This window comes from Arthrobacter dokdonellae (assembly GCF_003268655.1).
Taxonomy (GTDB): Bacteria; Actinomycetota; Actinomycetes; order Actinomycetales; family Micrococcaceae; genus Specibacter; species Specibacter dokdonellae.
Genome location: NZ_CP029642.1, coordinates 2,752,687 through 2,983,372, shown reverse-complemented (window position 1 = coordinate 2,983,372; position 230,686 = coordinate 2,752,687). Strand labels below are relative to the sequence as shown.

General features: G+C 62.2%; 189 protein-coding genes, 3 tRNA genes, 2 pseudogenes and 1 riboswitch (2 of these 195 running past the window's edge). Of the genes and pseudogenes, 104 read left to right on the top strand and 90 right to left on the bottom strand.

From position 1 onward, the window contains the following. The 3 genes from DMB86_RS13205 to DMB86_RS13195 form a co-directional block, all read right to left on the bottom strand. Positions 1-34, bottom strand: the 5' end (the start) of a protein-coding gene (locus tag DMB86_RS13205) for an arylsulfatase (RefSeq protein ID WP_113718219.1). Its footprint begins 2,189 nt before the window's first position; 34 of the gene's 2,223 nt are visible here — the first part of the coding sequence; the start codon lies at positions 32-34; its stop codon lies beyond the left edge, outside the window. Between the two features lie 20 nt (positions 35-54). Beyond that, positions 55-1,419 (bottom strand): MFS transporter, encoded by a 1,365-nt coding sequence (locus DMB86_RS13200; RefSeq protein WP_171814490.1) that lies wholly within the window; start codon positions 1,417-1,419, stop codon positions 55-57. Between the two features lie 831 nt (positions 1,420-2,250). Next, positions 2,251-3,417 (bottom strand): helix-turn-helix domain-containing protein, encoded by a 1,167-nt coding sequence (locus tag DMB86_RS13195; protein WP_113718217.1) that lies wholly within the window; start codon positions 3,415-3,417, stop codon positions 2,251-2,253. Between the two features lie 213 nt (positions 3,418-3,630). Here DMB86_RS13195 and DMB86_RS21060 point away from each other — a divergent pair, with 213 nt between their 5' ends. Both DMB86_RS21060 and DMB86_RS13180 read left to right on the top strand, forming a co-directional pair. Further along, positions 3,631-6,015: a sodium:solute symporter family transporter gene (locus DMB86_RS21060; protein ID WP_227878367.1), complete on the top strand. Its 2,385-nt coding sequence runs from the start codon at positions 3,631-3,633 to the stop codon at positions 6,013-6,015. A gap of 1 nt (position 6,016) precedes the next feature. After that, positions 6,017-7,702: an amidohydrolase gene (locus DMB86_RS13180; protein ID WP_113718215.1), complete on the top strand. Its 1,686-nt coding sequence runs from the start codon at positions 6,017-6,019 to the stop codon at positions 7,700-7,702. 470 nt (positions 7,703-8,172) lie between these two features. Here the strand turns inward: DMB86_RS13180 and DMB86_RS13170 are convergent, their stop codons facing one another. Continuing rightward, positions 8,173-8,769 (bottom strand): nucleoside/nucleotide kinase family protein, encoded by a 597-nt coding sequence (locus DMB86_RS13170; protein WP_113718214.1) that lies wholly within the window; start codon positions 8,767-8,769, stop codon positions 8,173-8,175. 665 nt (positions 8,770-9,434) lie between these two features. Between DMB86_RS13170 and DMB86_RS13160 the strand changes: the two are divergent. Further along, positions 9,435-9,935: pseudogene (locus DMB86_RS13160) on the top strand (IS3 family transposase); the annotation flags it as partial. Between the two features lie 140 nt (positions 9,936-10,075). Here the strand turns inward: DMB86_RS13160 and DMB86_RS13155 are convergent. Together DMB86_RS13155 and DMB86_RS21650 are read right to left on the bottom strand one after the other, a co-directional pair. Further along, on the bottom strand, positions 10,076-10,924 hold the full coding sequence (locus DMB86_RS13155; protein ID WP_227878366.1) for an Ltp family lipoprotein: 849 nt from the start codon (positions 10,922-10,924) through the stop codon (positions 10,076-10,078). Between the two features lie 240 nt (positions 10,925-11,164). After that, positions 11,165-11,299 (bottom strand): hypothetical protein, encoded by a 135-nt coding sequence (locus DMB86_RS21650; RefSeq protein WP_418202330.1) that lies wholly within the window; start codon positions 11,297-11,299, stop codon positions 11,165-11,167. Between DMB86_RS21650 and DMB86_RS20625 the strand changes: the two genes are divergently transcribed. The 7 genes from DMB86_RS20625 to DMB86_RS13135 all read left to right on the top strand — a co-directional run bounded on the left by DMB86_RS20625 (position 11,283) and on the right by DMB86_RS13135 (position 18,378). After that, positions 11,283-11,474: a hypothetical protein gene (locus tag DMB86_RS20625; protein ID WP_171814489.1), complete on the top strand. Its 192-nt coding sequence runs from the start codon at positions 11,283-11,285 to the stop codon at positions 11,472-11,474. The two genes, DMB86_RS21650 and DMB86_RS20625, sit on opposite strands and share 17 nt — an antisense overlap. Positions 11,475-12,284: 810 nt before the next feature. Further along, positions 12,285-12,719 (top strand): hypothetical protein, encoded by a 435-nt coding sequence (locus DMB86_RS21055; RefSeq protein WP_227878365.1) that lies wholly within the window; start codon positions 12,285-12,287, stop codon positions 12,717-12,719. Between the two features lie 7 nt (positions 12,720-12,726). Further along, positions 12,727-13,479 carry a DUF1998 domain-containing protein gene (gene drmB, locus DMB86_RS21050; protein WP_236783334.1) on the top strand — a complete coding sequence of 251 codons (753 nt, stop codon included), beginning with the start codon at positions 12,727-12,729 and terminating at the stop codon, positions 13,477-13,479. Further along, complete coding sequence (locus tag DMB86_RS20350; protein WP_129545534.1) at positions 13,463-13,813, top strand: hypothetical protein; 351 nt, start codon at positions 13,463-13,465, stop codon at positions 13,811-13,813. Before drmB ends, DMB86_RS20350 begins: the two co-directional genes overlap by 17 nt. A 1,046-nt stretch (positions 13,814-14,859) precedes the next feature. Next, positions 14,860-15,474 (top strand): 8-oxoguanine DNA glycosylase OGG fold protein, encoded by a 615-nt coding sequence (locus DMB86_RS21645; RefSeq protein ID WP_418202276.1) that lies wholly within the window; start codon positions 14,860-14,862, stop codon positions 15,472-15,474. A gap of 76 nt (positions 15,475-15,550) precedes the next feature. Then, a complete protein-coding gene (locus tag DMB86_RS20345; RefSeq protein ID WP_129545533.1) occupies positions 15,551-16,186 on the top strand; it encodes a hypothetical protein in 636 nt (211 codons plus the stop codon). Between the two features lie 890 nt (positions 16,187-17,076). Continuing rightward, on the top strand, positions 17,077-18,378 hold the full coding sequence (locus DMB86_RS13135) for an ISL3 family transposase (RefSeq protein WP_113718210.1): 1,302 nt from the start codon (positions 17,077-17,079) through the stop codon (positions 18,376-18,378). A gap of 487 nt (positions 18,379-18,865) precedes the next feature. Here DMB86_RS13135 and DMB86_RS13130 read toward each other — a convergent pair whose 3' ends face one another. The 6 genes from DMB86_RS13130 to DMB86_RS13105 form a co-directional block, all read right to left on the bottom strand. Further along, on the bottom strand, positions 18,866-19,537 hold the full coding sequence (locus DMB86_RS13130; protein ID WP_171814488.1) for a DUF5134 domain-containing protein: 672 nt from the start codon (positions 19,535-19,537) through the stop codon (positions 18,866-18,868). Positions 19,538-19,764: 227 nt separating this feature from the next. Continuing rightward, a complete protein-coding gene (locus DMB86_RS13125; RefSeq protein WP_113718208.1) occupies positions 19,765-21,096 on the bottom strand; it encodes a flavin-containing monooxygenase in 1,332 nt (443 codons plus the stop codon). 274 nt (positions 21,097-21,370) lie between these two features. After that, a complete protein-coding gene (locus DMB86_RS13120; protein ID WP_418202275.1) occupies positions 21,371-22,843 on the bottom strand; it encodes an aspartate ammonia-lyase in 1,473 nt (490 codons plus the stop codon). Continuing rightward, complete coding sequence (locus DMB86_RS13115; protein ID WP_113718207.1) at positions 22,840-24,030, bottom strand: M20 family metallopeptidase; 1,191 nt, start codon at positions 24,028-24,030, stop codon at positions 22,840-22,842. Before DMB86_RS13115 ends, DMB86_RS13120 begins: the two co-directional genes overlap by 4 nt. Then, the gene (locus DMB86_RS13110; RefSeq protein WP_113718206.1) at positions 24,020-24,691 is read right to left on the bottom strand and encodes a DUF1028 domain-containing protein; all 672 of its coding nucleotides are present in this window, start codon (positions 24,689-24,691) and stop codon (positions 24,020-24,022) included. Before DMB86_RS13110 ends, DMB86_RS13115 begins: the two co-directional genes overlap by 11 nt. Positions 24,692-24,693: 2 nt before the next feature. Then, a complete protein-coding gene (locus DMB86_RS13105; protein ID WP_110502705.1) occupies positions 24,694-25,107 on the bottom strand; it encodes a RidA family protein in 414 nt (137 codons plus the stop codon). Positions 25,108-25,262: 155 nt separating this feature from the next. On the opposite strand from DMB86_RS13105, the gene DMB86_RS13100 reads away from it, so the two are divergent. Then, positions 25,263-26,189, top strand: coding sequence for a LysR family transcriptional regulator (locus DMB86_RS13100; protein ID WP_113718205.1), 927 nt, complete (start codon positions 25,263-25,265; stop codon positions 26,187-26,189). On the opposite strand, the gene DMB86_RS13095 is transcribed toward DMB86_RS13100, so the two are convergent. Both DMB86_RS13095 and DMB86_RS13090 read right to left on the bottom strand, forming a co-directional pair. Further along, positions 26,182-26,787 (bottom strand): TetR/AcrR family transcriptional regulator, encoded by a 606-nt coding sequence (locus tag DMB86_RS13095; RefSeq protein WP_113718204.1) that lies wholly within the window; start codon positions 26,785-26,787, stop codon positions 26,182-26,184. The two genes, DMB86_RS13100 and DMB86_RS13095, sit on opposite strands and share 8 nt — an antisense overlap. A 92-nt stretch (positions 26,788-26,879) precedes the next feature. Next, the gene (locus DMB86_RS13090; protein ID WP_113718203.1) at positions 26,880-28,829 is read right to left on the bottom strand and encodes a primary-amine oxidase; all 1,950 of its coding nucleotides are present in this window, start codon (positions 28,827-28,829) and stop codon (positions 26,880-26,882) included. Between the two features lie 438 nt (positions 28,830-29,267). Here DMB86_RS13090 and DMB86_RS13085 point away from each other — a divergent pair, with 438 nt between their 5' ends. From DMB86_RS13085 to DMB86_RS13070, 4 genes are all read left to right on the top strand, one after another. Next, the gene (locus DMB86_RS13085) at positions 29,268-30,755 is read left to right on the top strand and encodes an aldehyde dehydrogenase family protein (protein ID WP_113718202.1); all 1,488 of its coding nucleotides are present in this window, start codon (positions 29,268-29,270) and stop codon (positions 30,753-30,755) included. 169 nt (positions 30,756-30,924) lie between these two features. Further along, a complete protein-coding gene (locus DMB86_RS13080; RefSeq protein ID WP_113718201.1) occupies positions 30,925-32,346 on the top strand; it encodes a purine-cytosine permease family protein in 1,422 nt (473 codons plus the stop codon). A gap of 5 nt (positions 32,347-32,351) precedes the next feature. Further along, entirely contained in the window at positions 32,352-33,992 is a 1,641-nt protein-coding gene (locus tag DMB86_RS13075) for an amidohydrolase (protein WP_113718200.1), read from the top strand. 183 nt (positions 33,993-34,175) lie between these two features. Beyond that, positions 34,176-35,711 (top strand): APC family permease, encoded by a 1,536-nt coding sequence (locus DMB86_RS13070; RefSeq protein ID WP_113718199.1) that lies wholly within the window; start codon positions 34,176-34,178, stop codon positions 35,709-35,711. Positions 35,712-36,901: 1,190 nt separating this feature from the next. On the opposite strand, the gene DMB86_RS13065 is transcribed toward DMB86_RS13070, so the two are convergent. Then, a complete protein-coding gene (locus DMB86_RS13065; protein WP_113718198.1) occupies positions 36,902-37,660 on the bottom strand; it encodes a DeoR/GlpR family DNA-binding transcription regulator in 759 nt (252 codons plus the stop codon). Positions 37,661-37,873: 213 nt separating this feature from the next. Between DMB86_RS13065 and DMB86_RS13060 the strand changes: the two genes are divergently transcribed. The 5 genes from DMB86_RS13060 to DMB86_RS13040 all read left to right on the top strand — a co-directional run bounded on the left by DMB86_RS13060 (position 37,874) and on the right by DMB86_RS13040 (position 43,235). Further along, positions 37,874-39,196, top strand: a complete 1,323-nt coding sequence (locus tag DMB86_RS13060; protein ID WP_171814487.1) for an ABC transporter substrate-binding protein — start codon at positions 37,874-37,876, stop codon at positions 39,194-39,196. 6 nt (positions 39,197-39,202) lie between these two features. Next, positions 39,203-40,141, top strand: coding sequence for a carbohydrate ABC transporter permease (locus tag DMB86_RS13055; RefSeq protein WP_113718196.1), 939 nt, complete (start codon positions 39,203-39,205; stop codon positions 40,139-40,141). After that, positions 40,141-40,977: a carbohydrate ABC transporter permease gene (locus tag DMB86_RS13050; protein ID WP_113718195.1), complete on the top strand. Its 837-nt coding sequence runs from the start codon at positions 40,141-40,143 to the stop codon at positions 40,975-40,977. The genes DMB86_RS13055 and DMB86_RS13050 overlap by 1 nt, the downstream gene beginning before the upstream one ends. A gap of 69 nt (positions 40,978-41,046) precedes the next feature. Then, complete coding sequence (locus DMB86_RS13045) at positions 41,047-41,979, top strand: ROK family protein (RefSeq protein WP_171814486.1); 933 nt, start codon at positions 41,047-41,049, stop codon at positions 41,977-41,979. An 86-nt stretch (positions 41,980-42,065) separates the two neighbouring features. After that, positions 42,066-43,235 (top strand): SIS domain-containing protein, encoded by a 1,170-nt coding sequence (locus DMB86_RS13040; protein ID WP_227878363.1) that lies wholly within the window; start codon positions 42,066-42,068, stop codon positions 43,233-43,235. A 417-nt stretch (positions 43,236-43,652) separates the two neighbouring features. Here the strand turns inward: DMB86_RS13040 and DMB86_RS13035 are convergent, their stop codons facing one another. Continuing rightward, positions 43,653-44,480 (bottom strand): DDE-type integrase/transposase/recombinase, encoded by an 828-nt coding sequence (locus DMB86_RS13035; protein WP_113718192.1) that lies wholly within the window; start codon positions 44,478-44,480, stop codon positions 43,653-43,655. A 203-nt stretch (positions 44,481-44,683) separates the two neighbouring features. Continuing rightward, on the bottom strand, positions 44,684-45,088 hold the full coding sequence (locus DMB86_RS13030; protein ID WP_113718191.1) for a hypothetical protein: 405 nt from the start codon (positions 45,086-45,088) through the stop codon (positions 44,684-44,686). A 442-nt stretch (positions 45,089-45,530) separates the two neighbouring features. Between DMB86_RS13030 and DMB86_RS20340 the strand changes: the two genes are divergently transcribed. Further along, a complete protein-coding gene (locus DMB86_RS20340; protein ID WP_171814485.1) occupies positions 45,531-45,848 on the top strand; it encodes a hypothetical protein in 318 nt (105 codons plus the stop codon). Positions 45,849-46,307: 459 nt separating this feature from the next. Here the strand turns inward: DMB86_RS20340 and DMB86_RS13025 are convergent, their stop codons facing one another. The 5 genes from DMB86_RS13025 to DMB86_RS13005 form a co-directional block, all read right to left on the bottom strand. Then, complete coding sequence (locus tag DMB86_RS13025) at positions 46,308-47,099, bottom strand: SDR family NAD(P)-dependent oxidoreductase (protein ID WP_113718190.1); 792 nt, start codon at positions 47,097-47,099, stop codon at positions 46,308-46,310. 175 nt (positions 47,100-47,274) lie between these two features. Then, entirely contained in the window at positions 47,275-48,087 is an 813-nt protein-coding gene (locus tag DMB86_RS13020; protein WP_113718189.1) for a sugar phosphate isomerase/epimerase family protein, read from the bottom strand. A gap of 183 nt (positions 48,088-48,270) precedes the next feature. Further along, positions 48,271-49,689, bottom strand: coding sequence for an MFS transporter (locus DMB86_RS13015; RefSeq protein WP_113718188.1), 1,419 nt, complete (start codon positions 49,687-49,689; stop codon positions 48,271-48,273). 286 nt (positions 49,690-49,975) lie between these two features. Beyond that, the gene (locus DMB86_RS13010) at positions 49,976-50,524 is read right to left on the bottom strand and encodes a P-loop nucleotide/nucleoside kinase family protein (protein WP_113718187.1); all 549 of its coding nucleotides are present in this window, start codon (positions 50,522-50,524) and stop codon (positions 49,976-49,978) included. Then, complete coding sequence (locus DMB86_RS13005) at positions 50,521-51,168, bottom strand: bifunctional 4-hydroxy-2-oxoglutarate aldolase/2-dehydro-3-deoxy-phosphogluconate aldolase (protein WP_113718186.1); 648 nt, start codon at positions 51,166-51,168, stop codon at positions 50,521-50,523. Before DMB86_RS13005 ends, DMB86_RS13010 begins: the two co-directional genes overlap by 4 nt. A gap of 150 nt (positions 51,169-51,318) precedes the next feature. Between DMB86_RS13005 and DMB86_RS13000 the strand changes: the two genes are divergently transcribed. The 6 genes from DMB86_RS13000 to DMB86_RS12975 all read left to right on the top strand — a co-directional run bounded on the left by DMB86_RS13000 (position 51,319) and on the right by DMB86_RS12975 (position 56,647). Continuing rightward, positions 51,319-52,302, top strand: coding sequence for a Gfo/Idh/MocA family protein (locus DMB86_RS13000; RefSeq protein WP_113718185.1), 984 nt, complete (start codon positions 51,319-51,321; stop codon positions 52,300-52,302). After that, entirely contained in the window at positions 52,289-53,284 is a 996-nt protein-coding gene (locus tag DMB86_RS12995) for a LacI family DNA-binding transcriptional regulator (RefSeq protein ID WP_113718184.1), read from the top strand. The genes DMB86_RS13000 and DMB86_RS12995 overlap by 14 nt, the downstream gene beginning before the upstream one ends. Continuing rightward, complete coding sequence (locus DMB86_RS12990) at positions 53,281-53,850, top strand: VOC family protein (RefSeq protein WP_113718183.1); 570 nt, start codon at positions 53,281-53,283, stop codon at positions 53,848-53,850. Before DMB86_RS12995 ends, DMB86_RS12990 begins: the two co-directional genes overlap by 4 nt. 1 nt (position 53,851) lies before the next feature. Next, positions 53,852-54,754, top strand: coding sequence for a sugar phosphate isomerase/epimerase family protein (locus DMB86_RS12985; RefSeq protein ID WP_113718182.1), 903 nt, complete (start codon positions 53,852-53,854; stop codon positions 54,752-54,754). After that, entirely contained in the window at positions 54,751-55,830 is a 1,080-nt protein-coding gene (locus DMB86_RS12980) for a Gfo/Idh/MocA family protein (RefSeq protein WP_227878362.1), read from the top strand. Before DMB86_RS12985 ends, DMB86_RS12980 begins: the two co-directional genes overlap by 4 nt. A 67-nt stretch (positions 55,831-55,897) precedes the next feature. After that, a complete protein-coding gene (locus tag DMB86_RS12975) occupies positions 55,898-56,647 on the top strand; it encodes an SDR family NAD(P)-dependent oxidoreductase (protein WP_113718181.1) in 750 nt (249 codons plus the stop codon). A 183-nt stretch (positions 56,648-56,830) separates the two neighbouring features. On the opposite strand, the pseudogene DMB86_RS12970 reads toward DMB86_RS12975, so the two are convergent. The 7 genes and pseudogenes from DMB86_RS12970 to DMB86_RS12940 all read right to left on the bottom strand — a co-directional run bounded on the left by DMB86_RS12970 (position 56,831) and on the right by DMB86_RS12940 (position 65,231). Next, positions 56,831-57,902 (bottom strand): annotated as a pseudogene (locus DMB86_RS12970) (IS1595 family transposase). A gap of 306 nt (positions 57,903-58,208) precedes the next feature. Then, a complete protein-coding gene (locus tag DMB86_RS12965) occupies positions 58,209-59,792 on the bottom strand; it encodes a glycoside hydrolase family 32 protein (RefSeq protein ID WP_113718180.1) in 1,584 nt (527 codons plus the stop codon). A 43-nt stretch (positions 59,793-59,835) separates the two neighbouring features. Beyond that, positions 59,836-60,783 (bottom strand): carbohydrate kinase family protein, encoded by a 948-nt coding sequence (locus tag DMB86_RS12960; protein WP_113718179.1) that lies wholly within the window; start codon positions 60,781-60,783, stop codon positions 59,836-59,838. Between the two features lie 42 nt (positions 60,784-60,825). Beyond that, positions 60,826-61,752 (bottom strand): carbohydrate ABC transporter permease, encoded by a 927-nt coding sequence (locus DMB86_RS12955; protein WP_113718178.1) that lies wholly within the window; start codon positions 61,750-61,752, stop codon positions 60,826-60,828. Positions 61,753-61,755: 3 nt separating this feature from the next. Continuing rightward, on the bottom strand, positions 61,756-62,595 hold the full coding sequence (locus DMB86_RS12950) for a carbohydrate ABC transporter permease (RefSeq protein WP_227878361.1): 840 nt from the start codon (positions 62,593-62,595) through the stop codon (positions 61,756-61,758). A gap of 184 nt (positions 62,596-62,779) precedes the next feature. Next, a complete protein-coding gene (locus tag DMB86_RS12945) occupies positions 62,780-64,033 on the bottom strand; it encodes a sugar ABC transporter substrate-binding protein (RefSeq protein ID WP_227878360.1) in 1,254 nt (417 codons plus the stop codon). A 166-nt stretch (positions 64,034-64,199) separates the two neighbouring features. Then, the gene (locus tag DMB86_RS12940) at positions 64,200-65,231 is read right to left on the bottom strand and encodes a LacI family DNA-binding transcriptional regulator (protein ID WP_113718175.1); all 1,032 of its coding nucleotides are present in this window, start codon (positions 65,229-65,231) and stop codon (positions 64,200-64,202) included. A 1,007-nt stretch (positions 65,232-66,238) separates the two neighbouring features. Between DMB86_RS12940 and DMB86_RS12935 the strand changes: the two genes are divergently transcribed. Beyond that, positions 66,239-66,574: a cupin domain-containing protein gene (locus tag DMB86_RS12935; RefSeq protein WP_227878359.1), complete on the top strand. Its 336-nt coding sequence runs from the start codon at positions 66,239-66,241 to the stop codon at positions 66,572-66,574. 252 nt (positions 66,575-66,826) lie between these two features. Here DMB86_RS12935 and DMB86_RS12930 read toward each other — a convergent pair whose 3' ends face one another. From DMB86_RS12930 to DMB86_RS12895, 8 genes are all read right to left on the bottom strand, one after another. Continuing rightward, positions 66,827-67,519: a GntR family transcriptional regulator gene (locus DMB86_RS12930; RefSeq protein WP_227878358.1), complete on the bottom strand. Its 693-nt coding sequence runs from the start codon at positions 67,517-67,519 to the stop codon at positions 66,827-66,829. 234 nt (positions 67,520-67,753) lie between these two features. Further along, positions 67,754-68,446 (bottom strand): GntR family transcriptional regulator, encoded by a 693-nt coding sequence (locus DMB86_RS12925; RefSeq protein WP_113719556.1) that lies wholly within the window; start codon positions 68,444-68,446, stop codon positions 67,754-67,756. Between the two features lie 41 nt (positions 68,447-68,487). Then, a complete protein-coding gene (locus DMB86_RS12920) occupies positions 68,488-69,942 on the bottom strand; it encodes an NAD-dependent succinate-semialdehyde dehydrogenase (protein ID WP_113718172.1) in 1,455 nt (484 codons plus the stop codon). Between the two features lie 28 nt (positions 69,943-69,970). After that, positions 69,971-71,224 carry an aspartate aminotransferase family protein gene (locus tag DMB86_RS12915; RefSeq protein ID WP_113718171.1) on the bottom strand — a complete coding sequence of 418 codons (1,254 nt, stop codon included), beginning with the start codon at positions 71,222-71,224 and terminating at the stop codon, positions 69,971-69,973. A gap of 78 nt (positions 71,225-71,302) precedes the next feature. Then, positions 71,303-72,436 carry an N-methyl-L-tryptophan oxidase gene (solA, locus tag DMB86_RS12910; protein ID WP_113718170.1) on the bottom strand — a complete coding sequence of 378 codons (1,134 nt, stop codon included), beginning with the start codon at positions 72,434-72,436 and terminating at the stop codon, positions 71,303-71,305. Between the two features lie 2 nt (positions 72,437-72,438). Beyond that, positions 72,439-73,206, bottom strand: a complete 768-nt coding sequence (locus DMB86_RS12905; RefSeq protein WP_113718169.1) for an amino acid ABC transporter ATP-binding protein — start codon at positions 73,204-73,206, stop codon at positions 72,439-72,441. Next, positions 73,203-74,099: an amino acid ABC transporter permease gene (locus DMB86_RS12900; protein ID WP_113718168.1), complete on the bottom strand. Its 897-nt coding sequence runs from the start codon at positions 74,097-74,099 to the stop codon at positions 73,203-73,205. Before DMB86_RS12900 ends, DMB86_RS12905 begins: the two co-directional genes overlap by 4 nt. 49 nt (positions 74,100-74,148) lie before the next feature. Then, the gene (locus tag DMB86_RS12895; protein ID WP_113718167.1) at positions 74,149-75,084 is read right to left on the bottom strand and encodes an ABC transporter substrate-binding protein; all 936 of its coding nucleotides are present in this window, start codon (positions 75,082-75,084) and stop codon (positions 74,149-74,151) included. Positions 75,085-75,495: 411 nt separating this feature from the next. Between DMB86_RS12895 and DMB86_RS12890 the strand changes: the two genes are divergently transcribed. The 7 genes from DMB86_RS12890 (at position 75,496) to DMB86_RS12860 (ending at position 83,723) form a co-directional block, all read left to right on the top strand. Further along, entirely contained in the window at positions 75,496-76,170 is a 675-nt protein-coding gene (locus DMB86_RS12890; RefSeq protein ID WP_113718166.1) for a haloacid dehalogenase type II, read from the top strand. Between the two features lie 29 nt (positions 76,171-76,199). Then, positions 76,200-77,477 (top strand): NAD(P)/FAD-dependent oxidoreductase, encoded by a 1,278-nt coding sequence (locus tag DMB86_RS12885; RefSeq protein WP_113718165.1) that lies wholly within the window; start codon positions 76,200-76,202, stop codon positions 77,475-77,477. Positions 77,478-77,620: 143 nt separating this feature from the next. Further along, entirely contained in the window at positions 77,621-79,048 is a 1,428-nt protein-coding gene (locus tag DMB86_RS12880; RefSeq protein WP_227878357.1) for an aldehyde dehydrogenase family protein, read from the top strand. Continuing rightward, positions 79,045-80,142 (top strand): tartrate dehydrogenase, encoded by a 1,098-nt coding sequence (locus DMB86_RS12875; protein WP_113718163.1) that lies wholly within the window; start codon positions 79,045-79,047, stop codon positions 80,140-80,142. Before DMB86_RS12880 ends, DMB86_RS12875 begins: the two co-directional genes overlap by 4 nt. Beyond that, positions 80,139-81,137: a D-2-hydroxyacid dehydrogenase gene (locus tag DMB86_RS12870; RefSeq protein WP_113718162.1), complete on the top strand. Its 999-nt coding sequence runs from the start codon at positions 80,139-80,141 to the stop codon at positions 81,135-81,137. Before DMB86_RS12875 ends, DMB86_RS12870 begins: the two co-directional genes overlap by 4 nt. A 78-nt stretch (positions 81,138-81,215) precedes the next feature. Beyond that, on the top strand, positions 81,216-82,667 hold the full coding sequence (aspA, locus tag DMB86_RS12865; protein WP_227878356.1) for an aspartate ammonia-lyase: 1,452 nt from the start codon (positions 81,216-81,218) through the stop codon (positions 82,665-82,667). Positions 82,668-82,676: 9 nt separating this feature from the next. Continuing rightward, a complete protein-coding gene (locus DMB86_RS12860) occupies positions 82,677-83,723 on the top strand; it encodes an NAD(P)-dependent alcohol dehydrogenase (RefSeq protein ID WP_113718161.1) in 1,047 nt (348 codons plus the stop codon). A gap of 1,047 nt (positions 83,724-84,770) precedes the next feature. Here the strand turns inward: DMB86_RS12860 and DMB86_RS20620 are convergent. From DMB86_RS20620 to DMB86_RS12840, 4 genes are all read right to left on the bottom strand, one after another. Continuing rightward, positions 84,771-84,947, bottom strand: a complete 177-nt coding sequence (locus DMB86_RS20620; protein ID WP_171814484.1) for a hypothetical protein — start codon at positions 84,945-84,947, stop codon at positions 84,771-84,773. A 9-nt stretch (positions 84,948-84,956) separates the two neighbouring features. Continuing rightward, positions 84,957-85,841 (bottom strand): alpha/beta fold hydrolase, encoded by an 885-nt coding sequence (locus DMB86_RS12850; RefSeq protein WP_113718159.1) that lies wholly within the window; start codon positions 85,839-85,841, stop codon positions 84,957-84,959. Between the two features lie 71 nt (positions 85,842-85,912). Then, positions 85,913-86,908: an NADP-dependent oxidoreductase gene (locus DMB86_RS12845; RefSeq protein WP_113718158.1), complete on the bottom strand. Its 996-nt coding sequence runs from the start codon at positions 86,906-86,908 to the stop codon at positions 85,913-85,915. A gap of 43 nt (positions 86,909-86,951) precedes the next feature. Further along, positions 86,952-87,818, bottom strand: coding sequence for an alpha/beta fold hydrolase (locus DMB86_RS12840; protein WP_171814483.1), 867 nt, complete (start codon positions 87,816-87,818; stop codon positions 86,952-86,954). A gap of 117 nt (positions 87,819-87,935) precedes the next feature. On the opposite strand from DMB86_RS12840, the gene DMB86_RS12835 reads away from it, so the two are divergent. Both DMB86_RS12835 and lpdA read left to right on the top strand, forming a co-directional pair. Beyond that, positions 87,936-88,607 carry a TetR/AcrR family transcriptional regulator gene (locus tag DMB86_RS12835; protein ID WP_113719554.1) on the top strand — a complete coding sequence of 224 codons (672 nt, stop codon included), beginning with the start codon at positions 87,936-87,938 and terminating at the stop codon, positions 88,605-88,607. Further along, on the top strand, positions 88,604-90,016 hold the full coding sequence (gene lpdA / locus DMB86_RS12830) for a dihydrolipoyl dehydrogenase (RefSeq protein WP_113718156.1): 1,413 nt from the start codon (positions 88,604-88,606) through the stop codon (positions 90,014-90,016). Before DMB86_RS12835 ends, lpdA begins: the two co-directional genes overlap by 4 nt. Before the next feature lie 80 nt (positions 90,017-90,096). On the opposite strand, the gene DMB86_RS12825 is transcribed toward lpdA, so the two are convergent. Further along, complete coding sequence (locus DMB86_RS12825) at positions 90,097-90,699, bottom strand: TetR/AcrR family transcriptional regulator (RefSeq protein WP_113718155.1); 603 nt, start codon at positions 90,697-90,699, stop codon at positions 90,097-90,099. 170 nt (positions 90,700-90,869) lie between these two features. Here DMB86_RS12825 and DMB86_RS12820 point away from each other — a divergent pair, with 170 nt between their 5' ends. After that, a complete protein-coding gene (locus DMB86_RS12820; protein WP_113718154.1) occupies positions 90,870-91,946 on the top strand; it encodes an alkene reductase in 1,077 nt (358 codons plus the stop codon). 32 nt (positions 91,947-91,978) lie between these two features. Further along, entirely contained in the window at positions 91,979-92,692 is a 714-nt protein-coding gene (locus tag DMB86_RS12815; RefSeq protein WP_113718153.1) for an SDR family oxidoreductase, read from the top strand. A 181-nt stretch (positions 92,693-92,873) separates the two neighbouring features. On the opposite strand, the gene DMB86_RS12810 is transcribed toward DMB86_RS12815, so the two are convergent. From DMB86_RS12810 to DMB86_RS21345, 3 genes are all read right to left on the bottom strand, one after another. Next, positions 92,874-93,758, bottom strand: coding sequence for a VOC family protein (locus DMB86_RS12810; protein WP_113718152.1), 885 nt, complete (start codon positions 93,756-93,758; stop codon positions 92,874-92,876). Between the two features lie 134 nt (positions 93,759-93,892). Continuing rightward, a complete protein-coding gene (locus tag DMB86_RS12805; protein ID WP_227878355.1) occupies positions 93,893-95,146 on the bottom strand; it encodes an MFS transporter in 1,254 nt (417 codons plus the stop codon). Next, positions 95,143-95,466: a PaaI family thioesterase gene (locus DMB86_RS21345; protein ID WP_236783333.1), complete on the bottom strand. Its 324-nt coding sequence runs from the start codon at positions 95,464-95,466 to the stop codon at positions 95,143-95,145. Before DMB86_RS21345 ends, DMB86_RS12805 begins: the two co-directional genes overlap by 4 nt. A gap of 453 nt (positions 95,467-95,919) precedes the next feature. Between DMB86_RS21345 and DMB86_RS12795 the strand changes: the two genes are divergently transcribed. Beyond that, positions 95,920-96,390 carry a winged helix-turn-helix transcriptional regulator gene (locus DMB86_RS12795; protein ID WP_113718150.1) on the top strand — a complete coding sequence of 157 codons (471 nt, stop codon included), beginning with the start codon at positions 95,920-95,922 and terminating at the stop codon, positions 96,388-96,390. Positions 96,391-96,901: 511 nt separating this feature from the next. Here the strand turns inward: DMB86_RS12795 and DMB86_RS12790 are convergent. Continuing rightward, entirely contained in the window at positions 96,902-97,924 is a 1,023-nt protein-coding gene (locus tag DMB86_RS12790) for a tyrosine-type recombinase/integrase (protein WP_171814482.1), read from the bottom strand. Between the two features lie 172 nt (positions 97,925-98,096). Beyond that, on the bottom strand, positions 98,097-98,264 hold the full coding sequence (locus tag DMB86_RS12785) for a helix-turn-helix domain-containing protein (RefSeq protein WP_113718148.1): 168 nt from the start codon (positions 98,262-98,264) through the stop codon (positions 98,097-98,099). A gap of 1,066 nt (positions 98,265-99,330) precedes the next feature. On the opposite strand from DMB86_RS12785, the gene DMB86_RS12780 reads away from it, so the two are divergent. After that, the gene (locus DMB86_RS12780) at positions 99,331-100,041 is read left to right on the top strand and encodes a hypothetical protein (protein ID WP_113718147.1); all 711 of its coding nucleotides are present in this window, start codon (positions 99,331-99,333) and stop codon (positions 100,039-100,041) included. Positions 100,042-100,666: 625 nt separating this feature from the next. Here DMB86_RS12780 and DMB86_RS12775 read toward each other — a convergent pair. Together DMB86_RS12775 and DMB86_RS12770 are read right to left on the bottom strand one after the other, a co-directional pair. Then, the gene (locus DMB86_RS12775) at positions 100,667-101,167 is read right to left on the bottom strand and encodes an SRPBCC domain-containing protein (RefSeq protein WP_113718146.1); all 501 of its coding nucleotides are present in this window, start codon (positions 101,165-101,167) and stop codon (positions 100,667-100,669) included. Then, positions 101,164-101,514, bottom strand: a complete 351-nt coding sequence (locus DMB86_RS12770; RefSeq protein ID WP_113718145.1) for an ArsR/SmtB family transcription factor — start codon at positions 101,512-101,514, stop codon at positions 101,164-101,166. The genes DMB86_RS12775 and DMB86_RS12770 overlap by 4 nt, the downstream gene beginning before the upstream one ends. A gap of 852 nt (positions 101,515-102,366) precedes the next feature. On the opposite strand from DMB86_RS12770, the gene DMB86_RS12765 reads away from it, so the two are divergent. Beyond that, positions 102,367-102,735 carry a hypothetical protein gene (locus tag DMB86_RS12765; protein ID WP_129545529.1) on the top strand — a complete coding sequence of 123 codons (369 nt, stop codon included), beginning with the start codon at positions 102,367-102,369 and terminating at the stop codon, positions 102,733-102,735. Positions 102,736-103,253: 518 nt separating this feature from the next. Here the strand turns inward: DMB86_RS12765 and DMB86_RS12760 are convergent. Together DMB86_RS12760 and DMB86_RS12755 are read right to left on the bottom strand one after the other, a co-directional pair. Then, the gene (locus tag DMB86_RS12760) at positions 103,254-103,667 is read right to left on the bottom strand and encodes a VOC family protein (protein WP_113718143.1); all 414 of its coding nucleotides are present in this window, start codon (positions 103,665-103,667) and stop codon (positions 103,254-103,256) included. 78 nt (positions 103,668-103,745) lie between these two features. Continuing rightward, positions 103,746-104,105, bottom strand: coding sequence for a helix-turn-helix transcriptional regulator (locus tag DMB86_RS12755; RefSeq protein WP_227878752.1), 360 nt, complete (start codon positions 104,103-104,105; stop codon positions 103,746-103,748). 397 nt (positions 104,106-104,502) lie between these two features. Between DMB86_RS12755 and DMB86_RS12750 the strand changes: the two genes are divergently transcribed. From DMB86_RS12750 to DMB86_RS12740, 3 genes are all read left to right on the top strand, one after another. Then, entirely contained in the window at positions 104,503-104,883 is a 381-nt protein-coding gene (locus tag DMB86_RS12750; RefSeq protein WP_113718141.1) for a helix-turn-helix domain-containing protein, read from the top strand. A 358-nt stretch (positions 104,884-105,241) separates the two neighbouring features. Then, the gene (locus DMB86_RS12745; protein WP_129545528.1) at positions 105,242-105,658 is read left to right on the top strand and encodes a hypothetical protein; all 417 of its coding nucleotides are present in this window, start codon (positions 105,242-105,244) and stop codon (positions 105,656-105,658) included. A gap of 259 nt (positions 105,659-105,917) precedes the next feature. Further along, entirely contained in the window at positions 105,918-106,700 is a 783-nt protein-coding gene (locus DMB86_RS12740; protein ID WP_171814481.1) for a class I SAM-dependent methyltransferase, read from the top strand. Between the two features lie 1,131 nt (positions 106,701-107,831). Here the strand turns inward: DMB86_RS12740 and DMB86_RS12735 are convergent. The 9 genes from DMB86_RS12735 to DMB86_RS12695 form a co-directional block, all read right to left on the bottom strand. After that, on the bottom strand, positions 107,832-109,172 hold the full coding sequence (locus tag DMB86_RS12735; RefSeq protein WP_113718138.1) for a NosD domain-containing protein: 1,341 nt from the start codon (positions 109,170-109,172) through the stop codon (positions 107,832-107,834). A gap of 87 nt (positions 109,173-109,259) precedes the next feature. After that, positions 109,260-110,462: a NosD domain-containing protein gene (locus tag DMB86_RS12730; protein ID WP_113718137.1), complete on the bottom strand. Its 1,203-nt coding sequence runs from the start codon at positions 110,460-110,462 to the stop codon at positions 109,260-109,262. A gap of 203 nt (positions 110,463-110,665) precedes the next feature. Then, a complete protein-coding gene (locus tag DMB86_RS12725; protein WP_113718136.1) occupies positions 110,666-111,691 on the bottom strand; it encodes a carbohydrate kinase family protein in 1,026 nt (341 codons plus the stop codon). After that, the gene (locus tag DMB86_RS12720) at positions 111,688-112,668 is read right to left on the bottom strand and encodes a glycoside hydrolase family protein (RefSeq protein ID WP_113718135.1); all 981 of its coding nucleotides are present in this window, start codon (positions 112,666-112,668) and stop codon (positions 111,688-111,690) included. The genes DMB86_RS12725 and DMB86_RS12720 overlap by 4 nt, the downstream gene beginning before the upstream one ends. A 12-nt stretch (positions 112,669-112,680) precedes the next feature. Beyond that, positions 112,681-113,727 (bottom strand): LacI family DNA-binding transcriptional regulator, encoded by a 1,047-nt coding sequence (locus tag DMB86_RS12715; RefSeq protein WP_171814480.1) that lies wholly within the window; start codon positions 113,725-113,727, stop codon positions 112,681-112,683. A gap of 184 nt (positions 113,728-113,911) precedes the next feature. Further along, positions 113,912-114,751 (bottom strand): carbohydrate ABC transporter permease, encoded by an 840-nt coding sequence (locus tag DMB86_RS12710; RefSeq protein ID WP_113718134.1) that lies wholly within the window; start codon positions 114,749-114,751, stop codon positions 113,912-113,914. Next, the gene (locus DMB86_RS12705) at positions 114,751-115,602 is read right to left on the bottom strand and encodes a carbohydrate ABC transporter permease (protein ID WP_227878751.1); all 852 of its coding nucleotides are present in this window, start codon (positions 115,600-115,602) and stop codon (positions 114,751-114,753) included. The genes DMB86_RS12710 and DMB86_RS12705 overlap by 1 nt, the downstream gene beginning before the upstream one ends. Positions 115,603-115,724: 122 nt before the next feature. Beyond that, a complete protein-coding gene (locus DMB86_RS12700; protein ID WP_227878354.1) occupies positions 115,725-117,041 on the bottom strand; it encodes an extracellular solute-binding protein in 1,317 nt (438 codons plus the stop codon). A gap of 562 nt (positions 117,042-117,603) precedes the next feature. Further along, positions 117,604-119,781 (bottom strand): helix-turn-helix domain-containing protein, encoded by a 2,178-nt coding sequence (locus DMB86_RS12695; RefSeq protein ID WP_113718132.1) that lies wholly within the window; start codon positions 119,779-119,781, stop codon positions 117,604-117,606. A 1,679-nt stretch (positions 119,782-121,460) separates the two neighbouring features. On the opposite strand from DMB86_RS12695, the gene DMB86_RS12690 reads away from it, so the two are divergent. Beyond that, positions 121,461-122,075 carry a hypothetical protein gene (locus DMB86_RS12690; protein WP_129545527.1) on the top strand — a complete coding sequence of 205 codons (615 nt, stop codon included), beginning with the start codon at positions 121,461-121,463 and terminating at the stop codon, positions 122,073-122,075. Positions 122,076-122,199: 124 nt separating this feature from the next. Here DMB86_RS12690 and DMB86_RS20330 read toward each other — a convergent pair whose 3' ends face one another. After that, positions 122,200-123,291: a hypothetical protein gene (locus DMB86_RS20330; RefSeq protein ID WP_129545526.1), complete on the bottom strand. Its 1,092-nt coding sequence runs from the start codon at positions 123,289-123,291 to the stop codon at positions 122,200-122,202. Between the two features lie 711 nt (positions 123,292-124,002). Here DMB86_RS20330 and DMB86_RS12685 point away from each other — a divergent pair. The 5 genes from DMB86_RS12685 to DMB86_RS21635 all read left to right on the top strand — a co-directional run bounded on the left by DMB86_RS12685 (position 124,003) and on the right by DMB86_RS21635 (position 128,758). Further along, complete coding sequence (locus DMB86_RS12685; RefSeq protein ID WP_113718130.1) at positions 124,003-124,929, top strand: endonuclease NucS domain-containing protein; 927 nt, start codon at positions 124,003-124,005, stop codon at positions 124,927-124,929. A gap of 1,126 nt (positions 124,930-126,055) precedes the next feature. Further along, positions 126,056-126,304 carry a type II toxin-antitoxin system RelE/ParE family toxin gene (locus DMB86_RS21640; protein ID WP_227878353.1) on the top strand — a complete coding sequence of 83 codons (249 nt, stop codon included), beginning with the start codon at positions 126,056-126,058 and terminating at the stop codon, positions 126,302-126,304. Between the two features lie 51 nt (positions 126,305-126,355). Continuing rightward, positions 126,356-126,640, top strand: a complete 285-nt coding sequence (locus DMB86_RS12675) for a helix-turn-helix domain-containing protein (RefSeq protein WP_227878352.1) — start codon at positions 126,356-126,358, stop codon at positions 126,638-126,640. A gap of 76 nt (positions 126,641-126,716) precedes the next feature. After that, complete coding sequence (locus tag DMB86_RS12670) at positions 126,717-128,435, top strand: hypothetical protein (RefSeq protein WP_129545525.1); 1,719 nt, start codon at positions 126,717-126,719, stop codon at positions 128,433-128,435. Positions 128,436-128,626: 191 nt separating this feature from the next. Next, positions 128,627-128,758, top strand: coding sequence for a transposase (locus DMB86_RS21635; RefSeq protein WP_113718127.1), 132 nt, complete (start codon positions 128,627-128,629; stop codon positions 128,756-128,758). A gap of 199 nt (positions 128,759-128,957) precedes the next feature. On the opposite strand, the gene DMB86_RS21630 is transcribed toward DMB86_RS21635, so the two are convergent. The 7 genes from DMB86_RS21630 to DMB86_RS12635 all read right to left on the bottom strand — a co-directional run bounded on the left by DMB86_RS21630 (position 128,958) and on the right by DMB86_RS12635 (position 133,876). Beyond that, positions 128,958-129,215 (bottom strand): AAA family ATPase, encoded by a 258-nt coding sequence (locus DMB86_RS21630; protein WP_418202329.1) that lies wholly within the window; start codon positions 129,213-129,215, stop codon positions 128,958-128,960. Between the two features lie 314 nt (positions 129,216-129,529). Continuing rightward, positions 129,530-130,123, bottom strand: coding sequence for a GTP cyclohydrolase I (locus DMB86_RS12655; RefSeq protein WP_113718125.1), 594 nt, complete (start codon positions 130,121-130,123; stop codon positions 129,530-129,532). 12 nt (positions 130,124-130,135) lie between these two features. Next, the gene (locus tag DMB86_RS12650) at positions 130,136-131,875 is read right to left on the bottom strand and encodes an SUMF1/EgtB/PvdO family nonheme iron enzyme (RefSeq protein ID WP_171814479.1); all 1,740 of its coding nucleotides are present in this window, start codon (positions 131,873-131,875) and stop codon (positions 130,136-130,138) included. Positions 131,876-131,883: 8 nt separating this feature from the next. Next, positions 131,884-132,273 (bottom strand): hypothetical protein, encoded by a 390-nt coding sequence (locus DMB86_RS20320; protein WP_129545524.1) that lies wholly within the window; start codon positions 132,271-132,273, stop codon positions 131,884-131,886. Beyond that, positions 132,266-132,703: an NUDIX hydrolase gene (locus DMB86_RS12645; protein ID WP_171814478.1), complete on the bottom strand. Its 438-nt coding sequence runs from the start codon at positions 132,701-132,703 to the stop codon at positions 132,266-132,268. The genes DMB86_RS20320 and DMB86_RS12645 overlap by 8 nt, the downstream gene beginning before the upstream one ends. A 21-nt stretch (positions 132,704-132,724) precedes the next feature. Then, positions 132,725-133,363, bottom strand: a complete 639-nt coding sequence (locus DMB86_RS12640; protein WP_171814477.1) for a cytidylate kinase-like family protein — start codon at positions 133,361-133,363, stop codon at positions 132,725-132,727. 318 nt (positions 133,364-133,681) lie between these two features. Beyond that, positions 133,682-133,876, bottom strand: coding sequence for a hypothetical protein (locus DMB86_RS12635; RefSeq protein ID WP_113718121.1), 195 nt, complete (start codon positions 133,874-133,876; stop codon positions 133,682-133,684). 250 nt (positions 133,877-134,126) lie between these two features. Between DMB86_RS12635 and DMB86_RS20615 the strand changes: the two genes are divergently transcribed. Beyond that, positions 134,127-134,285 (top strand): hypothetical protein, encoded by a 159-nt coding sequence (locus tag DMB86_RS20615; protein ID WP_171814476.1) that lies wholly within the window; start codon positions 134,127-134,129, stop codon positions 134,283-134,285. Positions 134,286-134,475: 190 nt separating this feature from the next. Here the strand turns inward: DMB86_RS20615 and DMB86_RS12630 are convergent, their stop codons facing one another. Further along, entirely contained in the window at positions 134,476-135,528 is a 1,053-nt protein-coding gene (locus DMB86_RS12630) for a tyrosine-type recombinase/integrase (protein WP_171814475.1), read from the bottom strand. A gap of 115 nt (positions 135,529-135,643) precedes the next feature. Then, the gene (locus DMB86_RS12625; protein ID WP_113719550.1) at positions 135,644-135,865 is read right to left on the bottom strand and encodes a helix-turn-helix domain-containing protein; all 222 of its coding nucleotides are present in this window, start codon (positions 135,863-135,865) and stop codon (positions 135,644-135,646) included. 447 nt (positions 135,866-136,312) lie between these two features. Between DMB86_RS12625 and DMB86_RS12620 the strand changes: the two genes are divergently transcribed. After that, positions 136,313-136,777, top strand: a complete 465-nt coding sequence (locus DMB86_RS12620) for a hypothetical protein (RefSeq protein WP_113718119.1) — start codon at positions 136,313-136,315, stop codon at positions 136,775-136,777. On the opposite strand, the gene DMB86_RS12615 is transcribed toward DMB86_RS12620, so the two are convergent. Further along, entirely contained in the window at positions 136,713-137,090 is a 378-nt protein-coding gene (locus DMB86_RS12615) for an ArsR/SmtB family transcription factor (protein ID WP_113718118.1), read from the bottom strand. The two genes, DMB86_RS12620 and DMB86_RS12615, sit on opposite strands and share 65 nt — an antisense overlap. A gap of 310 nt (positions 137,091-137,400) precedes the next feature. Between DMB86_RS12615 and DMB86_RS12610 the strand changes: the two genes are divergently transcribed. The 10 genes from DMB86_RS12610 (at position 137,401) to DMB86_RS12565 (ending at position 149,177) form a co-directional block, all read left to right on the top strand. Further along, the gene (locus DMB86_RS12610) at positions 137,401-138,201 is read left to right on the top strand and encodes a sigma factor (RefSeq protein ID WP_171814474.1); all 801 of its coding nucleotides are present in this window, start codon (positions 137,401-137,403) and stop codon (positions 138,199-138,201) included. A 944-nt stretch (positions 138,202-139,145) separates the two neighbouring features. Then, the gene (locus DMB86_RS21530; RefSeq protein ID WP_335645004.1) at positions 139,146-140,297 is read left to right on the top strand and encodes a C40 family peptidase; all 1,152 of its coding nucleotides are present in this window, start codon (positions 139,146-139,148) and stop codon (positions 140,295-140,297) included. Positions 140,298-140,406: 109 nt separating this feature from the next. Beyond that, positions 140,407-140,694 carry a hypothetical protein gene (locus DMB86_RS12595; RefSeq protein WP_113718115.1) on the top strand — a complete coding sequence of 96 codons (288 nt, stop codon included), beginning with the start codon at positions 140,407-140,409 and terminating at the stop codon, positions 140,692-140,694. Between the two features lie 120 nt (positions 140,695-140,814). Next, complete coding sequence (locus DMB86_RS12590) at positions 140,815-142,164, top strand: type IV secretion system protein (RefSeq protein ID WP_171814473.1); 1,350 nt, start codon at positions 140,815-140,817, stop codon at positions 142,162-142,164. After that, on the top strand, positions 142,157-143,629 hold the full coding sequence (locus DMB86_RS12585; RefSeq protein WP_113718113.1) for an SCO6880 family protein: 1,473 nt from the start codon (positions 142,157-142,159) through the stop codon (positions 143,627-143,629). The genes DMB86_RS12590 and DMB86_RS12585 overlap by 8 nt, the downstream gene beginning before the upstream one ends. Beyond that, positions 143,626-145,086, top strand: a complete 1,461-nt coding sequence (locus DMB86_RS20610) for an ATP-binding protein (protein ID WP_171814472.1) — start codon at positions 143,626-143,628, stop codon at positions 145,084-145,086. The genes DMB86_RS12585 and DMB86_RS20610 overlap by 4 nt, the downstream gene beginning before the upstream one ends. Next, on the top strand, positions 145,083-146,894 hold the full coding sequence (locus tag DMB86_RS12580; protein WP_171814471.1) for a type IV secretory system conjugative DNA transfer family protein: 1,812 nt from the start codon (positions 145,083-145,085) through the stop codon (positions 146,892-146,894). Before DMB86_RS20610 ends, DMB86_RS12580 begins: the two co-directional genes overlap by 4 nt. After that, positions 146,881-147,414, top strand: coding sequence for a hypothetical protein (locus tag DMB86_RS12575; protein WP_113718111.1), 534 nt, complete (start codon positions 146,881-146,883; stop codon positions 147,412-147,414). Before DMB86_RS12580 ends, DMB86_RS12575 begins: the two co-directional genes overlap by 14 nt. A gap of 84 nt (positions 147,415-147,498) precedes the next feature. Next, the gene (locus DMB86_RS12570; protein ID WP_171814470.1) at positions 147,499-148,617 is read left to right on the top strand and encodes an ArdC-like ssDNA-binding domain-containing protein; all 1,119 of its coding nucleotides are present in this window, start codon (positions 147,499-147,501) and stop codon (positions 148,615-148,617) included. Between the two features lie 59 nt (positions 148,618-148,676). After that, on the top strand, positions 148,677-149,177 hold the full coding sequence (locus tag DMB86_RS12565; RefSeq protein WP_113718109.1) for a single-stranded DNA-binding protein: 501 nt from the start codon (positions 148,677-148,679) through the stop codon (positions 149,175-149,177). 175 nt (positions 149,178-149,352) lie between these two features. On the opposite strand, the gene DMB86_RS12560 is transcribed toward DMB86_RS12565, so the two are convergent. The 5 genes from DMB86_RS12560 to DMB86_RS12540 form a co-directional block, all read right to left on the bottom strand. Continuing rightward, the gene (locus tag DMB86_RS12560) at positions 149,353-150,726 is read right to left on the bottom strand and encodes an RNA-directed DNA polymerase (protein WP_113718108.1); all 1,374 of its coding nucleotides are present in this window, start codon (positions 150,724-150,726) and stop codon (positions 149,353-149,355) included. Beyond that, positions 150,727-151,293 (bottom strand): SLATT domain-containing protein, encoded by a 567-nt coding sequence (locus DMB86_RS12555; RefSeq protein WP_113718107.1) that lies wholly within the window; start codon positions 151,291-151,293, stop codon positions 150,727-150,729. Positions 151,294-151,581: 288 nt separating this feature from the next. Further along, on the bottom strand, positions 151,582-152,163 hold the full coding sequence (locus DMB86_RS12550; protein ID WP_129545523.1) for a hypothetical protein: 582 nt from the start codon (positions 152,161-152,163) through the stop codon (positions 151,582-151,584). A 27-nt stretch (positions 152,164-152,190) separates the two neighbouring features. Beyond that, on the bottom strand, positions 152,191-155,778 hold the full coding sequence (gene mobF / locus DMB86_RS12545) for a MobF family relaxase (protein ID WP_113718105.1): 3,588 nt from the start codon (positions 155,776-155,778) through the stop codon (positions 152,191-152,193). Then, positions 155,775-156,197 carry a hypothetical protein gene (locus tag DMB86_RS12540; protein ID WP_113718104.1) on the bottom strand — a complete coding sequence of 141 codons (423 nt, stop codon included), beginning with the start codon at positions 156,195-156,197 and terminating at the stop codon, positions 155,775-155,777. Before DMB86_RS12540 ends, mobF begins: the two co-directional genes overlap by 4 nt. Positions 156,198-156,735: 538 nt before the next feature. Between DMB86_RS12540 and DMB86_RS12535 the strand changes: the two genes are divergently transcribed. Both DMB86_RS12535 and DMB86_RS12530 read left to right on the top strand, forming a co-directional pair. Beyond that, positions 156,736-156,921 (top strand): hypothetical protein, encoded by a 186-nt coding sequence (locus tag DMB86_RS12535; RefSeq protein ID WP_113718103.1) that lies wholly within the window; start codon positions 156,736-156,738, stop codon positions 156,919-156,921. 6 nt (positions 156,922-156,927) lie between these two features. Then, positions 156,928-160,158 (top strand): DNA polymerase III subunit alpha, encoded by a 3,231-nt coding sequence (locus tag DMB86_RS12530; protein ID WP_113718102.1) that lies wholly within the window; start codon positions 156,928-156,930, stop codon positions 160,156-160,158. 73 nt (positions 160,159-160,231) lie between these two features. Here the strand turns inward: DMB86_RS12530 and DMB86_RS12525 are convergent, their stop codons facing one another. The 3 genes from DMB86_RS12525 to DMB86_RS12510 form a co-directional block, all read right to left on the bottom strand. After that, positions 160,232-160,468: a glutaredoxin family protein gene (locus tag DMB86_RS12525; protein ID WP_113718101.1), complete on the bottom strand. Its 237-nt coding sequence runs from the start codon at positions 160,466-160,468 to the stop codon at positions 160,232-160,234. Positions 160,469-160,515: 47 nt separating this feature from the next. Further along, positions 160,516-161,541: a DUF4192 domain-containing protein gene (locus tag DMB86_RS12520; protein ID WP_113718100.1), complete on the bottom strand. Its 1,026-nt coding sequence runs from the start codon at positions 161,539-161,541 to the stop codon at positions 160,516-160,518. Positions 161,542-163,006: 1,465 nt separating this feature from the next. Continuing rightward, the gene (locus DMB86_RS12510; protein WP_113718098.1) at positions 163,007-164,554 is read right to left on the bottom strand and encodes a hypothetical protein; all 1,548 of its coding nucleotides are present in this window, start codon (positions 164,552-164,554) and stop codon (positions 163,007-163,009) included. Positions 164,555-165,198: 644 nt separating this feature from the next. Between DMB86_RS12510 and DMB86_RS12505 the strand changes: the two genes are divergently transcribed. From DMB86_RS12505 to DMB86_RS12485, 5 genes are all read left to right on the top strand, one after another. Continuing rightward, positions 165,199-170,376 carry a DEAD/DEAH box helicase gene (locus DMB86_RS12505; RefSeq protein ID WP_113718097.1) on the top strand — a complete coding sequence of 1,726 codons (5,178 nt, stop codon included), beginning with the start codon at positions 165,199-165,201 and terminating at the stop codon, positions 170,374-170,376. Positions 170,377-170,447: 71 nt separating this feature from the next. After that, entirely contained in the window at positions 170,448-173,237 is a 2,790-nt protein-coding gene (locus DMB86_RS12500; protein ID WP_227878350.1) for a helicase-related protein, read from the top strand. Continuing rightward, positions 173,234-177,316, top strand: coding sequence for an Eco57I restriction-modification methylase domain-containing protein (locus DMB86_RS12495; protein WP_113718095.1), 4,083 nt, complete (start codon positions 173,234-173,236; stop codon positions 177,314-177,316). The genes DMB86_RS12500 and DMB86_RS12495 overlap by 4 nt, the downstream gene beginning before the upstream one ends. Beyond that, entirely contained in the window at positions 177,313-180,324 is a 3,012-nt protein-coding gene (locus DMB86_RS12490; protein WP_113718094.1) for an McrB family protein, read from the top strand. Before DMB86_RS12495 ends, DMB86_RS12490 begins: the two co-directional genes overlap by 4 nt. Then, positions 180,324-181,556: an McrC family protein gene (locus DMB86_RS12485; protein ID WP_113718093.1), complete on the top strand. Its 1,233-nt coding sequence runs from the start codon at positions 180,324-180,326 to the stop codon at positions 181,554-181,556. Before DMB86_RS12490 ends, DMB86_RS12485 begins: the two co-directional genes overlap by 1 nt. 103 nt (positions 181,557-181,659) lie before the next feature. On the opposite strand, the gene DMB86_RS12480 is transcribed toward DMB86_RS12485, so the two are convergent. Then, the gene (locus DMB86_RS12480; protein ID WP_113718092.1) at positions 181,660-182,583 is read right to left on the bottom strand and encodes a GIY-YIG nuclease family protein; all 924 of its coding nucleotides are present in this window, start codon (positions 182,581-182,583) and stop codon (positions 181,660-181,662) included. Between the two features lie 863 nt (positions 182,584-183,446). Next, a tRNA-Arg gene (locus DMB86_RS12475) sits at positions 183,447-183,522 on the bottom strand. Between the two features lie 185 nt (positions 183,523-183,707). On the opposite strand from DMB86_RS12475, the gene DMB86_RS12470 reads away from it, so the two are divergent. The 3 genes from DMB86_RS12470 to ettA all read left to right on the top strand — a co-directional run bounded on the left by DMB86_RS12470 (position 183,708) and on the right by ettA (position 186,640). Continuing rightward, complete coding sequence (locus tag DMB86_RS12470; protein ID WP_171814469.1) at positions 183,708-184,313, top strand: single-stranded DNA-binding protein; 606 nt, start codon at positions 183,708-183,710, stop codon at positions 184,311-184,313. 43 nt (positions 184,314-184,356) lie between these two features. Further along, positions 184,357-184,893 (top strand): DUF6993 domain-containing protein, encoded by a 537-nt coding sequence (locus tag DMB86_RS21040; RefSeq protein WP_227878349.1) that lies wholly within the window; start codon positions 184,357-184,359, stop codon positions 184,891-184,893. A 64-nt stretch (positions 184,894-184,957) separates the two neighbouring features. Continuing rightward, on the top strand, positions 184,958-186,640 hold the full coding sequence (gene ettA / locus DMB86_RS12460; protein WP_113718090.1) for an energy-dependent translational throttle protein EttA: 1,683 nt from the start codon (positions 184,958-184,960) through the stop codon (positions 186,638-186,640). Between the two features lie 128 nt (positions 186,641-186,768). Here the strand turns inward: ettA and DMB86_RS12455 are convergent, their stop codons facing one another. Continuing rightward, on the bottom strand, positions 186,769-187,674 hold the full coding sequence (locus tag DMB86_RS12455; RefSeq protein WP_113718089.1) for an acyl-CoA thioesterase: 906 nt from the start codon (positions 187,672-187,674) through the stop codon (positions 186,769-186,771). 147 nt (positions 187,675-187,821) lie between these two features. Here DMB86_RS12455 and DMB86_RS12450 point away from each other — a divergent pair, with 147 nt between their 5' ends. Together DMB86_RS12450 and DMB86_RS12445 are read left to right on the top strand one after the other, a co-directional pair. Further along, positions 187,822-188,349 carry an acyl-CoA thioesterase gene (locus tag DMB86_RS12450; protein WP_113718088.1) on the top strand — a complete coding sequence of 176 codons (528 nt, stop codon included), beginning with the start codon at positions 187,822-187,824 and terminating at the stop codon, positions 188,347-188,349. Next, entirely contained in the window at positions 188,350-189,018 is a 669-nt protein-coding gene (locus tag DMB86_RS12445) for a DUF8185 domain-containing protein (protein ID WP_227878348.1), read from the top strand. Positions 189,019-189,411: 393 nt separating this feature from the next. Here the strand turns inward: DMB86_RS12445 and DMB86_RS12440 are convergent, their stop codons facing one another. From DMB86_RS12440 to pepN, 5 genes are all read right to left on the bottom strand, one after another. Beyond that, positions 189,412-189,927 (bottom strand): globin, encoded by a 516-nt coding sequence (locus tag DMB86_RS12440; protein ID WP_113719546.1) that lies wholly within the window; start codon positions 189,925-189,927, stop codon positions 189,412-189,414. Positions 189,928-190,132: 205 nt separating this feature from the next. Beyond that, positions 190,133-190,993: a mechanosensitive ion channel family protein gene (locus DMB86_RS12435; RefSeq protein ID WP_335645003.1), complete on the bottom strand. Its 861-nt coding sequence runs from the start codon at positions 190,991-190,993 to the stop codon at positions 190,133-190,135. Positions 190,994-191,086: 93 nt separating this feature from the next. Beyond that, positions 191,087-191,569, bottom strand: coding sequence for an OsmC family protein (locus DMB86_RS12430; RefSeq protein WP_113718086.1), 483 nt, complete (start codon positions 191,567-191,569; stop codon positions 191,087-191,089). 55 nt (positions 191,570-191,624) lie between these two features. Next, entirely contained in the window at positions 191,625-192,404 is a 780-nt protein-coding gene (locus DMB86_RS12425; protein ID WP_171814468.1) for an SGNH/GDSL hydrolase family protein, read from the bottom strand. Positions 192,405-192,636: 232 nt separating this feature from the next. Beyond that, positions 192,637-195,195: an aminopeptidase N gene (pepN, locus tag DMB86_RS12420; RefSeq protein WP_227878347.1), complete on the bottom strand. Its 2,559-nt coding sequence runs from the start codon at positions 195,193-195,195 to the stop codon at positions 192,637-192,639. A gap of 377 nt (positions 195,196-195,572) precedes the next feature. Here pepN and DMB86_RS12415 point away from each other — a divergent pair, with 377 nt between their 5' ends. From DMB86_RS12415 to DMB86_RS12405, 4 genes are read left to right on the top strand one after another with little or no spacing between them, the layout of a single operon-like run. Next, positions 195,573-196,562, top strand: coding sequence for a hypothetical protein (locus DMB86_RS12415; RefSeq protein ID WP_113718083.1), 990 nt, complete (start codon positions 195,573-195,575; stop codon positions 196,560-196,562). A 58-nt stretch (positions 196,563-196,620) separates the two neighbouring features. Further along, complete coding sequence (locus tag DMB86_RS12410) at positions 196,621-197,094, top strand: ribose-5-phosphate isomerase (RefSeq protein ID WP_113718082.1); 474 nt, start codon at positions 196,621-196,623, stop codon at positions 197,092-197,094. Positions 197,095-197,141: 47 nt separating this feature from the next. Continuing rightward, positions 197,142-197,315, top strand: coding sequence for a hypothetical protein (locus DMB86_RS20605; protein ID WP_171814467.1), 174 nt, complete (start codon positions 197,142-197,144; stop codon positions 197,313-197,315). Beyond that, positions 197,308-198,432, top strand: a complete 1,125-nt coding sequence (locus DMB86_RS12405) for an Fpg/Nei family DNA glycosylase (protein ID WP_227878346.1) — start codon at positions 197,308-197,310, stop codon at positions 198,430-198,432. Before DMB86_RS20605 ends, DMB86_RS12405 begins: the two co-directional genes overlap by 8 nt. Positions 198,433-198,549: 117 nt before the next feature. Here DMB86_RS12405 and DMB86_RS12400 read toward each other — a convergent pair. Further along, a tRNA-Gly gene (locus tag DMB86_RS12400) sits at positions 198,550-198,620 on the bottom strand. Positions 198,621-198,767: 147 nt separating this feature from the next. On the opposite strand from DMB86_RS12400, the gene DMB86_RS12395 reads away from it, so the two are divergent. The 6 genes from DMB86_RS12395 to DMB86_RS12370 all read left to right on the top strand — a co-directional run bounded on the left by DMB86_RS12395 (position 198,768) and on the right by DMB86_RS12370 (position 204,106). Then, a tRNA-Pro gene (locus DMB86_RS12395) sits at positions 198,768-198,840 on the top strand. A gap of 88 nt (positions 198,841-198,928) precedes the next feature. Continuing rightward, positions 198,929-200,302, top strand: coding sequence for a trigger factor (tig, locus tag DMB86_RS12390; RefSeq protein ID WP_113718081.1), 1,374 nt, complete (start codon positions 198,929-198,931; stop codon positions 200,300-200,302). A 322-nt stretch (positions 200,303-200,624) separates the two neighbouring features. Beyond that, the gene (locus DMB86_RS12385; protein ID WP_113718080.1) at positions 200,625-201,245 is read left to right on the top strand and encodes an ATP-dependent Clp protease proteolytic subunit; all 621 of its coding nucleotides are present in this window, start codon (positions 200,625-200,627) and stop codon (positions 201,243-201,245) included. Positions 201,246-201,279: 34 nt separating this feature from the next. Then, on the top strand, positions 201,280-201,954 hold the full coding sequence (locus DMB86_RS12380) for an ATP-dependent Clp protease proteolytic subunit (RefSeq protein WP_113718079.1): 675 nt from the start codon (positions 201,280-201,282) through the stop codon (positions 201,952-201,954). Positions 201,955-202,133: 179 nt separating this feature from the next. Beyond that, positions 202,134-203,420, top strand: a complete 1,287-nt coding sequence (gene clpX / locus DMB86_RS12375) for an ATP-dependent Clp protease ATP-binding subunit ClpX (protein ID WP_113718078.1) — start codon at positions 202,134-202,136, stop codon at positions 203,418-203,420. A 65-nt stretch (positions 203,421-203,485) separates the two neighbouring features. After that, the gene (locus tag DMB86_RS12370) at positions 203,486-204,106 is read left to right on the top strand and encodes a DsbA family protein (protein ID WP_227878345.1); all 621 of its coding nucleotides are present in this window, start codon (positions 203,486-203,488) and stop codon (positions 204,104-204,106) included. Between the two features lie 496 nt (positions 204,107-204,602). Here the strand turns inward: DMB86_RS12370 and valS are convergent, their stop codons facing one another. Next, complete coding sequence (valS, locus tag DMB86_RS12365; RefSeq protein WP_113718076.1) at positions 204,603-207,224, bottom strand: valine--tRNA ligase; 2,622 nt, start codon at positions 207,222-207,224, stop codon at positions 204,603-204,605. Between valS and DMB86_RS12360 the strand changes: the two genes are divergently transcribed. From DMB86_RS12360 to ndk, 7 genes are all read left to right on the top strand, one after another. Continuing rightward, positions 207,223-207,681 (top strand): DUF488 domain-containing protein, encoded by a 459-nt coding sequence (locus DMB86_RS12360; protein ID WP_335645002.1) that lies wholly within the window; start codon positions 207,223-207,225, stop codon positions 207,679-207,681. The two genes, valS and DMB86_RS12360, sit on opposite strands and share 2 nt — an antisense overlap. A gap of 20 nt (positions 207,682-207,701) precedes the next feature. Beyond that, positions 207,702-208,460: an SDR family oxidoreductase gene (locus DMB86_RS12355; RefSeq protein WP_113718075.1), complete on the top strand. Its 759-nt coding sequence runs from the start codon at positions 207,702-207,704 to the stop codon at positions 208,458-208,460. A 276-nt stretch (positions 208,461-208,736) separates the two neighbouring features. Next, positions 208,737-212,036, top strand: coding sequence for an isoleucine--tRNA ligase (ileS, locus tag DMB86_RS12350; RefSeq protein WP_113719544.1), 3,300 nt, complete (start codon positions 208,737-208,739; stop codon positions 212,034-212,036). After that, on the top strand, positions 212,033-213,415 hold the full coding sequence (locus DMB86_RS12345; protein WP_113718074.1) for a bifunctional folylpolyglutamate synthase/dihydrofolate synthase: 1,383 nt from the start codon (positions 212,033-212,035) through the stop codon (positions 213,413-213,415). The genes ileS and DMB86_RS12345 overlap by 4 nt, the downstream gene beginning before the upstream one ends. A 3-nt stretch (positions 213,416-213,418) precedes the next feature. Then, positions 213,419-213,850, top strand: a complete 432-nt coding sequence (locus tag DMB86_RS12340) for a DUF4233 domain-containing protein (RefSeq protein ID WP_113718073.1) — start codon at positions 213,419-213,421, stop codon at positions 213,848-213,850. 158 nt (positions 213,851-214,008) lie between these two features. Further along, the gene (locus tag DMB86_RS12335; RefSeq protein WP_113718072.1) at positions 214,009-214,764 is read left to right on the top strand and encodes a maleylpyruvate isomerase family mycothiol-dependent enzyme; all 756 of its coding nucleotides are present in this window, start codon (positions 214,009-214,011) and stop codon (positions 214,762-214,764) included. Between the two features lie 62 nt (positions 214,765-214,826). Further along, the gene (ndk, locus tag DMB86_RS12330; protein ID WP_113718071.1) at positions 214,827-215,243 is read left to right on the top strand and encodes a nucleoside-diphosphate kinase; all 417 of its coding nucleotides are present in this window, start codon (positions 214,827-214,829) and stop codon (positions 215,241-215,243) included. A 147-nt stretch (positions 215,244-215,390) separates the two neighbouring features. On the opposite strand, the gene DMB86_RS12325 is transcribed toward ndk, so the two are convergent. Then, positions 215,391-216,023, bottom strand: coding sequence for a vitamin K epoxide reductase family protein (locus DMB86_RS12325; protein WP_113718070.1), 633 nt, complete (start codon positions 216,021-216,023; stop codon positions 215,391-215,393). A 390-nt stretch (positions 216,024-216,413) separates the two neighbouring features. Between DMB86_RS12325 and DMB86_RS12320 the strand changes: the two genes are divergently transcribed. From DMB86_RS12320 to DMB86_RS12265, 12 genes are all read left to right on the top strand, one after another. Then, a complete protein-coding gene (locus DMB86_RS12320) occupies positions 216,414-220,271 on the top strand; it encodes an Rne/Rng family ribonuclease (protein ID WP_113718069.1) in 3,858 nt (1,285 codons plus the stop codon). Positions 220,272-220,383: 112 nt separating this feature from the next. Further along, positions 220,384-220,482, top strand: a riboswitch (TPP riboswitch). Further along, a complete protein-coding gene (locus DMB86_RS12315; RefSeq protein ID WP_113718068.1) occupies positions 220,473-222,086 on the top strand; it encodes a bifunctional hydroxymethylpyrimidine kinase/phosphomethylpyrimidine kinase in 1,614 nt (537 codons plus the stop codon). Its footprint overlaps the riboswitch before it by 10 nt. 358 nt (positions 222,087-222,444) lie before the next feature. Then, entirely contained in the window at positions 222,445-222,753 is a 309-nt protein-coding gene (gene rplU, locus DMB86_RS12310; protein ID WP_113718067.1) for a 50S ribosomal protein L21, read from the top strand. A 63-nt stretch (positions 222,754-222,816) separates the two neighbouring features. Next, entirely contained in the window at positions 222,817-223,074 is a 258-nt protein-coding gene (gene rpmA / locus DMB86_RS12305; protein ID WP_113718066.1) for a 50S ribosomal protein L27, read from the top strand. Between the two features lie 138 nt (positions 223,075-223,212). After that, complete coding sequence (obgE, locus tag DMB86_RS12300) at positions 223,213-224,820, top strand: GTPase ObgE (protein WP_113718065.1); 1,608 nt, start codon at positions 223,213-223,215, stop codon at positions 224,818-224,820. Next, on the top strand, positions 224,810-225,961 hold the full coding sequence (proB, locus tag DMB86_RS12295; protein ID WP_113718064.1) for a glutamate 5-kinase: 1,152 nt from the start codon (positions 224,810-224,812) through the stop codon (positions 225,959-225,961). The genes obgE and proB overlap by 11 nt, the downstream gene beginning before the upstream one ends. 70 nt (positions 225,962-226,031) lie before the next feature. After that, positions 226,032-227,411 carry a glutamate-5-semialdehyde dehydrogenase gene (locus DMB86_RS12290; protein WP_113718063.1) on the top strand — a complete coding sequence of 460 codons (1,380 nt, stop codon included), beginning with the start codon at positions 226,032-226,034 and terminating at the stop codon, positions 227,409-227,411. A gap of 120 nt (positions 227,412-227,531) precedes the next feature. Further along, complete coding sequence (locus DMB86_RS12285) at positions 227,532-227,771, top strand: hypothetical protein (protein ID WP_113718062.1); 240 nt, start codon at positions 227,532-227,534, stop codon at positions 227,769-227,771. A 68-nt stretch (positions 227,772-227,839) separates the two neighbouring features. Next, a complete protein-coding gene (gene nadD, locus DMB86_RS12280; RefSeq protein ID WP_113718061.1) occupies positions 227,840-228,448 on the top strand; it encodes a nicotinate-nucleotide adenylyltransferase in 609 nt (202 codons plus the stop codon). A 7-nt stretch (positions 228,449-228,455) separates the two neighbouring features. Continuing rightward, complete coding sequence (locus DMB86_RS12275; protein ID WP_113718060.1) at positions 228,456-230,135, top strand: hypothetical protein; 1,680 nt, start codon at positions 228,456-228,458, stop codon at positions 230,133-230,135. A 20-nt stretch (positions 230,136-230,155) separates the two neighbouring features. Next, positions 230,156-230,554, top strand: coding sequence for a ribosome silencing factor (gene rsfS / locus DMB86_RS12270; protein ID WP_113718059.1), 399 nt, complete (start codon positions 230,156-230,158; stop codon positions 230,552-230,554). Positions 230,555-230,586: 32 nt separating this feature from the next. Next, positions 230,587-230,686, top strand: the beginning of a protein-coding gene (locus DMB86_RS12265) for a histidine phosphatase family protein (RefSeq protein ID WP_227878344.1). It continues 677 nt past the right edge of the window; 100 of the gene's 777 nt are visible here — the first part of the coding sequence; the start codon lies at positions 230,587-230,589; its stop codon lies off the right edge, out of view.

Genomic DNA, 230,686 nt, shown 5'->3' with positions numbered 1-230,686 from the left:
TGACACCGGGGAAGGGTGCGGGAATGGTGTTCATGAGGTTTTCCTTTCCGCGATTCAGCGGACGTGAGCGGGTGCCGCCACGATGTGGCCATGGCCGTGGGCGCGGGCACCGAAGCGGGGCTTAACCAACTGGGTGGCGAGCAAGGCCAGGATGGCGACGAAGAGGATGTAGGTGGATACAGACCAGGTTGCCCCGCCGGTTGCGGCGGTCAGGCCCTGGGCGATCAGGGGGCCGAAGCCGCCGCCGATGACGGTGCCGACCTGGAAGCCCATCGACATGCCGGAATAGCGCACGGCCGGGTGGAACATGTCGGCGAACAGGGTGGCCTGCTGGCTGAAGAGCAGCCCCACGAGCACGCCGCAAACGCCGGTGGCGGTGAAGAGGCCCCAGACGGTGGCGGTACCGATCAGCCAAAACATGGGGAATGCCCACAGTCCCATGAGCACCAGACCCACGGTGAGGATCCGCTTTTGTCCGAATCGGTCCCCAAAGTGCCCGGCGATCGGGGTAATGATCAGGTTGCAGACCGAGGAGAACATATTGGCCAGCAGCACGATGGTCGGGTTCATCCCCAGCACCCCGGAGGCGTAGCCGAGCACGAACACGCCCTGGACCAAGCCCAAGGTGGTGTCGGACATATGGATGAAGATTGACGAGGCGATTTCCTTCGGAAAGCGCATGATGGCCTGCACGACCGGGAGCTTGGCTTCGGCCTTGGTTGCTTTGACCTCATTGAATTCGGGGGTTTCCTCGACCTTGAAGCGCAGGAACAACCCGACCATCAGCAGAACCGAGGAAGCAAGGAACGGGATCCGCCAGCCCCAGGCGATCAGTGCATCCATGCCCAGGGTGGCAGTAAGCAGGGCCACGACTCCCGAGGAGAGCAGCACACCGATGGGGGCACCGGCCTGGACGATGGAACCGTAGAGGGAACGGCGGTTTGCCGGGGCATGCTCAACCGCCAGCAGCGCAGCGCCTCCCCATTCCCCGCCGATGCCCACTCCCTGAAGCACGCGCAACAGCACCAGCAGCATCGGGGAGGCGATGCCGACCTGGGCGTATGTGGGCAGGAAACCGATCAACACCGTGACCAGGCCGGTGAGCATGAAGGTGAACAATAGTACGCGCTTGCGCCCGACCCGGTCGCCGAAGTGGCCCAGGATCACCCCGCCCAGCGGCCTAGCCACGAATCCTACGGCAAAGGTGGCCATGGCCAACATCCCGCCGACCACCGCATTGTCGGCCGGGAAGAACACGTGGCCGAAGACCAATGCAGAAAAGGTGCCGAAGACGAAGAAGTCATAGTATTCGAGCACCGAGCCTATGGTGCTCGCTGCGACGGCCCGGACCGAGGTCCGGTGTGCTTTCTGGTGTTGCGCGGCGGTAGTTGCCGTCGGGGCGCCGATGGGCTGGTCCATTATTCTCCTCATTGAAAGTTTAGGACTCGAGTGGTGGTGGCAAAGGCAGAGTGCGGACGTCATCGAATGGAATCGATTCTGGAATCGATTCCATAATCGTGTTGAAATATACCCCACGCCCGCGTAGGCCGTCCACTGACTCCCGGGATTAACCGTACCGATCGGCGTGCCGTGGAATCGCAGCAGGAAGGATCCGCCATGAACTGCCGACTCCCATGCGCCGCCCGTCATTCCGTGCACCGACCCGCGCTCTTGTCAACAACCATCAGTGTGTGCGGCAGTGTGCACCGCGGATTTTGAGACCGGGCACGTAGTTGTGATCTAGCCCTTCAGCTCAGTGCGCCATTGATGGCCAAGTTCCATTGGGTGGGCGGCTACCTTCAACCCGGAACGGCTGCCCCGGTAGACGACAGCGTTGAGATTGAAGCTCGTAAGGTAGTCGGTTGCAAATGGCTATGTCTGCCGAGGAACAACGACAGCCAGCCATCACTATTTCGCTCAGAAGCATGATGTTCCGTAGGTGAGGACGGGTGGCGTCGAAGCGTGGCCGTGGTCACCCAGGTCGGTCAGTTTTGTGAGTACGGCGATGGCAGGGCCATTTCTTGACAGTCAGACCTTCAAGCGCCCGGACACGAAGAAACCATGGGATCCACGGCTTTTGGTGGCGAGGGTCAGAAGAGCTTGCCGACTGGAGTCTGCCACGCCCGCATCCGCGGCATCTGCGAGAGGCGGAGATGAAATCCCTTCCGGTCGCCCACCATTGAGTTGCATAGGACGGCGTGCTTCACTCAGCTGCTCAATTCGCCGGCGGTCGGTATCGGCGTCCTTTTCCTATGCCCAGGCGACCACTACTTTGGCCGCCTGGGCAGGAACTGCGAGGTCGATGCCGGTGAGTTCTTGGAAGCGGCGGAGGCGGGTGAGAATTGTATTGCGGTGGCAGTATAGGGTGGCTGCTGTTGTTGAGACGCTGCCGGAGTCGATGTAGGCGTCCACGGTCGCGACCAAGCGTTCTCGTTCAGCGCCCCGACAGTTCGCGAGCCGCTGATCAACCACTGTACCGAGGTCAAGTCCGGCGTCGCGCAAGCTGCGCCGTGCCATTTGCGCCCAACCGGATTCCAAGGTGATCGGCCCGTCGTCCTTGTCCCCGAGGAGCTGAGCGAGGCTGGTGGCGACGGCTGCAGCTGCCGAGACGCCACGTAGCCCCTTGACGTCGTCTGCCAGGCCGCAGCGCAGCTCGGACAGACCGGCAGGATGGGCTCCCCATTCACGGGATCGACGCGAACGCGGCCAGAACACGACCGCCACACTGTCGACTTGATGGATGAAGCATCGTCTGCGGCGCGGCCCCGTGGAAGCCCAGCGCCGCAGGGTCTCGGCATCGGAACCGGCCGCGGCAGCCACACCAAGCTGGTCCTCGACATTGAGGCCGAGCGCCGAAGCGGCCTTGGCAGCCACGTCGGGGGCCTGGCCAGCGGGACCGAATAGCCGGGCGATGAATTCCTGCCGGTAGTCGGATTCGTCTTGGGCCATCCTCACCCGTTCTGCCAGGTAGCTGGCCTGGGTCTGCGAGGCGTATTCGTCCACCACCCTCCACACGGGTTCGACCCGTGAAGCCAGCAGGATGGCGTCCTCGGGCCGTGCGATGGCTAGAAGCTCAGACCACATGATGCTGAAGTCAAGCCGCACCGCATTGATCAGCGATTCCGGCGGGATCCCCTGCCGTGCCCTCTTTGCGCCGAGACCGGTGGCGAATTCGAGCAGCTCGGCCGCCGCATGCCCATCGGTCAGGCTTTCGGTTAGCAGTCGTAGGGAAAACTCGGCGGTGTCCCGCACTTCGTTTAGGTCCACCAGCCCGGACGTGTAGTCGGTGATCTGTTCGAGGCGCTGCATGAACTCATCAGCGAGCTCGGCTTGCCGGCCGCCCAGCTCGCTGGTCAGCTCGGCCCAGCGTCGCTCCGGGTTCTCCGCCCGCGACGCCGCTCCCGGAATAGTGTGCATTTGCACATCATAGCCGAGGCATTCCGTGGTGATTTGTTAGTTCAATTGGGCCAATCTCCTGAGATCATGGAGATAGAACACAATTCGCTCGCTTCCGGACCCTCGAGCTCGCCCTGACCGGCCCAACGAAGGAACCCGTCACCACGGCTCCCGAGGATCCAACGGCCGCTCAGATGCCGGCCTGATAATGAATACTGACCAGAAGGCCCCGTTATGAACATGCTCATCGGATACACCGGCATTGTGTTGTTTTTAGTGCTCATCATCGTGGTCTTGGAACGCACCAGACACAAGGACAAAACCTTCAGCGAATATGCGACCGCCGGACGCTCTTTTGGCTCCTTTTACGGCACCATGGCCTTCACTAACTCATGGATGTCAGGGACCGTTTTTATCTCCTTCGCCGGGCTCGCGGCAAGCGCCGGTCTCATCGGCTTCTATCTGGTCGCCTATTCGTTGGCGGCGGTGGCGCTGATGGTGCCGCTGGCTAAGCCAATCCACGAGTGGGGCCGGAAATTCGATCTCAGAACCCAAGCCGACCTACTCGGCATGCGGTATAACTCGCGAGCGGTTCGCGTCGTCGCGGCCAGCATCGGGCTCATCGCCACCTTGCCTTGGATCATCTTGGGCATGCAGTCGTTGGCGTTGGTGTTTTCGTACCTCTCCTTCGGTCTGGTCGGCCCACTTTTCGCCGTTATTATTAGCGTCGGCGTCATTGTGTTCCGCCAAATCTGGACCGTCAAATACGGCATGCGCGGGATCATTATCAGCGACATGGTGCAGGGGATCTTCGCGTACCTCATCGGCCAACACGACGACGGGCCTCGTCGCCCTGGCCTTGGTTTCCTATCAGGGCATAGTCCAGCTCGCCCCGACTCTGTTTTTCGGCATCTTCTGGAAGCGTGGCAACGCAATCGGCGCCGTGGCCGGCATGGTGAGCGGCTTCGCCACCGCCGCGGTCCTGCAGTGGCTCTACCCGGTTTCCATTCCGTGGCTGGGCGGACTCACCTCGGGGGTGGCAGCGCTGTTCCTCAACGTCGCCGCTTACGTGGTCTGCTCCTACGCCTTTGGCCGCGACCAGGCGGAAGAGGATCGAATCGAGCGACTCTGGGCTGTGCACAAGGGCGCCACAGCCCCTGTAGCCGAAGTGGCTGCGGCCCATTCCGTGTGACCTCCCGGATCGGCCGTCGGCGGACCCGTCGGCGGCCGTCATCCGGCAACCTACTTGGAGAATTTTTGATGCTCACCAGCCTGGCGCAAGCCCAACGGCGCTTTCGAGACGATTCACAGCGAGCAGTGACCGACGTCGCCGCGGCAGTCCGCAATGACGCCGAGACCTGCGGCGCGTACATCACGCTGGCAGGGCCGCCCGATCCGGGAACTTCCCTCCCGGACGGAGCGTTGACCGGCGTGCCATTTGCAGTCAAGGACAACATCGAAACTGCGGATCTTCCGACGACGGCGGGCACCGGACTTCTGCGCGGTCACCGGCCGGGTATCAACGCGGCCGTCGTCCAGAAACTGCTAGATGCCGGCGCTTACCTGGTGGGCAAGAGTAATTTGCACGAACTTGCACTCGGAGTCACCAGCAACAACGGGGCATTCGGCCCGGTCCGACACCCGTTCGACTTGTTGCGCAGCCCCGGAGGATCCAGCGGAGGCAGTGCCGTCGCCGTCGCCACAGGGTCAGTGCCGTTCGCGCTTGGGACCGATACTGGTGGGTCGGTGCGTATTCCTGCCTCGTTCTGCGGCATCGTCGGATACCGGCCGACGGTGGGCCGCTACAGCTCCGAGGGCCTGATCCGGGTCTCATGGACCCGCGACACGATCGGCGTCCTGGCCCGTTCGGTGGCGGATGTGATGCAGGTAGACGGCGTCCTGGTCGATTGCCCGGCCTCGGCCCATGACCTCAACCCGCAAGACATCCGCCTCGGCATCCCGCGTCGGGATCTCTATGAGGACCTCGATCCCGAGGTGGCACGGCTGACTGAGCTTGCGCTCGAGCGCTTGGCGGATGCCGGCGTCACCCTAGTCGAGGTCGATATGGGCACGCCGCGCGCCGATTCCCTAGCTGCCGGATTCGCGATCATGAACTTCGAGACCGAGCGCTGCCTCAGCGAATACCTGAATGCCATCTCAGACGACCACATCACCTTGAGCCAACTGGCCGAGTCCGTTGAATCGCCCGACGTCCGCGCCATCCTGCAGGACATTGTGAATGCGCCGACGCCCACCGAGGCCTACAACGCCGCGCTGGGAGCACGCGAAGATCTGCGCTCCCGCTATCGGGAAGCTTTCCAAACTAACGGCATCCAGGCTGTGATATACCCGTCCGTGGTCACCACCGCCCCGCTGCTCGGCCGGGAGGACTCCTTCATCCACAACGGCCGACCTGCCGATGTGCTGCGCACCATTGTGGCCAACGCCACGCCGTCGGCGGTGGCCGGAACCCCTTCGATCTCCCTTCCGGCCGGCTTCACCACGGACGGTCTGCCGGTGGGCCTGACCCTGGATAGTCTGATGGATGCCGACCTCACCCTCTTGACGGTGGCAATTGCCGTCGAGCCTCTTCTCTCCGACCCCATGGCGGCCTCCTGATATGAAAATCGACCTTATTCTAAGCAATGCAAACGTCATCACCATGGACCCGGCACGGCCCGCGGCCCATACCATCGGGGTGCTCAACGGCCGGATTGTCGCCTTGGACGATGAGCTTCGTGGGCTGGGTGCACGGGAGCACCGGGACCTGAACGGGGCTACGGTGACGCCGGGATTCAATGACTCGCATTGCCACACCACCTGGTTCGGATTGGGTCTGGCCGAGATCGATCTGGCCAGCGCCCGCGGCCTCGACGAAGTGTACCGCCGGCTCGAGGAGGCCGCCGGAGGCACCGCGGCCGGGCAGTGGTTACGTGCCACCGGCTTCAACCACCGTGACCACGGCGGCGCATTTCCCGAGCTGGCGGTGATGGACCGTCTCACCGGAGACCGACCCCTGTACATTCGTCACACCTCCGGGCACATGGCACTGGCCAACTCGGCGTCGATGCGGCTGGCCGGCGTGCTGGCTGCCGACTTCCCTGATCCGGACGGCGGCGTGATCTGCCGCGACGACGCCGGCCACCCCACCGGCCTGCTGCAGGAAAACGCACAGCAGTTGATCCAGAACCTGATCCTGCCTTACTCGCAGGCCGATATTGTCGAAGCGCTTGACCGTGGCACTACCCGTTATGCCCAGGAGGGCATCACCAGCTTCACGGAGGCCGGTGTCGGTGGCGGCTGGATCGGGCACAGCCCGGCCGAATTCGCCGCTTACCAGCGGGCACGAACCGCCGGGAGTCTGCATGCTCGCGCCCAGCTGATGCCCGCCCTGGACATGTTGCACCCGCTGGCAGCCAATCCGGACGACGACTTCGGGCTGGGCCTGGATCTGGGCATCTGCTCCGGCTTCGGCGACGAGTACCTATCCCTCGGCCCTGCCAAGGTATTCCTCGACGGTTCGCTGTTCAGCGAGACCGCTGCGCTGACTGAGGATTACTGCGGACATGCGCACGGACCGGCCGGCCCTGCGATCGCTGGTGTGGAGGGGACGCGCGAGGCCCGGCGCCGCGGCTACTTCCAAGCTGACCCCAGACAGATGCGCGATCGCATCCTTGGCGCCTATCGCTCCGGGTGGTCCATCGCCGCGCACGCCATAGGAGACCGGGCCGTCGATCTGGCCCTCGACGTCCTCACCGAGGCCGTGCGCCGGTACGGACCGCCATCGATCCCCAACCGGATCGAACACGCCTCGCTGACCCGGCCCGAACACCTTCCCAAGCTTAAGGCCGCCGACATCGCCGTCACCCCGCAATCGAGCTTCTTCGCTCCGATGGGCGACGCCATGACGGCCTCGCTCGGCACCGAACGCGCTCGCTACGCCTACCGCGCCCGCTCGTTCATCGACGCCGGCATCCTAATGCCCGGAAGCTCCGACCGTCCGGTCGCCGACGGCAACGTTCTTGCCGGCATCCAGGCTTACGTCGACCGGCGCACCGCCAGCGGGCAGATCTTCGGCTCCCCGGACGAGCGGATCACCGCCTACCAAGCCCTCGCCGCCTACACCAGCGTCGCCGCTCGGGCCACCGGCTTCGGGGCAACCAAGGGCAACATCGCTCCTGGCATGCTCGCCGACTTCGCGATCCTTAGCGATTCCCCGCTGAGCGTTCCGACGCAGGAAATCGCTGGCATCAAGGTCCGCGCCACCGTTGTCGGTGGCACCTTCACGAACGACCGATTGGACTAACGAGGTTGACTAGTGCTGTGACCGGAATGTCCGGTGGTGTTTCTCAGGCTGTTTGAATGCTGTAGTGGCGTCCCCAGTGGTGTTCTTTTTCGCTGCGGATGCGGGCTCGTTCAGGGCGTTGGGTGTCTAGGGCTTCTGGTGCGCGGGCGTGGTTGTTGCGCCACCGGAGGTGGGCCTGGAGTTTGCGGCTCTGCACTGTGCGGTTGGGGTGGTTCGAGTTGGCCATGGTGAACTGGTGCAGGGGCCCGAAACGGCTTCGATCGGATCGATCCAGAAGGAATACGTCGGGGTGAAACACAACTCACGTGGTGCTTTTGCGCCCACCGGCTGATCAGCTTCCCGGTGTGAGACGAGAGCCACGTCCAAGATGATGTAGATCCTCTCTGTCCCGGCAGGCGGCGCGGATGCTGCGCAGGGCCTGTAGCGTGTTGGCAGTTCCTTTGTGGTCGCGGTTCCCGCGCCACAACGTGTCATCGCCGATCGAGTAGCAGCCGTGGAAATACCTGACCCCGGCGGTGCGGTGGTAGTTGGCCGGTAGCCGGTCCCGCCGGGTGCTCTGGGTCGGGGTTGCTGCCGTTCCGTACTGCCATTCGTGCCGCGGTTACGGCGAACGGAACATCCAGGAATACCGATGCATCCCAGTAGGAGGTGACTGCATCGCGGTGCAGGAACATACCTTCTACAACGACCAGCGCATCTGATGGGGCGCGAACGACTTCCGCTTGTTTCATTCGACCGGTCGCTGCGTCATAGGAAGCCAGCGAGTACCAGCCGTCCCCATTTGGACCGAGTGGAGCGAGCAACTGGTCCTGTAGGGCCGCGTAGTTGTAGGTATCCTCCCAGAATCCTTCGGGTGAAGTACGTCCCTTGGCATACCTCACGGGCGAGGGGTTCAAAAAATCGTCGGCGTGGATGACGATCACGGGTCGATTATGGATCTCGAATGCGACGTTTGCGGCGAAGGATGTCTTGCCACTGCCGTCGACGCCGTCGACGGCCACTAATCGGAGCCCCGGACCGACGGCGCTGAGAATGTCAGTGGCCAGTAGTCGCATGAACTGCCTCATATCGTCATTTTCCTATAAGCGGCCCCTAGCCAGCGTCCGCAAGCGGATCCCTCAGCGGGCACTCGACGCTCCATCGAGCCCAGAACGAGAACGAGTTCGCAGCGATTACGACCACGACAGCGACGCCCCCGCTATCGTCGTCAAACTGTCGGTAGTGAATTTCCGGACAATCAGCTTCCCTAGCTGTTATTCCCCGTGAGGTTGTGAACGCGGGCTGAGGGGTTTGGCCGCCGAGTGGTCACTTCCTTCGGCGGACGACGTACAGAGCGACAAGGACCACGAACAGGGTGACAAAGACTGCGACCAGGGCGCCGGTGGTGATTCCCACTATTGTCATCTCTCCTCAAATAAGTCGCTGAGTCGCCCCGGGGTTCGACGAAGACTCGCGTATGTGATGTAGGACGCCGTGGGGACTGATTCCTGACGGTACACATACTCTATCGATCGAAGTGCCGCCGCCTCTGCGCGCGGAGCACGTTTGGCCATCAAGCAGGCCGCCATAGACCAGACCAGACCACCCAACGTCAAGCCCGGAACATACCAACCAGAACCCGACATCCTGGCCTGGCTCACATCCCTGTGACTATGCCGACCTTTCGAACCTCAGCAGTATCAATGACCTGCGCCATTACCGAATCATCGGCATGGTCCGGAGGTCGGCATAGGACATCACCTACATCCATACGTGGCAGGGATTCATCTACCTGGCCACCGTGATCGACTGCTATTCCAAACGCGTGGTCGGATGGGCCATCGCAGACCACATGCGTGCCGAACTCGTTGAAACGGCCCTGCGCAACGCAGCCGCAACGACCCTGGTCCGCCCCGGCGCGACCTGGCACAGCGATCGTGGCAGCGTCTACACCTCCGCCTCATTCCGCACCCTTGTCAAGGACCTGGGCATGCGTTCTTCCATGGGGCGAACCGGGGTCTGCTGGGACTGTGCGATGAACGAGTCATTCTGGTCGACCCTCAAGGCTGAGTTCTACGACCGCCGCATCTGGCACACAAGGGCCGAGGCCAGGCGTGAGGTCGCACCCTGGATCGAGATCGTCTACAACCGGCGCCGGCTGCACACGGCACTGGGCATGGTCCCACCGGTCGAATTCGAACAGGAAACGCAACAGGAAAACAACAACCAAAAAGCACTCACGCAAGCAGCGTAAGACGGATCACGTGTCCACTACTTGCGGGGAACCCCATTCCCTGGAAGTGCGGGAGTAGCTGGCTCTCGATCCACCCCATAAACAAAGAATCCCTCCGCAGCATCAATAACGATGCTGCGGAGGGATTCTTTGTTGGGGAATTAGCCCAAGTGGCTGACAGCGTAGTCAGCCTGTGCCTGTGTGAATTTGTCACCGTAGTCGCTGACAAGCTGATCACGGATTGCCTCGGGAGACATAGACATTGATTCCTGGTAGTTCTTTGCTGATTCCAGGGCGTTCTGGTTGTAGTCAGCCTTGAGGTTATCCACAGCGTATTGGGCAGCTGCTGGGGAAAACTTATCTCCATAAGCGGATGTCAGCTGGTCGTAGATGCCGGCCTTGCTCATGTGCATCATATCTGAGTAGTTTCCGGCGGACTTCAATGCTGAATAGTATTCCGTGGGAACGGCCGGTGCCGGCTTGGGGGCTGGTTTGGGTGCCACCGGCTTGGGTGCAGGTGCTGCCACGGTCGCTGCTGGCTTAGGCGCAACGGTCTCTACCGGCTTGGGAGCCACGGTTGCTGCAGGCGCTACGACTGGGGCGATGGACGGCTCAGTGGTAGGTGCAGCCTGCTCCTGCGTTGCGCTCGGCACGGGTGTCGCATCCACGGCGGATCCCTTCGGGGAAAACGCTGAGATCAAGAGGCCGATAGCAAAAATGGCAATGGTGACGATCCTGGCCATCTTCTTATGCTGGTGGTAGCCAACGAGAGGGCGCCCTGCCTTATCTCGCTGTACCCCGGTGAGTACCAGAATGAGGTCGATCAACACCCAGATGCCAAATCCACCAAACGTGATGAGCTTAAGGATTCCCGTGCCGATCTTGCCCAGGTAGAACCTGTCGATTCCCAATCCGCCCAGAAAGAGTGCCAAGAGCCAGGTGACCATAAAGCTCTTCCCGCCCTGATTGCCTGCCAGCGGGTAAGGATATGGCATGGTCTGCGGAGTCATAGGTGCGGGGTCCTGGTTTCCGGGATAGTTACTGGTGGGGCCAGGGGCGGGATAAGACATCAGGCGTGAGACCTTCCATAATGATTTGTGATGATGTAAACCTCTGCAGTCCACAGCCTACTGGCACTGTTAACTAAGATTTTGCCAACTTTGAATACTGGAACACATTGTTATTGATTTGTTCTAAAAAGATGTTACAGGCAGCGTTCTTATGGGCCTTTGAGGCGAAAAAGTGTGGCGCTACTGAGCTGCAGGCTTGGAGACACGCAAGCGTACGCCAGCTACCCAGTACAGTATGACGGAGACGATGTCTACCGGCTGCGAGAACTCTCTTGTCGCGTAGATCGGGATAAGCGGGTTGAACAGGATTGCCATAGCTACAAACATAGTTGACAGCCCGCCGTTCACAGTCGCGAACTCGATGCGCGAGGTGCAGCCGGAGATCAATCTGCTCGTCACCCCTAAGAAGGAGAAGCTCATGTCGTGGGAACTTCAAGAAGAGCCGGAATGGGTACTTGCTCCTCCTCTGGACGGAGAATCTAATGACTGAAATTCTTGAAACTGGGGGGGACTTTGGACCCGGTTGGTGACTTGGAATTTGGCGACTCTCAAGCGGCGACCAAGAATCGAGCAAAGGTCGGTTCAGCGCGGCCGTCGTCCTTGTTGTACACCTATGGCCCCGGCGCCACGATGGACCTTCCGTCATTTACGATCATGCCCGCCGGCCTTGACGACCGGGACCGGGTATGGGCGCGTAGAGGCTCAGTGCCAACGGTTCATGCTCCGCGGCTGTTGGACGCCGTCAAGGTTCATCTTGGACCGCAATTATCCGAGCTCCGGCCATTCCCGTGGGCGCCGAAGCCGTCGTCAAATTGTAGAGAAGGCGACGACCTTGGCGTGCCTGCGCGCGTGTTCCCACAGTGGCTGCGCTGCACCCACTGCGACATGCTCGCCCCGCTCACCCGGTTCTCCTACCGCAACACCAACCCCTATCGACCTGACCAAGCCCGAATCGAGCATGAGAAGTGTCCCGGCCACAAGGGCCGTAAGGCCAAGGCCCGCTGTCCCGGCCCGCTATTTGCTCGCTTGCCCCGACGGCCACCTTGACGAATTCCCCTACAACTGGTGGGTCCATGAGGGTGCCAAGTGTACGGCTGTGGAAGTCCCCAGTCTTGCGATGCATGACCGCTCAGTAGGGAAAGGTGCTTCGGCCATGATCGAGTGCGGGGCCCGTGGCCTGAAACGCCCAATGAACCAGGCCCAGGGTGGAGCCGGAGCTTCGAAACTCCCGCGTTGCCGTGGTAGGCACCCGCACCTCGGTCTCTTCGACAAGAATGGCTGCCCTAACGCGACCAAGCTCATGCTGCTTAGTGCCTCCAACCTCTGGTTCCCTGCCAGCCTCTCGATCGTTGTCATGCCGGAGGCCACTTCCGAGACTCATGCGACGATGGCTGCCGACCTTCTCAACGCCGCTGGCGTCAAACGCCTTGAGAAATACGGCAGCAATCTCGCCAAATGGCGTGAATATCTGGACGATGAAGACTCTCCCCTTGCTGAACTTTCAGATGACCATCTGGCTGCAGCGATCGCTCAACTGATGGAGCCACCGCCATCGGAGGAGGAACTTGCCGAACAGCGACGCAATTTCGATCCAATCTCGCTGCTCGTGCCGGAATGGAACTTCTTGTTGCGCGATCCCTCGGCAAGCTGCACAAGGCAGATGAGAAAAGCGGTCTGGTCCTGTCGCCCCCACTGCGGGAGGAGTGCATGCCGATCTAACTGCCAGGCACGTTAGCCGCGTCATGGCCATTGACAAGCTTCGCAAGGTCAATGCGGTCCTCGGCTTTACCCGCATCGATGAGATGGAACGCGCCAACGACATTGGCCAGCGCCTGGTCCACCTGAGCCGTAGCGGCCGTCCGAAATGGACGGTCGCGACAGAAGACCGAGGCGAGGGGATCTATCTGCAGCTTGATGAGAAGGCCATCGCCGACTGGGAAGCGACGGTGGAGAAGACCCACCTGTGGGAGGCCCATCGCTCCGCGCACGTACGCAACTTTCTGGCACGATTCTCCGACACAGCCAAGGACGTCGACCCTGAGAGCCGCTTCCGCCCCGCCCGCTACTGGCTCATGCATACCCTCGCCCACGTGCTCATCCGCGAGATGGCTATGTACGCTGGTGACTCGGCGGCCTCACTATCCGAGCGCATCTACGCATGGAAGCCCGAGGCAGACCGTCCTGCCGCCGCCGGGCTGCTGATCGTGACGACGGCGTCGGACTCCGACGGAACGCTCGGCGGGCTGGTCCAGCTGAGTGCACGCGACAACCTCGAACGGGTGATGAGCCGGGCACTGGAACGCGCTCTCCGGTGCTCATCCGACCCGGTATGCGCGCATCGGACTCCCAAAGATCCCGAAGAATTCCTGCACGGTGCTGCATGCCACACGTGTGCCCTGGCCTCCGAGACCTCCTGTGAACGGGCCAACCGCTCCCAAGACCGCAGGTTTCTGGTCGACCTGCCAGGGTCGGTGGGACTTGGCTTCTTTAGTTGATCGGTCTTCTGCAAATTCAGAGGCATTCCGGCAGCTCGGAATCCTGCTTACAGGAACTGAAGCCGGCCTCGTTGCCGAGGCACTGGAAGATGGAGAAAGCCTGACTTCGGCCGTCGGAGTAATCGACGTCGCCAAACGGCCGGAAATCTCCCAGATTATTGGCGCAGCTGGCCTGCGCTTCGACGGCGAGCTCGTTGCGGCGGTGCTCCGCGGTATTGAGGGTGCGCGGTCCACGACACGTGCTGTGGAAACGCTATGGACGTCCCCCGGGCACGTCTTCGGAACAAGTGCATTGACGACAGCCTTGGTGTCGATGGTCGAGGGCGCACGATAGTCGGTAGTGTGCTCGACCTTCAATTTCCAGAAGACCTCTGGCATGTGGACTGCCCTCCACGATGCCGCAAGGCGACCTGGAGTCTCGGTCCGAGCCTGTATAGACGCCGAAGCCAATACCGGTGGACGCGGTCCGAGCGCCGATGACGTGGCAGGGTGGTTATCCCCAGGGGAGGTGCTCCAAACGAAACTGTTCGATGGAAAATGCGGACAATTCGACAGCTCGGAAGTCGTCGGCCGAAGACATAATTACCCAGCTGCTGATGGATCCCACATTCCGGGCGGCACCGCCCCGGAAGCGATTGGCGGTGGCCAAGGGGCTCACACCTGATCCTGATAACGGGGACAGTTCTCGCAATTTAGCACTGGCGCTCCTCTCGGGCCGTTGGCGGCGGAAACGACGCGGCTCACAATGGAAATAAGGTCTCGGCTAGATCAACTGGCGAACGGACTCGCGGCCACGGCCAAATGGTCCTCGACCAGTCTCCCGCGGTCTAGGAAAACGTTGGCGGCAGACTACTTGGCAGAAACCACGGGCGGATGGGCCATGGAACCAGCACTCGCCGAAATACGACGAGACCGGGCCATCGAGATATCAGACGGTCGATAGGCGACGCGATGTGCAGGCCCAGTCGCTTGCAGTGGCACTACCTTCGCCAGGGAGGCGGGCTGGTCGATGTCGGTGGACTCGCCAATCAACCGCGCGAACGCGCGAACCGCGCGAATCACTTCTGGACGAACCGCGCGCCACGGGAGGATCCGTCGAATAGCAGTGAGCTGAGCATGCCGATCCCGGATTTGGCAGGAGCGAGGGGCGGACGCAGGTCAATCGTTCCTTCCGCCAACCAGGGCGGAATATCGAACCTTCGGCTGATTGAGCCTCCGACTGATCGCTGCGCAAAACGTCGGCGTGGTCCGCAGTGTCAGTCATCCATCGTATAGTCAGCTTATGATCATCGAAAATGCGCCCCTGCCCGATGACATTTTCGCGAAATTGCCTGGTTCCTCTGCTGTAATGAGCCACGCAGTATCCGTGGATGGTGCCCGGTGGAAAAGCGCTCTCGCGGCTCGTGGATTGCCACCGTTCGGGGGGGGAAACTCGCAGGCGCTGGACTTACATCGGTGACACGCAAGGATTTATTCGATCTTGGAGATCAGATCCCGACAGTCGAGAACGCCGTGCAGTTGTTCTACTACTCCCTGGCTTGGGGCTTGGGTACTCGCGCTCCGCGGCTCCACCAGCGGCTGGATGGACTAGTCGCTCACCAGGAGAAAGCGGGGCAGCTTCTCGTGGCAGCCTGGACATTGGTTCAGGACGGAGCACCCATTCGGGAGGCCTATGGAACGTTGATCACCAATCGAGGCGCTGGACGAATCCCGTGGTTCGGGCCAGCGTTCTCCACCAAATTCCTTTACTTCGCCCAAGGCGGCGCGGCCAACCCCCGCTACGTCATCTTGGATCAAGTTGTCTCAAAAAATTTGCGTCAGGACGCCTGGCCACAATCGCCAACTGCAGGCTGGTGGCCAGAGACATACGAACGGTACTGCGGACTGCTTGAGCGTTGGGCTGACCATGCAGGCGAACGGCTCGACGGGGCAAGGCCCGTCAGAGCCGACGAGATAGAAATAACCCTCTTCAGACGACTCCGGTCGAGCACATAGGGCTGATGTTGGTTTAGGCGGCGATGTCGGTGGTGTCACCTATCCTGAAGGTTCATCACTTGCGTAACGGGGAAAATTGAAACTTTATGAAATGACGGCAGTCGGGATCGCTGCGACGTTGCTGTTGGCAGGATGTTCTCCGGCGTCTACGGAGGCTGTGCGAACCGAGGCAGTACGGACTGCAATTGCGTCCACCACAGTTGTGCCGGCCACCTCGGACGCCGCGCCACTGACGGCATCGCCGACGCCGACACGCGATGTGACCGTTCGTGGAGAACTTATAAAAGAGATCGGTCAAGAATCCAGTTGGGGCTATGACGACACAGGTATCACGCTGCACTTCAAAGTCACGTCCATCGCACCTATTGAGTGTGACAGGTCGGGGGTCGAGCCCAGCGGTATGGCACTTGCCATTGGTCTTGAGATCTCCACGGATGCAAATTTCTTCGGCCCGTTGGAGGTCAATGGAGTCGATGGCCAAATAAGCTTCGGGTCCCACTATTGGCGGGGCTACGAACCTGACGGCACGCGCATGAACAGCGTGGACACGAGTGCTGCGAACAACTGCCTGCAGGACAGGGGCCGGCTCATTCCTGACTACTTCGGGAAGGGTGAGAAGCTGAAAGGAATCGTGATCCTGGATGTCACCACGCCGTCAGGAACGATTGTCTTCGACCCTGCCGGTGGGGACGGCTGGGCTTGGAAATACTAATTATGGACCGACGGGATTGACCTGCCGCTGCACAACGCATTGGAGGGTCACGGGGATTGACTCCGCGAAGGCAACCGTGAATTCGCTGCAAGAGACGGTGTCATAGTTGTACGCCTAAGGACGAAATCGAAGCTCGTGGCCAACTTCCGCTCCCGGCTTGCCGCCGCAGAGCCGATTGATCTCTCAAGTCACGGCAGGGTTGACTTCGTCGTTCTGGGGTTGCGCCGATACCTAGCTCAAGGTCCGCGGCCTAGCCTCTCAGTCACACTCGGGGGTTGGTCGCGCGGATGCTGGCGTGCTCTGGTAATTGACGGCCGGGCAAGGCGACACCTCTCCTGGAGGACGCCTTCGAATCATTGAACGTTGAGATTAAATGTGCGTCCATTGTCGCCGATGTTTGAGTGCCGCCGACTTTATCCGCGATCGTCCAGGTTTGACAATCTGAACGTTTCCAGTGGCGCCAATTCGCGGCAAAAGGGGGGGAGTTGACTTGCTGAAAAGGGGGAGCGAAAGTGAAAGAAAATATTGATGAATTGGGGGAGTAAAAGGGGAGTTGCTCCCAAATGGCCCCGACCCACTGGACATAACCGCAGGTCAGGGCCATAATTGGTGCCCCGGGCCGGACTCGAACCGGCGGCCAAGAGAATCTCACCATCTGGATGCTGAGGGGTGCCGCTGTCTATCAATAATCGTGTATTCTCGGGAACTTTCGGAGTTGTTGGCGCCTATGACATGTCAGTAATTGCCGTGGTTTTCGGTTGAAATAGACGAGAAAAAGAGGCTCTTGTGACTCTTCCGTGGGTTCGTTTGGCGTGGCTTAACGAGGACACGCCGCTTTCCGTCTAGGTTTCTGACTGTCTAAGAAAAGAAACTGAAGATCGGAAAGCGGCGTGCAAGATGCAACACTATGGCGAACCCTGCTCGGTGTCGAAAAAACGGTCGTGGAGGACGTCAACTATGACAGTGTCTCCGGGGTTCTGATTGCTTCTGTCAGGCCTTCCGCGGCCAGTGCGCGTCGGTGTGGTGTGTGTCGGCGGCGGTGCCCGAAATATGATCAGGGTGAAGGACGGCGCCGCTGGCGGGCCCTGGATCTCGGCACGGTCCCGGCGGTCCTGGAAGCCGACGCACCAAGGGTGAGGTGCCGGGAGCACGGCGTGGTCGTAGCGGCCGTTCCCTGGGCCCGACACCAGGCCGGACACACCCTGGCTTTTGATGCCCAGGTCGCCTGGTTGGCAACCCAAACCTCGAAGACCGCGATCACCGAATTGATGCGGATCGCTTGGCGGACCGTCGGGGCGATCATCACCCGGGTCTGGGCTGACACTGCCGCGACCTTTGACCCGTTCGCGAACCTCTCCAGGATCGGTATTGACGAGATCTCCTACAAGCGCGGACATAAATATTTGACCATCGTCGTTGACCACGACACTGGCCGGCTGGTGTGGGCCTGCCCGGGCCGGGATATCGCGACGCTGAGCAAGTTCTTCGACGCCCTCGGCGCCGAACGATCCGCGCAGATCACCCATGTTTCCGCTGATGGGGCCAGCTGGATTGCCCACGTTGTTGCCGCTAAATGCCCCCACGCGGTCCGCTGCGCGGACCCGTTCCACGTCGTTTCATGGGCCACCGATGCCCTCGATAACGTCCGCCGTGGCGCCTGGAATGAGGCCCGTAAAGCCGCCCGCGCCAACGAACCCTACCGGGGTCGGGGACGCCCTCCCCAAGACGCCCCGCCACGGCCCGACAGCGCCCGGGCAGCAGGGTTGAAAAACTCCCGCTACGCGCTCTGGAAAAACCCGGAAGACCTCACCGAACGACAACAAACCAAACTCGCCTGGATCGTGCAAACCAATCCGGATCTGGCTCGCGCCTACTTCCTCAAGGAAGCCCTGCGGACCATCTTCAAACTACCGCTGGAAGATGCCGACGAAGCACTCGATTCCTGGATTTCCTGGGCCCGGCGGTCCCAGCTCCCCGCCTTCGTGAAACTACAACGAACCATCGTCGACCAGCGTCCCAACATCCTGGCCGCCATCGAACACGGACTCTCCAATGGCCGCATCGAATCCATGAACACCAAGATCAGGCTCATCACCCGCATCGCCTTCGGCTTCAAGAAACCCGAGGCACTGATCGCCCTAGCCATGCTCAGCTTGGGAGGCCACAAACCCGTCCTCCCGGGCCGAAACTAACCCACGGATACGTCAGGAGAGCCGAAAAAGATGGGTGTTTCTTGGCGACTGGCGACGTCATCGCGGATTAGGGCTGCCGGTATAGTCGAAAGCAAGTTCATCAGTGACCCCCTTCGGGGCACTGCAGGTTACCGCCCGTGAATACCACTTTACGCTGGGATTAGGGGCAGGGGCAGAGTACCGGCGGATGGTCTCGAGCGCGGGACGTCGCCAGTGTCAGTGCCGGGGGCACGAGTTCGGACATGATGATTATTTGGATCAGAGCGACGGTTAACTCAAACTGGAAGTGATGGTTTCCATGTCCCGCACGGGAATCCAGAGGTTATGCAAAGTCGGTGACGGGGTAAGCGGATCCCTTGAAATTCCCCTCGATTCACCTGCAATGTTGGGCCGAATGCCGACGGTCCGCAGCCTGTGTCTACAGTCCCGCCGTCAATCTGGCCGTCACTGAGGCTGGTTCGGTGGCGCGCGTCCGGTGACACAGTTTTTATGCCATCATGGTGGCGAACATGAGGGCCATGACGGCGGCACCGAGTGCTTCTAGTGCGTGATCTGCGCGTTTGGAGATTTTTGGCGCGGCCGTGTTGTAGTGGGTGGTTTGTGTGGCCCGGGTTCGGAGTAGCAGGATGATGAAAGTGATGGCTGCTGCTGTGAAGACTGCTGTTAACAGGATGGCCAGGTTAGGGGAGTGGCCGATTGTTGTGGGTGTAGTTTTGGCTGGGCCTGTCATTGCGTGATTGCCGTGATACATGGACATTCCGGCCATTGCGTCGGTAGGAGCCCTTCCTGTTCCGGTGGACATTTGTCCCATCATGGCGATCATCGTTGCGGCACCGGCCATGCTCAGGCTGTGGTAGAAGCATTTGAGTCGGCCTGGGCCTTTCGAGCATAGGATTTTGAATTCGGGCCGGGCGACTGCCTGGATGATGAACCATAGTGCCGCGCCGGTGAGGACCGTGATTTGAGCCAGCACGGTCGAAGGGGCCAGCTGCCATAACATGGCGGCCATCAGGATGTGCATAAGGGCATGGATGCTGTTATTGATCTGTTCCGTGCGTCGGGGAGACCTGGCGGCCTGCCGGAGGTGGTAGCTGCCGCTGAGGAGAAGCAGGGCCGTGAGGGTCCAGGTAATTGCCGGGATATTCAACACGTGGATCACGCTTCCTCTACGGGGTTGGGGGTGAAGTGCGGGAAAGGTCCCCGATGCTGCTTTGGAGAGCAGCATAGGGGACCTCTTGTGAAGGATTGATCCTTTTCACACTCAGGTTCAGGTCGTCCAAGATGTCCTCTTCATCCGGTGTCCCGGAAGTATCGCGAAGTCCTTGGGGTCCGGAACCGTTGGGAGTTCTCCGATGCCGTTGAGGATGCGGCTGACCATCCCGGCTCTTACACCGATTGCATGTCTGCGAGTTTTTCCTCAAGGAAATCGATGGTGCTGTCCTGGGCGGCGTGGTGTTCGTTGCGTTGTTGGGCACCAAGGTGGGCAAGGTAGCCGCGTTGAATCGCGATTTGCTCAGCCAGGTATTTGGCGTCATGCCATACGCCCCAGATGAAGCTAGATCCACGGTGAGACTGCCACGGCAGTCCCAGGAAGTAAATGCCGCTCTCCGGGGACACGCCTCGCTGGTGGCGGGGGCGGCCGTTGTCGTCAACGACGTCGACGTCGAGCCAGCTGTAGTCGACCGCAAAGCCGGTTGCCCAAATGATCGTCGTAACGCCGGCGCCAGCGAGATCGAGCTCACTGATCGGGTCCGTTACATCCTGAGGATCGGCGCCAAGATCCCGGGCGAGGGGTTCTTCCGGGAAATCCAGGCCGTTGCGCGCGATGTATGCATCGGCCTCATCGAGTACTGACAAGTAGTTCGCATCACCGTTGGCGATGTTGCGTGCAAGGTCCGATGCGAAGTGCATGGTCCCGTGGTCATACGAATTGGTCCGGCCTACGAGCCTGATGCCGTTTGCGGCGAGGGCACGGAAGTCCACTGTGTGCCCGCCGTTGGCGCCACTGACGGCTATGGTGACGTGTTCTGCGCCCCGGGGGGGTGCGACCGCAGACCATTTGTCCAGGACGCCAAGCCACCAGCAGAAGTCCTGGCCGCGGTAGTGCCGCGGGGGACGATCATGCGGACCGACGGAGAGGAACACCTGCCGCCCTGACCGCCGCAGTTCCTCGGCGATCTGCACTCCCGATGATCCGGCGCCCACGACCAGCACCCCGCCCTCGGGAAGCTGCTGCGGGTTTCGGTAGGAGCTGGAGTGCATCTGCAGCGGTCCTGTGTCTGCGTCAACGACTGCGGGAATCACGGGTTTCTGGAACGGCCCCGTTGCGGCGACAACGTAGCGGGCGTTGATGGTGCCTTCGGATGTGTCCACCTGGAAGCCGGGTCTGTCGGCGTTCCTGCGCACCTTCTTGACCTCGACGCCGCAATGGATGGGAGCGTCGAACTTTTCGGCGTAGGCCGCGAAGTAGTCCGCCACCCGTTCCTTGGGAGCGAACCCTTCGGGGTCGACATCGTCAAATTCCAGGCCGGGAAAGCGATCGTGCCAGGCGGGACCGTTGGCCACCAGGGAGTCCCACCGTCCGGTGCGCCACCGTTCGGCAATACGGTCCCGTTCCAGAACGAGATGGGGGATGCCTCGGGCACTTAGGTGCTCGCTCATTGCCACTCCCGCCTGGCCCGCGCCGACGATTACGACTTCGGTCTCTTGCTTCGACATGTCAACCTCCATTGCTGTAGATAGTCTGCTCCAACGTGACGATGCACCTGTGGGTGCTGGGGGTGGCTCCCCGGCGGGGAGGTTTTTCGTCCATCGGAATACCTTTACAAAACCGTATTTTCATTCATCTTTCAAACATTCGTTAGCGGTCAATCGCATCGATTATTCAGATGCAGATTGGCGCCGTCGACCCACTGCCATCGCCACCACCGTGTCGACGGGAAATCGATGACGCCAGGTGATGCGCCATCGGGGCCCCTCAAGTGGCTTTGCGTTAGTGCGTAGGGGTCGGGACTGGAAACCCTGCCAGGGCGGAGGGCGAGAGCAGGGCATCGAGGCGGTCCGCCTCAAGGAGTCCTTGCGCGATCACGAGTTCCCTGATGCCGCGGCCGGTGGCCAAGGATTCCTTGGCCAGCGCGGCGGCGTGTGTGTAGCCGATGAATGGTGCCATCCCGGTGACGATGCTGACGGATTCGGCCATGCGTCGGGCCAACACGGGCTCATTGGCCTCGATTCCATCAACACACTTGGTGCGCAGCGTCCGGCACGCTGAGGTCAACCACTCCATGGATTCGAGCAGGCAGTCGGCCATGACCGGCTCGAACGCGTTTAATTGCAGTTGTCCCGCCTCCACGGCCATGGTGACTGTTGCGTCGGCGCCCACCACCTTGAACGCCACCTGATTGACGACTTCCGGAATCACCGGGTTTACCTTTCCCGGCATGATGGATGATCCGGCTTGAACGGCGGGCAGGAAAATTTCGTTGAAGCCCGATTGTGGTCCGGAGGAGAGCAGACGCAGGTCGTTGCAGATCTTTGAGAGCTTGACCGCTGAACGCTTGAGTACGCCGGAAAGCAGCATGAACACCCCGGTGTCGGATGTCGCCTCGACCAGGTCGTGGGCGGAGACCAGCCCGAGGCCCGTCAGCCCATTCAGTTCGAGCGTGACGCGCGATCGGTATTCCGGATGGGCGGTGATGCCTGTGCCTATGGCGGTCGCCCCGAGGTTGATCTCTTTGAGATGGGGGCTGAGTTCGTTCATCCGAGCCAGGTCCTCACGCAGCGTCTCGGCGAACGCGCCGAATTCCTGCCCAAGGGTCATGGGGACGGCATCTTGGAGCTGGGTCCGCCCGACCTTGACGATACCTGCGAACTGGCTGCCCTTGGCAGCGAAGGAATTGATCAGCAGCTGGTGTTCGCGGCAGTAGTCCAGGAGCGCTGACTGAAGTGAGATCTTGACCGCCGTGGGATAGGTGTCATTGGTGCTTTGGCCGCGGTTGACATGGTCGATGGGATCGAGTTGGGCGTAATCGCCCTTTTCGAAGCCGAGGATCTCCAGTGCGCGGTTGGCAATGACTTCGTTGACGTTCATGTTGGTGCTGGTGCCGGCCCCGCCCTGGATCCGGTCGACGGGGAATTCTGTGTCGAAGACCCCGTCGCGGACTTCCAGCGCGGCCACCTCGATGGCCAGCCCGCGCTCTGCGTCGAGAAGGCCAAGGGCGGTGTTGGCCCTGGCGGCCGCACATTTGACCGACCCAAAGGCCCAGAGGAGCGAGCGCATGCTGCCCACCGGGCGTCCGCTGATGGGAAAGTTCTCGACGGCGCGCAGTGTGCTGATGCCCCAGTAGGCGCCTGCCGGGACCTCGCGCTCGCCCAGGGAGTCCCGCTCGAGGCGGACCGGCGCGCCCGTCTGACCCGCCTCGTCGGTGGCGGCCAATGTTTGGTGGTCCATGTTCTGTTCACTCATTTCTTGCCGGCTCCGGGGACCCTGACGTAGTCCAGTGCGGTAAGTGCCAGGGCGACTGCCCCGTCGTGTATGGCCAGGTTGGCTGCGTCGCCGATGCAGTGGGCGGCGAATTCTGGCTGGTGGTTGGCTGCAGGGAAACATCCAAGGCCGATATAGGGGTGGATCGCCGGGACGATCTGCGAGACGTTGCCCATGTCGGTGGAGGCACGGTTCATGGTGGCATGCTCTGGCGGGGCGTCGAAGGAGCGCCCCAGTGCCATGGCATGCCGTGTGTAGATGCCCAGGGCCCGTTCATCGGTACGAAACTCGGAGTACGGTTCAGATTCGGCGGTGATCTCCAGTTCGCAGCCGGTGGCCAGGGCGCCCGCCTCAAAGCACTTGTTCACGCGCTCGTTCAGCGGCCCCAGCTCGGCGAGGGTTTCGGCCCGGACGTACCAGCGGCCTTGGGTGGTTTCCGGGATCGCGTTGGGTGCCTCTCCGCCGCGAGTCTGTATCCCGTGGACACGGGTTTCCTTCGGCAGCTGCTGGCGCAGCAGCCCTATGGCCATCTGTGCTATCAGAAAGGCGTCGTTGGCGTTGACTCCTTGGTCTGGGTAGGCGGCTGCGTGGGCGGACTTGCCGCGGTATTCCACGTGCTGGTGGGCGACGGCAAAGGGGTTCGCCACTGCCGAGTCGACGGGGCTGGGATGAACCATCATGGCAAGGTCCAGGCCCACAAAGGCCCCTCGCTTGAGCAATTCGATCTTGCCGCCGCCGCCTTCCTCGGCAGGGGTTCCGTAGAGCTCGACGCTTAGGTCGTATTCGGCGGCGAAACCGGCCAGTGCACACGCTGCACCGACAGATGCAGCGGAAATGATGTTGTGTCCACAGGCGTGCCCGAGCCCGGGGAGAGCATCGTATTCGGCCATGAGGCCGATCCTCCGGCTGCCGGTGCCCAGTATGGCCCGAATGGCGGTCGGGAATCCGAGGTAGCCACGTTCGACGGCGAAGCCGCGGGCTTCCAGGAACTCGGCGGTCCAGGCCGCTGCCCGGTGTTCTTCCCAGCCGAGTTCGGGATTGGCATGGAGGGTCTCGGAGTAGGCCACCAGGGCGGGGTGTTCGGCCCGGACGGAGTTAAGGACGCGCTCGGTTGCCGTTTCGGGGCCGGCGCGGAAGGGTACCGATCCCGGGGGGAGACTATCGCTCATCGCCGGGCACCCCGTAGCCCTCGGAGACGCGCGGATCCAGCCCGCGGGTCACGTAGGCATCGCGCTGCGGCATCCAGACCTCGAGCACCCTGCCCAGCTCGGCAATCGGATCATCGTGCCAGTCGACGCGCAAGTCCGTGTCGCGCCATCCGTGACCGGAAACCACCGACAGCCCTGCGGAGTGCACGGGCCCTGCTTCGCCGCCTGCCGACATGGCCCCGTTCAGCCCTGTCAGGAGCCGCCCTTCAAGTTCGCCGTTGGCGGCCCCAAATGCGTCACAGGCAGCCTGCAGCACCCCGGCGTCCGCCAGCATGTTGCCGGCAGCCACACAGGACGGGCCGCTGCCCTGCCCGAAGACCCCCAGGGTCCTGGAACCGTTGTAGACGGCCGAACCTCCGCAGGAGTCGAGCACCACGAGTTGGCGGAAATCAATGTTTGCGGCCGTGGCGACCACGGCGTCCAGGGCCTGCTGGGCGTTGTCGCCGGATTCCAGGCGGTCAAGCAGGGTGCTGCCCAGCCGCGGGTCGGTGATGTTTTGGGAGCTGACGGCCCCCACGCCGTCGCGCAGGTGGACGCACCTCGCCGCCACGGCCGGGGAGGATGATGAAACAGCCATGCCAAATCGACCGTTGCCGTCGGTGCCGAGAATGGAGAAAGTCATGTTCACTCCTGCGAAAGGACGGCGGTGGCATCGATTTCAACGAGCCATTCGGGACGGGCCAGCGCAGTGACGACCAAGCCGGTGGAGACGGGGAACACGCCCTTGAGCCAGCGCCCCATGGTCCGGTACACGGCCTCGCGGTAACGCGGGTCGATGAGGTAGACGGTCACCTTGACAATGTCCTCCAGTGTGCCGCCTGCCTCCTCGAGCAGCATCTTGATGTTGGCCATGGCCTTTTCGGCTTGCGCCTCCACATCTCCTATGCCCACGGACTCGCGGGTGTCCAGGTCCTGTCCGATCTGGCCCCGCAGGTAGACCACGCCGCCGGCGACGACGGCCTGGCAAAGATCGTTGTCCAGGTTCTGTTCCGGGTAGGTGTCCTTGGTGTTGAAGGCACGGATGCGGGTGTGTTTCATGGGATCGTCCTTAGCTGTGGCAATGTGGTCTGGAAGGAACCAGCCGGTTCAAACCGGCGTATGCTTCCAGCTTCCAACGGTCGTCCAAATCTGTCGAACAGTTTTTTCCGAACTAAATCATCTGTTTTGCAGATGCAATGCCGTAGGCTCGGTGCATGGATGTCACGCTCACCCAGCTGAGGTATTTCAGTGAGGCCGCCGCACGGCTGTCGATGACCGGCGCCGCCGAGCGCTTGAACGTTGCCCAATCGGCGGTGTCCAGTGCGGTCGCCCAGCTCGAACGCCAGATCGGCTCCCAGTTCTTCATCCGCCAACGGTCCAAGGGCTTGGTGCTGACACCTGCCGGTGAGTTGTTCCTGCGTGACGCCCAGGCTGTTCTCGCCCATGTGGAAGAAGCGGTTGAGCACGCCCGGGGGGAGCAGACCACGATCGCCGGAAACGTGCGGTTGGCATGTTTTAGCACTCTCGCGCCGTTTCTGTTGCCGGGTCTGCTCGCCAGGTTGCGGACCGACCACCCGAAATTGGAGCTGGAGGTGGTTGAGGCCGATGCCGCGGGCTGCTCCGCGGCCCTGCTTGGCGGACAGGTGGACGTGGCGTTGTGCTACGACCTGGGGCTTCCGGATGATGTCGCCGCCACGGCCGTGCACGCTGCGCGTCCCTATTTGGCGCTGCCGTCAACCCATCGTTTTGCGCACCGGGCGGAAGTGGCGCTGACGGAGATGCGTAACGAGCCGTTTGTTTTGCTGGACCTTCCCCACACCAAGGAGCTGATGCTCTCAATCCTCACCAACGCCGGAGTGGAGCCGAATGTGTGCTTTCAGTCCGGCAGCTATGAGACTGTGCGCACCTTTGTGGCCAGCGGACACGGTTACTCCATCCTGCACCAGCGCCCCCAGCACGATTTCACCTACGACGGCGGTACCGTCGCGCCCGTGGCCATCAAGGGAGATGTACCTGAACTGCAGACAGTGATTGCCCGGTTGCGCACCCAACGTCCCACGGCACGAATCCGGGCGGTGGCGCAGGCCGTGCGGCAACAGGTGGCCGGCTTGTCCGCCGCCGCGCCCCGGACACCTAGCTAGCGTCAGGATCGCAGAGCCGACGGAGTATCGTTTCGATCAGCCTGCGCTGGCGCGAGCCGCTCATGGCGTACGGATCAAGCATCGCCGTGATGTGCAGTCCCATCATGGTGTTCAGCAGTTCGTCGGCAAACAGGTCCGGATCCGCCGGTCTACCTGTCGGCGTGTCGGCCTGGGCCTCGGCCAGGCAGCCCATGATCTCCGCATGCCAATGCGAGAGGGCGCCCCGGCCCACCTGGCGCAGGGCTTCATCACTTTGTGCCCGCTGCCAGAAGGACACGGCAACCTTGGCCTCCACAGTGGTCAGGTCTTCGGCGGGAATAATCTCCATGCACAGTGATCGCAGGGCCGTGAGTCCGCGTTTGCCCGCAGTGGATGCGGCGATGCGCTCATTGGTCCGCTGGCAGATCAGTTCATAGGAAGCCAGCAGCAGGGCTGTCTTGTTGGGGAAGTAGTGGGCCAGGACCCCTGGGGCAGCATAGCCGCATTCACGGGCGATGTCGCGCATGCTGGCGTTTTCGATGCCCCGGTCCGCAATGACCTGCCACGTCGTTTCAATGATGGAGCTGCGGCGTTCGGCATGGTCAACCAAGCGGGGCATGTGTTTCTTCTTCCTGGAATGGGACGTGCGGCGGGCAGGATCCAAGGATCCTGCCCGCCGCCACTGTATCAGCGAGGTTTTGGTTCCCCGCGTCAGTTCTCGTCGTGGCAGCCGCTGGGGCTGCAGTGTCCTGCCGTGGAGGCGGGGAGGTTGAGCGTGGGGTTCTCGTCAAAGAACCCGTGGGGCTTGAGCTTGAATCCGGTGGTGTCCACGGGCATGATCGGCCAGTCCTCGGGCCGGGGGAAGTGGGTGAGGCCAAAGGAATGCCACACCACGATGTCCTCGCCGTTGATGTTGCGGTCCTGGGCGGCAAAGGCAGGAAGTCCCGCTCCGCCGGGGTGCTGGTTGACGAAGTCCCCGGCCGCGTAGAGTTCGTCCTCGGCGAACTTCGTCACCCACAGGTGGTGTCGGGCGAAAGCTGCGCGGGAGGCGATGGATGAGTCATCGGCCATGGCCAGCGTCGGGGAGTTTTCCGGAAACAGGGTGAAGCCTACGGGCTGATCCATCTTGTTCAGCGACTCCGGGTTGCTGATGTGCCAGATCCGGCCCACCGTGCCGTCCGCGTCCCGGATGGCCTGTTGTTCGGACTCCAGCACGGTCCGCTTCTGGGTGAAGGCGTTCCCGTGGGGGTTGCCCGGGCCCTTGGGCAGGCGCACCAGGTCCAGTTCCTCCACACGGTTGGAGTTGCCGTCGATCATCATGTCCATGCGGGCGCTGAAGAGGTGCTGGTGATAGGGTGCGCCGAGTCCCGGCGCAATCTCCGAGGCGTATTCATAGCCCTTGTGCGGCAGCGCTGCAGTGAAGACAATGCCGGTTGCCTTGGCCTCGAATTCGATGGTGCCGTCGAGGTAGAGGTACCAGTAAAAGCCGTAGTCGTAGTTGCCGACCGTGGTGAAGAAGGAGACGACGAGGCGGCGGTTGCGACGCACCTCGTTGGAGTTGGCCCATTCGTCTGTGTGCTTCCAGGCGATCCCGGCATCCTCTTCATGGATGCAGATGCCGTTGGGGATTGTGCGCGGGTTGCCGAAGTCATCAGCAACGACGGGGGAGAGGTAGGTGATTTCGCCCAGGCAGTCGCAGCCAAGCTTCAGTGAGTTGGCGTCGCGGCCGACCAGGTATTCGCCGGAGTCGAAATAGTTCTGCCAGCTGCGGTAGGGGGCGGGATCGCCGTAGGGGACGACCATCTCGGAGATGGCCGCGCGGTGCATGATCGGGCGGCGGTTTCCGTTGAGCGTGTGGTGCAGCTGGTGCAGGACCAGGCCCTCGCGGGCGTCGAAGCCCACGCGAAGGTCCCAGCCGAGCCAGGAGAGGTGGTTGCCCTCGATGGTGAAGCTGGCGCCCTCCGGCTGGATGACCTCAATGGGCTTCAGGTCGGTGCGCAGTTCCCCGTGGATGGCCGGGTCGGTGTAGTTCCCGTTGACTTCCGGGACCGGGACCGGGCCGTCGTCGAGCAGGTGGTTGACCCGCCGGTTTTCCACGTCAACGAACGCCACGAGTCCGTCAATCGGGTGGGCCCAGGCATGGTCCCCGGGGTGGTCCTGGCGGAAGCCCAGCCCGCGCAGCAGGCGCTTGCCGGTCTCGTTTTCGTAGTCGAAGACCCCGGCGGACAGCGGCGCCACCCGGACCTGGGCGGTGGTGAGGCCGCGGGAGGCCAACGAGGCGATCCAGCCCTCGTCCGCGGCGAGGATTTCCTCGATGAGGTCGAACTCCTCGAGCAGCACCGGAAGCTGTCCGTCGACCGCCGGGTCCAGCTCCACCTGGCTGAGCACGGACTTGCTCGTCAGGGAAAGGGCGACGTCCAGGGAACGGGAGAGTGCCGCGTCCCACAGCATGACTCGCACGCGGCGGTCGGTGCCCGGGGCCGGTGTCGGGTACAGCTCGGCCTTGGCCGGTTCCAGCAGGCCCACATAGGCGAACCGGGTGGTGTCCTGCACCAGCCCGGCCTTCTCCAGCACGGAGCGCACGGCGTGGAAATCCTCGGTGGTCAACTGGTCGAGCGGGTGTGTGGTCTGCGGGGCCCTGCGGTCGGTCTGGAGTGTCATGGGTCTTCCTCAAATTACGGTTTTGATGATACAACTGTTCAATCAACAAGTTTGATGTTACCCAAGTCACCGCATCTCGTAAAGGGTGCCAGGGAAAAGTCGCTGAAATAGGCGAGGGAAGGCAGAACGGGGGTGGAATGCAGCCAATTTCCTGCGGTGGGCGCCATTCGCGTGCTGCCTTGTCTGTTGGGCTGCACTGCCGTCACCGCAGCCGTGGTGCACGTGCTGATGGCGCTGGGGAGCCAAGGCGCCATGGTTCCGGCCCCGCCGCCGCCACGGCTGCCGGCGCCGGCCACGCGGCAGCCATGCTTGCCCTGATCGCCATGGAGCTGCTGGCCCTGACCCTGGCATCTGCGGTGATGCGCATCAACCGTTCCATTTCCCTGGGCGCAGCCCAGATCCCGGTCCACTAACCACTTCCAAGCAACGGAGCAGAAAATGACCAACCCAACCCTTTCCGCCTGGGATGCCCGGGCCGATGCCCTGCAGATCGACGGGCGCGCATTCGTCAACGGCGAACGGCGGGGCGCCGCATCCGGTTCACTGCGCATGACGTCGAGCCCCATCGACGGACGCGAGCTGGCACAACTCAGTGCCTGTGGCACGGCGGACGTCGACGCGGCAGTCGCGGCGGCCCGCAGCGCCTTTCCCTCCTGGTCCCGTTCGGGGGCCGAAGCCCGGAAGACGGTGCTGCTGGCCTGGGCGGCACTGATGGAAGCACACGCGGACGAGCTGGCACTGCTCGAATGCCTCGACAGCGGCAAGCCAATCCTGGAAACCTCGACAGTGGATGTCCCCGGCGCGATAGCTACGCTGCGCTGGTACGCCGAGGCGATCGACAAGCTGTCGGGGGAACTGCCGGCCGTGCCAAGGGGCGCCACGGCCATGGTGACCCGAGAGGCCCTGGGTGTGGTGGCCGCCATCGTTCCGTGGAACTTTCCCCTGGAAATAGCCATGTGGAAGCTGGCTCCCGCCTTGGCGGCGGGAAACTCGGTGGTGCTCAAGCCCGCCGAGCAAACCTCGTTGAGTATCCTGCGCGCTGCCGAACTCGCGGCTCAGGCCGGGATGCCCGCCGGCGTGCTGAATATCGTCACCGGTTCAGGGCGGGAGGTCGGGGCGGGGCTGGCATTTCACATGGATGTCGATGCCCTTGCGTTCACGGGTTCCACCGCTGTTTCGCGAACCCTGCTGGAGGCATCCGGGCGCAGCAATCTCAAGCGCCTGAGCCTCGAGGCCGGGGGAAAGAGCTCTAACCTGGTCTTTGCCGATACCGCTGACCTGGCCCTTGCGGCCGAAAAGGCGGCGTTCGGTGCCTTCTACAACCAGGGGCAGGTCTGCTCGGCCAACTCGCGCATCCTGGTCCAGCGCTCCGTCCACGATGAGTTCCTGGCGTTGCTGGCTGAAGCGGCGCAAGCCTACGCCCCGGCAGATCCGCTGGCCGGGCTGGCAGGCAACGGCTCCCTGATCTCCACGGCCCACGCAGATTCGGTCGAGGCGTGGATCCATCGCGGCCGCCGTGAGGGCGCGGTGCTCTTCGGCGGGCAGAGGCTGGACATTCGGGGTTCGGATGCCTACCTTGAACCCACCCTGCTCGGTGGACTGGATTCCGGCCACGACGTGCACCGGGAGGAAATCTTTGGACCCGTCGCCGTGCTGCAGCCCTTTGATACGGAGGAGGAGGCCGTCAACATGGCCAATGACACCGACTACGGGTTGGCCGCCTCCGTGTGGACCTCGGATCTGTCGCGGGCCCACCGGGTCGCCTCGGAACTGGTCGCTGGCACGGTGTCCGTGAACACCGTCGACGCGATGGGCAACACCACGCCCTTCGGCGGCTTCAAGCAATCGGGCTTCGGTCGCGACCTGTCACTGCAGGCGTTCGACAACTACACCGCCGCCAAGACGACCTGGATCCAGTTCGGCTAGCCAGAGGCACAGATGAGGCCCCCGTCTACTGACGGGGGCCTCATCTGTTTTATTGATGAACGGCATCATATCAATATGCTTTACGTGATGTAGCTCATAGCTTTAACGTTATGAGCAGTCCATACACCGGCGCCACGTCCCAAGCGGCACCTCCCACGTCAGGAACGCCATGAGTACCAAGCAAAAATCCCGGCTCTTTGAAATCGAGCAAGAATCCATTGCGCCCATTCCAGAGAACGCCCGTCACGGCAAGGCCCGGGAACTGTTCACCATTTGGTTCGGGATGAACATGACGCCGCTGACTGTCGTCACCGGAGCCACCGCCACGACCCTGCTGGGACTTCCCCTGCTGCCCTCGATTCTCGCCATCCTGCTAGGGCATGCACTGGGCGGGATCGGAATGGCGTTGCATGCCGCACAGGGTCCCGCGTTGGGCGTTCCGCAAATGTTGCAGGCCCGCGGCCAGTTCGGATCCAAGGGGGCCAGCCTGATCGTGGCAGTGGCAATCGTGATGTTCGTCGGATACTTCTCCTCCAACCTCATCATCTCCGCCCACTCGATCACCACACTGGTGCCCGGTGCGAACAGTTCGGTCTTGATCATCGGTTGCGCCGCACTGAGTTTCGTCATTGCCGCCTTTGGCTACAACCTGGTCCGCAAGGTCACCCAGCTGGGTGCCGTCATCGTCGGCGCCCTTGTCCTGGTCTCGTTCGTTGCCTTGTTCCTCAACGGGGACTTCTGGGGCAACGTCACGGCCGGGACCTTTTCCTGGCCGGGATTTTTGGCCATGCTGGCCATCGGCATCGTCTGGCAGCTGACCTACGCACCCTACGTTTCCGACTACTCCCGCTACATGCCCGCCAAGTCGGGCACGAAGGGCGCGTTCTGGGGAACCTATCTTGGCTGTGTCACCTCCAGCGCGCTGTTGATGGTCCTCGGGGCCTCTGTCGGATTGGCCGTCAAAGGTGCCGATACGATGGCCGGCCTTCACGGCATCCTGGGGCCGATCCTGGGTCTGGTGGTCTTGGTGTGCTTCGCTCTCGTTGCAGCGTCGGGCAATGCCGTCAACGCCTACTGCAGTGCGCTGTGTGCGCTGACGCTGGTCGAAACGTTCCGCAGCGGGTGGCGTCCCGGGGCCAAGGCCCGCTTGGTCACCTCGGTGGTCCTGCACCTGGTGGGGGTCGGGCTGGCGTTGACCGCGGCCACCAACTTCGCATCGTCCTACTTCAGCTTCCTGAGCATACTGCTCTACGTTTTGATCCCCTGGTCGGCCGTGAACCTCGTTGACTACTACATCATCCGCCACGGCTCATACGCGGTTTCGGAGTTTTACGCTGCCGACGGCGGCCGCTACGGTAGGTGGAACGCCGGTGCACTGTTGGTGTTCTTCGTTGGGGTGGCGGCCCAGATCCCCTTCATGTCGACGCCGTTTTACACGGGCCCGGTGGCCAGGGCCATGAACGGCATTGACATCGCCTGGTTTGTCGGCCTGACGGTCAGCGCCGTCGCGTATATAGCCATTGCCAAGCTGGCTCCGGCCATGGTGCGCATGGCCATTCCCGGCACCCCCGTCCCAGCCCTCAGGAAGTAATTGCGATGTCCCACGCCGACCTGCTGTTCGCCCATGGAGCCGTGCACACCATGGACACCGCCAACCCCCGCAGCCACGCCCTGGCGGTAAAAGATGGGAGGATCATGGCGCTGGGCGATGAGGCGCTGCAATTGCGCGGCCCCGGGACCGAAGTGATCGATCTCGCCGGCAGGGCTTTGCTTCCCGGGTTCCAGGACGCCCACGTCCATCCGCTGATGGGCGGGTTGCAGATGGTCTCCTGCGATCTTTCCGAATCCCACTCATGGACGGACTATCACAGGATCATCGCCGGCTACGCTCGCGCCAACCCGGACCGTGAATGGATCGAGGGGGCGGGTTGGTACGGGGACGTCTTCGACGGCGGCTTCCCACGCCGGGACCTGCTCGACGAGTTGGTCCCGGACCGTCCGTGCTACTTCATGAGCCATGATGCCCATGGTGCCTGGGTCAACTCCCTGGCGATGGAGCTGGCCGGCATCACCGACTCGACGCCCGACCCCGACGGGGGAATCATCGCCCGTGATGCAACGGGCAGGGCGACGGGCATGCTCATCGAAAATGCCGCCGAAATGGTCTCCCGGCTGATACCGCCACACCAGCAGGAGCATGTTCGCGGCGCATTGTTGGCGGCTCAGGCGTTTCTGCATTCCAAGGGTGTCACGGCCTGGCAGGATGCGGCGGTGGGGGACGCCCTCGGCGTCCCAGACGTCTTCGGCCACTACCTGGCACTGGAAGAACAGGGATTGCTGACCGCCACCGTGACGGGGGCCTTGTGGTGGCACAGGGACCAAGGTCTTGAACAGCTTGATTTCTTCCGCGAACGCCGGTCCCGCGCCCAGGGTCGATTCAGGGCTACGGCGGTGAAGCTCATGCTTGACGGCGTGTGCGAAAATCTGACCGCGGCCATGACACGTCCATACCGGGGGCATCCGCATGAAAAGGGCATGACGCTGATCGAGCCCGAGGTCCTGTGTTCAATCACGCGGGCCCTGGATGCTGCAGGATTCGACTTGCACCTGCATGCCGTAGGGGACCAAGCGGTCCGGGACAGCCTGGCCGCCCTGGATCTTCCGCGTCGCAGCGGATGGGACCCCCGCCATCAAGTGGCCCACCTGGACATCATTGATGGGCACGATCTCGAGAAATTCGCCCGGATCGGCGCGATCGCCAACATCCAGCCCCTGTGGGCCCGCCAGGACCCGGTGCTGGTGGACACCAAGCTGCCATACCTGGATGCCGGTCACCAGGGCATGCACTTTGCCTTCGAATCGCTCCATCGGGCCGGGGTCCGGCTCGCCATTGGCAGTGACTGGCCGGTGTCCAGTCCCGACCCGATGTGGGGGGTGCACACGGCCGTGAACCGCACCGCACCTCCTGCCGACCCACATGCGTCAGACGAGCGCTCCCAGCACGATCCCCTGCTCCCACATGAGGCGATTGCCTTGGATGCGGCCCTGCATGCCGCGACCAGCGGCGCGGCCTATGCCAACCGGCTGGACGCCGACCGCGGCCGTCTGCGAGCGGGCATGGTCGCCGATCTTGTCGTCCTGGACAGCGACCCCTATGAAGTGCCGGCCTCCGAACTGGGGTCGGTGCAGGCAGAACAGACATTTGTGGATGGATCGCGGGTCTATCAAAAAAGTTAGCTTCACCGTCCGGCAGGGGAAGGCCCAACGCCACCCATCTGAATTTCTGATGCAGAAGATCGAAAACTAGTTCTTTGAGTGATGGCAATCACATCCTAGGCTTTGTCCACACGGAGCGTCCGGAACGGTTTTCGGCACGGATGCCCACACCTTCCACTCAAGGGCAATGACAGAGGACTGATCATGGAACACCCCACTTCATCCACACTTCTTGCGCAAGAGCAGACCAAGCATCTGCAAAAATCCCTCGGACGCATGGACATACTCCTGCTCGTCATCGCAGCCGTTATCTCGATCGAGGTCCTGGGCCAAGTTTCCGGCTTTGGCGGCGAGACATTCACCTGGACGCTCATACTGGCGGTGACCTTCATGATTCCCTACGGACTGATCTTCGCCGAGACGGGCGGGGCGTTCGCCGAGGAAGGCGGTGTCTACATCTGGACCAAGATGGCGTTTGGCCGGGTGACCGCCGCCGTCGCGGCGCTCTTTACGTGGGTGACCCAGCCGGTATGGGTTGGCGGGGCCATGGCGTTCGTGGCGGTTGAGACCTGGAGCGAATATGTGTACCCGATCCACGCCGGCGGGGTGGGGGACTACCTTTTCAAGCTCGGCTTCATCTGGATCACCGTGACATCGGCCGTCATCAGCCTCAAACACGGCAAGTGGCTTCCCTCACTCGGGGCGATTCTGAAAGTCGTGTTCCTTGCCTTCTTCCTCGTGGTCACTGCCGTTTACGGGTTCCAGCACGGATTCAACGGCCTTGACCTCAAGTTCTTCTCGCCCACCATGGCAGGTTTCCTCGGCGTCACACCGTTGCTGCTCTTCTCCTTCCTGGGCTTCGAATCCGGGAACAGCGCGGCGGGAGAGATGAAGAACCCCGCGAAGGACGTGCCGATCTCCATCGCCCGGACCTCACTGCTTGCCGCAGCAAGCTACCTGCTGCCGATACTGGCCATCTTGCTGGTGGTGCCACTGGACCAGATCACCGGCATCGGAGGCCTCTTCGGGGCCATTGCTACCGTCTTCACGGTCTTTGGATCCGCAGCACCTCTAATGCTCGCCATCTCAGCGGTCGTCTTCTGTTTCGTCCTGGTTTCCCAGGGCGGGGCCTGGATGATCATCAGCGACCGCATGCAGGCCATGGCTGCCGCTGACGGCTCCTTTTTTGGCGGCTTTTTCGGGCGCTTTCACCCCAAGCTGGGGACACCGATTCGCGTGAACACGCTCTCCGGCATCGTGGCAACCATCTTCATGCTCGCCGCCATGCAGTTGACCGGGTCAAGCAGCGCACTGTTCGGGGTCGTGCTGACGATTTCGATCTCCACCTTCCTGCTCAGCTACCTGATTGCGATTCCTGCCGTTGTCCGGCTGCGCACCCAGTACCCCTCGGTGGTGCGTCCGTTCAGGGTTCCGGTGTCTGACACCGGGTTTAAGGTCCTCGGCGGCATTTGCCTCACCTGGATCGCGATTGGCTCTTGGGTTGCTGTGTTCCCGGGTACCCTCGAGCGGGTATTCGGCATTAAATACGACTTCGAAGGGGTTTGGGGCTTGTCGCAGCCGGCGTTTGAGACCTTTGCTCTCGGGACGCTGGGAAGCATCATGCTCCTGGGCATCCTCGGCTACATCTTTGGCAAAAAGGTCCGGGGGGAAATGCAAAACGATTCTTCGAATGATGTGGATCTGCCCGAGGCAGTACCCGCCATCGACCTGCAGAGCTGACGCAGGAGAAAGTTCGAATTGATTTCCACGGTGACGTGCCGGCTGACAGAGTTACTGGACAGTCCGGTGCGTCACTTTGCCGCCGGGATGATTATACCGCCGGCAATGCGCGCCATCTTGACCGAACTAGCGCCAACTATCGTGAACATGCGCGATCCGCGACGATGATTGGGCCGGCCGAATGAGGTTGTCGACTTCACCTGGATATGTGCAATGGCCCAAATGCGTGTATCTGAGCATGACTCCCGGCATCGTCCACGATGTGCAGCCAAGGACACTAACGACAGACGACCTACGCTCTCCTCACTGAACGAACCACAGGAATGGTCGTCATCAGGATCAATAGTCTCGAACGGAACGATGTATCGCAGTTTGCCCCCATGGTCTTGGGCTGGGAATGATGCCCTGCCAGAGGACTCGTTCATAAATGGGACGATCGCAGGCTCAATGCTTGGAAGCTAAAGCCGAAACTTGTCCAGCCTGAAAACCGCGGAATCCAGCCACTTTGGGACCCCGACGTTGAAAAAGATGAGCACAAGGTGCACCCAGCTTCACGAAAAAATGCCAAAGAAGCTGACAAATTCTCGTTGAAAAAAATGAGTAAAAGATGAGGGGGGCAACTTTGGCACCTGCAAACCCTGACCTGTGAGACATAACCGCAGGTCAGGACCATGTTGGTGCCCCGGGCTGGAATCGAACCAGCGACCAAGAGAAACTCAGCATCTTGACGATGATGTGTGTCGTTGACTCCCAAAAACAAGGGGTTTTAGGGAGTTGGGTCTGCGATTTCAAAGGCGATGACATGCCGTAGGCGACGGTAATTTTCGTTTGAAAAAGGGGAGTAAAGGGGGAGTGGCTCGTCGTGAGCTGGTGGGGCTGTCTGGAAGTGGGCCCAACTTCCGGGCAGAGTGGTCCACGCGTGTGGTGACCGATCGCGTGGATGTGGCTGTCCATATTGACCATTTTACGAATAATGACTGAGCGATAGTGAGTGTCGCTGAGATTAAGATTCCGGCGATGTGAGGTGGAAGTCGGGTTCTTTGGCTTGCGTGGTTTCCGAAAAGGAAACCTATGCCGGCTCTGCTGTCGGCGTCCGCAACTTCACCAACTACGTCGCCAGATCAGTGTTGGAATCTGGGCAGGACTGTAGACCGAAAATATACTCTGGATTCTGAAGAGCCGGATAATCTTCAGACGCAAATTACTTTGCATCCTTGATTTCTAATTCGCTCGACGATGTCCAGTGGTGCCCTGTTGTCGGTGATGAGAACATCGATTTCTGACATTTTGCATACCTGGGCCAGAGTGACTCGTGAGATCTTGGTGGCGTCTGCCAAGACTACGGTCATGCGTGCCCGTTCTTGGAGTGCGCGATTGACTCGAGCGCCAATGGGGTCGTAGTTGGTACAGCCTGCTTCGGGATCTACCCCGTCCACTCCGAGGAATGCAACATCCACGTTGTAGTCCGAAAGAAACGACTCCGCCATCGGGCCAATCGTCTCTTGACTGCTAGAGCGAGCTTCACCTCCGGCCACGTACACGCGCAATGCTGGGTTGGCGAGGAGGCTGATGGCAATATTCAGGGCGTTGGTGACCACCCCGAGACCGTCCCTGTCCATTAGTCCGCGCGCGAACTCCGTGGCTGTCGTGCCGCCGGTCATTCCGATGACGCGAGCACCTTTGAGATATCGCAGGGCGTACTCGGCGATTCGTCTTTTTTCGGGGAGGTCCTGGGCCGACTTGTAGTTCAGGGGCAAGTCGTTGAAGGCCGAATTTGTTGCGGCTCCCCCTCGTGTGCGACTGACGAGCCGCTGCTCTTCCAGGAGAGCGAGGTCACGTCGGATTGTTGCCTCCGACACGTTGAAGTTCCCTGCCAGGGTGGCGACATCGGCGTTGCCAGCCTCGACTACCGCCGAGACAATGCCATTCAATCGTTGTTTACGAAGCATGGTGCCACACTAGCCATATGCGCATATATTTGCAATATGTTGTCCGTACTGAGCATTTTATGAGTGTTTTGTGTTCATTGCTCATTGATTGATGCCAAACTCTTGTGTGCTCTACGTAACATGTGCAATTATTGCAGCTGTTCGCTCACAACGCGCATTTCGAGCAAGTTGTCGCAGCGACGGCTCATACAAGGCTCCAAGGAAGGTCATCCGATGATATCGATGCGAATTGGTCGAAGAGGTGCCGCGCTCATCGCCAGTGCCGCCGCCCTCAGCTTGATGGCGGCAGGGTGCAGCGGCGGTAGTACTGCTGCTTCAACTCAAACCAGTGGGGTTACGATCACGGTGGCTCTCTTCGGCGCCCCGCCGCCTCAAAGTTCTCTGGATGCGTTCACGAAGAGTACGGGTATCACTGTTAAGTGGTCGACGGTCGACTGGGACAGTTTGCAGACGAAGATCGCTGCGGCGGCGACCTCCAATACTTACTTTGCCGATGCGACCGACGTTGACTGGTCCAGGGTCGGACAGGAGGGCAAGCTTGGTTGGTTCCTTCCGATGGAAAAGTACATCGACGAGCCCGCCTATGCTGCGGACATGCCGCAGTTGGATTCGTTTAAATCCAGTGGACATCTCGTTGGTGTGCCGTTTGATTCGTCATTCCTTGTGACGACAGTGAACAAGAAGATGTTTGCTAAGGCGGGCATCGCAACCATGCCGACAACGATGGATCAGTACACAAGTGACCTTCAGAAAATCAAGAGCACAGGTGTTTCTCAGACTCCACTGAACATCCCATTTGCAGCTGCCGAGGGCCTTTCCACCTACTGGTACCAGACCACGGAGGCATTCGGTGGAACGGTCTTGGACGGGCAGGGTAAGCCGCAGTTCGAGGCACCTGACTCAGCCGGGTACAAGGCAGCCACGTGGATGGTCAATGCGCTCAAGACTGGCTTGGTCCCCGCCGGCAATATCAACGTCAGCGACAGCCAAGGCCAGCAGACGCTCATGGCTAAGGGCGTAGTGGCGAGCACTTTCGCAGACTACTCGGGGAACTTGGGGAGCCTTTATGAAGTGCCTTCGTCCTCCTCTGTCGCGGGACAGGTCGAGTACCTGCCAACGCCGGGCGTGAGCGGTACGACTGCGAATGTCAGCAACCCGGATGGCATAGGAATCCCGAAGACCGCGAAGTATCCGCAGGCCGCTGCCAAGTTCATCGAGTGGTTCACTTCGGCCCAGAACCAGGCGGATTTCGCGGGTGCGAACGGACCGGCCAAGGTCATGCCGGGGTACTTCCTTCCGTCTCGCCTGTCGGGATTGGCGAAGCTCACAGCCAAGGGCAACCTTGTCGGCGGGAAGGAACTGACGACAATGCTCAAGTCCAGCAAGCCCGTGTTTCCTGATGGCGCTCCGACCTGGTATCCGCAGTTCTCCAACGCTGTTTACACGAATCTCCACGCAGCCGCGACAGGCTCAATGACTGTTGACGCTGCCATGAAAGCCATCGCGGCCACAGCGACCAGCCTGTCAAGTAAGTAGGGTTTGATGACTATCAGTATCCGCTCCAGACGGCGTCCCACAGTTGGGTCCGGAGGAGGTGAACTCGGAAGACGCCGACGTCGGATCGATGTGCTGCCATACGTCTTGGTAACACCGCTGACGCTCTTTATTGTCGGGCTGGCGCTGATACCGGCCGGGTTCACGGTGGTTGAGGCGTTCTTCCGTATCCAGCCGCTCAACCCGCCGGACGCTTTTAATGGTTTGGAAAACTTTCGCCAGCTCTTCAGCAACACTGCTGTCAAGGCCAGCATGGGAAACACAGCGATTTACGTCGTCATTGGTGTGGTGTTGTCTACTGTTTTTGCGATTGCCATGGCGGTCACACTACAAAAGAAGTTTGCTGGACGCTCTGTGCTTATCGCCATCCTCATCCTTCCATGGGCGCTTCCGGGCGTCGTCGAAGGCATCGTCTGGGGGAGCATTTGGGACAGTAACTCTGGTCTGCTCAACAGTGTCCTTAGCTCGCTGCACTTGATAGATCATTACATGGTGTTCTTGGGCCAGCATCAATTGCTGACCATTTTGGCCATCGAGTTGGTTCAGGTGTGGCAGATAGCTCCACTGTCGACGCTTCTTATCCTGGCTGCCTTACAGAATATTCCCAATGATCTCTACGAGGCAGCCAATCTAGATGGCAGCTCTGCATGGAGCACCTTTAGAAGGATCACCCTTCCGCTGGCCCGACCGGGTGTCACCATCGCAATGGTCCAGGCGATCATCGCAACCCTGAACGTTTTCGACCAGCCATATATTCTCAATGGTGCCGCCTCCACGGGGGCATCCCTAACGATGCAGACCTATTTCATCAGCTTCCAAAACCTTAACTTCGGAGAGGGCTACGCGCTGTCGCTGCTGATCACGGCGGCCACACTCATAGCGTCACTGATCGTCTTGAAATTCGTCTATCGGCCGGTGGAGTTCTAATGAAACAACGTACCCCCATAGCCCGCAGGCTCGGCATTGCCTTCATCCTTCTGTGGTCACTCGTCCCGCTGTACTGGGCTTTCAATATCAGTCTCCAGACGGACGCGCAAGCCAGCTCAAAGCCATCAAATTATGTGCCCCCGACAGCGTCACTACACAATTATGCTTCGCTGTTATTTGGGAACGGGGATCTAGCACAATCCGTTCGCCAGTCTGCCGTGAATATAACCATTGAGTGCTCTGCTGCAACAGTCGTGACCATCATTGTTGCAACACTGTCAGCGTACGCATTTGCACGGATGAAATTCAGGGGACGGAACGTACTATTTTACGCGGTCCTTGCGACAATGGCCTTTCCGGCCTATGCAACTCTGATCCCGCTTTACCAAATCCTGACGACATTCGGCCTCGTCAACACCTACACCGGTATCGTCCTAGTATACGTGTCAGGGTTTCTTCCCCTCGCAACGTGGATCCTCTACAATTACATGTCGAGCCTTCCCATAGCTTTGGAAGAAGCCGGAAATGTCGACGGTGCAAACAGGATGCAGGTCCTTTGGCACATTGTCCTGCCCTTGGCGAGGCCAGGCGTGATTTCGACAGCGATTATTACTTTCCTGTTTGCGTGGGGCCAATTCCTCTTCCCGCTCGTGCTCTCAAGCGACCTTTCTACGCAGCCCCTAACCGTCGTGATCGCTTCCCTTCAAGGACGCCACCTCGTCCCCTACACGTTGCTGAATGCGGCTGGCGTTCTGGCATTGGCCGTCCCTGCCGCAATCGCCCTCATTCTCAACCGGTACATAGTCAGCGGTCTCCTCACTGGAAGCGTGAAGTGAGACTACGGCCCGGGCCCATGCTGGGCCGTTGACGACAACAAATCGCCTAACTCTGATCGAAGGTAATACATGACTGAGCATGATTCCCACGAACCTATGATCGCGCTTGACGTGGGGGGAACAGCAATGAAAGGTGCAGTCTTACAGAGCGACGGTCGTGTAAGGGAATACCGCCGTTGGGCCACGCCGCGTGCGGATGGCCCGGAAGCCGTTGTAAATGCCGTGATGACCGCGATCGACGACCTCATCACCCAAGCCCCAGATGCCCGCTCTGTAGGACTTGTCGTCCCGGGACTGGTGGATGATCAGGCCGGAGTCGCGATCTATTCCGAGAACATTGGCTGGCGCGACGTACCGTTTCGAGAGATGCTGATGAACCGCACCGGCATCAGCGTCGGATTTGGTCATGACGTGAGGGCGGGAGGCCTGGCCGAGCGCGTCCTAGGCGCAGCCCAGGGGGCCAACGACGTTCTTTTCATGCCCATTGGCACTGGTATTTCAGGTGCCATGTATGTCGAGGGTCGATCCATCGATAACAAGTTCGCTGGCGAGATCGGCCACATTGACGCTGGCACCGGAGAAATATGTGCCTGCGGAGCAACGGGTTGCCTAGAGACTATCGCTACTGGCCCCTCCATCGCCCGACGCTACAACGCACTGACGGATTCCTCGGTCACAGGGGCTAAACCTGTCGTGGAACGCATGCTTGCGGGCGACGGAACCGCTACTCGGGTATGGGAAGAAGCCGTCGAAGCCATCGCTCACGTTTTGGTCCAGTACGTGACCCTTTTGTCTCCCGAATTGATCGTCATTGGTGGAGGCCTCTCAGCGGCAGGGGATCATTTACTGGAACCGCTTAGCGCTTCGCTTCACCGTCGCCTCGTATGGCAAGAGCAACCACGTATCGTTCCCGCGGCACTGGGGGACAACGCCGCATGTCTTGGCGCCGGCATACTGGCCCGTCAAGCCTTGTCGGACCCAGCGGTGCGACTGGGACTCTGAGCGGCGATCCCTTACATCCCGGCATAATGACATGCTTTCTGTGGCCGGCGACCTTTTCCAACGATTTCTTAGCCAAGGAGAATACTTTGTACAGGATCACCGAATCCGCTGTCGAGCTCGCTGCAGGATCTGAAGCAACTACTCGCGAAATCGCGCAGCAGCCAGAAGTATGGCGTGAAACTGCCCTTCTTCTCGCCGAACGCAACGAATATTTGCAATCATTCCTCGCCCCGTTATTAGGGCGACCCGATCTGCGCATCCTGCTCACCGGAGCGGGCACATCCGCTTTCGCAGGCAGCATCGCAGCGCCAGCGCTGGCACGCATGCTCCACCGCCGGGTTGACGCAATAGCCACCACCGACCTCGTCTCTAACCCAATGGAGTTTTTTGCCGAAGATGTCCCAACACTACTGGTCTCCTTGGCCCGCTCTGGCAACAGTCCGGAGAGCACTGCCGCTACCGGTTTGGCCGACCAAGTCCTCACCGACGTCAGTCACCTAGTCCTAACATGTAGCGAGGACGGGCGGCTCTATCGAGACCACCACGACCGCCCCAAATCCTGCGTCGTGCTCATGCCGGCCATGGCGAACGACGAGGGGTTCGCAATGACCTCAAGCTTTACCACGATGCTTTTGTCTTGCCTGTTGATCCTGGGTGGTCCTAACGACGAGGCAGTGGATGCGATGGCCACAACTGCGCAACGACTCATCGATTCTACGCAGGGCGCCGTTCGAGAACTGGTCTCGGCCGGGCACCAACGTGTGGTCTTTCTCGGGAGCGGCCCACTGGCAGGACTCGCCAGAGAATCCGCGTTGAAACTCCTTGAACTGACGGCCGGGAAAATTGTCGCTTACCATGACTCTTCCTTAGGCTTCCGGCACGGACCCAAAGCGATCCTCAACGACGAGACCCTAGTACTTGTGTACGTGTCCTCCGACCCCTACACGCGCTCCTACGACCTCGACATCATCGCCGAGTTGAAAACGGCCCTTCCCGCAGGCAGTGTCGTCGCAGTTTCCGCCTTGGCCCTCACGGAACAACAAACGCCCACATGGAATCTGTCCGAACTCAAAGACCTAGACGACGCATTTCTCGCACCAGTTTTCGTCTTGATCGCTCAACTCTTAGGGCTGGCCTATTCCCTTCACTTGGGGCTAACCCCTGACAACCCCTTCCCTGGCGGCAATGTGAATCGGGTGGTGAAGGGAGTGCTCATTCATCCACTGACTCGAACTGAAACTGGTAATGCCGGTTAGGAACCGCCAGCATCGGTTTTGGGTGGCGCAGCCCCAACAATGCGATTTGTCTGGCGCTTGAATTAGCGAGCTTGGCTGAAAAGTGCAGCGCAGAGAGCCGTGCACTTCAGGGGCTGCCGGGAACCCTACAGAGAATCCTATGCAGACCGGCAGTTCGGAAAGCATGTCGTTGCCGAGGGATGCCCCGGGGCCACGCCAGGGTCAAGAAGTGGAGCCCAAGGTCGAGAGTGCGCTCAAGATGCCGAGCAGTCGGGTTGGAGCCTCATAAGTCACGTTAGTTTCGGAACCTCGCCAACTATTCCCTTGACTACGGCGCTCGGAGGCCCAATTATTGCTCGGACCCGCCCGTCACTGTCCGGCCGAGTTCGGGAAAGTGAAAACCGCGCAATCCGAAAAATGTCAAGCTGTGTGGAGTCACTAGGCGGTTAGTTTGGCTGGTTTTGTTTCGGGGAGGTTGATGCCGACGTGGCCTGCCGGGGTTGGTGTGGTGGGTCGCTGTCGGAATCTTCCGGGGTTCTTGTCGTAGTAGTCCTGGAGTGCGTGGTCGCGTGTCTTCCACGCGTCCTTCCAGGACCCGTCGTGGACTTGTGAGGGTGAGAAGAGGGCAATTCCTGAGTGTTTGTGCTTGGTGTTGTACCAAGGCACGTAGTCGCCAATGTAGGACCTGGCGGCCTCGACGTCCATGAAGACGCGCGGGTAGCCGGGCCGGTACTTCATGGTGCGAAATCCCGACTCGCTGAACGGGTTGTCATTGGAGACGTAGGGCCGGTTATGGGACAGTTCCACGCCGTGGCCGGTGAGGGCATCGCGGAGCAGGTTGGACTTCATCGCCGGCCCGGAATCGGCATGGACGACCCGGGGCGCGCCGTAGAGGGCGATGGCGGTCTCGAACATGTCCACGGCAAGGTGGTCTGCCTCGCGTTCTTCCACCCGCCATCCGACGATCTGGCGGGAGAAAATGTCCATGATGGAGTAGACCTTGAAGGCTTTTCCCCGCCAGGGCGAGTAAATGTCAGTAATATCCCACGACCAGATCTGGCACGGGCCCGTGGCCTTCAGCACGGGCTTCTGCGCGGATCTGCCGTTCTTGTTCCCGCGCTTGGTGGGGATCGTGGGGCGGAGCATCTGCTCCTCGATCTCCGCGGCGATGCGCCACCAGGTGCGCTGGGAGGCGAGCATGACGCCAGCGTCCCAGGCCACCGCGAAAGAGTGGTCCACGGAGACCTGCCCGGCCCAGCCTTCCATAATGTACTCGGCGATCCGTTCACGGTCCTCGTCGCTGATGCGGCACTCGTACGCCCGCTCCGCCTGGTGGAGCGGGTCCTTTACCCGTGCGCGGGGATTTTGGCGGTAATGCCACGTCGAGCGCGATATGCCCGACAGCTCGAGGGCCTGCCGCTGGGAGCCCGTGAGCTCCGTCAGGGTGCGGATGAGGCGGTTTTCCGTCTCTATGAACTCTTTGTATCGTTCGTCGGTTTCGCATCGGGCTCTGGCACGTTCAACCCGTGCAAGAGCCCGATAGCTTTTCCCAGGGCATCGTTCGTGCCCTCAAGTTCCCGGATGCGGCCCTTGAGCTGTTCAACTTCGGACTGGTGGTCAGCGATTTCCTTGGCGCGCGCTCTTTCCAGCGCGGACCGTTCGCCATGTGTGCGGGCCATATCCCCATGATCCCTTGGAATAAGGGTTCGGTCGAGGTCACCTTCAAACACCATCTTCCGCCACTGCCGAAACGTCCAATCCGCCACTGACCGCGACGCAAGCCATACCGACTTCGACCCATGGGGCTGAAGATAATACTCATGGACGAACTGACGGATCTCCTCACGGGTATACCCCTGCGTAGCAACGCTCATGGCTGTCTCCTTCAATCAATAAGAAAGAACCGGATGGCTCACAACCAGCTTGACGTAGAGGGATCTAGCCACTTTTTGAGGCTGAATGTTGAAAGTGATGACCATCAGGTGCTGAAAAAGATGACCAGACGTTCCGCAAAAGTTTGCTGAATTAGATGACGTAGACGGCCTGGACCATTTTTGGCCTCAAAATGCCCCTGACCTGTGGATCATAACCGCAGGTCAGGGGCCATGAGTGCCCCGGGAGGGAATTGAACCCACGACCAAGAGAAACCCAGGACTCTCATGCCAACGGTCGCCGTTGACCGTCAAAAACGGTGCGTTCCCGGGGGAGTGCGGGACAACGGGGCCCCTTTGACATGCCAAGGACTGGCGTGGGTTTTGGTTGAAAAACGTGAGTCAAACGTGACGTGGACCTGCAGCGCGGCGCCGGGGCGGCCTTTTGATGGCCGTTTGCAGGCTCATCGGCGTCGTCAACGGCATGCCAGCTGTTGTCGAAAGCGGTCCGTCGTATTTCAACGCACTGCGTTGTCCGGGGCGTGGTTTCGGGCCTGTCGGCCAAAACGGCCAGTTGCCGCTGCGAAATATGGATTTTGGTGACTTTTTGTTGGGGGAGTGGAGCATGAACTTCCCTGTTTTTTCGCGGCAATTTGCTTCAGATTTCGCTGCCCCGGCGGGCCTGCGTTTGGTTCAATTTCGTGACCAAGCTGCGAACGTCGGAATCACGGCGGCACTGACGTTAAGGGAACGTTTGGTTTGACGCGGGTCCAATAGGCCGAGGACCGAGAGTCCTTCAACTGCTGGAATCGCGCGTTGAGTGGCCGTGGAACGGCGGGTTTGCCGACCGTCCGATCCGTCCCAATCCGCCGTGTCCAGTAGTACACAAACGCGCCGGTGTTGCCCGATCGTGCTTTCACGATTCCACCAAGTCAACCCGGGCTGGGCTACCGCCGCGACGCTCGCGCGTGTGTGGGGAAGCCGTGGCGAATCGGGGTGGGCCCCGGCACCGTCGGCCTACCGCCGCAGCGCCGGCACCGTCCAGCCGGCCCCTCGACGGGACAGCCGAGCGGGACCCCCAAGCGCAACGGCGCTCTGGCCGCCATGGCGGCCAGGGAAATGCCTGGTATGAGGTTGCCGGTGGGGAGCGCTGCGGTGGCGGGGTGCCGCTGTTCCCGGCGACGGCTACGTCACGATCCGGGGTTCCGATACTGATCGGGCTTCAAGATTTAGAGCTAGGTCGGCCAGGAATATGGCTAAGAATAGACTTAGAGAAGCCGCCATCGACACAGATGTCTTGCCCGGTGACGTAACCCGATAGCGGGCCTATAAGAAATTCGATCACGTTCGCAATGTCCATGGGGTCGCCAATTCTTGCCAGCGGGATAATATCTTCCCTTGCTTTCTTTATTTGGGGATCGGCATACATTTTTTCAGTCATCGGTGTATGCGTCATGCCGGGGGATACCACGTTTACGCGAATTCCGTCAGGTGCCCATTCCAACGCGAGTGTTTGGGCTAGCATTGTCAATGCAGCCTTGCTGGGACTGTAAGCGCCTGAGCCGGCATGCGGGAGCTGGCCGGACATTGAAGATGTGAAACAGGCGGAACCGCGGCTATCCCTCAGATGCGCGTAGCTTGCTTTGGCAAGAAGCCACGATCCGCGGAGGTTGACGGAGAACATGCTGTCCCAGTCCTCAATGGATAGGTCACATATTGCGCCGGGGCTGGCAATTCCAGCATTCGCTATCAACGCGTCCAGGCCACCAAATTCGGCCACAGCCGCTTCTACCAGTTGACTTGGCACATCGGGGTCACCGAGGTCGCCCGCCAATGCGATGGCGGCACCTCCCATTGACTGGATTGAACGAACAATTTGCTCTTGGTTAGTGTTCGTTTCATTTCCACACACCGCAATCATCGGCTGCACTCCCCGAGCAAGAGCAGCCTCTGCGAGTCTCAGGCACGTTGATGCGCCTATGCCGCTACTTCCGCCACTGACCAAAGCTCTCATCGCACACATTCCTTTTGATTAGGATTCGCAGGGAATCATTCCTAGATAACTAAAATATGATCTTCAAACGCGAACTACAAAATTCGGACGATTTGTAGCCCAATTGAAAATGGAAACGGGCTACATTATTAGGTCATTGCCATCGGCCGACGTACTGGAGCTTCTAACTCTGGAGTTAGTTGTCCAAGTCCCAGCCTTGATTTCTGAGATCATGCATCGCCTGGGTAAATTCATGCACAGGATTTTCCGGGCGAATGATCTCGAGAACCACGTTTCCTACGCCGCATGTTGCTTCGACGGCGTTGCCTAATCCATGCCAGTCGATCACTCCAGTTCCGATTGGATCATGTCCCCAGGTTTCCAAGCTCGTATCAGAAATATGCACGAGTCCAATTGATTCGTGATGTGAGAGCAGGCTCGTTGCGGGATCCTCCTCTATGTAAGCAGCATTGGCGACGTCGTACACGAGTTTGAGCGAATCGTCGTTGACCGTGCGTACGATAGCTGCGAGGTCCTGGATGGTGGGAGTGAAGCAATAAGGGGTGTTTTCTAAAAGCAGCCGTGTGCCAGCCTGTTTTGCCAGCGGAATCAGATTCCCCAGACTCTCGTACATCCACCCATAGGTTTTTTCCAGTGACGGTGAAATCATAGGACGCCTTGTGCCGGGTGATATCACAACCTCGGGGACATCCCAAGCCACGGCCAAATCAATCACTGCATTAATGTGCTCAATACTTTTGCGACGCATATTAGCGCCAGGGCTGGCCAAATTGATGTCATAACCGCCTGCATTCAGAGAACGGATTTTGGCACCAGAGTCATTGAGTCTTGCAAGAATTGCGGAGCGTTCCGAGCTGGATATTTCATCCGGCCAACAATGGGGAGAGCTAATCGGTACTTCAAAACTTTCAAATCCATTGTCGACCAATTTCGCAATCGCATCAATCGCCGTTGCTGACCATAGATAGGAGAATGTGTTAATAATCATGTAGATCGTCCTCGCCGTTCTGTGCCTATAGAGTAAACTTGTTTCATTGCTTAGCTCAATGTGAATTTCGATCCTGCGTAAGGGATCGCACTCTTGGCGGGCCACGCGGCCCGACGAGGCCCGGAGCAGACACGCCCCCTCTTGCCCAGTCGAGCCGCCACGGCTTGCTACGGACGAGCGTGCCTACTGGGAACGCTTGCCCTCTTCGGTGCCCGACGAAGTGCTCGCGAGCAGGTGCTCGCCTTGGAGCACCTCGGCGTCGGCGAGAGCCACGGTGGCCCGGCCGGCCCGGCTGCCGGTCTCGGGGAGGGTGAAGTAGGCGATGAGGCAGATGGCGACAATGGCGATCATGTAGATCGCGACGTACATGGGGTGCCCGGCGCCGACGAATGCGGCGGCGATCACAGGCGCGGTGCCGCCGAAGACGGCGATGACGATCTGATGTGCGAACCCGATGCCGGATACACGGACTGAGGCGGGAAACAGCTCGGCCTGAATGGTCGGGTAGACGGCCTGCCAGATACCTAGAACCACCCATCCGGATGCCGATACCAGAACGTAGACGCCGAAGCCCGGCTGGTTCAACAGCAGGAGGAGGGGGTAGAAGAGGACGATCATGCCGATGGCGCCGATGATGGGGAAGATTTTGCGCCGGCCGAGTCGGTCAGAGAGCGCACCGCAGATCGGCACGATGATCACGAGCAAGGCCAGCCCGATAACGCTCCCGGCCAAGGTGGAACCCAGGTCCCGGCCGGTGGTCAGCTTGGCGTAGGTGGGGAGGAATGTGGCCCAGGTGTAGTAGGCCACCGCCGGCGCCGAGAGCGCGGCGGCCTGCAGCAGTGCCTTCGGGTGCTCCCGGAGCAGGTCCTTGAGGCGCGCCCAGGCGGACTTCCGGTCGACGAGGGCGCTCGCCTCAAATTCGGGTGTCTCGTCGGCGCGGGCCCGCATGACGAGACCGATGAGGCCAAGCACGCCGCCCACGAGGAAGGGAATGCGCCAACCAAAGGCGGCGAGGTCGGCAGGAGAAAACGTCAATGTCACCATCGCCGCGCCGCCGGTCGCTGCCAGGGTCGCGAGGCCGCTTGCCATGTTGGAGAAGGAGCCGAACAGTCCCCTCCGGTTCGGGGGAGCGTGTTCGACCATGAAGGCGATCGCGCTCTGCTGTTCGGTGCCTGCGGAGATGCCCTGGATGATGCGTGCGAACAGGAACAAAATTGGTGCGGCGTAGCCGATCGTTGCAAATGAAGGAGTCAGGCCAACGATCAGGGAACCCAGTGCCATTCCGGAGATGGACAGCGTCAGGATAAGACGTCGGCCGAAGCGGTCAGCCAGTGGAGAGATGATGATTCCGCTGAAGGGGCGTACAGCGAAGCCGATGGCATAGGTGAGTAGGGCTTCCACAAGGGATGCGAACGGGGAGTGGCCCGGGAAGATCTGGGCCGAGAACACGGCGGCCAGCAGCCCGTAGGTGTACCAGTCGTACCACTCCACGAAGTGGCCGATCGTGCCCGCCACCATGTTGACGGAGCGGCGAGGGAGGAGGGACACGTCGGGAATCCCCGAAGGATCCGGACTGCCGACGGCTTTATTTGAGGTCTTCATTGAACTCTCCATATTTTCACGTTTGCTGCGGTGGGGGTATGGGCAACGCATGGGCGCTGCCCGGCTTTCAATGGAAAGAAGCTGGTCCAGCCCTTCCCCAGTGAGATCGATTGCAAAAGTTCTTAAATGAGATCGGTTGCTGAGATCGGTTGCAAGCAACGATACTGAGGCCGGCCGGCTCTGTCAACGGTTATTTCTGACCAAGGGAACAGGAGGTCCAAACGTTTCGCCAGCACGTAACGGGAGGGCAGGCGGGGGCCGATCCACACGAGCCGGACTTAGGTGGTCATCCCTGAATTGGCTGGGACTTCTCATTGTTGAGGTCAAGGAAGCGGACTCCGGACCAGGTGCAGTCCAGGCTGCCGTACCTTGCCCAGTATTCGTCCCAGTGCGCAAGTTTCCACTGGTCCCGCTCCAAACCCCGCTGAATGAGTCGCTCCCGGAGAATATCCTGGGGAACCTGCACCCGCATCACCGTGGTCTCCGAGGGAGGCCAGTGGAATTCTTCCGCGGCGCGCGTCAGGTAGTCCGGTACGGCCAAGTACGCGCCGAAGGGTGCATCGAGTACGACCGAACGTCCCAGCCGTAGATTCGCTCCGGCTATGTCCATGAGCGTCTCGTACTCCAGGGGCAGAACATTCTCCCGGTAAAACCCGTTGGATTCCCGATCGCTGGGGTCGTGTCCGGCTGTCTTCAAAGCAAACTCTACAAGCCGGCCACAGATCCGGTCCTTGTCCAGATATGCAGCTCCACGCTTGTTCGCTGTTTGCTGGGCAATGGTCGTCTTTCCAGATCCCGCGGAGCCGATGACAATGAAGACTTCGGGGCCCGTCATTGGCGGGCCTGTGCCACTGCTGAGAGAAATTCCCTGGCGGCCTCGGTGACACGGGAGAAGTCGCCGTCCGGTTGCCATGCCTTTGTCACGGCACTGCCAACGCCAACGCAGGCGACGCCGGCGGCGAACCATTCGGCGACATTCCCGGGGGTGACGCCGCCTGCCGGCATGACAGGCAGGTGTGCCAGCGGGGCGAGGACCGATTTCGCGTAGGGGATGCCGCCGGCTTCGGTGGGGAAGAGCTTGAGGATGTCGGCGCCGGCTTCGGCAGTCTCAACAAGCTCCGTCGGCGTATATGCGCCGCTGATAGTCGGAACCTGGTAGCGGTTGGCCATCCGGATCATTGCCGGGTTCAGCTGGGGACTGACCAGGAAGTCGGCGCCGGCGCGGATGCACTCGTAGGCTGAGTGCTCATCCAGAACTGTTCCGGCTCCGATCGCTACTCTATTGGGCCCATGCTTGGCAGAGAGCCGGCGAATCACGTCCACAGCACCCGGGATCGAGAGTGTGATCTCAAGGGCCTGAAAGCCTCCGGCTATCGCGGCCTCCGCCACGCGTTCTGCCAGATCTTCATTGTCAAGGCGCACGATGAGGACGGCACCGGACCGGTCGATCGTTTCGAGGGTGCGAAGTTTTTTGTACATTGCTTGCCTTTCTTCTGACCCAGGCAGTTTCCTATTCCGGAGCACCCCTGGATCGTGCTTGAAGTGTCGTTGACAAACTCTCCCACCATCCATAGGCTGAATGCAACCGATCTCAGCAATCGATCTCAAATTTAGCAAAGGGGCTGGCGGATGAGTAGACCACGCACGATCATCCTTGGTGCTTCGCACTGGCATTTCCCGCTCTATTCAGGGGCGATCGGCGAAGAACACCAAGTCGTCGGCATCAGTGACGAGGACGTATCGCTCGTCCGGGGGATTGCGGAGGCGTGGAACGCTCCAGTAGTGGCCAACTGGCGGAGACTGGTGGATCTGCCGGATCTCGGGCTTGCCTATGTCTTCGGCCCGCACAGTGGCATGGCGGAAAAGTGCCTCGCGCTGATCGAGCGCGGCATTCCGGTCGTGGTAGAGAAGCCTCTGGGCACCTCCCTTGCGGAACTTTCCGAGGTGCGGAAGGCAGCGGAAGCGGCCGGTGTGCCCGTGACCGTCCCGTTCGTTCAGCGGGACGGCCCCACCGAGAGTTGGCTGGCCAAGGCCGGCCGTCCGACGTACCAGAGAATGTCCTTTATCGCCGGGCCGCCCTCTCGCTATCTGGAGAACGGCAATCCTTGGATGCTGGACCCTGCTGTTGCGGGTGGTGGTTGCTTGGCGAATCTGGCACCGCATTTTGTCGACATGTTCCTGCAGAGCACTAACGAGTCAGCGGAGAACGTAGATTCCCGGCTCTCTTCCGTTCTGCACGGTGCGGATGTTGAGGACCATGCCAGCCTCATCATTACCACCCCGAACGGGCGTGAAGCCATCATCGAGGTCGGGTACGCATTCCCGAATTCGCCGTTGAAGCGGTATTGCAGCTTCACGTCGGCAGGGGAGGCCGGATTTGCCTCTGTCGACTCAGACGGTTCCGCCACCTTCACCACGCTGGACGGGGCGACGGAGTCCGCCGTGATCGATGTTGACAGTGACCCTCTCTATGATCTGTTCGTTCGCCGGGTCGCGAAGACGCTGGAGAATGGATTCCGGGGGCTGCCCACACTGGCCCAGCTGGAAGATGCGATGCACCCGATTTGGCAGGCCTATGACGACCACGGAGGAAGAGAAGATGGCAGACCCTAATATTGATGTGGTCGCGAAGGCGGCCGGCGTCCACCGCTCCACGGTTTCCCGGGCGTTCTCCCGGCCGGAGGCGGTGAAAAGCGAGACCAGGGAGCACATTCTGCGCATCGCCGAGGGGCTCGGCTACACGATGAGCCCGCTCGCCCAGGCGTTGCGTCGAAAGACCAGCACCTTCGTCCCCCTGATCGTCCCCGACATCACCAACCCGTTCTTTGCAGAACTTGCCAAGACCATGACGCAGGCCGCTGATGAGCGCGGCTACCAGCTGCTGCTGTGTGTCACGAATGGGGACCCTGCCAAGACCGAGGGGTACTTCACCGCAATGCAGGCCATGTACGCACCCTTCGGAATCGTCGCTCCGTCCACGAAAGTCGATACCGACGTCCTCAAGCGTTTTGATTTTGGCCACCGGGTGGTAGTGATCGACCGCGTGGAAGGCGACGACTCGGTTCCTACCGTCACCGTCGACAGCCGCCGCGGCATAGTCATCGCCCTGGAGCACCTGCGTTCCCTGGGGCATACCTCGATCGGCTATGTTTCCGGTATCTCCGGGACCCATACGGCGCAGGACAGGATGGACGCGTTTCTGGAGCTGTCAGCGGAAGGCGGCGGCACGCCCCTTGTCCTTGACAGCGGCTCCGATCCGGACGCGGGGGCGCGCGCGGCAAAGCACTTTCTTGAGATGGAAAATCCCCCGACGGCGATTATCGCCGCCAATGACATGGTCGCCTTCGCGGTGATCTCGGCCCTTGGCCAAGGCGGCATCCGCGTGCCGGATGACGTGTCGGTCATGGGCTTTGACGGCTTGGCGTTGGGCGCCCGGTTCAACCCGGCCCTGACCACAGTGCGGCAGCCGATTGCTGACATGGGAAACATTGCGATCGAGCTGGCGGAAAAGCAGAACCTGAACGGATCGGTGGACCACGTCGTTCTGGAACCTGAACTTCTGGTGCGCGCCTCCACCGCGGGGCCGCGCACATGACCGGGGCCAGCGCAAGGACGCTGCGCCGGCTGCCCGGGCTGCGGCATGCCGACCACGTCGGTCTGACAGTTCCGAACCTCGCGGACGCAGTCAGCTTCTTCGTCGAGGTGCTTGGTGCCGAGGAGCTGTACCGCTCCGAGCGCGGACCCGACCCCGAGTTCATGCCCACGAACTTCGATGTCCCTGCTGATGCCCGGCTCACCCTGGCCATGCTGCGGCTGCCTCCGAACCTGAACATCGAGCTTTTCGAATGGAGCAGCGCGGAACGGCGGGAAACACCGCCACGGCACTGCGACGCAGGCGGGCACCACCTGTGCTTCGTTGTGGACGACGTGGACGAAGCGGTCGCCGTGCTGCAGGAAACCCCTGGAGTGCGCGTGCTCGGGGAGCGCAAGGAAGTCGCCGGTGACAGTCCCCGCGTGGCGGGCAACCGCTGGACCTACTTCATCACCCCCTGGGGGCTGCTGATGGAAATCGTCGACCGTTCCCGCGTCACGGCCCCGCCACGGCTGGTCGGTCCCGCGGACTGGGCGGCAGTTCAAGACACTTTCAGGAAGGACGTTTAAAATGCGACTGGCAGGCCACACGCTAGGCACTCCGAACCATACGGTCCCGCAGGCCATCAGGCTTTTCCGGGCCGCAGGGCTCGATGCCGCAGAAGTCATTTACCAGGATGGCTACACTTCGGGTCTCCCTCAGGGGGACCGGCGCGCGGCCATGGAGGCATTGAGGGCGGCGGAAGATGAGGGCCTGCCCATCATTGGCCTGACGCCCTACACCACGGCCATCAACGCTCTGGACGAGAGTGAATGGCGCGGCGGCGTGGACGAATTCCGTGGCGCGATTGAGACCGCGCATCTGCTCGGGGCCGACCGGGTGCGCGTGTACGCGGGCTCCTGGCATCCGGGTGACGCCGAGCATGCCCGGCGCTGGGCGAGACTGCGGGAGGCCCTGCAGGCCCTGGCACCTGAGGCTGAACAGGCCGGGGTGCGTCTGTGCGTGGAGAACCATTTCGGGACCATGACCCAGACTGCGGCCGAAACCGCGGCGCTCGTCCGGGAGGTTGCGCACCCGGCCGTTCGTGTTCTCTACGACCAGGCCAACCTGACCTTCACCCACGACGAGACGTTCGAACAGGCCTTTGATGTTCAAGGCGAGCTGATCGGTCACGTACACGTCAAGGATCTCGTGTTCACCGATCCCTCGGCGGCCTTCCGCGCAACGGAAACGGCCCGCGTCAATGCCTCCGAGCGTTCCATCCGGTCACGAGTTGTCGGGAGCGGTGTCCTGCCCTGGCCCGGGATTCTCGCTGCCCTGCTGCGCCACGGCTACGATGATGTGCTGAGCATCGAGTATGAGTACCGCTGGCACCCGCAGGACCTCCCAAGCCCTGAGGACGGGTTCCGGGAATCAGCGACCGCCCTGCGCGGAATGCTTTCCGATCTCGCGGAAGTGCAGGAGGCACGATGAACGGCCAGCGTCTGCGCGTCGGCGTCATCGGCGCGGGAAATATCGCCTCCATTGCCCAATTGCCCACACTCGTACAGCGCGACGATGTTGACTTGGCTGCCCTGGTGTCCCGGCGGGAGGACCCGGGAAACCTGGTCCGGCGCTGGGGTTTCGGTTCCGCATACCGGTCAGTGGAGGACATGCTGGCCGCCCAGGAGCTGGACGCCGTCTTCGTCCTCACACCGCGGTCCGAGCACGCGCACGCCGTCCAGCTGTGCCTGGACAATGACGTCGACGTGTTCTGTGAAAAGCCCCTGGCTCCGGCCACCGTGGAGGCAGCACGTTTGGCGGACCTCGCCGAGGAGCGCGGGCGCATCCTGATGGTCGACTTCAACCGCCGCTACGCACCGGTCTACACGGCAGGGCGGCAGGCGTTCGGTGAGAAGGGCGCCACCTTCTGCGTCGCCCAAAAGAACCGCCCCGGTTCGGAATACCGCGCGACGTTCGAGAACGCCATTCACATGGTCGACCTGCTCCGCTGGTACTGCGGCGGCGACCCCGTGGACGTGGCCGCGCATGCAGCCGGCGATGACCCCTGGGAAGAAGACGGCGTCGCAGCCCTCATCCGCTTCAGTACCGGCAACACCGGAGTGCTGATGGCAGCCCGAACCGCAGGTGCCTGGAACGAAAAACTGGACGCCTACGGCGACGGAAAGACCGTGGAGGTGCGTGCACCCGAAACCGTATCGACCACCGTCAACGGAGTCACCACATCGCGCGAGCTCAGCGCCGAGGCCTACGGTTGGGCCACAGCGACCGACACCCTCGGATTCTCCGCCGCCGTCCACCATTTCCTGGACCGCGTCGTCGACAGGGCACAGCCCCTCACCTCCGGCCGCGAGGCCGTGCATACCCAGCGGCTGCTCGATCGGATCCTCGCAGCCTCCGGACTGCCCGCGGAGGAACAACAAGGCCGGCCATGGCAAAGCCATGCCACGGCTGGCAACAGCCAAGCCACAAGGGCACCACGTGCCGCACCGGGCGCTCCCGAGGCGGACGCCGGTACAAACACCCCCAGTAAGGAACCAGGCAAATGAAAAGAGCACCCCGGAAATCAACCCCAGGGACAGTGCGGATCAGCCAGCCCACGAGTGGAGATGTCGAATGAGCCTCAACGAGCAGGTGGTTCTGGTGACCGGATCGAGCGGCGGAATCGGCAACGCAGTCATCGATGCGCTCAGAGCCGAAGGAGCCCTCATCATAGGGGCCGACCGGGCCCCCAAGGAGGGCCAGGAGTTGGCCGCCTTCTTCCCGCTGGACGTCACCTCCGAGGAACAATGCGCCGCCGTCGTCCGGGACGTTACCAGCAAGTACGGGCGCATCGACGCCCTCATTCACGCCGCCGGAGTTCTGGGCGCCACCCCGGACATCATGGACACCACGACGGAAGAATACGAATCCGTCATGCGGATCAACTCCTCCGGCACGTTTTCCATGGTCCGGGAAACGGCACAGTCAATGATTGGGACCGGCACCGCCGGCGCCATCGTTATCCTCTCCTCCGTCGCAGCCAAGGAAGCCCGCAGCAACTACCTGCCCTATAACGCCAGCAAACTCGCCGTGCTTCACATCATGTGGTCCTTCGCCGAGATACTCGGACCCCGCGGCATCTCCGTCAACGCCATTGCCCCCGGCCCCGTGAACACTCCCATGTGGGCGCAGTTCGCAAAAGACTCCGGCCCGGATGCAACCGCCAACCGGGCCAAACGCGCCGCCCAACTTCCCATGCGCCGCTTCGCCGAACCCGACGAAGTCGCCCGCGCCATCCTCTTCCTGGCCGACCCCGACAACCGCTACATCACAGGCGTTACCCTGGACGTGGCAGGTGGGGCGCACCTCGGCATGGGGACCTGACCTGGAGAACCAACCCCGCAGTCGGTTACCGTGCCCACGCACCAACAAGATCAAACCACGCAAATACAGGCCACTACGACGCACGAAAAATCCCTAGCGTCGGATATTCCTCTATAAGGGGTATCCATCTTGGTGCCCACGGGTTCCCGATGCTCGCGAGCTTGCGGTCTCAACGTGTCATGGTCAGGTCGGGCGAGGACGCCGCCAGGGAGGATCGATGGCAAGGACATCCAGCGTCCCGGGGGTGGGCGCGAGTGCTGGCGTGTACTCCGGTGGGGTGCGTTGCCTTCGGCCGTGAGATACGCACAAGCGCGCGGTAGGTCACCGGCTTGGACGCGAGGGCTCGCTGCAGGAGCCGCATGAACACCAGTCCCCGGTTGCGCGTGTGGCGCCGGTTGAAGCGGAACACGTACTCATCGAGGTACTCCCGCAGATGCTCGTGGGAGCCACCGCCCTGGTACGTGCCCTCCAGGAGACGTTTCACGAGCGAGAAGATGCGATGGATCGCGGGGAGCGACTCGTGCGCCGGGCTACCGGAGGCAGAGACGTTGAACGGCTCGTGGTCGTACCCGTCCATCGCCGGCGGGTACCCCTTCCACGCGTCGGAGATGATCGTGGAACCAGGGGCGATGTTCGCCGTGATGAATCCCCGCAGCGAGGCCGCTGAGGCGTCCTCGATGACGGCCATGCGGGCACGCCCCCACCCGTTCTCGGTGATCTCGACAGCGCCCGCGACCCACACCTTCCCCGCCGCGCCGCGACCCGGCTTGCCTGACTTGACGCCGCCGATGAACGTCTCGTCGACTTCGACGCGGCCCGTCAACGGCTCCAGGTCGCTCTGGGACAGCACGGCCCGTAGCTTGCCGAGCATCGTCCACGCGGTCTGGTAGGAGTTGATCGGCAGGACACGGTGCAACGTCGTCGCCGAGACTCCGGTCTTGGACGACGTGAACAGCCAGACCGCCTCGAACCACGTCGTCAACGGCACCCGAGCCTTATCGAAGATCGTGCCCGCCGTGACCGATACTCGACGGCGGCAGCCGCGGCAGCGATACACGCCCGACCCGCCGATACTCGCTGACCCCGCCTCGCAGTGCGGGCACACGAACCCGTCCGGCCATCGCAGCCAGTCCAGGTATGCCAGACACGCCGCATCGGTGGAGAACCACGCTCGAAGATCCGCGACCCGGCCGGGGTAGTGCCAGCCAGCGACAGGCCTCGCATCGTGCGGATGGGCAACGGTATCCTGAACCACGACAACACCCCTTCACGGTGTAGTCCGCGTCCCCGGAGGTTGCCGCCTCGCGGGGACACTCTCTTATCCAACGCCCTCAGCCTACGAGCCCCGAGCCCCGAGCCCCTACCCGCATCCAGCCAGCGCATTTGGCACCAAGATGGATACCCCTTTCCTCTTTTTCACAAGCCGCACCCACTAGCGTCACACGCTCGTCAGGCAGGCAGCTCACAGGGACCGCTGCGGGAGGTTGTCACTGATCGTCTTTTGGTCTCTCCTGACGTGTGTGTGGGTCCGGTTGGTGTCATCGTTCGCAGGTCTGGTCGGTCAGGAGAGGTATCCAATGGTCAGGCTGTCCAGGGTGGCGGAACCTCCGTTTGCGTAGGCGGAGAGTTCCTGGCTGGTTTCGAGGGGGAAGATTTGGTCTGTGATGGTGGCCAGTCCGTCGGCGGTGAAGACTTCCACTGAGGATTTGTCCAGATAGATGTGTAGGGCCAGTGTTCCGTTGGAGAGGTGTACGGGGACGGATTCGATGGAGGAGAATAGCGAGTTGAAGGCAACGACGCCGGATTTGGTTCGGTCGAGGTGGAGGCAGCCGGTGGATGTGTTGTAGGCGATGCGGGTGCCGTGGCCGTTGCCGCCGCGGATGATCAGGCCGAACTCGGTTCCGGTACCGGGGGTGAAGACGGCATCGATTCGCTGCGCTTCGTTGGCGTCGTGAGTGGCCAGGAGCTGGATTTCGTCCTGGATCACTCTGGGCCCGTCACTTGACGCCGCCGCGGCCTTGAATTTATTGTCGATTTCCGGGACGACGTGCTGGCTGGGTCGGATGACTCCGTGGTGGCGGGTGAGGGTGATTTCTCGGGGCAGGGTCATGGCTCCGCACCATGGTTCATGCGGCACGTCGGCGGCGTAGTCCCAGTTGTTCATCCAGCCGGTCATGATCCGCCGCCCGTCCGGGGCGTTGTTGTAGGACACGGCCGCGTAGTAGTCCCTGCCCCAATCGAGCCAGTCGTATTGGCGTAACGGTTTCGTGCCGGCGTCGGTCCCGGCGGTGGTGGTGTTTTCGGGGGTGAAGGTCGTGCCGTTGAAGGTACCGATGAAGTATTGTGCCCCGGAGCCGCCGGCGACGCCGCCAGGGTTGAGGTTGACCACGAGCATCCAGCGCGTGGTGTCGGGGTCCCCGTCCACGGGCAGTTCGAAAAGGTCCGGGCATTCCCAGACGCCGCCGGTGGCGTTGGCGGGTCCGAAGCTGGAGAGATGGGTCCACTCTGTGAGGTTCTCCGAGCGGTATAACTCCACGGTGCGGGCCTGGGCCTCGACAGCCACCATCACCCAGTAGGAGGCTTCGCCTTGGGTATGGCGGAAGACTTTGGGGTCGCGGAAGTTGGCGGATCCCCGGTCCAGAACGGGGTTTGCCGCGTACTTGGTCCAGATGCTGCCCCCGTCCAGGCTGTAAGCCAGGGACTGGGCCTGTCTGCCGGCTAGCGCGGACGGGTTGGTGTAGGCGCTGGTGTAGACGGCCACCAGGGGTGGGTTGTCGACGGTGCCGAGGCCGCTGGAATTGTGGGCGTCGAAGACGGCGCTGCCGGAGAAGATCTGTTCCTCCTCGTCACAGGGAATGGCGACCGGGTGCTCTTCCCAGTGGAGTAAATCGGTCGAGCTGGCGTGGCCCCAAGACATGTTCGCGTGCACGCTGGAGTTCGGGTTGTATTGGTAGAACAGATGATAGAGGCCGTTGTGGTGCAGTAGTCCGTTGGGATCGTTGATCCAGTTCCTGCGGGGTGTGTAGTGGATGGCTGGGCGGTAGTTTTCTGAACCGGACACCTCGCGGGGTGGCTCAACGCCGTCGCCGCCTGGCCGTGGCTTAGCTGCGGGCTGGAGGGCGTGGTTGATGGTTTTGGGGTTCATGGGTGGGACTTTCCGTGGGTGCGTGGGGGAATGACGGGGCTGGTTAGCCGGCAGCCGGGATGCGTGCCTGGTTTTCTGGCAGGTTCAGTTCCGCGGCCGTTGGCGGCTGGGCTCCGCGCCTGCTGACGGTGATCGCAGCAGCGGTGGCTGCCATTTGCCCCAGTGAGGCGAGGGCCGGGGGTGGGAGGGTGCCCGGGTCGGTATCCAGTAGGCCCGCGATCAGTGCGGCCATGTAGGAGTCGCCGGCGCCGATGGTGTCCACTACTTTGGTGCGCACGGCGTGGACGGTCACCCGGTGTTTGCGCGTGGCGAGGATTGCTCGGGCCGCCCCGTCGGTGACGACAACCAGCTCCACGCCCAGCCGCAGGATGGTGTCAATGACGTCGTGCTGCTCGGAGTCAGGGTAGAGCCAGATGGCGTCCTCCTGGCTGAGCTTGACCACGTCGCTCAGGGCTGCGGTGTCCTCGAAGGTGCATCTGGCGTGTGCTTGCGATCCGAGCAGGGAAGGACGAATGTTCGGGTCGTAGCTAATGCGGCAGGTGCCGTGAAGGCGCCCGAGCAGAGCGCGCAGGGTAGCCGCTCCGGGTTCCAGGAATGTGGCTATGGATCCGGTGTGCAGTAACAGTGGTGTGGGAAGGTCTTCGGTTGATGGCAGCTGCCAGGTGGTATCGAAGGCGTAGCTGGCGGAGCCGTCGGGGGCGATGGTTGCGGTGGCTGTTGACGTTCTGGCCAGGGAGCAGGATTCGGGCAGCAGCCTCACCCCGGCATCGGTGAGGTGGCGGCGGATGGTTTTGCCGCGGGGATCCGGGGCCAGGGCTGTGAGGAGCGATGTGGAGACTCCCAGGCGGGCGAGCCCGTAGGCGACGTTGGCCGGGGAACCGCCGGGATGTTCGGTTGATCCGTGGGGGGTGTGGACGATGTCGGTGAGCGCTTCACCGACCACCATCACGTTCTTTTCGGGCACTCCGTCGGGGGGCGGGTGGTGGGGCATAGGAAGGTCCTTGGGGATGGGGGTGCGGTGCGGGTGGGGTTGTCAGCCTTTGACGCCGGTGCTGGCGATGCTGTTGACGAACGAGCGCTGGAAGGCGATGAACAGGACAAGGATGGGCAGGGTGATCATGGTGGTGTAGGCCATGATTTGTCCCCAAGCCACGTTGAGCTGATAGAAGTATTCGACGCCGACCATGACCGGACGCAGGTTCTCGGATTGGATGACCATGATGGGCCACAGGTATGAGTTCCAGGCCGGGAGGAATGTCAAAATGGCAACGGTCGCAATGGCGGGCCCGGAGAGCGGCATGAGGATCTTGCGGTAAATGGTGAACCAGCCGGCGCCGTCCATTCTTGCTGCTTCGTCGAGTTCCTTGGGAATACTGTCGAAGTATTGGTGGAAGAGGTAGACGGAGAAGGCGTTGGCGATGAAGGGAATGATTTGGACCCGGTAGGTGTCAAGCCAGCCGTGCGTGAGGGACAGGTCGAATCCATTGATCTGCAGCCAGGGAAGTTGGTTGACCCACCAGACCAGCGGCAGTGCGAGGGTCTCGAACGGAACGACCAGTGTGGCAATGATCAATGTGAGAATGATCCTTTTGCCCCGTATCCGCATGCGGGAAAGCGCAAAGGCGGCCAGCGAGTTCACCAGCAATCCCAAAATGACTGTGACGGCGGAAATGCCGACTGAGTTCATCAGGAACTGCAGGATCGGCACCCGGCTAAAGACGTCGGTGTAATTGGCGAAGGAGATGTGTCCGACGGGCAGGAAGGCCTTCAGGGAGCCCAGATCGGCGAATATTTGTGAGTCCGGCTTGAGCGAGGAGATGAACATGAAGATGATGGGAAGCACGAAGACCAGGGCCAGGACGGTTTTGGCGACGGTGGCAAGGATGTGGCGGGGTGCGCGAGGGCGCTTGCCGACTGCTGTGGACTGGGCGTGGGCGGATGTTGTTGTGGTGGTAGCCATTGCTCAGGCCTTTTCTCGGGTGAGGAACCGCTGGATGGCGGCGACGATGAGGACCAGGGCGAAGAAGACCAGTGAAATGGCCGACGCGTAGCTGGTTTGTTGCTGCTGGTAGCCGGTCTGGACGGCTTCGTACACCATGGTCGTCGTGGAGTAGAGCGGACCGCCCTGGGTCATGACACTGACCTGGGTGAACAGGCTCAACGCTTGGATGGTGATGGTCACCAGAACCAGGGCGCGGGTGTTGCGCAGCCCCGGCCAGGTGACGTAGCGAAAACGCTGCCACGGCGTGACACCGTCAAGCGAGGCCGCCTCGTACAGGTCCGGGGCAATGGTTTGGAGTCCGGAAAGCCAGATGATCATGTGGAAGCCGACACCTTGCCAGACGGACATCAAGATGATGGCGGGCATCGACGTTGCGGGGTTGTTGAGCCAGTCAGGCCCGGTCACCAGGCCGAAGCTGAGCTGGTGGATGACCTGGTTGATCAGGCCGTGTTGCTGGTACATGAACAGCCAGAGCATGGAAACGACCACCATTGAGGTCACCACGGGCAGGAAATAGATGGTGCGGAAGAAGCTGGTGCCGCGGGTCTTGGTGTTGACCAGGATGGCCATGACCAGTGCCGCGCCGGCCTGCACCGGGACGACAACGACGGCGAAATACAGCGTGTTCACCAGGGACCGGTAAAACACGGGGTCATGGAAAAGCTGGATGAAGTTCGTCAGTCCCGTGAATTGGATGGGGTTTGGCGAGATGAGCTGGGCATTGGTGAAGGCCAGCACGAAGGCAAGCAGTGCCGGGATGAAGATGAACAGCGCCAGCAGGATCAGGGCCGGGGCGACCATGCCCAAGCCGGTGAGTGATTCACCGCGTGAGCCACTAAGTATGTTGCGGCGTCTGCGACGGGGAGGGCGAGGGGCACCCGTTGCGGCGCGGGTGGTTTGGGATAGAAGCATGATGTGTCCAAAGGGTTGGACCGGGTGCGGGCGTGCCGCCCGCACCCGGATAAAGAACGAGTCCGTTGATCGGCTACTTGTAGCCGTTGTTTGTCTTGATGTTGGCATCAATGCTCTGAACGGCCTGGTCAAGGGTGCTCTTGGCATCGGCCCCGGCAAGGATGTTCTGGGCCGCGGTCGTAAACGTGGTGGAGATGAACGGGTACGCCGGTGTCGGGGGACGCAGTTCGGCGAACTTGCTGGACATCTTTGCGAAGATCTCGTTCGTTCCGCCCGGGCCGTAGCTGGGGTCGAGTTTCAGCGAGGCGGGGGACTGGTCGGCAGGGATGGTGCCGGCAGCGACGGCGACTCCGGTTTGGTACCGGGGCTGAAGGGAGAATTTCAGGTAGGCGGTGGCCGCGGCCTTGTTTCCACAGCTGTTGGTCATGCCCCACTCCCAGGAGCCGCCACCGATCTTCGGACCGGCGCCGAAGTTCACCGCCGGAAGGACGGCGAGGTCGCTGCCCAGTGCCTTGGAGAGCGGCGCGGCCGCCCAGGAACCGCTGTACTCGATGGCGGTTTTGTTGTTGATCAGATCGGCATTCGCATCCGCACCCGATTTTTGGGCGATGATGCCCTGGGTGACCAGCCCGCGCATCCACGTCGCCCACTTGACGGCGGCAGGACCGTTAAGGGCCCCATCGGCGCTTTGATAGTCGGAGCGGTTGACCAGGTCGCCACCAAAGCTTTGCAGCATCGGGGAGTAGGCGTACGTCCACCATTCACCGGTTCCGCTGGTGCCCAGGTCCAATGGCGCGGCCCACTTCCCGGTCTTTTTCAGTGCGGCCAGGGCGGCGTTGAATTCAGTTCCGGTCCAGGGATCCGAAACGGTGGGAATCCTAATGCCAGCATCGGCGAGCACGGACTTCCGGGCGAACATGGCCAAGGCCACGTCGTAGTAGCCCACCGCGTAAACCTTGCCATTCCACTTGCCCACCGTGCTGGGCAACTGGTTGGCGATCGAGGATCCCAGCTCCAGTGGAGCCAGATATTTTGCCCAGGCCCAGTCAGGCACCGTCGGGCCGTCAATGTCCAGCACGCAGGGGAGCTTCCCCGCGGCCGCGGCGGCGACCACCGACTGGTTGTAGGAGGCCTGCGGGAAAGCCTGGACATTGACCTTGTATTTGCTCTGGCTGGCGTTGAAAGCGGTCACGATCTTTTGATCCGCCGCCAGTTCGGCCGGGTTGCCCGCGTTGTGCGTCCACAGCGTGATCGCGTTGCCGGACGCGCCCGAAGAGCCGGAGGGCGCAGGGCCGGAACTGCATCCAGCGAGCGAAAGACCGGCCACCAGGACCGCTATACTGGCGGCAGTGAGCTGCCGTACTTTGTGAGATTTCACAGTGTTTCCTCCATAGATAATGTGGGACGGCGGCTTCGCCGGCCCTCGAGATGCCCGGTGCAACGGGCAAGAGTGGCCACGGCCCCGGTGCCCGACCATTGGCCGGGCGCCGGGTCTACCGGGAAGGTGGGGCGACCGAGTCGCGACGTACCAGGGGGCAGTCCAGCAGGACCTGCTTCACGGAATCGTCAGGACCGGCGGGCCGGGCAATTTCCTGTTCCAGCTGCTCTATGGCCCAGACGCCCATTTCGTAGTGGGGAAGTTGCATAGTGGTCAGTGCTGGAAGGAGATTGCCGGCGATGATCTCCAAGTTGTCGAAACCAATGACTGACAGATCGGCGGGAATGCTCAGCCCTGCCACCGCAGCGGCCTGATAGGCGCCCATGGCCATCTGGTCATTGAAGCAGAACAGGGCAGTGGGGCTGTCATCCAGCGATAAAAGATGGGCGGCCGCATTGAAGCCGCCAGCGGCCGTGGACCGGTGCGCGACTACCAGGGAAGGCTCATACGCGACCCCGTAGTCCCGTAAGGCCGCCTTGTAGCCTGCCAGGCGCTGCCTGGTTGCTGGAATGTTGTCCTCGTTCGTGACGAATCCGATCCGCCGGTGCCCTGCGGCCAACAACTCGGACACAGCACTGCGTGCGCCGCGCTCCTCATCCGGCACCACGGAGGAGACCCGCGCCCCCGGAGCCGAGGCGTCCGCCAGGACCGTGGGGATGCCGCTGAGCAGTTCGGGAACGTCCACCTGGCGGTGGTACATCGTGGCGTAGACGATCCCATCGACCTGGTGCTGGAGCAGTGCCCTGATCTCCGCTTCCTCAACCTCAACGTCACCCGCGGTGTTCAGCAGCAGCAGCAACAGGCCCTTCTTCTTGGCCGCTTCCTGCGCACCAAGAATCATCCGCCCCGCGAAGGGTGTTGTGGAAATTTCATCGCTGATGAATCCGATGGTCCCGGAACGCTGATTGCGCAATCCACTGGCCAGCCGGTTGGGTGCATAGTTCATTTCCCGGGCCACCGCCTGGACCCGCTGTCTGGTCTCCTCACTGACACGGGCGCCGCCGACGTCGTTAAGCGCATGGGACACCGTGGTCACCGACACCCCCGCAGCCTTCGCCACCTGACGTATCCCTACCCTGCTGCTCATTCCACACTCCCAAAACGTTTTGGCATATTGTGTGAACCACGTTACGAAAACGTTTTGGCATTGTCAAGGATTCGAGCCGAATTGGTTTAACTGGCGGCCAAATTCGACACCTTCCACGACACGCTGCCGGTTGGCCTGCTCGTTATGAGCCCTCTGGCTACAGTTTCGGACCGCTCAGCCAAGGAAGGACAGTTTTTCTGCCCTTGCTGAGAATATTGACGTGCATGGCTCCGCGTTTCAGGAGGTGGAAATTTCGCTCGCCGAAAGGTTCCAGGGAGCTTCTTTCACAATCGCCCCGGCTTCGCTATGTTCAGCTGCCGCAGCTGCCGGCGGTGCCCTTATTCAGCTGGTTGGTCATTTGCTGCGGTGGAAAGCTGAAAACGACGACATCCCTGTATCGGCTACTGTCGCTCGGGTCATCAAGGCGGTCCCGGGCAATGCAGGCATGGCAATTGATGCAGCACGGCCCACTGCATCTCCCCCCAGGACCTTGAATTCCTGCATGCCTCGGCCAAGGGCGGCGGTTCGACTAGGACCGACGATATCGGCGCGCGGCTCGGTCAAAGTCAAAACCCGCCGCCAACTGACCCATCCGTGCACGGTGCAGAAAAGCTCTGTGACTGGCCGGACAAGGCACGACAGTCAAAAGGGGAGTGAAAGGGGTGTGAAATTTTGATGAATTGGGGGGAGTTGGCCCCAAATGACCCCGATCTATGATTCAGAGCCGCAGGTCACGGCCATGGTGGGCCCGGGGCCGGACCCGAAGCGGCGGCCAAGGGAACGTCACCGCCTGGTGGGCGCGATCACGTCGCACATCTGGCCTTCCAGGGTCACAATGGGGGGCATCCTTGCCCGCTGATCAAAGCCAAGGGCGTAAAATTCACCCCGGGCTCTATCGTAGATTGTTGACAATTGTTAGGATGAAGAACGTGCCTTCCAATGAAGGAGGGCACGTTCAGTAGAGGGGCGCAGCCCAAGAAGGAGTAACCATGGTCAAGGCGACCGTCATGAGAGATGCAACAACGGTGAACCCTGGGGAGCACAAATCAAAGGAAACCTCGACTACCCCGGGACAGACCGAGGTTTCCCTGGGCCTTTGGGCCAGGGAGGACCTCAGGACCGGAATCTGGGAGGTAACACCGGGGACGTTCAACAGCACCCGCCCCGGCTACGACGAGATCTGCCAGATTCTGAGTGGGAGCGCCACCATCATTGAACCGGATGGCGGCAGCTTTGAGATTGGTCCCGGTTCTTTGTTCGTGACGCCTGCCGGTTGGGAGGGGACCTGGGTCATCCATGAAACGCTCCGCAAGATGTGGGTCGTGAAGGACCTTCCGGCCTAATCCGGACTCGCAGCAACGCGAAAGCGAGGGTTGCCGGCTTGCCGAATTCCAATGCTCATGGCAACGTTGGCGGCTGGTTCGCGCGCGACTGACCTGAAGGGGCCCCGGGCGGGAGCAGCCGCCCGGGGCTCCTTCCCGTCTCGGAATCCAAGTGCGAAGCCAAGGACCGGCCACAATGCGGGGACGACGGCACCGAATGGCGTTGCGGGAAGCGCGTCGCGGGTAAAGCCCCCGAAGTACTTAGCTCCGGCCCTACGACGACGCTGCAGGCCAGGATTCTTTCGCGGTGACTTCGTTCTCATTCCGTGGGGCGGTCAGATCCTCCACGGCCTTCCGCATGTGCTCTTTGATGGCCTCCTGGAGGGCTGGTCTTTTGCCTGCCAGTAGCAAGTCGAGGATGTTTTGGTGTTCCTCCACGAGGACGTCTATCCGGGGGTAGGCTACGGCCAGGTTGAGAATACACATCCTCGATTCCGCCACGAGGGTTTGGTAGATCCGGATCAGGCGGGTGTTGCCGGCCCCGGCCACGAAGGCGGTGTGGAACCGCATATCGAGGCGTGCAATCTCTTGCCAGTCCGAGACGGCAACCTGCTCCGCCAGGTCGCCAATGATGGCCTCCAGGGTCTGACAGGTGTCCTTGAGTTGTTCCTGCCCTCCATCCAGCAGTGCGTTCGCTGCGGTTGACTCCACAGCCTGGCGTACCGCGTAAATCTCCCTAATGTCGTCGTCTGAAAGCTCGAGGACGAACACTCCCCGGTTCCGATGGCTGACCAGAATCCCTTCCTGGGACAGGCGCTGCAGCGCCTCACGGACAGGACCCCTGGATGAGCTCAGCCTGCCTGCCAGGACAGATTCGTTAATCTGCTCGCCGGGGCGGAATATCCCCTGGACAATTTGTTCCCGCAGCCGGTCGGCGATCAGCTGCGCCGTGGGCCTTCCCTCCACTACCAACGATCCTTCCGGTGCCGCCATTGCTGTTCCCTCACTTCGCTCTTGGGTTGATTGCATTTCTTAGCCAGTTATGGATCCATGATGCCTTGGGCGCCTTCATCGGGCACGAGGCTTTCTCGTTCGGCTCGGCGCCGTCCACCTCCTGGTGGGTCAGCCGTGATGCTCAAAAAGGGAAGTCCGGATCCGTTGGATCCGGACTTCCCTTTTGATTGATGCGCGAGGAACGTTTCAGGAGGTGGAGTTCGCCTCTTCCCTTGTGACGGTGAGGTCCTCAACCGCCGTTTCCATGTGGCGTTTGAGGGCTTTATGGAGTTCCTCCCTGTTGCTTGTCTCGAGCAGATCGAGGATGTTTTGGTGTTCCTCCACGAGGACGTCGATCCGGGGGTAGGCGACGGCCAGGTTGAGAATGCACATCCTTGATTCCGCCGCGAGGGTTTGGTAGATCCGGATCAGGCGTGTGTTGCCTGCGCCGGCCACGAAGGCGTTGTGGAACTCCATGTCCAGCCGGGCAATGGCCTGCCAGTCCGAAACGGCAACCTGCTTCGCCATGTCACCAATGATGGCTGTCAAGGCCTGGCACGTGTGCTCAACCTGCTCCTGACCGGCATCCAGCAGCGCGTCTGCCGCGGTTGATTCCACGGCCTCACGGACTGCGTAGATCTCCCTGACGTCATCGGTCGAGAGTTCCAGGACGAAGACGCCCCTGTTTCGATGGCTGACCAGGATCCCTTCCTGGCACAGCCGCTGCAACGCCTCACGGACGGGACCCCTGGAGGTGTGCAGCTGGCCTGCCAGAACCGATTCATTGATCTGCTCACCGGGACGAAACGCACCCTGGACAATCTGTTCCCGCAACTGGTCCGCGATCAGCTGTGCCGTGGGCCGGCCCTCCAGCATGAATATTCCCTCCGGTGCCGCCATGGCCATCGCCTCATTTCACTCTTTGACTAACTACATGATTCTTAGATTGATATTGCGGTGTACTTGGTCTCAAGAAATTCCTCGATGCCAATCTTGCCGCCTTCGCGCCCCAGTCCGGACTGCTTGACGCCTCCGAACGGTGCCGCGGGATTGGAAACAAGGCCGGTGTTCACTCCGACCATGCCGACTTCCAGTTCTGCGGAAAAGCGCAGTGCCTTGTCCATGTTCTCAGTAAAGACGTAGCCAACGAGGCCCCACTCGGTGTCGTTGGCGAGGCGGAGTACTTCGTCCTCGCTGTCGAACGGGGAAATGGCGGCCACCGGACCAAAAATTTCGGTGCTCATCAACTCGGAATCCAAGGAGACGTCCGTCAGGACTGTCGGGGTGTAAAAGTATCCCGGACCCTCCCGGCGGCTTCCACCGGTCAGGACGCGTGCACCCTTGGAAACCGCATCCCTGACCAGGCCCTCCACCTTGTCCAGGCCCTTCTGTTCGATCAGGGGGCCGACTTCGGTTCCTTCCACCCCGCCGTCACCTACCCGCAGTTCGGAGATCTTCTTGGCGAACTTCTCGCTGAATTCCTCCACCACTGACCGGTGTACGAAAAAGCGGTTCGCGGCGGTGCAGGCCTCGCCCATGTTCCGCATTTTTGCCTTCATGGCGCCGTCAACAGCCTTTTCAATGTCCGCGTCGGCAAGGATAATGAACGGGGCGTTTCCGCCGAGCTCCATGGAGGAGCGCATGACGTTCTCGGCGGCCTGCTTCAGGAGGATCTTGCCCACCCCGGTGGAGCCGGTGAAGCTGATCTTGCGGGCAATTCCGCTGTCCGTCCATGTCCGCACCACGCTGGAGGCGCCCGAGGTGGTCACAACGTTCAGCACGCCGTCGGGAAGTCCTGCTTCCTTGAAGAGGGCCACCAGCGCCAAGGACGTCAGTGGTGTCAGCTCGGCGGGCTTGAACACCATGGTGCATCCCGCGGCAACGGCGGGCGCGATTTTCCGGGCGCCCATGGCCAGCGGGAAGTTCCATGGGGTGACCAACACGGACGGGCCGACCGGTTCCTTGGTGATGAGGATGCGTGTGTTCCCGTCCACGGACGTGGCGCTGTCACCGCCGATGCGGACAGCTTCCTCGGAGAACCAGCGAAGCATGTCGGCGCCGTAAGCCACTTCGCCCCGGGCTTCGGCCAGCGGCTTGCCCATCTCCGCGGTCATGATCGCCGCCAGGCGGTCGGTGTTGGCAACCACCAGCTCAAAGGCGCGCCGCAAAATGTCGGCACGTTCCCGGGGCGTGGACTTGCCCCACGTGGCCTGGGCGCGGCCCGCGGCCTCGATGGCCGCGCGGGCTTCCTCCCGGCCGCCGTCGGCCACGTGGGCGATGATCTCATGGGTGGCGGGATTTTCCACCGGGAACGTGGCGCCGCTGGCGGCGTTTCGCCAGACGCCATCGATGAACAGTTCCGTGTGAAGACCTGTGGGGTCGAATGAGGAGTTCATGTCACGCTTTCAAGGATTGTAGGGGACGTTAGGAGGTGGCGCTCTTCAGCGCCTGGGTGAACTTGGCCAGGCCTGTCTGGATTTCGTCACTGCTTACGTTCAGCGCCGGAATGATGCGGACGACGTTGCCATTGGGTCCGCAGGTGAGTAGCAGAAGCTCTTCCTTGACGGCGGCCTGCTGGACTGCCAGCGCCATGGCCGCATCAGGCTCGTGATCGGCAGAGGTGAATTCGACGCCTTGCATGAGGCCGCGGCCCCGTACATTTCCAATTCCTGCAACTTCTGCCTGGAGCACCTCGAGCCCTGCCCGCAGCTCGTTCCCCCGGACCATGGCATTCTCCACCAGGTTCTCCCGCTCAATAACGCCCAGGGTGGCAATGCCGGCTGCGGCTGCTACGGCGTTTCCACCGTAGGTGCCGCCCTGTGAACCCGGCCACGCCTTGCCCATCAGCTCAGTTGACGCCGCGATGGCTGAGATGGGGAAGCCGCTGGCGAGGCCCTTCGCGGTGATGACCACGTCGGGAGTGATCTCTGCCCAATCGTGGCCCCAGAACTTTCCGGTCCGGCCCACCCCCGCCTGGACCTCATCCAGGATGAGCACTATTCCATGACGGTCAGCGCGTTCCCGCAATCCCTGCAGGAAAGCGGGGGGCGTGGGAATGTATCCGCCGTCTCCCAGTACGGGTTCGATGATGAAAGCCGCCGTATCCGCGGGGCCGCTGATGCTCAGGAGGAGGTGATCCAGTTCCTTCAGGGCGAAGTTGACTGCCGTTTCCTCATCCCATCCATAGCGGTAGGCATGGGGGAAGGGGGCGACGTGCACTCCGCCCATGAGGGGGGAGAAGCCGGATCGGAACTTCGTGCCGGCCGTGGTGAGCGAGGCGGCGCCCACTGTCCGGCCGTGGAAGCCGCCGTGGAAGGAGATGATGTTGGGCCGTCCGGTGGCCATGCGCGCGAGGCGGACGGACGCTTCCACTGCCTCGGAGCCGGACGTGGCGTAGAAAACACTGTCCAGTCCCGAGGGCAGGAAGTCTCCCAGTCTTTCCGTGAGCTCAAGCAGGGGCTTGTGCATCACGGTGGTGTACTGGGCATGGACAATCCTGCCCACCTGCTCGCGTGCTGCCGCAACGACATCGGGATGGCAGTGGCCTGTGCTGGTCACACCGATTCCAGTCGTGAAATCGAGATACCGTTTGCCGTCGGTTGCATAGATCCAACTGCCGAGGGCATGGTCCACGACAACCGGCGTGGCCTGCTTGAGAAGGGGACTGAGAGTTGCCATAATTTCATACTTTCTTAGAAATTGTCGATTGTCAACAATAGGCGGCAGGGTGGGGGCCGCCGTCGGGTGACGTGTGTGTCAAAGTGCCTTGAAGCGTTGGGGACGCGCAAATCCAAGCCCGTCGAAGGTGTGCATGCCGAGGGCTTCGCCGGCGGCGATTTCACCGTATCCGGTGGCCATTTTGAAGCCTTGGCCGGAGAAGCCGGTGGCGAAGTAGATTTTGCTTTGGTCGTTCAGGTAGCCCATCAGGGGGTTCCCGTCCACGGTGAAGAGGTCCGGGAACGCGTCCGAGCGCACGATGTTGGGGACGAGGCCGGGGAAGAAATCCGTGACGGTTTCTGTGGTTTCCTGGATTTCCGCCGGGGTGAGTTCCCTGAGCACTGAATCGGCATCCTCTGCCGGTGCTCCGCGGCCGTCCAGGGTTGCCTTGACCGTCGCGCCATCGACGGCGGGGGCCCCGTACATTGAGCGTTCCCCGGAGATCCGGATGAAGATGGGGAACTTCTCTGGGCAGAACTCCAGTGGGTTCCGGGCGACGAACCAGGTCAGGAAGCACCGGTTGGGTTCCGTTGCCGCCTTCAGATAGTCGGGCATCAGCCGCTGGGACCAGCCGCCGGAGGAGACGATGACGTTCTCAAAAGTCCAGGAGTGCTCGCCGGAGGTGATGAGGACGCCGTCGGCGGTTTCGGTCATGCTCTCGATCGGAGTGTTGATGTGGATCGTTGCGCCGTTGGCTTCCGCGGCCTGAACCGCGGCGGTGACTGCGAGGTCGGTGCGCAGGGCGCCGGCGTTGGGGTCGAAGACGGCGATGTCGTCGTCGCGGAGGTTGTGTTGCGGGTAGCGTTCGGCCATGTCTTCGCGGCTGAGGATTTCGTGTTTGGCGCCGTTGGTCCTGGTGATTTCCAGAAGCTTGGTGATGTAGGGCCCGCCGGCGGTTCCGATGGAGAGCCCGCCGCAGCGGGTGAGGATGTTTTGGCCGGTGTTCGCTTCCAGTTCGGCCCAGAGATCCCGTGAGCGTTCCAGGATGGGGTAGTAGTCGGGCACTCCGCGGTAGTGCATCCGGAAGAGGCGGGTGTCCCCGCCTACGGCGCTGCGGGCGTGGGCGGGGGCCTGGGCTTCGAATCCGACGACGTCCTGGGTCAGGCGTGAGGCCTGCCAGAGGGCCATGCTTCCGATGCTGCCCAGTCCGATGACGGCGAGTTTTCCGTCCATGGTCAGAGCACCTGCTTCAGGAAGGCCTGGGTGCGGGGCTCTTTGGGGTGGGAGAGGACCTCGCGGGCGTCGCCGCGTTCGACGGCGCAGCCGTCGTCCATGAAGATCAGGGAGTCGGCCACTTCGCGGGCGAAGCCCATTTCGTGGGTGACCACGACCATGGTCATGCCCTTCTTGGCGAGGTCCTGCATGACGGCGAGGACTTCGCCGACTTTTTCGGGGTCCAGGGCGGAGGTGGGTTCGTCGAAGAGCATGATCTCGGGGTCCATGGCCAGGGACCGGGCGATGGCGACGCGTTGTTGCTGGCCGCCGGAGAGCTGGGCGGGGTAGCAGTCCCCGAATCCGGCCAGGCCAACGCTGGCGAGCAGTTCGTGGGCGCGTTTGGCGGTTTGTTTCTTGTCGGCATGTTTGACCAGGACTGGGCCGGCCATGATGTTCTCGTGTGCGGTCATGTTGGGGAAGAGGTTGAACTGTTGGAAGACCATGCCGACCCTGGTGCGCTGCTGGGCGAGTTTCTTCGGGGTCAGGGCGTGGTAGGCGGTGTCGGTTTCGTAGTAGCCGAAGTCTTCGCCGTTGACTTTCAGGACTCCCGAGTCAACGGTCTCCAGGCCGTTGATGCAGCGCAGGAGAGTGGATTTTCCGGAGCCGCTGGGTCCGATGATGGTGCAGATTTCGCCGCTGGCGATGTTCAGGTCGATGTCCTTGAGGACTGTTTTGGGTCCGAAGGACTTCCGGATGCGTTGGGCGAGGATGGTTCCGTCGGCGCTCATCGTGCGATCCCTTCCGGTTCGGTCAGCACAACTTTTTTCGCCTTTCGGGGAATTCGGGAGGTTGTGTGGGAGTATTTTTTCTCGAGTTTGGATTGCGGGTAGCTCAGCAGCAAGGTCATCAGGAGGTACCAGAGGCTGGCGACGATGAGCAGCGGGATGGTTTCGTAGGTGCGGGCGTAGATCAGCTGCGCGCTTTGGAGCAGTTCCGCGACGCCCAGCACACTGACGAGGGAGGTTTCCTTGAACATGCCGATGACCTGGTTGCCGGTGGCCGGGATGATCGAGGGCATTGCCTGGGGGATGATGACCTTGCGCATTTTCGTGGCGGCGCTCATGCCCAGGGAGTCGGCCGCCTCGATCTGGCCCTTGCCCACGGACTGGAAGCCGCCGCGGATGATTTCGGCCATGTAGGCGGCTTCGTTCGTGGTCAAGCCGATCAGGGCTGCCGTGATGGGGCCGATCAAGGCATTGACGTCGACGGCGGTGCCGATGTTCGTGAACGGGATGCCAATGGTGAGATTCGGGTAGAGCGCGGCGATGTTGAACCAGAAAATCAGCTGGACCAGGACCGGGGTGCCACGGAAGAAGGTGAGGTAGACACCGGCCGTGGCGGCGACGGGCTTGATCTTGGAGGACCTCATGATAGCCAGCCCCAGCCCGAGGAGGGTCCCCAGGACCATGCTGGCGACCGTGAGGAAGATCGTGAGCATCAGCCCGCGCAGGATGCTTTCCTCGGTGAAGTACTGGGCAATCACATCCCAGTGGAAGTTCGGATTGGTCGCAACCGAGGCCAGGATGCCCAGACCGATCAGGCTGCACACAACCCAGGCGACGTACTCAAAGGTGCTCCGGCGCCGGAGCCTGGGCTTGAGGGCCGGATCGGTCCCGTTCATAGTGGTCCCGTTTCTGTGACTGACGGTCTGCAGCATCGGAGCACCTCTCCTAGTTGAGCTTGGCATCTGTGATGGCACCCGATTCCAGGCCCCAGTTCGCCAGCGCCTGCTTGTACTGCGGGCTGTCCATGGTCGACTGCATGGCCGCCTGCACCGCCTTCGTCAGTGGCGAACCCTTCGGCAGGGCGATAGCCACCAGATCGGTGCCCAGGCTCGCCGGCTTGGCGTACTGCGCTGCGGCGACGCTGAAGGCGTTCCCGTCCTGCTTCGCGGCGTAGGCCAGTGACGGGGTGTCGTAGAAGATCCCGTCGATCCGGCCTGAGGCGAGCTGGGACAGCGCCGCATTGACGTTCGGCAGCACCACTGCCCTGACTGCAGGCTTCCCGCTATCGGTGCATTTTGTTGAGACGAGCGGCAGGTATGTCTGCTGCTGCGTGGCCCCGGGCAGCACCGCGATCGACTTGCCGCAGATCGAGGAGTCGTTGATGTCGAGCTTCTCCGGATTTCCTGTCTTGACGCCGAGCGAGGACCCGTCTTTCCAGTAGTCGATCATGTCCAGGACCTTGAGCCGAGACGCGGTCTTCGACATGTCCGTGGCGGTGAAGTCGTAGCGCCCACCGGTAAGCCCGGGGATGATCGTCGCGAACTGCACATTCTGGATATCCAGTTTCAGACCAAGCCTGGCCGCGATCAATCGGGAGATGTCCACGTTGAAGCCCGCGGGCACGTTCGACGGGGTCAGGAACGAGGTCGGCGGATACGCCAGCTCCATCGCGACCGAGATCGTGCCCTTCTTCTTGATCGGGTCCGGCAGCAGCTTGACGGCGTTCTGGTCGGGCTGGACGCCTGCGGAGATGTCCGCCGTGTCGGAGGTCTTCGAGTTGCCGGACGCCGTTGTGCCTGCGGCGGTGCTTCCACAGGCGCTGAGGGCCAACACAACGGCAAGTGCCGCCGCTGCGGTCTGTACTTTGTTTCTGGTTTTCATGGTGCTTCCCTTCGAATGATTCAGCGGAAGTTGATCCGCTGAGATGGGCGCAGCTGTTGTAGAATCCTCAGGCCCGCCCGGTGCTTGCACAATGTGAGGAGGCGCTGGGCTGGTCCTGCCTGCGGATTGTGATCAGGATCTCGTTCCGCATCTAAAGCAATGCAACCCCCCGGATCGCCGATTGTCAACAATTGACGAAAAAATAAATCAACTAATTTTCGTCGCGCCCCGGGTGGGAAGAATCTCCCCGCCCAAACTGTTGACAATCTACAATCTCCGGTCCTACAGTCGGTACAGCGGGCATCTGGCCCCGCCCGAAGGGCCAGAAGACGCCGTCCCGCGCAGACGAATGGAAGGCAACAGCTCGGACTTCCGGGCCTCCCCTTCAAGAACCAAGGAAACGGACGAATCATGACGGATACGAACTTCCGGCCGAAGTACATCTCTTTTGACATCTATGGCACGCTCATCAACTTCGACATTGACCCCACCACCCGCCGCCTGCTTGATGGCCGCATCCCTGAAGAGCAGTGGCTTGCGTTCAAGAAGCAGTTCCGCGGCTACCGGTTCGACGAGGTCCTTGGCGACTACAAGCCCTACGAGGCGATCCTTCAGGATTCCTTTGACCGGGTGTGCAGGCGCTGGGGCATTGGGCCGACCGAGGGTGCCGGCGAACAGTTCGCCGAGGCTGCACGCGGCTGGGTTGCCCACGAGGACGTGCCGGCTCCGCTGAAGAAGATGGGCGAGAACTACAAGCTGGTGGCCCTGTCCAACGCGGACGACAGCTTCCTGGACATCAGCATTCCCAGGCTCGGCGCCGACTTCCACGCCGTCTACACCGCTGAGCAGGCCCAGGCCTACAAGCCGCGCTACCAGGCCTTCGAATACATGCTCGACACCCTGAACGCGACGCCGGAGGACTTCCTGCACGTCTCCTCCCACACCCGCTACGACATGCACCCGATGCACGACATGGGCTTCCGGAACCTCGTCATGCTGGACCGCGGCTACGACCCCATTGGGGAGGGCTACGACCTCACCACTGTCAAGTCCCTGGACGAACTCAACAATCACCTCGGTCTCTAAACCCACATTGAAGCGAAAGGCCACACACCGTGAAACTCATTCCCTACTGGCTGGACACTGCCGAGCCCTCCGGCGATTACCGGCAGGCTCCGGTCCCCGAGAACGTCGATGTGGCCATCATCGGCGCCGGCTTTACAGGGTTGTCCGCGGCCCTGGAATTTGCCAATCAAGGCGCGAGCGTTGCCGTTTTTGAACGCCACACCGTGGGGTGGGGCGCGTCCGGCCGCAACGGGGGAATGGCGACCACCGGCCTGGCCATCGGCTTCAGCACTGCCGTCAAGCGATATGGGGAAACCCGTGCCGTGGAAATGTTCCGCGAATACACCGACGCCATTGACAGCATCGAAAAGCTCGTACGGGACAACGGCATCGACTGCGACTACAACCGCTTCGGAAAGCTCTCGCTGGCCTTCCATAAATCCCACTATGAGGGTTTCCTGAAATCACAGGAGAAGCTGGCCGCCCTGGCCGACCACCATGTCACCGTCATCCCCAAGTCCGAGATCCACAGCGAAATCGGCACCGACTTCTACCAGGGAGCGATGCTTGACCCCCTCGGGGCAGGCCTGCATGTGGGCAAGTTCGTGCATGGCCTGGCCGGGGCGGGAGCCGCCGCAGGAGCCGTCATCTGCGAGAACGCCGGTGTCACAGAACTGAAAAAGGTTTCCGGCACCGTGCACGACGTGCACACAACCCGGGGCATCACCCGGGCCAAGCAGGTCCTGGTGGCCACCAGCGGCTACACCGGCGGGATCACCCCGTGGCTGCAGCGGCGGGTGATCCCGGTGGGCAGCTTCATCATCTGCACCGAACCGCTGCCCGAAGACGTGGTCAACCGCATCCTGCCCCACCGGCGCCAGGCGTCGGACAGCAAAATGCTGACCTACTACTTCCGGATCACCCCGGACAACAGGCTGCTCTTCGGCGGCAGGGCCCGTTTTGCCCTGTCCAGCCCGGACTCGGATGTGAAGAGCGCCGGGATCCTGCGCAAGGCCATGCTCGAACTCTTCCCGTATCTCTCCAACGCCAAAGTGGACTACATCTGGGGCGGACTGGTGGACCTTTCCATGGACCAGATGGTCCACGCCGGCGTCCACGACGGACTCTTCTACTCGCTCTGCTACAGCGGACACGGGGTGCAGATGGCAGCCCACATGGGCAAGAGGATGGCCCACTACATGGCAGGGGACAAGAGCGCCAACGTCTGGGAAACCTTGAAAAACCCGCCCGTGCCGGGCCACTTCGGCCCGCCCTGGTTCCTGCCCTTCATCGGCGCAGCAGCAAAAATCATCGACCGAGTCAAATAGGCACATTAAGGGTTCCCATGCTCACATCAACAACCGTGGCTGCCACACGCTCAAAATCTGCAGAAGATACCGCCTACAGGCGCTCAAAATTTGCGAATCTCCCGGGAGGGGCGTACTTCGAAGGCCAGTGGCAAACCGCCGACATGAGCCTTGAGGTAAGGGACCCTGAAGACGGTGTCCTGCTCGGGCGGGTATGCACCTCGACAACCGAGGACGTTCGACGCGCCGTAGCGCACCTTCACCGTCACCTCCAGGATGACGACTGGCCGTTGCGGGCCCGCCGGCAGGCACTGGAAAAGGCGGTCCTGCTTTTAGGGGAGCAGGCTGATAGGTTCGCCAACATCATCGCTGCCGAGAGCAGCAAAACCATCACCGAAGCCGAGCGCGAAGTGCTCCGCAGCATCGAGACCTTCAGGCTCTCTGCCGCCGCATCCGGCGAACTGGCGGGGGAGACCCTCGGCTTCGAGGAGAGCCTGGCCGGTGGCACCAAGATCGGCTGGTACAGCCGTAAGCCGGTGGGAATCGTTGCGGCCATCACGCCGTTCAACGACCCGTTGAACCTGGTGGCACACAAGCTGGGACCGGCCCTCATCGGAGGCAACGGCGTCGTGCTTAAGCCTTCCACGCGCACGCCGCTGACCGGGCTGGCCCTAGTCCAGCTGCTGCTCGAAGCCGGCGTCCCCTCCGGGCGCATCGCGGCGATCGTGAGCGGCCCCGGCGTGGCTGAGGCCCTTGTCACCGACCCCCGGGTGGACTTGATTTCCTTCACCGGCGGTCCCCAGACGGCGGAACGCATCGCTGCCGCGGCCGGGGCGAAGAAGATCCTCTCCGAGCTCGGCGGGAACAACGCCACGATTGTCTGCGCGGATGCCGATGCAGAAGCCGCGGCGAAGGCGATCGTTGCGGGCGCTTTCGGGGTGGCCGGGCAGAACTGCCTGTCGGTCCAGCGCGTCTACGTGCATACTTCACTGTTCGAAGAGGTCCTTGACCATGTCACCTCCGGTACCAGGGCGCTCAGGACCGGGCCGAAGCTGGACCGCGGCACCGACGTCGGCCCGCTGATTTCCGAGGCCGAGGCCCGGCGCGTCGAGGAATGGGTGGAAGAAGCCAAAGCGGCGGGCGCCACTGTCCACGCAGGAGGACACCGCCATAACGCCCACTTTGAGCCGACGGTCCTGACCGAGGTGCCCCCGGAATGCCGGGTAATCCGCGAGGAAGTGTTTGGGCCTGTCGTCAGCATTCTCCCGTTCATCGACGTTCAGGACGCCATCCATGCGGCAAACAACACCGACTACGGACTCCAGGCAGGCGTTTTCACCCAGTCCATCGACCTTGCCCTGGCAATAGCCGACCGGCTCCACGTCGGGGCTGTGGTGATCAACGAGACCAGTGACGTCCGGATCGATTCGATGCCGTTCGGCGGATTCAAGAAATCCGGAGTGGGGCGCGAAGGCGTCAGGTATGCCGTCCACGAGATGACGGAACCTAAAAGCACCATAGTCAACCTTCAAGGATCCGGATCCCGCTGGCAACAACTGCCGGGCGGGCTGCCAGAGCGGAAAACATCATGAGCACCCACAAGATCGCAGTCATCGCCGGCGACGGCATCGGCAACGAAGTTATGCCCGCGGCCATCGATTGCCTGGGGCGCATTGCGGACCTGCATTCGCTGGATCTGGAATTCACCTTCTTTGATTGGGGATGCGACTACTACGCCAGGCACGGCCGGATGATGGCCGCGGACGGGCTGGAACAGCTCGCCCGGCACGACGCCATCTTCCTGGGCGCTGTGGGTTCGCCCGAGGTTCCGGACACGGAGTCGCTGTGGGGGTTGCTGATTCCCATCCGGCGCGAGTTCCAGCAGTACATCAACCTCCGTCCCGTCAAAACGCTCGACGGCGTTGAGTCACCGCTTGCGGCCAAGCATCCGATCGACCTCCTCATCGTCCGGGAAAACAACGAAGGGGAATACTCTGAAATCGGCGGCCGGATGTACCGCGGCCTGCCCGAGGAAAGCGCCATGCAGACCACCGTCTACACCCGGTTGGGCGTGCTGCGGGCAGCGCACTACGCTGCGCGCCTGGCCTCATCCAGGCGCGGACAGCTTACCTCGGCCACCAAAAGCAACGGCATCGTGCACACCATGCCGTTCTGGGACGAGGTCGTTGCCGAAACGGTCCGCAAGTACCCGGACGTCACCCTCACCAGCGAACTGGTGGATGCACTCGCCGCGCACCTTGTCCTGAAGCCCTGGACCCTGGACGTCATCGTGGCCTCCAACCTGTTCGGCGACATCCTCTCGGACCTGGGCAGCGCAGCGACCGGCTCCATCGGCCTGGCTCCCAGCGCAAACCTGAACCCCGAGGGCGACCACCCGTCCCTCTTCGAACCGGTCCACGGATCAGCCCCGGACATCGCCGGAAAGGGTCTGGCGAACCCCGTGGGACAGATCTGGTCGGGGGCGATGATGCTGGAGCACCTCGGACACCCCGAGGCCGCCGCTCACCTGCAAGCCGCGTTCGAATCCGCCCTGCGTGACGGCAATGGCACCCGCGACGTCGGTGGAACCTCCTCGACGTCCGAGTTCACGGCCGCTGTGCTGTCCGCCATCGATGCCCTTGCCGGCAACTACGCGGAGGACGCCGCCGCAGCGGCAGCGCGATGACCGGCGCGAAGCGCAGGCGGCCCGTCGTCGCGGCCCTTTACCGCGAGGCGCTGCCGCCCCGGCTGGCGGAGGTCGAGGAGCTCGCGGAGGTCAGGCTGGCCAAAGCCGACGGACTTGCGGAGGCCCTGGACGGCGCAGACGTGCTCTACCAGTGGCACTCCTTCTCCCCGGCATTGCGGGAGAACTGGGGCGCCGCCTCGTCCCTGCAGTGGGTCCACGTGTCGGCCGCGGGAGTGAGCCAGCTGATGTTTGATGGGCTGGTGGCGAGCGAGATTACCTATACGAACTCCCGCGGTGTGCTGAGTCGGGCGATCGCGGAGTTCGCGCTCGGTTTTGTGCTGGACCTGGCCAAGGATGCCCAGGGTTCGTTTAGGCTGCAGCAGCAGCAGCGCTGGCAGCACCGTGTCACCCGCAAGATCCATGGCCGGCGCGCACTGGTGGTGGGAACCGGATCCGTCGGCCGGGAGATCGCACGGCTCTTCCGCGCCGTCGGCATGGACGTCGACGGCGCCGGCCGGGCCGGCCGTCCCGGGGACTCCGACTTCGGCCGGATTCACTCCTCCGCCGACCTCGCGGCCATCGTCCACGGTTACGACGTTGTGGTGCTCGCAGCACCGCTGACCGATGAGACCCGCGGCCTGGTCGATACCAAAGTCCTTGACGGCATGAAGGGCTCCGCACACCTGATCAACGTGGGCCGCGGGGAGCTGGTGGTTACCGGCGACCTTACTCAAGCGCTGGCGTCGGGGGCGATTGCGGGGGCAGCGCTTGATGTGGTGCATCCCGAGCCGCTTCCAAAAAGCCACGCCCTGTGGGGGATGGAGAACGTCATCATCACACCGCACATGAGCGGTGACACCGGCGACTATCTCGATGATCTCGGCAAGCTGTTTGTGGACAATCTGAAACGGTACTGCAGCGGCGAGCCACTGGAAAACGTCGTGGACAAGGCCCTCGGGTTCGTTCCGACCCCTGAGCCCGCCCTAACCAACTAGCCCAGCGTTCGCTCCATAAGCGCCATTTCAACGCACAAAAATGGAGCCTTACGGAGCAATCGACACGAGGACTGAGAAATGACAGAGCAATCGACCCTGCTGGAAGCCACGGAAAGCAGGACGGAGACCGACTTCATGGGGTCCCGGGAGATCCCTGCGGCCGCCTACTGGGGCATCCAGACCGTTCGTGCAGTGGAGAACTTCCCGATTACGGGGACAAGGATCTCTGCCTATCCTCTGCTGGTACAGGCGTTGGCCCAAGTGAAGCATGCGGCCGTGCTGACCAATTTCAATCTGGCCCTGATTGATGCCGCCAAGAAGGAGGCCATCGCGCAAGCCTGCCGGGACATCGAACAGGGCCTGCTGCTGGATCAGTTTGTTGTGGATGTAATTCAGGGCGGCGCCGGAACGTCGACAAACATGAATGCGAACGAGGTTATCGCGAACCGGGCGCTGGAGCACATGGGCCTCGCCAAGGGCGAGTACTCCGTTGTCCACCCAAATGGTGATGTGAACATGGGCCAGTCCACCAATGACGTGTACCCCACCGCGATTAAGATCGCCACCATCCAGGGGGCCCACGAGCTGTTGACTGCAATGGCGCATCTCCGCCAAGCACTCCTGCGCAAGGCCGTTGAGTTCGATGACGTGGTGAAAGTCGGCCGGACGCAGCTGCAGGACGCCGTGCCCATGACCCTGGGCCAGGAATTCAGCACGTATGCCGTGATGGTGGACGAGGACGAACGGCGGATCCGGGAGGCCTTGGTTCACCTGCACGAGATCAACCTCGGCGGGACCGCCATAGGTACAGGCATCAACACCCATCCACGTTACGCCGCCGAAGCCTGCGCACACCTGCAGGGCATCAGCGGTCTGCCGCTTGTCACAGCCGGCAACCTCGTCGAGGCAACCCAGGACTGTGGTGTTTTCGTACTGTTCTCCGGGATGCTAAAGCGAGTCGCAGTAAAGCTGTCAAAGATCTGCAACGACCTGCGGCTGCTGTCTTCCGGGCCACGGGCAGGCTTCGCTGAAATTAACCTTCCCCCGCGGCAGGCTGGCTCGAGCATCATGCCAGGGAAGGTCAATCCGGTCATTCCGGAAGTCGTGAACCAAGTTGCCTTCGAGGTCATCGGCAACGACCTGACCATCACGATGGCCGCCGAAGCCGGGCAGCTGCAGCTGAACGCGTTTGAGCCGATCATCGCCCGGTCCATGTTCGCCAGCCTCACCCACCTCACCGCGGCATGTCGAACGCTGGCGGACCACTGCATCGACGGGATTACCGCCAACAAGGAATATCTCCGCTCACAGGTCGAAGCGAGCATCGGGGTCGTCACCATCCTCAACCCGCTTATCGGTTACGACGCGGCCACCTCCATCGCCCGGCAGGCGCTCTCAACGGGGCGCAGCGTCACCTCCTTGGTCCTGGAACGGGGTCTCCTCACGACCGACGGACTCAAGGAGATCCTCCGCCCCGAACACTTGGCGAACCCTCAGGCCCGCGCCGAACCCGTCCCCATCAGCAGCTAAGTAGGCAACATGCCCACACTTGCCAAAGCCTATGTCGCGACTTCGCCCACCGCCGCCTTGGAGCCCGGCACCATTGAGCGCCGCGACCCCGGTGACTTCGAAGTACGCATCGCCATCAAGTTCACAGGAATCTGCCACTCCGATATCCACACGGCGCGTGGCGACTGGGCGAGCGTTAAGTACCCGGTGGTTATTGGGCACGAGATTGCCGGAGTCGTGGAGGCGGTCGGAGCCCGAGTGACGCGCCATGCAGTGGGGGACCGTGTGGGCGTGGGCTGTTTTGTGGACTCCTGCCGTGACTGCGTCAACTGCCGCGCCGGCGAGGAACAGCACTGCCTCGCAGGCTCCACCAGCACGTACAACTCTGTGGGCCGGGACGGCCTGCCCACCCAGGGGGGTTACAGCACCAGCATCGTGGTGGATGAGAATTATGTGCTGCGGATTCCTGACGGCATTCCGCTTGATTCCGCCGCCCCTCTGCTATGCGCCGGCATCACCATGTACTCGCCTCTGCGGAACTGGAACGCCGGGCCGGGGAAGCGCGAAGCCATCATTGGCATGGGTGGGCTAGGCCACATGGGCCTCAAGATGGCGGCTGCGATGGGCGCCGAAGTGACCGTGCTCAGTCAGTCACTAAAGAAGCAGGAGGACGCGCTCGGCCTGGGGGCACAGCATTATTACGCCACGTCCGACCCCGGCACGTTCGAAGTCCTGACGGGTCACTTTCATCTGATTATCAACACAGTCTCGGCCGATATCGACGTCGACCAGTACCTTTCGCTGCTTGCCTTGGACGGCACCATGGTTCTCGTCGGGCTGCCTTCCAAGCCACCGACGCAGCGCGCCTGGTCACTTATTTCTTTGCGGCGCAACCTCGCCGGATCCAAAATGGGCGGTATAAGGCAGACGCAGGAGATGCTCAATTTCTGCGGAGCCAGCGGCGGCCTTGGAGCAGAAGTTGAGGTCATTCCAGCCAGCAAAATCAACGACGCCTTCGACCGGGTTATCGCCAGTGACGTCCGGTACCGTTTCGTGATCGACGCCGGCACGTTCTAGGGCACTCCAAAGCGAACAGGGAGGGGCGCTCCACCAGGTCAACAGCCTCTGTGAAACCTTGGGTCAAGGGACCTCGAACATGCTTTTGGACAGGCGCTACCACCAGAGGCCATGCGCCAGCCTGGTAGCTTAGAGCACCGCAGACCTAAGCCGGCAAGGGGTAGTGCCTACGCAAGCACGACGAATCCGAGTGTCATCGGCTCCAATCCATCTTCCGGCGCTTCGTGCCTTCATTCTCTCGGGGGCCGGGCTTGCGGACGAGCTCTGGATGGTCGGTGATCGTTGGAATGCCGCCCGCAAAGAGGATGCTCGGCCCCAGACACGAGACGACTGCCCGCATCCGACAGGACGTCCGGCTCACAGCTGATCGGGCCTGGATCACCGTCTGGCGCGTCCATACCGAACCGATGGCGACCCGTCCGCACTGGCCCAGGTGAACACCAAGGTCAGCGACACCCTCGCCGGCAAAGCCTGGCCCGTCGCCGCCACCATCCGGCGCGCCGCCATCGCCCGAAGACTGAGGGCGGCGTCAGACAAACGAGCCGACGCTGCCGCCAGGCTCGACATCACAGCTGCTCGCTGGGCACGCCCGGTACCGAAGCCATCCTGCAGCGTCGCATGGAGAGCCGGATGCGGTGAGAGTCGCACATCCGGTTAGGCGGGCAGCCACGGCGAAACCGAGCCCAGCAATGGGCAAACGGGCGCGCCGTGGCTGACCAACTAAAAACTCATTAAATTGAACACCGCGCCGTATCGGGATTGGCCCTTCCAGGGGCGTCCTCTGACGTTGTCTTGACTCCGTGGGTCGTGGCTTTTGGTTGCCGCGCGGATCAGTGCCCCGTTGGCCGCGCCTTGGATTTCCGCTACCGGTCCGACAAGCTCCGCGGACGGTTGTGGCTCAAGCGTGCCATAGTTCCTGGTTCGCCCTATCCACGGGGGCGCCCAGAGTGGTGTTCGTGAATTCGGGCCGTTCAGGGAAGTTTTGAATAGTGTCGACGACTCTTTGCGGCCATTGGGAATCCGTGTCGATGGATTGCGATAGGTACGTCATGATTGCGAGGGCGTGGTGGAGCCTGACCACGGCTTTCGCGCCGGTCCTGATGGTGCCCGAGCGCGCCCCGTTTCACCGGCCATGCCGTCTTGGCGGGGCTCGTCGGCGCGCATCCACAGCAGGATCAGGGATGTGAAGTGCTTGGAGAGGACCGGTTTGGGCGTGTCGCTCATGCGGTTCTCCTAGCTGGTTTCGGTGTGGCCGGTGGTGGAGTTGGTGAGGAACTTTGCGGCGATGGGTGCGAACTTTTCCCAGTATTGGAAGATGCCGCCATGACCGGAGTTGGGGTAGATGATCAGCTCGCTGTCCTTGATGCGCTGGTTTAGGTCAACGGAGAGGATGGAGGGGACCATGCGATCGTGGTCGCCGTTGGCGATCAAGGTCGGCTGGGTGATCACGGACAGGTCCGACGGCGCGGAGCGTCCGTACCGTTGGATGGCCTTGAGCTGGCGGCTGAATGACTTGTTGCTGATGGGCTGGTCCCGGTCCGCGGTGCGCTCCTTGAGACGTTCGACGAACGCCTTCCCGGCTTGCTTTCCGTCGTTGTCGCGGTTGAAGAAGAGGAATTCCTTCGGATCGGAGCGGGTAATGATGGAGCGGAAGATGTCGTAGTAGGTCACTCCGACAACCTTGTCCATGTCTCTGCCGCCGCGCGGACCTGTCCCCGTGAGGACGAGCTTGCGGACCAGATCCGGGTGCTTGACGAGGAGGTCTTGGGCGATCATGCCGCCCATTGAGAAGGAAAAGATGTCGATCTTGTCGTATCCGAGCGCGGTGATGAACTTGTAGGCGTCCTCCGCGGCTTCCTCAAGCGTGTCGGGGACTGTGCCGGAGGAGGCGCCGACGCCTTGCTGGTCAAAGGTGATGACGTGCCTTGTTTGTGCGATCGGGTCGATGATGCGAGGGTCCCAGTTGTCAAGGGTCGCTGCCAGGTGCACGAAGAACACGACGGGAACACCTCCCTTCGGGCCGAGCTCGCGGTAGGCGAACGTGATGCCTCCTGCCGTGATGGTCTTCGCGGGGGCTTTTGCGTAGGACGTGATGACTGGTTCGCTAGCTGTGTTCATGATGTTCTCTCCTTTTGTTTCGTGACGTGAGATGTTGTTGATCTATCGGTTTGTCCGGTGCGGCGGTTCGGTTACGGGGCGGTGATGACGGCTTTTCCTCGGATCCCACCCTTGGCGAGTGCGTCGAGGGCCTGTGGGGTCTCATCGAAGGGAAAGGTCTTTCCTATGACGGGGCGCAGCGTGCCGTTGTCGACGAGTGTCGCGATCTGACGGAGCTGGTCACCGCTGGCGTCCATGAGGAGGAATTCGTAGCTCACGCCGAGCTTCTTCGCCTGCCTGCGGATCTTGCTGCTCAGTGCTGTGATCGCCAGGCGCAGTATCGGATTTAAGCCTGCCTTCTTCGCGAAGGCGGGGTCGGGTGGGCCGGAAATCCCGATCGCCTTCCCGCCGGGGCGCAGGATGCGCAGGGACTTCTCGAGGTTCTCCCCGCCACGACTGTCCAAGACCAAGTCGTACCCGGAGAGTTCCTTCTCGAAGTCCTGGGTGCGGTAGTCGATCACCACGTCCGCTCCGAGTTCGCGGACAAGGTCGGCATTCTTCCCGGCGGCAGTGGTGGCGACGTGGGCGCCGAGGTACTTGGCGAGTTGGATCGTGATCGAACCGACGCCGCCCGCACCGGCGTGGATGAGGACCTTCTGGCCCGGTTTCACGTTGACTCTGACGACGAGCGCCTGCCACGCGGTGAGGGCCACCAACGGCAGTGATGCAGCCTCGACGGGGCTGATCGTAGCGGGCGCGAGGGCCAGATCGGCCTCGTTGATCGCGATGCGCTCAGCAAAGGTGCCAATGCGGTGATCACGCGGACGGGCATATACCTGATCACCAGGCTTGAATCCTGTCACCTTGCCGCCAGCGCGGATGACGGTGCCGGCGACGTCGTGACCCAGGGTGAGCGGGGTTTTGTAAGGAAGGATCGCCTTGAATTCGCCTTCGCGGATCTTCTCATCGAGTTGGTTCACCCCGGCCGCGAGCACCTGCACGAGGACATCCCGCTCGCCAACGGTGGGTTCGGGAACCTCGGCTTCGTGCAGGGGCGCCTTGTATTTGTCGAATACGAACGCTCGCATAATGATTTCTCCTTGTTATGAGTCTTGGGGTTGATAACGGCGGTCAGCGCTGCAGGAACCGCGTGATGATGTCGGTGACGGCGTGCCTGTTCTGGGGAACGACGCTGTGGCCTGAGTCGGTGAAGACGCGAACCTCGGCGTGCGGGAACCGGGCCAACAGCGGTGCGACATTTCCCATGGGGACCATCCGGTCGCTGTCGCCATGCAAGATGAGGGCCGGACCGGTGAACGTGTCGTCGTCCGGCTGCTCGTGTCCCCATCGATTCACCGCGCGCAGCTGCGCGCGCAACACCATCGGGGTGACCAGCTTGTCCCGACCGGTGCGGCGCAGCCTAATGCGGGCCTGATAGGCATTCGCGGCCTGCCTGCCATTGGGAGTGCGGGTGAAGAACAGCAGCGTCGTGGCGGGCGTGAACGTGATTACGCCGCGGAGGATGTTCCGGATCATGACTTTCGTCATTGCTGTCAGTCCGGGTCCACCCTGCGGACCAGTACCGGCGAGAATGACGCGCTCCACCAACTGGGGGGCCAGTCGGAGGATCTCCTGGGCAGCCATGCCACCCATTGATAAACCGAGCACATCCACCCGGGTCAACCCCAGCGCATGAATCACCGAGATCATGTCCTTGGCCATGTCCTCGAACCGACCCTGCACCGAACCTGTGGAAGCGCCGACGCCGCGATACCCGATCAGGATGACCCTCCTGCCTTCCGCGAGAGCGTCTACAACCTCCGGGTCCCAGCTATCCAGGTTTGCGCCCAGATGCGTCAGCCCCACCAACGGCACGCCATAGTGCCCGTTGCCGAGCTCGCGGTACACGAAGCGCACTCCCGCCGCGGTCACGGTGAGGGTGGGAGTGTCGACGAATCGCCCCGGAACGGCGTTCGGTCCCTGCTGTGTCCTCGTCAAGTCGGCTCCTTGCTCCATTCTGTGCTCAGTGGTTATCCGGCGTGGTTCCGCTTTTATCAAAATTGAGTATACTCAAGTTTGAACATACTCAATTACTTTGTCAAGGGGGAGGGTGTTATGAATTCCCATCCGGATCCGCCGGGCCGGCGGGAGCGTGCGAAGCAGGACAAACGAGTCCGGATCATGGAAGCCGGGCGCGCTCTGTTCGCCGAACACGGAGTTGGTGGCGTGACCACACAGCAAATCGCCGACCGGGCCGATGTTGCTATTGGGACCTTGTACTTGTATGCGTCGACGAAGGCGGAGTTGTTGATTTTGGTGCAGAATCAGAAGTTCGCGACCGCCATCGACGACGGACTCACCGCCGCCTACATCGCCGCACGCGCCGGGGCGCCCACGATAGGGGCGGTCCTCGGACTCGTGGAACCGGTCGTGGCGTGTATCCGCGAACAGCCTGAGAATGGCCGAACCTACCTCCATGAGCTCGTCTCAGGCGACCCCTCTGAACCCCACCGCCGCGAAGGGCTCGCCCTCTCAGCTCGGCTGGAAGACGGCCTCGCCGCCATCCTCACCGATGATCCGGACATCGGCCCGTCCGATGCGTACAGTCTCGCCCGGGTAGTCACCTCGATCATCCACGTGACCACTATCGCCACCGTGCACCTGCACGAGACACCAGCCGAAATCCTGGACCAGATCCGCCAGCAAGTCACAGCCGTCCTGCCCCCACCACCACACGGCATAACCGCCACCAACACCTCATTCAGATTAAGAAAGAGAAACCAATGAACACCACCTGGAGCAGCCATTTCGACGTCGTAGTCCTCGGCGCAGGTCCCGGCGGCTATGTTGCCGCGATCCGCGCCGCCCAACTCGGCAAGAGCGTCGCTGTCATCGAGAAGCAATACTGGGGTGGGGTCTGCCTGAACGTTGGCTGCATCCCTTCCAAAGCGCTGCTACGCAACGCCGAACTCGCCCACACCTTCCACCACAAAGCTGATCTATTCGGCATCAGGGGGGACGTGACCTTCGATTATGGGGCCGCGTACGATCGCAGCCGCACCGTCGCTGACGGGCGGGCCAGGGGAGTGCATTTCCTGATGAAGAAGAACGCCATCACCGAGATCGACGGCTACGGCACCTTTCGCGACGCCGGCACCATCGAGGTCGCCCTCAGCGACGGTGGCACCGAGAACGTCACCTTCAACGACGTCATCATCGCCACGGGCTCCACCGTCCGACTGCTACCCGGCGTGGAGCTCAGCGAGAATGTGGTCACATACGAAGAGCAGATACTCTCTCGCCAGCTGCCCGAGTCGATCGTGATCGTCGGTGCCGGGGCGATCGGCATGGAGTTCGCTTACGTACTGGTGAACTACGGGGTCAAAGTCACCATCATCGAGTTCCTTGACCGGGCGCTGCCGAACGAGGACATCGAGGTATCGAAGGAAATTGGACGCCAGTACAAGAAACTGGGCATCGACATCCTGACCTCCACGAAAGTTGAGACCATCGACGACGACGGAACATCCGTCACCGTGGCTTACGCGGCAGCAAGCGGTCAGCGCTCGAGTATCCGAGCCGACAAGGTCCTCATGTCAGTAGGCTTCGCTCCCCGCACCGGGGGATACGGACTCGAAAACACGGGCGTTGCCCTGACTGGAAGGGGAGCGATAGGCATCGACGACTACATGCGCACCAACGTGCCACACCTGTACGCGATCGGTGACGTCACCGCGAAACTCCAACTTGCCCACGTCGCGGAAGCCCAGGGAGTCGTCGCAGCTGAAACCATTGCAGGGGCCGAGACCATGACGCTGGGCGACTACCGGATGATGCCCCGAGCCACGTTTAGCCAACCCCAGGTTGCCTCCTTCGGCCTCACTGAGCAGCAGGCCCGCGACGAAGGCTACGATCTTAAGATCGCGACGTTCCCTTTCACCGCCAACGGCAAAGCGCAAGGGCTTGGCGAGCCAAGCGGGTTTGTGAAGCTTATTGCGGACAGTAAGTATGGGGAACTACTTGGCGCGCACATGATTGGCGCGGATGTTGCCGAGCTCCTTCCTGAACTCACGCTCGCCCAGAAGTGGGACCTCACGGCGGGCGAACTCGCCCGCAACATCCATACGCATCCCACTCTCGGTGAAGCCCTGCAGGAAGGTTTCCATGGACTGCTTGGGCACACGATCAACCTGTGAGAACAATTAAGGCGAGACCGTGCCGCGAAGTTCGGGCCCAGGCGCGTGAACTTGCGGTCACGGCCAGGCGTCTGTTGCCTCTAGCGCTGCAAAATTACCTGGATCTGGGTCCTGATCTCCGCCAGCAGTTCCTCGACGGTCTTTGTCGCGTTTCCCGTGGCGGACATGGCCAGGAACATGATGGCGGAGATGATGTGCGCAAGAGTTGAGGCCGCGGTAGAGTCGATGCGCTGATCTCGTTGAAGTACGACGGCGACGGCCTCCTCTGTCTGAAGTGAGAGACCGAGCGCTTCGCGGCGGTGTGGTTCCTCCGGGTCACCAAAAACCATCTCCTTCAGGTAGCTTCGGCCGTTGTCGACCTGGATTCGGTTGCAGTGGACCACTTGGGTGAGGATCGCCATGACGGCTTGAAGCATGTCGGGAGTCTTCTCCGCGGCGGCTCTGCCCCGCACGAGTGAATCGGCGTAGCTGGAGTTTTGCACCATGAGCAGGAGCTCGCCCTTGGACTTGGCATAGAGGAATAAGGTGCCGGCTCCGATGTCGGCTTTTTCGGCGATTTGCTGTGTGGTGACATCGTCGACCCCATATTCGGAAAAGAGTTCGCCGGCGGCTGCCACGATGCGGTCCAGTTTGGCTTGCTTGTTCCGCTCGCGCCGACCGAGGGGCTGGGAAGTTTCTGGCACGATGGTCCCTTCAGGAATACAAATCGATTGCGCTCAGTTATGAGTATAGTCGGTACAGTTTGGGCTCGGATATGGGTCAACTCATTCTCCCATGACGGCCCGGAGCTCCCAGCTTTGCGGACCGTGGCACCGGCGTTGTGCCCTCCCTATTTCGAAGGAACATTTTCCCCATGACTTTGTCTTCTCTGTGGCAACCATTCACCCTGGGCCGTGTGGAACTTCCCCACCGGCTCGCGCTGGCGCCGATGACCCGCAACCGGGCCAACCCCGACGGTACTCCTGGCGATCTTGTCGCCGAATACTATGCTCAGCGCGCGTCCCTGGGGCTGTTGATCACCGAAGGCACCCAGCCCTCGGCCGACGGGCAGGGCTACCTGAACACCCCCGGCATTTATACCCCGGAGCACATTGAAGGGTGGCGGAACGTCGCCGATGCCGTGCATGCCGGTGGTGGATCGTTGTTCATTCAGTTGATGCACGCGGGCCGGAACGCCCACCCGGACAACACCCCGCATCACCGCCAGCCGGTGGCGCCGTCGGCCATTTCGGCCGGTGTGGACATTGCGACCCCGAGTGGACAGCAGCAGACACCGGTGCCGCGTGAACTGGGCCTCGAGGATATTCAGGCCACGGTTGCCGAGTTCCGCCACGCCGCAGCCTCGGCGATCGTCGCTGGCGCCGACGGCGTGGAGATTCACGGGGCCAACGGTTACCTGCTGCATCAGTTCCTGTCCCCGAACGCGAACCACCGCACCGACTCTTATGGTGGATCGATCGAGAACCGCTCCCGCCTTGTCATCGAGGTGGCCCGTGCTGTGGCGCAGGAGATCGGCGCAGACCGCGTCGGCATTCGCTTGTCGCCGTCCATGCCGTCGGGTGGCATTAATGAAGGTGAGGTTGCCGATGTGCGGGCCCAGTATCGTCACCTGGTTGGTGAGCTGGCTGGCCTGAACTTGGCTTATCTGCACCTGCACCACGTGGGCGACGATGAGTTGTTGCAGTCCTTCCGTGAGGTCTGGCCGACGGCGGTGCTCGTGGTCCGCTACGGACGCACCCGCGAGCAGCTCGCCGCTGACATCGACGCCGGCTTTGCCGATATCGCCCCGGTGGGTCGTATGGCACTGGCCAACCCCGACGTCGTCGAGCGTCTGCGTGCCCAGGCGCCGATGAACGAGCTGGACCCCGCCACGATCTATGCCGGCGGCGCGTCCGGATACACCGATTACCCCGTCCTGGCGAACGTCTAATAATCCCTGAACCGCAGAAAGTAGGAAAAACCATGCCCTCACTTAAGGGAGCAGTTGTCCTGGTCACCGGAGCCAACGGTGGCATTGGCACTCATTTTGTCCATCAAGCCCTGGCCCGGGGCGCGGCCAAAGTCTATGCCTCCGCCCGCAACCCCCGTGTCTGGGATGACGAGCGGATTGTGCCGCTGGTTCTGGACGTCACCGACGCCGCCTCGATCCGGGCCGCCGTCGAAACGGGTCCGGATGTGACGGTGTTGATCAACAACGCCGGTGCGTCCACGCCTACGCCCGGGATTCTGAGCCACACCGATGAGGAAATCCGCACCAATGTGGAAACGAACTTTTTGGGCCCGCTCTTTTTGGCCCGCGCGTTCGCACCGATCCTCTCCGGCAGGACCGGATCGGTCATCATCGATATCCACTCGGCTCTGAGCTGGTATGCCGTGGCTGGAATTTACAGTGCCACGAAAGCCGCCTTGTGGTCGGCGACGAACTCCCTGCGCCTGGAGCTAGCACCGGCCGGCGTTCACGTGGTCGGAGTACACGTCGCCTATGTCGATACGGCCATGGCCTCCCACTCCAGCGATCCGAAGAAGGACCCAGCGGACCTGGTGCGCACCGTGTTCGATGCCGTTGAAGCGGGGGAGTACGAAGTGCTGGCTGACGACACTTCCGTCAACCTTAAGGCCGGCCTGAGCGCCCCCATCGAAAAGCTCTACCCACAGCTAACCGCCATAACCGCATAAACAGCGATGGCGCCGTGGGCATGACACGACCACGGCGCCAGCGGCACGTCGAATCGTCGGCCGCTGAACTGTCCGCACCGCTGCGCTTCGCGGAGACGCCATCCCAAATCTGACAGCCGGCCCTCGGGTAGTTGCAACCCCTGGCTGGCTGCAGTCGCGACAAAGCTGTGACGGCGGAGCGTCACAGCTCGGCAATGATGAGTTTCTTCATGTCGAGCATCCGCGCAAAGGCCCCCGGGTGCTGCATGAGCTCGCCCATATTCTGCGGCACGATTTGCCAGCTCAAGCCGTAGCGGTCCACCACCCAGCCACATTGTTCGGCCTCGGGTACGCTGGACAGCGCCTCCCACAACCGATCGATCTCGTCCTGATCTGCGCAGGAAATTTCCAGTGACAGCCCTGGTGTAAACGTGAATTCGTGCTCGGTGCCGCCATCCATGCCGGAGAACCACTGACCGGCAAGTTTGAATTCGGCGAACATGATGCCGTTTGCTTCGTCCGGGTGGGGCATGACCGTGCCGGTGCCTGAATCAGGGAGAAGCCCCGTGTAGAGGTCGATTGCCTGCTGGGCCCGTGCATCGGGTCCGGTGAAAAGGAACTGCGGAATCACCTGTGGCCGCCGGTCTCCTGCAGTATCGCTCAACATCAGCTGCCAGTTCACTCCAAAGCGGTCTTCGACCCAGCCGTAGAGCTTGCTGAAAGGATATTCGCCTAACCCCATGCGCACCTGGCCACCTTCCGCGAAGGCCTCCCAGATGCTCTGGATGCGGGCGCGTGCCTCATCCTCGCCGCCGTCGAACAGGAGCGGATCCATGTTCAAGATGAACGAGATGGCAGGTGTTGGGCGGAATTCATTCCCGGCATTGATGAGGCGGATCTGGTAACCGCTGACGGTCACATCCACGACGAGGGCTTGCCCGGCGAAATCACGTTGGAAGTCCAGCAAGCCCTCCGTTGGATAGTTCATGGTTGTCGTCGCTGACGTTTGCGGAAGCACCCCAGAGTAGAACTCTCCGACCTCCACCGCGTTGCCTTGACACCATACGTTGGGCACGATCCGTTGCATGATTCCTCCTCGAAGTGACTTGTTTCAGCATGCCACGGGCGTCCATGGCCTTCAATGGAGATGCGGGCCTTAATGCGAACTGAATCGCAGGTGTCCACCGACATTGCGATGAACCCCGGAGTGCTTGGCCGTTTCTAAACGTTGACGGCACCCGCAGCCTGTTGGGAAACGCGAGTCGGGATCTTGAGCAGGACCACCACGAGCATGGAGAGGCCGGCCAGGGTCGCGGCCGCGGTTATCACCGCGGTGCTCAGGGTTCCCGAGGTGGCAAGTGCCCCGACTCCGATGGCCGTGACTGCTTGGAAAAAGTAGGCAACGAGGTAGAGCAGGGACAGTGTTGCCCCTCGGTGATGGGCGGGTGCGACGCTGTTGATAAGGCCCAGCCCGCCGGTGAAGGCCAGCGAATAGGCGCTGCCACCCATCAGGCACCAGCTCAGAAACAGGGCGCTTGATCCAAACGTGCTGGCGCCAACCATGAGGGCCAGGCTGACGACCGTCAGCGCGGCCCCTGCCCACACCTGGGTACGGGCCGGAACCCGCACCGCCAGCAGGGCGGTAAGGCAGATCGCCACGGACGAGCTTGCCAGGAGCGAACCGACGATCGCCCGGTTGTCCGTCTGGGCGAACTGGGCGATCATGTGCGCTCCAAGGGAAAGGAAGATCGCGCCCATGGAGTAGGCAAGAGCCACCGACAAGGTGGCGATCAGGAAACTCATCCGGATTCCGTGCGGAACCTTGGGTGACTGGGGGTGCCAGCGCTGGCGAACCTCGGGCCGGTCGCCCGGGGTCATGAGCAGGGCTGCCGTCGCTGCGATAGCCAGTACGAGCAGGACAAGGTAGCTCAACGTCAAGGGCAGTGGCACATATTGTGCCATCAGCCCACTGACGAAGAGGGCCAGGGTGAGCCCCGTCGCTGTCGCAACTGTCGCCGTCGTACTGGCGAAGCGGGGGCTGATTCTGGGATTGTTCTCAATCAGCGACACTGTTGCCGCTCCCATGGCCAGGCCGGAACCCATGCCCTGCAGTGCCCTGCCGGCAAACAGGAAGCCGACGTTGGGTGCGAAGGCGAACAGCAGTGTGGAGAGCGCGATGAGCGTGACTCCGCCGATCATGACCAAACGCCGCCCGTAGAGGTCGGAGAGGTTGCCGAAGAGCGGCAACACCACAATGAGTGCCAGGGGATAGGTGGCGAAGACGCTGGTCATCACAATCGGGGCAAGATCCCATTTTTCGGCGTAGCTGGGGTACAGCGTGCTCGGGGCTCCGGAGGACCAAAGCACCAGGGCGAGCACGGATGCGGCGGCCAGGAATGCGCCGCGTTTTCCCAGTTGTCCCCGCTTGAGCGCCTGCAGCTGATGTTCGCTGGGGGCGGCGCATAGACGGGTCATTGGCCGGGGCCCGGGTGGATGATCAGGCAGGTGCTCGAGGCGGTGGCCAAAACCCTGCCGTCACTGTCGCGGATATCGGCCTCGGCGAAGGCGGCCGTCCTGCCGCGGCGGGTGACCCAGCCGTGGGCGGTGACGGTTCCCGTTTCCGCGGTGATGGGCCGGAGAAAGGACACCTTGATCTCCAGGCTCGTGTAGCCGACTCCTGCCTGAAGCGTGCTGTGCACGGCACACCCGCAGGCCGAATCAAGGACGGTGGCAAAAAATCCGCCGTGAATCGACCCGATCGGGTTGTAGTGCGATTCATCCGGTTGCGCTGTCATCACCACATCCCCCTCTGCGACTGAAACGAATTCCAGCCCGATATGGCTGCTAATGGGTGGCGGCGGAACGGTCCCGTCAACGAGTGCGCGCAACTGTTCGAGCCCAGTCCGCTCAAATAGCCTTTTCTTGTCCGGTTCCGGGCTTTGGTAGTGAATGATGCGCGAACGGTTCGTCGACACCTCGGGCTGTGGAGTCACGGGCAATCCTTCGGTTTCTCGAAACAGGGAGTGTGTGCCAAGGCGACAAGAGTCATCCACCTGGCCCGACGGGCTGGATCAACCATACCGAGGCTAAATTGGTTATGGCAACCCAGCTGTAACAATTCGGATTGCGTGACTGGTGTGCGAAATGCAGTCGATGAACTGATGCGGCGGCTGGGCCAACATTGCTGCTGGATTGGTTGTGCAGATTCAAGCTACGGTTGGAACATGCCTCGTAAGTCAGCAACTCTCATGAACGCACTCGACAGCCAGTGCGGTATCGCCAGATCACTTGGCGTCCTCAGTGATTCCTGGAACTTTCTCCTGCTCCGCGAGGCACTCTTCGGGAAACGCACCTTCGCGCAGTTCCGGGACGCCTTGGGCATCGCCAGTGACGTACTCAGTACCCGGCTAAACACACTCGTGGAACACGGCGTCTTGGAAAAGGTGCCTTATCAAGAACAGGGCCAACGGACGCGCGATGCCTACGAGCTGACCGCGGCCGGCAATGAACTAAAGCTGGTGCTCGTGGCCATGCAGCAGTGGGGAGAAGCGAATGTTCCTCATGAGCGAGGGGTGAGCATGCTTCCCGTGACTCGGGCCAGCCAAGAACGCGTGCGAGCGGTCCTTGTCGATGCCAGCGGCGTGAACGTGCCGCACGAGGACGTGGATTTTGTTCGCGTCGGCGACTCAGCTGAGGCACAAGCTGCGGCACCGTACTGATCGCCGTTCGAACCCGGCGCCCCGGCCCTCGAGTTGAGATCGGCCAGCTCGACGGCATGTGCGTGGCAGGTGGTGGCGGATTAATCGTAGCCAAGTCCGGACCCGTCAACAGTGTCTTCCTTAAATTGGTCAGACGCCGTTATCGATTCGGCGCTTCTGACGCATTACATCGGACGACGTGCCCCGGCCGCCGAACATCAACCCTGGTGCGGACCCAGACTCTCCCGCAATCATCGACGGTTTGATTCACTGAAGCTGTTGGATCAGCTTGTGAGCTCGCTCCCGCGCATCTTTGAGCATCGCGGCGTCAGGCTTGGCCATCAACTCAACAACTTGCTCCTCGTCCTGGGTTTCGAAATAGTTGGCTCCACGAGTGATGTAAGTCTTCGAAGTCCGCATTGCCCGGTGAAGGTGCCAGCCGATATATCGGAGGGAAGGAGAAGAACCAGTAGGCGGCGCCAAGTCGTCCAACGACGTTGTTGCGCCGATATCTGGTAGAGATTTCGTGTTCTCAGCCAATTTCGCCGTTCGGCGGCACCTCTGGAGTTCTTGTTCCAAAAGCCTGCAGCACCTCCGTGTTGTCCGGCGCCTCATGTGTCTTCTGGACGTAGTGCTTGCTCGTGATCTGTTCACTGGAATGCCCGAGCTGTGCGGTTGCGGCGGCCATGCCCTGGGTGTTGGCCAGGATCGTCCCGACGGACTTCCGAAAGGTGTGTGGCGTGACCCACTCGAAGCCCACGGCCTTCCTGGCCTCTCGCCATTGTTTGCGAAACCCGTTGGGGTCGCGAATGGTCAAGGTACTGGAGGGGAACACCAACTCAAGAACATTCTGGCGGAGCGGATCGGCCTGCCGCCGACGCAGCATCTCCACAGCAAAGAGCGGCAGGAAGTAGCGTTGCCGTGAGTTGGCGCTCTTGGGGTGGTCCTGGATCCTGAGTCCGTTCTTGCCCCGAACGTCGATGATGGTCCCGCGAACGGTGACAGTTGGCTTCTCGGCGGCAAGGTCGACGTCGGACCACCGAATGGCCAGTGCCTCGCCGATCCTGACGCCGGTGGCCAACATGACGTCCAGGACGTCGAGGATGTCTTTTTCGTGGAGTCCATTCTGGCGTCCTGTTGGCTGCGGCCACCGGTAGACGTCGTGTCGAAGTTTGGCCACCTCGTCAATGGTCAGAGCCCTAACTTCCTTGCTGTCAGTAGGGATTCGGGCGACCTCCCGGAGCGGGTTGGCTGGGGCGGCGCCATGGCGTGTCGCCAGGGACAACATGCCGGAGAGCAGCGTTTTGGACATCTTGGCCGTTGCATTGCCATGTTTGGTGCGCACACCCTTGAGGAACTTGTCCAAGGTGGAGACGTTGGCTTCTCGAATGGTCAGGTTGCCAACGCCGGGCAGGATGTATGTGTCAATGATTTCCCTGTAGCGTCGGCGGGTATTGGCCGCCCGTCCGAGGTCTTCGAATTCCAGCCACCAGAACTTGGCGAGTTCACCCATGACCATGTCGGGGCTGATGACATCGTTGGTAGTCGGGAGCATTGCATTGAGCTTGGTCAGGAGGCCAGTTTCTGCTTGTGCCCCGGTTGGCCCGGTCATTTGGTACATGCGGGGCTTCCCGTCGTAGCCGCGCATGGTCGCCCGGGCCCTCCAAGTGGTTGGGCCAAGCTTTCGGCGGGTTACTTTCCCCTACGTCCCGAGCGGAGTTTTTGCTCTAGACAAGGGGGTCTTCCGTGGTGGCGAGCCACGCGTTGAAATCCGTGAGGCTAATGCGAAGGTGGCGCCCGATCCTGTGAGCCCTCGGTCCCGCGTGCTTGACGCGCCACTGATAGAAGGTCTGCTCGGGAATCTGCAACTCATGGCAGATCTCCTTGGGCGTCATCCACTCGTCGACGAAACCGGGACTGTCGTTTCATGGCTCGCCCTCGGTGTCCTAGTCGCCAACTTCGTGCCGCTCTAGGCGCTGTATTGGCGGTGCGACGATGGCGGCCGGGTTGCCGTTGTGCAGGCGAATTCCTTGTCCTCCAAAGACATCCTGCCCCGTGAGTACGGCGATCGGAGGGCCAATATTTCGCAGCGACGGACTCAAACCACCAGGGTCTGAAAAAACCGCGGATTTCCGCCGATTTCCCGCCCGCAGATTGAAAAACGTGACGTCGAATGAAGTCGGATTAGGCCCCGAAAATGTCAAAAACGTGACCAACTTTTCGTTCAATTACGTGAGTAGAACGTGATTTGGCCCCTCGACGCACCCGGCCCAAACTGTAAAACCGCAGGTCAGAGCCACATTTGGTGCCCCGGGCGGGACTCGAACCGGCGGCCAAGAGAATCTCAGGACTGTCATGCCAATCGTTGCCATTCAACGACAAAAACCGCCAATTTCCGGGGGAGTGCGGGACAATAGGGCCCTTTGGTATGCCAAGGATTGGCATGGGTATTCGTTGAAAAACGTGAGTAAAACGTGACGAGCACCTGCAGCGAAGCGCGGGTGCTGCTGTTTGATGACCGTTTGCAGGTCCATCGGCACGGCTGGTGGCATGTCACCAGTTGTGAAAGGACGGCCGTCGTGTGTCAACGGTTCGCGTTGTTCAGGGCGTGGTTTCGGTCCCGCCTGACGTGCGGCCAAGACCGGCGTCAAAAATTCTGATTGGTGATTTTTTGGAGGGGGATTGGAGCGTCATTTGCCATGATTTGGGGATCGTCTGCCTCCAGAAGGCCGACTCCGTCAGCCCAAATTGGGATCAATTCTGAAAGCCAAATTGCGAACGGCTAGTAGGTCGCGGAATACCCTCGGGGATTGCCAGGGAGAGAATGGGCGACGAACGCGCCGGGAGCGTCTTGGTTGGTGACAGGCGTTAAAAGCTGAGGGCCCCGCAGCTCCTGGCTACGGGACCCTCAGTAATCCATAACAGGGAACCTGCCCCTGTCTTCAACTACAGTTTACTACTGTGAACAGGCGCGAACAAATAAGTGTTGAGGCGATCCTGCTGCGGCGGCTGAGTCGGCCGAGGTTGGCGCCGTACCTCGACACGGCTGGGAGCCTGCAGGGTGCTGTGCGGCTCTACCGGTGGAACGTTGAACTTTCTGGGGCCGTATACGAGGCGCTGCACATTTTTGAGGTCGTCTTGCGCAACGCTATGGACGAGCAATTGTGCGTTTGGAACGCCGGTCAGGTTGACCCGACCACGGGGGAGTCGCATTCCAGCGATTGGCTCCTGGATCCTTCAATCTTGCTGGAGCGCGTCGTTGGCCGGGACCTGCCAGAAGCGAAGAATCGCGCCGGTCATTCAACCAGGGCCCGGCCCAAGGATCAGCGTGATCCGTTGCACGCTGACATTCTTGCCGCTTTGTCCATGGGGACCTGGCGATTCCTTCTCCCAGGACGCAATGACCTGGGCAAGCAACTGCTCTGGGATGAAGCCCTTCACCATGCTTTTCCGCATCTTCGGCGACCGGTCCACGAACTTGAACGGGCGGTCGACGGTGTCTACCGCCTAAGGAACAGGGTGGCGCATTTAGAACCACTCATCAATAGCAGCATCGCTGCACAGCTGGCCAACATGAGGACCGTCATCGGCGCTATCGACCAGGACCTGCTGTCCTGGTTCGCATCCGTGGAGAAAATCGGCGCTACCCTGAAGGCACGTCCGAAACCTTGACGGCAGAGCCACCGTGGCTGAATCAACGTCCACCACCTCCGGTTTTCAGCCCGGTCATGTTCGTCAACGACAACAAGCAAGATGGTCTGGCCTGTCGCGGACATGTCAGGACCTCGTGGAACTTGAATTTATTGGTAGATGCTCTTGGGCAGCGACGGAGTCAACGCTGATTGAAGATGTGGAGGGAGGCACAGGATGGCAACATCTACCGAAGAGATGTTGGCGAAGCACCCCTTTGGCCAGATTGCCGTGGAGGAGCATAAGAAGCGCATGTTCGTTGAGGTTCGGGGCTGCCTTCTGCGAGAACAGAAACATCACCTCGGACACGAAGGAATGACTTTCTCGAGACGGTGACGATAGCAGGACACTGTAGATCGGGACCAGTTCGCACCGCCACCCACTCCCCTGAAATCGAAGTTGAGATGTGTCCCGTATACCCTCCCGTCACCGGGCTTATTCTCGGGCGGGGTATACGGGACACCCATCGAGCGGCAATATCAAAAGGGCAGGTCAGCAGGCGGTTGTCTCACTGAGGGACCGGCTTACGAGACTGCGGTTGAGAAGGCCCCGAATTGCCTTCCGTCTCACGGCATCAGATCAGTCCATTGGTTCGCGACTTCCGCGACTATTGCTGAACCGGAGGACGGTTCCGGTAGTCGGCGCGGAGTTGTTCCCAGCGTGGCCGCCATTCGATGGGCGTTGCGCCGGACAAGCCCGCCACAAGTTGATCGACTTGTGCGTGCCATCCAGCAACGTAGACTGTCAGGTCGTCTGTGGGGAGTCCTCGCTCCTCGATCGTCAGTTGGCTACCATTTCCTGTGGCTGCGAGCACGGCGGACACAACTGTCGGCGGTTCCGTTTCGTCGACGAAGGTGGCACGGATAACTCGAGGTGGTTCACACAAGTCGACTCTGATAATGCCGCTCCATCCCGTGCTGAGTGACGCGTCGTACATCGCTGCATCGTCATCTTTTGGCTGGATTTGCCCGAACCATCGCGCGAGGCGCTCAGGAGCAGTAATCGCCTCCCACAAATCGTCGAGCGACGTGGAACATTCGGTGGTGACGGTCACAATACCCACACCATCCTCCACGCGAGTAGAGCCGGTCACGGGCATAGAAATCATGATGCTTCCTTCGATTCGATGTGACGAGTGCTGACGCTGTCCCGTTTCCCCCGCGCAATTTCTGTGTGCAGAGCACCTAACCGCTGAGCCCACTGCTCACTACGTGCCCGAAGCCACTCATCAAGAGTGGTCAACTGCGCAGGATCCAAGCTGTAGATGCGGAATTGCGCGTCAGTATCAACCGTCACCAGTCCGGCAGTACGCAGCACCCGCAAATGCCGGGAAACTCCGGGCCTGGCGATAGGCAACAGGTCAGCGAGTTCTGTCACCGACGCGGGTCCTTCACTCAGGCGCTCAACGATGCGACGTCGATTCTTGTCACTTAGTGCATGAAAAACCTGATCCATTCATCGAATGTACCAAAGTAGTTACGTATCCACAAGGATACATGCATTGTGGAATCCACGTCTGTTAGGCATCCCGGATTCCCCGGTGTCCGTCAGCCCTTCGAGGTCGACGAAGTGATGGTGCGCTTGTGTGCGGTGCGAGAATCGGGTGGTGGTGGAGCCGTGAAGCCATGGTGAGATTGTTCGGGTGTCATCTACCGACCTGACAGGAACAGTGATCGCACCGGCTGCCTCCCTGTTGCGGAAGCTCGGGGCCAAAGCGTCCTCACGCTTTCCTGCCCTCGAACTAACTTATCTCGGTCGGCACTGAAAACCCTTGGACAAGCGTCCGTACTCCGATCCCCTGAGGACAACCCAATAGATCTTGGAGCCACTGTTGCTTGAGGCGAGCCACCCAGCCGATAGTTGACCGGCTTACGGGCAAGTGCGAGGGCTCTTTGGACCGAACAGCGTCCTCGGGTACTTGTCCACTGGTCCTGGGCCGTCGCCAACACGGGCTCGGTGTCATTGTTTCCTCGCCCTGCCCCCCCCGCGGTTCCCTCGTCTGCACCCCACGCCACGAAAAAGCCCGTGGCCTGGCGTGCCGGGGGCACCCAGTGAAGGGAAGGCATCGGAGAATTGATCACGGCGTAGCGCTTGAACGAGCGTCCGGAATGGAAAGGATGACTGATGGATCCAACGGCTCAGAAACCAGGACTCCCACCGGGAGACTGGTCTGCGGATCCCTACGGGTCCGGAATCTCCAAATGGGGAGACAGCGCCGGGGAAGCCGAAGGGGATACCGGCACCCAGAGTCCGCTGGCCGCACGGTTCCCCGGACTACGGCTTCCCCGGCCTATGCTCGGAGCCCACGTGTCCGTGTACACCCCTTACATCTGGATGCTCCTTGCCGTGCCTGTCCTGGCTGCCCGCGGCGACGTCGTGCGCATGGTAGCGGCGATCCTCCACGCCGGCTCGGTCACACCGGCCACTGTGGTTCTTTTCTCTGCCGTGATCTCCTTTGGTGCCACTGGTCTTCTGGGCTACCTGGACTGGCGGAAGCTGCGCGGCGTCGGGGTCGTACGGCCTTTCCGTTGGATCTGGGCCTTCCTGCCCACGGTCTATGTCATCGGCCGGACAACCGCCATCAGGAAAGTCGCCCCGCGCAGGGGCCTGGCACCGGTATGGGTGCTCATCGCCTCATTCCTCCTGATCGCGTTGTACCTCAACCATGTCATCTAGACACGCTCTCCCACTCCGCGCGCGGCTGCGGCAGCAGCCGCAATCGATAGGGTCGGTGTACCGTCAGGAACAAGTCCCCGCGGCGCTGGACATCACGTACCAGAGTCTTCGCCGCACCCAGGGGAGATTCAGCGACTTGTTTGAGGAGAGATGACAGCAGTGGGAATCACCCCAGGCGCCTTAGTCGCAGTCTTTGTCACCCTGTTCGTGGTCTTTGTCGCGCTGTACGTCGTCCGCCGAAGGAAGTGACCGCTCGACGGCCAAGCCCCTCAGCCCGCGTACACAACCTCACGGGGAAGAACAGCTAAGGAAGCTGACTATCCGGAAATTCACTACCGACAGTTTGACCGCGATGGCGGGGTCAAACTGTCGTGGTCGAGATCGCTGCGAACTCGTTCCCTTTCTCGGCTCGATGGAGCGTCGAGTGCCCGGTAAAGGATCCCTTGTGGGGCTGACCTTCACTGATGGTTCACGTCTCAGATCTAACGGGGCTTTGCCCCTTTAGTTCTTAAAGCAGCTCAAGCGGTTCCCTGCTGCAGAATGCGGATGGGGTTGCCGAAGGGGTCTCGAAGGCCCATGTCGGTACCGTAGAAGTGCTCGGTGGGCTCCTGGGTGAAATCGGTGACGCCACGCTCGCGGAGAGTGTCGTACAACGCGCACGCGTCGTCGGTGATGAAGACGAGGCCACTCAGAGCACCCTTGGTGATCAACTCGCGTATTTGGTCTGCCGTCTTTTCGTCGTGTAGCGGCGGACCGGGCTGCTCCAGTGAGATTTCGGTAGCTCCCTCGCCAGGGACGCGAACGGTGAGCCAGCGATAGTCGCCCTGCTGCACGTCATTGCCCTTCTCAAGTCCGAGCTTGTTGACGTAGAAGTCGAGCGCCTCGTCCTTGTCCAGGACGTAGATGGAAGCGACATTCAGTGCGGTTATCATGTTGTTCTCCGGCTCCGTTCTCGTGATATTCCTCGATCTTATGCAGCTCTCCCCTGGGGTGGCTTATCCAAACGTGCTCTACTGTGTCCGGCGTCCAGCGCTGCTCCGAGGTCGCATGGCAGCAAGTTGGACACAGTGGGGCGCCACGATCGGGCCATGCCCCTCCCGATATGCGCTCGGCGTCTGCCCGACGATCTCCCGGAACGTTCGGCTAAATGTCCCGAGGCTGCTGAAGCCTACGTCGAAGCAGATGTCGGTCACGGTGCGGCCACTCTCTCGCAGCAGAAACATCGAACGCTCGACCCGGCGTCGCTGCAAGTAGCGATGGGGCGACTCCCCGAAGACGGCGCGGAAGCAGCGACTGAAGTGGGCAGGCGAAATGTGGGCCACTGCCGCCACTGCGCGCACGTCGAGCGGCTCGGCGTAGGCGCGGTCCATTGCGTCGCGGGCACGCAACAGGCGCCGGTTGAGGTCTTCGGCTTCGCGGCTCACCCTCCAAGGCTAGGCGAAACAGTTGCGCTCTTCGCAGGTCACAAGCATGAAAGACTGCACACCACCCCATGACCTTGGTGCGCACGATCAGGGATGCGCAAACGGGACGGCCTGTGTCCGACTGTCCCAGTCACCGTTCCCCGCTGGAACTGCCATAGCGTGACTTTTCAGCACCAGCGCGCGCATGATTCCACGGGTCGTTCTCCGACCGGCTTACTGGCTAGCTCACGAGGCGCTGCCGACTTGTCCGGCAGCCCTGACATTGACTGATGCCTTGGCATTTTGTCTTAGGCAAGCGATGAATAATTGTGTTACATCAGTAACTAAATGTTACAGTTAATTCATGACAGTCCTCACTGACCTCAATGACGCCCACCTGGCCGTTCAGTCCGCCAACCTTCACCTTGAGGAGGCCATCCTCCGTGCATACGAACACCGGGTGAAGGTCACGGAGATCGCGCAAGCAGCCGGGCTCTCGCGCATGCAAGTGCATCGCATCATCAATGTTCGCGGGGCGACACTCCGCCTCTCTCCGCCTGATCGCAACGGCGTCTACACCGATAGCGCCGGACGTATGGAAACGACGAAACCCAAATGGCTCGTCGCGAGCAATGGCTCAGGGGCGGTTCGCGGATGGTATTTCCTTAAGGGCGACGCTGCAAACGCGACGGAGGAAGGGCAGTACTATCGCCAGGTGACCCATTCAGAACGGGGCTGGGAGTGAACCCTCAAATACGGATTCAGCCCCCCTGAGGGACGGTCACTCCACCGCCCCTCAGCGTACGATTTTTTCCGTTTTCTGCGGCGACCCCCATGCGCCCTAGCCAATGCCCCACATTTCGCGTCGGCGCCTTCTGAATAGGAATCTGAAACCTAGCCAGAAGTTTCTCTGGCAAGTCCGACCCCGAGCGCACGTCGTCGGGCAGATCGACCTCCGCAAAGCTAATGTCTCCCCTCCCGTAGCTGGTGTTTGAGTAGTAACGGAAGAAGAAGACGCAGAAGTGCAGGGGCACCGCCTATGGGTGGGCACCACCTCTGAGGGGGAAGCCGCTGTAGGCCGGATAGCTATCTGGGCTTCAGCCGTGGAGGACAACCTTGTGGAATTGTGTGTGTCACTGATTAACCACCTCGACCCTGAAGTCGGCTATGCCGTGATTGCAAACATGAGCGCGTCATCAATGATCCTCCTTGCGAGGAAACTGGCGATTGACTCAGATGCGGTCAGAGACGAGGGCAGGGCGGAAGTCCAGGCAATGCTCGCGGAAGCAAAAGCAGCCCTAGAGCAACGCAACAAGATCCTCCACGCGAGCGTGGGAGAACTAATGTTTGGGGGCAAAACGGTCTTCCGCCACCGGAGAAAAAAGGGGTCCGGAGCGCCCGGGCCGCAGCCGCGTTGGGAGACCACCTTGCGTGGATTGGACGAGCTTGACGAGATCGGCGCACGTCTTTTCAGTGTGTCGGAAGACCTGTGGGGATACGTCAACCTGCCAGCGGAATAATTTCTGACCGTCTTCCCGCTGGACCCTGAGCCAGCGCTCGATTAGCCCTAGCTTTGCATGCGCATTCAGCTAAACCGCGCAAGTCTGTTCCGTTACTACTCAGACTCCGCCTTCTGATTGGCGCCAACTGGAGCAAACCGTCCCGTTCACGGTTCCGCATACGGGCGTGGCGATACGGCCCGGTCCCCTGATGCTTTGTGTCGGTTGATGCTAGACCTTCATGACGGGCCCGAACGTGGTACTCGCTAGGCTGGCAAGTATGAATCCGATCCATAGTGTGCCAACTGCTTCGAGCAATAATGCTGTTCTGCACAATGATGTCCGCCCTACTTGGTCGGCGGAGGTGATTTCGTGGCTGCTGGGTTCACCCTCTCACGATCAACAGCTGGCAGTGCTGGATCTAGGAGCTGGCACAGGCCTAGGAACCCGGACCATCGCAACTCTCGGACATGACGTCACCGCTGTCGATACGTCGGAAGACATGCTGTCCGTGCTCCGAACGGTCCGTGAGGAGCTTCCATCCGGAGTCGCTGCTCGCATCAGTACTGCCAACGGCTCGGCGGAACACATCCCTTTGGGAAACCAGAGTGTCGACGCCATTGTTTGTCTCCAGGCATGGCATTGGGTAGACCCCGAACCGGCAATAGCTGAATGCGATCGTGTGATGACGCCAAATGGCATTATGGGTATGGCATGGCACACTTGGGACCGCACCAGCGAGTGGGTGGAAGAACTCGCTGCAATCGCCGAGCCGGACGGAACCCCCGCTGACCAAACCCGAAGCGTGCCCGGAGGGTTTGCCGGACGAGGCACGTTTGTACGCAAGGATTTCCCTGTCAATTACGAGCTGTCTGTCGACCAGCTCGTCCAACTGGCCAGTTCTTGGGCTTTCGTTTCACAGAGAGCCGACCAACGCGCCATCTTGTCGAAAATCCGTCGCTTTGGAGAACAATCCCAGGCGATTGACACCGGGCTTGTTGGATTCCCTCACATAACGGCCGCCTTCCGCCTACAACGACCAGACGAATATGTCGTGGGATAGGTGGAGCAACTTAGCACCATGAAGTCCCAACTAACGCCGAAAATGTCCCGCAGGAGGTTCCTCTTACGGGACGAGTTGGGAGCCTGGCCGGCCGGAAGAAAGTCGGGCTGGAATGGGTAGGCCGGCTTCGTTCGCTGAGCCGCAGATTCAAAGCACTATTGCCGAACTACGTGAGCCTGGGGATCGGAGCTGCTGCGCCGGGCTGCTTGTAGTTTCAGGGAGAGGTCTTGGCTGGCCGGCGGTGTTCAATGCCGAGTGTCGGACGATCGGAGGGCCAAATTTTGGCAGCCACAGCCCAGAATCGTTCGGGCCCGGAGAATCCGCGGAATTCCGGGGATTCTCCACCCTCAGGTTGAAAACCGTGACGACAAACGGGATCTGATTAGGCCCTATTTACGCCAAAATCGTGACCAACCTTTCGTCCAAAAACGTGAGTAGAACATGATTTGGCACCTCAGCGCACCCAGCGAAACCAGTATAACCGCAGGTCAGAGGCCCTTTTTGTGCCCCGGACTGGAATCGAACCAGCGACCAAGAGAAACTCAGGACACTGGTTTCAGCGGTTGTCATCCACCGCCAAAAACCGTGTATCCCGGGGGAGTGCGGCAAGCTTGGCCGCCTTTGACATGCCAAGGATTGCCTTGGGTTTTGGTTGAAAAACGTGAGTAAAACGTGAGCAGGGCTGCAATCGAGCCACAGACCTGCCCTTCCATTCATCGTTCGCAGGTTCATTGGTCATGGGATCGAAATATCTATGGCTTTTTCGGACTGTCAATGTGTTGGTCGATTGGGCCGGGACGGATGCGGATTGTCAGGCGAGATCGGAGGCTCTGGGGCTCGATTTGAGAACAGCAATGGAGTCTGAATGGGCACCGACCGTTCGGAGTCTCGCTGGGGGTGGCCCTTCAGGGCTGGCTACTCCAGATTGCGTGTTGTCTTCCGGATCTCCCAGGTCACGGTTGATGGGGCCGGGAACGGGAGGGGAGGCAACTGAGGAGCACGCCTGCCCGATCGAACGTACGACAGGATACCCGCCTATGACGTCAGTGCCATGAGGTGCCCGCGATGTTGGCGATTCCCAGGGCATCGCCGGGCTTGCGATGGTTGCTGGGATTCAACCGCATGAGCCGACTAGAAACCGATCACGGGTGTGGCCCTAAAGGCGTTGAGGGCCCTATCTACGACAACTTGGGCTTCGCTTCCAGAATCAAGGATTGTATTCCGGGCCGATTCGGCATCGACCAAGACGGCCGTAACGGCGAGGTCGTCTGGAGCCTCGGTCGTCAATAGGGCGTCCACCTGAGCTGAAAAGGCGTTATCACCTGACTTAGCGTGAACGTCCATTGCCACTACGTGGTTGCTGGAAACGAAGTTGCTGCTCCCTTTCGTCAGCCGGATGATGACAGGCGTCGCACCGGTTGGACGGATGCTCTGTGAGTCGATCACCTCGGAGAAGTGGTTGCCGATGACCGAATTGTTGCTACCGCTGATACAGAGAAGTCCATCAAGGTCGGCCAGTCCGTTATCGATTCCCAGAAAAGGAGTCCACGGCTCATGGTCACGGAGGAAATGATTCGAGGCCACGAGGTTCTCCGAACTATTCTCTGCCAGCACCACCATCCCGGGGTAGAACGAGTGCAGGCGGTTATTGGTGATGCTTGAACGCGTGACGCCGTTGAGATAGACACTGCTCGCCCCGCGGGGGAAGACGTTGTTCGCGGTGACTAGGAGCCCCCCGTGATTCTCGGCGTAAATCGAGTGACCCTTGAATCCAGCCCCGATCAAGTTGTCGGTGATCTTTGATGCCTGTCCCCATCCACGCAACTCAATACAGCTTCCGCATTCGGCGATGAAGTTGTCGTGAACGGAAAGCGCGTCCGCGTTGTAGATGGTCAGGGCGTGCTCGAGATAGACGAATCCCATGCCGGTAACGCGGAAGGAGTCATTGGCGCTTGCTACATGGATCCCAGTCTTGCCGTTGACGTAGGTGTTTTCTGGATGCAATTCCGAGCCATCGGTGTTGAAGTGCAACCCGTCGATGCAGAAGTTGGAGAACTCGACCGAACTGATCCGCGGGCTCCCGCTCCGCTCAATGTAGAAGGCTGCGCCCTTCGGCTCCTCTTGGCCTTGGCCGAGGGGAATGTCGACGAGAATGCGACTGCCTCCGGGCCATAACTCATGCAGGTCAGGCCATTCGTCTTCGGGAACGTTGAACCGGATGCTCGAGGACGTAAAGCCGTGTCCCGAGCCCTGGATCGTGAGGAAGCTGATGTCGATCACCACCGGCGTACGAAGGCGGTAGTCTCCGGGCGGAAGGTAGATCACCGCGCCTGGCTTTCCGCCGTCGCTCCCATCGGTGGCCGTCTGGCGCTTCTTGATGTCAGCGATGATGCTGTTGATGACTTCACCGACGTCCTCGGACGGATTGCCGACAGGCCACGCGGTCACGTCGTAGTAGTTGTTGCTTGACATAGGTTTTCCCTTTGTGTCGTGGTTTTTCAGTCCCAGTCGTCCGCGGGATCGGGGAACCGGACAGGGCCCCCTTACGTGCCTGGTGTGTTATGGAGTGGGGCGGAATCCGTAACTGGTGGAGTTCGCCAGCAGCTGTGCCTCGGTTCCGCTGTCGAAGACGTGCGAGTTGGTGGTCCCGACGTCGAGCACCACCGTGTGGACCGAGAGGTTGGAGATGATGTGGTTGGTGCCGATGAGGTTCTGATCGCCGCTCTTGATGCGGAAGATCGCCGCGGTTCCGCCGGCTGGTTTGACCTGTTCGGGTGGGATGATCAGGGTGACATGGTTGGCGGTGATGGTGTTCCCGTCGCCGTTGACCTGCACGACCCCAAAATCGTCGTCGAGGCCGTTGCCGATGCCGATGAAGGGGCCGTACGACTCGACCTGGCGCTCGAACATGTTGGAACTGATCAGGTTCTCCTTGCAGTCGCCTTCGAGTGTGATGCTTCCGGGGTAGAAGGACTGGAGGCGGTTCGCGGAGATGTTGGAGCGGAACGAGTTCTTGAGGTGAACGGAGTCGATTCCTCGCGGGAAGATGTTGTTGCCGGTGATCAGCAGGCCGTTGCTGTTCTCCGCGAAGATCGTGAAACCGACCGGCCCGGCGCCGAGATGGTTCTCTGAAATTTTCGACGCTTGGCTGCCACCGATGATCATGACGCACGTTCCGCACTCGGCGAGGAAGTTACCGGAGACGTCCAGGGCATCCGGGCCCTGGACGAGCAGTGCGTGCTCAAGGTAGACCATTCCCATTCCGCGGATTCGTGCGGAGTCGTTGTCTGTTGCGAAGCTGATTCCGACCTTGCCGTTTCGGTAGGAGTTTTCGTTGCTGCCAAATGAGACACCGTCGAGGCAGAAGTTCTCGAAGGCGACTGCGCTCAGGCGTGGATTTCCCTGGCGGGAGACGATGAAGGCTTCGGCGTTGCCGTCGGTGTTCTCGACTTTGATGTGGCTGCCGCCGGGGTTGATTTCATGCCATCCGGTCGTATCCGAGTTGTAGCGAATCGAAAGTGAAGTGAATCCATGTCCGGATCCCCGGATGGTCAGGAAGCTTACATCGACGATGACGCGGGTCTTCAGTGAGTACGTGCCCGGCGGGATATAGATGACGGCGCCAGGCTTGTCTGACTGGTTCGTCTGTCGTTTCTTGATGTCGGCGATGATGCTGTTGATCACGGCGCCGATGTCGTCTTGGGGGTGGATTGGTTTCCCAGGGGTCTTCCAATCGGTGACGTCGTACACGTTGGGTTCCATCTGTTTCTCTCTCGCTGGTTTGAAAATTGGCGGTTACAGGAGGCCGACAGGGACTCGGCGCTGGGGTGTGGGCTGTTTCGTTGGGCGCGGTGGCGTTGTTTCGGCCATCGCCGGTTTGGCGTTTAGAAAGTTGAGCGCTGTGAGCGCGGCCGCGGTCGCCGCGCCCTGAACGACAGCGCGGCGCGTGGGCTGGGACTGTTCCTTCAATGGTTGACCTCTTTCTGTGTAGATGGTGTTGGCATTGCAGGCGGCTCAGGGTGGCGATTGGACACACAGATTGGATGAGGGCGGGGCTGGCCTTCGATTTCAGGCTCAGATCCTGGGTTGGCCCTCATGAGCTCGTTGAGGGTCGGGAGGTCAGCGCCAGGCCTGGAGACTGTGATGGCCGCTGCACGGGCTGCTTTCCCGCCGATCTCCTCGAGTCGCCGCACGGGAATCGGTTGCCCGTCCCAGCCGCCACCTTCGAAGGCAAGGGCCGAGATCAGGGCCGCCATGAAGGAATCGCCGGCGCCCACCGAGTCCGCGACTGTGGTTTTGACGGACGGGATACTGATCCGATGCTGACCGCTCCCGAGCAATGCGCCCCTGCTTCCGCATGTGATCCCAGCCACGGCCGGCCCGCCGTCGATGAGGAGATCGAGGACATAGTCGAGGGGTTTTCCCGGGAAGAGGAACTCGGCGTCTTCATCGCTGAGCTTTATGAGGTGGCTGGAGAAGGTGAGTGCCTTGAAGAGTTTGCGGGTCTTGTCTGAGTCTGGGATGAGGGCCGGTCGCACGTTCGGATCGAACGTTATCAGTGCACCGGCGGCTCGGCCTCGTCGGATAATGTCTCGGGTGATGTCGGAACCGGGGTCCAGGAACGCTCCCAAGGAACCGGTGTGGATGACCTTCGGAGCTCCGAGATCGTCGAGGTTGAGGGGGTCCCAACTCAAAGCGAATTCGTAGCTTGCCGATCCGTCATCTGCGAGGGTCGCGATCGCTTTGGATGTCGGGGAATTCGTTCCGGATTCTGCGGTAAGGAGCACACCGGATTCACTCAGGTGCTTTCTGATCAGTTCCCCGTCTTCGTCGTCTCCAATTGCGGTGTGCAAACGGGTGACGAGATTCAGCCGGGAGAGGCCAAGCGCCACGTTGGCGGGTGATCCGCCCGGATAGTGACCCACGCGGTCAGACTCAACGACGACGTCGTCGATGAGCGCCTCCCCGACGACGAGTGCGTCCGTGCTCACGAGGGAACTCTGGCTTCGAGCGTTTCTGCCTGGTTCTTTGCTTCGATCGTGAGCCGGCCGTTGGCCCAACTGACGGGCTGCGGGTCGGTGATCTCACCGCCGAAGCTGCCGTTTTGGTCCTCGTTCAGGAACGCTAGGAACTGCCACGCTCCGGCGCGGTCCTGAACCAGCCGACCCACATAGAGTCGCTCGTCTGTGAGCCGGTACGCATCCGCCGTCTGGAATGGCCCGGTCAAGGATTCGGTAGGGAACGCCCAAACCCCGCCAACCGGGTTTTCGGCATGGCGTTCGTGCGCCAGTTCGGAAGCGAGGCAGGAGAACAGGCCGACCGGTTGGCCGTCGACGATCAGGGTTTGGGCGACTTCGATGTGCCCAAATCCGGCGCCCGGCTCGGACAGCGGCGGCTGAACGGTCCAGTGGGTCAGATCCGGTGAGGTTGCGTGCCCGATGACGCCTCGGTTATCGGGATCGCCGTGGTTGGCTCGTGCTGTGATCAGCATGTGCCAGGTGTCGTGGTCGCGGAACACCCACGGGTCCCGCCATGCCTGGTCCGGCCACTTTCTCGTTTCGGCGGTTTCATACCACCGGGCGTCCGGTTCCAGAACCTGCCTGTTGGGCTCTCGACGCCACGTGACGAGATCGTCGGAGACGACGGAGCTGATGCGCTGGTTGAGGCCGCCTTCGGCGCGACTGACAGCCGTATAGAACATCCGCCACATGCCGGTGTCCTCGCGAACGACTGACCCGGTCCACGTCGCGAGGTCGTCGAACGTCGGTGAGTCGTCAGGGATGACCGCATCGGCGTGTTCCGTCCACGTCCTGAGATCTGTGGACGTTGCGTGTCCGATGGTGGCACGCCAGTGACGCCGGTCAGGGTCGATGAGGGCGCGGGACGCCTTCAGGAAGAAGAGGTGGTAGCGGGCGCCATCGTCGGCGATCCAGAAGTCCCATACCCAAGACGCGGCAAGTCGAAACATCGTATGTACCTTTCAGTTCTTTCGCGGTTTGGCTACTGAGCCCCGGAGGACGAGTGGGCAGTCGAGAAGTGTGGGTGTGCCGGCGGCGCCTTCGTACCCGGCGTCTGCGTTGAGCAGGTGCACGAGGGTTTCCACGGCCCATACGCCCATTTCATAGTGCGGAAGCGCCACGGTGGTTAGGCCTGGGAACAAGTTCGCGGCGATGAGTTCCTGGTTGTCGAATCCGACGACCGAGAGGTCGCGCGGAATGGTCAGGCCCAATTCGGTTGCGGCCCTGTAGGCACCCATTGCCATCCGGTCGTTGTAACAGAACAAGGCGGTCGGCCGGTCGTTCCTAGCGAGGACTTCTCGAGCAAGCTCGTAGCCGGGAAGGGTTTCTGACGGTGCGCAGGAAATCAGTGTTTCGTCGATTGGAACGCCGTGCTCCTGCAACACCTGTTTGTAGCCGGCGAGACGTCCGTGTGTCGCCGGCACGTCGTCGTCGTTGTTGAGGAAACCGATGCGTGTGTGTCCAGCCTCGACGAGGTGCGTGACGGCGGCTATCGCGCCACCCACCTCGTCAGGGACCACTGCCGGGACGATTCCGGCCCGATCGGTCGAGTCGATCAGGACCACAGGCAGGCCCTGCAGGTTTGAGGGGAGCGGGACCTGGCGGTGATACATCGTCGCGTACAGGATCGCGTCCACTTGCCTGTCGATCAGCCCCTGGACGTCGTCCCTGTGGGAGTTGCCGCTGGATTCGCGGTCAGTGTTGATGATGACCAGGGTCAAGTCGTGTTCACGTGCTGCGTTCTGGGCACCCAGAATGATCCTGCCCGCATGGGGTGTGGTTGCGATCTCTTCGCTCAGCAGGCCGATGAGTCCTGACCGGTTGGTGCGTAAAGCCTGCGCCATCCGGTTCGGTCCGTAGCCTAGTGCTTTCGCCGCTTGGCGCACTCGTGCCCGCGTCTCTTCCGCGATCCGCGTGTGCGGTATGTCATTGAGGACGTGCGACACGGTCGTGACCGAAACGCCCGCCATTTCGGCGACAGCTCGGATGCCTGCGCTTTTCACTGCCATAGCTCTTCCTCCCCGTTTCGATGTGTGGGATCACTCGTCCCATAGCGAGTCGCAGTTGCCGCCCGTGCGGCCGAAGTTGACTCCCGGCGGGTGCGCGCAGGCTCCACGTTAGCGAGTCCGTGAAACGGGCTGTCCGGTCGCAAGAAGTGCATGTGCGCCAAGGGTCCTTTCATGGAGCGACGGGTCAACCTTTGACCGCGCCGAGTGTGAGGCCTGCGACGATGTGCCGCTGGAGAACGATGGCCAGGACGATCACCGGAACCGAGTAGAGCACCGCCAGTGAGGTCATGGTGCCCCAGTCCAGGCCGAACTGGCTCTGGAAGTTGGCAATCTGCAAAGGGGTTGTGACAGCGCGCACCGAGGTCAGCAGCAAAGCGAAGATGAAGTCGTTCCAGGAGGCGAGAAAGGCGAAGATCGCGGCGACCGCCAATCCTCCCCTGGTGATCGGGATCACGATCCTCCAGAGCGACCCGAGCCGGGAACACCCGTCGACCCGCGCGGACTCTTCGAGTTCGTCCGGCACCGCCTCGAAGAAGCTCGCCAGGAGCCAGATGGACAGGGGAAGCGAGATCGTCGTCTGCGCGAGTGCAAGGGCGAAGGAGGTATCTGACAGTCCGAGACTGTGAAAGAAAGCGATCAGCGGGGCACCGACCACGATCGCCGGCACCATCCTCATGACCAGCGCGAGCAGGATGAAGACCCGGCCCAGGCGGGTGCGGTAACGCGTCACCGCGTAGGCCGCGGGAACTGCAAGGACAAGCGAGACGACGGTGCTTATCACTGCGGTCTGGATGCTGTTCACAAACGACTGCGGAACGCCTTGCGTAGTCAAGGCAGTGATGTAGTTCTGGATCGTCCAGGTCGAGGGCAGGATCGTGGGTGGAATGGCGTTCGTCTCGATCGGCGTCTTGAACGAGGTGAACAGCATGTAGACGAAGGGGAAGGCGTACAGGACGACGAGCACGGTCAGTGCCGTCCAGAGTATGGCGCGGGTGCTGCCGCGTCGTGACTCGAGTCCGTTCATCAGTTATCACTCCCAGGGCGCCAGATGGTGAGAACAGCGATGACGGCAATGACCATCAACGCAAATAGGTAGATCGTTCCCATGGCGCTCGCCAGACCGGGGTTTCCGTTGGCGATCTGGGTGTTGTAGACGAGCAGCGAAAGGACATTCGTCGAGTTCTGGGGGCCACCATTGGTTTGCACGACGATTACGTCGAATGCCCGCGCGGCGTCGACGCCTCTCACGATGAGCGCGACGGCGATCACCGGGCGCAGCAGCGGCAGGATGATCCGAAAGAGCAGGGTTGGATAGCGTGCTCCATCGATTCGTGCCGCCTCGATGATCTCGCCGGGGACGTTCTGCAGGCCCGCGAAGAGGACGAGTGAGATGAAGGAAGTGGTGAGCCAGATATCGGGCAGGGCAACGGAGAACAACGCAATGTTCGGGTCGCTCAACCACTGGATCTGGTTGGGGGACGAGGTGAGGTGCGCGTCGAACAGCAGCTGGTTGACGATCCCGGAATTGTCGATGAGCAGAAAGCGCCAAAGCAGACCGGCGACAATCGGGGCGATCATCAGCGGGTAGAGGAATACCGTCCGGAAAAAGCGGGAGCGGTCACCCAGCCCGCTAAAGAGCAGGGCCACGGTCAGGCCGAGGACGAATTCGAGGGTGACGACGATCGCGGTGTAGGCGATGGTGCGGACGACCGAGTTGCTGAAGCCAGCCGAGGTCAGGGCCCGGACATAATTGTCGAACCCGACAAAGGTGTGTGGGCCGCCGGCGATGGGGTTGTAGCGGAAGAAGCTGTTGACGACGAACTGAAGCAGGGGCCAGGCAACAAAAGCGGCGAGGAAGAGCGCGGCCGGCAGCATCAAAAGGGCAGCAAACCGATTGTCGGTCAGCCGGAACCGTTTACGGGTAGGCGAAGGGACGGGCCTGGGGCGGTGGGCGGCGGGCCGGGTGGCCGGCCGCCCAGGAGTCATGGCTGTCATCGCTATTGCTGAACGATCTGATCGATTTGGGCCGCGGCGGCCTTGAGGAGTGCGGCGTTGTCCGCCCCGGGCTGCAGGGACTTCTGAATCATCGGGATCAGCGCGTTGTTGACAATGTTCTGCCAGTTCGCGTTCGCCGGACGAGTGATGGTAGCCGGCGCCGAAAGGGTGGTCACCATCGGCTTGTAGGCCGCGTAGCCCGGCTTGTCCTCATACTGCTTGAGCGCGGAGATTCGCGCGACCAGCCCGAGCGAGGTGTCGGCACTCAGGGCGTTGTGGTCGTAGGCGAACTTGACAAATGCCGTGGATGCGGACAGATGCGCTCCCTGCCTGGGAATGCTGAGGTAGTAGGGCCCGGGGACTCCGGCAATACCGGCGGGGCCGGCGATCATGGGAGCGACTCCGGTCTTGCCGTAGACGGGCGAACTGGTGGGGATCTGTCGGTAGGCGTGGGCCCAGAAGAGCATCATCGCCGACTTGCCCTGGTTATAAAGGTTCTGCGCCGCATTCCAGTCGACGGCGGCCGCCCCCGCAGGAGCATACTTCGCGAGGCTGGTGTAGTAGTCCAGCGCTTTGAGGCTGGCTGCGTCACCAAGGGTCGATTTGGTTCCTGCCGAGTTCAGGACCATCTCTTTTTCGCCTGCCTGTGAGAGCGCCGCAAGGTACTGTGTTTCCTCGGCTCCCGGAAGAGGTGCGCCGTACATGCCGTCCTTGGTGAAGAACGCGGCGACATCCGCGTACTGCTGCCAGGTCGTCGGCGGCTTCAGGTCGTAGCCATACTTCGCCTTGAATGCGGCCTGATTGGCACTGTTGTTGAACAGGTCCGTGCGGTAGTAAAGGATCTCCGAGTTGGTGAAGGCCGGCATTCCAACGAAGTTGGCGCCGACTTTGGCTTCCTGGACGACGGACGGGAAGTTGTCCGCCGTCACCGCCGGGGTGTACAGGTCATTCATCGGCTCAAGTCCCGCGGCGAACGTCGGCAGCCAGATCGCGTCCAAGGCAGCAACGTCGAAGGACACGCTCCCCGTGGACAGCTCGCTGTTGACGCGATTGAAGAGGCCGTTATAGGGCAGTTCGACGAAGTTCACCTTCACGCCGGTGTCCTTCGCATACAGGTCGGCGATGGGCTGAAGTTCAGCATGTCCGCCAGCCTCCACCAAAACGGTGATCGACTTGACGGGCGCGGAACTGTTGGTGCTGGCGCCCGGCGTGCAGGCGCTCAGCGCCAGCAGGGAAGCGGTGGCGACTGCGGCGGCCGTGGCCGCCTTCATGCGAGGCAGGCGCACGCGGCGCGACCCCGTCAGTTTTGTGCGAAGCATCGTTACTCCGAATTCAATTTAGTGCGGCGCCAACCGCGAGGGGGGCTTCACCGGTTTGGCGATGAAGAAACGTTTTGGCAAAACGTCTTGGCACGAGCCTACGTACCCTCGCTTATCGCAGTCAAGCGCCAAAACCAGCCAAAATATGCCAAAATATTTTGGCCGCACGAAGAACGCATCAGCCCAAGAGAGACGGGCCCCGCAAGGAGTCGACGTTCTCCTGCAACGCGCACCACCTGAGCTGTTCGCACATACCGATCAGGACGTACGGATAGATTGAGTTGGTCGGAAGCGGGCCACTTCAACCGCCTCGTATTTGGTTCTACGTGAGGCTTAGAAGAGAATGCCCCAGATCGGTCACGCGGACAAGATGGCTGCGATCACAACGCCTGGGAGCGGTGGCATCGTGCTCCGGCAGTCCTAACATTTTTCATCCCATGCGGTTTGACCAACGGGACCGAGTTGCGTGCGTTGATGGGACCAAATTCGAAGCCGGTCGACGGCGGGCGGATTACGGCAATATCGTCAAAATCCGCGGGCTCAGGACTCCGGACATCACGATTTAATTGATGAGAGCCGGAGCCTTGGTTTTGATCTCGTATTTGAGGATGAGGCTGCTGCCGGGGTAGAGAGTTGCAGTGCTGTTCAGGTGCTTGCAGAGTTCGGCGGCGGCCGCGGTTTTGGCTTTGGTCGGCAGAGGGTCAAGGGTGATGGTGAGCTGGCCGGGCTTGGTGGTGTCGATGTGGCCGGGCTGGTTGAAGATTTGGCGCATGAGGGCGTGGGCTTCCTGGTTCGCGCGTTTGTATCCGGTGTTGGTGCGGATCTCGCGGGCGATGGTCATCGCGGTGTTGTAGGCGGCCATGCGGATGCCGGTGTGGATCAGCTTGACCTCGGTATCCAAGACTTGCTGGCCCGGGTTCAGATCCCCGAGGCGCAGCTTCGCCGGGATCTTCTTGTGGGCTTTCTCTGCAGCAATCAAGGCGGTTTCTGCCTCCCAGAGCGGTGCCATGGCTTGGTTGTGCATGTCGCTGGTGACCGTGACAGTTAGTTCATTGGAGCCCTCGGACGGTGTTTTCAGTGCCATCAAGTTGATGTCAGCGATCGCGGCGGCCTCGGCATGGGCATTACGGGCGGCAACGACTTTTTGGTAAGCCTTGGCCTTCGCAGGATCCGGAACCATCCGGTCTTCGTCGTCGTCGATGCTGGTGTAGGAGTCGTGGGAGTCGAGCTCGAAGTGCATGCGGGCGTAGCGGAACTGGTTTTCCTGCCGCCACCTATTGCCCATTCGATACACGAGTTCCCCGGCGGGAAGGTCACGGTCGGTGGTGAGGATGTGGATTTGCCGTGTGCCTCCACCGGTGGTGCCCACGATCCGGCTGATCTGCCGGATGCTGAAGACTTCGCCGGTTTTCTTCGTTGTTGCCAGGGGGAGGTCAACGATCGTGTCGGCGACCGACCATTTGCGTTCTTCCCCGTGGTCGTCGGTGTGGGAGACCTCAGTGAATAATTTCTCTTCGATGTCTTTGGTGGTGCCTTTGCGCCAGGTCAGCACGTCAAAACCGGCCGCATCCATGTGCTTGAACAACGCCGGTGACCAGCCTCCCCTATCGAAGCCGACCAACACGCGCCGCTCGTCCCCGACCACTGTGCGCAGTTCCGGCAGCAGGCCGCGGAGTTCGGCGGCCAGGGACGCGCCCGGTTTGGCCATGACGACGAAGACGGGGGATCCTTGGGCGTCTGTGACCCAGGTTTCCTCGGTAGCCGGGACCGGGAATTTCAACCTCGTGGAGTAGATTTTCCCGATCTTTTTCGTGCCTTGGTAGGCGCGCACGTGTCCGTCAACGTAGAGGATCGCGGCCAGGTTCTCCCCGCCCGGGCCGGTGCCGGCAAGGTGGTGTTTGGCCAGGGCAGCGATCAGTTCCCCGGCGTTGCCGGCCTCAGCAAGTTGGCTGATTCTGCGGCGGATGGTTTTTACTTCCGGGGCCCGATCCAATCCCAACACGCGTCCGAGTTCCACCGGGTCGAAGCGGGTGGCACCCTCGGCCCGGGCTTCCCCAGCCAGCGCCCGCAGCACGGCATCGATCAGGACGGACTCGAGGCCGTAGAAACCATTCGGCAACGCCCCGTACACCTCCTTCGCACAGCTGAGCAGGCCGGTGGTTTCCAGTGCCGGGAAGGCCAGGAACAATCCCGCGTGCCGGATGTGGGCGGCCGGGGAAAACACTGGGACCGCGCATTCAAGCAGTCCGGCGGCGGCACGTTCCGCTGCGCGAGGTGCCGGGACCGGCTGGAGCGGCAACCCGGGCTGCTGTGCTGGTTCCAAGGCTTCAGCTTCATCGGCGGTGGGTGTTTCCGCAGCGTCAGCAGCGGCTTGTTCGGCAGCGATTTTCAAGGCCCGGCGGACACTGAACTCCGAGACGCCGACCGCGTTACCGACGGCCTGCTGGGACAAACCGGTGCTGCGCAGTTCCACGATCCGGGCGATGACACTCTCGGTGAGCCGGGAAGCCCGCTTCGGACCCTTCTTCTCCGGCACCAACGCGGCAATGCCGCCTTCAGTCAGCAGTTGCTTCCACAGCCACACCGTGGTGGGTGTGACATCAAAGGCCGCTGCGATCTCAGCGACGCCGGCTGCCTTAAGCGCCGCGAGTCTCACCGCTGCCCAACGGCGGCCGGCCTCATCACCGCCGTCCCAGGAAAACGAGGCTTGTCCGTGCAGAAAAAACAGTGCCGCCACCATCGGCGTCGCTCACGAGTTCCCCGGCCAGGCCCAGCTTCACAGCACCGGAAGCCATCGCCACAGGAAGAGGACGTTGAGCAGTCATGAGACCCATCATTTCACCCTTCCAATAGAGGTATTTTCCTTAATCTATTATATCGAAGAATGGGCAAAATTAACAGGGTTCCAGCAAGAAAAACCCCGGAAACTCAACAAACACCCAAACCCGTCATCCGACCGTGTCCGGAGTCCTGGGGCTCAGGACTCTAGATATGGTGAGATTTACAATGTGGGGTAAATCAGCTGCGGAGGCGAATTTGGCTGCACAAAACCCCGCGAATCCGCGGGTCAGAAGATCGAGCCTGCATTGCCGTTCAACATCTATTTTCTCACAAAAGATGTGCGATTCACTTCGCATCAAACGACAAGAACCGCGTTAGAGCTAGGAACTCGGTTGCCGGACGGCCGTGCATGTCCAGAGTCCTGGGGCTATGACCTCGATTGATTCAGAGAGTACGACGATCGGAGGGCCAATTCTTGTCGGTCACCGTCTCAATGTTTCCAGGACGGCAAAAACCATGGATTTCCGCGGTGTTCCCGTTCGCCAGTTGAAAAACGTGACGAAAACCAGAGGTGAAATTGGACCTCCGCAGGCCAAAAACGTGACGAACTTTTCGTTCAATAACGTGAGTAAAGCGTCATTTGGCCCCTCCGTGCACCCCGCTAAAATAGTATAACCGCAGGTCAGAGCCATATTTGGTGCCCCGGGCCGGACTCGAACCGGCGGCCAAGAGAAACTCAGGACTCTCATGCCAACAGACTTCGACAGACGCCAAAAACCGCCAATTTCCGGGGGAGCGCGGAACAACAGGGCCACGTTGACATGCCGAGGATTGCCATGGGTTGTCGTTGAAAAACGTGAGTAAAACGTGACGAGACCCTGCAGCGCAGCACCGGAGCTGTTGTTAGATGGCCGTTTGCAGGTTCATCGGCATACTGGACGGCATGTCAGCGGTTGTCGAAAGCGGTCCGTCGTATTTCATCGCATTGCGTTGTCCGGGGCGTGGTTTCGGGCCTGTCGGCCAAGCGGCCAGTTGCCGCTGCGAAACATGGATTTTAGTGACTTTTGTTGGGAGAGTGGAGCATGAACTTGCCTAATTTTAAGGCTATTTGCTTCCGAATTTGCCATTCCGGCTGGCCTGAAGTGCGATCATTTGTGTGACTCACTTTTCGAATGTACGGAACACAGTTGCACGGTACGATACGCGATCGTTTGGTTTGCAGCGGGTCCAATAAGTCGACGACTGGTGAGATGCTTGTCCACCAGTGGGCTTGGGTGCCTATCAGCGTCGGACTTTCACAAAGCGCCGCAGAGGTGGTGGTCGAATGAAGAGAACGCCAAGGGCGATCCGGCAACTACCATGAGTACGCCCAGAGCAACGGGCAAAGGCAATCTGAAAGCATTCCGACGATACCACTCCACAGGACTTGACCCCGTCGGCAACCATCAATGCGGAATCGAAGACACCTAGCCCGCAGTCACTTGACGCGGCAGGGCTGCACGCAACAGGTCACGTGGCCCATAGAATCAGGTCCAACTGGTTGGATTCGACATCTGAGAGGCCCCGATGGATTCGATTCGGATGAAGAGGGGCAGGCCAGCACCTGCCAACGCTGGCTTGCCGCTGATGATTGCGACCATGACCGCATTGGTCGAGGACACGAAAACATCACGTGAGATGCAGCAGCGAGCCATCGCCTGGATGGGCACCACGGTCTCCGCGCTCCTTTTCGGAACTCTGGTCTACTTCTCGTCCCACAGGTCTGACTCCTATTGGCTTGTCACAGCAGTTCTGGGGATAGGCGCACCGGCCGCAGCCGCAGCATCATCCGCCATTTTCCTGGGTGAGCTGTCCCGGCAGGGAAGGGCTGCGATGGTTCGTCGGACGATCGAGGACTGGGCACTGAACGAACCTAGTCTTCGCGTCGGGCGAGTCCAGCCAATCAGTCCGATTTTCGGAGAGCAGCAATTCGCCTCAATGAGCGGATCTACGATAACAGCCGGCTACGGGGTGACCATTTACTATCTTGCGGTCCTGTCGATGTTCGGTGCCGGTGTTGCGGTCGGCCCACTCGTTGCAACTCTCACCACCTGGGGCGCTCCCGAGGGCCTAAAAATCGCGAGTCAGGGTGTTCCCCATGGCCTCTTCACCGGCTCCGCCATTCAGATCCTCTGGGCCGCCATCACCGCCGTGCAAGCCCTCGCCGTTCGGCGAATGGGCAAGAAGGGCGTCCAGCTCCCCGTCGGAAGCTAGGCGTATATGAGTCTTCCAGCCACGGTGGCCCCCTTGGTGGGCGCAAAGTCGCCAAATCCTTGCTGGATTGTTTCTGCAGGCGTCGACAACTCGCCGCAGGCAAGAATGCAACGAGACAGCATCGTCAAGCTTCTGATTTCCGGTCGGTAGCTTGAAAAATGTATGTCACGCTGCCGAAGGGGATAAACTCCGCCCCGAGTGTGGTCAGAATCTGTCCGTTTTCTGGCAGCCGATGATGCTCAGATGCCCGAGGGAAGAATCCTGGGGGAAGGGGCCTCCGGGCGTTTGGATTGTGAAATACATGGATAGCCTGAGCAAAGTCTTCTTCGGGAGCATTGGCCGTACCGACTTCATAGCTGAAGATGGACGGTGTCGCACTGTTCGGGTTATGGTTGGCGCAGGTACCTCGGCGCCAAATTACGGTCCCTGGATCGCCCAGCCCCTCTTGCTTTCCTATGCGATTGAACTGAGGAACTGAAGCACCGTTGGCAAAGATTACGGCACTTACGTCAGTCCACTCGGGGTCGTTGAATATTCCGCTCGGGATGCTCTTTCCATTCCAAAGGTGTTCGTCGATTGGCTCGGACACAACCGAAAGCTGGCCCTTAGAGTCGATCTGGGCGACGGTGGACTGACCGTAAAGGTACTCCGCCGCAACTCCAAAGCTATGAAATAGCGAACTACCTGAGTGGAAGGATTCCACCGCGATGACAAACGGCTTTCCCTTCACACATTCTAGTTCCCAGTACCGTTGCCCAGCCGCGTTGGTTTTTTGCCACTTTTTTCGAAGCGCCTTGCCAAACTGATGTATGAACTCATCGCGAGCTGCGGGTAAGTTATCTGGAACGACATCGCTCAAGGATGGCGTTTTGACGCCCCGGTCCACTTGCCCAGTGGGTTGGCTTGTGACCGCTTCAATTGCCACAATCGATTTCTGGTTCGACACCAAGTAGTCAACGACTCCCTTGGTTGGCAGTAAGTTAAGGTCGGCTTCGCTGAAGTAGGCGAACAATGATAGTTCCCATACCCGCGAGCTAAAACCGATTGATTGAAAATCCTTGATGAAGTTCTTGTCTTCATCTATGTAGTTCGAGAAGATTAGGTCCATCAGTTCGCGGGCTCCCGCTGCACCTTTGTAGTCACACATGGCGAGAAAGAGCGGATGTGCCCTATTGACAGGGACTTTCAAATCGAACAAGCTAACTGGGGTATCCATCTACTGAACTTTACAACGATCGGAACTGCGGGCTGCCCCGGCTTTGCTGGACGCCTCGAGGAGACCCTGGTTAGTCCTGTGCGATTGATGTTGGGCCTGCCCAATTGGAAGGCGTTACACCTCACACATCAACGGTCGGAGGTGGTGGAGGGGATGTGAAATCGACGAATGACCCCAAAATTGCGCCCAGAACACTGAAGATTACGGCGATCAGCGGGTTCCAACTCGTGGAAAACTCAAAACCTCCGACGTGGTGACACTGGTTCATGGACGCTCCTAAATCGAAGATGGAATCTGGATACTGTGACACATACCAAGAGCACGTCGTGGCCCAGTTGTTTGCTATAGCCATGAACCCACTTGCAAGCAGCGCGCAAACGACCAAAGCGACAAGCATTATCCAGTGGCTCGCCAACCAGAACCGGACTGACCGGTGATATTTTGCCTCTTCCACCCGACGCTGACGTCTCCCTAATGCCATGGGGACATTATGCTCCGCTGCCGTCTCCGTGAACATACCCCGCGTTGACTCATAGAACATGCCCATGTAGGTGCTGTCGGAGAATCTTTTGGTAGGGCCTGCGTTGCGGCGCAGCTGTCGTACCTGTAGTTGCTGGCGGGATACCGTGAGTTAGTGTCAGCCACGTGGGTTATGTTCGATGCATGAAGAACGAGTGGCTCCGCGGAGGGTCACTATAGCTGGGGAGAGTAATGACGACAGCATGGGTGGTCCGCCAGGGCGCAGGCGGACGCAACGCAGAAGAGATGATCGAGGCAGGCTACTTGGGGGTGGATTTCATTGGCGACTATGACATCAGGCCTCACCTCGGCCACGGAGCACAGGTCTTCCGAGGTGCGATGAACAGTGTGTTTTTGGCGATGTATCCGGACAAGTCGCGTATTGCCGCGGGTCTGGCGATGGGCAACCTGTGGGCGGCGTGTGAGGGCATCAGCGAAGGTGACATGGTGCTTGCGCCGAAACCGGGCAGAACATACCAGTACGGGATCGTCGCCGGGGGGTACGAGTATCATCCGGGCACTGAGCTGCCACACCGGCGCCGCGTTGACTGGAAGGGATCATTGAACAGGGACGATATGAGCCCCGTCCTGGCTTCCTCAGCAGGTTCATTGATGACTGTATTCCAGCTGTCCGCCCACGTCGCGGAGTTGGCCGCCCTCACGCAGCTCGCAGACCAGGCTCAACCGATCGCCCAAGCAATCTCCTCCCAGGTTGAGGACCTGCTCGCGTTCCATATGGAGAAGCAGCTCGAAGACTTTCTGGTCCATAACTGGCGAAGCACCATCCTGGGCCGAGAGTATGACATCTACGAGGAGGACGGCCAACTGGTCGGCCAGCAGTACCCCACTGACACCGGGCCCATGGACATCCTTGCTATCAGTAAGGACCGCACTAGGCTCCTCGTTGTCGAGCTGAAGCGTGGAAGGGCCAGTGATGCTGTGGTCGGTCAGATCCAGCGCTACATGGGGTTTGTGCAGGAAGCCCTACTTGAACCTGGACAAACCGTTGAAGGCGTCATCATCGCTCAAGAGGACGACCTTAGAATCCGTCGTGCATTGTCCATTGCCAAAGGTATCCGGTTTATGAGGTACAGAATTGAATTTCATCTGGAGTCTTGACAGCCTTTTTCGGCCCCCCTTGGGTGTCATCCATTCGTGGACGAAACGAGGGCTGTCGTTTCATGGCTCGTCTGCGGTTTCCTGGCCACCAGCTTCGTGCCGTCTCAGACGGTTTTTGGGGAACGACGATGGTGGCCGGGGTGGCGTTGTTCAGGTGAGGTCCTTGTTCTCCAAAGACATTCTGCCCCGTGAGTTCCGTGATCGGAGGGCCAATAGTTGGCAGCCACAGGCCCTGGCCTTTCAGGTCCGGGAAAACCGCGGATTCCCGCGGTTTTCCCGCCCGCCGAGCGAAAAACGTGACGTCAGCAGGCGGATTAATTGACCCTGCACGGGCCAAAAACGTGACCAAGTTTCCGTTCAAAAACGTGAGTAGAACGTGATTTGGCCCTTTCCGCGGGTATGGTTGAAACAGTAAAACCGCAGGTCAGAGCCACATTTGGTGCCCCGGGCCGGACTCGAACCGGCGGCCAAGAGAATCTCAGGATTCTCATGCCAACAGTCTTCGTTGACGGTCAAAATCCGGTAGTTTTCGGGGGAGTGCGGGACGACAGGCCCCTTTGGCATGCCAACTATTGGCGTCGGTTTTCGTTGAAAAACGTGAGTAAAACGTGACGTGGACCTGCAGCGTAGCGCCGGATGGTCTGTTTGGTGGCCGTTTGCAGGTCCGTGGACACCGTCGATGTCATGTCACCCGTTGTGAAACGAGGGCTCTCGTACTTCAAAGCACTGCGTTGTTCGGGGTGCAGTTTCGGTCCGGCCCGCCATGAAACAATTGTCGGCTCCGAAGCGTGCTTATGGGTGACTCTTAGTTGGGGGAGTGGAGTATGAACTTCCCTAATTTTTACGGCAATTTGCCTCCGATTTCGCCGCCTTGGTGGGCCTGAATTTAGATCAAACTCGTGAGCCAAACTGCGAACCTGAACTGACAGTCGGACACGAAAAAGTGCGAGCGTTTGGATTGCCGCGGGTTCAACAAATCGAGGACCGAGCGGCCTTGTTTATACTCCGAGAGCCATATTGCTTGGAGGTTGTATTCTGCCGATGATGTGAAACTTCGAGGTGTCACCTGTTGAAGCATGGCTGCCTGGTTTGGATCACGACTCCTACGGCCGAGCCGTTGCCGCCAATGGAGTTGTTGGCCGCGCGCGGGTTGCAGCTTGGCCGGCCCTTGGTAGACATAGTGGTCCGGTCGAGATCCAAGAACATGAAGGAAGTGCGGCCAGTGTCCAGCGGCCGGTCGGAGCTGCGGGTGTTGTTTGCCTTTGATTCGCAACGTCAGGCGATTTGGCCGGTGGCAGGGGATGGGACGGGAACTGGTCCAAGTGTTACACGAAGAACATTCCGATCGCAGGTGTCCTGTTCGATGATCACTTGAAGGCAATGAAGGCAATGAAGGCAATGAAGCGATACCGTAATGGCAAGATCCATGGAGGAGACGCTGACGAAGTGCCCTGTCGACCGGGCGGTCGTGGACGAGCACAGAAAACGCATGCTCGATGTGGTCGGCGCCTACCGCGTGCGTGAATTGTCCGAGCCGGCCCCGGCCCAAGTTGCCGGGTGGCTGTATGTCACGCAGAACTGGGTGTCGCGGATAGAGCACGGCGAGATCGACCACGCCCAGATCGACACGCTACGAAAGCATGTTGAGGCAATCGGAGGCACGTTGCGCATCGAGGTAGGACTCGGCGGCCAATGCATCCAAATCGCCTAAATAGTTGAAAGACGCAGGCGAAGTGTATGTGTCCAATACTATTTCTGTTTCTGTTGAAAAGTGGTAGAACTGGCCCATGGGTGGGATTTTTGGGAGAAACGAAGGTTGGGAGGCCCGACTTTTCAATGCCGCAACATCGGGAATTCCCATTGATTTGGCCAGCGGTCAATCCAACAGAGAGGTTCAAGCGTCCAAGAGCAAGGTCTGGGCTGGAAGTCGTTCTGTACCTGCGGATGCGATCCGCGCGGCCCTTCTCGATCCAAGGTTAGCTCCCGATCCTCGCGGGTTGCAGCTCAGAGGGGTCCGGGTGACAGGAACTCTGAACCTCGACTACGTAACGCTTCCGTGCCGTTTGAAAATTACGCAGAGCGGGTTCGACAATGAACCCTCTTTTAACCATTGCACCTTGCCCGCGCTGAACCTCCGCGGCTGCTCTATGCCAGGGTTGACCTTTCGTGCCGCCAGAATCAAAGGCGACGTGTTTCTTGAACGCCTCCAAGCGACTCGGGAAGTCAGAGCGGTTGAAGCAACGATCGGCGGCCAAATCAACCTGACGAAGTCGAAGCTAGCCAGCCACAACTCCAAGGAAAATGCCCTGACTCTTGATGGTATTAAGATAAAAGGCGATGTATTCCTGTGCAACCTCACGGCTACCGGCGAAGTGCGCGCCGTTGATGCGCAGATTGGCGGTCAGCTCAATTTGACGGGCGCGACTTTGACGAATCCGGAACCCAGGGGCGACGCTCTCACCCTAGACGGCATCAATATTGTCAGCCATGTGGTCCTGATGCGAGAAGCCACTGGGGTAGTTCGCGCGGTCGGTGCCAGGATCGGTGGTCAACTCATCTTGAACGGAGGAATTCTTTACGGTGCGACCATGTTCGACGCGAATAATGTTCTTAGCGTCTGTGCTCTCCTACTTGACGGTGCTCATGTTCGCGACGATGCTCTCGTGAATGGAATCACCGCCCACGGAGTTATCCGTGCAATTGGCGCCCATTTCATGTCCACTCTGAGCCTGAGTGGCGAGATTCTAACTAGTGGCAGGCCCCAAGGCGACGTGCTCAAGCTTGAATCTATCACCGTCGCGAGACTGAAGTTCGACAAAGGGTTAACGACCAACGGCACGGTCAATCTCGCGGGAGCGAAGATCCGTCATTTGAGTGTTGGGTCTTCCGAGGGGAAAATCCCATCGTTATCCAGTGCGCAAGGATGGGCAGTCGGCTCGATCGAGGGTTACTTTCTTACGAAACGTCACTCCGTTGTACAATGGCTCCGGGTAAATTCCGAGCATGTCCATGCTTCGTCGTCAAGGAAAGTATTTGTCCCCCAGCCGTGGAGAGAAATGGCTAGGGTATATGAACAAAGTGGACATCCTGAAGAAGCGCGCTGGATCCGATACAAAGCAGCTCAAGAAGTGACGAAGGCTGCACGTATCAGATCAAAGATACTTCGCTGGCCGTATGGTGGTGTCGTTGGTTATGGGTATCGGCCCTTGTTTGTCGTCCCCTGGATGGTCGGTATATTCGCTGTGTCTCTGGTTCTTGCCATGGTATTCCACGGGGACTTCACCCAGAATCCGATGGTCGTTACGCAGTCCGGAGTCCCAGGATTCAATGCGTTTCTCTATGCTCTTGACACGACCATTCCTGCGGCGACGACGGGGCAATCTGCGATGTTTCTGATAGGTAAAAGTGCGTGGCTGTCCGCGACCTTTGCCGTACTCAGAAGTATTGCGTGGATTCTAACCGCACTCTTGCTGGCGGGAATTAGTGGAATACTACACAAAGACTAGGCGAGGTGCTCCTGAAACTGTGTAGAAAATGCTGTGTAGTAACTCCATTTTTCCACGTCAGGCACCTTTCAGGGTTTAATTACACGGCACGGCCACACGCCGATGAAATCTCTAGGCTAATTCGGCGATCTGGAATATACATCTGACCGGACTAAAATTGGGGCGTAGCTGAGTCCCAGCTCCCAGCTGGTGTGGACTACCCGTGCTCTGGCGGGGAGTATCGATCGTGGTTTGCCTCAGACGCTGATTGTCTGGATTGTCTGGCTTGGGTTCGCTGGCCGAAGGGCTCTGTTTGCCCGCGCTGCTCGCATGCTGGCGGTTAGGCCGTGGCTGACCGGCGATATAGATGTCGGGCTTGTGGGACTCGGACATCCGTCATAGTGGGGACTCTTTTTGATCGCCGCAGGACCGGCTTACGGAACACCGATGGACCCGCCCACGCTTATACCGGCGTTCAATTTTAGACAACCGTTGTTGCCCTCACCAATAGTGCAGACGTAGTGGCGCGCGATCCATTGATGTCTAATTCAAGACCTGTAGTACGGAGCTCAGTCGTTCGAGTCGATTACCGCTTAAAATGGTAAAACGATAATCTAATTCACTCATTACCGACCGAACGGCTGAGTCGAGTCTGATTCTCAAATCGATATCATCGAAACGAATCCCATCATGTTCAAGTCCTACGTCACGATAATCGCAAAGAAAAACATGATCGTACTTCGAGTGTCTAATCTCTGAAAATAGAGCAGTTCGCGAGGGAGCTGGATGTAGCAAGACCATGTCATGAGCAAGATTGTTTATCACCCCACCGTCGACGATTTTAACCCCCCCCGGCCCCTTCATACTCGCGTTCCAAGATCAGTTGGCTGACTATCAAAAAAGCCCGTACGTCACTAAGCGCCATTGTTGCATTGCTAGACAGACCTATAACCCTTCGGGCCTGCTCCGGTATAGCCGTACACGGCATCGCCGTCATGATATCATTTGCAATTGTTGTTTTGCCACTCGAAAAAGGACCGACGAATGCGATTTTCACGGACAGCCCCAAATCGTATAGTCTTGACGACTAAACGATGTGAGAATAAATATCATGATCAAATACCATCGTCCCATGAAGTCGATGCATGGCTGAGAAATTCCTGCCTCAAGGACAAATCAGTGCGAAGGTTGCCCGAAAGAGCTTGAACCATCGGAAAATCTGATTCGGGACCACCCTTTGATATAACACAAAAATGTTTTCCCCTGAGAAGTATTCCAGCACCCTTAGGACCAGCAACTTCATTGAACTCTCTGAGAAAATCGCTACAAATAATTTCATCCATCGTATATTTTGACGCAAAAAATTTGAACATTTTAGCAATCTTCGAGTAACCGACAAAATATTTCCCCGGAATGTACCCCACTGTTGCCTTAAGTATGGCTGGTGCATAATGATGTTCGCAAGCAGACACAGCAGAAACTTTAATGGTAATAAGTTCAACCGAGCTGTGCTCCGGGACACCAAAAAGTTTTACTGACGAACGGTCATAGTGTTCACGCGGGTCGAAGAATGCGGCCTTTTGCCAGCGGGCAAATCGGTCTGCCGAGTTTAAGTCTGCTTCAGGAGACTGGCCACCAAATGCATCGGCAATTAGCCTTTGCGCTGCCTCCAGCTTTGCAACATCCAGGCCCGAACTATCATCGCTCATAATTCCTCAATTTCAGTTGAATTTTAATCCCACCGAAGAGCAGATTCTAAATCCGCCGTCGTCAAATCTCCGTCCAGGGAGACATGCATGGCGATGATCAATTCTTGCCTTCCAGCTGGGATATCGATAAGAACCACCTCTTATCACGCGAAGTTGTTTACCTGAATAGGAGACCCTCGTTGGTCTATCGTAGAGATTCAAGCACCGCTCCCAAACGTTGCCTGACATCCCACTGACCCCAAATTGGCTCACACCCCCAGTGTAATCAACTACTGGCGTGATTTGTCCGATTCCGCTGTCCTTAACGTTTGCATTATATTTTGACCACCAGTCACCCCACGGATATGACGTATCGCCATCTCCACTTCCTGCTGCCCACTCCCACTCCCACTCTAGGGGCAAACGGACAAGTTGTCCTGTCCGTGCAGTCAACCAACGAGTAAAGGCTACGGATTCATACCAATTCACATAGACTCTCGGCAGAAAATTAGTCGGGGCCCATTGATCGTAGGGGCGATCAGGTCTTTCGCCTAGGCCTCTCCACCATTCATCCTGGAAATATCCGTCGTCTGAATCAATAAAATAAGCGAATTGTTCAACGGTCACCGGGTATTTAGACACTCTAAATGCTGGGACATCAAAGTATTCATGTTTCCGTATCATGGCGGATCCTTGTGGAATGTCGCACCATTCGAACGGCCCGGGCAAAATGGTGGAAGCATCGCGGATTACAAAGTTACCAGGCCCTGAAATTTTCTCGGAAAATCGGTGAAGTTCACTCCAGAAATGATCTCGGGCCTTCCGGGAGGGATCTCGGAAGGCCAACTCCCGTAGCAAAGCCCTAATATCCATGTCCGGATTTTTGGCACTACCCTCAGATATTCTTCCGTTCCCGTCCACGAGCGCGGAAACCGCCTCGAGCCTGGCCGACTCGGAGAGCAGAAGCATTGTGTCTGTGAGTATTCGACTTCGATCGGTCTGGACGTGAATCTCAGGATTACGGCTGATAGATACATCACCAAATTGTAGCCCTGCACGCCCCAACAATTGTGGGGTTTGCATAGCTACAGTCGCCTTGCAGGAGTTCAGAATATGTTCGTAAAGTTCTGCCAAGCCCACAATGCCGTCACCATCAAGATCTCCTGGTCCCTCGATACCAGATATGAGAAACCGACTGAACAGGGAGTAATCGCTATCGTCAGCTGGGCCACTATATTCACGCGCTACTTGGATAACGTCTGTAGCAGTCAATACTGCCTTCCTACCGTATGGCATATTAAAAACATCCGCATAAGTGTCTTGGACTGGCGATGCCGCATTAGAATTGCCGCGACTACCGTCGGGGAAAGCTCCACTAAAGCAACAATCCAAAATAAGTATTTGTGTGGCTACCTGAGCCGTATCCATGAGTCGGGCGATGTTGTGGGCAGCAACCGCTGTACCTTCAAGATTATTCATTTGTGTATTCTTAAATGCTAGATAAAGATCGCCATAATCATTTCTAATTCCATGACCAGCAAACATGAGTAGGACGACATCGTTCGCATCTGAGTGCAGAAATAGATCTGTAATCAAGCCATGTGCTTCGTGCCAGTCTGCGTCAGGTTTCTGCATCACCGAATCGAAACCTCCGTGGCCCATATCGGCGAGGAGGCGATAGATGGCGCCTATGTCGGAATGTGGCTTTTCAAGACCATCAAGGGCTATATCAGTATAATTAGAAACTCCAAATAGAAGTGCTTTTCGAGCCAAGGTCACTCCTACTTCATGTGTTTATCACGTCTAATACTGATTTGAATGTCGACTGTGTCGTATTCTGCATGCTCTAAGGTGCCCGAAATTCGTTCTTCGTTTACTTTAGGCTCGCTCTTGCCTTTTCTCCTGACCCAAGCCTTTGTCACATCAACGAGCTGTTGAGCCAGAAATGGAGCAAGTGCGACGAGAAATTGCGTCGTGTCAATGTCGAGTCCAGACCTGGATCCAGTGTCCTTAACGTCAGTTGCCTTGCGGGCAATTGATGCATCGGGTATTTGCCGTCTCAAGTCTTCAATCAGGTCTAAAACCAATTTATCAGTTAGGCTGTTATCAGTGCCAGAAAGCCTGACAATCCAACTGGATACATCCTCTCGATGTAGTTCGGTCTTAGTCAATGTAACCCCTAGCTACCAGTTCTGGAATTACTTGCTCCGCAAGGATTGAGCTAAGCTCGATTCCTTCCGACTTCCATTTTGAGTCAAACCATCGATATTCCTTTACTTCATTGGCTGGTTTAGGACGACCTTCCACCAGCACATAGTACGCGTGCAGACGGATTGGCGTTCCTTCAAAAACGGCCAAATCTTCGTAGGTTCCAATGTAGTCGTACTCTTTCACCGCGACGCCGAGTTCCTCGTCCAGCTCGCGCTTAAGCGTTTGAAGTTGAGTTTCGCCGTCTTCAATTTTGCCGCCCGCCATGTAGTATTCCGAGCTGGGTTGATTAGTCTTACGCAGTGCAATCACTTTACGGTCGAGCACAATCGCTGCTCCAACTTTTTGAATCCCAGAGAAACTCGGGTCTTTCATTTCTGCCGCTTCGTTCATATCATGTCCTCTCATAAATACTTACTTTTTATACGCCAGATTTTGTTTGACGGCCTTTGTGAAAACTGGATCAAATAGTGCAATCCCACGGTCCGCATCTAAGCGAGTCGGGTTTTTGATATATAATGTATTTTCGATAATAACATCAAAGCCTGCGGTATCATACATGTAAAGATCGAAATCATAGAGGCGTTTGAAATGATTTCGTGTTGTTCGATCTTTTTTATCAATGAAAGGTTCGTACCACGATAGCTCGTGTGCGTTGTCGTCTGAAACGGCGGCCTTGAGAGTGCGAGATTTCAGGTCTGATTTTAGCCAAACCCGTACTGCCTTGTCTGTTTTTACGAGCCAAGGGGCGGCCCAAGCGTCTACTATCAAGTCTGAACGCTTTAGACAAAGTTTTAGTAGTTCATGGTCTAGTTCGTTGTCCAGGTCGGTCGCTCGACGAATGCGGTCAATTTGATCACCGTATTTTATCCAAAATTGATCGTTGATTTCCTCTGATGGGATACCTAGCAAACCCGCAAGCAAGGCCGTCGCTGAGATATATTCGTAATTCATGTTTTCGGCGAGGAGTTTTGCATGTGTTGTCTTTCCCGCAGCGGTAAGACCAGATATTAGGACATTGATGGAATCGGCCTCTCTGAATTGAACGACCATCCGTGCTGGTGCCTTGGATGTGATGCTGCTAACAGTGATTCTTTTGCCGATGCTAGCAGGGTGCGGCTTTATTTGGAACCGTATGTCGAGATTGAGTCGAAGTGCTGGCGGAATTTGTGGCGCCTGCTCGAGTCCTTTCATGTACTGAAGGGTGTGGTTTGGGGCTCTTCAGGCTCAGGTTCTGGTTTCGGTCTGAAGTCTCCTAAGGTCCTTGATCGGGACCGCGTCGAGGAAGTTTCGGCTGCGGCGCTTTTGAGTCCGGAGAACTTGCCTCTGGCCACGTCCTCGATCCCGACACGCTTGTCGGTATTCCTGCTATTAGGTCGCGAAGACTGGTTTAGAGCGGCCCTCGACCATGTCCGGCAGGTGGGAAGGGCCCATGCAGTCACGGATCGGGGTCAGTCCGCTGATAACGGTGATGTATTTGTTGCCACGGCGGGTGCGCCGATAGACGTGCTCATCAACACCCATGTTCTTCACGCCTGCGAAGCGGTGCGAATCATCAATCGGCACGGGTCAACGCTCCGACAGCACGGTCTGGTTGGCTGTATGCCAAGTGACGCCCAAGCCTTCGGCCATCCGGGCGACGGCGCGGTGTTGGCACACGATCTGTTCCAAGGCTCAGCGCAGCCCGCGGCGCGAGTGCTTGACGCGTGGCTCTGCAGCCGTGGAGGTATCTTGCCACTACGCTTGTCCTTACCCGGTGCAGCGGTAACGGGGGATGCGCACCAGCAAAGCGCTGGGCCGCCACTTGAAGGGGTTTATGGCCCAGCTGGCAGGTCAGGGTGTCACGGGGAAGTCCCTGGGACCCGCGTCGATGGCACCAGTCATCGGGAGCAACAACACGCAAGGCGTGGATGTCACCATCCGCGCGCACATACTGCCCAGTTGCGTCAAGTGCGAGTCCGTCGAGGCGGCATAATATGGCCTGGTCAGAGTATCGGAAGGAAGCGTTGAACTCGAGGGCATCTTGGTAGAAAACTCACGATCCAGGAAATCCAGGTTTTTCCTTAGGCTCTCAGACCAGCTACGACAACTCCCTCCCGGACTTCTCATGCGGAGGCGCTGTCTACACTCTGAATTCTGAAGGGTCAATTACGTGGTCGACGGTGCTACTTCGGGCGTTTGCCGAACGCCTGCAGTACCTCAGTATTGTCCGGTGCCTCGTGCGTTTTTTGGACGTAGTGTTTGCTCGTGATCTTCTCGCTCGCGTGCCCAAGCTGCGCTGTCGCGGCGGCCATGCCTTGGGTGTTGGCCAGGATGGTCCCGACTGATTTGCGAAAGGTGTGCGGTGTGACCCAGTCGAAGCCAACAGCTTTCCGGGCTTCTCGCCATTGTTTCCGGAACCCATTGGGATCTCGAATGGTCAAGGTGCTGGAAGGGAACACCAAGTCAAAGGTATTTTGTCGCAACGGATCGGCCTGGCGCCGACGCAGCATCTCGATGGCGAAAGGTGGCAGGAAGTAGCGTTGTCGCGAGTTGGCGCTCTTGGGGTGGTCCTGGATCCTCAGTCCGTTCTTGCCCCGGATGTCGATGATGGTCCCGCGGATGGTGACGGTCGGCTTCTCGGCGGCCAGGTCGACGTCGGACCACCGGATGGCCAGCGCCTCTCCGATCCTGGCGCCGGTGGCCAGCATGATGTCCACGACGTCGAGGATGTCCTTTTCGTGCAGTCCATTCTGGCGTCCGGTTGGCTGTTGCCATCGGTAGACGTCATGTCGAAGCTTGGCGACTTCGTCAATGGTCAGTGCGCGGACTTCCTTGTTGCCGGTGGGGATACGGGCGACCTCCCGTAGGGGATTTGTTGGGGCGGCGCCGTGGCGTGTGGCCAGGGACATCATGCCGGAGAGTAGAGTCTTGGACATTTTGGCTGTTGCGTTGCCGTGTTTGATGCGCACGCCCTTGAGGAACTTGTCCAGGGTGGAGACGTTGGCTTCGCGAATGGTGAGGTTCCCCACTCCGGGCAGGATGTAGGTGTCAATGATTTCCCGGTAGCGCCGGCGCGTATTGGCAGCCCGTCCCAGGTCCTCGAATTCGAGCCACCAGAATTTGGCGAGTTCGCTGATGGCCATGTCGGGGCTGATCACGTCGTCGGTGGGCGGGAGCATCTCATTGAGCTTGGTCAGGAGGGCGGCTTCAGCCTGGGCCCCGGTTGGCCCTGTCATTTGGTACATCCGGGGCTTGCCGTCATATCCGCGCATGGTTGCCCGTGCCCGCCACGTGGTGGGCCCCATCTTTCGGCGGGTAATTTTTCCCCAGGTCCCGAGCGGCGTTTTTGCTCTAGCCAACGGGGTCTTCCGTTGTGGCGAGCCACGCGTTGAAATCCGTGCGGCTGATGCGAAGGTGGCGCCCGATCCTGTGGGCCCTCGGTCCCACGTGCTTGACGCGCCACTGGTAGAAAGTCTGCTCGGGGATCTGCAGCTCATGGCAGATCTCCTTGGGCGTCATCCACTCGTCGACGAAACCATGGGTGGATGATGTGCGGTCTGTCTGCTCGGTCATCGAATTCTCCTGTTCAGCGTGCGTGTACCCTTCCATGGTGCAAAGACACTGAAACTACATGACTTCCGTTGGCATGTCGGAAGAACGACGGCGGCCGACTCGCCTGCCGCCGATCACGTGCGGGCGGGTTCCCCGCCACAGCGGCCAGGCCCTTGTGGACAGTGAGGTTCCCGATCATGGCTGCGTCGCCATTCTCGGCGGCGGCACCGCGAGTCTTGAGCCCTGCCGCCGGAGGCCGTAACGGCACGACAACAAGGGAACTTATGCGACTGGAGCAGACGAGTGCGACGACGGACAGATATGGAAAGGCTAGGGTGTGCAGGATTGGCCTTGCGTTGTTGATGATGTAGGGCCTGTTTCGCGGACTGTTCCAGTCTTGCGGCTTCTTGAAGCGTTCAAGGCGCGGGACCATACTTGAAGCACTCCCGAGGACCGGATTGGAGATACATGACGCATCACGAAACGCCCGGTGCGGCCAGGCGCACGCCCCAGGGTGAGCTTGCCCGAAAGCTCCACCTCTTGCTTGATGTCGCTGTCGCGGAGAGAGGTGAGGCACTGACTTTTCCGGAAATTCGTGCGGCGATGACGGTTCGTGGGGTTGGATTGTCCAGGGCGCGGTGGTCCTACATGAAGGACGGCAATGGGCGACTGGTCCAGGATCGGCCGCTGTTGACTGCGCTGGCTGACTATTTCAACGTGGATCCCGAGTATTTGCTCGGTGTCGAGGACATAGAGACTCCTGAGATGGTCGGCCGGCAGCTCGAGTTCGTGAAGTCGTTGCGGGCGGCCAGGGTCAAGTCATTTGCGGCAAGAACGCTCGGGGATGTTTCGCCGGAGACATTGGAGATCATTGTTGAATACCTGGATCAGGATATTGCCCTGCACCCTGGGGGAGGGCCGGCCGCCGATTAAGGAGATAGTCCTGATGGGCTGCCAATAGTTCCTTGATACGGTTTTCAGCCACCGAATAGCGTGGTGACCTGCCGTGCCGACGGCCCTGAACGATGTCCACGACGATGGCCCCCGTTTTTTCAAGCGCGATCAGGTGCTGGGCAACGCTTGCCTCACTGGCGCTGACGGCATCCACGATGTCCCCGCGCGGCACCGGCCCACTTCCTTCCAGATACCGGATGATTTCGAGGCGGGCCCGATTGCCGAACGTCTCCATTGACGCTTCCACGTCGGCCGTCCAGGCCAGGTCTACCGGGTGCGTGATCTTAGGCATGGTTCAATTCTGCACCTTTTATCCACAGAATGACATAGTAGGGGTTGACATTGGGAAACCGTGAACTGACACTGGTTTATATCCTCTCTGGGGTTTTGGTACGCAACTGGGATCCCTACCGTGGTCGCAATGCCGTCGCTCCATTTGGACAGTGTGGTGGCCTACCCCAATAGTGTGCAGTTTCTCGTGAACGAAGACGACGATGGTCTCTTACCCGTCAGCTCGCAGGCCCCACCGCAAAGACCAACTTCCGGGCGATTTCAGGCCCGGTTCCGAGGCTCACGGTCCTGATATTCGTGGTGAAGATGTCATGACGGCGGTGGGCGATATTTCCACTTTTGTGCGTTCTCGCCTGGCCAGGGCTGGGTGCCCCAACGAACTGGAGGACGTGCTGCAGGACATCCGCGTCGCAGTGTGGACCGGAGTGTCACGGGGACGGTACCAACCGCTGCCGGACGTCCGCTTCGGGGCGTGGGTCCAGGGCATTGCCAAGCACGTGTGTGCGGCCCACATCGCCAAGGCAGCCGCCCGCTACACCGTTCCCCTGTTCACGGCGGAATCCGACGACCATCCCAGCGTCGATCGGCCGCAGGACGTCGTTGCCGAGCCGGCCGGGGTTGCCGATCGAGAATGGGCCCTGAACGTCCTGAAGCTGACACGGATGTATGCCGGCGAAGAAGCCTGGGGGTCAGCCATGTTCCTTCTTTTGGATGATTATGACGACAGCCAAGGTGCAGCAACCCCCGTTGCCGACCGTGCAGACACCCCGGCCTATCGCCGGGCGCACAGGGATTTGAAATTCGTGCGCCAAGTGGCCATCACGGTGAGGAATGCACTGGCCGTGGTGGATTCGGACAAAGCAAATGCCGATACAATCGCCATGAGCGCCTCGAAATGCCTGCCCACCGAACTGCACCGGGCGATCGCGGAAACTATCGTTGTTCCCAGGTTGAGCGGGCCGGAACGTCTTGCCGCTCTTCCTGTCATCGCGGCCAAGAACAATGTCACGCCCAGGTACGTCGCCGTGCAGACTGGACGCGCCAGGGCACTCTACAGGGCGGCACTGAAAGTCATCGGGATGTCGCAGCCGCCGCAGGCCGTAGCCTCATAGTCCCCAAGCCAACAGCGTCGCCGCACCCAGCCTTCTTGCGTCCCCGGGGCAATGACATACCGACAATGCGACAGCGGCAGACAGCATCTGTGTCGTTGGACGCGCACGACTGCGTGGCCTGGCTTGAGTGCGGCGCAGCAGGTCCGCCTCGGTTGGGTCATACGCCGTTGGCTTCTTTGCCGCATGGACGGGTAAAGGAGGTCTCCAATGCGCGGACCATCAGCATGGAAAGGCTACCTGCCCCGTTCCCGACGGCACTGGTTCCTGATCGCAGTACTGGGAGCCCTGGTGGCCGTGGTCATCGCATTGTTTCTGCCACCGGGTGCAGGCTCGCCCCAACGGGCCACGAATGTTCCGACGTCCCCGCCTGCGACAAGCGAAACTGCAGCAGTGTCGAGGGGAGCAGGGCCGGGTCCTGAAGTCGCAGCGACCACAGTGCCGACTGATGCCGCGGTTTCGCCGGGCGAGCCACGGACCCTGGATTTCAAGGTGTATGCCGAGGACACTGCCCGCGCGCTGTACACGTGGGATTCGCGGACCGAAGGCTATACGCAAGTATATGCGCATGTGCGCGGTTGGTGGGTCGTCCTCGCTGATGGTTCGAATCCGCTCACGGTGTATACACAGGAGTTTGAGGGAACCGGCGTCAACGCGGCCGCATTCGCCCAGCTCTCCGCCTATGGGGCGTACCGAACGGCCCGAGTCGTCCAAGCCAGCTGTGACAATGCGCTGGCGCAATTTCGGGACCACCCGGCCCCGTGGGTCGGGCTGCATGTTTGCACCATGACCGTCAGCGTCACTGACCGTTCCACCACGGATCCACACGCGGCTGCTTACCGCGTTCCGGTCAGTGTCATGGTGAACTGCCCACCGGCCCCCACAGCTCCGTCACATCGTTGCGCATTGGCCGGCTTTTACACCTCGGCCAGCAGAATCGTCTACTGATGCCCGCTGCGGCCCTGGCCACCATCGCGAAAGCGCGACTGATCCAGCGGGTACTTGGCGCGCTGGTAGTGGTGGTCCCTGTGGGGATGGCCGCCATGCTCGGCGGCACCAGCATCCTCGTTGCCCAGATAGCGGGTACAAACACACCTTGCACGTCGGCACTTCAAGAATCGTCCTCCGCCGGAACCACCCCGCAACCGGCATCGTCACTGAGTAGCGGCGCTGGGAGCATTACTGTTCCGGGGCCCGGCGGCATACCACTGGCACTTGATCCTGAGCAGCAAAGCATCGCTGCCACCTACCTGTCCGTGGGATCGTCCCTTGGCGTTCCGGCAAAGGGGATCCAGGTTGCCATCATGGTCGCTCTCCAAGAATCCGGTCTCAGGATGCTGGCCAACCCTGCCGTCCCCGAATCGCTGTCCATGCCCCATGATGGCCTTGGCCACGACCATGATTCCGTAGGCTCAGCCCAACAACGACCCAGTGCCGGGTGGGGGAGCGTCCGACAACTGATGACACCGGCCTATGACGCCCAGGCCTTCTATGGCGGCCACCAGGGTCCGAACCACGGCTCACCTCCCGGTCTCCTGGACATCCCGGGCTGGACGTCGATGGGCTTGGGAGCCGCGGCCCAGGCCGTACAGGCGTCAGCATTCCCCGAACTCTACGAACGCTGGGCACCCACCGCAGCAGCCCTCCTGGCAACCGCCAGCGGAAACACCAGCCTCCAAGGCTGCCCCGCACTGGGACCTTCAGACAGCGCCCCGGCACCCGCCATCCCCGGAAACTTGATTGCAACCAGGAAGGCGATTCTCCATTACGCCCAGGAGGGCGTCGGCGGCACTTACATCTGGGGCGGCACGGCCTTCCAGGCCTGGGACTGCTCCGGCTACGTCCAATGGGTCTACGCCCAAGCCGGGATCCGGCTTCCCCGAACCGAGCAATGGCGGGCTGGCCGGTCCACCTCCACGCCCCAGCCCGGCGATCTGGTGGTCCAAAACCCCGACGGCCCCCACCACTGGGCCCACATCGGCATCTACGCGGGGAACGGCATGATGTACAGCGCCCTGAACCCGTCAGCCGGCACCCTCCTCCACCCTGTCAGCTGGAACACCGGATCACAGTACTTCACCGTCGTGGGCAAAAAATAGCGGCCCGCCGCCGGCCCGACGCCCAGGTCATGCGGCCGGCACCAAATTGGGCATGGAAGTGAAGAAGCAAACGCAACGTCTGTCTTCAATGTCCGGATGGAGTAATGTCATGAATTTCGCACCCGTGGACCCTGGAATCGTCCCCAACGGCAACTTCCCGTTCCTGGACTCCCTGAAGCAAATCGGCGGAGGAATCCTTGTCGGGGCCTTCATTGTCATCGCCATCGTCGCCATCATTGGTGCCGCCATGCTGCTGGCAGGCAAACTCAGCCAGTCATCCCGGCTGGCGTCCGGCGGCGGGATGATCCTGCTCTGGACCGGCCCCATTGCCGCAATCCTTGGCGGGATCAACGGCTACATCCTGTGGTCACAGACTGCCTTCCACCTCGGGTTCTGAGCGGTCACCATGCCAGCGCTTGAGTGCACTTTAGGGGGTTGGTGGCCCCTTGGGTGCGGGCTCGTTTCCGCGGCCAAGGACACAGTCACATCGGGCATTGGCGGCTTTTTTGCCGGCATCTTGGAGAGCCTGGCCTCTTGGCTGTGGTCCTTCATCTCCGGGGCATTCGGTGTCTCCAATGTCGACGATTCCCAGTGGACGGCGGTCCAGGGACTGACGAGCTGGTGGGTCGTTGTCATGATGACGCCGTTGGTGGCCGTCATGATCCTGCAACTGGTCTCGGGCCTCATCTCGCAACAAGCACGCCGGATCTGGCGCGCCCTGATCGGCGGCTTCGTCGCCGTGCCCGTCGTCAGCGGCGCCGTCTACCTGATGCAGGCCCTGACCCATGTCAGCGACAGCGCCTCGACAGCACTGCTGGCCACGATGGGATCTGACCCTTACGTGGTCTTCATGCGCCTCTTTGGGTTCAAGCATGGCACGGCCGGTTCCGGTCAAGCCTGGATTGCCACACCGTTCGGAGCGCAGTCCACAACAGGGAACCCAGCCATCGGCACCATCGTCATCACGGTGATGGCGACACTCATTGTCTGGGTTCTGGCGTTCATCCTGATGTGCTCGATGATCTTCCGCTCGTTCGCCCTGATCGTGCTGGCCGCCGTCGCCCCCGTCGCCCTGATGCTCATGCCGTGGGAGAAGACCAAGTCCTGGGCCGGGCGGTGGTGCGAGGTCGTCGTCGCCCTGCTGCTCGCCAAACCCTTGGCTGCGACAATTCTGGCCGTGGCCGTCAGACTGTACGCGAACTCCACCTCCTTTGCCGGAATGGCGGCCGGCGCAGTGGGCATGACCCTCGCCTGCGCAGCACCGCTGATGGCCTTAAAACTTGTCGGATTCGCCGGTGGCGAGCTGGCCGCCGCAGCACAATCAGCCGGCGGAGGTCATGTAGCACAACAAAGCTCAAGATTCGCCAGCCGACAGCTGGGACAGCAGCTGCACAACCATCACATGCTGACATCCGGCCGAGGTGGTCAAAGCCCCAAAGTGGTGCAATCCAGCGCGAAGCCTGAGACGGCCCACGTGAAGGATCCTGCTGTTTCCAGCTCGACATCCTCCCCGGACAAGCCCAAGATTCAGCAACGCCCCGGCGCATCGGCGACTCCGCAGGCTCCGACCTCCACTGCGCCGGACCCAGGCCAGGCATCGGCAACCGAAACTCCAAATCGACAGCAAACAACGGGCCAGCCCCGTGCGCCCCAGTCATCGCCAACAGGTAGCCCTACCGCGACAGGGAGGAGCACGATGACTCCACCACAGCAGGCGGGCCCCGGCGTGCCGCACCCAGGAGGCGGCCCGTCGAGTCCCGGCACCGCACGTCCTGGCCCATCATCTGGGCCCAAGCCGCGGCCACCGGCGTCCGGGCCCGGCAACCCACCCATCAGACCGCCCCACACTGGAGGACATCATGACTGAGGACAGCAACGCCTTGCAACCGGTGAGTTTTCCCCGGCACGAACGCCGCGGCGTCATCATGGGGTTGCAGTGGTACCAGCTTGCCCTCGCCGCAGGCGGCATCCTCATGGCAGGTGTGTCCTCGGCCATCGACGGACCAGCCGCATTCCTTGGCTCCAGCCCGGCGTGGATCTTCCTGCTGCTCTTTGGCATCCTGCAATATGCGAGAACGCCGTATCCCCTCTGGGCGCTGACCGGGACCCGGTTCCTTGTGAGGAAGCTGACCGGGCAGACCGCCTATTTCCTGCCCACCATGGACCCAGTCCCGGTCGGAACTCTGGTCCTTCCCGGCGGGCTAGCGTCCTTGGCCATCCACCGCACTGCCTTCGGTGAATGCTTTGTTGTGGATGCCCAGGCCCACGAGGCCTTCGCCGTCCTGCGCTGCCGCGCTGGCGCTTTCGCACTGCTGGATGATGACGACAAGGCTTACGCCGTCCAGGCCTGGTCACGGGTGCAGGCCGCCCTGGCCAAGCGGCCCGTCGTAGCCAGGATCGCCATTCAGGACCACACCGTCCAGTTCCCGGCCACCGCGCTCCAAGACTATTACGACCAGCAAGTCACCTCCCGTGGCGGCGAAATCCCCGCCTCCGGCTGGGGGGACAGCTCCTACAAGGACCTCATCGCCGCGGCCGGAACGGCATCGAGCCATGAAATCCTCCTGACCTTGGTGGTGAACACCGCCAAGGCCCGGCGCCGGATCCACGACGCCGGCGGCGGTACAAAAGGGCTGGAGCATACCCTGCGCTCAGAAATCCAGGCCCTGCGCACCGGGCTCAAAACCCACGGGGTGATCGTGGAGGAATGGCTGGGGGACCGGGGCTTCGCTGCAGTCCTGCGGGGAGCGTTTGACCCGGAATCGGTCATGCGAACCTCCCAACGGACAGGCGACTTCAAGGGCGTGGACCCGGGCCAGGCCGGCCCCGTGGCTTTGGAAGAACATTGGTCCTACATTCGCACCGACAGTGGCTTCCACCAAACCTTTTGGGTCGCGGAATGGCCACGCCAAAAAGTTTTCCCGGGATTCCTGCACCCGCTGGTCTACGTCGGCGGCTTCCGGCACACCGTCACCCAGGTCATCAAGGCCATCCCCACCGACCAGGCACTCAAGGACATCCGCTCGGCCCACGAAGCGCATGAGACACGTCGGCGGATCAATACAAAGTTTGACCGCCCCACCACACGCGAACAACGGGCCGAGGAAGAAGAAGTCCAACGGCGCGAGGAAGAGATCGTCGCCGGCCACGGGGACGTCCGCCCCGCCGCATACGTCACCATCACCGGCGACTCCCTGGAGGAACTCTCCAGCCACCGGCAGGAACTCGAATCAGCCGCCGCCAGCGCTTTCGTCGATCTGAGGCTGCTCGTGGGTGAACAGTGGCCTGCCTTCATCGCCGGAGGACTGCCCCTGGGAAGGGGACTGAAATGAAAACCACCCAGCTGGCCGTCGTCTTCATCCCAAGCCATGAGTCCCGCAGCGCCAGGCGAGAACGCCGCCAGCTGCAGGGCCAAGCCGTCGCCGGTCGGCAGGAACCCTTCTGGAAGAAGATGGGACTGCTGGCCGGCGACGAGGAAGGACCCGCCACCACGCACCGGCAGCAGCCCTTCGGCCGACATTCCCTCAAGGGCCCGCACCGGCTCCACCCGGCCCCGCACCGGGCCTCCACCATGACCTTCGCCGCCGCGTACCCCTTCATCACCGAATCCGGGCTCGGCCACGAAGGCACCTACATCGGAAGCGATGTCTTCGGCTCCGGCGCGTTCTCCTACGATCCCTGGGTGCTCTACGACAAGGGCGTCATCAGCGGCCCCTCCATCGTGGTCATCGGCACCGTGGGAACCGGCAAATCCATGTGCGGGAAATCCTTCGTCGCCCGCTCCATCACCCTGGGGCGAAAGGCCGCCGTCGCCTCCGACCCCAAAGGCGAATGGGTCCCCGTAGCCAACGCCGTGGGCGGCAAGGTCATCTCAGTAGGCCCGGGCCGCGCCACCCGGGTCAACCCGCTCGACGCAGGTCCCCGCTCCCAGGACCTGTCCAACGCCCAATGGCAGGCCGTAGTCCGACAACGCCGCCGACAACTGCTCGTCGCCCTCGTCTCCCTCATGCGCCAGGGAGTGCCGATGCATCCCGTCGAACACACAGCCCTGGACATGGCCCTGACCGAGGCGGTTGCCGCCAACGAAACGCCTACACTGCCCATGGTCCTGGAATACCTGCTCAACCCCTCGAAGGAGACCCGGGAACTCGTCGGCCCCGACGGCGGCCGCGCCGTCGCCCACTCCCTCCGGCGCACCGTATCAGGCGACTTGGAGGGGATGTTTGACGCACCCTCCACAGTCTCCTTCGACGCCGATGCACCGATGATGGTCATGGACACCTCCGCCCTGATCGGCGCCTCCGAACAGGCACTCTCCCTGGCCGCCGCCTGCGGGGCCACCTGGCTGGAAGCTGCCATCACCAACCCCGACGGCGGCAAACGCATCGTGGTCTATGACGAGGGATGGCGCATGCTCGCCGACCCGTACATGCTGGTCAAGATGAGCGAACAGTGGCGGCTCGCCCGCACCTACGGCATCGCCAACCTGCTGATCATGCACAAGGTCGCGGACCTGAACGAGATCGGCGACAGCACCAGCGCCCACCGCCAAAAAGCACTCGGCCTGCTCACCGAGGCAGACACCCGCATCATCTACCGCCAAAAACACGACTCCATGCGCCTGACCAAAGACGCCCTCGGCCTGACGGAGGCCGAATCCGCACAGGTCGAGGAACTCCCCAAAGGGGTCGGCCTGTGGAAGGTCGGCAACCGATCCTTCATCGTCGCCAACCAAGTCACCAGCGACGAACTCACCGTCTTCAGCACCGACCACAGGATGATGCCATGAACCTCGTCCACGCAGACTCCACACCACTCATCACGACCGGCCTGGTCTGCGGGGCAGCCTTTGTCGGGTTCAGCGGCCTCACCGAGGCCGCCGCGAACGTGGCTGCCCAATGGAAATGCGGGCGCGGGCTGGGCGGCCCACCGAGCCCGGTGGCCGCCGTCGGACTTTTCACCGGGAACCTTGCCGCCATCGGCCAGCCCCCGCCAGGCTGCGACATGGGAGTCGGCACCGTCTGGGTCCTCCTCGGCCCGGTACTGGTCCTGCTCCTGGTGGGGGTCATTGCGGCCTGGCTGATGTGGCGCAGCTGGCGCCAATCCGGAGCCTGGCTGCGCCAAGACATCCTCGGTAGGGACGGCATGGCCCAACGGGCCGAAGTTGTGCGCGAGTTTGGCCGGCGGGCCGCCCTGAAACGGGGCAGGATCACCCGCCCCGGACTGAAACACCCACACCTGGCTGACGTGTCCTGGACCCTCGGCACCTCGCGAGGCACCAAGGTCCACGTCTCGACCGAAGAATCCATGGTCATCCAAGGCGCCCCACGCTCCGGGAAAGGGCTCTTTGTTGTCATCAACGCCATCCTGGACGCACCGGGAGCGGTCGTGACCACCTCCACCCGCGCCGACAACCTGGCCGTCACCATGAAAGCCCGGGCCACCGGCGGGCGACCCGTCACGGTCTTCGACCCGCAAGGCATGTCCGGACTGACGTCCACCCTGCGGTGGTCCCCGGTACGCGGCTGCGAGGATCCCGACGTGGCCGTCCGGCGGGCACTGGTCATCTCGGCGGATTCCAAAATGAGCGGCGAAAACGCCGCATGGCAGAAACGGGCACAAATAGTCCTCCAATGCCTGCTACACGCCGCAGCCCTCTCGGGAGAGGGGATCCAGGCCTTTCGGCGCTGGTCATCGAACCCCACACTGGCCACCGAGGCACTGGACATCCTGCACGGCCCGCACGCAGCGTTGGGCTGGCATTCGGACCTGCTGGGCATCCTCGAAGACGACCCCCGCAACACGTCAAATTCATGGATCGGCGTCTCCGCCGCCGTGGCACCCCTGTCCTCACCCCGGGTCCTTGCGGCCCTGGATCCGGCGAACCGTGAGGACGAATTTGATCCCCAGGCCTTCATTCGTGACCGCGGGACCCTGTACCTGATCGGCACCAAGTCCGGGTCAGCCGCGGCGGGACCGTACCTATCGGCTCTGATCGATGACATCGACGCCGCGGCCAGGGACATGGCTTTCACCGCCCCAGGAGGCAGGCTGGACCCGCCCCTGTCCCTGATCCTGGATGAAATCGCCAACCTCTCGCCCTGGCCAGGGCTGCCGATCGTGCTCTCCGACGGCGGCGGCATCGGGATCTCCACCATGGTCGTGCTCCAATCCCTCTCCCAGGCACGCTCCGGCTGGTCCATTGAGGAAGCCTCCACCATCTGGGAATCGGCCATCATCAAGGTGATCTTCGGTGGCGGCTCGGACGAGCGGGACCTTCGCGACCTGGCTTCCCTGCTGGGGGAGCGGCGCCACACTTACAGGACCCACTCCTGGTCCTCCCAAGGCCGGCAGGAAGGGGAACAGATCAGGGACCTGCCCGTCATTGCCCTGCACGAAATCCGGCGCCTGCCCGCCGGGACGGCCCTGATGCTCGGCCGACGGACCCGCCCCATCCTGCTGGACCTGCGCGGCTGGCACCAACGCCGCGACGCAGCCGCCTTGGGCCGCTCCAAGATTGAGGCCGAGGACGCCCTCGCCCAAGGCCACGTCCACCAGCAAGTCGTGGAGAAGGAGATCCGCGATGAACCTGTTTGACGACGACGATGCCGCCGCAGCACTCTTCAATGACATTGCCTCGGGCAGCTCCCAGGGCGGGGCGCCCGGTGGATTGACCGAGCCCACGCATAGGTGGCGGGACCTGGACAGTGTCACCGCACCCAAAGCCTGGACGGCCCTGGGACGGTGGGTTTCCTGGCTGGTCGCCACCTACCGGCTGACGACCTCGGTCGTCCCGGACTGCTGGTGGCAGCACCCCGAACTTGTCGCCGAACTCTACGCCCTGCAAAAGGCGGAATTGGCCTCCTACACGCCAACAGATCCCGGTTTCGGGCCCCTCGGGTTCCACGAACGGCTGCCCCTGGCCATCGAACGCCTCCGACAGGAAACCAGGACCATCGGCTGCGTCGGGCTCCAAGCCCACCGTGAGGCCCGGCCCAGGCTGCTGCCCACCGACGCCCCGGAATTCCTGGCCTGGTCGGCCGAGCCGCACCAAGTCTCCACTGGCAACTCAAATGACGACGGTCATGTGGTTGACGGCACTTTCCGCCATGGATAAGTAACACCGCAAACACGGGGAAAACAATTAGAGGCAAGGGAGGCGGCCGTCGTGGCCCCTGCAACAAGCAACCATCCGGACAACATGTACGAAGTGGGCCAACACCCGACCTCCCCACGTCAGAGCAACGAAGACCGGCTGACCGGGCTGACCCAACAACTGCACACCCTGTTGGAGAACGCCGTTTCGACTCCCGGGCGCTGGCACATGCTCCTGGACACCTCGGCAACACTGTGGCGGTACTCGGGGGGCAACATCGCTCTGCTCATGGCACAAATGGAGGAACGCGGGCAGCAACAGCCTCTGCTTGTGGCTGGGTTCCGTGAGTGGGAACGCCACGGCCGCAACGTCGTCAAAGGCGAGCACGCACTGTGGGTCCTTGCGCCTCGAACAGCATCCAGGAGCACGGGCGCGGAACCGGACGGCGACGCCAAGCCAGGGACTCCCGCTGCAGAGCCAGCAGGCTCAGGCGACGAGAAAGGTGACCGTAGAAAGATCGTCGGTTGGCGGACCCAAGCTGTCTTTGACGTGTCCCAAACAGAGGGGCAACCCATCTACATTCCCAGGCCCATACAAGGCGTGGGATCCTCACCAATGGGCCTGTGGCCATCACTGGTGAAATTTGCACAAGGCAAAGGATTCACCGTTGAACAATCCACGAGCCAATACGGTATGGCCAGTGGATACACCGACTTTGCGAACAAGAAGATCCAAATCGGGGCCTGGCTGGGCCCTGAACAGCGCCTCGCAGTGCTGGCCCATGAACTCGGCCACGTGTGCCTCCACGGGCCCAACGACAAACTCGGGCAACTCTACGGGAGCGGCCTGGACCATCGCGGCCTCGCCGAAGTCGAAGCAGAATCCGTCGCCTACACCGTGCTGCGCGCCCATGGTATCGATCGCAGCGCCCAATCCGGCAGCTACCTCGCCGGATGGGCCGACCAAGTTCTAGCGGTAGAACAAACCAGCGCGGCCGGGAAAACAATCGAGAAGGGCCCGGCCAGCCGGCTTGAGATCGCCCGCTCAACCCTGGCCCGCGTGACATCAGCGTGCCGCTCCATTCTGGAAGTCACGGATCCCGACAACCTGGGCGGCAAGCCCGCGACGGCCGGCATGGCCGTCGCCTGTGAACGCGGCGACCTCACAGGGCCGATGACCGGCCGCCAAGCAACCGACCTTGCCTCAAAGATCGACGCATCGTAAATCAAGCAACACTCCCGGCAGGACACACCGACCGGGATCAAGAAAGGTAGGAAAACAAAATGGGCACTAGAATCCCAGTCAGCATCAACGGCAACCTTGTTGCGGATCCGGAACTCACCTACGGGGAGTCTGGTATCGCCCATGCGAAGCTGCGCGTCGCCGTCAACCGGCGCTTCCAGGCGGCCGATGGCACCTGGCGCGACGGCGTCCCCGTCTTCCACAACGTCTCCGCCTTCCGTGCGCTGGCCGAAAACGTGGCAGCCTCCCTGAAGAAGGGCGACCCGGTCACCGTCGCCGGAGAACTCGAATTCAGGTCCTACGAGAAGGACGGCGCCCAGCACGAAGCCCGCCGCATCGTCGCCGAAGTCGTCGGCCCGGACCTGCGATTCGGCACGTCCTCCTACCAACGGACAACCAAGGCAAACTTAGGAGCATCCGTCGCAGCGCACGGGCCGGACCATACGGAGCCTGGGGTGGCCAACGGATGGGGGACCGCGCCGGCACACCCGATGTCAGCGCCCTCAGTTGGGGGGATACCTTCCAACGGTATACATATATGAGGGCAGCTCGGCAGCGATTGGATAGTATGCAGAATTCGGCAATATTCGCCAACCGGTGAATATCTGACATCTACTTCGAGCGAATAATACTTGCCAGCACGGAAACCGCACCCGAACGTCGCCCTGGCCGGTGCCAAAAATTGGGGGTCGCGCAACCATGGCTCTTGACGTTTCGTTAGGAAGTCTGCGAAGTGTCGCGATCGAGCATTTGAACGAGCTTCCGAACTTCTGACCCAAATTTCCTGTGGAGCTCTTCGGTGCTTAGCCGATCGAGGACACCAGTTTGCATGCTTGGATACAGCGCCAACAGTAAACTTTCTTCATCCGCACGCGTGAACCGGTCAAAGTTTGGTATGTACCTTCGAGTGCTCGTGTTTGGCTTTGTTACGTGCCAGTAAGCGCGAACAAATGATTTGGGCTTGAAGATGGCGGGAAGGCCAAACCTAACGACTAGCCGGGATACATATGAGTCGAGACGACAAAGGAGGGTCATGTCATCCATTTGAGAGAAGTAATGAATCCAGCCCCGTGGGACGTTCTCAAAGACACAACCAGCAATGACTAGGTCAAGACGGCGGAGAAGCGACTCCGCCGTCTTGTCTGCCCATCCTGGTGACGACATCCTGGCTGACTCGTACTTGTAGGAAGTGAAGAGTCGGATGACCGTGGTTTCAAGCTTGTGAATGCTTGAACGCCGAACGGTCACTCCTCTAGGGCTGAATTTGTATCCAAGGTAGTCGAATGAGTCCGTTAATCTTCCAATTTCAGATTTGGAGCCGTCCTTGAGGTCATGTACCGTCAACCCAATAGACGCGCACCTAGCCTTAACGTCCTCGAAAAGTGATTTAGCGTCCACTCCGTTGCAGAGAAGCAAGATGTCGTCGACATACCGAAAATAAGTCGCATGAATATTTCCTCGCAGCGCCAGATCGATGTCGGCCATTGCAATTTCAGCCAATAGGTTCGAAATCGGAAGACCTTGGGGGACGCCGATGATGCTAGAAAAATTGGGGCGGGGCGACTTCACTGAAACTGTCGGCGTCGAGATGGCTCTGGTGATCAGGTTACGTAGGCGAGGTTGCCGCAACTTGCGCTCGAGGCGGGACTGAATCGCACGGTGTGAGATGGAAGGGTAGAAGTTCTGAACGTCAATTCGGACGAATGAGTCGAATTTTGTTCTTTTCAGCTCAAAGGCAAGTTCGCCCACTTTTACCTGTGCTAAAGGGGTTTTTGCCTCAGGGAAAACTTCGACGATGACTCCTGCAAGTGCTTTCAGAGCAATTCGGTCCCGGGCCGTCGCGACGGAGACCACTCTGGGACGGGATTGGGCTCCCTTGGAAATTAGAATCTCGCGATAGCTCGTGAATTCGTACGTCCCGTCTCGCATCTTCCGACTCAGAAGGGATGCCACTGCATCCCACTCTCCCTCTATTGCTTTTGCTAGCTGGCCATCGCGACCGATGACGGTGTTATCGACGACGTATGTCTGGAACACATTATGTAGCTGGATCTTTGTCGTTGCACGTCGAAACGAAGCGGAAGCAGTCATCTACTGGCCTCCCCGAAATGCCCAGGCGGCAAAAGGCAAGACGACGAGGATGGGAACCACTAACGCGATGTAAGGAAGAAATGTGAGAACTCGTGTTGCTCGAAGGGTCCATTTACTCACGGCAGCGGTCGGGTCTGAGAATCCGTAGTCCGCCGAGGTGTGGTTCTCCGAGTCATCCAGCAATGCGTTGTAGCGTTCGGAAAGCTTGCGAACGCTATCGTCATCGAAAACTCCACGCTGTTGTTGCGCCTCTGCCTCTACGGAAAGCCGTTGGATCGCCCGATAGTTCATGAACATGTCCCGGCTTCGGACACCGTAGTTGAGTCCGGCTACGACAAGGGATGCCACCAGGGCCGCAACGGAAACACACACCAGCACAGTCGGCCCAGCAGAACCATACATTCGATCGTCGCTCAGTAGAGCGATTGATGCGATAGTAGTCGCAACGGCTAAGGCAAGCAGACTCGTATTCCAAGCACGTTGGCGAGCTTGAAGACGCTCCGCCGCTTTCAAACGCGCTTTGTAAGTTTTGTAGGACCGGTCGGCGATTCGGTCAAGTTCAATCATCAGACCCCACTCGGTTGAAGGACTCGGCTGTTCGTCGCAGATGCGACGGTGACGCAATCAATCAACGCCCGTAAACGAGCTTCGCCAACGGCGAGCGGACAAGCCGCAATCTTTCAGTAACACCCCAACTTCGGAGCGAACAGCCGAGTCACTTGAATATAGCGCACAGAAGCCCCTCCTAGCACGTCACTCGCCAGACGTTGCCCGCCCACCCAGGCACGAAAGCACGCGAACCTTAAACCACAAACTGAATTGGCCAGCTATATACAACCAAAGTGGTGCTCGGAACTAGGTCCTTAACGCGTCGCCCTTGGCCAGCACCCGATATTTTGGATCCCTGAAATAGGGGAGCGCATCCGCTGATGCAAAGGCGTGGTAGTTCGCCGCCATCAGGTAGTAGATCTCTGGCCAAGGTCCGTGGACTTGGATCTGGGCAGGGTCAGGTGAGATCAGCAGCACTGAACCGCGCCAGATTTCGTCCGGGATTGCTTCCATCCAGGCACGCTGAACATGGCCGAATTTGTCCCATCGAATCGTGATCCATGTGCCGGTTGGGTCCAACGAATGGATGTCCAGAACCGTGATCTCCGTAGTGACGCCAAGGCAGCTCTTGGCGGCGGCGAAGTGTTCCCATTGTTGAATGGCGTTGGTAATCCAGGTTTTGGTTCGGCGCATCTTAACAATCCAGATGGCTGCAGCCCCACCGGCGGGAAGGATGGTTACGGCCATGAAGACCAGCCCTGAGGTCCACGCGGCCGGCTGGTTGGTGAAGAGCCGAACGGCAACGATGAGGCAGACGCAGCTGATTACGCTGAGTGTGACTGCCCAGCCGGAGGACGTCTGGGGTTTGACCATCGGATTCGTTCGCATGATGAGACCTCCGCGTATGGATCGATTTTACAGCGAGGGGCCGACAGAGGGCAGGGTTGAATGTGGTGCGATCGGGATAACCAGTGCGGGCGCCGACTCGGTTGTGGTGGGCGCACTATTCCTTGCGGCAGTGATTCGGTTCTCGATCCGGGCTCGTTGATCGGCTTGTTGCCAGTCAGTCGTAGTGGGAGGTGGCCCGAGGGGAAGTGAATCGTTGTCGATCTCCCAGCGATCGCGGTAGCCCGCTACGTCGCGCACGAGGTCTTTCCACCTGTCGTCGTTGGCTTGTAAGCCCGTTTCTGCCTGGAGCTGACGCACCCAGTCCTCCTCGTTGGCGAGGGCGCGAACGGAGATCGTCGAGATTCGTTTGGCGATCCGCTGTTCAACGACATTGAGGAGTTCACGGAGGTCCTCCCGGTCAGTGGTCACCGTTCCGGGCGCGTACCCCGTGGCCGTGGTGGCGGAATGCTGCCGCTGCACGGCTTGCAGGCGTGAGTGCACGACGGCGGCCATGTCACGGGCCCCTGCCGTAGGCTGCAGTCCGCCGATCAGGGCCCGCTCGGCAAGCGGAGGGTCGGTGGCGGCTGCTCGCCTCCAGGCGGCGACCATGGCGCCCCAGGATGGTGACTCGTGCATTTCGGCCACAAGGTTGGGGGAGTGGGCGCTGATGAGGCGGGTGGCGTCGTCGGACGCGGCGATTTGTGCCAGGTAGTCATGCTCGGCCAGCAGCCGGGACAGGGAGTTGGCTTGGTTTTGTTGTTCGTCGCGGACTTCGTGGGCAGTGTGTTCGGCCCCTTCAACGGAGAGCACAGCGCCGAGGATCTGCCGCCAGTCCGGCAGGGAGGACGGGTCAACGCCGTGGTGGTCGCGGGGGTCGGGTTCGCTGATGTAGGCGTGGTTGCCGGCCTTCCCGCGGGTCATGGAGACGTAGAAGAGTTCGCGGGTGAGCCTGCCTTCGCTGACCAGGGTGTGGCCGGTGTCCACGGTGATGCCCTGGGAGCGGTGGGCGGTGGTGGCGTAGCCAAGTTCCACGAATTCGGCAAGGTAGCTGGGGCTAAGGAGAATTCGTGCGCCGTTGTCGCAGCGGATCCCTTCGATGGAGCCATCCAGGCTGGGTGGACTGGCCACCGTGATGAGGGTGCCGTTGCGGATGAAGTCGCCGGTGGCGTCGAGGATGTGGCGGTCGTTGCGCCGGGCCAGGATGGTGTCGCCGCGTCCGGCGTTCAGTCCGTCGCTGAGTTTCACGGTGGCCTCGGCGTCGATGGCGCCCTGGCCGACACGGTCGGCTTGGGCGCGTTCGTTGAGCATGGCGACGGTGTCGTTGTCGGGGGCGATCAGGATCGAGGTCTGGCCGGAGCGGATGTCGTCGTCCCAGTGGTTGTAGGCGTCGTCGACCATGTCGTCGTAGCTTCCGCTGCTGATGCGGTGGTGGGCGTCGTAGTCGGCGATGACGTCGAAGTCGCCCTGGCGGAGTTTGAGGGATGCGGCTCGCTCCCATTCGTTCGTGAAGCGCCAGACCGTGGTGAGGCGTTCTGCGCAGCCTGTCCGGTCCAGCCAGCCGAGCACGCCGCCGGCGTCGATGGAGTCCAGTTGGGCCGGGTCCCCGACCAGCAGGACCTTCGCCCCGGCGCTGGTGGCTTGGTCGAGGAGGGCGGCGAGCTGGTAGGTGGAGACCATGGATGCTTCATCGATGATGATGAGCTGGTCGGGGCGGAACTGCCACCGGGATTGTGTGGCGGTGAGGGCGCTCATGCGCTGTGCGAGGCGTTCCTGGGACTTCCGGGCTTGTGTGTCCCGTCTGGGGGATTGGCAGGCTGCTTGGTACCTTGCTGCGGCGTCTGCGTAGTGTCCTGCGCGGATGGCTGCCCCGGGTCCGGTGGATTCGTAGAGCCATTTGCTCACGTTGTCGGTGGCCAGGCCGAGCTCGCGTCCGAGGACGTCGGCGGAGGCCGCGGCGGGTGCGAGTCCGACGACGGTTCCGGTCCCGAAGCGGTCTTCCCAGAGGGCCTTGACGGCGCTCATGGTGGTTGTCTTGCCGGTCCCTGCGGGGCCGACGACGGCGTCCAGCCGCCTCCCGCTGGCCAGGACGGTCTCGGCGGTTCGACGCTGCTCACCCTGCAGTGACTCGTCGCGCCGGGTGAGGAATCGCTGCAGGGCTTCATGGGCGGCGGTGCGCTCGACGTGGGGGCTGGCGTCGAGCGTGTGGGCTTTCATGATGGCTTCCTCGTTCGCGAGGGTGGAGACGTCGGTGAAGAGGTGGGCGCTGGCCAGGTCAAAGACGCTGTGGCCGTTGAAGACCAGGTCGGGGGAGTTGGTGGTGGGGATGCCGTAGCGGAACTCGTTGAGCGCCACTGATTGTTCCTCGGCGGAGGTGGCGATGGCCTCCATGAGGTTGAGCCTGTCGGTGGCGGTGGCGCAGCGGATCTCAAGGCATACCCGTTCCGCTTCGGCGAGGAGGTTCCAGCGGTTCCAGGTGGCCCGCCTTCTGGCCACGATGTCTTTGACGAGTCCGGCGGTGCTGGTGATCCAGGCTTCGTCGGCGTCTGAGGTGCTTAGCGGGTGGGTGTGGGACCGGTTGATGGTTGCCGCCAGCACGTCCTCGGCGGTGAACCCTTTGGCTTGGGCCCGTTCACGCCATTGTCGGGTGCGGAGGTTCAGGGGGACGACGTCGTGGTTTTTGGCGGTGCGGGTGGTCAGGGTGGCTTGTTGGCGCAGCTTGAGTTTGACGGTGTTGCTGGGTTCGCGGCCGTGGGTTTCGGACCAGTCGTTGATGAGCCGAATCGCTTCTATGTCGATCAGCCGGGACCGGCTGGAAAATTCGCGGATGAGTTCGCTGTCGACGCCGGAGAGTTCGAAGCTGTAATTGTGGATGGTGCTGGAGGGCGTACGGACTTCCGCTTCGGTTCCCAGGTCCCGGCCGAGTTGGTCGAAGAGGAGCCCGTTGTAGTGTTCGCTGGCGGCAACGGTGGCCTTGTACAGTGTGCGTGAGTCGAGGCTGGTCCAGGCTCCGTCGGTGATCCGTTGGGCCTTGTTGGCGATGACGACGTGGGTGTGCAGCTGGGGGTCGCCGGAGCGGGATTCCCAATGGTCGAACGCTGCGGCTACGGCGCCTTGGACGCCGATGTGGGCGACTCCGGCGTGGCCGGCCCGGGTGTGGATGGCGGAGGTTTCCAGCCAGGCCAGGGTGGCTTCAAGGGCGGCATGGTGGGCTGCCATGATCCTGTCCTTGTCCTCGTCGCTGGCGAGGGCCCAAAGGACGGAGATGGACTTTGGCACGCTGAAGGTCAGGTCGAAGCCGGCCACGGCAGCGCGGCGCACGGGCTGGCCGTTTCTGCCGGTGACGGTCGTGGTCTGGCTAGGCTTATGGCCCAGGGACCCCCCGGTGTTGGGGTTTTCGCCGCGTTCAAAGAGGGCCTTCGCCGCCGCATCGGTGACTGTTGAATGGGGTTCCATTCCGATGCCGGGTAGGCCGGCGCCGAGCCATTGACCCGAAGGATTGCTGGCGTTCGTGTAGTAGCCGGTCAGGTCCCTGGTTTCGACGTCGGCATGGCTGGTGGTTTTGAGGAGGTAGGAGACGCCGGCCTCGGTGGACAGGCGAGCGATGGAGACGGTCATGACCTTGCCGCCCGGGTGTTCCAGCCGCGGCGGGTGAAGATCTCCGCCGTCCTCGGATCGAGCCGCGTGTTGGTTGCCTCGTTCAGGGCAATGAACCGTGCGGCAACTTGCTGAAGGTCCCTCATCGCCTGCCGCTCACGAAACGCGAGTTCTGACTTGTCTTTGCGCAAACCCGTCACCGTGGCTTCCATCTCGTCTGCTCTCGACGCCGCCCGTGACACTGCCCGGGCGCTGTCGTTGAGCTGTTCATGGGCCTCGGCAAGCCTGCTCTCAAATGATCGCGTCACGGCGGCAAGCTTGCGCTGGTCTTTGGACCGGATTTTTCGGAGCGCAGCCTCGTAGAGGGCGGTGAGCGCTGCCGCTGCTTCCTGGCTGTCGGTCGTCGACTTATCCTGCCGCCCGGTGCCCGTCGTCGTCATCCTCTTTCGGGTTTGCCGGTACCTGCGTTGGCGCCGGCTGTGGGCGCAGGCCGGCCGGCAAAAGACTTGCCGTGGACTGGCAGGGGTGAACGAGGTGTTGCATTCGGGGCAGATTCGCATAGTCATACCTATCCATGGTGATCCGGCCCCGGTTCCCTATGACTAGGCGTCACTTTCGACCGTGACGGCAACGGGCTTAGGTGCCACAAGTGTGAGGGATTTTTTGGTTGCGGCGGCAGGGGGGGTGAATTGGCTGTGGGGGCTGGTTTGGGGTTGGCGTCAGGCGATGGTTGCGGGTGGGGGGCGATTTTGCCGGGAGGGCTGTGGTGGCGGGGTAGTACTTCTTGGCTTGGTGGGGGGGTCGGCTGAAGATGTCAGTGGCGCATCCTAGTGTCGAACACGTATTCTATTAACGAGTTTGTCTTTAGAGGTGTGTTCGATGGTGGTTGGTGAACGTGTGGACGTCTGGACGACGCCGGCGGGGAGCCCTTTGGGGTTTGCGTGGCGGTCGGGACAGTACCGGATGACGGAGCTGCCGATGCGGTTCTTCACGCGCCGTCCCTGGTGGACGGAACAGGACCGGGTCAACAAGGGCATTGGTGCCCAGGTTCTCGAGACTGAGGTGTGGCGCCTGACCGCCACGCGGCACGGCCGTTCGGCGGAGCGGGTGTTTGAGCTGACGCGCGAGGATTCCGGGTGGCGGCTCGCCAGGATCCTTGGCTGAGCACGTATGTTCATTCACTTGCATGTTGCCTCCGCCTTTTCCGCCCACTACGGGGTGGACTGGCCCGACACCCTGGCCGCCGCGGCCAGGGATGGCGGCGCCGATGCCTTGGCCATCACCGACCGTGATGGCCTGTACGGGGTTCCCAAACACATTGCGGCCTGCCGGCGGGCGGGGATTGATCCGATCCTCGGCGTGGAGCTTGCCACCTTGGACCGCGACGGCGGGGTGACGGGCCGCGTTGTGGTCCTGGCCCACGGGCACAACGAGGGGGCCGGGTATGCGGCTTTGTGCCGGCTGGTGTCGACCGCGCACACCCGGTCCCCGGTCGGGGTGAGCCCGGGGGAGATTGCCGCGCATCTGCTGACCGGGTCCGGGCCGGTCGGGACGGTGTTGTTGGGGCCGCTCTCGGATGTCGGGCGGCGGGTCGGGGCACGCCGCGAGGGCCTGCCCTTGCTGCGCGCCTGGCAAGCAGTGCTGCCGGCCGAGGCGCTGCGTGTTGAGGTGGTGTCGCACCTTTCCGAGCCCGGGCAGCCGCTCAGCCACCCGCACGCCATTCGCATGCTCCGCCTGGCCGCCCGGTCCGGAATCACACCAGTGCTGACCAACATGGTCCGGTATGCCGAGCCCGATGGGGCGGTCACCGCGGATGTCCTTGACGCGGCCCGGGCACTGGCCTGTCTGGATAAGGTGGGGGTCCAGCCCACTGCCCAGGGGTGGCTCAAACCCGTACGAACCATGAAGGCCCTGGCCTCGGAAATTGCGGTGCTGGGCCAGTTCGAGGCGGGGGAGGCCAGGGCGCTGCTGGCGCAGACCGAGGCGCTGGCGGATGCGTGCCGGATTGATCCGGTCACCGATACGGGCTGGGGTGTTCCCGTCATGCCTGAGGCCTCCATCATCGGCATCACCGGCGACCCCCTGGCCGAACTCTGGGACCGGGCAAAGGCGGGCGTGGCAAGCAGGTATCCGGGAATCGGCGCCACGTCCCGGGCGACTGTGGAGGAGCGGTTGCGGGCAGAGATGGGAACCATCGCCGAGCTCGGTTTCTCCTCGTACTTTCTGACAGTGGCCGAGGTGACCCGGCTGATCCGGGAGATGGGGATCCGCTCCGCCGCCCGCGGTTCCGGGGCCGGATCCCTGGTCAACTATGCCCTGGGCATCTCCCAGGTCGACCCCATCCGGCACGATCTGTTGTTTGAGCGGTTCCTGAGCACGGAGAGGCAAACCCTGCCGGATGTTGACATTGATGTGGAGTCGGCTCGGCGGCATGAAATCTACCACCGCATTTTCGAGCGCTTCGGCCCGGAACGGGTGACTTTGATGTCCATGCAGTCCGGGTACCGGGCCCGGGGCGCGGCCCGGGACGCCGGCATGGCCCTGGGCATGGCGCCGGGAGACATTGACGGGATCGCCAAAGGCCTGTGGAGGTTCCCCGCGAGTGAGTTCCGGGAGGCGTTGGATGAAAAGCCGGAACTGCGCGATCTGGCCGGCCGGGTCGAGGGCAACCGGCAGCTGGATCTTCTGGTGGACATTACCGAGCGCCTGGACCGGCTCCCGCGTCACATTTCCATGCACCCGTGCGGTGTCATCCTCAGCAACGCTTCGCTGTTGGACCGCACCCCGGTCCAGCCCTCCGGGATGGGCCTGCCCATGTCCCAGTACGACAAGCACGACATGGACCCCATGGGGTTGATCAAGCTTGATGTGCTGGGCGTGCGGATGCAGTCCGCGATGGCCTACGCCATCACGGAAATCCGCCGCACCACGGGACAGGCCGTCGACCTGGAGGCTGTGCCGTTGGATGACGGGCCGACCTTTGAGCTGATCCGCTCGACCCAGACTTTGGGGTGTTTTCAAATTGAATCGCCCGGGCAGCGCGAACTCATCGGCAAGCTCCAGCCGACCGTCTTTGACGACCTCATCACCGACATTTCCCTCTTCCGGCCCGGCCCCATGCAGGCCGACATGGTCAAGCCGTTCCTGAACCGGCGCGGCGGCTGGGAAACCGTCGCCCAACTCCACCCCGACCTGGAACCGGTCCTGCGGAGCACGTACGGGATCGTGGTCTTCCACGAACAACTCATGCGCATCCTGGACATCTTCACCGGGTGCGGCCTCGCCTACGCCGACGTGCTGCGACGGCACCTCAGCAACGACGACAAACTCCCGGCGGTCGAGACCTACTTTCGCGCCCAATCCAGCCAACGCGGCTACACCCCCGAAGCGGTAGAGCGGGTGTGGGGTGTGGTCAAGGGTTTTGGCTCGTTCGGGTTTTGCCGCGCCCACGGGGCTGCCTTTGCCGTGCCCACCTACGAGTCGGCCTGGCTGAAGACACACTATCCGGTCCAATTCCTGGCCGGGCTCTGGACCCATGACCCGGGCATGTATCCCAAACGGCTCCTGGTGGCCGAAGCCCGCCGGCTCGGCATCCCCATCCTGCCCCTGGACGTCAACACCTCCACGGACGAATACGTCGTGGAACCGGCGGGCGACGGCGGCCTGGGGATCCGCATGTCCCTGGCGGACGTGAAAGGCATCCAAGCCAAGGAAATCGAACGCATCATCAACCAACGACCCTTCGATTCATTGGCCGACCTCAAGCAACGCGCCCGGCTCCGGGTCTCCACGATTGAGAGCCTGGCCCTGGTCGGTGCCCTCGACTCCCTCTACACCGGAAACCACCACCGGAGCCGGCGGGACCTGGCCGCCTGGAACCAAGCCACCCGCCACAGCAAACGCGCCCACGTCATCCCCGGCCAACTCGCCCTGCCCCTGCCGGCCATCGACGCCGCCAACATGACCGCCCACGAACCGGAAATGACCCCCACCGATGTCACCCGTGCCGAGCTCGACATCCTCTCCCTGGACGTCACCCACCACCTCATGGACTCCCACCAACCCCTCCTGAACCAGCTCGGCGTCACCCAGGCCAAAGACCTCCTGGGCCTGCGCAACGGCACCTTCGTCCGCGTCGCCGGCGTCAGGGTCGCCACACAGACCCCGCCCATGCACGGCGGCAAACGCGTCGTGTTCATCAGCATCGACGACGGCACCGGCTGCATCGACGCGACCTTCTTCGCCGACGCCCAGGAAAACGTCGCCCCGCCCATCCTCTTCAACACCCGGCTGCTACTGATCGAAGGAACCACCCGCCGCACCGGCCCGCGCGGCATGTCCCTCCAAGCCACTCACGCCACAGACCTCACACAAATTTCAGCCACAGGACTGGTCGGATGAACAAATGGGATGGTCGCACAGGGGAGTGCCGCATGAGATTTCCATGCGGCACTGGATCCCCAGCTTATGGTGATTAATGGATCGCTAGCTTGAGCCGCTCGATCTCGGTCGGGTTGAATCCTGACCAATGGTCGTGGTCGTTGACAACAACCACGGGGGCTTGGGAGTAGCCGAGGTCCTGGACGTACTCGAGGGCGGCGGCGTTCGTTGTCAGGTCGACGACGTCGTAAGCGATGCCGGCATGGTCCAGGGACCGGCAGGTGAACCTGCACTGCTGGCAGCCGGGCTTGCTGTAGACCGTGACATTCATTGCCCTCACCTCACTCTCTGCTTCTGGTGCTGGGCCGCTTGAGCGGCCTATTGGTGGTTCCGGTATGCGGTGTTCTTGTGTTGCGCCCAGCCGGAGACGACGCCGGCGCCGAGCAGCTGGTCCAGCAGCCTGGCCAGGTGGTAGTCCGGATCAAATGTCAGGGCGACGTGCATGTAGTTCGCGGCAGCCGTTCCCCGGCCCTTCCACCAGCAGATGTGCCCGAGCATCGTCAACGGTGCCGCCGCATGGGTTGGGGCAGCGATGGTGAGCAGCTGTCGCAGCAGCCTTTCGGAGCTGTCGATCCTGTCCCATTGCGGGGCTTCGTCCGTGGCGCCAAAGAGTGTGGCTGCCATGGGCTCGTTGATGCCGGGCATGTCGGCCAGGATCTGGTCTCTGAGCCCGACGTGCTGCAGCCCGGCCAGGACCTCGGCCAACTGCTCGTGGGTGGGGTCGCCACCGTGGTCAATGAGCTCCATCCACAGACGGTATGCCGCGCCAAGGCTCTGGGCGGGGTTGATGGACATGTCCCGCAGGGCTGCTTCGACGGCGTTGTGGTCGGCATGGGTGGCGGCCAGCTCGGGGATAGCGGGTGTGTCATTTTGTTCAATTAGGCTGCCCTGGTAGACCAGTTCGGCGTTGAGCATGCTGGACTCAATGGCAGTCAGCGGGGTCTCCTTGCCGCAGAGGGCGGGGTTGGTGCCGTCGTAGGTGGCGAAGGATTCGGGGCCGACGATCCATACGTGGTGGACGAGCAGTCCGGTGGCCGAGAACTGGCGCTTGAGTCCCTGAATCATGGGGGCGAATGGCTTGGTGTGTCCCTTGCCCCAGTGCTGGTGGGGGAAGAGGGCGATGAGGACGGCGGTGGCGTCGTGGTCGATACCGAAGTAGTGGGCGACGCGTTCGGCGTAACTCTCGGCGAAGTCTTCCTTGCCGGGGAGGTTGACGCGGAGGGTGGGGCCGAGGGCGGCGCCGTCGAGGGCGACGCAGACGAGGCTTTCCTGGGGCCAGTAGCCGAGGCTGTGGCCCATGTCGCTGATGGCGTCGGCCGGGCTGCTGATTCTGATCGGTTCCATTGTCTTGCTCCTCTTGTGTGTTCGGTGGTTGGTTGTTCGCGGCCGCCTGCTCTGTTGGTGCCTTCTGGTAAGAGGAATCACCGCTGGGTGTTAGGGGCCGGAGGGCAACTTGGGGTACCGGGCACGGGGCAAAAATTGTTTCGAGGAAATAAGCGACGCAGGAGCGCCGAGGAAGAATTTTTGGAGGAGTGGCCGGCGCGCAGCGCCCTGGTTGCGTGAAGGACCCGCCCAGCGATGATGGGGTACCAGAAGGCACAACGCGGTTCGGCATGTGTTCATACAGGTCCATCGACCCTGATGCTTGTACGGGCTGACTGGCGGAATCGCTGAAACGCTAGAGCCACGGGTTCCTGCATCTGTTTTCATGTCTGTTCATGGGGCTAACGGAGCTGAACGACATGACTGGTTTCACAAGGACTGTGGGGTTGGCGGGATCCAGTGGGACGTGGGGCGCTGCAATCCGTGAGGATGGTGGCAACTGCTGCAGGCAGTCTGGAAGCTAGATCACGATCATGGGAATGTCGGCCGTTGACGTCCCGTGGGGGCTTGCCGACGGGACTGCGGGGGTTGCCTCAGACTCCCCAATCTGTGGTCGCGCCGCGACGACGGGCGGTTCGAGCAGACTGACAGCTGCGGCTGGGGACACGGGGACCATGTCGCGGAAAATTGGCGCTCAGCTGAAAGGCGAAGCTCCGGCTCTAAAGAATTCGACAACCGCATGCCCAGTCTCCTGACGGGCCAGAGTAGTAAAGTCCCGGCGGAGAATGGCAAGCCGTTCCAATTCGGCTTGAAAGGCGGCTTGCTGTTCATTCGTCCAGGCATGGCCTCGAAGCGTGGTCCCGAGCGGTCCTCGAGCCTTACCAGGCTCTGAACCCTTCGCGATCAGCAGGGAGACCTGGTCTAGAACCTCATTGGCGAGTGTGATTGCCTCGCGAGATCCAACCGTCCACACGTTCGACCAAGACTGATATAACGGGTCAAGGTCGTGTCGAAATAAGGCAATAATTCCTTCGGGGTCGACTGGTTTGTGACTCCCCGTCAGAAGTCTGGCCGTCTCCACGATGCCGGAGCGGGTAGCGATGATCAGCCTAGCTTCCGTGGCGGTGAAAGCGATAAGCCCACACGACGCAATGAAGGCGCTATATGCACCGGTTCGACTTTCGAGAAGCGCGGCCTTCGCCGCCCGACGCCCGGCGAAGTAACCCGTTATGAGTGTGCCTCCGGTTGTGGCGATCGCCCCCACACCCACACCTAGTAGGCCGATCCAAGCCGCGTCCATCCGAATAGTCTAAGACCTCTGCCGAGATGTTGCGGTGCTTGGGTGCAGTGGTGTGTGAGGGCCTTAGTGGCGGCATGGCTGTAAGCCGCTTGGTCTGCGTCTGTGGTGGTGCGCTGCTTGTAGGTGCTGTGGCAGCCCTATCAAACGGACCGTGCGGAGGGTGACCGGGAGGTACTCGAAATAGTGCTACCTAGTCAGGCCTTTGGGTCCCGTCGTCCATGGCGGTAGCTGTGAGTGCATCGCGTCGCGTTCGGTCGCAGGGATGTCCATACGGTCTGCGAGCAATGCTCCTAGCCCCGCCAGGGACTTGTCCGCATCGGCTCCTCTGGCGAAGCGCCAGGTGATGTTGTCGTCCCTGGTGATCAGGTCAATTTCTGCCCGCCCAGTTGCGTCATCATCTCGAAAACGTACGTACCGAATTTGGGAGTTCTGTACTGAGCGGCGCACAATTCCGTACTTTCGGAAGTCAGATTGATCAGCAATCAGGACACGTTGTTGGCTCACTGCGATCAAGACACCGTTTGCGCCGCGTTCGCGTGCGGTGGCCATGGCAACCAGGTTCTCGTCTTCATCCAGATGCCATCGGAGAATACGTAGGTCCTGATCGAGTAGCTCAGCGTCGTCGACATAGCATGTGTTCGGTTGTTCGAGTGGTGTGCGCGCAGGCCGCACGGTTCCGGAAAGTTTCTCGACCGCGCTGAGCAGCTGCTGCGCCATCCTCCCGACGTCTCCGGCGCTTCTGCGGGCTCCTGTGAAGGGGATTGTCCATTTCCCGGGAAGCTCAGAAAGTATGCAGAGTTCGCGATTGAGCGTGTCAAGGAGCGTCGACATTTGATTGAGGGTACGGTCATATTCGCCTCGCGCGTTGTCAATGATCGTCTGGAGTAGTTTCTCCTCACGAGGGTCTTCATCTGCGCGAAGTCTCGCTCTTCCGGCGCGCAGTGCTTGGTACTCGAACCAGGACTTGTGCGCTAGCAGAAGGCTGTAAAGGTCGAGAAGGATCGCCTCGCCATTCTTTTCAATGTACTGGCGCCGCTCCTGATGGCCTTTTCGCTGCGCCAACTCAACGGTGTGATCTCTGACGTGCCCTTTGAAGAGGTTGCGCTGCTTTCGAAGGTCGGCTTCTTTACCGGCGATGTTTTCCCATACCCCCGGGATAACGCCGCCGGCAATGTTGGCGCTATTTACCGCTTCGGTCACAGCCTCCTCGAGCCCTGAGAGCTCAGCCCATTGTTCACGTCTGACCGTTTTGAGGACGGTCTCTGTCAGCGCTAGGTTCTGCTTGACGAGACCGGATATTTCGTTCAATTGAATTTGAATGGCCATCATAGCGACGGCTGGGCCGAGGCTCGCAACCACTCCGACTGCGTTGGCACCTGTTGCGGGAAGCCAACGGACTTGTGCAGTGAACTTGCCATTCTGTGCTGCCAGCACACCGATGTTGTAACCGCCACTCTGGATCGGGGCGGCGCCCGCCTGCAAGGCTTTCAGAGTCTCCGGCGCGAGTCGGACAAGTCCGTGAGCTTGTGCGAGCCCATTTGCGACTTGGCCTCCAACGTTGAGGATCCCACTCGTTGCCGCTACCGCGTCCACAATTGCCGCTTGGTCGTCCGGCGAGACAAGGCTGAAGGGGATGAGGTCGAGGCCTTCCGGTACCTGACCGAATACGAGCGCTGTACCGGGTGATACCTCGACAAGTGCAGACTCGCTGGGTTCTTCAGGGCCTAAGCTCACTTAATTCCTCCTATTGGGCGTCATGGTATGTCTTGGGGTGCTGTGATTTGAGCCTTGTGGGTCCTCGAGTCCTGGAGCGCGGCTTTGATGCCCGTCGAGGAGGGCAATAACATCGACGCCCCCGTTCACCGTCCTCCATTTAACCAATTACTCGAAGCAACTACCAACATTGAGAAGCAGCCTGCGCGACCCACAAATTGGATCATATCGGACTCCCAACGCCGAAATTACTTTCATAAGCCCATCATGGACGGCTTGTTTCTCCCCTGACGCCGATCCCTCGCACTGATCCCCTCAAGTCCCTTGGGCGGCCCGTTGATGATGTCGTTGGGGTGATGTGCCTGGAGTTCGTCCAGGCCGCCGGACCTGGGAGGCATATTGCAACACAGTCCGAATCAGGGCCACTACACCCTTCGCTGACGGCTCCATAGTTAAGCCGACTCGTGGTTGTTGCAGGACCTTCGTTGTATTGAGGCGCTACATGCTTGGCCCGGCTGGTGCAACTGCCTCGTTGTTCGCGGCGGTTTACGTTCATGTCAGGAAGGCCATATTCATCCGTAAACCGCGGCCAAATGGCTACTCCGTGCGTAACCTGCCTATTCTTGCTGTGGACAACAGTGTCGTTAGCATCACGGGGGTAGTAAGTGGACGCGTTTGGTATTCGTGACCAGTTGATCGAGGGGTATCGGTCGTTCACCGAGGGCTTCGTGGACATCCAGGACGAACGAATCAAGAAAGCTGTTGTCGAGCTTGGCGACAAGGGACGGCAGTGGCCGGATCCTTGGCTGTCCTTGAACCCCTCGTTTAGTTCAGGCGGCCGAGTCGACGAACTCGTCAGCCGGGGACTGTTGCACCCTGACTGCAGCGCCATCTTCAGGCCCAAGAAGGATCTTGCAGACCGCGGCACGGCCCCCATTACGCTCCATAAACACCAACGTGACGCCATTGAAATTGCCGCCAAGAAAGACTCTTATGTCCTGACCACCGGCACCGGTTCGGGAAAGTCCCTTGCGTACATCATCCCGATTGTGGACCGGGTCCTTCGTGAAGGTACCGGAAAGGGTATCAAGGCCATCATCGTTTACCCGATGAATGCACTGGCGAACAGCCAGATGGAGGAATTGTCCAAGTTCCTCGACTACGGCTTTGACGGGAATTCACCGGTGACTTTTGCCCGTTATACGGGACAGGAGCGCGGCGAAGACCGGGAAAACATCCTGAAGAATCCACCGGACATTTTGCTGACCAACTACGTGATGCTGGAGTATGTCCTGACCCGGCCGGAGGAGCGGCAATCCCTCATTCGCGCCGCGTCGGGGTTGCAGTTCCTTGTTCTTGACGAGTTGCACACCTACCGTGGCCGGCAGGGGGCTGATGTGGCGATGCTGGTCCGCCGGCTGCGGGACGCCTGCAATGCCCAGCAGACTCTCCAGTGCATCGGGACGTCGGCCACCATGTCCAGCGGCGGGACGCTCACTCAGCAGCAAAGCGACGTGGCTAAGGTGGCATCACGGATCTTCGGTGCGAACATCACTCCGGATCACGTCGTGACCGAAACGCTCGTCCAAGCGACCACTCATCATGAACGCTTGGCCGAGGAGCTGCGGGCGGCTGTGCTGGAACGCGGTGACGCGGAGTTCAGCAGCCCGACCCTATCGGGTGGTTACACCCTGATGCAGTCGGATCCTCTTGCCTCGTGGATTGAGGATACGTTCGGCCTGACTAGGGAGGCCGAATCGGGAAGGCTCGTCCGCAGGAAACCTCAAACGGTCACCCAGGCTGCGGAAGAACTTTCTGAGACAACGGGCGAACCCGTTGGAAACTGTGCCACGGCTATCCGGGCGACGCTGCTGGCCGGGTCCAAGGCCAAGCACAATGAAACCAACCGGCCCCTGTTCGCATTCCGGTTGCACCAGTTCATTTCCAAAGCAGGCTCGCTGTATGTCACGGCGGAGTCGGAAGCAGCCCGGCTTATTGAAACCAACTTTCAACTGATGGTGGGGGAGGATGAAAAGCGACTCTACCCGCTGGCATTCTGCCGGGAATGCGGGCAGGAATACCTGATGGCCCGCTTGACGGAGCGAGACGGTGAACAACGCTTCGTCACCCGCCACGAGCTCAAGATGCAGCAAAGTGGAGGGGACGATAACGGCCAGGACGGCTACCTGTACATTTCCACGAGTCAGGAGTGGCCGGAGAAGGCCGTGGAGGCCGGACGTATCCCGGGGTCGTGGCTGACAAATGCAGAATCCGGACACCCCATCGTTGAGTCCAAGCGGAAAAGGATTCCCTCCCGGTACCGTGTCCAACCTGATGGTTCGGCGGCGCTGGATAACGACTACACCCACGATTCGGGCCAACTGGCCGCATGGGTCCCCGGCAGCCTTGGTTTTTGCCTCAACTGTCAGGTGACCTACGAGTCCGCCCGGAGTGGGGAGTTCTCCAAGGTGGTTACCTTGGATCAGGACGGCCGTAGCAGTGCCATGACTGTCATCGCCACCAAAATGGTGCAGTTGTTGAGGTCTAACGCCGCCAGCGACCTAAGCCCGCAGGCCAGAAAGCTTTTGACTTTTGTGGACAACCGGCAGGACGCGTCCTTGCAGGCCGGGCACCTGAACGACTTCGTCCAGGTGGCGCAGCTTCGTTCGGCCCTCTACCGTGCCGTGGCCCAGGCTGGGAGCACCGGAGTCGAAGCCATGGAACTTGGCGATGCCATGGTCAGGACACTGAACCTTGTTTGGAGCGACTACGCACGGACCGAGGACCCCTTGGATCCCAAACCAACCAAGCGGGCATTGAACGAGGTCGTTACCTACCGTGCCCTGCGTGACCTGCAGCGTGGCTGGCGCATCACCCTGCCGAACCTGGAACAGACGGGCCTGCTGGTGGTCGACTACCCGCTGGCGAAGAACCTGGCAGAACAAGAACGCCGCTGGGAGGGTGCGCATTACATTCTCCGCGACGCTGACCCGGGCAAACGTGAAGAAATCATCCGGGTTCTCCTTGATGAGTTCCGGCGCGTGCTGGCCATCGACGCGGAGGAACTGAGCGCCGAGTGGCTGGACCGGGTCAAGAACCGCAGCCGCGAGTTTCTGACAGGCATTTGGGCACTGCCGGAGCAAGAATCCGCGGCCAGCGTTGGGTTGGTCACTACAGAAACGAAAAAGACGGCGTTCAGGACCACCCTTCCCATCACTTCCTACGGCACCTTCGGGCGTTGGCTCGCCAAAACGGCCTCGCCGGGAAACAAGCTCAAAAGGGTGGAAGTCGATGAAGTCATTGCCTCGCTCTTCACGATCCTCTTGGAAACCGGGTTTATCGCCGAAGTCGTCGAGGGAAAAATATCTGGTTACAGGCTCAAACTTTCAAGCATGGTTTTGAAGAAGGGAAACGGTCAGTACGGCGCCCCCGACCTTCTTCGCAGGACGTACCACGCTGACCAAAAGCCTCGGGTGATTGAGTTCTTCAAGGACCTTTATCTGGAAACCGGGCAAGAACTTGCCGGCTTGAAGGCAGCGGAACACACGGCGCAGGTACGTGCTGATGACCGCGAGAAACGTGAACAGGAATTCCGGAGCGCGGAACTGCCCTTGTTGTTCTGCTCGCCCACCATGGAACTTGGTGTTGACATTGCCGACCTCAATGCGGTCGCGATGCGCAATGTCCCTCCCACTCCGGCCAACTATGCCCAGCGCAGCGGTCGGGCCGGCCGGTCCGGGCAGCCTGCCCTGGTGCTTACGTACTGTGCCACCGGCAGCCCCCATGATTCGTACTACTTTGAGCGTTCGGACCTGATGGTCTCCGGACAGGTCCAGCCGCCCCGGCTCGACTTTGCCAATGAGGACTTGGTCCGCTCCCACGTGCACGCAGTGTGGCTCTCGGAAGCGCTGGCGGCCACAAGCACCGGCTTGGGAAAGTCCATGAGCGGTCTGCTCAAACTTGAGGACAAGGCATACCCCCTGCAGCCTGACATCACGGCTGTTCTGGGTGACCAGCATGCGGCGGCGAAAGCCAAAGTGTCCGCAAGGGTCCTCATGCGCAGCATAGAAAGTGAACTGCTGGACACCCGTTGGTGGACCGAAGGATGGTCTGATGCGGTCATTGACGACGCCCTGACCGGATTCGACCAGGCTTGTGAGAGATGGCGCCAGCTCTACCGCAGTGCCATCTCCGAACAGGACGCGGCCCACCGGGCCAGCCAGGACCATTCCACGGACTCCAAACACCGAGAGGCGGCGATTGCCCGGCATCGTGAGGCTGGGCAGCGACTGGAGATCCTCCTTAACGACAGCGATTCGCGCGGGCAGTCGGACTTCTACACCTTGCGCTATCTTGCCTCCGAAGGGTTCCTACCAGGGTATTCGTTCCCGAGATTGCCACTGGCCGCCTTCATTCCGGGCATGCGGCGTGGCAAGGACAACAACAGCACCTGGCTGCAGCGGTCCCGATTCCTGGCCATCAGCGAATTTGGTCCGGATTCACTGATCTACCATGAGGGTGCCCGCTACCAGGTCAAGCGGGTCAGCCTGCCCCGGGACTCCGACGGCGGAGGTGTTGGCGACGTCGTCCTGGCCGAGGCAAGGGTTTGTGAGGCCTGCGGCTATCTGCACCAGCGAACACCCGGATTGGACATCTGTGAATCCTGCAGTGAGCCACTGGCCGGGAGCTGGTCGAACCTCATGCAATTGCAGTCTGTGATTACACGCCGCCGTGAACGGATCAGCGCCGACGAGGAAGAACGCAACAGGCAGGGCTTTGAGCTGGTCACCAATTACAGGTTTGCCCCCCATGGCAAGAAGGCCGGCCACTCAACCGCGGCCATCCTCAACGGTGAAGACGCCTTGGGCCAGGTTCTCTACGGTGACGGCGCCACGGTCCGGATCACGAATCTTGGCCGGCGGAATCGTGCCCAGCAGGACCGCCATGGTTTCTGGCTGGACCTCATCACGGGGGAGTGGCTGTCCGAGAAGAAGGCAACCTCTGAGACGGATGACGTTCCCGACCTCTCCGACGCCGACGACGCCACCGTTGAACAGTCGAAAAAGAAGCAGATGGTCACCCCCTATGTGGAGGATCGCCGGAACATTGCAGTCGTCCGGTGGGCTGACGTGCTCACCACGGCCGAGGCGACGTCCATCCAGTTCGCTCTCGAACGCGGCATTGAAGCCGTCTTCCAGCTGGAGGACTCGGAGTTGTCCAGTGAGTTGTTGGCAGACAATGAGGACCGCGGAAGGCTGCTCTTCATCGAAGCGGCCGAAGGCGGTGCCGGCGTGCTTCGGCGTTTGCAAAGTGAACCAGACGCCATGGCACGCGTTGCGGGCAAGGCGCTGGAAATTATCCACGTGGATCCCACTACAGGCCTTGACGTGACAGGCGCCTGTGTGCGGGGCTGCTACCGCTGTCTTTTGTCGTACGGCAACCAGCGCCAACATGAAATCATCGACCGACGGCTCATTATCGATCGGTTGATGCAGCTGGCAACTTCCAGCACCGTCCCAGCGGTGGAACCCCGCGAGGCAAAGCATGCCCTGCCCTCAGGAACAGTCGTGAGTTCTAGGGCTCAGGAACTTCTGGCATACCTGCTCGAAAGGGGCGGCATGCTTCCAGATGACATGGGTCCCACACTGAACGGCAATGTGGTCGACTTCGTGTACACCACCAATTTGTCAGTACGTACTGCTGTAATAGTGGAAGATTCGGCCCGGCCTGCTGTGGACGCAATGGCATTGACGTTCGACAACTGGAATGTCATCACCTGGGGCGCAACCATAGACATCGAAGTGTTCGTCAATGAACACGCAAGCATTTTTGGAGCACTGTAGTGACAAGTACGACGACGGAACAAGGTTTTGCGGTTGGCTCACTGGTCGCTGCGCGCGGGAGGGAATGGGTTGTGCTCCCCGAAAGCGAGCCCGATTTCCTGGTGCTCCGCCCGATCGGGGGCACCGACGACGACGTTGCCGGCGTCATACCGGCAATCGAAGAAGTAGTCCCGGCATCCTTTGGCCTGCCGTCAGCCACTGATCTCGGCGACGACCGCAGCGCGCGACTGCTGCGCGATGCCCTGCGCATAGGCTTCCGTTCAAGTGGCGGCCCTTTCCGCTCCTTGGCGGGCCTGAACGTCAGCCCGCGGCCCTACCAGCTGGTCCCGCTGCTGCTGGCACTGCGCCAAGATGTAGTGCGGCTGTTGATCGCCGATGATGTCGGCATCGGCAAGACCATTGAGGCTGGCCTCATTGCCTCCGAGCTCATCGCCCAAGGCGATGCAAATGGCCTCTCAGTGCTCTGCCCGCCCAGTCTTGCCCAACAGTGGCGGCAGGAGCTCTCGGAAAAGTTTGGCATTGAGGCGCAACTGGTACTGCCGGGCACAGTTAAGAGGCTCCAAAAGGAGGCAGGTTACGACAAGTCCGTCTTTGAGTATTTCAAGTACACCATCGTTTCCACCGACTTCATCAAGTCCGAATCAAAGCGCCACGATTTCATGCGCACCGCACCAAATCTGGTGATTGTCGACGAGGCCCACGGCGTCAGCGCCGACGATTCTGGAAAGGGCGGTGCAGGACGGACGCAACGCTACGAACTGGTCCGCGGACTGGCCGATGATCCCCAACGGCACCTGCTGCTGGTCACGGCAACCCCCCACAGCGGCAATGACGGAGCGTTCCGCAACCTGATAGGGCTGCTGGACAACTCCCTGAAAACGGCAGACCTTTCCGCGGAGAACGGTCGCCGCACATTGGCGGACCACATGGTCCAGCGCCGCCGGGTGGACATTCGCAGCTATTTGAAAGCGGACACCAAGTTCCCCAGCGACCGGCAAACGGTCGAGGCCGCCTACAAACTTTCACCCGAACACCGGGCTTTTTTTGACGAGGTTTTGGACTACGTCCGGGGCCAGGTACAGGACAGCTCCGGGACCAAGCGCGACCAGCGGATTCGGTGGTGGTCCGCCCTTTCACTGCTGCGCGCCATGGCTTCCTCTCCTGCCTCCGCGGCGGCAACACTGGGCACACGGGCCATCGGTGAAGAATCGGAAACCCGTGAGGCCGCGGAAAAGCGGGGCATGGCCGTGGTCATGGATCAGGTGGAGGACGACGGCGGTGAAGCGATCGATGTCGTTCCCGGTTCGCGGCCGGACACCCTGGACGAGTCATCATCCCAGAAAAGGAATCTCAACAGTTTCCTGAAAACGGCCCGCAATCTCCAGGAACACCCGGAGTTGGACACCAAGCTTCTGCTCCTCCTCAAACGTGCCAAGGCACTGATCGCTGATGGCTACCAGCCGATCGTTTTCTGCCGCTTCATCCCCACTGCGCACTATGTGGCGCAATACTTGCGGACTGCCGGCAAGAAGAAATTTGACGTTGAAGTGGTCACCGGCGAGCTCCCCTCGGAAGAGCGTGCAGCACGCATCGCGGCTCAGGCCGAACGCGCCCAGGAAATGCCCAAAATCCTGGTGGCCACGGACTGCCTTTCTGAGGGCGTGAACCTTCAGGACGGGTTCCAGGCCGTCATCCATTACGACCTCGCTTGGAACCCGACCCGCCATGAGCAACGGGAAGGCCGGGTTGACAGGTTTGGCCAGCTCGCCGACACCGTACGTGCGCTGACCATCTACGGCGATGACAATGGCATCGACGGCATTGTCCTGGAAGTGCTGCTGCGCAAGCACGAAAGCATCCGCCGCGACCTGGGCATCAGCGTGCCGGTCCCACCCAAAAGCGACCAGGTTCTGGCGGCCCTATTGGAAGGGATCCTTATGCGGGGCAAGGACGGTGATCAACTGGAGCTTTTCACCCTCACCCCTGAGGCCGAGCAGCTCGACTCGGAGTGGCGCAGCAGCGCCGAACAGGAAAAGGCCAGCCGGTCGCGCTTTGCGCAAAACGCTGTACGTCCTGAAGAAGTGGAAAAGGTGGTCGAAGCAGCCCGGCGCAGCCTGGGTGATCCCGGCGACGTTGCCGCGTTCGTCCGTTCCGCACTGGAAGAGACCGGCGCGCATGTGCACGTGGCCGATGACGGGTTTACCGCCGAACTGACGGCAGCTGTTGCCGGGATGCGCAGCGCCTTGGGAACCGACAAAGCAGTCCGCTTTGTCAATGACTTCCCAGCACCACGGAATACAGCAGTGCTGGTCCGGACCGATCCGGTGGTGGCGGCCGCGGCCAACTATGTGTTGAACTCAGCCCTGGATTTGCAACTAGCCGGCAAGGAACGGCCGGCCCGAAGATGCGGCTTCATTAAGACCAACGAAGTCGAACGCCTCACCGTTGCCCTGCTGGTGCGCTTCCGCACCAAACTGGTCCTGCCCGCTCGACTGGGCGACAGGACCGACATGGCCGAGGAAGCCCGGGTGCTTGCCTTTACCGGTTCCCCGCAGAACCCCGTCTGGTTGGCCGATAACGCGGTGGACGCCCTGTTGGAGGCCAAGCCTGCAGCCAATGCCGGGGATGTCAGCAACATGATGTCCAACATCCTTGACTCCATGCCGTTGCTGGCCGGACCGTTGAATGAAAAGGCGAGGGAAGTGGCGGAACAAATCCGCGATTCCCACCGCGAGGTCCGCATCGCAGCCCGAGGCGACCGTGCCGGACAACTCGGCATCCGAGGGCTCACCGTGGAGCCCAACCTGCCTGTCGACATCCTCGGCGTCTACGTCTACAGCCCTGCCGGAGGCAACCAGTGAGCACAGCATTTCAAGCGATCACCGTTGTGGGCGGAGTCGTTCCCCCATCATTGTTGGGCCGTATCCAATCCGGTGACGTCAACGATCCCAAGTCCCTCGCGCCGGCCGGCTACCACCTGATCGGCACTGAAACCATTCGCGATGCCGCCTCGCGAACCTGGATGTACCTGCAGGACGCCTGGACCGCCTGGCGAGAATCTGACGCCGCGAAACGCCCAGATGGAACGGGCGCCGGCACCGGAGATGCCCGTCAAAAATGGCTCCTGGTCCTCTTGCGCGAGCTCGGCTACGGACACGTCCAAGCCACTCCCGGAGGGCTGACCATCGACGGCGACAGCTACCCCATCTCACACCGCTGGGAGTCCGTGCCCATCCACTTGTTGGGACCCGGGCTGGATCTGGACAAACGCACACCAAAGGAGGCCGGCGCCGCCCGCCGTGCGCCACAGGCCATGGTGCAGGAATTCCTGAACCGCGACGACAGCTACCTATGGGCCATCCTCAGCAACGGGCTGAAGCTGCGCCTGCTCCGCGACTCCACCGCGCTGGCCGGGTCCGCCTATATTGAGTTTGATCTGGAATCCATTTTTGACTCGGATCTGTATTCCGAATTCCAGATGCTCTGGCAGCTGTGCCACGAATCCCGCCTCGCCAAGAGAGGCGGCGCCGATGCCCCGGCGGATGACTGCTGGCTTGAAACATGGCGTAGCGAATCAGTGCAGGCTGGAGCCCGGGCACTGGACAAGCTCGGCGCAGGAGTGGAGAAGGCGCTGAACTCCTTGGGCACCGGATTCCTACGCCACCCGGACAACCGATGGCTTCTGGAGGCCCTCCACAGTGGCGAGCTCTCGCACCGGGACTTCCACAAGGCACTGCTCCGCACGGCCTACCGCCTGCTTTTCCTCTTCGTCGTCGAGGACCGCGGCGCGCTCTTCGCCCCCGAGGCGTCAAAGCAGGCCCGCCAACGCTATGACGACTACTTCTCGACGCAACGTTTGAGAAAGCTTGCCCGGACCCGCGACGGCGGGCCGCACCCGGACCTGTGGCGCACCCAAAAAATGGTGCTCTCCGCCCTGGGCGGCGATGGGCTGGCAGCAGTGGCGCTCCCGGCCCTGGGCGGGCTCTTTGACCCGGACCCAAGGGCAAAAAGACTCCACCCACAGCCGCACGATGACCTGCTTTTAGGCGCGGAGCTGTCCAACCAGGACTTTCTGAAAACCATCCGCAACATGGGCTGGGTATCCGGCAAGACCGGCCGAATCCAGCCCGTCGACTACCGCCACCTGGGGGCGGAGGAACTGGGATCGGTCTATGAATCACTCCTGGAGCTCGTGCCCCGCGTGGACACCGAAACCCGTTCCTTTGAACTGGTCCATGTCTCCGGCAACGAACGCAAAACAACAGGCTCGTACTACACGCCGCCCAATCTCGTCTCGGCACTGCTCGACACGGCATTGGACCCGTTGCTGGACGACGCAGTCAACGGAGGATCGAACGCCGAGGACAAGGAACGGCGCCTGCTCTCACTGACCGTATGCGACCCCGCGTCCGGGTCCGGGGGATTCCTGGTTGCCGCGGCCCGGCGGATAGCCCGCCGCGTGGCCGAAGTCCGCGCCGGCGACAACGAACCCACGCCAGGCGGGGTGCAAACCGCACTGCACGACGTGGTGGAACGCTGCATCTACGGTGTGGACATGAATGACCTTGCCGCGGAACTCGCCAAAGTGTCCCTCTGGCTCGAAGCCATGAAACCCGGAAAACCGTTGGGATTCCTTGACGCCCGCATCAAGATCGGCAACAGCCTCCTCGGCACAACGCCGGCCCTCCTGGCTGACGGTGTTCCTGATGGAGCCTTCACCGTCCTGGAAGGGGACGACAAGAAGCACGCCGCCCATGCCAAGAAACGCAACAAGGTAGAAAACACGCGCAAGGTCAACGAAGTATTCGAGTCACTGGGCCAGGATGCCTTCAGTTTTGGCGGAGGCACGTCGGACATGACGGAACTGATCAACCAGCGCCTCGAGCTGATCAAGCCCGTCGGCGACGCCCAGGAAGCGAGATCCCGTGTGCTGGCTTATGCCGGCTTCGACCGTTCCGAGGCCATGGAACAAAAGCGGCTCCATGCCGACGCCTGGTGTGCAGCCTTCGTCTGGCCCCTAAAGAATGGAGAGCCTGAACCACCGACCTCCTCCATCGTCCGGCAATTGGGTGAGGCGGGAAGTGAAGCAGGCTACCCCGGCACGGTGGCCCTGGTTCGCAAGCTGGCCCGCGACTATCGTTTCTTCCACTGGCACCTGGAATTTCCTGAAGTCTTTGGAGACCCCGATTCCGGGAAAGACACCGGCACCGAGGGATGGCCCGGAGGATTCTCCTGCTTGCTAGGCAACCCGCCATGGGAGCGAGTCAAGCTTCAGGAACAGGAGTTCTTCGCGGCGAAGAACCAAGAGATTGCGAAGGCTCCGAACGCTGCCGCACGGACCCGGCTAATAAAACGACTTGCCGAGGACGACCCGATCCTCCACGACGAATTCCTGGCCGCTAAGCGCAAGGCCGAAGGTCAGAGCGCGAGTCTGCGCACGGCCGGCCGCTACCCATTGTGCGGGCATAAGGACGTTAATACCTATGCCGTATTCGCCGAATTATTTTCTTCACTAGTAGCGCCGCTCGGCCGGGTCGGCTTCATTGTGAAAACTGGGCTAGTCACGGATGATTCATATAGACGTTTTCCCGCGATGTTAACTGAAACTGGCCGTCTACATTCTTTCTATGATTTCGAGAACCGTGCCAATGGGAAGAAGGCTAACGGAAAACCCGAGCTCTATTTCAAAGACGTGGACAGTCGCGAAAAGTTCTGCCTTGTTACACTAGGTGGTTCCAAGGTGGTTTTCGAAGTGAGCAGATTATCGTTTTTTGTGAAAGAGCTTGCCAACCGTGATGCAGATTCCTTTGAGTTAACGCCAAGCGAGATTCTTGCAATCAACCCTAATACTCGGAATTTACCTACCTTTCGAACGCGTAAAGACGCGGAGCTTAATCTCAAACTCTATTCGCGAGCGTCGGCGTTCATTTCCGAAAATTCTAAATCCACAGATCCTGATGTTCCGGTTTTGACGAGGATGTTGGACATGTCCCTGGATTCGGAATACTTCGTAAGCGATAGTGAGATGCGTTTTACTTCAGCCGGTTGGCGTCCAATAGGACATGAAGGAACGAAAGGCGATGGTGTTGTATATTTGCCGGTCGTGGAATCTAAAATGGTACACCAATATGACCATCGATGGGCGACTTATCAAGGCCGTGATTTCAGGGACTGTACTATAGGAGAGCGTTTGGATCCTGAGTATTCTGTACGTCCTAGGTACTGGATACCGAGTTCGCTTTATGAGAAAAAATCTGGACTCGCCTATAAATCCAATGACTGGATACTAGGTTGGCGAAAACTGACGCGTTCGGTGGATGAGCGGACGACCATTGGAATTGTCTGCCCAATTGGCGGACTTTCCGATTCGGCAAACATTATTGTCACAGATTCGGTTCGCGCCTTGAATATAATACCTGTCCTTCAGTCTTTTGTTTTCGATTACTCCGCGAGGCAAAAGGTCGGTGGAACAAATTTTAATATATTCCACTTTAAGCAACTTCCTCTTTTGGATTTGTCGAAGAAAAATCTTCCGACCGAATTCTTGAATTCAGGGCACGTTCATTGGTTTCGGGTGCGGATCTTGGAGCTGATATACACGGCTCACGACATGGTTGGATTTGCACAAGATTGTGGTGATTTTGGACAGCCGTTCATCTGGGATGAATCGCGTCGTGCGATACTCCGTATGGAAATTGACGCAGCCTTGTTCCATCTGTATGGATTGAGTCGTAACGAGGTCGAATTCGTCATGGACAGTTTCGTCCTTATGGATCAACACGATTGTGTACTTTTCGGTGAGTACCGCACGAAGCGTCTCATTCTCGAGGCCTACGACGTAATGCAGCATGCCATCGACACCGGCATTCCCTTTGAATCCACGCTCAACCCGCCACCAGGCCAGGGCCCCCGCCATCCCTCAAAGGAGACCGTCTCATGAGCACTCAGCAATGGAACGATTTCATGGCCTTCGCGGCCACCTATGCAAAAACCGTTGATATGGCTGCGGAAGAGGACGACTACAAACTCGTTCTCACCGAACGGCTGGCGAAAACCAGAGAGCTCTTCTTGGCCAAGGATGCAGGGTGGTTCGAGGTCCTGCGTAAGGACATTTCGTCGACAAACCTCATGAACCAATACTTCATGATGCGCCTGGTGGAGATAGGTCGGACCCAGCCGGATGACCTATGGGAGATTATCAATCTGCTGTGGCAACGGGATGAGCCCGCTGTGAGCCACATTGATGAGTTCACCGAACGTCTACGTCCCTTCAACCCGAAGCAACTGTCCGTGGGTGGCATTGTGGGATTTGCGTCCCTGCTGCTCATGACGTGTGATCCGCACCAGTACCCCCCGTATCGTGCCCAGGCCGTCAAAAAGTTTCTCAAACTCGTCGGCTGGGATGACCGAGGGTCTAACGGGACGCCGTCGCGCAGGTACGCACTTCTGCTTGAAGCCTTGGACGAAATCCTGCGTCTCGCTCCTGATTATGCCCTCGACGTTCATGATCGCCTGTCTGCCCAAGGTCTGTTGTGGACCGTGATGAATGTGGATCCAGATGATTCGTGGAGTGCTGAGGAGGCAACGAGACTGCGTGTCTGGAGGGGAGACAAAATGGATGCGGCGGGTACCTTGCTAGTTCGCAAATTTGGACCATGTCCCGATGTCGAGGCAGCAGGCCAATTGATCATTGATGCCGGCATGAGGGGTGAGCCGTCACCCTTCTGGCCCCAAGGCTGTTCGTGGACAGAACAAAATGCGGCCGAAATGATCAAGCGGATCTATGAGAACTTTGACGGTGGCGATGACCCGTTCATGGCCAAGATTGAACGGCAGCTCGAGGGTGCGTCCGTGGGTTTGTACGTCTTGGCCGCCGAGTTCATGGCATTGCACATGCTGCCGCTGGTCAACGTTCGTGGTGAGACAAAGCTGGCCCGGATCGAAACACTTCTGCGATGGAGTGGGGCTGATCTGCAGGTTCCGGAGGCCATCAAGAACGGACTGTTTGCTAAGGGCGCATTCAATGGCGGAACGGGATTCAACGTTCGCATGTGGCGGCACTTTTGCTGGCTGGCCAGATTTGTTCAGGTAGTCCGCCAACGGTCGGCGGCTGAGCTGGAGGATGACCTTGCGGATCCAAGGAAGTTTGATCTCCTGACCGAGGCTGTGCCTGACGATCCGCTGGGAATCAAGTATTCGCTCGAGTACTTGGCGTGGCCCAGCTACTTCGAACCGATCACCAGCCGAACGCACCGGGAGCGCATCCAGAAGGCGTTTTCGTCGGAGATCGGCGGAACCACCGGAACGAGTGACCCTGACATTTCGTGGGATTTGTACCGTATTCGCCAAGCCCATGAGAAGGCGGCCAACGGAGCCGTGGTGGACTGGTATCTGGAGCCGTATGTGAGCCAATGGATGAAGGGCGGTGTGACTGGGCAGCGTGCATGGCTCGTCCGTCAAAACCAGGGCGGCATTGCTCTGCTCAATGCATGGCTTGACGGCCAATTCGTCTCGACCCGGGCCCAACACCTGGGTTCCCCCAAACCTGGCGCCTCGTTCGACGACATTCAGGCCGCCGTCAATCTCGGGTATCAACATATTGACTACTCCGAGCGCAAGGCACGAGCGCAGGAATACTTCCGATTCTTGAGCCAAATGAAACCGGATGATTACGTCGTCACGGCGGCCGAGGGCGAGCTTTATCTTGGCATGGTTTCCGGCGAAGCGGAGTACGCAGAGGATGAGGCGTCCCGGTTGCGTCGTCCAGTTGATTGGCAACCCAAGGGCATCGGCAGTGAAGACTTGCCGGCCCCGCTCCCTCGTCTGCTGGAGGAGCAAGGCACTGTGGTGGACCTGACGGATGCGCTTTCAGTCGTCGCACCTTGGTTCGCATCCGACCTTGACCTCCCCGAGGAGAAGGAGGACGTGGCACCCCAGCCCCAACTCGCCGTCGTGCCTGTCCTGCGGGAAGCGACGCCAGAACTCGCCCGCAAGCTCTACGTCCCTCGCGACGACCTGCAGGAAATTGTCCGGTTGCTGCAAACCCGGCAGCAGATCGTGTTCTACGGACCTCCCGGGACGGGCAAGACATTCCTGGCTGGCAAGATCGCCCGATTCCTGGCCGGAGAGGAGCATGGCGACCACGTCAAGACAGTCCAGTTCCACCCTTCCTATGCCTACGAGGACTTCTTTGAAGGCTACCGCCCGGCCAAAACCGAAGGCGGCAATGTCGGGTTCGTTCTTGAACCAGGCCCGCTGCGACGCATTGCCGCCGAGGCGGCCGCCGACGGCAACAGGGACAAGCCATACTTCTTGATCATCGATGAGATGAACCGAGGCAACCTGGCCAAGATCTTTGGCGAACTGTATTTCCTGCTTGAGTACAGGGAGCAGAGCATCAATCTCCAGTACAACTCGGAACAAACATTTGTGCTGCCGCCGAACCTGTTCATCATTGGGACGATGAATACCTCGGATCGTTCGATTGCTATGGTGGATGCGGCCATCCGACGCCGGTTTGCCTTCGTGGAGTTGCACCCACAAGAGGGCATGATCTCCGGCATGTTGGAGCGGTTCCTCGAAGGCAATGGAAAGCCGCTGCTTCGTGCCGAACTCCTCAACGCCCTAAATGCTGAGATCGAGGACACGAGCCGCGATCTTATGATCGGGCCGTCGTACTTCATGAAAGCCCACGCTGAATCCGAGCAGGGACTTTCTGACATTTGGAAATACGAGTTGCTGCCGTTGCTGGAGGAACAATACTTCGGCCGGCTGAACCGGGAGAAAGTACACGAAAAATTCGGGTTGCCGGCAATCCTCAAAAAGGTCCAGAGCACGGTTGGGGCAGTGGACATGATTGTTAGCGACGTTGCGGCGGCTGCAGATCTGGGCAATGACACTGCGAATATCGTCGACCCGGTGCCGGCTGACGACGACTCGATCGTGTGATGCTGCGCCACGTTGTTTTGGACGAGTTGCAGTCATTGGCCGAGCCCGTCACTCTGGACGGCGAGACGGCAGTGCTCCTTCGAGACTCTGGCCTGGTCAGCGTATCGCCCGCCCTCAATGGCCAATGGACAGTGTTGCCATGCGGGACTGTGGGCGCCGTCCAGATTAGTGACCTGCTCGTGGAGGTCAGGCCGAAGTCTAAACTGAAACTCAGCAGCCTGCTCTTTCTCTTGGGGTACGCCAAGGATCCTGGATTCAGGCCCGTGGATGTTGCCGGTTTGGAAGACGGGGAACTTTTCTCGGCGTTGGCGGAGTCGCTGGCCAGGCAGGTGCAGGGTGCCTTGGCGCGGGGCGTACTCAACGGGTATGTTAACGTGGACGAGGCTCTCCGAACAGTCCGTGGCCGTATTCGTGTGGGCGACCAAATGTCACGGCGGCCTGGAATGCTGCTCCCCTTGGAAGTTTCCTACGACGACTTCACTGTGGATATCGCGGAGAATCGCCTCTTGCGTTCCGCCATCAGGTTGATGCTTTTGGTTCCCCGGTTGACGGAGGACGTGCGTGGCCGGCTTGCCCATTTGGATTCCAAGCTCGACGGCGTCCAGCCGCTGCGCTTTGGAGCCGGGATCCCAGCTTGGACCGAGTCCCGGCTGAACGAACACTACGTCCCCGCTCTGCGCCTGGCCGAGATCATTTTGCGGAACATGTCCGCGGAAGCCGGACTGGGGCGCCACCAGGTGGCGTCATTCGTGGTGACCATGTCCACCGTATTCGAGGACTTCGTTACGACGGCGCTTAGCGAGGCCCTCGCCAGTCGTCCCGGGATCACCATGCCGCAGTATCCGGTATTTCTGGACAAGGACGACCAGCTGGCGTCGTCGGCAAGAATCCGAATGTATGTGGACGTCGTACACACGATTTACGGCACGCCGTCACTCATTTTCGACGCCAAGTACAAGGCCTCGTCGTGGTCAGGTGCCTACCCCAACGCGGACTACTACCAAATGCTCGCTTACTGCACTGCCCTGGAATTGTCGAGAGCTTGGTTAGTCTACGCCGGGCGGGGCACGCCACGGCAGAGAACCATAGCCCACAGTCACATCAGGATCATCGAATTTCCGATCGACGTGTCGCAGAATCCCAAAGCACTGGTGGCGAGCGTGCAGAACCTGGCGGACGCGGCGATGCAGGCGTTCGAGGAGGATTCATTGGCATTCGCTGGAGTCGAATGAACGAGAAGGCCTGACACGGCTGAGTTTGCTTCGCCTAAGAGGCACTATCAACCAGAGTCGAACGCTTCACGTGCGACAAATTTCGCCCGACATGGGACGGATCTCAAAAAGCTGGTGTTCTTCCAAGAGACTGTACTACTTGGGCGGTGACTGTTTTTTCGACGATGTCGGCTTCGATCTCGTTGACGGATTTTCCGGCGGCGTTTTTCCAACTATCGCGGCCGTTAACGCTCCCGCCAACCAGCATGGCAGCTGCCTGGCTCGGGCTTGAAAACAAATAGTCATGGGCCATGACGATCTGGTCCCCTCGAATTTCCGCGATACCTCGCTCAACAAGGGATTGCCTGCCACGGACGATCGACTTTGCGGCAGACGGGCGTGATCGCGAATTCCCCACCGAACCGGCAAGAACCACAAGTCCTTCGGAAGTAGGGTCGGCTTCGGCCTGGCACCCGGACTGGCGAAGGTACAGTCGTTCCGCTGCAACCTCGCTGGGAGATTCTCGGGTGTTTTTTCGGATCGATTCCAGTGCGGGGTAACCGAGAGTGGCAATCAAGACGGAGATGGTCTCCAAATACTCATTGCAGTCGGCCTCCAGCGGAGCCGGCGTGTAACGATTGGAAGCGGCGTTGCCGTTCAAGAGCGGGTATCGACTTGCCTTTCCTGCACGTGAAATGGCTTCCCATTCCATGAATCCCACATGAGTGTCAGTCCACGTATTCGTCAACGAGACTGCGACGATGGCGCGTTCCCAGAAATCTTTGCCTGAAACATGTTGCTTCAGCCTGCCGCCGACATTGCCGCTCTGTCCTATGTAGCAGGCGGTGCCGTCTTCGGAACCGATGCCAAATAGGAAGTAGAGGCCCACTTGCGACGCTTCAGGCATGGCGAGGAAGCCACTAACCAGGGACCGGGGCACGTCGAAGACGCGAACCGTTCGTGTAGTGATTTCGGCCATGCGGATGCCGGATGGGTCGCCTTGAGGCAGAAAGATCTGAATCGTCTGGGGACGTGAAATGGCATGCATCTTGGAACGCTTCCGCCGGGATGAGTGTACGCATCCCAACATACCGGGAATGGCCTTGGCAGGTGGCGTGCCACGCTCCTCTCTGGACGATGCGCTGCTGCCGTCATGGTGTTCAACTTGGAAAGGAATTGCAGGCATTTGTGGACTTGGACGTCATGGTGTTCTCAAGTCGTGGCGTGGCTGATGGCCTCTCTTCACTCGTCAAGCTGCACGAATCTCCAAGTCTGCTGGAGCTAACCACTGTTCGGAGCCAAATTCTTGACGGCGTTGAGATCGGCAATCCTCGTCATGGCAAACCTGCCATCTGCCAGAGCCTAGACACAAACCAAGACGGGCGCCACTGAACAGATAGTTTTCGGATGCACCGACTCTCGTCACGGATTTGAAGCCATGTGCCGGATGCTGACGGAAGGCGTTGGGCTGATCAGCGTGCATGTCGAGCATTAGAAATTGGACGGATTCATGCCCAGTTCGCGCCTCGAATATGGAACGGTTTAACATTCGCAAGGTTTCGGGCCTTCCGCCTGCCTGATTACTCAATTGGACGCATTCACTTCGGCGACATGCCTATGGGCTTGGGACTCCGTCCTGAGGACACCCGACGCCGTGGGACAGGAGAATCGGCGGCAGGCACCGCGCCATCTACAGGCGGCTCGGCGCCTCGGAACGCTAGTGACAGACGATGAAAACGGTTGGGGTTCCCTCAAAAACGTGAGCAGAAATTGAACCTATTTCTGTCCCGCAACTAGCCAAAAACGTGACCAAGTTTTCGTTCAAAAACGTGAGTAAAACGTGACCTGGGCCGTTTTTGGCCTCAACCGCCTCTGACCTGCGGGACATAACCGCAGGTCAGAGGCTGTTTTTGGTGCCCCGGGCGGGAATTGAACCCACGACCAAGAGATTAGAAGGCTCCTGCTCTATCCGCTGAGCTACCGAGGCATGGCCGACAACGACCGGCCTCCACTAAATTATCAGGTTTGCCCGCGCATCTCCTCCTCCACAGGCACCGGTAGCCGTGGCCTTGTGCACAATTCACCCCGCCCCACTGGTTGGCGCACCGTGTAGGGCGTTTGCTGGAAACAACAAACCAACGCCGCACCCGCGGCCCACCGAAAGGCAGTCCCGTGGCAAACTTCCTCACCATACGCGGCTTTGTGTGCTCAGCCGTCGAAGTCCGCAACACCCCAACCGGGCTGGTCGTGGGCAACTTCCGAATGGGCTCCACCCATCGCCGGCAGGACCCCATCACCAATGTCTGGGTCGACGGCGACACCAACTGGTTCCGCATCAACGTCTTCCGCGCGCTCGCCCAAAATGCAGTATCCAGCATCCACAAGGGCGACCGCATCATCGTGGTGGGCAGGCTCCACCTGGTCAACTACCTCCGCAAGGACGGGAGTCCCGGGATCAGCGTCGAGATTGATGCCGAAAGCATCGGCCCGGACCTGCAATTTGGAACGGCCCTGTATGCGCGGATGGGAGGGCAGCGGCAGGCTGGTGGATCGGCATTCCAGAGCGGTTCACGGTCCCCTGGCGTTGAGACTCACGCGGACGCCGGGGAGGATCCTGCGGATCATCAAGCTGACCGCGACGAGGCACCCGATCTCGACTTGGACACCGAGCTGGCCGAACTGGACCCAAACAGCGCCGAGGCCGACGGCGAACCGGACGAAGGGGAGACGGTGGACAAACAGACAGGCGAAGTGAGCAGCGGCAACGTGCCGTTCTGACGAGCGTGCCGATCCGGCCTGCCGGACGTGGAACAATGGCGGGGTGACTGCGCATACCACGACGCCCCGCCAGCCGCTGCCGTCCGCCAAAAAGCGCCTGCGCACGATCGGCGCAATCCTGGTGCTCGCGGCAGCCTTGGCCGTCAGGGGCTGTTCACCGCTTCCCTCTGCCACCGTTGAAACCGGCGCCTTGGCTTCTGCCGGACCGGCAATCCAATCCGGCCCATCCGTGGCAGCACCGAAGGCAGCACCGAAGGCCGCAGCGAAGCCCACGCAGCCGGCGTCGGCCACGGACGCGTTGGCCGAAAACGTGCGGGTGTTGCTGATTAAGGTCGGCGCCGCCACCAAGTCGCCCAACCGCGGGCAGATGATGGCGGCCATGCTGGAGGCCGGCGCGGCCAAGGGCAAGGTGGAGGTTTCCATTGATAGGACGCCCACCGGCCTGGCCGTGGATGCCATCGAGGCCGCCGCTCCCGTGGCCGGGGATTGCGTCATTGGCCAGGTGCGCGACGGCAAGGCCGTCGTCAGCGTCCTGCCGCTGCTTGCCTCCGGGCGTTGCTTTGTCGGCGACCAGCGTTGACGCCCCCGGTCGGACCCCCGGCGCAAATGTGAGTTAACCCCGCGCACCCACTAACCTATTGGGTATGGCGGAATTTATTTACACGATGTCCAACGCCCGCAAGGCCGTGGGCGACAAACTCATTCTTGACAACGTAAGCATGTCCTTTTTCCCCGGTGCCAAGATCGGCGTCGTAGGACCCAATGGTGCCGGCAAGTCCACCATTTTGAAGATCATGGCCGGGCTGGACACCCCCTCCAACGGCGAGGCCCGGCTCAGCGCCGGCTACTCCGTGGGCATCCTGCTCCAGGAACCGCCGCTGAACGAGGAAAAAACCGTCCTGGGCAACGTCCAGGAAGGCGTGGGCGAAATCTACGGCAAGATCCAGCGCTACAACGAGATCTCCGAGGAAATGGCCAGCCCCGACGCCGACTTCGACACCCTCCTTGAAGAGATGGGCAAGCTGCAGGAAGCCATCGACGCCGCCGACGCCTGGGACATCGATTCCCAGCTCGAGCAGGCCATGGACGCGCTGCAATGCCCGCCGGGCGACTCCGACGTCACCGTGCTCTCCGGTGGTGAGCGCCGCCGCGTCGCCCTGTGCAAGCTGCTCCTGCAGAAGCCGGACCTGCTGCTCCTTGACGAGCCCACCAACCATCTGGACGCCGAATCCGTCAACTGGCTGGAACAGCACCTCAAGAGCTACGCCGGCGCCGTCCTGGCCGTCACCCACGACAGGTACTTCCTGGACCACGTGGCCGAATGGATCGCCGAAGTGGACCGCGGCCACCTCTACCCCTACGAGGGCAACTACTCCACGTACCTGGAGAAGAAGCGCGCCCGCCTGGAAGTGCAGGGCAAGAAGGACGCCAAGCTCGCCAAGCGCCTCTCCGAGGAACTCGACTGGGTCCGCTCCAACGCCAAGGGCCGCCAGACCAAGTCCAAGGCCCGCCTGGCCCGCTACGAGGAAATGGCCGCCGAGGCCGACCGCACACGCAAGCTCGACTTCGAGGAAATCCAGATCCCGCCGGGCCCGCGCCTGGGCAGCGTGGTGCTGGAGGCGAGCAAGCTGCAAAAGGGCTTCGGCGACCGCATCCTGATCGACGGGCTCTCCTTCACGCTCCCGCGCAACGGAATCGTCGGCGTCATCGGCCCGAACGGCGTCGGCAAGTCCACCCTGTTCAAGACCATCGTGGGCCTGGAACCGCTCGACGGCGGCAACCTCAAGGTGGGCGAGACCGTCAAGATCTCCTACGCGGACCAGAGCCGCGGTGGCATCGACCCGGACAAGACCCTGTGGGAGGTCGTCTCCGACGGGCTTGACTACATCCAGGTCGGCAACGTCGAAATGCCGTCCCGAGCCTACGTTGCCGCGTTCGGCTTCAAGGGCCCGGACCAGCAGAAGAAGGCCGGAGTGCTCTCCGGCGGTGAGCGGAACCGTCTTAACCTGGCGCTCACCCTCAAGCAGGGCGGCAACCTGCTGCTCCTCGATGAGCCCACCAACGACCTCGACGTGGAAACCCTCAGCAGCCTGGAAAACGCGCTGCTGGAATTCCCCGGCTGCGCCGTGGTAGTCTCCCACGACCGCTGGTTCCTGGACCGGGTGTCCACCCACATCCTGGCCTACGAAGGCACCGATGAGAACCCGGCCAACTGGCACTGGTTCGAGGGCAACTTCGACTCCTACGAAGCCGACAAGGTGGCCCGCCTCGGCGTGGACGCGGCCCGTCCGCACCGCGTCACCCACCGCCGCCTGACTCGCGACTAGCCTGACGCGCGACTAGCCTGCCCGATCGATGGCCGGTCCCTTTCCCGGGGGCCGGCCATCCTCCATTTAATCATTGGCCACTTAATGGTGCCCATGTGGCCGGCCGCACGAAGGCGGAGCAAAACCAGTCAGTCGACCGGCGTCCCGGCGGGCAGCCGGAGCATGCCCTCCTGTGCCACGGAGGCAACCAGCTCGCCGTCGCGGTTGTAGAAACGGCCGCGGCTGAGGCCACGCGCGCCGGACGCGCTGGGGGAGTCGGCCACGTAGAGGAGCCAGTCGTCCACGCGCAGCGGGCGGTGCCACCACATGGCGTGGTCCAGGCTGGCCACGCTCATGCCCGGCGTTGCCCAGCTGAGGCCGTGGCGGCGGAGCACCGGTTCCAGCAGCGTGTAGTCGCTGGCGTAGGCGAGGGCCGCGCGGTGCACACTCTGGTCATCCGGCATCGGGCCCATTGACTTCATCCACACGGCCTGCTGCGCCACGTGGTCGGCCGGCGCCTGAAAGTAGATGTTGGGGTCGACGTGGCGGATGTCGAAGGGCCGGTCATATGCCCATGCCTGCGCCACGGGGTGGTCGATCTCGCCCAGCACCTCGGCCGCCGTCGGCAGCGTTTCCGGATCCGGCACGCCCGCGGGCATCGGCTCCTGGTGCTCCACGCCGCCGTCGGGCGCCTGGAAGGACGCGATCAGGGACAGGATGGGCTTGCCGCCCTGGTAGGCGTGCGCGCGCCGTGCGGAGAAGGAGCGGCCGTCTCGCAGCCGCTCCACGCCGAAGGTGATGGGCGAGGCGGCGTCCCCGGGGCGCAGGAAGTAGCCGTGCATCGAGTGCACGAGCCGGTCCGCGTCGACCGTCCGCGACGCCGCGATGATCGACTGCGCCAGCACCTGCCCGCCAAAGAGCCTGGGCCGGACAGCATGTGACTCTCCCGGGCCCACGAAGATGTCCTCATCGGTCCGGGCCCCGCCGGCGTCGGACAGGTCGAGGAGGTGAAGCAGCTGGTCCATCGGGGCGGCGCGTGGCGGCGTGGCATTCATAAACGTGACTCTATGTGTCGGCGGCGCACCGCACAAATGGCGGCGGGCGCCCTGTCGGGGACCGGACAGGACCGGAACTGGGCCGGATCACCGTGATCCGCGGCACCTCCGCTTGGTGGCGTCCGGCTGCTTTGACATGATGGGAAGATGGCCCAGGCAATCCAGATTTCCCTCCAGGTTCGCTTCGGCGACATCGACGCGTACAACCACGTCAACAACGTTGTCTATCTGCAGTATCTCGAGGACGCCCGGGTCCAGCTCATTCACACGCCGTTCGCCGCGGACCGGCCGTCCGGCGGCGCCGCGAGCTTCAACGACCTCATCGGCGACGAGCTCTTCACCCTCGTGGGACGCAACGAGATCGAATATCTGGCACCGATCGCCTTTCGCACGGAGCCGGTGTTCGTCAACATCTGGGTGACCCGCGTGGGCGGCTCCAGCTTCGACTTCGGCTACACCATCACGGACGCGGACACCTCCGTCGTGTTCGCCCAGGCCGCCACCTCCATGGTCCTCGTCTCGCGCAGCACGGGCCGCCCCGTCCGGCTGACCGCGGCCCAGCGCGCGGCCCTTGAAACGTGGCGCGGCGGTCCCGTGTCTTTCCGGCGCCGGCCCGCGGAGTCTCCCGCCGGCGTCGTCCATCCCGCAGTAGCCGCCGTCGAAGGAGCGTTCTGAGTGCCCACCGCAACCCATACCGACCAATTCCTGCTGGCCGATCCCGGCACGGTGGCGGACCTGCGCACCTTTGTGACGCGTGCCCGCACCGCGGACGACGGCGCCATCCGCCTTCAGGGGGCCGGTCCCGTCCTCGCCGCGTACGTCTGCGTCATGCGCGCGAAGTTGCTGGGCGAGGGAACCCCGACGATCCTGGGGCTGCGGACCATGGCCCTCGACGCGGCGTCGGATGTGGATGTGACGGTCAGCCTGGCCGCCGTGGCCGACCGGTTGGCCCGCATGGACGCCGACGACACGGCACTGCCCGTCCCGCCCATGACCGTCAACGAATCGTGGGCCGCCGTCAGCGCACCCCGCGGAGCGTGGGAGCACGTTGCCACCGTTGATGCGGAGACGCTGACCAGGGTCGCAAAGGACGGGGTGCAGGAGATCGGGCAGATCATTCCCGTCAGCCCCGGCGCGCTCATCGTGAACAACGCGCGCGCTGCCGTCTGGGGTCGGCCCATTGCCGGGCTCGACGGCGAACTGCCCGGCGGTGCCGCGTTTGCCGCCTATGCACTGGGTTTCCTGGCGCCGGGGGAGGCCGGCACCGTGTTCCGGTCCAACCGCTGGCTGCGACTGAGCACCAGCCGCGGCCACATCCTGGTCCGGCCGAAGGCTGTCCTGTAGCGTTCGGCGACGGGGTGTTTGAGCCGGGCCGGTGATCGAGTACCGTCGAGGTCCGTGACTCGAAGTACCGATCTGGCGGGTGGACCAACGAAACCGGATTTGGTGGGGCAGCCCCGCTGGCTGAATCGTGCACAGGGGGCAATATCCGCTCCGGACGACCTGGCGGCGTCACCGAAGCCGTACTCCTGGCGCCCGATCCGGACCACGCCCGCATCTTCTCATCGAATGGGCCGATCTGGCGGGCTGGCAGCGGCGGAAGTCACCGCAGCTGTACCTTCGCCGCCCAGGGAAGTTCGCCAAGTCGCCAAAGCTGTACTGTCGCGGGCCGCGTCGACGCACATTGACCCCCGGGTCCCGGCATGATCGACCCTGGGGTCCGGCGACCCGATTCGCTTAGGCGCGCTGGCTCGGGTCCGAAGAAGCGTTGACAAGCGAGGCCGCGGCGCGTTCCAGGTAGTCCCAGAGAGTGGCGTCGTGCAGCGGCGCGAGTTCGGCGGCGTCCACGCCCTTGCGCATGGCGGCGAGCCAGCGGTCGCGTGCCTCCGGCGTGACGGCAAACGGCACGTGGCGCATGCGCAGCCGCGGGTGTCCGCGTTCCTCCAGATACGTCCGCGGGCCTCCCCAGTACTGTTCCATGAACATGAGCATGCGGCGTTCTGCCGGGCCCAGGTCCTCCTCGGCGTACATGGCGCGCAGCAGCGGATCCGCGGCAATGCCCTCATAAAAGACGTGAATGATCTTTTCAAACGTGGCGTGCCCGCCGATCTGGCCGTAGAACGTGTCGGCGTAGGCCGACTCGTCGGCAGGACCGGCCGTTACGGGCGTCGCGGCGGGCGCCGTGACAGGCGCCGGGGCCGGGCTCGAGGTCGACGGCAGCGGATGCCCCAGCTTTGGGGGGATCGGGAGCATGCGGGCCAGCGGCGTCCCAAAGCGCGACAGAATGGGCGTCCCCTCCTCGCCATCACCGGGACGATCATCCCGCGGCTGCGCGGAGCCTGCGGCGTGAAGCGGCGTGCGCTCGTCGGCGCCACGCTCGGCCGCGTCATTGGCGGCGGGCCCGTCGGCGAAGGGGGAGATCTGATTGTGGGGGGCGGTCATGGCTGTGTGGAGCTTTCTACTCTGCGGATTCGTGGGGTTCGGTGGTGAGCGGCGTTGCCTGCGTGGATGCAGACGACGCCGTTCCCAGACCGGGTGCTGTTGGTGCCGGTGCCGCTGGTGGTGCCTGTGGCGTTGTGGCCGTCGGGGTTGAGCCGGTGGGCATTGTGCCTGCCAACGGCGCTCCCGCTGGGGGCGGCGCCAAGGGTGCGGCCGCCGCGGCGGAAGGCGCGGCCGGGGGGAGTGGCTCAGCCTCGGTGTTCGGGTCTTCGGGCGCGACGTAGTGGCCTTTGCTGCGGTTGCCAAGACGCAGGATCTCACCGTTGCGCAGGTACCACAGCGTCCCGTCCTCGCCCAGCACCCTGGTGATGCGCAGGCCCACGTACTCCACCTGGCCAATGACCTCACTGGTCTGGATGACGTCGCCGATCCCGTACTGGTCCTCCAGGGTGATGAAGATGCCGGCCAGGAAGTCGCGGATCAGCTGCTGGCTGCCGAAGCCGATGGCAATGCCCACCACGCCCACGCTGGCCAGCAGGGGCCCGATGTTGACCTGGAACGCGAGCAGCACGTAAAACACGGCAATGACCACCACGATGACGGTCAGCAGCGAGTTCAGCAGGGTGCCGATGGTCCGGGCGCGCTGGCCGCGGCGTTCGTTGTCCAGGGCACGCAGCACGGGGTCCAGGTTCCGGAAGACGGGCCTTACCCAGCCGAAGGTGCGCTGGTGCCAGGTGCCCTTTTCCACGCGCTTGACGACCAGCCGGATCAGGTAGTGCAGGATCAGCCAGGCGACCAGGGCTATGACCACGGCAAGCCCGGCGTAGTACAGGTTTTCCAGGAACGTGTTGCCTGCAGTTTCAAGGGCGTTCAGGGGCAAGGGGGTGTCACCTGGCATCTTCGGGGCTGGGGAATGGAATCCCTTCTACCCTAGCGCGGGAGGCTGGCAGTTTCCTTCCCGCCTTCACGCCGCTCAGTCCTGGGTGGGCGCCGCCAGCCCGGGCTCGTGGTGGACCGGGAAGTTCACGCTGCGGGCTATGAAGCATTTCCGTGACGCCTCGGCATGCAGGGACAGCGCCAGATCCTCGGTGGCGGGGTCCGCCACGGCGATCATCGGGCGCAGCGTGACGGAGGAAAACTGGCCGCTGCCGTCAGGGTTCAGCACCATGGTGCCGGTGGCCGCGTCCTGATACTGGGTGACGACCACTCCGCGCATGACGGCCACATGCAGGTAGGAGAGCATGTGGCATTGCGAGAGGGCTGTCACCAGCAGCAGCTCGGGGTTCCAGCGCTCCCGGTCGCCGTGAAACGTCCTGTCCGCGGAGCCCAGCAGCGTGGGCAGGCCAACGGCCGTGACGCTGTGGTCGCGGCCGTAGTCCTTGTAGCCGGACGTCCCGGTGCCCCGGTTGCCCGTCCAATATACGTTGATCCCGTAGTGGTGTTCGTTCGGTTCCATGCGGCCAAGCCTAGCGGCCGTGGGGCCCCGAAGGCCGCCGGCGGACCGGCCGCTGTCAGAGGAACGGCCTGATGGCCGCCGCGTAGCCGTCCAGGTAGCCGGTCGCGTTCGGGTGGAACGGGAATGCGCTGCTTCCGAAGGGAGCGGGGTAGTTCAGCCATGGCTGGGCCGACGGCACGGCGTGGCCGGCGAAGCGGTACGCCACCGGCACGAAGGCCACGCGGTTGGATAGTGCGGTGACAGCCAGGACCCCGTTGAGGAGGTCGGCAGCGCCGTTGAGGAGCTTCGCGCCGCTGACCTGGGTGGCCGTGAAGGTCGGCGCGCCCATGTTCTCCGGCTCAAAGAGGCGCGGGTAGCCCAGGTACAGTATTCGCGCGTGCGGCGCCTTGGCCTTGATGGCCTTGAGCATCGTGGTGGCGTTCTTGGGCACCTTGGTCATCAGGTAGATCGAGTTGGCGACGGCGGCCTTGCACATGGCCGCCGTGGCGGCCGGTGAAAGGCACGTGCCCACGGCCGTGGTCCAGGCGACGTCGTTGCCGCCGGCGGTGATCGTGATCAGCTTCGTGGCCGGCGAAAGCTGCGGCACCTCCAATTGGGCGACCTGGGTGGTGGTGAAGCCGGCACATGCGATGTTGGTCAGCGCGGCGCCGGTCATGGCGGCCACGTCGTTGGCATAGCCCGACGTGCTCTGGCCGCACGGCGCGGTCTCGTTTCCGGCACCCGAGCCAGCCGAATAGGAATCGCCCATGACCGTGTACGTCAGCGTGGCCTGGGCCGTGGTGGTCTGGGCGATGGCCGGGGCTCCGGCGATGCCTGCAATGAGCCCCAGGCTCATCAAAGCCGCCACGCCTGTGCGTGCGGCGAAAATCCTCAATCGATGTGAGTACATGCACCGAAGCTACCCCCACATCACGCCGCACGGCTATACTTTGGGGCACGATTGTGCAGCTGTTTCCCGCCCATGGCCGTGCCGGTGGCAGCGTGTAGAAACACTGGCAAAAACGGTTCCCAGAAACGTTGAGGGGGCACATCCCCGTGCCGGTGACGTGCCCCCTCAACGATGGGGGTTAAACGTCGGCGGCCTGTGCCTTCAGCGCCCGCACCACGCCGTCGCGGTTCTCCACCACGAGCCGGCGCAGGGCGGGGACCTCGGAACCCAGCCCGGCAAGGAACGCGTCCGTGGCCTCCACCGTGGACTGCGCCACGAGCTGCGACGGGTACAGGCCGGTGATGATTGTCGACGCAGTCTCGTACGACTTCTCCGCCCATACGCCCCGGATCGCGGCAAAGTACTTCTCCACGTACGGCTCCAGCAGCGACGTGTCCCACACGCGCCCGAAGCCCGTGATGGCGGCACGCTGTACCGCGTTGGCGCCTTCCCCGCGTACGACGACGGACTCCCACGTCCCAGCCTTGCCTTCCGGCGTCGGGATGGCCGCGTGCGCCGTCGCCGCCGCGAGCTGGCCGTTCTGGGTGTTGTCGCGTGCCAGCTCGGCGTCGATGCTGCCTTGGCCGGCACGGGCGCCGGCGGCCAGGGCCGTCAGCAGTTCCCAGCGCAGGTCCTGGTCAATGTCCAGGCCCGCCAGGGTTTCGGTCCCGTCCAGCAGGGCCTGCGCGGTGTCCAGCTGGAGGCCCGTCTGCGCGTGCAGGGCAAACGCCTTCACGAACTGCAGCTGGGCGTCGGACCCGGCGGCCGCTTCCCGGGACAGCGTCCACAGCGAGTCGGCCGCCGCGACGGCTGTTTCCCGCTGCCGCTCCGGCGCCACGTAGAAATGCAGCGCGGTGGCCAGCTGGCGCAGCAGCACGGTGACGACGGTGGAGTCGCTCTCATGGCCGATGTTGGCCAGCACCAGCTCGACGTACTCTCGGGCGGGCGTCTCGCCGTCGCGGGCGGCATCCCAGGCGGAGGCCGCGACCAGGGTGCGTGGCAACGAATCCTTGAAGTCCTTCAGGTGCTTCTTGGCCGTGGCCAAGGACGCGTTGTCGAGGCGGATCTTGGCGTAGGCGAGGTCGTCGTCGTTGAGCAGGACCAGGTCGGGGCGGGGCATGCCCACCACGTCCGGGACCTCGGTGGAAGCCCCGTCCACGTCCAGTTCCACGCGGTGCGTGCGGACCAGCTTGCCCTCGTCCGCACCGGACGTGGCGAGGCTGTAGAAGCCCACGGCCGCGCGGTGGGGGCGCAGCACGGGGTGCTCGGCCACGGCGGACTGGAGGATGGAGAACGAGGTGATGGCGCCGTCGTCGTCCACCTCAATGGCGGGCTTGAACGTGTTCACGCCGGCCGTTTCCAGCCATTTTTCGGTCCAGGCGGACAGGTCGCGGCCGCTGGCGGCCTCCAGCTCCACCATCAGGTCGGGCAGCTCGGTGTTGGACCAGGCGTGTTTGCCGAAGTAGGCGCGGACGCCCGCCATGAACTCTTCCTGTCCCACCCAGGCCACGAGCTGGCGCAGCACGGACGCGCCCTTGGCGTAGGTGATGCCGTCGAAGTTGACGAGCACGTCCTCGAGGTCGCTGATCTCGGCCTTGATGGGGTGCGTGGACGGCAGCTGGTCCTGGCGGTACGCCCAACTCTTTTCCATGGAGGAGAACGACGTCCAAGCATCCACGTACTTCGTGTTCTCGGCAGCGGCCAGGGTGGACATGAACTCGGCGAAGGACTCGTTGAGCCACAGGTCGTTCCACCAGCGCATGGTCACGAGGTCGCCGAACCACATGTGGGCGAGCTCGTGCAGGATGGTGATGGCGCGCCGTTCCACCATGGCGTCGGTGACCTTGGAACGGAACACGTAGCTTTCCAGGAACGTCACGGCCCCGGCATTTTCCATGGCGCCGGCGTTGAACTCGGGCACGAACAACTGGTCGTACTTGGGGAACGGGTACGGGGTGCCGAATTGCTTTTCAAAAAACTCGAAGCCCTGGCGGGTCAGCTCAAACACGGCGTCCGCGTCGAGGAATTCCATGAGCGACTTCCGGGCAAAGACGCCCAGCGGGATCACGCGACCGTCCGAGCTGGTCAGCTCGCTGCGCACCGACTCGTACGGGCCGGCAATCAGCGCCGTGATGTAGCTGGACATCGTCAGCGTCGGCTCAAAGTGCCAGGTGGACCTGCCAGCGCCGGCTTCTTCCGGGGCCGGGGTGGGGGAGTTGGAAATGACGTCCCAGTGGCTTGGCGCCGTGATGTGGAAGGTGAACCGCGCCTTCTGGTCCGGCTGCTCAAACACGGCAAACATGCGGCGGCTGTCCGGGACCTCGAACTGGCTGTACAGGTAGACCTCGTTGTCCACCGGATCCACGAACCTGTGCAGGCCCTCGCCGGTGTTCATGAACAGCGCGTCCGCCTCGACAGTGAGCACGTTGTCGGCGGCGAGGTCCGGCAGCTGGATGCGTACGCCGTCGCTGACGGTGGCGGGGTCCAGCACGGTGCCGTTGAGGGTGACCTTGTGCACCTTGGCCGTCACCGCGTCAATGAACGACGACGAACCCTCCTTCGCGCTGAACCGCACCGTGGTGGTGGACGGGAAAGTCTCGGCGGACCGGGTCAGGTCAAGGGTGACGTCATAGTCCTTGACGGTCAACGTTGCAGAGCGCTCGATCGCTTCGGCGCGGGTCAGGTTCAAGCCAGGCAAGGTGGTGCCTTCCGTTCGGTGTCGGGTGGACGGTGTTGCAGGTGCACGGTGTCGGGTGGACGGTGTTGCAGGTGCACGGTATCGGGTGGACGGTGTCGGGTCGACGGTGGTGCTGGTGCACCGTGTTGCTGAAGTACGTGGTTGCTCCAAGTGCGTGCCGGCTCAGCCGACCGGCAGAATGGATCCAGTCTTTCACTAAACGGCCCGCTTTGTGAGAGCCGCCACGTCCTCATGCTCTGGGCTGAAATCGAAAAGGCAGCGGATGCGGGTTGCAGACCCAGGTACGCGCATCTGCTGCCTTTTCGAATCAACGTGAGGACGGGGCACGGGCATCCCGTGCTGGGCGCGTCCGGGCCGCATGTGAAAAAGTAGTGCCCATGGACGTACCCGCAGCAGAGGACAGCAACGAGCGGCACATCGACGCCCGCGCCCTGCGCTTTGCCATTATCTTTCCCGTGCTGCTGTCCCTGGGCCTGGTGGGCGGCGGCCTGCTGCTGGCCCGGTCCCTGCCGCAGGGGGCCGAGCTTCCCCTGTGCGGTGGACCGCTGCCGTTGCCGGCATTCCTGACGGTGGCCGTGGCCGCCACGCTGCTTCTGGGGATCGGCGTGGGCGCCTTCGGGGCATGGACGGCGCTGGCCCGCAACCTGCGCCGGGCGCTGCTCGGTACCGCCATGGCCCTGCAGCTGGGCTCCGTCACGGTGTTTGCCGCCGCGCTGCTTGGCCAGTCCGGGGAGGGCGGGGCCGCCGCGCAGCGGGTGGACGGCTACGTGGTGCTGATGGGCTGCGGCCTCGCCGCGGCCATGGGCCTGGTGCTGGCGCTGACGTTCAAGCCGGACGAACAGTGGAGCGGGGCCGACGACGAAGCCCTCGCCGAAATGCTGGAGCTGGAGGAGGACCCCACCGTGGCCAACGACCGCCTGGTCTACGCCATCCACCCCCGCAGTTCGGTGGTCATCATGATCCTGCTGGCCGGGATCCTGCCCGGCGCCGTCCTGACGGTGGTCAGTGCCTGGTTCCTGCCCGCGTTTGCCGCGGCGGCGGTGCTGGCCATCGGTGCCCTGTGCGCCACCGTCCACGTGGACCGGCGCCGGCTCGCCGTGAAACTGGCCGGATTGCTGCCCGTGATCGTGATGGCCTGCACCGACGTGGAGGCGGCCGTGTCCCTGGACGTCAAGGCCGGGGACTACGGAGGCTGGGGCCTGCGCAAGCACAGCGGCAGTGAAAGCTTCCTGGCGTTCTCGGGCGCCGCCGTCGTACTGCGGTGCGTGGTGGGAAGGGTGGTGCTCAGCGCCCCCAACCTGGACACGGCGGACGACCTCGCCGCCATACTCAACCGCCGTGCGGGGAAGCGGCCCGGCCAGCACTGAGACGCCGGCTTCGGTAGGCTGGAAGCGACTGCAACCCACCAAGCCTGAAGGACCACCCATGCGCGTTCACATCGCAACCGACCACGCCGGCATGGAGCTAAGCTCCCACCTCATCACCGCACTGACCGCCAAGGGCTACGAGATGGTGGACCACGGACCCAGCGCCTACGACGCCGAGGACGACTACCCCTCCTTCTGCATCAACGCCGCGCTCGCGGTCGTGGCCGACCAGGCCGCCGGCGTGGACGCGCTGGGCATTGTGCTGGGCGGCTCGGGCAACGGCGAGCAGATCGCCGCGAACAAGGTCAAGGGCGTCCGGGCGGCCCTCGCCTGGAACCTGGACACCGCCAAGCTGGCGCGCGAACACAACGACGCCAACGTGGTGGCCGTCGGCGGCCGCCAGCACACGGTCGAGGAGGCCACCGCGCTGATCGAGGCGTTCCTCGCCGAACCGTTCAGCAACGCCGAGCGCCACGTGCGCCGCATTGGCAAGATCGCCGCGTATGAGGCCACCGGCGAGGTCGTCGTGTAATCCGCGCCGTCCAGGGTTTTGACAGCATTGCAACGGAGGGAGCGGGTGTGGGCGTGAAAGCGGGCGCGGGATGGCCGGCGCTGGACCGCAGGACGCTGCTGTTAGGTGCGGTGCCGGTGGTGCTGACCGCCGCGGCGGCAGCCGAATGCATGGCCGGGCTGCTCAATGGCTGCGATTTCCCGGCGCCGTGGCATGCGGCAGCCGGCGGCCGCAATGCCTGAGGGGCACACGGTCCACCGGCTGGCCCGGCAGTTTAACGACGTCTTTGGCGGGGCCGTCCTGGCCGTGAGCAGTCCGCAGGGGAAGTTTGCCGCCGGAGCGGCCCGCCTTGAAGGGCAGGTCATGGAGCTGGCCGAGGCGCAGGGCAAGCAGCTGTTCATGTTCTTCTCCCACGAGCTCGTCATGCGCGTGCACCTTGGCCTCTATGGCGCCTGGGACTTTGGCGGCGACTCGACCTTCACCGGAGCCTCCAGCATTGGCGCGCCCCGCCACGTCGGCGAGCAGGAGGAGCCCCGGTCGAGCGTGCGAGACGGGGGAGGCCGCGGGGATTACGCCGGCCCGCCCGAACCCAAGGGGGCGGTGCGGGTCAGGCTGGTCTCGCCCCACGGGTGGGCCGACCTCCGCGGGCCGACGGCCTGCGAGGTGCTGACGCGGGCCGGGGCCGCCGCGGTGCGGGCAAAGCTCGGTCCGGATCCGCTCCTGAACCGGGCGGGCGGCCGGAAGGAATTTGTCCGGCGCATCAGCACGAGCGCCACGCCCGTCGCCCTGCAGCTGATGAAGCAGGATGTCCTGGCCGGCGTGGGCAATGTGTACCGCGCCGAGGTGCTCTTCCGCCGCGGGCTGGACCCGCAGCTGCCCGGCACGTCCCTTCAGCGCGGGGAAGCGGGGGCGCTGTGGGACGAGATCGCCCTCGTGATGGCCGACGGAGTCCTCGACGGCCGCATCATCACCACCCAACTGGCGGACCGGCCCTCCGGCATCGGCGCCGACGTGGGCCATGCCCTTGCCGCTGCCGGGATGTGGGAGGACCGGCGCGGTTCCGAAGCGGCTGCCGGCGGTGGCGGGCCTGGCGCTGGCGCGGCCGACCCGGCGGCCCCCGAAGCGGCGGCCGACCCGGCGGCCCCCGAAGCGGCGGCCAACCCGGCCACGGCGGAAGCCGGGGGAGGGGCGGAATGGAAGGCACCGGCGTCGAACGTCAACCGGGATGTGCCCGTGGAGGAGGCCCATTACGTCTACAAGCGCAACGGCCAACCGTGCCGGCACTGCGGGACTGTGGTGGCCATGGCGGAACTCGGCGGCCGCAAGCTCTACTGGTGCCCGGAGTGTCAAAGGCGTTGAAACGGAAAATGCCGCCGTTCCCGCAATGTGCCACCGTTATGGCGGCGGCATCTTGCGGGAACGGCGGCAGAAACGAAAACCTCGGATCTCGACAGGCTCGATCACCGGGGAATGCGGAGGGGGCGACGGGAATCGAACCCGCGTAATCAGTTTGGAAGACTGAGGCTTTACCATTAAGCTACGCCCCCGGAAATTCGCCTTTCGGCGCTACAACTCCTCGATAGTAGCAACGCGCCCGGCGCGCCGCAAATCCACGGCGGCCCCTTGAGGGCGGCGCCGGGCCGCGGCAGATTGTGCATCCTCCAAGGTTTGCCCGTAGACTGTTGCGGGCACTACGGGGCGTAGCGTAGTGGCTAGCGCGCCTGCTTTGGGAGCAGGAGACCGCAGGTTCGAGTCCTGTCGCCCCGACTCAGCATTATCCGGTTCACGTTTGGTCAGTGACTGCCCATGTGCTGGTGCCTAACATCCACCAACAGACCATCAGGAGTACCACGCTGTGAAGAGCGCTGTCGAAAACCTCACGCCCACTCGGGTAAAGCTCAATGTTGAGGTTTCCTTTGAGGAATTGAAGCCCAGCATTGCCGAGGCTTATAAGACGATTGCCACACAGGTTCAGGTGCCTGGTTTCCGCAAGGGCAAGGTCCCCAACAAGCTGATCGACCAGCGCGTTGGCCGCGGCTACGTCCTGGAAACCGCCATCAACGAAGGCCTGAACGGCTGGTACCAGAACGCTGTCGTCGAAACCGGCATCAGCCCCCTCAGCCGCCCCGAGGTGGAAATCACCGAGGTCCCGGACCCCACCGCGACCGACGGCGAGCTGAAGTTCCACGTCGAGCTCGACATCCGCCCCGAGATCGAGCTGCCCGACTACGCCGGCATCGAAGTTGAGGTCGAGGCGCTGGAAGCCAGCGACGCCGACACCGACAAGGCACTCGACGAGCTGCGCGGCCGTTTCGGCACGCTCAAGGCCGAGGACCGCCCCGCCGCCGACGGCGACTTCGTCACGATCAACATTGCCGCCACGATCGACGGCGAAGAAGTCGACTCCGCAGCCGACCTTTCCTACCAGATTGGTGCGGGCAACATGCTCGAGGGCCTGGACGAGGCGGCCACCGGCCTCTCCGCCGGCGAGGAAGCCATCTTCGACACCAAGCTGGCCGGCGGCGACCACGCCGGCGAGGACGCACAGGTCACCGTGAAGGTCACCGCCGTCAAGGTCCGCGAACTGCCCGAGGCCAACGACGACTTTGCCCAGCTGGCCAGCGAATTCGACACCATCGCCGAACTGCGCGAGGACCTGGCCAAGCAGGCCGCCGAGTCCAAGACGGTGGAGCAGGGCGTCGAGGCCCGTGACAAGGTCCTGGACAAGCTCGTCGAGCTCGTTGAGGTCCCCGTCCCCGACTCCGTGGTTGCCGAACAGCTCGAGCAGCACTTCAAGCCCGAGAACGCCCACGGCGAGGACCACGACACCGAGGAGCACCGCGCCGAGGTCAAGGAGAACACCGAGCGCGCCTTCCGCAACGAGATCATCCTCGACGCCATCGCCGAGAAGGAAGAGATCGGTGTCAGCCAGGCCGAGCTGATCGACTACATCGTCTCCTCCGCCAGCCAGTACGGCATGGACCCGAACCAGTTCGCGCAGATGCTCGACTCCTCCGGCCAGGTCAACATGATCGTGGGCGAAGTCCGCCGCCGCAAGGCCCTGGCCGCCGTGCTGGCCAAGGCTGCCGTGAAGGACTCCAAGGGCGACGCCGTCGACCTCACCGACTTCGTCTCCGTCGCCTCCGGCGAGGACGAGACCGCGGAGGACGCCTCCGATGAGGTCATCGAGCCCACCGCCGTGACCGACCCGGGCGAAGTCCGCATCTAGTTTCCGCTGACTCCAGGCTCCACGGGCACCATCCCGGCCCGGCCGTTGCCGGCTTCCTCCACAGGGAGCCGGCAACGGCTTTTTCATGCCCCGGGCCGCCCGCATGACGACGGCGGCACGGGAGCGCCGCCGTCGTACCTCTCGAGTGGACGCCACCGTGCGCCGTCAGCGAACAGCACGGTTTTGAGAAACAAAACACCGCCGAAAACAGCTACTGTCCAAGTAGTGAAGATTAGTGATGGCCCGCGTTGGGCCGGGCGTGGCGGTACCTGCCGGCACGGTCACGGACCAGCGGACCGCACGAAGGAGAGGTAAGTCCACCATGGCACAGCACACCACCCCGAACATGGCCGCGCCGGAGTCGGCAGGCCAGGATACATACATCTACAACCGCCTGCTCAAAGAGCGCATCATCTGGCTCGGCTCGGAAGTCCGTGACGACAACGCAAACTTGATCTGCTCCCAGCTCCTGCTGCTCTCCGCCGAGGACCCGGAAAAGGACATCTACCTTTACATCAACTCGCCCGGCGGTTCGGTGACGGCAGGCATGGCCATCTACGACACCATGGAGTTCATCCCGAACGACGTCGTCACGGTCGCCACCGGGCTGGCCGCCTCGATGGGCCAGTTCCTCCTCTCCTCCGGCACCAAGGGCAAGCGCTACGCGACGCCCAACGCACGCATCCTCATGCACCAGCCCTCGGGCGGCATTGGCGGAACGGCGTCGGACATCAAGATCCAGGCCGAACTGATCCTGCACATGAAGAAGGTCATGGCTGAGCTGACCGCTGACCAGACCGGCCAGACGGTGGAGAAGATCCTCAAGGACAACGACCGCGACAAGTGGTTCACGGCCGAGGAAGCCCTTGAATACGGTTTCTTCGACAAGATCAGCCGCCACGCGGGCACGGTTGCCGGCGGCGGCGGAACCAACGCGAACTAAGCGGCCAAAGAACTACTTCCAGGAGCACACAGACATGACCTACAACTTTGGCGGTTCCGCCTTTGGCAGCACTGCCGGCAACCTTCCCACCAGCCGGTACGTCCTCCCTCAGTTTGAGGAGCGCACGCCCTACGGATTCAAGCGCCAGGACCCCTACACCAAGCTGTTCGAGGACCGCATCATCTTCCTGGGCGTCCAGGTCGACGACGCCTCCGCCGACGACGTCATGGCGCAGCTGCTGGTGCTCGAGGCGGACGACACCGACCGCGACATCACGCTGTACATCAACTCGCCCGGCGGATCGTTCACGGCCATGACGGCCATCTACGACACCATGCAGTTCATCCGCCCGGAGATCCAGACCGTATGCCTGGGCCAGGCCGCCTCCGCCGCCGCCGTGCTGCTCGCGGCCGGTGCCCCCGGCAAGCGCCTGGCCCTGCCCAACGCCCGCGTGCTGATTCACCAGCCGGCCCTTTCCGGCGGCCAGGGCGGCCAGGCCTCCGACCTGGAAATCCAGGCCAACGAGGTCATGCGCATGCGCGAATGGCTGGAGAACACCCTCTCCGACCACTCGGGCCGCACACCCGAGCAGGTCAGCAACGACATCGAACGCGACAACATCCTCACCGCCGCGCAGGCCAAGGAATACGGCCTGATCGACGAGGTGCTGGAGCCGCGCAAGATCAAGCCGGCCGCCATCGCCCGCTGATCCACCCCTCGCCGGGACGGAGCCAAAAACCACTCCGCCCCGGCGAGTGCATGCCACCCTTTGTCAGTCCCTTGCCTTAGAGTGGAACCATACGCAAGGCAGGGCGGCCACGGCTGCCGAACTCGTAACAACCAATGGCATCGGCTCACGCCGGCAGCCATTCGCGGAAGGACGCACACATGGCCAGAATCGGCGAAAGCACTGATCTGCTGAAGTGTTCCTTCTGTGGCAAAAGCCAAAAGCAGGTCCGCAAACTCATCGCGGGACCGGGCGTCTACATTTGCGACGAATGCATCGAGCTGTGCAATGAGATCATCGACGAGGAGCTTGCCGAGGTCGCTGAACTTGACGCCTTCGAACTGCCCAAGCCGCGGGAGATCTTCAACTTCCTGCAGGAATATGTCATTGGGCAGGAGCCGGCCAAGCGATCCCTTGCCGTGGCCGTGTACAACCACTACAAGCGCATCCAGTCCGGCCACGCCGTCAAGTCCACCACCCTGGCCGGCGCCGTCCACGACGAAGTGGAAATCGCCAAGTCCAACATCCTGCTCGTGGGGCCCACCGGCTGCGGCAAGACCTACCTTGCCCAGACCTTGGCGCGCCGCCTGAACGTGCCCTTCGCCGTCGCGGACGCCACAGCCCTCACCGAGGCCGGCTATGTGGGCGAGGATGTGGAGAACATTCTTCTCAAGCTCATCCAGGCCGCCGACTTCGACGTCAAGAAGGCCGAACAGGGCATCATCTACATTGACGAGATCGACAAAATCTCGCGCAAGTCCGAGAACCCCTCCATCACCCGGGACGTCTCGGGCGAGGGCGTGCAGCAGGCCCTGTTGAAGATCCTTGAGGGCACCGTTGCCTCCGTTCCGCCGCAGGGCGGACGGAAACACCCGCACCAGGAATTCATCCAGATCGACACCACCAACGTCCTGTTCATCGTGGCTGGCGCCTTTGCCGGCCTTGAGGAGATCATCGGCTCGCGCGCCGGCAAGAAGGGCATTGGCTTTGGCGCCCCCCTGAGCGCGCTCAAGCAGTCCGAAGCGACCTACGCGGACGTCATGCCCGAGGACCTGCTGAAGTTCGGCCTCATCCCCGAATTCATCGGCCGCCTCCCCGTCATCACCACCGTGACCCAGCTGGACCGCACCGCCCTGATCCAGATCCTGACCGAGCCCAAAAACGCCCTGATCAAGCAGTACCAGAAGATGTTCACGCTTGACGGCGTCGACCTCGAGTTTGAGGACGACGCCCTGGCCGCCATAGCGGACCAGGCCCTTGCCCGGGGGACGGGCGCCCGCGGCCTGCGCGCCATCCTCGAAGAGGTCCTGCAGCCGGTCATGTTCGACCTCCCCAGCCGGGAGGACATCTCCACGGCGGTGATCACGGCCGACGTCGTCAACAAACTGGCCGAACCCAACCTGATTCCGCATGAGGTTGTCGCCAAGCGCAGGAACAAGTCCGCCTGATCCGCTGTTACGTCTAGTGGGCGTGTAATTCGCGCAATACCGTCAGCCGAACTGAGGAGACCACCTTGTCTGATAACGCTGTGCCTGAGACTGCCGATTTTTGGTTCGACCCGACCTGTCCCTACGCGTGGGTGACGTCCCGCTGGATTGGTGAAGTGGAGCAGGTCCGCAACATTTCCGTGCGCTGGCACGTCATGAGCCTGTCCGTATTGAACGAGCACAAGGAAGACATTTCCGACGCGTACAAGGCGCACATCGCCCGGGCCTGGGGCCCCGTCCGCGTGATCGTGGCCGCCGCCGCGGCCCACGGCCAGGAGGTCATCAAACCCCTGTATGACGCCATGGGAACCCAGATCCACGTGCACGGCAACGGAGACCTCTCCGACGTCGTCGACAAGGCATTGGCCGAGGTCGGCCTGCCTGCCGAACTCGCGGCCGCCGCCACCACCGACGCGCATGACGCGTCCCTGCGCGCCAGCCACGAGGAGGGCATCAGCCAGGTGGGCCAGGAAGTCGGCACCCCCATCGTCGCCTTCAACGGCACCGCCTTCTTTGGCCCCGTCATCACCCGCATTCCGCGCGGTGAAGAGGCCGGCAAGCTGTGGGATGCCACGCTTACCCTGGCCGGCTTCCCGTACTTCTTCGAGATCAAGCGCACCCGCACGGAGGACCCGCAGTTCGGGTAAATTCAGTGTCCGAGGGCCGGGCCAGCAGCAGTCAAAACTGTTGCTGCCCGGCCCTTGTTTTTGTCTGCGGACAGGAGCATACTTTTCTTACCCAATCCTTCGGGAGAGGGGATGGACACCAGAGATTCAGTGACAGAACCGGAAGCAAAATTGAGACACCGCCCTTGGCGGCAAGCTCGTGAAAAGAAGGAACTGGAAGCCGGTGACGCGGCTAAAAGCACTGAAAGGCAATGGAGTCCAATAGACCGCCGAACGTCACGAGGCGGCCGAAAGCCGAAGCCCCACCGACGGCAAAATGCCGATGGGGCTTCCCCTTTGCCCGCATGCAAAAGCAGGGGCCAGCTCACCCCTTCCCCACGGCGCCGTTGAGGTTGGAGATAAACCCCGGCCACGGTTGGCGTTTATCTCCAACCTCAACGGCGTGGGGCGTCGTTATCTCCAACTTCAACGGCGTGGGGCGTCGTTATCTCCAACCTCAACGGGGGCGGGAGCTGCGCTACGCCTGGACGGGCTCCTCGGCCGGGGCCAGCACGACGTCGGAAACGGTAAGTTCGCCCGCGTTCTCGGCGACGGTCAGCTCCAGGGCGTTGGCGGCCGCCTTGAGGTCGCCGATCCCGGCGCGCAGCTGCGCGGCCTTGGACGCGTCCGCCGTGACGGTGGCGGAGAGCACCTGCGTGCGCTGCTTGACCTTCGCCTCCGACTTGGCCTTGCGGATCCCGCCCAGGGCGTCGCCGACGGTCGCGAGCATGGTGACGTCGCCGTCGTTCACCTCCACGGCCGTGGGCCAAGGCGCGCGGTGGACTGAAGCTGCCCGCCACCAGCCCCAGACCTCTTCCGTCGCGAACGGCAGGAACGGCGCGAACAGCCGCAGCAGCGAGTCCAGCGTGGTGGCCAGGGCCGCCAGCACGGACGCCTGCTCGGCGCCGCCGGCGGCACCGTACGCGCGGTCCTTGATCAGCTCCACATAGTCATCGGTGAAGTGCCAGAAGAAGGTCTCGGTGGTCTGCAGGGCCTTGGCGTAGTCGTACTTTTCAAAGGCCGCCGTTGACTGGCGCACGACGTCGGCCAGCTGGGCCAGCAGGGCCCGGTCCAGCGGGTTGGTGGCCACGCCCGTGGCGCCCGTCAGGACGTTGGCTTCCGTGGCGCCCAGGTTCAGCACGAACTTGGAGGCGTTGAGCAGCTTGATGGCCAGACGGCGGCCGATCTTCATCTGCGCAATCTCGTAGGCGGTGTCCGCACCGAGCTTGGCGGAGGCGGCCCAGTAGCGGACGGCGTCGGCGCCAAAGTCGTTGAGCACGTCGGTGGGGACCACCACGTTGCCCTTGGACTTGGACATCTTCTTGCGGTCCGGGTCCAGGATCCAGCCGGAGATGGCGGCATGCTTCCACGGCGCACCGCCCTGCAGGGCGTCGGCGCGCACGGCGGAGGAGAAGAGCCAGGTGCGGATGATGTCGTGGGCCTGCGGGCGCAGGTCGAACGGGTAGACCTTGGCGAACAGGTCATCGTCCACGCTCCAGCCGCCCACGATCTGCGGGGTCAGGGAGGAGGTGGCCCAGGTGTCCAGGACGTCGGCGTCGCCGATGAAGCCGCCGGGCGCGTTGCGCTGCTCCTCGGTGTAGCCGGGGGCCGCGTCCGCGGCCGGGTCAACTGGCAGCATCTCGCTGGTCGGCAGGATGGGGTGGTCGTAGTCCGGGTTCGCGTCGGCGTCGAGCGGGTACCAGACGGGAACCGGTACGCCGAAGAAGCGCTGGCGGGACACCAGCCAGTCGCCGTTCAGTCCGGAGATCCAGTTGTCGTAGCGCGAGCGCATGAACGCGGGGTGGAACTCGATTTCCCGGCCGCGGCTGATCAGGCGTTCGCGGCGGTCCTCGTCGCGGCCGCCGTTGCGGATGTACCACTGGCGGGATGTGACGACCTCAAGGGGCTTGTCGCCCTTTTCAAAGAAGTTCACCGGGTGCATGATCTTCTTCGGCTCGCCGTCCAGCAGCTGCGCCGCGGCAAGCAGCTCGACCACGGCTTCCTTGGCGCTGAAGACGGTCTTGCCCGCAATTTTCGCGTAGTTTTCGCGGCCTTCCTCCGTCGTGATCCACCCGGGGGCGTCGGCGATGATCCGGCCGTCGCGGCCCACAATGGCACGGGTGGGCAGCTGCAGCTCGCGCCACCAGGTGACGTCCGTCAGGTCGCCGAAGGTGCAGACCATGGCAATGCCGGAGCCCTTGTCCGCCTTGGCCAGGGGATGGGCACGAACCTCAACCTCGACGCCAAACAGCGGCGAGGTGACCTTCTTGCCGAAGAGGGGCTGGTAGCGTTCGTCGTCGGGGTTTGCCACGAGGGCCGCGCAGGCGGCCAACAGCTCGGGGCGCGTGGTCTCGATGTAGACCTTGGTGCCGTCCTCGGCGAAGAACGGGTACCGGTAGTAGGCGCCCGCCACCTCGCGGTCCTCCAGCTCGGCCTGCGCCACGGCGGTACGGAAGGTGACGTCCCAGAGCGTGGGCGCCTCGGCCATGTAGGCGTCGCCGGCTGCGAGGTTCTCGAGGAACGCGCGCTGGGACACGGCACGGGAGTGGCCGTCGATGGTGCGGTAGGTCAGGTCCCAGTCGACCGAGAGGCCGAGGGTCTGGAACAGGTTCTCGAAGACCTTCTCGTCCTCCACGGCCAGCTCTTCACACAGCTCGATGAAGTTCCTGCGCGAGACGACGTCGAAGTCGCGCTGGTTCTTGGCGGGGGACGCGGGAGGGCGGTAGCCGGCGTCGTACTGGATTTTCGGGTCACAACGGACGCCGTAGTAGTTCTGGACGCGGCGCTCGGTGGGCAGGCCGTTGTCATCCCAGCCCATCGGGTAAAAGACGTTCTTGCCGTTCATGCGCTGGAAGCGGGCCAGGACGTCGGTCTGGGTGTAGGAAAACATGTGCCCCACATGCAGCGAACCGGAGGCCGTGGGCGGGGGAGTGTCGATGGAGTACACCTGCCCGCGGGTGGTCTCGCGGTCAAACTTGTAGGTTCCCTCCTCGATCCAGCGCCTGGTCAGCGAGGCCTCCAGGCCCTCCAGCGCGGGCTTGTCGGGAACGTTGCTTGCGGGGGTTGCGGGCGTGTCTGTGCCCGGAGTGTTTTCAGCCATGGCCCAATTCTTTCATGAGTTGGCGGCGGAGCCGGATTCCGGAGCGGCGGCCGGGTCCGGGGCCGCGGCCGGGTCCGCGGCCGGGGGCTATGATGCGGACATGGGCACGATGCGGATTTTGCGGGTCTATGAGGACCCTGAACCGGACGAGTACCGGATCCTGGTTGACCGGCTGTGGCCGCGCGGGATCAAGAAGGACCGCGTGGATGTGTGGCTGAAGGAGGCCGGCCCCAGCACCGAGGTGCGCAACGCGTTCAACCACCAGCCGGAGCGCTTCGCCACCTTTGTGAAGGACTACCGGGCGGAACTGGCCGGCAACCCCGCCGTGGAGCAGATCCGCATGCTGTCGGTTGAGCACGCCAAGGTGGTGCTGCTCTACAGCGCCAGGGACCACCGCCAAAACCAGGCCCAGGTGCTGCTGGATTACCTCAACGGCGTGGACACGGAACTGGACTGAGAGCGCGATAGATTGGTGGCATGACTGAAAACCTCCCCTTCAAACACGCAGTGGTCACCGGAGCCAGCGCGGGCATCGGCGAAGCCACCGTTCGGGCCTTGTGCGCCGCCGGCTGGCACGTGGTGGCCGTGGCGCGGCGCGCAGAACGCCTCGAAAAGCTGGCCGCCGAGACAGGCGCCCTGGCCTTCGCCGCCGACGTCTCCAAGGACGACGACGTGGCTTCCCTGCTGGCCTTCGTCACCGGGCACGGCGGCCTGGACACGCTGATCAACGTCGCCGGGGGCGCCCGCGGCGCGGACCGCATCGGCGGGACGCGCAACGACGACTGGGAATGGATGTTCCAGGCCAACGTCATGGGGACCATGAAGATGACGCGGGCGTTCCTGCCCGCCCTCCGCGAGCACCGCGCCGGCACCGTGCTGAACCTGACCTCCACCGCGGGACTGTCGGCCTACGAAGGCGGCGCCGGCTACAACGCCGCCAAGTTTGCCCAGCACGCGCTCACCAACGCCCTGCGCCTGGAGGAAGTGGAAAACAACCTCCGCGTCATCGAGGTGGCGCCCGGCCTGGTCCAGACGGAGGAGTTCGCGCTGAACCGCCTCGGCGGCGACAAGGCGGCGGCGGAAAAGGTCTACCAGGGCGTGGCTGAACCCCTCACGGCCGGGGACGTGGCGGATGTGGTGGCGTACGCCGTCGGGCTTCCGCACCACATCAACCTGGACCAGATTGTGGTGCGTCCCGTGGCGCAGGCGGCCAACCACAAGCTCATACGCCGGTAGACGCCCCGGCCCGGGATGCGCGCGGTGCGTTCCACCGCGCGCATCCCGTATCATGGAGGACAAAGCTGCGACCCGGCCATCACCGGTGAGCTCCCGGAAGAACGCGCCCGCAGGCAGAGACGGCGGGCGCCAGTAGAACCGGGCGGGTAAGCCCGTCACAGCAGTCAACAAGCGGCCGCCTCCTGGCCTTAAAGCCAGGGCACGGCAAGCGAGGTGGTACCGCGGCGCAAGCCGTCCTTGCATCCTGAAATGATCGCCCACCACCAGGATGATGTGATGACCCACTTCCCGAAGGCCTCCGCCGCCGGCCGCCCCGCCGGTTCCCACCACGTGCCCGCCTCCGTGCGTTTCCCGGAATTGGAGGAGCGCGTGCTCAAGTACTGGGCCGAGGACGGCACGTTTCAGGCGAGCATTGACCAGCGCGAGGCCGGCCGGGACGGCTCCAACGAGTTCGTGTTCTATGACGGCCCGCCCTTCGCCAACGGCCTGCCCCACTACGGGCACCTGCTGACCGGCTATGCCAAGGACCTGGTGGCCCGCTACCAGACCCAGCGCGGCCGCCGCGTGGAGCGCCGCTTCGGCTGGGACACGCACGGGCTGCCCGCCGAGCTGGAGGCCATGAAGCAGCTGGGCATGACGGACAAGAAGCAGATCGAGGCCATGGGCATCGACAAGTTCAACGACGCCTGCCGCTCCTCCGTCATGAAGTACGCCGGCGAATGGCAGGAGTACGTCACCCGCCAGGCCCGCTGGGTGGACTTCGACAACGACTACAAGACGCTCAACGTCGAGTACATGGAATCCGTGCTCTGGGCGTTCAAGCAGCTGCACGAAAAAGGCCTGACCTACAACGGCTACCGCGTGCTGCCCTACTGCTGGAAGGATGAGACGCCGCTCTCCAACCACGAGCTGCGCATGGACGACGACGTCTACAAGGACCGCCAGGACCAGACGGTCACCGTCACGTTCCCCATCCTGGCCGGCGAGTCCGCCCTCTCACAGGAGCTGGCCGGGGTTGCCGCGCTCGCCTGGACCACCACGCCCTGGACCCTGCCCACCAACCAGGCCCTCGCCGTCGGGCCCGCCGTGAACTACGTCGTGGTGCCTGTCGGGCCCAACGGGTCCTCCGCGGTCTCGGCAAGCTCGACCACCGGGACGTTCCTGCTGGCCTCGGACCTGGTGGGGGCCTACGCCAAGGACCTGGGGTACGACGACGGCGCTGCCGCGGCGGAGGCGGTCACCGCCACGTACACGGGCTCCGAGCTGGAGGGGCTGAAGTATGAACCCCTGTGGGACTACTTTGCCGACGATGAAAAGTACGGCACGGCCAAGGCCTGGCAGTTCCTCCTGGCCGACTACGTCACGACCACCGACGGAACCGGCATTGTCCACCAGGCTCCCGCCTACGGTGAAGAGGACCAGAAGGTCTGCGAGCAGTACGGCATCCCCGTGGTCCTGTCCGTGGACGAGGGCGCGAAGTTCCTGCCCCTGTTCGAAGGCGGGCCGCTCCACGACATCGCCGGCGTGCAGGTCTTTGACGCGAACAAGACCATCACCCGCGTGGTCCGCGACGCCGGCCGCCTGGTCCGCCAGGCCAGCTACGTGCACAGCTACCCGCACTGCTGGCGCTGCCGCACGCCCCTGATCTACCGCGCCATCTCCTCCTGGTACGTGGAGGTCACGAAGTTCAAGGACCGCATGTCCGAGCTGAACCGGGAGATCAACTGGATCCCCGGCAACGTCAAGGACGGTCAGTTCGGCAAGTGGCTGGCGAACGCCCGCGACTGGTCCATCAGCCGCAACCGGTACTGGGGCAGCCCCATCCCGGTGTGGCAGTCGGACGACCCCGACTACCCGCGCACCGACGTGTACGGCTCCCTGGCCGAGATGGAGTCCGACTTTGGCCGGCTGCCGCTGAACAAGGCCGGCGAGGTGGACCTGCACCGTCCGTTCATCGACGAGCTGACGCGCCCCAACCCGGACGACCCCCGCACGCCCGGGCAGGGCCAGTCCACCATGCGCCGCGTGGAGGACGTGCTGGACGTCTGGTTCGACTCCGGTTCCATGCCGTACGGACAGGTGCACTACCCGTTCGAGAACGAGGAATGGTTCAACACGCACAACCCGGCCGACTTCATTGTCGAGTACATCGGGCAGACGCGCGGCTGGTTCTACATGCTGCACATCCTCTCCACCGCCCTTTTTGACCGCCCCGCGTTCCGGAACGTCATCAGCCACGGCATCGTCCTGGGCTCCGACGGGCAAAAGATGTCCAAGTCCCTGCGCAACTACCCGGACGTCTCCGAGGTGCTGGACCGCGACGGCTCCGACGCCATGCGCTGGTTCCTGATGTCCAGCCCCATCCTGCGAGGCGGCAACCTGGTGGTCACCGAGCAGGGCATCCGCGACGGCGTCCGCCAGGTCATCCTGCCGCTGTGGAACGTGTACAGCTTCTTCACGCTGTACGCCAACACGGCCAACGGCGGCACCGGCTACGACGCCAGGCTGCGCTTTGACGGCTACTCCGACACCATGGACGAGTACCTGCTTGCCAACACCGGGGACCTGGTCCGCCAGATGGGCGCCAGGCTGGACGCCTACGACGTCTCCGGCGCCTGCGACGCCCTGCGCGGCTACCTGGACATGCTGACCAACTGGTACGTGCGCCGCAGCCGCAACCGCTTCTTCGATGAGAACACCGACGCCTTCGACGCGCTCTACACCGCGCTGGAAGCCGTGTGCCGCACGGCCGCCCCGCTGCTGCCGCTGGTCACCGAGGAGATCTGGCGCGGCCTGACCGGGGGCCGCTCCGTGCACCTGACCGACTGGCCCAACGCGGACCTGTTTGTGCCCAACCCCGCCCTCGTGGAGCAGATGGACCGCGTCCAGCAGATCTGCTCCACCGGCTCCAGCCTGCGCAAGGCCGCCAAGCTGCGCGTGCGGCTGCCGCTGGCCGGGCTCACCGTGGTGGCCCCCAACGCGGCGGCGCTCCACGGCGGCGCGGAAGTGGTTGCCGACGAGCTGAACATCCGCGCCGTGCGGTTTGTGGATTCCTCGGACGCCTCCCCGGAGGAGTTCGGCATCTCACAAAAGCTGGTGGTCAACGCCCGCGCGGCCGGCCCGCGCCTGGGCAAGGACGTCCAGCGGGCCATCAAGGGCGCCAAGTCCGGCGACTGGTCCGAAGCCGACGGCGTGGTCACGGCCGGCGGCCTGGTGCTGGAACCGTCCGAGTACACGCTGGAGACAGTGGTCTCCGACGCGCGCGACGGCGGATCCACCGCGGTCGCGATGCTCCCCGGCGGCGGGTTCGTGGTGCTCGACACCGCGCTCACCCCCGAGCTGGAGGCCGAGGGCACCGCCCGGGACATGGTCCGGGCCATCCAGCAGGCCCGCAAGGACGCGGGGTTGCACGTCAGCGACCGCATCCGAACCATTGTCCAAGCACCCCAGGAGGTGGTGGACGCCCTCCACGCCAACGCGGACCTGGTGAAGAAGGAAACGCTCACCCTCGAGCTCGAGCTGGTGCCCGGGGATGTTGACACGACCATCACTGTTGAACGGACTGTTGCCCCATGACCCACGAACACGACGAATTCTCCGTCGAGAGCGTCTATGCCGAACTGTTGGGGCGTGCCCCGGAAAATAAGATGGAACCGCGCCTGGCGCCGCTGTTCCGGGCCATGGACATCCTCGGGGAGCCGAACAAGGCGTTCCCGATCATCCACATCACCGGCACCAACGGCAAGACCTCCACGGCCCGCATGATCGAATCCGGGCTGCTGGCCCACGGCCTGCGCACCGGCCGCTACACCAGCCCGCACCTGAGCCGGGTCACCGAGCGCATCAGCATCGACGGCGCCCCCGTCCCCGACGGGACCTTCGTGCGGATCTGGGACGAGATCCGCCCCTACCTGCAGATGGTCGACGCCGAGCTCGAGTCCGCGGGCGAACAGCGCCTGACGTACTTCGAGTGCCTGACCATCCTGGCCTATGCCATCTTCGCGGACGAGCCCGTGGACGTGGCCGTGCTGGAAGTGGGCCTGGGCGGCATCACCGATGCCACCAACGTGGGCGACGGCCAGGTGGCCGTCATCACGCCCATCTCCCTGGACCACACCGAGCTGCTGGGGGACACGACGGGGGAGATTGCGCTGGAAAAGGCAGGCATCATCAAGGAAGGCGCCTTCGTGGTCAGCGCCGTCCAGCCCGTGGACGCTGCCCAGGTCATCCTGGACAAGGCCCGGGAAATGCACGCCGCGTTCACATTCGAAGGCGTCGAGTTCGGCGTGGAATCGCGCACCATTGCCGTGGGCGGGCAGATGGTCACCCTGCAGGGCCTTGCCGGGCGCTACCCGGACATCCTGCTGCCGCTGCACGGCGCGCACCAGGCCGGGAACGCCGCCGTCGCACTTGCGGCCCTGGAGGCGTTCCTGGGCGGGGGGGAGAAGGAACTGAATCTGGAACTGGTCCGGGAAGGCTTCGGCAACGCCACCTCGCCCGGCAGGCTCGAAGTGCTGCGCACCTCGCCCACCATTGTGGTCGACGCGGCGCATAACCCCGCGGGGATCGCCGTCAGCGCCACCGCCCTGCAGGAGGCGTTCGCCTTCAGCAAGCTTGTGGTGGTGCTCGGCGTCCTGCAGGAGAAGGACGCCGAGGAAATCCTGCGGACACTGAAGGAATCCTATGGTGACGAGGCCGCTGAAATCTGCCTCACGCAGTCCAGCTCGCCCCGGGCCATCCCCGCGGCCGAACTGGCCGAGATGGCCGTGGACCTGGGCTGGAACGAGGAGGACGTCCACATCGCCGAGAAGCTCGACGACGCCATCGAATGGGCCGTGGAACGCGCCGAATCCAACAACGACCTGGCCGGGGGCGTGCTCATTACCGGCTCCATCACCGTGGTGGGCGAGGCGCGGATACTGCTGGGACGCCCCGGCGAAAGGGATGGTGCCTGAGGCATGGCGAGACTGACCAAGGCGCAGCGTGAATGGCGTCCGGGGATGCCGAAGAAGCTGCGCTCCACCAAGACCATGTTCGCCTCCACCGTGCTGGTGCTGGAAGCCTTCGTGGCGCTCTTCCTGGGCCTGGCGCTCTTCGGCGTGCACGGCAAGAACCCGGTCTACCTGGTGGCGGCCGTCGTGCTGGCCGTGCTGATGGTGGCCGCCTGCGCGTTCATGGGGAAGAAGTGGGGGCCGGCGTTTGGCTGGATCCTGCAGCTGCTGCTCATTGCCGGCGGCTTCTGGGAGCCGTCCATGTTTGTGGTGGGCGTCCTGTTCGCCATCGCCTGGTGGTACGGGCTGCGCACGGGCGGCCGGATTGACCGTGAGAACCGGGCGCGCGCCCGCCAGCAGTCCGAATGGGACGCCGCCCACCCGGACGCCACGGACTAGCTCCGCCGGAAGCCAGTTGTCGGGGCCGCACTTGCTGCCCCGCCGGTTCGGACCTGGCGCCCTTATTTGCTGCCCCGCCGATGTCCGAAGCCGTGCCCCGGCCGCCGCCTGCCAGCCCGGCCGTTGCACGGTCCCGGGGTAGGTTCTAGCGTGGAGGAATGAATGGACTTTATCCCTACGCGCCGAGTTTTGCCGCCTTCCGGTCAGCCTTTGACCGCGACTACGCACGCCTCCGCGAGGTGGCGCCCGAGGCCTTGAACAATCCGGTTCCCGAGTGCCCAGGCTGGACCGGCGCTGATGTGATCCGCCACCTGGCCGAGGTGTACCTGCACAAGGCCGAATCGATCCGCACCGGGGTCATGCCGAGGGACGGCTGGCCGCCGCCATGGCTGTCGGTGCCCCCGGCGGTGGATGTGCTTGACGATTGCCACGGCCGCCTCGTGGAGCAGTTCCAGCGCCACGTCCCGGCAGATCCCGCGGGCACGTGGTGGCCGCCCGACCAGACGGTGGGCTTCTGGCTGCGCCGGATGGCACATGAGACGGCCATGCACCGCCGTGACGTTCAAAGTGCCGCGGGAGTCCCGGGTCCCCTTGACGAGAGGCTGGCCCTGGACGGCATCGACGAGGTACTGACCCTCATGCTTGCGGGGGACTGGTCCGAGGAGGTCATCGACGACGCCTCCGGGGCCTCCGTCGCCGTGGAGTGCAATGAATACCGCTGGACGGTCACTCTTGAGCCGGCGTCCGTTGCCGTTGTGCGCGGCGAGGTTTCGGCACCGGACGCGGCGACGGTCTTTGGCCACCCTGGAGACGTGCTGCTGTGGCTGTGGGGCCGGGGACCGCTCCCCGCCGCCGACGGCAGCGCCGACGCCGTGGCCGAGCTGCGGGCCAGGCTGGTGCTGGCGACCCAGTAAGCTGGATGCGGCCCTGCCCCGCAGGTGCAAGCCAATCTTCCCCAAACTCCCAAGGAGAATCTGTGAGCATCGAGCGCACCCTCGTCCTGGTCAAGCCCGACGGCGTGGCCCGCAACCTCTCCGGAGCCGTCCTGGCCCGGATCGAGGCCAAGGGCTACACGCTGGCCGAACTGAAGAAGGTCAACGCCACCCTCGAACAGCTGGAGCAGCACTACGCCGAGCACGCGGGCAAGCCGTTCTACGAGCCGCTGGTCGAGTTCATGCTCTCCGGGCCCGTTGTGGCCGCCATCTTTGAAGGCCACCGCGTCATCGAGGGCTTCCGCGCCTTGGCCGGAACCACCGACCCCACCACCGCGGCCCCCGGTACCATCCGCGGCGACTTTGGCCGTGACTGGGGACTGAAGGTCCAGCAGAACCTGGTCCACGGCTCGGACTCGGCGGAGTCCGCCGAGCGCGAGATCGGCATCTGGTTCGCCTAAACGGCAACCTCCGCGATGCGGCAAAAGCGGGCCGCAAACGAAAGGGCACCTCCCGGCTGGGAGGTGCCCTTCGGCGTCGTTCCCCAGCCGCTGCCACTGCCCGCAGGCTCGCGACGGGCCCGTCGTGGGCGTGGGACCACCCAGGAATCAGGCGTTGGAGGGGATGATCACGTGCATGAACTTGAAGAAGATGGCGGCAATGACGCCCAGGTAGGCCAGGCCGACGATGACCCAGGCCCAGTCGGAGGCGAACTTGGCGACGCCGGGACCGGCCGGAATGACGCCGTGCTTGAGGTTGCGCACCGTGGTCCAGACAAACAGCGGAATCATCATGGACCACACCACCATGCAGTACGGGCACAGGATAGCCAGCACATACACGGCCTGGGTGAAGAACCAGCAGATAAGCACCATGCCGAGCGTGATCCCCGCCTGGAGGCCGATCCAGTACCAGCGCGCGAGATCCGCGCCGGCCAGCAGCACCGCGCCGGTGGTGATGACCACCGCGAAGGCCACCAGGCCGATGAACGGGTTGGGGAAGCCCAAGATCGCGGCCTGGGCGGTTTGCATGACGTCGCCGCAGGAGATCCACGAGTTGATGTCGCAGCTGATCTTCGCGTGCGGGTTTGTGTAGAGTTCCAGGCGCTCCAGCACCAGCGTGGCCGAGGCAATCCAGGCCACCACGCCGGTGATGACCAGGAACCAGCCGAACGGTCTGGCCCGCACCAGGGCTGGCACGGCGGCATCGGCGGGGCGCGCGGAGGTGGTGGGGCTCGACATGGAGGCCTTTTCTGTGGGACTGGTCGATTGTTGTCCTGATTGTAGCGTGGCAATCTTGGCGCGCCGTGCCTGCCAACGCCCCGGGCGCGGCGGCGTATGAGACAATGAAGGTGGCTGATCGGCGATCCACATGCGCCTTTTGGTCCAATGGCAGGCCCTCGGGATTGCCGGTGACGACGCTCCATTCCATGGAAGCCATCCACCGGGCGGTCCCACGCAGACAACTGCGGCAGGCCATTGGCTGCCTTCGAGCTTGCGCACCCGTATAAAGGTGGTGCCGCGGAAGGAAGCAATTAGACGACTTCCGCCAGCGCCCGCGGGTGCTGGCACATCTGCCGCCCGCGGCACCCGATGTGGGGGTGCGGCGGCGGCGCGAAAGTAACGCCACAAATGGATAAAGACCAGCCCTCAACAGAATCAAACGAAACAACTGCAGGCAGCGCCGCCGCGGGGGACGCCTCCTTTGGCGGTCCGGCTGACGGCACGACGCCGGCATCCCCCAAGGCGCGCCGTTCGCGCCGCGCCACAGCCAAGGTGACCGACACTTCCGCCGCATCCGCAGGGGTGCCGAGCGCATCAAGGTCCGCAGGGGCGCCGAGCGCGTCAAGGTCGGAGGCAGCAGGGTCCGAGGCGGTCCTTGACATTTCTGGTGGGACCGCTGCCGAACCTGCCGCTGCCCCGGCCAAGAACGCACCCGCACGGCGCAGCCGGGCGAAGAAGGTGACTGCGCAGGACCTTCCCAACCTCTTGGACGGACTGGCCGCCACCGACGGGACCGCTGAATCGGTGAATGGCCGGCCGCTGGGCACGGGTGCCGACTCCGCACCCGCCGCAGCCCCATCGGCAACACGTGAAACCGCAGCAGCGGCGCAGAAGGCGCCCGCCAAGCGGGCCCCGCGCCGCCGCGCCACGGCTCCCGTTACCGCTCCGGCCCCCGAAGCTGTGCAGGGCGAACTTTCCCTGGGGCACAGCAGCACCGCACCGGTGGTTGCCGCGCCTCCCGCCGCCGCAGTAGCCGCTCCCGCCGCCGGCGCAGCCGAGCCAGCGGCCGTGGAAGCGGCCCCCGCCGGGGAAGCGGCCCCCGCCGGGGGAGCCGCGCCCGCGAGGAAGGCGCCGGTCCGCCGCAGCCGCGCCAAGGCCGGCGCGGCGGCCCTCCCGGCAGCGGAGGGCGAAGTCCCGGACACTGTTCTGGAAGCGCCCGCCCAGTCAGCCCCTGCCCAGGAAACCCCTGTGCCGCAGGCTGCCGCGATGGAAGCGTCCGCGGACGAAGCTTCCCTCGGCGCCAGGACCACGCGCAGCCGGCGCAGGCCGGCCGCAGCGAAGGCTGCCGGGAAGGCCCCGCGGGAAGCCGCCGCCGATACATCGGAGGCCCCGGGCCATGACGCTTCAACACCCGACGCCGGGGTCTTTGGGCACGGTTCCGGTGCCGCCACGGCTGAAACCGCCGGCACCGCCGATGCGGCTGAAACCGTCGGCACCGCCGGCACCGCCGATGCGGCTGCAAGGAACGCCAGCGAACCCTCGAACGACTCGGCCGGGCACACAGCCGCCACCACCGGGACGGAGCCCGAGGCCAACACGCGGCCGTCTGCGGACTCGCCGTTCCTGGCCCCGGGCGCCGGCGTTTCCGCCCTGTTCCTGGCCCCGGACCTCAGCCTGGCCGTGACGACCCCGCCCCAGGCCGCGGCCCAGCAGGTGGAAGAGCGCGACGCCGGTGACGCCGAGGACACTCAGGAAAACCGCCGGGGCCGGGGGCGCAACCGCAACCGCCGCAATAAGTCGTCCGAGACCGGCGACGACGTGGGAGACGGCTCCAACGAAGACGAGCAGGCGGACCACCCCGAGGATTCCGCCGGTGTCACCTCCCGGCGTCGGCGTCGGCGCCGCCGCGGGGACGCCGATCTGGAACTGGCCGGCGGAACCGACGAGGACCCGCCCAACACCGTCACGAAGGTGAGGGCACCGCGCACGGCCGTGGAATCCTCGCAGAGCGCCTCCAACCGCGTGACCAGCCTGCGCGGCTCCACCCGCCTGGAAGCCAAGAAGCAGCGCCGCCGCGATTCCCGCGACTCCGGCCGCCGCCGCACCGTCATTACCGAGGCCGAGTTCCTTGCACGCCGCGAATCCGTGGACCGGGTCATGGTGGTTCGCCAAAATGAGGACCGCATCCAGATCGGCGTCCTCGAAGACGGCATTCTGGCGGAGCACTTTGTCTCCAAGACACAGCAGGATTCGCTGATCGGCAACGTCTACCTGGGCAAGGTCCAGAACGTGCTCCCGAGCATGGAGGCCGCTTTCGTCGACATCGGCCGCGGCCGCAACGCCGTCCTGTACGCCGGTGAAGTGGACTGGGACGGCGCGCACCTGAACGGACAGCCGCGCCGCATCGAGAACGCGCTCAAGTCCGGCGACTCCGTGCTGGTGCAGGTCTCCAAGGACCCGGTGGGCCACAAGGGCGCCCGCCTGACCAGCCAGATCTCCCTGCCGGGGCGCTACCTGGTGTACGTCCCCGGCGGCTCCATGACGGGCATCTCCCGCAAGCTGCCCGACGTTGAACGCAACCGCCTCAAGCGCGTCCTGAAGGACCACCTGCCGGAAGACGCCGGCGTCATCGTCCGCACCGCCGCCGAGGGCGCCAGCGAGCAAGAGCTCACCAACGACATCAACCGGCTGCGCGCCCAGTGGGAAGGCATCAACACCCGGGCCACATCCACCAAGACGCTCGCCCCGGAAATGCTCTACGCCGAACCCGACCTGACCATCAAGGTGGTCCGCGACGTCTTCAACGAGGACTTCACCAAGCTGATCGTCGCCGGCGAAGAAGCGTGGGACACCATCGAGGCCTATGTCACCTACGTGGCCCCGGACCTGCTGGACCGGCTGGAAAAGTGGACCAAGGCGGAGGACATCTTCGGCGCCCACCGCATCGACGAGCAGATCTCCAAGGCCCTGGAACGGAAGGTGTTCCTGCCTTCCGGCGGCTCGCTGGTCATCGACCGCACCGAAGCCATGACCGTGGTCGATGTCAACACCGGAAAGTTCACCGGCTCCGGCGGCAACCTCGAGGAAACCGTCACCAAGAACAACCTGGAAGCGGCCGAGGAAGTGGTCCGCCAGCTGCGCCTGCGCGACATCGGCGGCATCATCGTCATCGACTTCATCGACATGGTCCTCGAATCCAACCGCGACCTGGTGCTGCGCCGCCTGGTCGAATGCCTGGGCCGCGACAGGACCAAGCACCAGGTGGCAGAGGTCACCAGCCTGGGCCTGGTGCAGATGACGCGAAAGCGCATGGGCACCGGCCTGCTGGAAGTGTTTGGCGAGCAGTGCGAGGCCTGCGCCGGGCGCGGCATGGTCACCCATGAAATCCCGGTGGAGCACCGCCGCGTCCACACGGTGGCCGCCGAGCAGCACCATCCGCAGCCGGGCCGCAACGACCACCGCGAGGCCGAACGCACCGCCAACCGCTCCACCCGCAGCGAACGGAAGCGCAACCGCAACCGTTCCCATCCGGACGGCGACCACCAAGACGTGCACGACCACGTGGAGGCGCCCGTCATTGACGAGGCCACGGAGGCCGAGCGGCTGCAAAAGGCCACGCAGGCGCGCGCCGCGCTGGCCAGCATTGCCGCAGCCGCCGCTGCCGCGCACCATGAGGGCCCGCAGGCAGGCCGCGCCGACGCGGGACAAACTGACGCGGGCCACGCCGGCGCGGGACACACCGGTGCGGGACACGCCGACGCCGGCGAATCCGCCGCGCTGGAAACCCTGCCGACCAGCCTGGGCAGCACGGCCACAGTGACGCTGGGCGGGGAGGCAGTGGCCCTGCCACGCGGCCACAGGCACGACGACGAGGCGCACCGCGCCGAGCAGGCGGCCGCGTTGGCGGGCCTGTCGCAGGCCTTGGACCAGCTGGCCGGACCGAAGAACCCGGCGGCCCCCGCCCAGGTGCACGGCACGGAACCCGCGGCGGGAACCGGCGGGACGTCCAGCCAGGCCGCGCACGACGGGCACGCCGGTGAAGCAGCGGACCGCCCGCGGTCCCGCCGACCGCGCCGCAACCGCAGCGCCCGCAGCGCCCAAGGCGGGGCGGACATGAGCGTGGACACCTCGGAAACCGCCGCCGGCCAGGGCGGCACCGCGCACAGCAGCGCCGCGCAGCCGGCCGTCAAGCCGAAGGCCGCGGCCGCGAAGGAAGCGGCGCCGATCATCATGCTCGGCGTCGGCGTCCCGGCTTCGGAGCTCTAGCACCGACTTCAACCGTGTGCCAGAAGGTGACGTCCCATCGACCCTATCCGGTCGTGGGACGGCGCCTTCTGGCACACGGTTTTCCTTAACGGGCGGGGGCGGCGCTAGGGTGGGGAGCGACACGGGGTGCCAGGCCAGGAGGGCCGGCTGAGAAAAGACCCGTTGAACCTGTCCGGCCAGCACCGGCGAAGGGATGTCCCCTTGAACAGCACCGCCACTCCCGTACCACTCCGGCACCTCCCGCCCGCGGAGCCGACGGCGGGTGCCGGCGGCGCGCCGCGGCCCCCGCACGTGCTCAGCATCGCCGGCTCGGACCCCTCGGGAGGCGCCGGCATCCAGGCCGACATCAAGGCCATCTCCGCCCACGGTGGCTATGCCATGGCCGCCATCACGGCGCTGACCGCACAGAACACCCGGGGGGTGCAGGGCGTCCATGTGCCACCGGCCGACTTCCTCGCCCGGCAGCTTGACAGCCTCTCAGCGGACATCACGATCGACGCGGTCAAGATCGGCATGCTCGCCAACGCCGGGGTGATGGACGCCGTGGGGGAGTGGCTGGCGAAAACCCGGCCGCCCGTCGTCGTGCTTGACCCGGTCATGGTGGCGACCAGCGGTGACGACCTCATGGACGGGAACGCCCGGGAAGCGCTGCTCCGCCTGCTCCGCCACGCCCATCTGGCCACGCCCAACCTCGTCGAATTGGGCGTCCTGGCGGGCGAGCCCCAGGCCGCGACGTGGGAGGCTGCGCTGCAGCAGGGCAAGGCGCTGGCCCTGGCCCACGGCATCGCCGTGCTGGTCAAGGGCGGGCATCTGGACGGGGACGAATGCCCCGATGCGCTGCTGGGCCCGGACGGGTCGGTGGAGGTTTTCGCGGGGCCGCGCGTGGACACCGCCAACACGCATGGCACCGGCTGTTCGCTGTCCGCCGCGCTGGCCACGCTGCAGGCACAGACCGGCAGCTGGCCCGAAAGTGTGAAGCGGGCCAAGGACTGGCTGACGGGGGCGTTGCGCACCGCGGACGCGCTGGACCTCGGGCACGGGCACGGGCCGCTCAACCACTTCCACGAACTGTGGACCAACCGGCCGCCGGCCGCCGACGCGTTCAGCCGGTCGCTGTGGGCCGACATCGCACCCCAGCGTGAAGCCCTTTTTGCGCTGGACTTCATCAAGGACCTCACCGCCGGTTCGCTCGACAGCCGGCACTTTGCCTACTACCTGGCCCAGGACGCGCAGTACCTCAACGCGTATTCGCGCGTGCTTGCCCGTGCCAGTGCCTTGGCCCCCACCGAGGACGAGCAGCGCTTCTGGGCCGCCGGCGCGCAGAACTGCCTGGCCGTGGAACTCTCGCTCCATCGCGAGTGGCTTAGTCGGCACCCGGTGGACGTGACGCAGGGGCCCGTGACCAAGCACTATGTGGACCACCTCCAGGCCGTTGCCTTCTCGGGCAGCTACGCCGAAGTGGCCGCCGCCGTACTGCCGTGCTACTGGCTGTACGCCGAGGTGGGCCGCGTGCTCGATGCCGACTACCGGGCGGCCGAACTCCGGAAGGCAGAACTCAGGAGGGCGGGCGGCGGCCCGACGGCAGGGGCTGTGAAGCACGACGGCGGCACGGACGGGGGCGTCCATCCATACCGTGAGTGGCTGGAAACGTATGCGGACGACGCCTTCACCGAGGCCGCGGCCCGGGCCGTGGCAATCGTCGACGCCGCGGCGGGCCGGGGCTCCGCGCTGGAGCGGGAGCGCATGAGGGAGGCCTTTGGCAACTCGGCGCAATACGAAGTGGATTTCTTTGACGCGCCGCGGCTCTACGCCTGACCGGCCGGCGCCTGGCCGGCCGGCCGCAGGGGCAGCGTGACGAACGCCACTGGCCCGCGCCGGCTTAAAGTTGCGCGCCACGCCCGGGAAGCCCACGGTCTGCGCCAAATGTCGGCTAGAGTGATGGGGCACGGTTCCGTTGAGCGGGCGTGGCTGATGGGCAGCGACCCCGATGCCTACGTTTCGGTAGCGCGGAGCCAGTCTCATTTGCGGCCGGGGCTGGAATTAGCGTATTCTTGGTCTTCGGTGCTTACGCCAACTCTGAGGGCAGCCACTCCATGGTAGAACTCCATTGAGGTCCACGGCGTTGAGGCACAATAATTCTTTGTAATAAACGTCGAGAGAAGTGAGTTCCCCAGTGGTGTACGCGATTGTCCGCGCAGGCGGCCGTCAAGAAAAGGTTTCCGTCGGAGACTACGTGACCATGAACCGCGTCCCCGGTGGAGTCGGCAGCACGCTTGAGCTGCCCGCTTTGCTCTTGGTTGATGGTGAGAAGCTCACCACCGCCGCAAAGGACCTGGCTAATGTAAAGGTTACGGCTGAGAAGCTGGAGGATCTTCGCGGACCGAAGATCGTCATCCAGAAGTTCAAGAACAAGACCGGCTACAAGAAGCGTCAGGGCCACCGTCAGGAACTGTCCAAGGTCAAGATCACCTCGATCGCGTAATTTCCTTACGCAGTCGCAGCAGGTCCTCTTCAACAGTCTTTAGTCAAAAGGTAGGCAATTCAAATGGCACATAAAAAGGGCGCGAGCTCCACTCGCAACGGTCGTGATTCCAACGCTCAGTACCTCGGGGTGAAGCGCTTCGGCGGTCAGGTCGTCAAGGCCGGCGAGATCATCGTCCGCCAGCGCGGCACCCACTTCCACCCCGGTGCGGGCGTGGGCATCGGCAAGGACGACACCCTGTTCGCCCTGGACGCCGGTGCGGTCGAGTTCGGCCAGCGGCGCGGACGCCGCGTTGTGAACATCGTCGCAGCTGCGGTCTGACAAAATAGCTTTTCGCACGTGGAGCGGGCCGGCTGGCCCGCTCCACTGTGTTTTAACACACCGGCCCCAACGTGCCGGCGACTACGCGCAGACTAGAATGAACAGTGCGCAACGGCAGTACTAATCAAGGAGATCTCATTGGCCAGCTTTGTTGACCGGGTTGTTTTGCATGTATCCGGCGGGACAGGCGGCCATGGCTGCGTCTCTGTCAAACGCGAGAAGTTCAAGCCCCTGGGCGGGCCCGACGGCGGCAAGGGCGGGGATGGCGGCGACGTCATTCTGCGCGTCAGCGCGCAGACCACCACACTTCTGGACTACCACCATGCGCCCCACCGCAACGCCGGCAACGGCGGCCCCGGCATGGGCGACTGGCGCGACGGCAGGATCGGCGAGACCCTGGTTCTCGACGTGCCGGACGGCACCGTCGTCAAGGACAAGGCCGGCAATGTCCTGGCGGACCTCGTGGGCGAAGGGACCGAATACATTGCCGCGGCCGGCGGCCAGGGCGGCCTGGGCAACGCCGCGCTGTCCTCCCAAAAGCGCAAGGCGCCCGGCTTCGCCCTTCTCGGCGTCGAGGGCAGCCACGGGGACATTGTCCTGGAACTGAAGTCCATCGCGGACATCGCACTGGTCGGATTCCCCTCCGCCGGCAAGTCCAGCCTCATTGCGGCCATGTCCGCCGCGCGCCCCAAGATAGCCGACTACCCCTTCACCACCCTGGTGCCCAACCTCGGCGTGGTGCAGTCCGGCGACATCCGCTTCACCATCGCCGACGTCCCGGGCTTGATCGAAGGCGCCAGCGAAGGCAAGGGACTGGGTCACAACTTCCTGCGCCACGTGGAGCGCTGCGCCGCCCTGGTCCACGTCCTGGACTGCGCCGCACTGGAACCGGACCGCGACCCCATCTCGGACCTCGCCGTCATCGAACGGGAGCTGGACCGCTACGCCGTGGACATGAGCTTTGCCGGGGCAGACGGCGACGTGGTCCCCCTGAACGCGCGCCCCCGCCTGGTGGCGCTGAACAAGGTCGACGCCCCGGACGGGCGCGACATGGCCGAGTTCGTCAAGGGCGACCTCGAGGCCCGCGGCTACCGGGTCTTCGAGGTCTCCGCGGCAAGCCACGAAGGCCTGCGCCAGCTCGGCTTCGCCATGGCCGAGATCGTCCAGGAGGCCCGCGACGCTGTCGCCGCGGCCCCCGCGAAAGCCACCCCCGTGGTCTTGCGTCCGCGCGCCGTGAACGCCACCCCGTTCATCATCCGCCGCGAGGAAAAGAACCTGGAGCCATTGTTCCGTGTCATCGGGGAAAAGCCCGAGCGCTGGGTCCGGCAGACCGACTTCCAGAATGAGGAGGCCATCGGCTACCTCGCGGACCGCCTTGCCAAGGCAGGGGTGGAAACCGGCTTGTTCAAGGCAGGAGCCACGCCCGGGGACACCGTGGTGATCGGCGAGGACGACGGCATGGTCTTCGACTGGGAGCCGACCATGATGGGCGGCGCCGAGCACCTTGCCGCACCCCGCGGCACCGACCTGCGCCTGTTGGATTTGGGCGACCGTCCCACCCGCGCCCAAAAGCGCGAGGAGCAGCAGGAGCGCCGCGACGCCAAGGCGGCCGCCCGCGCCGAGCTGGAAGCCGAACGCAAGGCCGGCATCTGGACCGAGTCAACCAACCGCCAGCATGCCAGGAACCTTGGCATCAAGGAAGACCTTGACGCCAACGGCGGTGCAACGGACGACGATGAGCTCTAGCGGCCTGCCCGCCCGGGCCGACGCCGGCACCCGCCAGGCGATCGCCACAGCGGCACGAATCGTGGTCAAGGTGGGCTCGTCGTCGCTCACCTCGGTGGCCGGCGGCATCTCCGAGGTGGCGCTGAAGAACCTGGTGGACGTGCTGGCGCACCGGCGGCTGGCGGGCACGGAGGTCATCCTGGTTTCCTCCGGCGCCATCGCCGCCGGGCTGCTGCCGTTGGGCCTGTCCCGGCGTCCCAAGGACCTGGCCACCCAGCAGGCCGCCGCAAGCGTGGGGCAGGGCCTGTTGATGGCGAACTACAATCACGCCTTCATCGAGCACGGCGTCACGGTCTCACAGGTGCTGCTGACCTCCGAGGACCTGACTCGGCGCAGCCAGTATGTCAACGCCCACCGCGCGTTGGAGAGGCTGCTGCACCTGGGCGTGGTGCCCGTCGTGAACGAAAACGACACCGTGGCCACCCACGAAATCCGCTTCGGCGACAACGACCGCCTGGCCGCCCTTGTCGCCCATCTGGTGAAGGCCGACGCGCTGGTCCTGCTCTCCGACGTCGACTCCCTGTATGACGGGCCTCCCGGCGACGGCGCCAGCCGGATCAGCACCATCGACTCGCCCGAGGATCTCGAAGGCATTGTCATCGGCAGCGCCGGCAGGGCGGGTGTCGGCACCGGCGGCATGGCCACCAAGGTCCAGGCCGCGCTGATCGCCGCCGAAACCGGCATCCCGGCCCTGGTCACGTCCACCGAAAATGCCGCCGCCGCCCTCGCCGGGGACGACGTCGGCACGTGGTTCAGCATCAACGGCAGCAAGCGCCCCGTCCGCCTGCTGTGGCTGGCCCACCTGGCGGACATCCGCGGCCGCCTGGTCCTCGACGACGGGGCCGTCCGGGCCGTCTGCGAACGCCACAAGTCGCTGCTGCCGGCCGGCATCATTGCCGTCACCGGTGAGTTCGATGCCGGGGACGCCGTGGAGATTGCCGATCCTGCCGGCACTGTCATTGCGCACGGACTGGTCAACTACCGCAGCGGGGACCTCCCGCAGATGCTGGGGCGCTCCACCAAGTCCCTGGCCAAGGAATTGGGCCGCGAGTACGAACGCGAGGTGGTCCATGTGGACGACCTGGTCCTGATCCACTCCTGAGTACCGGCGCACCCGTGAGCGCCTCATCACCGCACCCGTAATGTTGGTGAGCTTGGCCTAGACTTGGGGCATGACCGAGCAGATTGTTGAACACACCGGCACAGCTGGAACCACAGGGGCGCGCCAGGGCGGACTCCCCGAGGCGGGCGCCTTGCAGGCCCCGGCAGCCGGCGCCGAAGCTGCCGGTTCCGGGTCAGCCGCCGCCGAGGTCCGCGGCATCACCGAGCGGGCCCGCCGGGCATCGCGCCGCATGGCGGGAGCCAACCGTGCGTGGAAGGACAGGGGCCTGCGCGCCATCGCCTCGGCCCTGCTGGGCAGCCAGGACCGCATCCTCGCCGCCAATGCCAAGGATGTGGCCGCCGGCCGGGAAAACGGCACCTCAGCCGCCATGCTGGACCGGCTCACGCTGACCCCACAACGCATCCAGGGCCTGGCCGACGCGCTCGACAAGCTGGCAACCCTGCCGGACCCGGTGGGCAACGTGGTACGCGGCCAGACCCTGCCCAACGGCCTGCGCATGCGCCAGGTCAACGTCCCCATGGGCGTGGTGGCCGCCATTTACGAGGCCCGGCCCAACGTCACCGTGGACATTGCCGGCCTGGCCCTCAAGAGCGGAAACGCCGTGATCCTGCGTGGCGGGACGGCGGCGGCCCACACAAACGGGGCGCTGCTGGAGATCCTGCGTGACGCCCTCGATTCCGTCAAGCTTCCCTCCGACGCTGTCCAGTCCGTCGACAAGTACGGCCGGGAGGGCGCCACCCTGCTCATGAAGGCCCGCGGCCAGGTGGACGTGCTCATTCCCCGTGGAGGGCGCGAGCTGATCCAAACGGTGGTGCAAAACTCAGCCGTGCCGGTCATAGAGACCGGCGAGGGCAATGTGCACATCTTCCTAGACGCCAGCGCCAAGGAAGACATGTGCGTGGACATCCTGCTCAACGCCAAGACCCAGCGGCCCAGCGTGTGCAACACCGTGGAAACACTGCTGGTGCACAAGGATTCCACCGCGATCTCCGCCGTCCTTGCCGCCCTGTCCGACGCCGGGGTGCGGCTCCACGTGGACGAGCGCATCGCGCCGCTCGTGCCCGCCGGCGCAACGAGCTTCCCCGCCACCGACGAAGACTGGGCGACCGAGTACATGGACCTGGACCTGGCCGTGAAGATGGTCGATTCCCTGCCGGAGGCCATCAAGCACATCCGCCGGTGGAGCACAGGCCACACCGAAGCCATCCTCACCAACGACCTGGCCAACGCCGAGACGTTCATTGCCGAGATCGACTCGGCCGCCGTCATTGTCAATGCCAGCACCCGCTTCACGGACGGCGGCGAGCTGGGGCTGGGCGCGGAGGTCGGGATATCCACACAGAAACTGCATGCCCGAGGCCCCATGGGCCTGAAGGAACTGACCACCACCAAGTGGATCATCCAGGGGGAGGGGCAAATTCGGGGCTGACCAGCGTGGCCGGTGTGCCAGTCACAACGGAGACCACGTACCATTAGAGGGAATCCATGCAACGAATGGCGGGCCGCACCTTGGAAGTGCTTCCGGCCACCAACCCATAGGGGAGAAATAATGCTGACCCAGCTTGCCGGCGTCGTCCTGGCCGAAGCAGCCGCACACGAAGAGCCGTGGCCGTTGATCGCCCCGCCGTTTGTGATTGGCGGGTGCATGCTGGCCGCCCTGCTGGTGCTGATGTTCATCTGTGTCTCCTTCATGAACCTGGGGAACCGTCACGCGCCCGTTGAGGCTGTCGACGACCCGCACAAGCAGCACACCAACAAGCACATGCACCACGACGGCCAGGGGTCCTGACGATCGCTGAGGTCTCACGCACGGCGCCTCCGCCAGGGGGTGCCGGCGGCCGTCTCCGGGTCGGGGTCATGGGCGGGACGTTCGATCCGATCCACCATGGGCACCTTGTGGCAGCCAGTGAGGTTGCGAGCGTCTTCAAGCTGGACGAGGTCATCTTCGTGCCGACCGGGGAGCCATGGCAGAAGGCTAAACGCAAGGTCAGCGCCGCCGAACACCGTTACCTGATGACGGTCATCGCGACGGCCTCGAACCCGCAGTTCACCGTCAGCCGGGTGGACATTGACCGGCCCGGGCCCACCTTTACCATCGACACACTGCGCGACCTGAAGCGGGCGCGTCCGGAAGCGGACTTGTTCTTCATCACGGGCGCCGACGCCATGGCGCAGATCATGTCATGGAAGGACAACGAGGAACTGTGGAGCCTGGCACACTTCGTCGGTGTGACGCGGCCAGGACACGTGCTCGACGACATGGGCCGCTCCGACGTAAGTTTGTTGGAAGTGCCCGCCATGGCAATCTCGTCAACGGACTGCCGCGTCAGGGTGCAGGAGCACAATCCCGTCTGGTACCTGGTGCCGGACGGTGTGGTGCAATACATTGCCAAATACGGGCTGTACGTCCAGCCGGACAGCGACCCGGGCGCACGGGTCCTGCCGGTGACTTCTAGTACTGAATGAGTAAGTGATGAGCAAGGAACAGGAGCCGGTTCGCAGTCGCAGGCAACTGCGGGCGGCGAACTCGGAGCAGAAGCAGGGCGCGGCGGAATACCCGCAGGTGCCATACGTGGCTGCCCCCTCCACCTCGGAGATGGACCGCCGCGGCGGACGCACGGAGCCCGCGGACGATTCTTCCGGAGGCGCCGACCACCCTGCGGGCGGCACGTCGGCGGTCGCGGCCACAAGCGACACTGGCGTTCCTGCAGCACGCGAACGCGAGTCCCAGACGCGCGCCCGGGACCGCGCGGCCCTGCGCGCCTACAAGGAGCTGGTCGACGCCGCGCCGGCGCAGCCCAGCCCGCTGCCCTCACGCCGTGCACTCCGCCAGGCACAACTGGACGCCGACCGTGCGCCCGTCACCAGCATCAACCCGGTGGTGCAGCCGGCCAAGGCTTCCAGCGCCAAAAACGTCCCGCCCGTGCCACAGGCCGCGCCGTCGTCAGCCGTCAAGCCGGGATCCGTCACGTCAGCACCCAGATCCACCGCGGCGGCGTCGCCGGGTTCAGCCCCGGCAACCCGCGCATCTTCCGGCCAGCTTTCCGGCATGCCGTCGGCCCAGGCCCCCCTGCCGGCTTCACCCGCGGCCACCCAGCCTGGCTCCCCGGCTGGGCAGCGCAACGCCGGGCCCGTCGCGCACCCCGGGGCGACCCCGGCCGCGGAGCGGCCGGCCACCAGTCACCGCCCCCGCATGGGACGGCGTGCGGCGGCCACCGCCCTGGACGCGCTGCCCGGCGCCGCTGCCGAGGGCGGCGGCCGCCCTTCCGCACCGGCAGCGGGTTCCGTTGCGCCTCCTCCCGCGCAGGGTCCGGTACCCGGTGCCCCCTACCCCTCGGTGTCGGCGGGCCCCGGCGTTTCCGGCAGCCAAACCCCGACCACCGAGGAGCTGCGGCTGCTCGCCGAGCAGCGTGCCCAGTCGGAGCGCGCCGCAGTCCTGGACCAGCGCGCGCAGGCCCGCGAACGGCTCGCGCAGGAAAGCGCCAAGAGCCGCCGAACGGCCTCGGACCCGACGTCGACCACCAATCTGGCCATGGTGACACCCATGGAGTTCGTAGAGGTGCCCGGGGTCGACCGCCCCGTCTTGCGTCCACCCTCCACCACCCACGTGCCCATCGTCACGCGGTCCACGCCCAAACTGGCCCCGGCGCGCAGGCCGGCCGGCGGGAAGCCCTCGTCCGGGAAGCCGGCCTCCGCGAAGCCTGCGTCCGGTCGGTCCGCATCCGGCAGGACCGGCCACGGGAGCCCGAGGTTCGAAAAGACCGGCCGGGGGAATCCCCCAACAGGACAATCCGCCGCTCCGCGTGACCCCAATGCCGAACGGTTTGACGCCGCACTCACCGCGCGTGCCGTGCACCGCCCCGGCCCGGGCAACCGCCCGCTCACGGGAGGGCGCAGCAGCACGCTCCAGCGTGCGGAGGCATTGGCCGCCGTTGTCCGTCCCGGAGCACCCGTGGAAACCGGGTCCGTGACGCGCACCCAGATGCCGCCCATGCCTGCCGACTACGCCCACGGCCTGGAGCCGCTGGACGCCGTCACGGCCGGCCTGGGGCGTACCAAGCGCAACCTGCTCATTCAATGGGGCAGCATCATTCTTGGCGGTGCGGCACTGGTTGTCGGAGCCGTCATGTTCATCACCGCCCTGGCACGCTAGGACTTACCAAAGGAACGTTAGTGACCGCAACAGAACACTCCATCGAGGTGGTCCGGGCAGCTGCACGGGCGGCATCGGACAAGCTCGCCCAAGACCTCATTGCACTGGACGTGAGCGACAGGCTGGCCATCACGGATATTTTCTTCATCGCCTCCGCCTCAACCGAACGCCAGGTCAACGCCATTGTGGACGGCATCGAGGACGAGCTGCACAAGTTCGACATGCGCCCCGTCCGCCGCGAAGGCCGCTCCGGCGGGCGCTGGGTGCTGTTGGACTACGCCGACATCGTGGTGCACGTCCAGCACGAGGAGGACAGGATCTTTTACGCCCTGGAACGCCTCTACGCCGACTGCCCCGTGGTTGACCTGCAGCTGCCCGAATCCGATCCTTCGGTCAAGCAGAGCGTGGACGCCGAGTAACTCCCATCCGACGGGAAGAAAGGGTGCCCGCCGTGCCGAAGCCTGCGGATGCGCCCCGGGAGGAAGCTGCGGTCCCGGCCGAGCAGTCCGTCCTGCAGCCCCCGGGCTTACGCCGCAGGGTGATTTTCTGGC

What these genes read in the sequence shown, in the direction of transcription:
- DMB86_RS13200 (WP_171814490.1), bottom strand. Translation starts at nt 1,419, where the DNA reads ATGGACCAGCCCATCGGCGCCCCGACGGCAACTACCGCCGCGCAACAC.
- DMB86_RS13195 (WP_113718217.1), bottom strand. Translation starts at nt 3,417, where the DNA reads ATGCACACTATTCCGGGAGCGGCGTCGCGGGCGGAGAACCCGGAGCGA.
- DMB86_RS21060 (WP_227878367.1), top strand. Translation starts at nt 3,631, where the DNA reads ATGAACATGCTCATCGGATACACCGGCATTGTGTTGTTTTTAGTGCTC.
- DMB86_RS13180 (WP_113718215.1), top strand. Translation starts at nt 6,017, where the DNA reads ATGAAAATCGACCTTATTCTAAGCAATGCAAACGTCATCACCATGGAC.
- DMB86_RS13170 (WP_113718214.1), bottom strand. Translation starts at nt 8,769, where the DNA reads ATGAGGCAGTTCATGCGACTACTGGCCACTGACATTCTCAGCGCCGTC.
- DMB86_RS13155 (WP_227878366.1), bottom strand. Translation starts at nt 10,924, where the DNA reads ATGACTCCGCAGACCATGCCATATCCTTACCCGCTGGCAGGCAATCAG.
- DMB86_RS21650 (WP_418202330.1), bottom strand. Translation starts at nt 11,299, where the DNA reads ATGGCAATCCTGTTCAACCCGCTTATCCCGATCTACGCGACAAGAGAG.
- DMB86_RS21055 (WP_227878365.1), top strand. Translation starts at nt 12,285, where the DNA reads ATGCTGCTTAGTGCCTCCAACCTCTGGTTCCCTGCCAGCCTCTCGATC.
- drmB (WP_236783334.1), top strand. Translation starts at nt 12,727, where the DNA reads ATGGCCATTGACAAGCTTCGCAAGGTCAATGCGGTCCTCGGCTTTACC.
- DMB86_RS13125 (WP_113718208.1), bottom strand. Translation starts at nt 21,096, where the DNA reads ATGTCGAAGCAAGAGACCGAAGTCGTAATCGTCGGCGCGGGCCAGGCG.
- DMB86_RS13120 (WP_418202275.1), bottom strand. Translation starts at nt 22,843, where the DNA reads ATGAGTGAACAGAACATGGACCACCAAACATTGGCCGCCACCGACGAG.
- DMB86_RS13115 (WP_113718207.1), bottom strand. Translation starts at nt 24,030, where the DNA reads ATGAGCGATAGTCTCCCCCCGGGATCGGTACCCTTCCGCGCCGGCCCC.
- DMB86_RS13110 (WP_113718206.1), bottom strand. Translation starts at nt 24,691, where the DNA reads ATGACTTTCTCCATTCTCGGCACCGACGGCAACGGTCGATTTGGCATG.
- DMB86_RS13105 (WP_110502705.1), bottom strand. Translation starts at nt 25,107, where the DNA reads ATGAAACACACCCGCATCCGTGCCTTCAACACCAAGGACACCTACCCG.
- DMB86_RS13100 (WP_113718205.1), top strand. Translation starts at nt 25,263, where the DNA reads ATGGATGTCACGCTCACCCAGCTGAGGTATTTCAGTGAGGCCGCCGCA.
- DMB86_RS13095 (WP_113718204.1), bottom strand. Translation starts at nt 26,787, where the DNA reads ATGCCCCGCTTGGTTGACCATGCCGAACGCCGCAGCTCCATCATTGAA.
- DMB86_RS13090 (WP_113718203.1), bottom strand. Translation starts at nt 28,829, where the DNA reads ATGACACTCCAGACCGACCGCAGGGCCCCGCAGACCACACACCCGCTC.
- DMB86_RS13085 (WP_113718202.1), top strand. Translation starts at nt 29,268, where the DNA reads ATGACCAACCCAACCCTTTCCGCCTGGGATGCCCGGGCCGATGCCCTG.
- DMB86_RS13080 (WP_113718201.1), top strand. Translation starts at nt 30,925, where the DNA reads ATGAGTACCAAGCAAAAATCCCGGCTCTTTGAAATCGAGCAAGAATCC.
- DMB86_RS13075 (WP_113718200.1), top strand. Translation starts at nt 32,352, where the DNA reads ATGTCCCACGCCGACCTGCTGTTCGCCCATGGAGCCGTGCACACCATG.
- DMB86_RS13070 (WP_113718199.1), top strand. Translation starts at nt 34,176, where the DNA reads ATGGAACACCCCACTTCATCCACACTTCTTGCGCAAGAGCAGACCAAG.
- DMB86_RS13065 (WP_113718198.1), bottom strand. Translation starts at nt 37,660, where the DNA reads ATGCTTCGTAAACAACGATTGAATGGCATTGTCTCGGCGGTAGTCGAG.
- DMB86_RS13060 (WP_171814487.1), top strand. Translation starts at nt 37,874, where the DNA reads ATGATATCGATGCGAATTGGTCGAAGAGGTGCCGCGCTCATCGCCAGT.
- DMB86_RS13055 (WP_113718196.1), top strand. Translation starts at nt 39,203, where the DNA reads ATGACTATCAGTATCCGCTCCAGACGGCGTCCCACAGTTGGGTCCGGA.
- DMB86_RS13050 (WP_113718195.1), top strand. Translation starts at nt 40,141, where the DNA reads ATGAAACAACGTACCCCCATAGCCCGCAGGCTCGGCATTGCCTTCATC.
- DMB86_RS13045 (WP_171814486.1), top strand. Translation starts at nt 41,047, where the DNA reads ATGACTGAGCATGATTCCCACGAACCTATGATCGCGCTTGACGTGGGG.
- DMB86_RS13035 (WP_113718192.1), bottom strand. Translation starts at nt 44,480, where the DNA reads ATGGAAGGCTGGGCCGGGCAGGTCTCCGTGGACCACTCTTTCGCGGTG.
- DMB86_RS13030 (WP_113718191.1), bottom strand. Translation starts at nt 45,088, where the DNA reads ATGAGCGTTGCTACGCAGGGGTATACCCGTGAGGAGATCCGTCAGTTC.
- DMB86_RS13025 (WP_113718190.1), bottom strand. Translation starts at nt 47,099, where the DNA reads ATGAGAGCTTTGGTCAGTGGCGGAAGTAGCGGCATAGGCGCATCAACG.
- DMB86_RS13020 (WP_113718189.1), bottom strand. Translation starts at nt 48,087, where the DNA reads ATGATTATTAACACATTCTCCTATCTATGGTCAGCAACGGCGATTGAT.
- DMB86_RS13015 (WP_113718188.1), bottom strand. Translation starts at nt 49,689, where the DNA reads ATGAAGACCTCAAATAAAGCCGTCGGCAGTCCGGATCCTTCGGGGATT.
- DMB86_RS13010 (WP_113718187.1), bottom strand. Translation starts at nt 50,524, where the DNA reads ATGACGGGCCCCGAAGTCTTCATTGTCATCGGCTCCGCGGGATCTGGA.
- DMB86_RS13005 (WP_113718186.1), bottom strand. Translation starts at nt 51,168, where the DNA reads ATGTACAAAAAACTTCGCACCCTCGAAACGATCGACCGGTCCGGTGCC.
- DMB86_RS13000 (WP_113718185.1), top strand. Translation starts at nt 51,319, where the DNA reads ATGAGTAGACCACGCACGATCATCCTTGGTGCTTCGCACTGGCATTTC.
- DMB86_RS12995 (WP_113718184.1), top strand. Translation starts at nt 52,289, where the DNA reads ATGGCAGACCCTAATATTGATGTGGTCGCGAAGGCGGCCGGCGTCCAC.
- DMB86_RS12990 (WP_113718183.1), top strand. Translation starts at nt 53,281, where the DNA reads ATGACCGGGGCCAGCGCAAGGACGCTGCGCCGGCTGCCCGGGCTGCGG.
- DMB86_RS12985 (WP_113718182.1), top strand. Translation starts at nt 53,852, where the DNA reads ATGCGACTGGCAGGCCACACGCTAGGCACTCCGAACCATACGGTCCCG.
- DMB86_RS12980 (WP_227878362.1), top strand. Translation starts at nt 54,751, where the DNA reads ATGAACGGCCAGCGTCTGCGCGTCGGCGTCATCGGCGCGGGAAATATC.
- DMB86_RS12975 (WP_113718181.1), top strand. Translation starts at nt 55,898, where the DNA reads ATGAGCCTCAACGAGCAGGTGGTTCTGGTGACCGGATCGAGCGGCGGA.
- DMB86_RS12965 (WP_113718180.1), bottom strand. Translation starts at nt 59,792, where the DNA reads ATGAACCCCAAAACCATCAACCACGCCCTCCAGCCCGCAGCTAAGCCA.
- DMB86_RS12960 (WP_113718179.1), bottom strand. Translation starts at nt 60,783, where the DNA reads ATGCCCCACCACCCGCCCCCCGACGGAGTGCCCGAAAAGAACGTGATG.
- DMB86_RS12955 (WP_113718178.1), bottom strand. Translation starts at nt 61,752, where the DNA reads ATGGCTACCACCACAACAACATCCGCCCACGCCCAGTCCACAGCAGTC.
- DMB86_RS12950 (WP_227878361.1), bottom strand. Translation starts at nt 62,595, where the DNA reads ATGGTCGCCCCGGCCCTGATCCTGCTGGCGCTGTTCATCTTCATCCCG.
- DMB86_RS12940 (WP_113718175.1), bottom strand. Translation starts at nt 65,231, where the DNA reads ATGAGCAGCAGGGTAGGGATACGTCAGGTGGCGAAGGCTGCGGGGGTG.
- DMB86_RS12935 (WP_227878359.1), top strand. Translation starts at nt 66,239, where the DNA reads ATGAGAGATGCAACAACGGTGAACCCTGGGGAGCACAAATCAAAGGAA.
- DMB86_RS12925 (WP_113719556.1), bottom strand. Translation starts at nt 68,446, where the DNA reads ATGGCGGCACCGGAGGGAATATTCATGCTGGAGGGCCGGCCCACGGCA.
- DMB86_RS12920 (WP_113718172.1), bottom strand. Translation starts at nt 69,942, where the DNA reads ATGAACTCCTCATTCGACCCCACAGGTCTTCACACGGAACTGTTCATC.
- DMB86_RS12915 (WP_113718171.1), bottom strand. Translation starts at nt 71,224, where the DNA reads ATGGCAACTCTCAGTCCCCTTCTCAAGCAGGCCACGCCGGTTGTCGTG.
- solA (WP_113718170.1), bottom strand. Translation starts at nt 72,436, where the DNA reads ATGGACGGAAAACTCGCCGTCATCGGACTGGGCAGCATCGGAAGCATG.
- DMB86_RS12905 (WP_113718169.1), bottom strand. Translation starts at nt 73,206, where the DNA reads ATGAGCGCCGACGGAACCATCCTCGCCCAACGCATCCGGAAGTCCTTC.
- DMB86_RS12900 (WP_113718168.1), bottom strand. Translation starts at nt 74,099, where the DNA reads ATGAACGGGACCGATCCGGCCCTCAAGCCCAGGCTCCGGCGCCGGAGC.
- DMB86_RS12895 (WP_113718167.1), bottom strand. Translation starts at nt 75,084, where the DNA reads ATGAAAACCAGAAACAAAGTACAGACCGCAGCGGCGGCACTTGCCGTT.
- DMB86_RS12890 (WP_113718166.1), top strand. Translation starts at nt 75,496, where the DNA reads ATGACGGATACGAACTTCCGGCCGAAGTACATCTCTTTTGACATCTAT.
- DMB86_RS12880 (WP_227878357.1), top strand. Translation starts at nt 77,621, where the DNA reads ATGAGCCTTGAGGTAAGGGACCCTGAAGACGGTGTCCTGCTCGGGCGG.
- DMB86_RS12875 (WP_113718163.1), top strand. Translation starts at nt 79,045, where the DNA reads ATGAGCACCCACAAGATCGCAGTCATCGCCGGCGACGGCATCGGCAAC.
- DMB86_RS12870 (WP_113718162.1), top strand. Translation starts at nt 80,139, where the DNA reads ATGACCGGCGCGAAGCGCAGGCGGCCCGTCGTCGCGGCCCTTTACCGC.
- aspA (WP_227878356.1), top strand. Translation starts at nt 81,216, where the DNA reads ATGACAGAGCAATCGACCCTGCTGGAAGCCACGGAAAGCAGGACGGAG.
- DMB86_RS12860 (WP_113718161.1), top strand. Translation starts at nt 82,677, where the DNA reads ATGCCCACACTTGCCAAAGCCTATGTCGCGACTTCGCCCACCGCCGCC.
- DMB86_RS20620 (WP_171814484.1), bottom strand. Translation starts at nt 84,947, where the DNA reads ATGAGCGACACGCCCAAACCGGTCCTCTCCAAGCACTTCACATCCCTG.
- DMB86_RS12850 (WP_113718159.1), bottom strand. Translation starts at nt 85,841, where the DNA reads ATGAACACAGCTAGCGAACCAGTCATCACGTCCTACGCAAAAGCCCCC.
- DMB86_RS12845 (WP_113718158.1), bottom strand. Translation starts at nt 86,908, where the DNA reads ATGCGAGCGTTCGTATTCGACAAATACAAGGCGCCCCTGCACGAAGCC.
- DMB86_RS12835 (WP_113719554.1), top strand. Translation starts at nt 87,936, where the DNA reads ATGAATTCCCATCCGGATCCGCCGGGCCGGCGGGAGCGTGCGAAGCAG.
- lpdA (WP_113718156.1), top strand. Translation starts at nt 88,604, where the DNA reads ATGAACACCACCTGGAGCAGCCATTTCGACGTCGTAGTCCTCGGCGCA.
- DMB86_RS12820 (WP_113718154.1), top strand. Translation starts at nt 90,870, where the DNA reads ATGACTTTGTCTTCTCTGTGGCAACCATTCACCCTGGGCCGTGTGGAA.
- DMB86_RS12815 (WP_113718153.1), top strand. Translation starts at nt 91,979, where the DNA reads ATGCCCTCACTTAAGGGAGCAGTTGTCCTGGTCACCGGAGCCAACGGT.
- DMB86_RS12810 (WP_113718152.1), bottom strand. Translation starts at nt 93,758, where the DNA reads ATGCAACGGATCGTGCCCAACGTATGGTGTCAAGGCAACGCGGTGGAG.
- DMB86_RS12805 (WP_227878355.1), bottom strand. Translation starts at nt 95,146, where the DNA reads ATGACCCGTCTATGCGCCGCCCCCAGCGAACATCAGCTGCAGGCGCTC.
- DMB86_RS21345 (WP_236783333.1), bottom strand. Translation starts at nt 95,466, where the DNA reads ATGACAGCGCAACCGGATGAATCGCACTACAACCCGATCGGGTCGATT.
- DMB86_RS12795 (WP_113718150.1), top strand. Translation starts at nt 95,920, where the DNA reads ATGAACGCACTCGACAGCCAGTGCGGTATCGCCAGATCACTTGGCGTC.
- DMB86_RS12790 (WP_171814482.1), bottom strand. Translation starts at nt 97,924, where the DNA reads ATGCTCCCGACTACCAACGATGTCATCAGCCCCGACATGGTCATGGGT.
- DMB86_RS12785 (WP_113718148.1), bottom strand. Translation starts at nt 98,264, where the DNA reads ATGACGCCCAAGGAGATCTGCCATGAGTTGCAGATTCCCGAGCAGACC.
- DMB86_RS12775 (WP_113718146.1), bottom strand. Translation starts at nt 101,167, where the DNA reads ATGATTTCTATGCCCGTGACCGGCTCTACTCGCGTGGAGGATGGTGTG.
- DMB86_RS12770 (WP_113718145.1), bottom strand. Translation starts at nt 101,514, where the DNA reads ATGGATCAGGTTTTTCATGCACTAAGTGACAAGAATCGACGTCGCATC.
- DMB86_RS12760 (WP_113718143.1), bottom strand. Translation starts at nt 103,667, where the DNA reads ATGATAACCGCACTGAATGTCGCTTCCATCTACGTCCTGGACAAGGAC.
- DMB86_RS12755 (WP_227878752.1), bottom strand. Translation starts at nt 104,105, where the DNA reads ATGGACCGCGCCTACGCCGAGCCGCTCGACGTGCGCGCAGTGGCGGCA.
- DMB86_RS12750 (WP_113718141.1), top strand. Translation starts at nt 104,503, where the DNA reads ATGACAGTCCTCACTGACCTCAATGACGCCCACCTGGCCGTTCAGTCC.
- DMB86_RS12740 (WP_171814481.1), top strand. Translation starts at nt 105,918, where the DNA reads ATGAATCCGATCCATAGTGTGCCAACTGCTTCGAGCAATAATGCTGTT.
- DMB86_RS12735 (WP_113718138.1), bottom strand. Translation starts at nt 109,172, where the DNA reads ATGTCAAGCAACAACTACTACGACGTGACCGCGTGGCCTGTCGGCAAT.
- DMB86_RS12730 (WP_113718137.1), bottom strand. Translation starts at nt 110,462, where the DNA reads ATGGAACCCAACGTGTACGACGTCACCGATTGGAAGACCCCTGGGAAA.
- DMB86_RS12720 (WP_113718135.1), bottom strand. Translation starts at nt 112,668, where the DNA reads ATGTTTCGACTTGCCGCGTCTTGGGTATGGGACTTCTGGATCGCCGAC.
- DMB86_RS12715 (WP_171814480.1), bottom strand. Translation starts at nt 113,727, where the DNA reads ATGGCAGTGAAAAGCGCAGGCATCCGAGCTGTCGCCGAAATGGCGGGC.
- DMB86_RS12710 (WP_113718134.1), bottom strand. Translation starts at nt 114,751, where the DNA reads ATGAACGGACTCGAGTCACGACGCGGCAGCACCCGCGCCATACTCTGG.
- DMB86_RS12705 (WP_227878751.1), bottom strand. Translation starts at nt 115,602, where the DNA reads ATGCTGCCGGCCGCGCTCTTCCTCGCCGCTTTTGTTGCCTGGCCCCTG.
- DMB86_RS12700 (WP_227878354.1), bottom strand. Translation starts at nt 117,041, where the DNA reads ATGCTTCGCACAAAACTGACGGGGTCGCGCCGCGTGCGCCTGCCTCGC.
- DMB86_RS12695 (WP_113718132.1), bottom strand. Translation starts at nt 119,781, where the DNA reads ATGGTGGCGGCACTGTTTTTTCTGCACGGACAAGCCTCGTTTTCCTGG.
- DMB86_RS12690 (WP_129545527.1), top strand. Translation starts at nt 121,461, where the DNA reads ATGACCGCATTGGTCGAGGACACGAAAACATCACGTGAGATGCAGCAG.
- DMB86_RS20330 (WP_129545526.1), bottom strand. Translation starts at nt 123,291, where the DNA reads ATGGATACCCCAGTTAGCTTGTTCGATTTGAAAGTCCCTGTCAATAGG.
- DMB86_RS12685 (WP_113718130.1), top strand. Translation starts at nt 124,003, where the DNA reads ATGACGACAGCATGGGTGGTCCGCCAGGGCGCAGGCGGACGCAACGCA.
- DMB86_RS21640 (WP_227878353.1), top strand. Translation starts at nt 126,056, where the DNA reads ATGGAGTTGTTGGCCGCGCGCGGGTTGCAGCTTGGCCGGCCCTTGGTA.
- DMB86_RS12675 (WP_227878352.1), top strand. Translation starts at nt 126,356, where the DNA reads ATGGAGGAGACGCTGACGAAGTGCCCTGTCGACCGGGCGGTCGTGGAC.
- DMB86_RS12670 (WP_129545525.1), top strand. Translation starts at nt 126,717, where the DNA reads ATGGGTGGGATTTTTGGGAGAAACGAAGGTTGGGAGGCCCGACTTTTC.
- DMB86_RS21630 (WP_418202329.1), bottom strand. Translation starts at nt 129,215, where the DNA reads ATGGTCTTGCTACATCCAGCTCCCTCGCGAACTGCTCTATTTTCAGAG.
- DMB86_RS12655 (WP_113718125.1), bottom strand. Translation starts at nt 130,123, where the DNA reads ATGAGCGATGATAGTTCGGGCCTGGATGTTGCAAAGCTGGAGGCAGCG.
- DMB86_RS12645 (WP_171814478.1), bottom strand. Translation starts at nt 132,703, where the DNA reads ATGAACGAAGCGGCAGAAATGAAAGACCCGAGTTTCTCTGGGATTCAA.
- DMB86_RS12640 (WP_171814477.1), bottom strand. Translation starts at nt 133,363, where the DNA reads ATGGTCGTTCAATTCAGAGAGGCCGATTCCATCAATGTCCTAATATCT.
- DMB86_RS20615 (WP_171814476.1), top strand. Translation starts at nt 134,127, where the DNA reads ATGGCCCAGCTGGCAGGTCAGGGTGTCACGGGGAAGTCCCTGGGACCC.
- DMB86_RS12630 (WP_171814475.1), bottom strand. Translation starts at nt 135,528, where the DNA reads ATGACAGGGCCAACCGGGGCCCAGGCTGAAGCCGCCCTCCTGACCAAG.
- DMB86_RS12625 (WP_113719550.1), bottom strand. Translation starts at nt 135,865, where the DNA reads ATGACCGAGCAGACAGACCGCACATCATCCACCCATGGTTTCGTCGAC.
- DMB86_RS12620 (WP_113718119.1), top strand. Translation starts at nt 136,313, where the DNA reads ATGACGCATCACGAAACGCCCGGTGCGGCCAGGCGCACGCCCCAGGGT.
- DMB86_RS12615 (WP_113718118.1), bottom strand. Translation starts at nt 137,090, where the DNA reads ATGCCTAAGATCACGCACCCGGTAGACCTGGCCTGGACGGCCGACGTG.
- DMB86_RS12610 (WP_171814474.1), top strand. Translation starts at nt 137,401, where the DNA reads ATGACGGCGGTGGGCGATATTTCCACTTTTGTGCGTTCTCGCCTGGCC.
- DMB86_RS21530 (WP_335645004.1), top strand. Translation starts at nt 139,146, where the DNA reads ATGCCCGCTGCGGCCCTGGCCACCATCGCGAAAGCGCGACTGATCCAG.
- DMB86_RS12595 (WP_113718115.1), top strand. Translation starts at nt 140,407, where the DNA reads ATGAATTTCGCACCCGTGGACCCTGGAATCGTCCCCAACGGCAACTTC.
- DMB86_RS12585 (WP_113718113.1), top strand. Translation starts at nt 142,157, where the DNA reads ATGACTGAGGACAGCAACGCCTTGCAACCGGTGAGTTTTCCCCGGCAC.
- DMB86_RS20610 (WP_171814472.1), top strand. Translation starts at nt 143,626, where the DNA reads ATGAAAACCACCCAGCTGGCCGTCGTCTTCATCCCAAGCCATGAGTCC.
- DMB86_RS12580 (WP_171814471.1), top strand. Translation starts at nt 145,083, where the DNA reads ATGAACCTCGTCCACGCAGACTCCACACCACTCATCACGACCGGCCTG.
- DMB86_RS12575 (WP_113718111.1), top strand. Translation starts at nt 146,881, where the DNA reads ATGAACCTGTTTGACGACGACGATGCCGCCGCAGCACTCTTCAATGAC.
- DMB86_RS12570 (WP_171814470.1), top strand. Translation starts at nt 147,499, where the DNA reads ATGTACGAAGTGGGCCAACACCCGACCTCCCCACGTCAGAGCAACGAA.
- DMB86_RS12565 (WP_113718109.1), top strand. Translation starts at nt 148,677, where the DNA reads ATGGGCACTAGAATCCCAGTCAGCATCAACGGCAACCTTGTTGCGGAT.
- DMB86_RS12560 (WP_113718108.1), bottom strand. Translation starts at nt 150,726, where the DNA reads ATGACTGCTTCCGCTTCGTTTCGACGTGCAACGACAAAGATCCAGCTA.
- DMB86_RS12555 (WP_113718107.1), bottom strand. Translation starts at nt 151,293, where the DNA reads ATGATTGAACTTGACCGAATCGCCGACCGGTCCTACAAAACTTACAAA.
- DMB86_RS12550 (WP_129545523.1), bottom strand. Translation starts at nt 152,163, where the DNA reads ATGCGAACGAATCCGATGGTCAAACCCCAGACGTCCTCCGGCTGGGCA.
- mobF (WP_113718105.1), bottom strand. Translation starts at nt 155,778, where the DNA reads ATGACCGTCTCCATCGCTCGCCTGTCCACCGAGGCCGGCGTCTCCTAC.
- DMB86_RS12540 (WP_113718104.1), bottom strand. Translation starts at nt 156,197, where the DNA reads ATGACGACGACGGGCACCGGGCGGCAGGATAAGTCGACGACCGACAGC.
- DMB86_RS12535 (WP_113718103.1), top strand. Translation starts at nt 156,736, where the DNA reads ATGCGGTTCTTCACGCGCCGTCCCTGGTGGACGGAACAGGACCGGGTC.
- DMB86_RS12530 (WP_113718102.1), top strand. Translation starts at nt 156,928, where the DNA reads ATGTTCATTCACTTGCATGTTGCCTCCGCCTTTTCCGCCCACTACGGG.
- DMB86_RS12525 (WP_113718101.1), bottom strand. Translation starts at nt 160,468, where the DNA reads ATGAATGTCACGGTCTACAGCAAGCCCGGCTGCCAGCAGTGCAGGTTC.
- DMB86_RS12520 (WP_113718100.1), bottom strand. Translation starts at nt 161,541, where the DNA reads ATGGAACCGATCAGAATCAGCAGCCCGGCCGACGCCATCAGCGACATG.
- DMB86_RS12490 (WP_113718094.1), top strand. Translation starts at nt 177,313, where the DNA reads ATGAGCACTCAGCAATGGAACGATTTCATGGCCTTCGCGGCCACCTAT.
- DMB86_RS12485 (WP_113718093.1), top strand. Translation starts at nt 180,324, where the DNA reads ATGCTGCGCCACGTTGTTTTGGACGAGTTGCAGTCATTGGCCGAGCCC.
- DMB86_RS12480 (WP_113718092.1), bottom strand. Translation starts at nt 182,583, where the DNA reads ATGCATGCCATTTCACGTCCCCAGACGATTCAGATCTTTCTGCCTCAA.
- ettA (WP_113718090.1), top strand. Translation starts at nt 184,958, where the DNA reads ATGGCGGAATTTATTTACACGATGTCCAACGCCCGCAAGGCCGTGGGC.
- DMB86_RS12455 (WP_113718089.1), bottom strand. Translation starts at nt 187,674, where the DNA reads ATGAATGCCACGCCGCCACGCGCCGCCCCGATGGACCAGCTGCTTCAC.
- DMB86_RS12450 (WP_113718088.1), top strand. Translation starts at nt 187,822, where the DNA reads ATGGCCCAGGCAATCCAGATTTCCCTCCAGGTTCGCTTCGGCGACATC.
- DMB86_RS12440 (WP_113719546.1), bottom strand. Translation starts at nt 189,927, where the DNA reads ATGCTCCCGATCCCCCCAAAGCTGGGGCATCCGCTGCCGTCGACCTCG.
- DMB86_RS12430 (WP_113718086.1), bottom strand. Translation starts at nt 191,569, where the DNA reads ATGGAACCGAACGAACACCACTACGGGATCAACGTATATTGGACGGGC.
- DMB86_RS12425 (WP_171814468.1), bottom strand. Translation starts at nt 192,404, where the DNA reads ATGAGCCTGGGGCTCATTGCAGGCATCGCCGGAGCCCCGGCCATCGCC.
- DMB86_RS12415 (WP_113718083.1), top strand. Translation starts at nt 195,573, where the DNA reads ATGGACGTACCCGCAGCAGAGGACAGCAACGAGCGGCACATCGACGCC.
- DMB86_RS12410 (WP_113718082.1), top strand. Translation starts at nt 196,621, where the DNA reads ATGCGCGTTCACATCGCAACCGACCACGCCGGCATGGAGCTAAGCTCC.
- DMB86_RS12405 (WP_227878346.1), top strand. Translation starts at nt 197,308, where the DNA reads ATGCCTGAGGGGCACACGGTCCACCGGCTGGCCCGGCAGTTTAACGAC.
- DMB86_RS12385 (WP_113718080.1), top strand. Translation starts at nt 200,625, where the DNA reads ATGGCACAGCACACCACCCCGAACATGGCCGCGCCGGAGTCGGCAGGC.
- DMB86_RS12380 (WP_113718079.1), top strand. Translation starts at nt 201,280, where the DNA reads ATGACCTACAACTTTGGCGGTTCCGCCTTTGGCAGCACTGCCGGCAAC.
- clpX (WP_113718078.1), top strand. Translation starts at nt 202,134, where the DNA reads ATGGCCAGAATCGGCGAAAGCACTGATCTGCTGAAGTGTTCCTTCTGT.
- DMB86_RS12360 (WP_335645002.1), top strand. Translation starts at nt 207,223, where the DNA reads ATGGCCCAATTCTTTCATGAGTTGGCGGCGGAGCCGGATTCCGGAGCG.
- valS (WP_113718076.1), bottom strand. Translation starts at nt 207,224, where the DNA reads ATGGCTGAAAACACTCCGGGCACAGACACGCCCGCAACCCCCGCAAGC.
- DMB86_RS12355 (WP_113718075.1), top strand. Translation starts at nt 207,702, where the DNA reads ATGACTGAAAACCTCCCCTTCAAACACGCAGTGGTCACCGGAGCCAGC.
- ileS (WP_113719544.1), top strand. Translation starts at nt 208,737, where the DNA reads ATGACCCACTTCCCGAAGGCCTCCGCCGCCGGCCGCCCCGCCGGTTCC.
- DMB86_RS12345 (WP_113718074.1), top strand. Translation starts at nt 212,033, where the DNA reads ATGACCCACGAACACGACGAATTCTCCGTCGAGAGCGTCTATGCCGAA.
- DMB86_RS12340 (WP_113718073.1), top strand. Translation starts at nt 213,419, where the DNA reads ATGGCGAGACTGACCAAGGCGCAGCGTGAATGGCGTCCGGGGATGCCG.
- DMB86_RS12335 (WP_113718072.1), top strand. Translation starts at nt 214,009, where the DNA reads ATGAATGGACTTTATCCCTACGCGCCGAGTTTTGCCGCCTTCCGGTCA.
- DMB86_RS12325 (WP_113718070.1), bottom strand. Translation starts at nt 216,023, where the DNA reads ATGTCGAGCCCCACCACCTCCGCGCGCCCCGCCGATGCCGCCGTGCCA.
- DMB86_RS12320 (WP_113718069.1), top strand. Translation starts at nt 216,414, where the DNA reads ATGGATAAAGACCAGCCCTCAACAGAATCAAACGAAACAACTGCAGGC.
- rpmA (WP_113718066.1), top strand. Translation starts at nt 222,817, where the DNA reads ATGGCACATAAAAAGGGCGCGAGCTCCACTCGCAACGGTCGTGATTCC.
- proB (WP_113718064.1), top strand. Translation starts at nt 224,810, where the DNA reads ATGAGCTCTAGCGGCCTGCCCGCCCGGGCCGACGCCGGCACCCGCCAG.
- DMB86_RS12290 (WP_113718063.1), top strand. Translation starts at nt 226,032, where the DNA reads ATGACCGAGCAGATTGTTGAACACACCGGCACAGCTGGAACCACAGGG.
- DMB86_RS12285 (WP_113718062.1), top strand. Translation starts at nt 227,532, where the DNA reads ATGCTGACCCAGCTTGCCGGCGTCGTCCTGGCCGAAGCAGCCGCACAC.
- nadD (WP_113718061.1), top strand. Translation starts at nt 227,840, where the DNA reads ATGGGCGGGACGTTCGATCCGATCCACCATGGGCACCTTGTGGCAGCC.
- DMB86_RS12275 (WP_113718060.1), top strand. Translation starts at nt 228,456, where the DNA reads ATGAGCAAGGAACAGGAGCCGGTTCGCAGTCGCAGGCAACTGCGGGCG.